Source organism: Arenibacter palladensis (genome assembly GCF_900129275.1).
GTDB classification, from domain to species: Bacteria; Bacteroidota; Bacteroidia; order Flavobacteriales; family Flavobacteriaceae; genus Arenibacter; species Arenibacter palladensis.
This window is the reverse complement of sequence record NZ_FQUX01000001.1, coordinates 922741-1153426: the sequence shown is the minus strand read 5'-3', so window position 1 is coordinate 1153426 and position 230686 is coordinate 922741. Positions and strand designations below refer to the sequence as shown.

The 230686-nt window shown below is 39.7% G+C and carries 194 protein-coding genes (2 of these 194 running past the window's edge); 90 read left to right on the top strand and 104 right to left on the bottom strand.

The features are described from left to right. From BUA60_RS04625 to BUA60_RS04600, 6 genes are all read left to right on the top strand, one after another. Positions 1 to 230, top strand: the 3' portion of a protein-coding gene (locus tag BUA60_RS04625) for a T9SS type B sorting domain-containing protein (RefSeq protein WP_072860518.1). It extends 1333 nt beyond the left edge of the window; the window shows 230 of its 1563 coding nt (coding positions 1334-1563); its start codon lies beyond the left edge, outside the window; it ends in the stop codon at positions 228 to 230. A 138-nt stretch (positions 231 to 368) separates the two neighbouring features. Next, positions 369 to 1247: a cell division protein FtsX gene (locus tag BUA60_RS04620; RefSeq protein WP_072860517.1), complete on the top strand. Its 879-nt coding sequence runs from the start codon at positions 369 to 371 to the stop codon at positions 1245 to 1247. Positions 1248 to 1256: 9 nt separating this feature from the next. Beyond that, on the top strand, positions 1257 to 1523 hold the full coding sequence (locus tag BUA60_RS04615; protein ID WP_072860516.1) for a DUF3098 domain-containing protein: 267 nt from the start codon (positions 1257 to 1259) through the stop codon (positions 1521 to 1523). Positions 1524 to 1526: 3 nt separating this feature from the next. Then, positions 1527 to 2312 carry an undecaprenyl-diphosphate phosphatase gene (locus tag BUA60_RS04610; RefSeq protein WP_072860515.1) on the top strand — a complete coding sequence of 262 codons (786 nt, stop codon included), beginning with the start codon at positions 1527 to 1529 and terminating at the stop codon, positions 2310 to 2312. After that, positions 2312 to 3007 (top strand): tRNA pseudouridine(55) synthase TruB, encoded by a 696-nt coding sequence (truB, locus tag BUA60_RS04605; protein WP_072860514.1) that lies wholly within the window; start codon positions 2312 to 2314, stop codon positions 3005 to 3007. The genes BUA60_RS04610 and truB overlap by 1 nt, the downstream gene beginning before the upstream one ends. 77 nt (positions 3008 to 3084) lie before the next feature. Further along, positions 3085 to 3816, top strand: a complete 732-nt coding sequence (locus BUA60_RS04600) for a hypothetical protein (RefSeq protein ID WP_072860513.1) — start codon at positions 3085 to 3087, stop codon at positions 3814 to 3816. Here the strand turns inward: BUA60_RS04600 and BUA60_RS04595 are convergent. After that, positions 3799 to 4422, bottom strand: a complete 624-nt coding sequence (locus BUA60_RS04595) for a thioredoxin family protein (RefSeq protein ID WP_072860512.1) — start codon at positions 4420 to 4422, stop codon at positions 3799 to 3801. The two genes, BUA60_RS04600 and BUA60_RS04595, sit on opposite strands and share 18 nt — an antisense overlap. 119 nt (positions 4423 to 4541) lie before the next feature. After that, entirely contained in the window at positions 4542 to 5477 is a 936-nt protein-coding gene (locus tag BUA60_RS04590) for a YitT family protein (RefSeq protein WP_072860511.1), read from the bottom strand. Positions 5478 to 5697: 220 nt separating this feature from the next. Here BUA60_RS04590 and BUA60_RS04585 point away from each other — a divergent pair, with 220 nt between their 5' ends. From BUA60_RS04585 to BUA60_RS04560, 6 genes are all read left to right on the top strand, one after another. Next, on the top strand, positions 5698 to 6231 hold the full coding sequence (locus BUA60_RS04585; protein ID WP_245802494.1) for a rhodanese-like domain-containing protein: 534 nt from the start codon (positions 5698 to 5700) through the stop codon (positions 6229 to 6231). Positions 6232 to 6393: 162 nt separating this feature from the next. Next, positions 6394 to 7005 carry a TIGR04282 family arsenosugar biosynthesis glycosyltransferase gene (locus tag BUA60_RS04580; protein WP_072860509.1) on the top strand — a complete coding sequence of 204 codons (612 nt, stop codon included), beginning with the start codon at positions 6394 to 6396 and terminating at the stop codon, positions 7003 to 7005. Between the two features lie 6 nt (positions 7006 to 7011). Next, the gene (locus BUA60_RS04575; protein ID WP_072860508.1) at positions 7012 to 7827 is read left to right on the top strand and encodes a purine-nucleoside phosphorylase; all 816 of its coding nucleotides are present in this window, start codon (positions 7012 to 7014) and stop codon (positions 7825 to 7827) included. 59 nt (positions 7828 to 7886) lie between these two features. Beyond that, positions 7887 to 8852, top strand: a complete 966-nt coding sequence (arsM, locus tag BUA60_RS04570; protein WP_072860507.1) for an arsenosugar biosynthesis arsenite methyltransferase ArsM — start codon at positions 7887 to 7889, stop codon at positions 8850 to 8852. A 61-nt stretch (positions 8853 to 8913) separates the two neighbouring features. After that, complete coding sequence (locus tag BUA60_RS04565) at positions 8914 to 9669, top strand: DUF547 domain-containing protein (RefSeq protein ID WP_072860506.1); 756 nt, start codon at positions 8914 to 8916, stop codon at positions 9667 to 9669. Continuing rightward, on the top strand, positions 9656 to 10357 hold the full coding sequence (locus tag BUA60_RS04560; protein WP_072860505.1) for a TIGR04283 family arsenosugar biosynthesis glycosyltransferase: 702 nt from the start codon (positions 9656 to 9658) through the stop codon (positions 10355 to 10357). Before BUA60_RS04565 ends, BUA60_RS04560 begins: the two co-directional genes overlap by 14 nt. 6 nt (positions 10358 to 10363) lie before the next feature. Here BUA60_RS04560 and BUA60_RS04555 read toward each other — a convergent pair whose 3' ends face one another. Both BUA60_RS04555 and BUA60_RS04550 read right to left on the bottom strand, forming a co-directional pair. Further along, on the bottom strand, positions 10364 to 11410 hold the full coding sequence (locus tag BUA60_RS04555) for an N-acetylmuramoyl-L-alanine amidase family protein (RefSeq protein WP_072860864.1): 1047 nt from the start codon (positions 11408 to 11410) through the stop codon (positions 10364 to 10366). A 159-nt stretch (positions 11411 to 11569) separates the two neighbouring features. Continuing rightward, complete coding sequence (locus BUA60_RS04550) at positions 11570 to 12571, bottom strand: glycoside hydrolase family 113 (protein WP_072860504.1); 1002 nt, start codon at positions 12569 to 12571, stop codon at positions 11570 to 11572. 204 nt (positions 12572 to 12775) lie between these two features. On the opposite strand from BUA60_RS04550, the gene trmB reads away from it, so the two are divergent. The 7 genes from trmB to BUA60_RS04515 all read left to right on the top strand — a co-directional run bounded on the left by trmB (position 12776) and on the right by BUA60_RS04515 (position 17497). Next, a complete protein-coding gene (trmB, locus tag BUA60_RS04545) occupies positions 12776 to 13447 on the top strand; it encodes a tRNA (guanosine(46)-N7)-methyltransferase TrmB (protein ID WP_072860503.1) in 672 nt (223 codons plus the stop codon). Positions 13448 to 13450: 3 nt separating this feature from the next. Continuing rightward, a complete protein-coding gene (locus BUA60_RS04540) occupies positions 13451 to 14080 on the top strand; it encodes a LysE family transporter (protein WP_031445577.1) in 630 nt (209 codons plus the stop codon). Next, on the top strand, positions 14080 to 14415 hold the full coding sequence (locus BUA60_RS04535; RefSeq protein ID WP_072860502.1) for an MGMT family protein: 336 nt from the start codon (positions 14080 to 14082) through the stop codon (positions 14413 to 14415). The genes BUA60_RS04540 and BUA60_RS04535 overlap by 1 nt, the downstream gene beginning before the upstream one ends. Positions 14416 to 14581: 166 nt before the next feature. Then, positions 14582 to 15724 carry an Mrp/NBP35 family ATP-binding protein gene (locus BUA60_RS04530; protein ID WP_072860501.1) on the top strand — a complete coding sequence of 381 codons (1143 nt, stop codon included), beginning with the start codon at positions 14582 to 14584 and terminating at the stop codon, positions 15722 to 15724. Positions 15725 to 15726: 2 nt separating this feature from the next. Further along, the gene (locus tag BUA60_RS04525) at positions 15727 to 15969 is read left to right on the top strand and encodes a NifU family protein (RefSeq protein WP_072860500.1); all 243 of its coding nucleotides are present in this window, start codon (positions 15727 to 15729) and stop codon (positions 15967 to 15969) included. A 69-nt stretch (positions 15970 to 16038) separates the two neighbouring features. Then, complete coding sequence (locus tag BUA60_RS04520; protein WP_072860499.1) at positions 16039 to 17097, top strand: NAD(P)/FAD-dependent oxidoreductase; 1059 nt, start codon at positions 16039 to 16041, stop codon at positions 17095 to 17097. A 70-nt stretch (positions 17098 to 17167) separates the two neighbouring features. Next, a complete protein-coding gene (locus BUA60_RS04515) occupies positions 17168 to 17497 on the top strand; it encodes a 2Fe-2S iron-sulfur cluster-binding family protein (protein WP_072860498.1) in 330 nt (109 codons plus the stop codon). A 140-nt stretch (positions 17498 to 17637) separates the two neighbouring features. On the opposite strand, the gene BUA60_RS04510 is transcribed toward BUA60_RS04515, so the two are convergent. From BUA60_RS04510 to BUA60_RS04490, 5 genes are all read right to left on the bottom strand, one after another. Continuing rightward, positions 17638 to 19374 carry an ABC transporter ATP-binding protein gene (locus tag BUA60_RS04510; protein WP_072860497.1) on the bottom strand — a complete coding sequence of 579 codons (1737 nt, stop codon included), beginning with the start codon at positions 19372 to 19374 and terminating at the stop codon, positions 17638 to 17640. A 171-nt stretch (positions 19375 to 19545) separates the two neighbouring features. After that, positions 19546 to 20307, bottom strand: a complete 762-nt coding sequence (locus BUA60_RS04505) for an SGNH/GDSL hydrolase family protein (RefSeq protein WP_072860496.1) — start codon at positions 20305 to 20307, stop codon at positions 19546 to 19548. Between the two features lie 307 nt (positions 20308 to 20614). After that, positions 20615 to 21256 carry a hypothetical protein gene (locus tag BUA60_RS04500; RefSeq protein WP_072860863.1) on the bottom strand — a complete coding sequence of 214 codons (642 nt, stop codon included), beginning with the start codon at positions 21254 to 21256 and terminating at the stop codon, positions 20615 to 20617. Between the two features lie 144 nt (positions 21257 to 21400). Then, positions 21401 to 21775, bottom strand: a complete 375-nt coding sequence (locus BUA60_RS04495) for a DUF779 domain-containing protein (RefSeq protein WP_072860495.1) — start codon at positions 21773 to 21775, stop codon at positions 21401 to 21403. 18 nt (positions 21776 to 21793) lie between these two features. Beyond that, positions 21794 to 23317, bottom strand: a complete 1524-nt coding sequence (locus tag BUA60_RS04490) for an aldehyde dehydrogenase family protein (protein WP_072860862.1) — start codon at positions 23315 to 23317, stop codon at positions 21794 to 21796. Positions 23318 to 23565: 248 nt separating this feature from the next. Here BUA60_RS04490 and BUA60_RS04485 point away from each other — a divergent pair, with 248 nt between their 5' ends. Continuing rightward, positions 23566 to 24483, top strand: a complete 918-nt coding sequence (locus BUA60_RS04485) for an AraC family transcriptional regulator (RefSeq protein ID WP_072860861.1) — start codon at positions 23566 to 23568, stop codon at positions 24481 to 24483. A gap of 176 nt (positions 24484 to 24659) precedes the next feature. On the opposite strand, the gene BUA60_RS04480 is transcribed toward BUA60_RS04485, so the two are convergent. The 5 genes from BUA60_RS04480 to BUA60_RS04460 all read right to left on the bottom strand — a co-directional run bounded on the left by BUA60_RS04480 (position 24660) and on the right by BUA60_RS04460 (position 29373). After that, positions 24660 to 25727 carry a dipeptidase gene (locus BUA60_RS04480; protein ID WP_072860494.1) on the bottom strand — a complete coding sequence of 356 codons (1068 nt, stop codon included), beginning with the start codon at positions 25725 to 25727 and terminating at the stop codon, positions 24660 to 24662. A 63-nt stretch (positions 25728 to 25790) separates the two neighbouring features. After that, positions 25791 to 26900 carry a D-TA family PLP-dependent enzyme gene (locus tag BUA60_RS04475; protein ID WP_072860493.1) on the bottom strand — a complete coding sequence of 370 codons (1110 nt, stop codon included), beginning with the start codon at positions 26898 to 26900 and terminating at the stop codon, positions 25791 to 25793. 19 nt (positions 26901 to 26919) lie between these two features. Then, the gene (locus tag BUA60_RS04470; RefSeq protein ID WP_072860492.1) at positions 26920 to 27384 is read right to left on the bottom strand and encodes a RidA family protein; all 465 of its coding nucleotides are present in this window, start codon (positions 27382 to 27384) and stop codon (positions 26920 to 26922) included. Positions 27385 to 27398: 14 nt separating this feature from the next. Next, complete coding sequence (locus tag BUA60_RS04465; RefSeq protein WP_072860491.1) at positions 27399 to 28715, bottom strand: gluconate:H+ symporter; 1317 nt, start codon at positions 28713 to 28715, stop codon at positions 27399 to 27401. Positions 28716 to 28797: 82 nt separating this feature from the next. Continuing rightward, positions 28798 to 29373 carry a phosphatase PAP2 family protein gene (locus tag BUA60_RS04460; RefSeq protein ID WP_072860490.1) on the bottom strand — a complete coding sequence of 192 codons (576 nt, stop codon included), beginning with the start codon at positions 29371 to 29373 and terminating at the stop codon, positions 28798 to 28800. Between the two features lie 254 nt (positions 29374 to 29627). Between BUA60_RS04460 and BUA60_RS04455 the strand changes: the two genes are divergently transcribed. From BUA60_RS04455 to BUA60_RS04445, 3 genes are read left to right on the top strand one after another with little or no spacing between them, the layout of a single operon-like run. Further along, positions 29628 to 30383: a slipin family protein gene (locus BUA60_RS04455; protein WP_072860860.1), complete on the top strand. Its 756-nt coding sequence runs from the start codon at positions 29628 to 29630 to the stop codon at positions 30381 to 30383. A 60-nt stretch (positions 30384 to 30443) separates the two neighbouring features. Further along, positions 30444 to 31007 (top strand): DNA-3-methyladenine glycosylase I, encoded by a 564-nt coding sequence (locus BUA60_RS04450; protein WP_072860489.1) that lies wholly within the window; start codon positions 30444 to 30446, stop codon positions 31005 to 31007. Continuing rightward, complete coding sequence (locus tag BUA60_RS04445; RefSeq protein WP_072860488.1) at positions 30997 to 31563, top strand: hypothetical protein; 567 nt, start codon at positions 30997 to 30999, stop codon at positions 31561 to 31563. The genes BUA60_RS04450 and BUA60_RS04445 overlap by 11 nt, the downstream gene beginning before the upstream one ends. Before the next feature lie 23 nt (positions 31564 to 31586). Here BUA60_RS04445 and aat read toward each other — a convergent pair whose 3' ends face one another. From aat to BUA60_RS04430, 3 genes are all read right to left on the bottom strand, one after another. Next, positions 31587 to 32222, bottom strand: coding sequence for a leucyl/phenylalanyl-tRNA--protein transferase (gene aat / locus BUA60_RS04440; RefSeq protein ID WP_072860487.1), 636 nt, complete (start codon positions 32220 to 32222; stop codon positions 31587 to 31589). 136 nt (positions 32223 to 32358) lie between these two features. Continuing rightward, positions 32359 to 32736, bottom strand: a complete 378-nt coding sequence (locus BUA60_RS04435; RefSeq protein ID WP_072860486.1) for a DUF3127 domain-containing protein — start codon at positions 32734 to 32736, stop codon at positions 32359 to 32361. Between the two features lie 186 nt (positions 32737 to 32922). Next, complete coding sequence (locus BUA60_RS04430; protein WP_072860859.1) at positions 32923 to 33804, bottom strand: flavin reductase family protein; 882 nt, start codon at positions 33802 to 33804, stop codon at positions 32923 to 32925. A 118-nt stretch (positions 33805 to 33922) separates the two neighbouring features. Between BUA60_RS04430 and BUA60_RS04425 the strand changes: the two genes are divergently transcribed. Together BUA60_RS04425 and BUA60_RS04420 are read left to right on the top strand one after the other, a co-directional pair. Continuing rightward, positions 33923 to 35071 (top strand): sensor histidine kinase, encoded by a 1149-nt coding sequence (locus BUA60_RS04425; protein ID WP_072860485.1) that lies wholly within the window; start codon positions 33923 to 33925, stop codon positions 35069 to 35071. Positions 35072 to 35075: 4 nt separating this feature from the next. Continuing rightward, positions 35076 to 35426 (top strand): hypothetical protein, encoded by a 351-nt coding sequence (locus tag BUA60_RS04420; protein WP_072860484.1) that lies wholly within the window; start codon positions 35076 to 35078, stop codon positions 35424 to 35426. Here the strand turns inward: BUA60_RS04420 and BUA60_RS04415 are convergent. Then, on the bottom strand, positions 35419 to 35811 hold the full coding sequence (locus BUA60_RS04415) for an HIT family protein (protein ID WP_072860483.1): 393 nt from the start codon (positions 35809 to 35811) through the stop codon (positions 35419 to 35421). The genes BUA60_RS04420 and BUA60_RS04415 overlap by 8 nt on opposite strands. A gap of 179 nt (positions 35812 to 35990) precedes the next feature. After that, positions 35991 to 36464, bottom strand: coding sequence for a transcription elongation factor GreA (gene greA / locus BUA60_RS04410; protein ID WP_072860858.1), 474 nt, complete (start codon positions 36462 to 36464; stop codon positions 35991 to 35993). 112 nt (positions 36465 to 36576) lie between these two features. On the opposite strand from greA, the gene BUA60_RS04405 reads away from it, so the two are divergent. Beyond that, entirely contained in the window at positions 36577 to 37014 is a 438-nt protein-coding gene (locus BUA60_RS04405) for a Rieske (2Fe-2S) protein (RefSeq protein ID WP_072860482.1), read from the top strand. A 6-nt stretch (positions 37015 to 37020) separates the two neighbouring features. Here BUA60_RS04405 and BUA60_RS04400 read toward each other — a convergent pair whose 3' ends face one another. Continuing rightward, complete coding sequence (locus BUA60_RS04400; RefSeq protein ID WP_072860481.1) at positions 37021 to 38010, bottom strand: Gfo/Idh/MocA family protein; 990 nt, start codon at positions 38008 to 38010, stop codon at positions 37021 to 37023. A gap of 455 nt (positions 38011 to 38465) precedes the next feature. Here BUA60_RS04400 and BUA60_RS04395 point away from each other — a divergent pair, with 455 nt between their 5' ends. The 3 genes from BUA60_RS04395 to BUA60_RS04385 are packed head-to-tail and all read left to right on the top strand — an operon-like array spanning position 38466 to position 41641. Next, positions 38466 to 39062, top strand: coding sequence for a 3-keto-disaccharide hydrolase (locus BUA60_RS04395; protein WP_072860480.1), 597 nt, complete (start codon positions 38466 to 38468; stop codon positions 39060 to 39062). 54 nt (positions 39063 to 39116) lie between these two features. Then, complete coding sequence (locus tag BUA60_RS04390; RefSeq protein ID WP_218587884.1) at positions 39117 to 40211, top strand: DUF6807 domain-containing protein; 1095 nt, start codon at positions 39117 to 39119, stop codon at positions 40209 to 40211. Between the two features lie 53 nt (positions 40212 to 40264). Next, complete coding sequence (locus tag BUA60_RS04385) at positions 40265 to 41641, top strand: Gfo/Idh/MocA family protein (RefSeq protein WP_072860479.1); 1377 nt, start codon at positions 40265 to 40267, stop codon at positions 41639 to 41641. Positions 41642 to 41775: 134 nt separating this feature from the next. On the opposite strand, the gene BUA60_RS04380 is transcribed toward BUA60_RS04385, so the two are convergent. Continuing rightward, positions 41776 to 43947, bottom strand: coding sequence for a TonB-dependent receptor (locus tag BUA60_RS04380; protein WP_072860478.1), 2172 nt, complete (start codon positions 43945 to 43947; stop codon positions 41776 to 41778). A gap of 328 nt (positions 43948 to 44275) precedes the next feature. On the opposite strand from BUA60_RS04380, the gene BUA60_RS04375 reads away from it, so the two are divergent. Further along, complete coding sequence (locus BUA60_RS04375) at positions 44276 to 46747, top strand: hybrid sensor histidine kinase/response regulator (RefSeq protein ID WP_072860477.1); 2472 nt, start codon at positions 44276 to 44278, stop codon at positions 46745 to 46747. On the opposite strand, the gene BUA60_RS04370 is transcribed toward BUA60_RS04375, so the two are convergent. The 9 genes from BUA60_RS04370 to BUA60_RS04335 form a co-directional block, all read right to left on the bottom strand. Further along, positions 46722 to 48080: a sigma-54-dependent transcriptional regulator gene (locus BUA60_RS04370; protein WP_072860476.1), complete on the bottom strand. Its 1359-nt coding sequence runs from the start codon at positions 48078 to 48080 to the stop codon at positions 46722 to 46724. The genes BUA60_RS04375 and BUA60_RS04370 overlap by 26 nt on opposite strands. Before the next feature lie 149 nt (positions 48081 to 48229). Then, entirely contained in the window at positions 48230 to 48529 is a 300-nt protein-coding gene (locus BUA60_RS04365) for a hypothetical protein (protein ID WP_072860856.1), read from the bottom strand. 378 nt (positions 48530 to 48907) lie between these two features. After that, positions 48908 to 49210 carry a hypothetical protein gene (locus tag BUA60_RS04360; RefSeq protein ID WP_072860855.1) on the bottom strand — a complete coding sequence of 101 codons (303 nt, stop codon included), beginning with the start codon at positions 49208 to 49210 and terminating at the stop codon, positions 48908 to 48910. 357 nt (positions 49211 to 49567) lie between these two features. Then, entirely contained in the window at positions 49568 to 49879 is a 312-nt protein-coding gene (locus BUA60_RS04355; RefSeq protein WP_245802493.1) for a hypothetical protein, read from the bottom strand. Between the two features lie 278 nt (positions 49880 to 50157). Next, positions 50158 to 51696: a DUF4301 family protein gene (locus BUA60_RS04350; protein WP_072860475.1), complete on the bottom strand. Its 1539-nt coding sequence runs from the start codon at positions 51694 to 51696 to the stop codon at positions 50158 to 50160. Then, a complete protein-coding gene (locus tag BUA60_RS04345; protein WP_072860474.1) occupies positions 51696 to 52259 on the bottom strand; it encodes an AAA family ATPase in 564 nt (187 codons plus the stop codon). Before BUA60_RS04345 ends, BUA60_RS04350 begins: the two co-directional genes overlap by 1 nt. Next, a complete protein-coding gene (gene pnuC, locus BUA60_RS04340) occupies positions 52214 to 52852 on the bottom strand; it encodes a nicotinamide riboside transporter PnuC (protein ID WP_072860473.1) in 639 nt (212 codons plus the stop codon). Before pnuC ends, BUA60_RS04345 begins: the two co-directional genes overlap by 46 nt. A gap of 11 nt (positions 52853 to 52863) precedes the next feature. Further along, complete coding sequence (locus tag BUA60_RS22970; protein WP_178346963.1) at positions 52864 to 53016, bottom strand: hypothetical protein; 153 nt, start codon at positions 53014 to 53016, stop codon at positions 52864 to 52866. Positions 53017 to 53207: 191 nt separating this feature from the next. Continuing rightward, a complete protein-coding gene (locus BUA60_RS04335) occupies positions 53208 to 53840 on the bottom strand; it encodes a 4'-phosphopantetheinyl transferase family protein (RefSeq protein ID WP_072860472.1) in 633 nt (210 codons plus the stop codon). Between the two features lie 189 nt (positions 53841 to 54029). Between BUA60_RS04335 and ahcY the strand changes: the two genes are divergently transcribed. Together ahcY and BUA60_RS04325 are read left to right on the top strand one after the other, a co-directional pair. Then, positions 54030 to 55346 carry an adenosylhomocysteinase gene (gene ahcY, locus BUA60_RS04330; RefSeq protein ID WP_072860471.1) on the top strand — a complete coding sequence of 439 codons (1317 nt, stop codon included), beginning with the start codon at positions 54030 to 54032 and terminating at the stop codon, positions 55344 to 55346. 110 nt (positions 55347 to 55456) lie between these two features. Next, on the top strand, positions 55457 to 56560 hold the full coding sequence (locus tag BUA60_RS04325) for an SDR family oxidoreductase (RefSeq protein WP_072860470.1): 1104 nt from the start codon (positions 55457 to 55459) through the stop codon (positions 56558 to 56560). Positions 56561 to 56647: 87 nt separating this feature from the next. Here BUA60_RS04325 and rpmA read toward each other — a convergent pair whose 3' ends face one another. From rpmA to BUA60_RS04310, 3 genes are all read right to left on the bottom strand, one after another. Then, entirely contained in the window at positions 56648 to 56908 is a 261-nt protein-coding gene (gene rpmA, locus BUA60_RS04320) for a 50S ribosomal protein L27 (protein ID WP_031445623.1), read from the bottom strand. 24 nt (positions 56909 to 56932) lie between these two features. Next, on the bottom strand, positions 56933 to 57466 hold the full coding sequence (rplU, locus tag BUA60_RS04315; RefSeq protein WP_072860469.1) for a 50S ribosomal protein L21: 534 nt from the start codon (positions 57464 to 57466) through the stop codon (positions 56933 to 56935). Between the two features lie 100 nt (positions 57467 to 57566). Further along, the gene (locus BUA60_RS04310; RefSeq protein ID WP_072860468.1) at positions 57567 to 58022 is read right to left on the bottom strand and encodes a DUF4199 domain-containing protein; all 456 of its coding nucleotides are present in this window, start codon (positions 58020 to 58022) and stop codon (positions 57567 to 57569) included. A 425-nt stretch (positions 58023 to 58447) separates the two neighbouring features. On the opposite strand from BUA60_RS04310, the gene BUA60_RS04305 reads away from it, so the two are divergent. Next, positions 58448 to 58867: a hypothetical protein gene (locus BUA60_RS04305; protein WP_072860467.1), complete on the top strand. Its 420-nt coding sequence runs from the start codon at positions 58448 to 58450 to the stop codon at positions 58865 to 58867. Between the two features lie 7 nt (positions 58868 to 58874). Here BUA60_RS04305 and gldD read toward each other — a convergent pair whose 3' ends face one another. The 4 genes from gldD to mutY are packed head-to-tail and all read right to left on the bottom strand — an operon-like array spanning position 58875 to position 62302. Beyond that, positions 58875 to 59429 carry a gliding motility lipoprotein GldD gene (gene gldD, locus BUA60_RS04300; RefSeq protein WP_072860466.1) on the bottom strand — a complete coding sequence of 185 codons (555 nt, stop codon included), beginning with the start codon at positions 59427 to 59429 and terminating at the stop codon, positions 58875 to 58877. Next, positions 59419 to 60747 (bottom strand): gliding motility-associated protein GldE, encoded by a 1329-nt coding sequence (locus BUA60_RS04295; RefSeq protein WP_072860465.1) that lies wholly within the window; start codon positions 60745 to 60747, stop codon positions 59419 to 59421. The genes gldD and BUA60_RS04295 overlap by 11 nt, the downstream gene beginning before the upstream one ends. Before the next feature lie 25 nt (positions 60748 to 60772). Then, positions 60773 to 61240, bottom strand: coding sequence for a single-stranded DNA-binding protein (locus BUA60_RS04290; RefSeq protein ID WP_072860464.1), 468 nt, complete (start codon positions 61238 to 61240; stop codon positions 60773 to 60775). Between the two features lie 24 nt (positions 61241 to 61264). After that, a complete protein-coding gene (mutY, locus tag BUA60_RS04285; RefSeq protein ID WP_072860463.1) occupies positions 61265 to 62302 on the bottom strand; it encodes an A/G-specific adenine glycosylase in 1038 nt (345 codons plus the stop codon). A gap of 131 nt (positions 62303 to 62433) precedes the next feature. Between mutY and BUA60_RS04280 the strand changes: the two genes are divergently transcribed. Together BUA60_RS04280 and BUA60_RS04275 are read left to right on the top strand one after the other, a co-directional pair. Next, positions 62434 to 62724 carry an HU family DNA-binding protein gene (locus tag BUA60_RS04280; RefSeq protein WP_031445631.1) on the top strand — a complete coding sequence of 97 codons (291 nt, stop codon included), beginning with the start codon at positions 62434 to 62436 and terminating at the stop codon, positions 62722 to 62724. A 271-nt stretch (positions 62725 to 62995) separates the two neighbouring features. Continuing rightward, complete coding sequence (locus BUA60_RS04275; protein ID WP_072860462.1) at positions 62996 to 64543, top strand: Rne/Rng family ribonuclease; 1548 nt, start codon at positions 62996 to 62998, stop codon at positions 64541 to 64543. Positions 64544 to 64608: 65 nt separating this feature from the next. Here BUA60_RS04275 and BUA60_RS04270 read toward each other — a convergent pair whose 3' ends face one another. Next, positions 64609 to 65547 (bottom strand): 3-keto-disaccharide hydrolase, encoded by a 939-nt coding sequence (locus BUA60_RS04270; RefSeq protein WP_072860461.1) that lies wholly within the window; start codon positions 65545 to 65547, stop codon positions 64609 to 64611. Between the two features lie 214 nt (positions 65548 to 65761). On the opposite strand from BUA60_RS04270, the gene BUA60_RS04265 reads away from it, so the two are divergent. Next, on the top strand, positions 65762 to 66244 hold the full coding sequence (locus BUA60_RS04265; RefSeq protein ID WP_072860460.1) for a regulatory protein RecX: 483 nt from the start codon (positions 65762 to 65764) through the stop codon (positions 66242 to 66244). Between the two features lie 49 nt (positions 66245 to 66293). On the opposite strand, the gene BUA60_RS04260 is transcribed toward BUA60_RS04265, so the two are convergent. The 3 genes from BUA60_RS04260 to bioB form a co-directional block, all read right to left on the bottom strand. Then, a complete protein-coding gene (locus tag BUA60_RS04260; protein WP_072860459.1) occupies positions 66294 to 66791 on the bottom strand; it encodes a DUF6646 family protein in 498 nt (165 codons plus the stop codon). Between the two features lie 65 nt (positions 66792 to 66856). Further along, positions 66857 to 67720, bottom strand: a complete 864-nt coding sequence (locus BUA60_RS04255; protein WP_072860458.1) for a cupin-like domain-containing protein — start codon at positions 67718 to 67720, stop codon at positions 66857 to 66859. Between the two features lie 69 nt (positions 67721 to 67789). Further along, positions 67790 to 68884, bottom strand: coding sequence for a biotin synthase BioB (gene bioB, locus BUA60_RS04250; protein ID WP_072860457.1), 1095 nt, complete (start codon positions 68882 to 68884; stop codon positions 67790 to 67792). Positions 68885 to 69389: 505 nt separating this feature from the next. Between bioB and BUA60_RS04245 the strand changes: the two genes are divergently transcribed. Continuing rightward, positions 69390 to 69626 carry an addiction module protein gene (locus tag BUA60_RS04245; protein WP_072860456.1) on the top strand — a complete coding sequence of 79 codons (237 nt, stop codon included), beginning with the start codon at positions 69390 to 69392 and terminating at the stop codon, positions 69624 to 69626. Beyond that, positions 69626 to 69916, top strand: coding sequence for a type II toxin-antitoxin system RelE/ParE family toxin (locus BUA60_RS04240; protein ID WP_072860455.1), 291 nt, complete (start codon positions 69626 to 69628; stop codon positions 69914 to 69916). The genes BUA60_RS04245 and BUA60_RS04240 overlap by 1 nt, the downstream gene beginning before the upstream one ends. Before the next feature lie 104 nt (positions 69917 to 70020). Here the strand turns inward: BUA60_RS04240 and BUA60_RS04235 are convergent, their stop codons facing one another. The 5 genes from BUA60_RS04235 to BUA60_RS04215 all read right to left on the bottom strand — a co-directional run bounded on the left by BUA60_RS04235 (position 70021) and on the right by BUA60_RS04215 (position 74728). Beyond that, on the bottom strand, positions 70021 to 71190 hold the full coding sequence (locus BUA60_RS04235; RefSeq protein ID WP_072860454.1) for a beta-ketoacyl synthase N-terminal-like domain-containing protein: 1170 nt from the start codon (positions 71188 to 71190) through the stop codon (positions 70021 to 70023). 3 nt (positions 71191 to 71193) lie between these two features. Beyond that, on the bottom strand, positions 71194 to 72462 hold the full coding sequence (gene bioA / locus BUA60_RS04230; RefSeq protein ID WP_072860453.1) for an adenosylmethionine--8-amino-7-oxononanoate transaminase: 1269 nt from the start codon (positions 72460 to 72462) through the stop codon (positions 71194 to 71196). A gap of 139 nt (positions 72463 to 72601) precedes the next feature. Further along, positions 72602 to 73213, bottom strand: coding sequence for a dethiobiotin synthase (gene bioD, locus BUA60_RS04225; RefSeq protein WP_072860452.1), 612 nt, complete (start codon positions 73211 to 73213; stop codon positions 72602 to 72604). A 1-nt stretch (position 73214) separates the two neighbouring features. Further along, a complete protein-coding gene (locus BUA60_RS04220; RefSeq protein WP_072860451.1) occupies positions 73215 to 73598 on the bottom strand; it encodes a putative signal transducing protein in 384 nt (127 codons plus the stop codon). 2 nt (positions 73599 to 73600) lie between these two features. Next, on the bottom strand, positions 73601 to 74728 hold the full coding sequence (locus BUA60_RS04215) for an aminotransferase class I/II-fold pyridoxal phosphate-dependent enzyme (RefSeq protein WP_245802492.1): 1128 nt from the start codon (positions 74726 to 74728) through the stop codon (positions 73601 to 73603). A 152-nt stretch (positions 74729 to 74880) separates the two neighbouring features. Here BUA60_RS04215 and BUA60_RS04210 point away from each other — a divergent pair, with 152 nt between their 5' ends. From BUA60_RS04210 to BUA60_RS04120, 18 genes are all read left to right on the top strand, one after another. Beyond that, the gene (locus tag BUA60_RS04210; protein WP_072860449.1) at positions 74881 to 76689 is read left to right on the top strand and encodes a M61 family metallopeptidase; all 1809 of its coding nucleotides are present in this window, start codon (positions 74881 to 74883) and stop codon (positions 76687 to 76689) included. Next, positions 76690 to 77223: a GNAT family N-acetyltransferase gene (locus BUA60_RS04205; RefSeq protein ID WP_072860448.1), complete on the top strand. Its 534-nt coding sequence runs from the start codon at positions 76690 to 76692 to the stop codon at positions 77221 to 77223. A gap of 204 nt (positions 77224 to 77427) precedes the next feature. Beyond that, complete coding sequence (locus BUA60_RS04200) at positions 77428 to 78741, top strand: hypothetical protein (protein WP_072860447.1); 1314 nt, start codon at positions 77428 to 77430, stop codon at positions 78739 to 78741. Between the two features lie 250 nt (positions 78742 to 78991). After that, positions 78992 to 79234 (top strand): DUF6364 family protein, encoded by a 243-nt coding sequence (locus BUA60_RS04195; RefSeq protein ID WP_072860446.1) that lies wholly within the window; start codon positions 78992 to 78994, stop codon positions 79232 to 79234. Beyond that, positions 79234 to 79644, top strand: coding sequence for a type II toxin-antitoxin system VapC family toxin (locus BUA60_RS04190; RefSeq protein ID WP_072860445.1), 411 nt, complete (start codon positions 79234 to 79236; stop codon positions 79642 to 79644). Before BUA60_RS04195 ends, BUA60_RS04190 begins: the two co-directional genes overlap by 1 nt. 139 nt (positions 79645 to 79783) lie before the next feature. Beyond that, the gene (locus tag BUA60_RS04185) at positions 79784 to 79975 is read left to right on the top strand and encodes a hypothetical protein (RefSeq protein WP_072860444.1); all 192 of its coding nucleotides are present in this window, start codon (positions 79784 to 79786) and stop codon (positions 79973 to 79975) included. A 600-nt stretch (positions 79976 to 80575) separates the two neighbouring features. Continuing rightward, positions 80576 to 82216 carry a hypothetical protein gene (locus tag BUA60_RS04180; protein WP_218587883.1) on the top strand — a complete coding sequence of 547 codons (1641 nt, stop codon included), beginning with the start codon at positions 80576 to 80578 and terminating at the stop codon, positions 82214 to 82216. Positions 82217 to 82463: 247 nt separating this feature from the next. Beyond that, the gene (locus BUA60_RS04175) at positions 82464 to 82709 is read left to right on the top strand and encodes an AbrB/MazE/SpoVT family DNA-binding domain-containing protein (protein WP_072860853.1); all 246 of its coding nucleotides are present in this window, start codon (positions 82464 to 82466) and stop codon (positions 82707 to 82709) included. Further along, a complete protein-coding gene (locus BUA60_RS04170; RefSeq protein ID WP_072860442.1) occupies positions 82700 to 83023 on the top strand; it encodes a type II toxin-antitoxin system PemK/MazF family toxin in 324 nt (107 codons plus the stop codon). The genes BUA60_RS04175 and BUA60_RS04170 overlap by 10 nt, the downstream gene beginning before the upstream one ends. A 473-nt stretch (positions 83024 to 83496) precedes the next feature. Beyond that, positions 83497 to 85953, top strand: a complete 2457-nt coding sequence (locus BUA60_RS04165; protein ID WP_143153118.1) for a TonB-dependent receptor — start codon at positions 83497 to 83499, stop codon at positions 85951 to 85953. A gap of 806 nt (positions 85954 to 86759) precedes the next feature. Beyond that, positions 86760 to 91631, top strand: a complete 4872-nt coding sequence (locus BUA60_RS04160) for a fibronectin type III domain-containing protein (protein WP_178346962.1) — start codon at positions 86760 to 86762, stop codon at positions 91629 to 91631. After that, positions 91619 to 91972 carry a hypothetical protein gene (locus BUA60_RS04155; RefSeq protein ID WP_072860439.1) on the top strand — a complete coding sequence of 118 codons (354 nt, stop codon included), beginning with the start codon at positions 91619 to 91621 and terminating at the stop codon, positions 91970 to 91972. The genes BUA60_RS04160 and BUA60_RS04155 overlap by 13 nt, the downstream gene beginning before the upstream one ends. 232 nt (positions 91973 to 92204) lie before the next feature. Beyond that, the gene (locus BUA60_RS04145; protein ID WP_072860437.1) at positions 92205 to 92831 is read left to right on the top strand and encodes a hypothetical protein; all 627 of its coding nucleotides are present in this window, start codon (positions 92205 to 92207) and stop codon (positions 92829 to 92831) included. A 259-nt stretch (positions 92832 to 93090) separates the two neighbouring features. After that, the gene (locus BUA60_RS04140; RefSeq protein ID WP_072860436.1) at positions 93091 to 93396 is read left to right on the top strand and encodes a hypothetical protein; all 306 of its coding nucleotides are present in this window, start codon (positions 93091 to 93093) and stop codon (positions 93394 to 93396) included. A 145-nt stretch (positions 93397 to 93541) separates the two neighbouring features. Then, positions 93542 to 94264, top strand: coding sequence for a hypothetical protein (locus BUA60_RS04135; protein WP_072860435.1), 723 nt, complete (start codon positions 93542 to 93544; stop codon positions 94262 to 94264). A 26-nt stretch (positions 94265 to 94290) separates the two neighbouring features. Then, complete coding sequence (locus BUA60_RS04130; RefSeq protein ID WP_072860434.1) at positions 94291 to 99291, top strand: hypothetical protein; 5001 nt, start codon at positions 94291 to 94293, stop codon at positions 99289 to 99291. A 31-nt stretch (positions 99292 to 99322) separates the two neighbouring features. Then, on the top strand, positions 99323 to 101380 hold the full coding sequence (locus BUA60_RS04125; RefSeq protein WP_072860433.1) for a fibronectin type III domain-containing protein: 2058 nt from the start codon (positions 99323 to 99325) through the stop codon (positions 101378 to 101380). 3 nt (positions 101381 to 101383) lie between these two features. Further along, positions 101384 to 107119 carry a T9SS type A sorting domain-containing protein gene (locus tag BUA60_RS04120; protein ID WP_072860432.1) on the top strand — a complete coding sequence of 1912 codons (5736 nt, stop codon included), beginning with the start codon at positions 101384 to 101386 and terminating at the stop codon, positions 107117 to 107119. Between the two features lie 48 nt (positions 107120 to 107167). Here the strand turns inward: BUA60_RS04120 and BUA60_RS04115 are convergent, their stop codons facing one another. The 4 genes from BUA60_RS04115 to BUA60_RS04100 all read right to left on the bottom strand — a co-directional run bounded on the left by BUA60_RS04115 (position 107168) and on the right by BUA60_RS04100 (position 117024). After that, positions 107168 to 108406 carry a multiheme c-type cytochrome gene (locus tag BUA60_RS04115; RefSeq protein WP_072860431.1) on the bottom strand — a complete coding sequence of 413 codons (1239 nt, stop codon included), beginning with the start codon at positions 108404 to 108406 and terminating at the stop codon, positions 107168 to 107170. 80 nt (positions 108407 to 108486) lie between these two features. Beyond that, positions 108487 to 111795: a VCBS repeat-containing protein gene (locus tag BUA60_RS04110; RefSeq protein ID WP_245802491.1), complete on the bottom strand. Its 3309-nt coding sequence runs from the start codon at positions 111793 to 111795 to the stop codon at positions 108487 to 108489. A gap of 96 nt (positions 111796 to 111891) precedes the next feature. Continuing rightward, the gene (locus BUA60_RS04105; RefSeq protein WP_072860429.1) at positions 111892 to 113760 is read right to left on the bottom strand and encodes a RagB/SusD family nutrient uptake outer membrane protein; all 1869 of its coding nucleotides are present in this window, start codon (positions 113758 to 113760) and stop codon (positions 111892 to 111894) included. Between the two features lie 12 nt (positions 113761 to 113772). Next, a complete protein-coding gene (locus BUA60_RS04100; protein ID WP_072860428.1) occupies positions 113773 to 117024 on the bottom strand; it encodes a SusC/RagA family TonB-linked outer membrane protein in 3252 nt (1083 codons plus the stop codon). 492 nt (positions 117025 to 117516) lie between these two features. Between BUA60_RS04100 and BUA60_RS04095 the strand changes: the two genes are divergently transcribed. From BUA60_RS04095 to BUA60_RS04070, 6 genes are all read left to right on the top strand, one after another. Further along, the gene (locus BUA60_RS04095) at positions 117517 to 117888 is read left to right on the top strand and encodes a VOC family protein (RefSeq protein ID WP_072860427.1); all 372 of its coding nucleotides are present in this window, start codon (positions 117517 to 117519) and stop codon (positions 117886 to 117888) included. Then, on the top strand, positions 117881 to 119071 hold the full coding sequence (locus tag BUA60_RS04090) for a serine hydrolase domain-containing protein (protein WP_072860426.1): 1191 nt from the start codon (positions 117881 to 117883) through the stop codon (positions 119069 to 119071). The genes BUA60_RS04095 and BUA60_RS04090 overlap by 8 nt, the downstream gene beginning before the upstream one ends. A 136-nt stretch (positions 119072 to 119207) precedes the next feature. Then, complete coding sequence (locus BUA60_RS04085) at positions 119208 to 120656, top strand: sulfatase family protein (RefSeq protein WP_072860425.1); 1449 nt, start codon at positions 119208 to 119210, stop codon at positions 120654 to 120656. A gap of 158 nt (positions 120657 to 120814) precedes the next feature. Continuing rightward, positions 120815 to 121111, top strand: a complete 297-nt coding sequence (locus BUA60_RS04080; protein WP_072860424.1) for a putative quinol monooxygenase — start codon at positions 120815 to 120817, stop codon at positions 121109 to 121111. An 81-nt stretch (positions 121112 to 121192) separates the two neighbouring features. Next, a complete protein-coding gene (locus BUA60_RS04075) occupies positions 121193 to 122299 on the top strand; it encodes a Gfo/Idh/MocA family protein (protein WP_072860423.1) in 1107 nt (368 codons plus the stop codon). 142 nt (positions 122300 to 122441) lie between these two features. Continuing rightward, positions 122442 to 123452 carry an amidohydrolase family protein gene (locus BUA60_RS04070; protein WP_072860422.1) on the top strand — a complete coding sequence of 337 codons (1011 nt, stop codon included), beginning with the start codon at positions 122442 to 122444 and terminating at the stop codon, positions 123450 to 123452. Between the two features lie 256 nt (positions 123453 to 123708). Here the strand turns inward: BUA60_RS04070 and BUA60_RS04065 are convergent, their stop codons facing one another. The 8 genes from BUA60_RS04065 to BUA60_RS04030 form a co-directional block, all read right to left on the bottom strand. Continuing rightward, on the bottom strand, positions 123709 to 124230 hold the full coding sequence (locus BUA60_RS04065) for a hypothetical protein (RefSeq protein ID WP_072860421.1): 522 nt from the start codon (positions 124228 to 124230) through the stop codon (positions 123709 to 123711). Positions 124231 to 124300: 70 nt separating this feature from the next. Next, positions 124301 to 124579 (bottom strand): FoF1 ATP synthase subunit delta/epsilon, encoded by a 279-nt coding sequence (locus BUA60_RS04060; protein WP_072860420.1) that lies wholly within the window; start codon positions 124577 to 124579, stop codon positions 124301 to 124303. A gap of 78 nt (positions 124580 to 124657) precedes the next feature. Beyond that, positions 124658 to 126166: a F0F1 ATP synthase subunit beta gene (gene atpD, locus BUA60_RS04055; protein WP_072860419.1), complete on the bottom strand. Its 1509-nt coding sequence runs from the start codon at positions 126164 to 126166 to the stop codon at positions 124658 to 124660. A gap of 334 nt (positions 126167 to 126500) precedes the next feature. Then, a complete protein-coding gene (locus BUA60_RS04050) occupies positions 126501 to 128228 on the bottom strand; it encodes an SGNH/GDSL hydrolase family protein (protein ID WP_072860418.1) in 1728 nt (575 codons plus the stop codon). Positions 128229 to 128252: 24 nt separating this feature from the next. Further along, positions 128253 to 131012 (bottom strand): TonB-dependent receptor, encoded by a 2760-nt coding sequence (locus BUA60_RS04045; RefSeq protein ID WP_072860852.1) that lies wholly within the window; start codon positions 131010 to 131012, stop codon positions 128253 to 128255. Between the two features lie 246 nt (positions 131013 to 131258). Further along, positions 131259 to 133106: a glutamine--fructose-6-phosphate transaminase (isomerizing) gene (glmS, locus tag BUA60_RS04040; protein WP_072860417.1), complete on the bottom strand. Its 1848-nt coding sequence runs from the start codon at positions 133104 to 133106 to the stop codon at positions 131259 to 131261. A 129-nt stretch (positions 133107 to 133235) separates the two neighbouring features. Beyond that, the gene (locus BUA60_RS04035; protein WP_072860416.1) at positions 133236 to 135074 is read right to left on the bottom strand and encodes a DUF4270 domain-containing protein; all 1839 of its coding nucleotides are present in this window, start codon (positions 135072 to 135074) and stop codon (positions 133236 to 133238) included. Positions 135075 to 135079: 5 nt separating this feature from the next. Continuing rightward, on the bottom strand, positions 135080 to 135889 hold the full coding sequence (locus tag BUA60_RS04030; RefSeq protein ID WP_072860415.1) for a glycogen/starch synthase: 810 nt from the start codon (positions 135887 to 135889) through the stop codon (positions 135080 to 135082). 103 nt (positions 135890 to 135992) lie between these two features. Between BUA60_RS04030 and panC the strand changes: the two genes are divergently transcribed. The 5 genes from panC (at position 135993) to radA (ending at position 140990) form a co-directional block, all read left to right on the top strand. After that, complete coding sequence (gene panC / locus BUA60_RS04025) at positions 135993 to 136835, top strand: pantoate--beta-alanine ligase (protein ID WP_072860414.1); 843 nt, start codon at positions 135993 to 135995, stop codon at positions 136833 to 136835. A 76-nt stretch (positions 136836 to 136911) separates the two neighbouring features. Beyond that, positions 136912 to 137262 carry an aspartate 1-decarboxylase gene (gene panD / locus BUA60_RS04020; RefSeq protein WP_072860413.1) on the top strand — a complete coding sequence of 117 codons (351 nt, stop codon included), beginning with the start codon at positions 136912 to 136914 and terminating at the stop codon, positions 137260 to 137262. 2 nt (positions 137263 to 137264) lie between these two features. Further along, positions 137265 to 138230 (top strand): lysylphosphatidylglycerol synthase transmembrane domain-containing protein, encoded by a 966-nt coding sequence (locus BUA60_RS04015; RefSeq protein WP_072860412.1) that lies wholly within the window; start codon positions 137265 to 137267, stop codon positions 138228 to 138230. Positions 138231 to 138255: 25 nt separating this feature from the next. After that, complete coding sequence (locus BUA60_RS04010; protein WP_072860411.1) at positions 138256 to 139398, top strand: alpha/beta hydrolase; 1143 nt, start codon at positions 138256 to 138258, stop codon at positions 139396 to 139398. 230 nt (positions 139399 to 139628) lie between these two features. Next, positions 139629 to 140990 carry a DNA repair protein RadA gene (gene radA, locus BUA60_RS04005; protein WP_072860410.1) on the top strand — a complete coding sequence of 454 codons (1362 nt, stop codon included), beginning with the start codon at positions 139629 to 139631 and terminating at the stop codon, positions 140988 to 140990. A gap of 130 nt (positions 140991 to 141120) precedes the next feature. Here radA and BUA60_RS04000 read toward each other — a convergent pair whose 3' ends face one another. The 3 genes from BUA60_RS04000 to BUA60_RS03990 all read right to left on the bottom strand — a co-directional run bounded on the left by BUA60_RS04000 (position 141121) and on the right by BUA60_RS03990 (position 144718). Continuing rightward, the gene (locus BUA60_RS04000) at positions 141121 to 142161 is read right to left on the bottom strand and encodes an NADP(H)-dependent aldo-keto reductase (protein ID WP_072860409.1); all 1041 of its coding nucleotides are present in this window, start codon (positions 142159 to 142161) and stop codon (positions 141121 to 141123) included. A gap of 72 nt (positions 142162 to 142233) precedes the next feature. Next, positions 142234 to 143790, bottom strand: a complete 1557-nt coding sequence (locus BUA60_RS03995; protein WP_245802490.1) for an FG-GAP repeat domain-containing protein — start codon at positions 143788 to 143790, stop codon at positions 142234 to 142236. Positions 143791 to 143956: 166 nt separating this feature from the next. Then, entirely contained in the window at positions 143957 to 144718 is a 762-nt protein-coding gene (locus BUA60_RS03990; protein WP_072860408.1) for an exodeoxyribonuclease III, read from the bottom strand. Positions 144719 to 144963: 245 nt separating this feature from the next. Here BUA60_RS03990 and BUA60_RS03985 point away from each other — a divergent pair, with 245 nt between their 5' ends. After that, positions 144964 to 147045: a TonB-dependent receptor family protein gene (locus tag BUA60_RS03985; protein WP_072860407.1), complete on the top strand. Its 2082-nt coding sequence runs from the start codon at positions 144964 to 144966 to the stop codon at positions 147043 to 147045. 5 nt (positions 147046 to 147050) lie between these two features. On the opposite strand, the gene BUA60_RS03980 is transcribed toward BUA60_RS03985, so the two are convergent. The 3 genes from BUA60_RS03980 to BUA60_RS03970 form a co-directional block, all read right to left on the bottom strand. Then, positions 147051 to 148703 (bottom strand): S41 family peptidase, encoded by a 1653-nt coding sequence (locus BUA60_RS03980; RefSeq protein WP_072860406.1) that lies wholly within the window; start codon positions 148701 to 148703, stop codon positions 147051 to 147053. A 235-nt stretch (positions 148704 to 148938) separates the two neighbouring features. Next, the gene (locus BUA60_RS03975; protein ID WP_072860405.1) at positions 148939 to 150483 is read right to left on the bottom strand and encodes a glycine--tRNA ligase; all 1545 of its coding nucleotides are present in this window, start codon (positions 150481 to 150483) and stop codon (positions 148939 to 148941) included. Positions 150484 to 150520: 37 nt separating this feature from the next. Next, positions 150521 to 151417, bottom strand: a complete 897-nt coding sequence (locus BUA60_RS03970) for a coiled-coil domain-containing protein (protein WP_072860404.1) — start codon at positions 151415 to 151417, stop codon at positions 150521 to 150523. A gap of 43 nt (positions 151418 to 151460) precedes the next feature. Between BUA60_RS03970 and BUA60_RS03965 the strand changes: the two genes are divergently transcribed. Continuing rightward, positions 151461 to 152162: a ComF family protein gene (locus BUA60_RS03965; protein WP_072860403.1), complete on the top strand. Its 702-nt coding sequence runs from the start codon at positions 151461 to 151463 to the stop codon at positions 152160 to 152162. Between the two features lie 29 nt (positions 152163 to 152191). Further along, a complete protein-coding gene (locus tag BUA60_RS03960; RefSeq protein WP_317043178.1) occupies positions 152192 to 153829 on the top strand; it encodes an Ig-like domain-containing domain in 1638 nt (545 codons plus the stop codon). On the opposite strand, the gene BUA60_RS03955 is transcribed toward BUA60_RS03960, so the two are convergent. Both BUA60_RS03955 and BUA60_RS03950 read right to left on the bottom strand, forming a co-directional pair. Then, complete coding sequence (locus BUA60_RS03955; protein ID WP_072860401.1) at positions 153813 to 154583, bottom strand: amidohydrolase; 771 nt, start codon at positions 154581 to 154583, stop codon at positions 153813 to 153815. The two genes, BUA60_RS03960 and BUA60_RS03955, sit on opposite strands and share 17 nt — an antisense overlap. Positions 154584 to 154701: 118 nt before the next feature. Further along, positions 154702 to 155172 carry an ankyrin repeat domain-containing protein gene (locus BUA60_RS03950; RefSeq protein ID WP_072860400.1) on the bottom strand — a complete coding sequence of 157 codons (471 nt, stop codon included), beginning with the start codon at positions 155170 to 155172 and terminating at the stop codon, positions 154702 to 154704. A 352-nt stretch (positions 155173 to 155524) separates the two neighbouring features. Between BUA60_RS03950 and BUA60_RS22740 the strand changes: the two genes are divergently transcribed. Both BUA60_RS22740 and BUA60_RS03930 read left to right on the top strand, forming a co-directional pair. Further along, positions 155525 to 157720 carry a PAS domain-containing sensor histidine kinase gene (locus BUA60_RS22740; protein ID WP_084532475.1) on the top strand — a complete coding sequence of 732 codons (2196 nt, stop codon included), beginning with the start codon at positions 155525 to 155527 and terminating at the stop codon, positions 157718 to 157720. A 13-nt stretch (positions 157721 to 157733) separates the two neighbouring features. Continuing rightward, complete coding sequence (locus BUA60_RS03930; RefSeq protein ID WP_072860399.1) at positions 157734 to 158141, top strand: response regulator; 408 nt, start codon at positions 157734 to 157736, stop codon at positions 158139 to 158141. Positions 158142 to 158143: 2 nt separating this feature from the next. On the opposite strand, the gene BUA60_RS03925 is transcribed toward BUA60_RS03930, so the two are convergent. Continuing rightward, positions 158144 to 159514: a DUF5689 domain-containing protein gene (locus BUA60_RS03925; RefSeq protein ID WP_072860398.1), complete on the bottom strand. Its 1371-nt coding sequence runs from the start codon at positions 159512 to 159514 to the stop codon at positions 158144 to 158146. A gap of 41 nt (positions 159515 to 159555) precedes the next feature. Continuing rightward, on the bottom strand, positions 159556 to 162297 hold the full coding sequence (locus BUA60_RS03920) for a TonB-dependent receptor (RefSeq protein ID WP_072860397.1): 2742 nt from the start codon (positions 162295 to 162297) through the stop codon (positions 159556 to 159558). Positions 162298 to 162418: 121 nt separating this feature from the next. Here BUA60_RS03920 and BUA60_RS03915 point away from each other — a divergent pair, with 121 nt between their 5' ends. After that, complete coding sequence (locus BUA60_RS03915) at positions 162419 to 163462, top strand: endonuclease/exonuclease/phosphatase family protein (RefSeq protein WP_072860396.1); 1044 nt, start codon at positions 162419 to 162421, stop codon at positions 163460 to 163462. A gap of 4 nt (positions 163463 to 163466) precedes the next feature. Here the strand turns inward: BUA60_RS03915 and BUA60_RS03910 are convergent, their stop codons facing one another. From BUA60_RS03910 to uvrC, 10 genes are all read right to left on the bottom strand, one after another. After that, a complete protein-coding gene (locus BUA60_RS03910; protein ID WP_072860395.1) occupies positions 163467 to 164060 on the bottom strand; it encodes a 3-keto-disaccharide hydrolase in 594 nt (197 codons plus the stop codon). A 111-nt stretch (positions 164061 to 164171) separates the two neighbouring features. Beyond that, complete coding sequence (locus BUA60_RS03905) at positions 164172 to 164630, bottom strand: hypothetical protein (protein ID WP_072860394.1); 459 nt, start codon at positions 164628 to 164630, stop codon at positions 164172 to 164174. A gap of 92 nt (positions 164631 to 164722) precedes the next feature. After that, positions 164723 to 167293 carry a TonB-dependent receptor gene (locus tag BUA60_RS03900; protein ID WP_072860393.1) on the bottom strand — a complete coding sequence of 857 codons (2571 nt, stop codon included), beginning with the start codon at positions 167291 to 167293 and terminating at the stop codon, positions 164723 to 164725. A 171-nt stretch (positions 167294 to 167464) separates the two neighbouring features. After that, complete coding sequence (gene pgi / locus BUA60_RS03895; RefSeq protein WP_072860392.1) at positions 167465 to 169102, bottom strand: glucose-6-phosphate isomerase; 1638 nt, start codon at positions 169100 to 169102, stop codon at positions 167465 to 167467. A gap of 1 nt (position 169103) precedes the next feature. After that, positions 169104 to 170372 (bottom strand): peptidoglycan DD-metalloendopeptidase family protein, encoded by a 1269-nt coding sequence (locus BUA60_RS03890; RefSeq protein ID WP_072860391.1) that lies wholly within the window; start codon positions 170370 to 170372, stop codon positions 169104 to 169106. A gap of 7 nt (positions 170373 to 170379) precedes the next feature. Next, the gene (locus tag BUA60_RS03885; protein WP_072860390.1) at positions 170380 to 171339 is read right to left on the bottom strand and encodes a tryptophan 2,3-dioxygenase family protein; all 960 of its coding nucleotides are present in this window, start codon (positions 171337 to 171339) and stop codon (positions 170380 to 170382) included. A gap of 1 nt (position 171340) precedes the next feature. Then, positions 171341 to 172168 carry a DUF3108 domain-containing protein gene (locus BUA60_RS03880; protein WP_072860389.1) on the bottom strand — a complete coding sequence of 276 codons (828 nt, stop codon included), beginning with the start codon at positions 172166 to 172168 and terminating at the stop codon, positions 171341 to 171343. Between the two features lie 427 nt (positions 172169 to 172595). After that, positions 172596 to 173738, bottom strand: a complete 1143-nt coding sequence (gene hppD / locus BUA60_RS03875; RefSeq protein ID WP_072860388.1) for a 4-hydroxyphenylpyruvate dioxygenase — start codon at positions 173736 to 173738, stop codon at positions 172596 to 172598. A gap of 249 nt (positions 173739 to 173987) precedes the next feature. Continuing rightward, positions 173988 to 176243, bottom strand: a complete 2256-nt coding sequence (locus BUA60_RS03870) for a patatin-like phospholipase family protein (protein ID WP_072860387.1) — start codon at positions 176241 to 176243, stop codon at positions 173988 to 173990. A 17-nt stretch (positions 176244 to 176260) separates the two neighbouring features. Beyond that, a complete protein-coding gene (uvrC, locus tag BUA60_RS03865) occupies positions 176261 to 178048 on the bottom strand; it encodes an excinuclease ABC subunit UvrC (protein ID WP_072860386.1) in 1788 nt (595 codons plus the stop codon). A 580-nt stretch (positions 178049 to 178628) separates the two neighbouring features. Between uvrC and BUA60_RS03860 the strand changes: the two genes are divergently transcribed. Then, positions 178629 to 179189: a 5-formyltetrahydrofolate cyclo-ligase gene (locus BUA60_RS03860; protein WP_072860385.1), complete on the top strand. Its 561-nt coding sequence runs from the start codon at positions 178629 to 178631 to the stop codon at positions 179187 to 179189. Here BUA60_RS03860 and BUA60_RS03855 read toward each other — a convergent pair. From BUA60_RS03855 to BUA60_RS03835, 5 genes are all read right to left on the bottom strand, one after another. Next, positions 179161 to 179811, bottom strand: coding sequence for a lipoprotein signal peptidase (locus tag BUA60_RS03855; RefSeq protein WP_072860384.1), 651 nt, complete (start codon positions 179809 to 179811; stop codon positions 179161 to 179163). The two genes, BUA60_RS03860 and BUA60_RS03855, sit on opposite strands and share 29 nt — an antisense overlap. Before the next feature lie 34 nt (positions 179812 to 179845). After that, positions 179846 to 180466 carry a DUF4097 family beta strand repeat-containing protein gene (locus BUA60_RS03850; RefSeq protein ID WP_072860383.1) on the bottom strand — a complete coding sequence of 207 codons (621 nt, stop codon included), beginning with the start codon at positions 180464 to 180466 and terminating at the stop codon, positions 179846 to 179848. A 33-nt stretch (positions 180467 to 180499) separates the two neighbouring features. Then, positions 180500 to 180883, bottom strand: a complete 384-nt coding sequence (locus BUA60_RS03845) for a TraR/DksA family transcriptional regulator (RefSeq protein ID WP_031445713.1) — start codon at positions 180881 to 180883, stop codon at positions 180500 to 180502. 4 nt (positions 180884 to 180887) lie between these two features. Then, entirely contained in the window at positions 180888 to 184289 is a 3402-nt protein-coding gene (gene ileS / locus BUA60_RS03840; RefSeq protein WP_072860382.1) for an isoleucine--tRNA ligase, read from the bottom strand. Positions 184290 to 184415: 126 nt separating this feature from the next. Beyond that, positions 184416 to 185363: a DUF4382 domain-containing protein gene (locus BUA60_RS03835; RefSeq protein WP_072860381.1), complete on the bottom strand. Its 948-nt coding sequence runs from the start codon at positions 185361 to 185363 to the stop codon at positions 184416 to 184418. 228 nt (positions 185364 to 185591) lie between these two features. Here BUA60_RS03835 and BUA60_RS22965 point away from each other — a divergent pair, with 228 nt between their 5' ends. Next, entirely contained in the window at positions 185592 to 186011 is a 420-nt protein-coding gene (locus BUA60_RS22965) for a hypothetical protein (RefSeq protein ID WP_072860380.1), read from the top strand. A gap of 54 nt (positions 186012 to 186065) precedes the next feature. Here the strand turns inward: BUA60_RS22965 and BUA60_RS03825 are convergent, their stop codons facing one another. The 4 genes from BUA60_RS03825 to BUA60_RS03810 form a co-directional block, all read right to left on the bottom strand. After that, the gene (locus tag BUA60_RS03825; protein WP_072860850.1) at positions 186066 to 188474 is read right to left on the bottom strand and encodes a TonB-dependent receptor plug domain-containing protein; all 2409 of its coding nucleotides are present in this window, start codon (positions 188472 to 188474) and stop codon (positions 186066 to 186068) included. A gap of 1 nt (position 188475) precedes the next feature. After that, positions 188476 to 189195: a DNA repair protein RecO gene (recO, locus tag BUA60_RS03820; RefSeq protein WP_072860379.1), complete on the bottom strand. Its 720-nt coding sequence runs from the start codon at positions 189193 to 189195 to the stop codon at positions 188476 to 188478. Between the two features lie 134 nt (positions 189196 to 189329). Then, a complete protein-coding gene (gene gdhA / locus BUA60_RS03815) occupies positions 189330 to 190673 on the bottom strand; it encodes an NADP-specific glutamate dehydrogenase (protein WP_072860378.1) in 1344 nt (447 codons plus the stop codon). A 104-nt stretch (positions 190674 to 190777) separates the two neighbouring features. After that, a complete protein-coding gene (locus tag BUA60_RS03810) occupies positions 190778 to 191932 on the bottom strand; it encodes a cystathionine gamma-synthase (protein ID WP_072860849.1) in 1155 nt (384 codons plus the stop codon). 88 nt (positions 191933 to 192020) lie between these two features. Here BUA60_RS03810 and BUA60_RS03805 point away from each other — a divergent pair, with 88 nt between their 5' ends. Then, complete coding sequence (locus tag BUA60_RS03805) at positions 192021 to 192764, top strand: DUF3298 and DUF4163 domain-containing protein (RefSeq protein WP_072860377.1); 744 nt, start codon at positions 192021 to 192023, stop codon at positions 192762 to 192764. A gap of 3 nt (positions 192765 to 192767) precedes the next feature. Here the strand turns inward: BUA60_RS03805 and BUA60_RS03800 are convergent, their stop codons facing one another. After that, positions 192768 to 193241 carry a DinB family protein gene (locus tag BUA60_RS03800; RefSeq protein ID WP_072860376.1) on the bottom strand — a complete coding sequence of 158 codons (474 nt, stop codon included), beginning with the start codon at positions 193239 to 193241 and terminating at the stop codon, positions 192768 to 192770. A 205-nt stretch (positions 193242 to 193446) separates the two neighbouring features. Between BUA60_RS03800 and BUA60_RS03795 the strand changes: the two genes are divergently transcribed. Beyond that, positions 193447 to 193800, top strand: a complete 354-nt coding sequence (locus BUA60_RS03795; RefSeq protein WP_072860375.1) for an arsenate reductase family protein — start codon at positions 193447 to 193449, stop codon at positions 193798 to 193800. Next, positions 193797 to 194690, top strand: a complete 894-nt coding sequence (locus BUA60_RS03790) for a DMT family transporter (RefSeq protein WP_072860374.1) — start codon at positions 193797 to 193799, stop codon at positions 194688 to 194690. Before BUA60_RS03795 ends, BUA60_RS03790 begins: the two co-directional genes overlap by 4 nt. Here the strand turns inward: BUA60_RS03790 and BUA60_RS03785 are convergent. Continuing rightward, a complete protein-coding gene (locus BUA60_RS03785) occupies positions 194674 to 195150 on the bottom strand; it encodes an acyl-CoA thioesterase (protein ID WP_072860373.1) in 477 nt (158 codons plus the stop codon). The two genes, BUA60_RS03790 and BUA60_RS03785, sit on opposite strands and share 17 nt — an antisense overlap. Positions 195151 to 195287: 137 nt before the next feature. Here BUA60_RS03785 and BUA60_RS03780 point away from each other — a divergent pair, with 137 nt between their 5' ends. From BUA60_RS03780 to BUA60_RS03770, 3 genes are all read left to right on the top strand, one after another. Continuing rightward, positions 195288 to 196262 (top strand): NAD(P)H-dependent flavin oxidoreductase, encoded by a 975-nt coding sequence (locus BUA60_RS03780; protein WP_072860372.1) that lies wholly within the window; start codon positions 195288 to 195290, stop codon positions 196260 to 196262. Positions 196263 to 196710: 448 nt separating this feature from the next. Beyond that, on the top strand, positions 196711 to 199794 hold the full coding sequence (locus tag BUA60_RS03775; RefSeq protein WP_084532474.1) for a SusC/RagA family TonB-linked outer membrane protein: 3084 nt from the start codon (positions 196711 to 196713) through the stop codon (positions 199792 to 199794). A 49-nt stretch (positions 199795 to 199843) separates the two neighbouring features. Beyond that, the gene (locus BUA60_RS03770; protein WP_072860847.1) at positions 199844 to 201502 is read left to right on the top strand and encodes a RagB/SusD family nutrient uptake outer membrane protein; all 1659 of its coding nucleotides are present in this window, start codon (positions 199844 to 199846) and stop codon (positions 201500 to 201502) included. Positions 201503 to 201610: 108 nt separating this feature from the next. On the opposite strand, the gene BUA60_RS03765 is transcribed toward BUA60_RS03770, so the two are convergent. The 5 genes from BUA60_RS03765 to BUA60_RS03745 form a co-directional block, all read right to left on the bottom strand. After that, on the bottom strand, positions 201611 to 202660 hold the full coding sequence (locus BUA60_RS03765; RefSeq protein ID WP_072860371.1) for a substrate-binding domain-containing protein: 1050 nt from the start codon (positions 202658 to 202660) through the stop codon (positions 201611 to 201613). A 70-nt stretch (positions 202661 to 202730) separates the two neighbouring features. After that, complete coding sequence (locus tag BUA60_RS03760) at positions 202731 to 203354, bottom strand: 3-keto-disaccharide hydrolase (RefSeq protein ID WP_084532473.1); 624 nt, start codon at positions 203352 to 203354, stop codon at positions 202731 to 202733. Next, entirely contained in the window at positions 203344 to 204411 is a 1068-nt protein-coding gene (locus BUA60_RS03755; protein WP_084532472.1) for a DUF6807 domain-containing protein, read from the bottom strand. The genes BUA60_RS03760 and BUA60_RS03755 overlap by 11 nt, the downstream gene beginning before the upstream one ends. A gap of 18 nt (positions 204412 to 204429) precedes the next feature. After that, positions 204430 to 205788: a Gfo/Idh/MocA family protein gene (locus BUA60_RS03750; protein ID WP_072860370.1), complete on the bottom strand. Its 1359-nt coding sequence runs from the start codon at positions 205786 to 205788 to the stop codon at positions 204430 to 204432. 29 nt (positions 205789 to 205817) lie between these two features. Continuing rightward, entirely contained in the window at positions 205818 to 207200 is a 1383-nt protein-coding gene (locus tag BUA60_RS03745) for a 3-keto-disaccharide hydrolase (RefSeq protein ID WP_084532471.1), read from the bottom strand. A 271-nt stretch (positions 207201 to 207471) separates the two neighbouring features. Here BUA60_RS03745 and BUA60_RS03740 point away from each other — a divergent pair, with 271 nt between their 5' ends. After that, entirely contained in the window at positions 207472 to 208434 is a 963-nt protein-coding gene (locus BUA60_RS03740; protein WP_072860369.1) for a YheT family hydrolase, read from the top strand. A gap of 42 nt (positions 208435 to 208476) precedes the next feature. After that, complete coding sequence (locus tag BUA60_RS03735; protein WP_072860368.1) at positions 208477 to 208956, top strand: c-type cytochrome; 480 nt, start codon at positions 208477 to 208479, stop codon at positions 208954 to 208956. Between the two features lie 107 nt (positions 208957 to 209063). Here BUA60_RS03735 and BUA60_RS03730 read toward each other — a convergent pair whose 3' ends face one another. From BUA60_RS03730 to BUA60_RS03720, 3 genes are all read right to left on the bottom strand, one after another. After that, a complete protein-coding gene (locus BUA60_RS03730; protein ID WP_072860367.1) occupies positions 209064 to 210641 on the bottom strand; it encodes a SulP family inorganic anion transporter in 1578 nt (525 codons plus the stop codon). Positions 210642 to 210724: 83 nt separating this feature from the next. Beyond that, positions 210725 to 211696: a phytanoyl-CoA dioxygenase family protein gene (locus BUA60_RS03725; protein WP_072860366.1), complete on the bottom strand. Its 972-nt coding sequence runs from the start codon at positions 211694 to 211696 to the stop codon at positions 210725 to 210727. Positions 211697 to 211920: 224 nt separating this feature from the next. Beyond that, positions 211921 to 212847 (bottom strand): nicotinic acid mononucleotide adenyltransferase, encoded by a 927-nt coding sequence (locus BUA60_RS03720; RefSeq protein WP_072860365.1) that lies wholly within the window; start codon positions 212845 to 212847, stop codon positions 211921 to 211923. A 313-nt stretch (positions 212848 to 213160) separates the two neighbouring features. Between BUA60_RS03720 and BUA60_RS03715 the strand changes: the two genes are divergently transcribed. Continuing rightward, on the top strand, positions 213161 to 214162 hold the full coding sequence (locus tag BUA60_RS03715; RefSeq protein ID WP_072860364.1) for an NAD(P)H-dependent glycerol-3-phosphate dehydrogenase: 1002 nt from the start codon (positions 213161 to 213163) through the stop codon (positions 214160 to 214162). 50 nt (positions 214163 to 214212) lie between these two features. Here the strand turns inward: BUA60_RS03715 and BUA60_RS03710 are convergent, their stop codons facing one another. The 4 genes from BUA60_RS03710 to BUA60_RS03695 all read right to left on the bottom strand — a co-directional run bounded on the left by BUA60_RS03710 (position 214213) and on the right by BUA60_RS03695 (position 219020). Further along, positions 214213 to 215880: a glycerol-3-phosphate dehydrogenase/oxidase gene (locus tag BUA60_RS03710; protein ID WP_072860363.1), complete on the bottom strand. Its 1668-nt coding sequence runs from the start codon at positions 215878 to 215880 to the stop codon at positions 214213 to 214215. 98 nt (positions 215881 to 215978) lie between these two features. Continuing rightward, a complete protein-coding gene (gene pbpC, locus BUA60_RS03705; protein ID WP_084532470.1) occupies positions 215979 to 218369 on the bottom strand; it encodes a penicillin-binding protein 1C in 2391 nt (796 codons plus the stop codon). Further along, positions 218350 to 218661: an antibiotic biosynthesis monooxygenase family protein gene (locus BUA60_RS03700; protein ID WP_072860362.1), complete on the bottom strand. Its 312-nt coding sequence runs from the start codon at positions 218659 to 218661 to the stop codon at positions 218350 to 218352. The genes pbpC and BUA60_RS03700 overlap by 20 nt, the downstream gene beginning before the upstream one ends. A 2-nt stretch (positions 218662 to 218663) precedes the next feature. Next, positions 218664 to 219020 (bottom strand): hypothetical protein, encoded by a 357-nt coding sequence (locus BUA60_RS03695; protein WP_072860361.1) that lies wholly within the window; start codon positions 219018 to 219020, stop codon positions 218664 to 218666. Positions 219021 to 219125: 105 nt separating this feature from the next. Between BUA60_RS03695 and BUA60_RS03690 the strand changes: the two genes are divergently transcribed. Further along, complete coding sequence (locus BUA60_RS03690; RefSeq protein WP_072860360.1) at positions 219126 to 219674, top strand: CvpA family protein; 549 nt, start codon at positions 219126 to 219128, stop codon at positions 219672 to 219674. Between the two features lie 71 nt (positions 219675 to 219745). Here the strand turns inward: BUA60_RS03690 and BUA60_RS03685 are convergent, their stop codons facing one another. Then, a complete protein-coding gene (locus tag BUA60_RS03685) occupies positions 219746 to 220276 on the bottom strand; it encodes a DUF5004 domain-containing protein (RefSeq protein WP_072860359.1) in 531 nt (176 codons plus the stop codon). Between the two features lie 92 nt (positions 220277 to 220368). Continuing rightward, positions 220369 to 225879 carry an alpha-2-macroglobulin family protein gene (locus tag BUA60_RS03680; RefSeq protein WP_072860842.1) on the bottom strand — a complete coding sequence of 1837 codons (5511 nt, stop codon included), beginning with the start codon at positions 225877 to 225879 and terminating at the stop codon, positions 220369 to 220371. Between the two features lie 346 nt (positions 225880 to 226225). On the opposite strand from BUA60_RS03680, the gene BUA60_RS03675 reads away from it, so the two are divergent. The 5 genes from BUA60_RS03675 (at position 226226) to BUA60_RS03655 (ending at position 230475) form a co-directional block, all read left to right on the top strand. Further along, positions 226226 to 226702 (top strand): CAP domain-containing protein, encoded by a 477-nt coding sequence (locus BUA60_RS03675; protein WP_072860358.1) that lies wholly within the window; start codon positions 226226 to 226228, stop codon positions 226700 to 226702. A 126-nt stretch (positions 226703 to 226828) separates the two neighbouring features. Beyond that, positions 226829 to 227374 carry a 3-hydroxyanthranilate 3,4-dioxygenase gene (locus BUA60_RS03670; RefSeq protein WP_072860357.1) on the top strand — a complete coding sequence of 182 codons (546 nt, stop codon included), beginning with the start codon at positions 226829 to 226831 and terminating at the stop codon, positions 227372 to 227374. Positions 227375 to 227525: 151 nt separating this feature from the next. Next, positions 227526 to 229079 (top strand): L-piperidine-6-carboxylate dehydrogenase, encoded by a 1554-nt coding sequence (gene amaB, locus BUA60_RS03665; protein ID WP_072860356.1) that lies wholly within the window; start codon positions 227526 to 227528, stop codon positions 229077 to 229079. 628 nt (positions 229080 to 229707) lie between these two features. Continuing rightward, positions 229708 to 229905, top strand: coding sequence for a hypothetical protein (locus BUA60_RS03660; RefSeq protein WP_072860355.1), 198 nt, complete (start codon positions 229708 to 229710; stop codon positions 229903 to 229905). Positions 229906 to 229923: 18 nt separating this feature from the next. After that, complete coding sequence (locus tag BUA60_RS03655; protein WP_072860354.1) at positions 229924 to 230475, top strand: hypothetical protein; 552 nt, start codon at positions 229924 to 229926, stop codon at positions 230473 to 230475. A 155-nt stretch (positions 230476 to 230630) separates the two neighbouring features. On the opposite strand, the gene BUA60_RS03650 is transcribed toward BUA60_RS03655, so the two are convergent. After that, positions 230631 to 230686 carry the end of an acyl-ACP desaturase gene (locus tag BUA60_RS03650; protein ID WP_072860353.1) on the bottom strand. Its footprint extends 943 nt past the window's final position, so the window shows 56 of its 999 coding nt (coding positions 944-999); its start codon lies off the right edge, out of view; it ends in the stop codon at positions 230631 to 230633.

Sequence of the window (230686 nt, the reverse complement as noted above, 5' to 3'; positions counted from 1 at the left end):
CTAATGGAGATGGCATACATGATACTTTCAAGATTAGTGGGGCCGAAAATTTAAAACCGGCACAATTAAGTATTTTTGACCGCTATGGCAACCTTTTAAAAACCACCATGAACAGTCCTTTCGAATGGGATGGCAGTTATCATGGGCGAGAACTTCCCGCCTCTGATTATTGGTTTCAATTTAAAGTTAACAACAACATAAAAAAAGGCCATTTCGCCTTAAAAAGATAATTCTAGTAAAAAGAAGAGGTTTTCAAGAGGCCAAATGAAACCGTTAGACCATAACACAGCTTCTAATTAGTGAGGAAAGGAGCCTCTGCTATTTTTAATTCAATTTACTTTCCTATTTTTACATATTGATTTTGTACTATGAGCACATCATTCGAACGTTTTCAAAAAAGAAAACTGATTTCTTCCTATTTCTCAGTAGTCCTAAGTATTGGCCTAGTCCTTTTTCTATTGGGTATATTGGGGCTTTTGGTACTGAACACCAAAAAACTGGCCGATCATTTTAAGGAACAGATCACCATATCTGTCTTTCTTAAGGACAATGCCAAGGAGGTGGAGGTTGACCAATTACAAAAAAGTTTGGCCATGGCCGAATACACCAAAAAGGCCACCTATGTTTCCAAAGAACAGGCGGCAGAACAACACAGTGAAGAAATTGGAGAGAATTTTTTGGATTTCTTGGGATATAATCCCCTTAAGAATTCCATAGACGTGCAACTTAAGGCTGATTATGTTTCTACAGAGAAGATTGCCGAAATAGCAGAGGAAATTTCAAGTCGGGACTATATTGAAGAAGTGAGCTACGACAAACCCTTGATTACACTTTTAAACGATAACGTAAAAAAAATAAGTTTCTGGATTCTGGTTGCCAGTGGAATTTTCACCTTTATCGCTGTGCTATTGATAAATAGTTCCATCCGACTATCCATTTACTCCAAGCGCTTTATCATAAAGACCATGCAGATGGTTGGAGCCACCAAAACTTTTATCCGTAGACCCTTTATATGGACCAACATTAAATTGGGGGTCCTTGGTGCGGTCCTGGCATTAATTGCCTTAGGCTTTGTAATTTATTATGTGGATATAAATTTTCCGGAACTCAACCTGTTTCAGGACCCGACAATTCTCATATTTCTATTTGCAAGCGTTTTCTTTTTAGGGGTCTTGATTTCTTTTATCAGTACATTTTTTGCGACACAACGTTTCTTAAATCTTAGAACGGACGATTTATATTATTAACTTTGCGGCATGAGTAAAAAACAAAACAACAATCAACCACAAAGGCCTAAACGGGAATTTATTTTTCAGAAAAAAAATTACCTCTTTATGTTTGTTGGCCTGGCCTTTATAAGCCTAGGTTTTATCCTTATGAGCGGTGGAGGAAGTGACGATCCCAATGTCTTTAATCCTGAAATTTATAATTTCAGAAGAATACGCTTGGCTCCAACATTAGTATTGATCGGCCTGGGGATAGAAGTTTACGCCATTCTGTTGAATCCGCATAAGAAAAAATAAATTTTGGACATATTTGAGGCTATTATTCTTGCCATTATTGAAGGCATAACCGAGTATTTACCGGTTTCTTCAACTGGACACATGATTATTACATCTTCCTTTTTTGGTATTGCACAGGAAGATTTCACGAAATTGTTTACTATCGTTATCCAACTGGGCACTATCCTTTCCGTTGTGGTGCTCTATTTTAAACGCTTTTTCCAAAGCATCGATTTTTATTATAAGCTCCTGGTCGCCTTTATTCCTGCGGTGGTTTTAGGCCTTCTTTTAAGTAATGTCATAGATTCGCTGTTGGAAAGCCCACTTGTAGTTGCCTTTTCTTTGGTGATTGGAGGTTTAATATTGTTGAGGGTCGACGACTTATTTGGAAATTCGGACAACACCGATATTTCATATGCCACAGCCTTTAAGATTGGACTCTTCCAGTGTTTGGCAATGATTCCAGGTGTTTCCAGAAGTGGTGCCAGTATTGTTGGAGGTATGACCCAAAAACTCACAAGGACGGCTGCGGCAGAATTTTCATTCTTTCTGGCCTTGCCCACCATGTTGGGGGCCACCCTTAAAAAGAGTTACGACTATTACGATGCTGGGTTTACCCTTACCTCCGAACAAATAAATTTATTGATTATAGGAAACGTGGTTGGTTTTATTGTGGCCCTTTTCGCCATTAAGACTTTTATAGGATATTTAAGCAAACATGGCTTCAAGGTTTTTGGCTATTATAGAATCGTTGTGGGTATCGCAATCATTGTCATTCATTATTTTATAAGTCCACTAACGGTAATCTAATGACAAAGGAAGACTTTTTAGACGGGCAGGTATTACTTATAGACAAACCGCTTGGTTGGTCATCCTTTCAGGCTGTTAATTCCTTAAAATGGAAAATTAGAAAGAAATTCCAGCTAAAGAAAATTAAGATAGGCCACGCCGGAACCCTTGACCCACTGGCCACAGGCTTATTACTTATTTGTACTGGAAAAGCTACCAAAACCATAAACGAACTACAGGGTCAGGAAAAAGAGTATACAGGCACTATTACCCTAGGAGGCACAACCCCTTCTTATGATCTGGAAACCGAAATAAACGAAAAATACCCCGTGGATCATATTACCAATGAACTGATCCACAGTACCACTGCCCAATTTATTGGGGATATAGAACAAATTCCGCCTGTTTTTTCTGCGCTCAAAAAAGACGGCAAAAGACTTTATGAATATGCCAGGGAAGGTAAGGAAGTGGAGATTAAAAAGAGAAAGGTCACTATTACCGAGTTTGAAATTACCTCCATTTCACTGCCCATGGTACAGTTTAGGGTGGTCTGTAGCAAAGGCACTTATATTAGGTCTTTGGCCCATGATTTCGGTAAGGCACTGCAATCCGGTGCGCATTTATCCTCGTTGAAAAGAACCAAAATAGGCGATTACAACGTAAATAAAGCCATAACCCCCGAGGAATTTGGTAAATTACTGCAAATCGACAGTTAAATCTCGATATAATAAGTGGTAACCTAACCGTTCGTCGATAATTTGAAATATTTTTGATAAAACGTGGTTATATCACTATGAATTTAAACCGTAAACAACTTTCTTTCTTAATAACATTCTTTTCCATGGCCTTGGTGGTACTAGGTTTATACAACATCCACTTGGGGCAAGAAGAAAAGGAAGAGTATGTTATTGAATTAAGTTTGTTGGAAGAGGAGGATCTGGAAAAGGAAATTGAAGAAGAAATAAAGGAAATGGAGGAAATGGCCAAGGCAGATCCCGTTAAAAGCCATATGGCCTATAACGAGGCCAATAAACCCAGTTTTGGCAACCCCGAGCCACTCAAAACACTGGAGGAAATATTGGAGGAACAGGAACTGTCCGCCGATAGTGACGATCCTACCGACTACCTTAGCACCGACTCGGAATATGCGGCAAGAGTAAAGGAATTGGCTAGGAGAAGAAGGGAAAAACAAGAACTTTTGGGAGAAAAGGAAGCTAGTAAAGAAGTAATGACCAACAATTTGGCCAAAAGACGGACTTCTATTTCCTATTCCTTGGTAGACAGGAGGCATACCAGCCTTCCCATACCTATTTATACCTGTATAGAAGGAGGTAAAGTAGTCATTAATATAAAGGTTGACCCGTTGGGAAAGGTCATAGAGGCCGATGTAAACAAAAAAAGTTCCAGCACCCTAAATGGTTGTCTTGTGGATAACGCCATTGAATATGCCTTAAAATCCAAATTTAATGCCGGAGAAAAGGCTGAACAAATGGGCACCATTACTTATCTATTTCAAGAAAAGTAAAGATAAAAGGTCGCTCACCGTATTCTGCCCCTTATCCTTATTATACCACAGCTGCAGATCCTGCTTAAATTCTGCCGTTAACTTCCCATATTTACTTTTGTAATCCTGCACCATTTTAGTTGCAATGGACGGACGTGAGCCCCATTCCCCTGTAACCTTGCCCGTAGTTTCATCAATGGCGATCAATTTTGGAATGGCCATAGCACCATTGGACAAAAACTGCTCCATTAGTTCTAGGTTGTCATCGCGCAATACAAGCCTTAACGAAATATTCCCATTTAAATCCGCAATCTTATTCATTACAGGTAGGGTTTGGGCAGCATCGCCACACCAACTCTCAGTAAGTACCAACCAGGTAGTTTTTTTATCTACTCCTTTAATTTTGGCTTCCGAATTAACATCGATCTTAATGGTCTTGTCCAAACGTTTCATCCGTTGATCGTTCAGACGTGTATAATCGCTCAATTCCTGACTTTCTACTGATCCAGTTGATTTTCCCTCTAAAGCTAAATTGGAAACCATTAACCTGTAATCCAAATAACTCATGGACGACTTTAAACTATCACGAATCAATTCACCTTTCGTTTTCTGTACTGCTTGTTCCATAAAAATGTAATCCTATTTGCTCCCAAAATTAGCCCTTCTCCAAGCAGCAATTGGTAACAATAGTTACATTGGTAGCAATACTCCCGCAATACTTACATATTTGTGGAATAATTGGAATTTTAGTGGTTCAAAGCCCGCTTTTTAATCATCCCACCTTTAGTGTCATTTATACTGTTCATTACAACAAAGGCATTTGGATCTATCTTTTCCAGTTCGGTATTTAGTTTACTAATCTCCAGCCTGGTAATTACCGCATAAATAATGTCGTACTCATTATGTACACCGCTTTTACCGTAACCGCCATGACCCTTATAGATGGTGAGGCCCCTTCCCAGTTTTTCCGTAATCATTAGTCTAATTTCCTCACTACGGGCAGATATAATGGTAACTCCAGTGTACTCCTCTATCCCATCCACCACAAAATCCAAGGTTTTCGAAGCCGATAAATAGGTCAACATGGAATAAAGGGCAGTTTCCAGAGAAAGGAAATAGGCAGCGGCCAAGAATATTATAATATTTATTACAATTATATTATCCCCAATTTTGGTCCTTAATTTCCTACTCAGATAAATGGCAAGTACCTCGGTGCCATCCAAGACACCGCCTCCCCTAATGGAAAGACCGATACCAGCACCTAGGAAAAATCCACCAAAAACAGCTACTAAAAGCTTGTCCTCGGTAACTTCCGGGAAGTGTACCGTGGCCAAAACTATGGCCAGACCTATAATTGCCAAAGAGGCCTTAACGGCAAATTGTTTGCCTATCACCCTATAACCAAGAAATATAAATGGAATATTGACAAGAATAATCAATATATATAAGGGTATAGACGAGATTTCCGAGATCAAAAGTGAGATTCCCGTTGCCCCACCATCAATAAAACTATTAGGCAATAGAAAACTCTCCAAACCAAAAGCAGCAGAAAAAATCCCCGCTATAATAAACAAGGCATCATGTATGTCAGCAAAAATCCCAACCCTAAACCTTCTGGATTTTTTCCAATAGGAATAGATGTTGGATTTAAAGTCATGACTCTTTTTCTTTTTATCGGGCATATAATAATATTAAAATGAGATTTATCAATAGCAAAGACAGATTACAAGGACAACAGCAAAATATTTTAAAGCTTTACAAAAAAACAAATTGCGCAGTTACCGAACGGTGAAATTAAAAAATCAAATTTTAATAATGGAGTTCCTTTAAGTCATAAATAAAATTAATTTGTGGCCCATTGGCTAACCCTTAAGGTTATATTACCAATATACTATCTTTGCCATGCGATTATATCTTCAAATGAAATATCTGTTCCATATCCTCATAAGCCTCATTTTTCTTTGCGGACTTCGCGGTCAAAGTGAGATAGACAAGACCTTAAGGAAGTTCAACAACAACAACTGCGTGCCTTATATAGCGGCGGAAGGTTTAACAAGGAATACCCAGTTTCTGCTCTTGGATACCAGGGAAAAAGTTGAATTTGAGGTAAGCCATATAGCCAAGGCCATCTGGGTAGGCAATAAAAATTTTGATACAGACACTATTTTAGCCATTGTTCCTGACAAAAATAGGCCTATCGTGGTCTATTGCTCCATAGGGATCCGATCAGAAAAAGTCGGGGAAAAGCTCCTAAAAAATGGTTATAAAGAAGTCTACAACCTTTATGGCGGTATTTTTGAATGGAAAAATAAGGGTTTTCCAGTGTATGATTCCATTGGACAAGAGACGGATAGAGTGCATGCCTATAACAGGCATTGGGGCAAAATGTTGAACAATGCCACCAAAGTATACGGACATAAAAAACACAATAATTGAATGCCTATATCACCAAAAGACACCATTCAGCCCTGACGAGGGCCAAGGATATAGGGGCCTATGCAATTCTCAATTTCTTGCCTACAATTAAGTAATGAATACAAACCTATAACGACCATTAAGACCAAGTCCGTTAAATTAATAAGATATTCAACAGTCCAAATGAGCCACCCCAAAGACTTACTCATAATCTTTACACGCAACCCCGAACTTGGCCGGTGCAAGACCAGATTGGCGGCAACTGTGGGCGATGTGAGTGCCCTAAACATATATAAATTTTTACTTAATCACACCAAGAATATTACCCGGGACTTAAATATTGCGAAATGGGTCTACTATTCCGATGATATTTGGGAAAATGATATTTGGGATAGATCCGTTTATGAAAAAAAAGTACAATCCGGTAATGATTTGGGCGAGCGTATGTCCAATGCCTTTAGGGAAGGATTTAATGTGGGCCATGAAAAAATTATTATTATTGGCAGTGATATGTACGATTTAAACCAAAATGATCTATTGGAAGCTTTTAATCTCTTGGATCATCACGATTACGTAATAGGCCCAGCTATTGACGGCGGCTATTATTTACTGGGGATGAAAGTCTTTAACCCAGCTGTGTTTGAAGATAAAATCTGGGGCTCGGATACTGTATTGGAAGACACAATACAGGATCTGAATAATATGAACTACGGCTTGTTGGCTGCCAAAAATGATATTGACTACTTTGAAGATATTAAGGATATTGAAATCTTCCGAACCTTTTTAAAAAACTGAAATTATATGACGGGCAAAATACTTAAAGAATCTACTGATTATTTAATTGGAAAAGGCTTTGAAACCCCTGAAATTGGAATTGTACTGGGAACTGGCCTAGGCAAACTGGCAGATGAAATTGAGAATCCGATAGAAGCGCACTACAACCATATTCCTTATTTTCCTTTGGCTACCGTAGAATTCCATTCCGGGAAATTGATCTATGGAATCCTGGAAGGCAAAAAAGTGGTAGTGATGCAGGGCAGGTTTCACTTTTACGAAGGATATGACCTCTTGGACGTTACCTACCCTATCCGGGTAATGCAAATGTTGGGAATAAAAAAACTATTTATCTCCAATGCTGCCGGGGCCATCAACCCCAATTTCAAAAAAGGCGACCTTATGCTCATCGAGGACCACATTAACCTTCAGGGCGGGTCTCCCTTGGCATTTAAAAACGTAAGCCAATTTGGAGATCGTTTTACAGATATGAGCGAACCATATGACATTCCTATGCGCAAAATTTTGGAGAAAATAGCCAAAAAGGAAAACATTACCCTGCAGAAGGGGGTTTACGCCTCCGTGGTAGGGCCTCAACTGGAAACTAAGGCGGAATATAGAATGCTAAAAATTATTGGCGCCGATGCCGTTGGTATGAGCACTGTGCCAGAGGTCATCGTGGCCAATCACTTAAAATTACCAGTAGTAGCCGTATCGGTACTAACGGACGAATGCGATCCTGACAACCTAAAACCCGTCAACATTTCCGAAATAATTGCAATTGCAGGGAAAACCGAACCAAAAATGATAAAATTATTTAGGGAATTGATCAAGGAAATTTAGTTGTGAGCGGTGAAGAAAGGAAATTACAAGCCCAATGATAAACATTTAAGCATAAACACATGAGCTATTTGGAAGCAACAAACGAATTATATAGAAATGCCGCATTGACCCCTGATGTTGGACTGTGCTGTACCACAAATCCAATTTGGCAATTCCCGGGATTGTCCATCCCCAAAATTATGCAGGAGATGAACTACGGTTGTGGAAGTACGGTTTCTGCCCAGGACTTGATCAACAATCCAAAGGTGCTCTATGTAGGGGTCGGAGGTGGAATGGAGTTGTTGCAGTTTTCATATTTTTCCAGGCAAGTAGGCGGGGTAACCGGAGTTGATGTTGTGGATGAAATGTTGGAAGCTTCCAAAGAAAACTTCAAAATTGCGGAACAGGAAAACCCATGGTTCAAGAGCGAGTTTGTAAACCTGGTAAAAGGAGATGCCCTACACCTGCCTATTGAGGACGAAAGTATTGACGTTGCGGCTCAGAACTGTCTGTTCAACATCTTTAAGACGGAAGAATTGAAAAAAGCGGTTGCGGAGATGTATCGTGTATTAAAACCTCATGGAAGATTGGTTATGAGCGACCCTATATGTGAACAGCCCATGAACGAAACCCTTCGTAACGATGACCGACTAAGGGCCCTTTGCTTAAGTGGGAGTATCCCGCTGAAGGAGTACATAAAAGTATTGACCGATGCTGGTTTTGGAACCATTGAAATTAGGGCACGAAAATCGTACCGTGTTCTCTCTCCCAATCACTATCCAACAGACGAGTTGATCTTTATTGAATCTATTGAAATAGCTGCAATAAAAGACCCTATGCCCAAAGATGGGCCCTGCGTTTTTACTGGAAAAACAGCTATCTACTACGGGAATGAGGAATATTTTGATGATAAAAATGGTCATGTTCTAATGCAAAACCAGCCCTTGGCCGTATGTGACAAAACCGCAGCCGCCCTAGAAAAAAGCAACGCTGAAATCCATATTAGCAAAAGTACATGGCATTATAATGGCGGAGGCTGTTGTTAATCATCAATTTAATGTAAGGTTTAAGTGCTTGGGCACACTAATTAAAGGTAAATAATATTCCATGCGCCTTAAATTATCGATATTTCTGATACTACTTTTAATGGGCAGTGTTCATGGTGTTTCCCCTGCCTCAAGGTATACACCAAATAACAAGCCTGAAATTGAATTTCAAATAGATCATTCCAAATGGGATATTTTGCTTAAAAGGCATGTAGACGATGCAGGAAATGTTGATTATAAAAGCTTTACCAAAGATATTAAGGTACTACAGAATTACTTGGATTATTTGGCCATAAACCGGCCAGTAGATGGGGCTCCCAAACCCCAAAAACTTGCATATTATATTAACCTATATAATGCCGCTACCGTAAAACTTATTTTGGACAATTACCCTACCAAAAGTATTAAGAATATCAAAAATCCATGGGGGAAAGATATCGTGCAAATGGGAGATGAAAAGATTTCTTTGGGCGATCTGGAACATAAAATACTGCGTAAAATGGATGAACCGCGAATTCATTTTGCCATTAACTGTGCCTCCTATTCCTGTCCCAAATTATTGAACACAGCTTTTACTGCCACCAATCTCGAGAACCTGCTGGAACAAACGGCAAAAGATTTTATCAATGACCCAAAAAGAAACGTCCTAACAAAGGAAAAAGCCTCCCTATCCGAAATTTTTAACTGGTACAAAAAAGATTTCACAAAAAACGGTTCCTTGATAGATTACCTTAACCAATATGCCGATCAAAAATTGACTTCCAATACCAAAATAAGTTATTTGGACTATAATTGGGGATTAAATGAAATTGAGTAATACCATAAGCATAATAATCCCAACCCTAAATGAGGCTGCCCATATTGGCAATTTGTTGGAGTATTTAAAAGCAAACAGCAACCCCAAGAACATCAAGGAAATAATTGTAGTGGATGGAGACAGTAAGGATGGCACCCCAAGCTTGGCAAAAACTTTAGGAGCAAGGATTATTACCTCAGAAATGGGGCGTGCCAAACAAATGAACAAGGGAGCGGAATTGGCCACAGGCCATGTCCTTTACTTTTTACATGCCGACACCTATCCGCCAAAAGACTTTGACCTTTATATTCTAAAGGCAGTTCATCACAATATATCTTCTGGTTGTTTTAGGATGAAATTCGACACCTCCAAAAAGTTTTTACAATTCTTCGCCTGGTTCAGTAGAATAAACCATAAGTTATGTAGGGGCGGAGATCAATCGCTGTTTATCATTAAGGATCTATTCCATAAATCGGGTGGGTTTAATGAAAACTATATCATATACGAGGATACGGAATTCATCGGGCGCCTTTACAAAATATCAAATTTTGCAGTTCTGCCACAAAGCGTAATAACCTCCGCAAGAAAATATGAAAAGTATGGTTCTTATAAATTGCAATATCACTTTGGAATAATTCACTTGAAGAATTTATTGGGTTTTGGCCCCGATCAATTGTATAAGTATTACAAGAAAAATATTGCCCCTTAAATATCCCTAATTTCTATTGTCAAAATCCAACAATACCCCTTCCGAAATCCATTTGGCAAGGGCCTGTCTATTGTCCGGATCCAGGATACGTTTTTGGTCCTTTTTATTTTTAATATTCCCAATTTCTATATAGGCCATGGCAGGCAAGGTATTTTTAACCAAATACAGGCCACTGCGATCTGCGAAAGTGCCCTCATAATTCCTGTTAGGTTGATATTGCCTATATTTTTTCAAAAAAGTTTCATGGATACTTTCCGCCAAACGCTTGCCGTTTTTACTGTTCTCATGATGATAGAAAAACACGTCTATATTTTGACCCCTACTTCGGCTATCCACATGGGTTACAATTAACCGCTGATATTTCCCCGAATTTTCCAAATACAGTTTGTTCACTACATCCACACGCTGCTTTAATCGCAACAATTGATTCAAGGGTATTTCCTCATTGGGATAGGCCACCTCGTCCCTATCTATTTCCAAAACGCGCTGATCCCTTATACCGTCATTGGGATCCCTGATTATGATATAGGTCTTTGCCCCATGGGAAATGAGCTCCTTGGCAAGTCGCAACGTAATATCATAGGCATACTCGTCCTCAGCTATAATTTTGCCCTCATATTTTTCAATAGCACCGGGATCAGGCCCGCCATGACCTGATATTAAATAATAAATGGCACCCTGTAACTTGTTACTTTTGATTTCTGTGGAAGCGTAATCCTTTCCAAAAATATCATCGTTGAGGATATTGGATACGGTCTTAATTTCGGTAGTCTTTTTTGCAACGGTTTCGGCTATTGGAACGGTATCTGCGGGTACAGGAGGTATAATATACTCCCTGCCCTCATAAAGATGCATGCTATCCCGCAAATTATCTTGGTTAAGATCCACAAAATGTCCGTAGTGCCTCACCGGATTAATCCCCTGCTTCCTGAGTATGGAATAGATACCATCTCCCTTTTCCGCAATTACGGTCTTGACGGACGTTTGGGAAATTAACGGGAGCCATAACAAGGCCCCGATCCAAGTTAAAATAAAAGTTCTATTGGCAGACACGATATATATTTTGTACAAAGATTATCAAAAATACTGCCGAATTCCAAAAACATTCCAAAATGAAGGGATTCTTGATCAGTATAATCCTAAAATTTCGGCTTATCCCTTACCATGAAATACATAAATTATATAAATACTGGATAAATTGGGAGTGAAGTATCAATGAATCTTATAAAAACTCTTTATCACCTCTTGTGCCGGCTTATTCTGAGGGGTAAATCGGTTATCATTTATTCCACCGGCCTTTTCGTGATCAATAAACCATTTCCAAACAAATCCTCCGGCAAACCAATCCTCACTCCAAAATTCTTCAAAAATGGCTTTGGTTGCGTTGGTTTGGGCCTCAAGATTAACATCGTCCTTACTGTGGTCTACCAACCATGGTTTCTTGGCAGTATAATCATTGCTTCTATATCCGTATTCAGTGAAGATAATGGGTTTATTCTTGGCCTTGGACAAAGATCTTATTTTCTCTTTGTGCGGTTGCCAACCCTTTCTTAATTGTTCCACGGTTGGAGTTTTCTCATCGCTTAGCGGAAAGTAGGCATCTATCCCTATAAAATCCAGATCCTCCCAAAAAGGGGTTCTTCCATATTCGTCCCAATTGGCCGCATAGGTGAGTTTTCCCTTATATACACTTCTGATTTTTTGGATCAATTCGCTCCAATACCCCGGTCTTTGACTTACAAATTGCTCCAGCTCGGTCCCTATACAAAATGCGTCCGCATTTGTTTCTTGGGCCAAAGTAGCGTAGGCAAGTATAAATTTATCATAAGAAGCCTCCAGGGCCTTCCAGTTTTCTTCGGATTTCATTTTTAAATTACCTGTAAATGCTCCTCTGGAAATCCAAATCTGAGGCTTCAACATTACCTTTAGGCCATTCTGGTGCAAAATATCTATATATTGTCTAGCTCCGGTCCTTGTTTCCCCGAACCATTGCCTTGAGGTATCAAAAATTATTTCTGGCGAGTCTGCATTCCTAATAAATCCAAAGGGCATTACCGCTGCACATTTGGCATTAACATTCCTAACAGCATCTATATGTTCCTGGGCTACCTTTTCGCGAGAGGCAACAAAGCTTACGCCGTTAAATTTCTCCATTGCCTGGCCACTACAACCAAGTTGCAATAACAATAATAATAAAAGTCCTAATTTTTGCATTAACCATAGATTACAGCCCTAATTTACTCCTTTTCCCGTTCATTATAAAAATTAGCTGGATAACATCTGTTAAATATTGGACCCGACCTTTATCATTTATACTTCCCCATTAATTTAGGATAACATTTAACAACGGACCACTACTACCTAAGAAACAAATTTAGATTTCATTAGCTTTGCCAGAAATTAAATTATAAATCAACAGTGGGAAGTAAGAATAAGCTGAAGCGATTCAAGGAGAATGAAACTTTTAGGAATGTAATTCAACCCACTAGGGAAGAAATCACAAATGGTTCGTTTTCCCTTAAGGGGAAATGGAATGAATTTTTCGGCAATGACAATCCCCTGGTTTTGGAATTGGGCTGTGGCAAAGGCGAATATACCATTGGGATGGCCAAGCAAAATAAAAGCAAAAACTTCATTGGTATAGATATCAAGGGTGCGCGATTTTGGCGTGGGGCCAAAACGGGAATCGAAGAGAATGTGACCAATGCCGCCTTTTTAAGAACCCAGATAGAATTAATTGACGGGCTTTTTGCTCCCGATGAAGTTTCCGAAATTTGGATTACCTTTCCCGACCCCCAAATTAAATATAAACGCACCAAGCATAGACTTACCAACGAGGTTTTTTTGGAAAAGTACAGATTGATTTTAAAGGAAGACGGAACAGTTAATCTAAAGACCGATAGCGAATTTATGCATGGCTATACCTTGGGCCTTTTACACGGTAAAGGTTACGAAGTGCTTTATGCCAATCACGATATATACAAAAACGAAGGTAGCCCTAGAGAAGTGCTGGAAATACAAACTTTCTATGAAAAGCAGTATCTTGAAAAGGGAAAACCAATCACCTATATCAAATTTAGAATAAGGTAAACCATGGAGCATTTGCTTACCCTTTTTTTTGCTACTTTTTCAGCGGCCTTCATGGCCACGGTACCACCGGGCCTATTGAATATGAACGCCGCCAAGATAAGTGTGGAAAAGGGTAAGACCAACGGAATTATTTTTAGTCTTGGGGTATCTACCATGATCATTATTCAGGCCTATATTTCAGTGCTGATTTCCAAATTTCTATTCAAAAACCCCGAAATTATAGACCTGCTATTAAAAATAGCACTTATTGTCTTCGCCTTTTTTGCCATCTACTTCTTTGTAAAGGCCAAGAAAAAAAAGCTGAATCGACCAAAAATTGTCAAGGTAAGCAAGAAAAATAGTTTCTTTAAAGGGATATTGTTAGCCGCGCTAAATCTATTGACCATCCCTTATTACAGTGGATTGAATGCCATGTGGAACGCTTCGGGATGGATACAATTCCAATTTCGCGATATAGCCACGTTTATCCTCGCTGCCGGCTGTGGCACTTTTACGGTACTCTATCTATACACGGTCTACTTCACCAAATTGGAGACCAAAAACAATGGGTTTTCAAAAAATTCCAATTATATCTTAAGCGCCCTAATGATGCTGTTGTTGGTAATTACCTTAATTCGTATTTTCTATACCTGATGAAACCCGAAAATGAGAACTTCTTTGAAAAAGTATATGCCGTTGCCAGGCAAATTCCATATGGGCGGGTTACCTCTTATGGTGCCATCGCCAAATATCTAGGAACGGCCAGAAGTGCCAGAATGGTGGGCTGGGCCATGAACGGCTCCCATAAAATTGGAGATATCCCCGCCCATAGGGTGGTTAACCGGAAAGGGTTATTAACTGGAAAACATCATTTTGATGGCACTAATTTAATGCAGCAGTTATTGGAAAATGAGGGAATAAAAGTAGTGGATAATCAAATTATGGATTTTGAAAATCTCTTTTGGGATCCCTGGAAGGAATTACAGTAATATCCTTGATTACAATTGCCAATAATTATGGATAATTCCCAGCATATAGAGGATACTTATCGCCTTATTTTACTTTTCAATTACCTTCCTTCCTAATCTCGCTCCTAAGCCCTATCTTTGTAATTTAGAATCAGTTTTAATAATGACTGAATAAGAATAGTTTAGGATGAAATTAGACAAGAAAGACATACTTAAAGCCCTAGAAAACATCACTGTCCCAGGAGAAGGACAGAATATGGTAGAAAGTGGCGCGGTTAAAAATATTATGGTTTTTGGGGACGAGGTAGTTGTTGATATTACCATTTCCAACCCAAGTTTACAGGCACGAAAGAAAACCGAGGTGGAGATTTTGAAGGTGATACACGAGAAGGTGTACAACAAGGCCAAGATAACCGTGAACGTAAAAGTTGACGCACCCGCTGCCAAGCCCAAAGCCAACGAGATAAAGGGGAAACCCATTCCAGGCATTAAAAATATTATTGCTGTTGCTTCTGGAAAAGGAGGGGTAGGAAAATCCACGGTCACAGCAAATTTGGCTGTCACCTTGGCTAAAATGGGATTTAAGGTGGGAATATTGGATGCGGACATTTATGGTCCTTCCATGCCCATCATGTTCGATGTTGCCCAAGAAAAACCCTTGGCAGTAAATATTGAAGGAAAATCCAAAATGAAGCCAATAGAAAATTATGGCGTAAAACTCCTATCCATTGGTTTTTTCACCCAACCCAATCAGGCAGTAATCTGGAGGGGGCCCATGGCTGCCAAAGCGCTCAACCAAATGATTTTTGATGCCCATTGGGGAGAATTGGACTTTATGTTGCTGGATCTTCCTCCAGGGACAGGGGATATACATCTAAGCATCATGCAATCCTTACCAATTACAGGTGCAGTGGTAGTAAGCACACCACAAGAAGTAGCATTGGCAGATGCCCGTAAAGGTGTGGCCATGTTCCAACAAGATTCCATTAATGTACCGGTGCTGGGAATCGTAGAAAATATGGCGTATTTTACACCAGAAGAATTGCCCAACAACAAATATTATATTTTTGGAAAAGAAGGTGCCAAGCATTTGTCAGAAGACTTAAATGTTCCTTTTTTAGGAGAGATACCTTTGGTACAAAGTATTAGGGAGGCTGGTGATGTAGGAAGGCCGGCGGCACTGCAAACGGCAACGGCAATTGAAACCGCCTTTGAGGAACTTACAAAAAATGTGGTCCGGGAAGTGGTGGATAGAAACAAAAGTTTACCTCCAACGGAGGCTATTAAAATAACTACAATGGCAGGTTGTTCGGCTGTTAAAAAGAAGTAATTATGACATCTATTGAACTTAAAAACAACGTTGAAAAGGCTTTGGAGGAAATCCGTCCTTTTTTGCAAAGTGATGGAGGGGATATTTCCCTAATTTCCATAGACAATGATAATTCGGTCAAGGTAAAATTGGAAGGGGCCTGTGTAGGCTGTTCGGTAAACCAAATGACCCTAAAAAGTGGTGTGGAAATGACCATAAAAAAATATGCCCCACAAATTCAAGAGGTCATAAATGTGGTTCAATAACCTGACTTTTATCATAATCCAATCCTAATTCCTTTTATAGCTTTGTAGCTATTTTAAGTTCTTTTTTCCATGATTAAAACAGATATTCTGATTATAGGTGCAGGCCCAACCGGTCTTTTTGCGGTTTTTGAAGCAGGCCTGTTGCAGCTTAAATGCCATTTAATAGACGCGTTGCCACAAGCAGGTGGGCAGTGTTCCGAAATATATCCAAAAAAGCCTATTTACGATATTCCGGGATTCCCTGAAGTACTGGCAGGTGATCTGGTCAATAACCTTATGGAGCAGATAAAAGCCTTCCAACCAGGATTTACCTTAGGGGAGCGGGCAAATACTATTGAAAAATTGGAAGACGGCACCTTTTTGGTAACCACCAATAAGGGTACCAAGCACAATGCCCCAATCGTGGCCATTGCTGGCGGCCTTGGCAGTTTTGAACCTAGAAAACCCTTGATAGACAAAATAAAGGATTATGAAGACAAGGGTGTGGCCTATTTTATAAAGGATCCAGAAGTATATCGCAATAAAAAAGTTCTGATTGCCGGTGGAGGCGATTCTGCCCTGGACTGGAGTATCTTTTTAGCCGATGTTGCCTCGGAAGTAACCTTGGTACATAGAAGAAATGAGTTTAGAGGTGCTTTGGATTCTGTCGAGAAAGTACAATCCTTAAAAAATCTTGGAAAAATAAACCTTATTACCCCCGCCGAAGTGGTGGGTCTAAAGGGGTCCGGAAAATTAGAGGCCGTGGTAATCAACAAAACTGGGGATGTGGATGAAGAAATCACTAAGGAAGTAGACTATTTCATTCCCTTGTTCGGGCTATCGCCCAAGCTGGGACCTATAGCGGATTGGGGATTGGAAATTGAAAAGAATGCTATAAAAGTGGATACTTTCGATTACCAGACCAACATTCCAGGTATTTATGCTATTGGAGACGTAAATACCTATCCCGGAAAACTAAAATTGATCCTTTGCGGTTTTCACGAGGCAACCCTAATGTGTCAAAGTGCCTACCAGCGTATTTTCCCGGACAAAAAATATGTTATGAAATATACCACCGTAGGCGGTGTATCCGGTTTTGATGGAAGCAAAAAAGAAGCCCCCAAGGCAGTAGTAAAGGCCATTGATTAAAAAAAACCCTTAAATCCTAAAGTAAATCCCTTAAATTTGCTGGCTATTAGCAAAAAAGAATATTTCTGGCATGAGCGATGTTAAAATAAAAATTAAGGACAGGGATGGGGTTGTACACGAAGTAGATGCACCCACGGATATGAATATGAACCTTATGGAAATAGTTCGTTCGTACGAACTTGCCCCAGAAGGAACCATTGGGATATGTGGCGGTATGGCCATGTGCGCTTCGTGCCAGTGTTACATTGAGTCCGACCACCAATTGCCAGAGATGTCCGATGATGAGGACGCCATGCTTGCCGAAGCTTTCCATGTAAAGGATAACAGCCGCCTAGGCTGCCAAATCCATATCACTGAGGATTTGGAAGGCTTGGAAGTGGAGTTGGCCCCTGAGAGCTAATAATCATAATTTACATAAATCTTCAGGATTATAGTACACTAAATTTGCCCCAGCCTACTATTAAAGGTATTGCAGCGTGGTTGGCAGTTAACTTTGGATACCCAAATATCAGCGTAGATCCCAATTGTTTTATATAGAAATTAAATCCTCGCCTGATAGGTGAATAGGTTATAGTACCGTCCTTCTTTTGAAATTAATTCATCATGAGTGCCTTTTTCCGCAATCCTACCATCTTCTATTACAAGAATCTGGTTGGCTTTCCTTATGGTACTCAATCTGTGGGCAATGACAAATGTAGTCCTTCCTTCGGTTAGGGTGGCCAAACTTTTTTGAATCAGGGCCTCACTTTCGGTATCCAGATTGGAAGTAGCTTCGTCCAAAATCAAAATTTTTGGATTGGCCAAAACGGCTCTGGCTATAGCAATACGTTGCCGCTGTCCCCCAGAAAGCTTCACTCCGCGTTCCCCAATTAGAGTGTCCAACCCTTTTTCAAACCTATCGGTGAATTCATCCACATATGCGGCCTTAACGGCCTTTATCAATTCATCCTCCGTTGCATTGGGCCTTGGGAACATTATATTTTCCCTAATGGTACCCTCAAACAAAAATTCGTCTTGCAGAACAACTCCTAAATTCCGACGATAACTGCTCAAATCAACTTTGGAAAGATCCTGACCATCTACGGTAATGGTCCCGGAAAGCGGGTTTAAAAAAGTCGCTGCCAAACCGGCTATGGTAGATTTTCCTGAACCGGAGCTACCCACTAGGGCTACCACATTGCCCGACTTTACTTCAAAACTAACGTTGTGCAATACATCCTTATCCTCCTCATAGGCAAAAGAAACATCATTAAAGGCTATATCTCCCTTTATGTTTTCCAGAACAATTGTTCGTTCCTCTTCATTGGCCTCCGGGGTCATATTCATGAGTTCTTCCGTACGGTCCAAGCCTGCAAGTGCCTCTGTAAGCTGACTCCCTATATTGCTCATTTGTACAATAGGTGCTATCATGATACCCAAAACAAAGGTAAAGGACAAAAAATCCCCAAGGCTCAAGCCTTCGTACATTATTTTATACCCACCGATCCCCATAATTCCTGTAGTAGCAATTCCTATAAGAAAAGTGGATGAACTGGTCATAAAAGCCGTTGCCGTTAAGCTCTTTTTTACATTTTGAAACAACAACTCCACTCCATTCTCAAAAACTTTTGTTTCCTGTTCCTCTGCATTGAAACCTTTAATGACCCTAATTCCACTCAGGGTTTCTGTTAGCCTTCCCGTAACCTCAGCATTTATTTTTCCCCTATTTCTAAAAATAGGCCTGATAATCTTAAAGGCCTTTAAGGCTATAAAGGCAAAAATGGCCAAAGGAATAAAGGTAAAGAAGGTCATAGACGGACTAATCCACAACATGTAAACCAGGGCACCAATTGCCGTTATACTTCCTCCTACCAATTGGACCAACCCTGTGCCGATAAGGTTTCTTACCCCCTCCACGTCCGACATTATGCGGGAGACCAAAGCCCCTGATTTTGCATTATCAAAAAAACGGATGGGGAGCGAGAGTACTTTTTTCTGTACCTGTGCCCTTAGCTCGGAAATAAGGTATTGTGCCTGTACACTCAATATTTTTGTCAACAAAAAGGAGGTTACGGCCCTCACCAAAATGGACAGTATTACCAAACCGACCAATATTTTGAGCATGGTCATATCCTTGTTTGGAATAACATCGTCCATAAAATATTTTAGGGAAATAGGACCCACAAAATTTGCTGCGTTGCTTATAACGATCAGGAACAGCCCGATGAAAACCAAATTACGCCGTGGCCAAATTATTGTTTTAAAGGCGGTAAGAATACTAACTTTTTTATTGGACATTAGAAATTATGTTTTGATTGAGGGGATTTACAATGTATAAAAGTAATTAAAGTTATTGGTAGGCGAAGCATGAAACTTCCTCTGTTACTACTTAATTATAGCCTACAGCCATCCTTAAAAATGGGAAAAATTCCTAAGACTTGATCGCAAATTTAATTTAGTGGAATAGTCCTAATCAAAAATAGGAAGTACTAGGGGGTATAATTCATCTACAAATCGCTTATAGGCCTCCCCTGAAGGATGAAGGCCATCCCCTGCTACTAAATCAGGATTGGTCAATCCATGTCTTGTTATGTCCGTAATATTTACAAAAGGAACACCATTCTGCAAAGCCGTAGCCTTTGCAAAGGCATTGTATTCATCAATTTCTTTGGAAATTTTATCGGTATTTCTACCAGCCGCAAAAGGAGTATAGGCATAATCGGGAATGGAAATAACAACAACATTTTTAGGGTTGCCGTAAGCCAAGTCAATAGCCCGTTCCAAAAGTAAGGGAAACTCCTTGGTATAAATACTAAAACTTTTACCTTGATATTGGTTATTGACCCCGATCAAAAGGGTTACCAAATCATAACTAGGTAACAAAGTTCCTCTGTTGATGGCATCCCATAAATTATCTGTGCGCCATCCTGTAACGGCAATAATTTCGGTATTGACCGTTACTTTTAAACCCTGCTCCAGTCTATTCTTTAATTGGATTGGAAAGCTTTCTGCACTGGTAACGCTTGCACCAATGGTATAACTATCCCCCAAAGCCAAATAATTATAGGTCCCCGATTCATTTAAATGCGGTCCGACCGATTCATTCGATATGGTCGTAGTAGGCCCTGTTTCCAAAATATTGTCCATAGATGGTTCCATTGTGGACAACTCCCTTTCTTGGGAACATCCGAAGAAAACAATGGCAACGATAAATAGCAATGATAAACGCATCAAAAGTGTTTTATATAATTTACGAAAGAAAGGGCTAGGAGGTTTGCTCCCATTAAAAAAAGATCAAATCCTTTTTGACTCCAATAATGATGAACTTTAAAATCAAATATAAAACTACCTAAACCACCGCTGGTACCTTAATAAATAAAATCTGGTAAACTTGTCGCTATAGCGCTTGTGAATTACTTATTTCTTCTAGAATTTCGAAGCAATTTTAAGGAGTAAGGGATTAGGATAAGCAATAGGTTAATAATCAATAGATAGTAATATCCTTTCATTTTGGTCAGTGTTTGTGTTACTTATTGAGTTATTCCTTTATAATAATTATGGTGGCCTTGGACCCTGTAGATAGATTCCACATATTGGAATGTATCATTTTACCTTCATCATCATAAACATTTACTTGGGCCGTATTGGGACCTGACGTACCTTGGTTAAGAGCCTCAAAATCAATTCTATTAAAACCCTTCTGCAAATCTAAGTTAATTCCCTTAAAGGAACCTGTTAAAAAAATATTGGGTTCCACCACCTTATCGTTTAGCAATATTCTTACTCTGTCACCATCAACATATTCATGGTCGCGGCAAACAATTCCTACAAATTTCGCATTGCTTTTAATATCGCCCAAATACATATTGCCAAAAAACGTAGAAGAGCCCTCTTTTTCCTTTTCACCAACTTTTGGATCTATTTTTAAACCATAACCTGCCTGTACCAATTCCCTGTCCGGAAGCATCTTCACATTTCTGGCGGTAAGGGAATCCCTAAGGTTGGTAGTAGGTTTCAAGGTAATTATGGACGGCATTTTCAAAGCAGTACCCTGATTTGGGTTTTCGTTGACCCCTCTGTCCCCCTCTATTTTTAGAGGATTGGTGGTAGGCAGGTCTGTTTGGGACATACCCAACTGCGAAAATAGAAAAAGAACGAAAAATAAAAATACTATTCTCATATGGCCATTTAAGGTACCTATCAGTTGCAAAAATATCAAATACCTTGCCATGTGTGGCTAAAATGCTGTTAAATTCGCATGATAACAAAAAAACCGGTTTAAGGGCGAGCTTAAACCGGCATTGATAATCCAGGGGGAAATTCCCTAATTTTTGACTGTATCTACGGGACCCATTTGAAGAAGTTCGTCCTCTGTAAATAAACGGGACTTAATAACAAAGCGCAATCCCAGCGGTATTTCCAAGGAAAAACTGGAGCCCCGGCCTTTGGTGACATCTATGGTCAATTGGGTATGTTTCCAATATTCAAATTGATCCTTTGACATGTAGAAAGGACAATTTGCAATATCTCCTAAATACACATCGGTTTCATTAAGCATTAACTCCCCTTTTGGAAAACACATAGGCGAAGACCCATCACAACAACCTCCAGACTGATGGAACATGAGCTCTCCATGCTGTGACTTTAGCTGTTCCAATACCTGCCGCGCATTTTCTGAAATCAATACCCTCTTGACCATATCATTTTGTTTTAATTCTTAAAAGAATCCCAGTGCTTTTTTGTCGTAGGAAATGAGCATATTTTTAGTTTGCCTATAGTGGTTCAACATCATTTTATGGGTTTCCCTACCAATTCCGGACTTTTTATACCCTCCAAAAGGAGCATGTGCAGGATAGGTATGATAGCTATTTACCCAAACGCGACCGGCTTTAATGGCCCTTGCTACCTTATAAGCTTGGTGGGTGTCCCTTGTCCACACTCCAGCTCCCAGTCCATATAAAGTGTCATTGGCAATTTCAATGGCCTCTGCCTCATCCTTAAAGGTTGTTAGGCATACCACAGGACCAAAGATCTCTTCCTGAAAGACCCTCATTTTATTGTTTCCTTTTAAAATGGTTGGCTGAATGTAGTAGCCCCCTTCCAAACCTTCATTATAGGCTGCACTACCACCAGTAAGCACTTCACAGCCCTCCTCTTTTCCTATTTTGATATAGTTCAGGATTTTTTCATATTGATCATTGGAAGCCTGGGCACCCATCATGGTTTCAGGATCCAGCGGATGTCCCAACTTTATTTTATTGGTACGGGCTACGACCCGCTCAATAAATTTCTCATAAATACTTTCCTGTACCAAAATACGGGATGGAGAGGTACAAACTTCGCCTTGATTGAAGGCAAACATTGCGGCTCCCTCCAAACATTTGTCGAAGAATTCATCATCCGCCTCCATAATACTTTCAAAAAATACGTTGGGCGATTTGCCCCCCAATTCCAAAGTAACAGGGATTATATTTTTGGAGGCATACTGCATAATCAACTGCCCTGTGGTAGTCTCACCTGTAAATGCAATCTTATTAATCCTCGGGTTGGAAGCCAAGGGTTTGCCTGCCTCAATACCAAATCCGTTCACCACGTTAAGGACTCCTGCCGGCAATACATTTTCTATAAGTTCCATTAGCACAAGAATGCCCACTGGCGTTTGTTCCGCTGGTTTTAAAACTACACAGTTTCCAGCAGCCAGTGCAGGTGCCACCTTCCAAGCAGCCATAAGTAGTGGAAAATTCCAAGGAATAATTTGCCCAACAACCCCTAACGGCTCTGGAATATTTAACGAAACAGTATTGGCATCAAGTTCACTTGCAGTGCCTTCCTCGGCCCGTATAACTCCTGCAAAATAGCGAAAATGGTCTATAGCCAATGGCAGATCGGCTGCCATGGTTTCCCTGATGGGCTTCCCATTATCCCAGGTTTCGGCGCGTGCCAGGACCTCCAGGTTTTGCTCCATGATATCCGCTATCTTTAACAGCAAATTGCTCCTGGACGCCGCTGAGGAATTGTTCCATTCCGGTGCTGTTGCCCATGCAGCATCCAACGCCAGCTCAATATCTTCTGCGGTAGATCGTGCTATTTTGGTAAAACTATTGCCGTCCACAGGTGATATATTGTCAAAATACTCCCCTTTGGTGGGCGACACCCATTTACCCCCAATAAAGTTTTCATACTGACTTTTAAATACTGGTCTTTCAACCCTATTCTGTGTTGTGGTCTTTACATTTCCCATGATCCTATATTTTTGATTAATAATAAATTTCATTTTGCCAATCGCTATTGGCCACGCCATACTGTAAGTGTAAGTGGCTTGTTCTCAAATGTATGAAGCGTTTTTGTTAAAATTCTGACCCATCCTATCAATAACATGAACTATCCTATCAATTATTGTTTATATCCTAATATGAGGTAATAAATTTTGTATTTTTATCAAAATAACCTAGTTGAATTATAATTAATGATAATTTAAATATGTCCGGGATGCAGCTGTCCAACGCTTACTTTAATTATAGGAGATTGGAAACTTTGGTAGAGAATCAAACCACCTATACGTTGAACAATGCTGCCATGCACGTTTTCGAAACCCATCAGCAGGCGGAACAGATAATACTCCAGTTTGACCAACCCGTCCTGGCAAGTATGCTAAGTGGCAAGAAAATTATGCACCTTAGGGACCATGAGTCATTTAACTTCTTACCTGGTGAGTCGCTAATACTGCCATCCAAAGAAATAATGTGTATTGATTTTCCCGAAGCAAAGGCCAGCAACCCAACCCGTTGTCTAGCCATGGCCATTTCTGAAGATAAAATAAAGCAGATGTTGCGGGTAATGAATGAAACCATGCCCAAATTGGATGGCAAGGAATGGGCTTTAATGGATTATAACTTTCATTTCACCAATGATATCGGTCTCTATCAGATTTTACAGCGATTACTCTTTCTTTTCACAGAAAACCATCCTTCCAAGGACCTTTTTGTGGACAATATGTTAAGCGAATTGATCGTGCGGATCTTACAGAGCAATGAGCGCAAAATATATACTGAAAAAACGATGGAAATCAATAACAGCAGTAGGTTAGGGTATATAATCTCCTTTATTAGGGAAAACATATACCAGCCACTAAGCATAGAAACATTGAGCAAAAAGGCCCATATGAGCGAGTCCCACTTTTACAGGGTCTTTAAAAATGAACTTGGTATTTCTCCTGTAGAATTCATTAATAATGAACGAATTAAATTGGCCGTTAGCCTTTTGCAGGATCCGAAACGCACCATAAAAGAAGTTTTTATGGAATGTGGATTTGAAAGCAGGTCCTATTTTAACCGTGTATTCAAGAGAAAGAAAAATGTGTCCCCTGGTGAATATCAAGCCAAAGTGGTTCGGGAAAAGAGATATTAAATTTGGCAAATAAAAGGTATTAAACCTCAGGGCAAGTCCTGAACCCAATAATAGGAATCGACCCAAAGGTTGAGGTATTGAACCTAGATCCCGCCGAAAAAGGCGGGATTAGTTCACCTTTCAATTTTCAGTGCGTCTTACTGACTTCTCAAAATTGAGTTTCACTATTAAACCAATCAGTTACCCCACACCTTTCTTAGAAACCGAATAAAATTTTTACTCATTATATTTTCAACATCCGTTTCCGAATATCCTTTTCCCAATAAGAGGCCAGGTATCTTCTGAAGGTCCTCAATCGTATTTAGGTCGGCTGGACATTGCTCTTTACCAAAGCCTCCATCCAGATCGGTCCCTATTCCCACATGCAAGGAATTTCCTGCCAACTGGCAAACATGGTCTATGTTGTTGATCATCTGGGTCAAAGTTACATCCATTCCTTTTGGGGTAGAAATACCCCTCACCCAATTGGGGACCATCATCCAAGCGTCCAAGGCTATCCCTATAACCCCTTCCCTACCAATAAGTTCCATTAATTGTTCGTCAGAAAACTGCCTGTTGTGATCCACAAATTTTCGGCAATTGTTGTGGCTTGCCCAGACCGGACCTTGGTATACCTTCATGGTTTCCCAAAAACTAACATCGCATAAATGGGTAGCATCCAAAATTAGGTTTAACCGCTCTATCTCTTTTAATAGTTCCCTCCCTTTATGGCCAATACCCCCTACCGAATCCGTACCATGTGCATAGGTGCCAGGCCCATAATGCGCTGGCCCAATGGCCCTAAGGCCTTGTTCGTAGGAACGCTCCAAATGCTTTAGGGTTATTATGGAATCTGCCCCTTCCAAACTAAGGATATAACCAATTGGATTTTTATCCAAACCATTTTCCCATAGTTTTAAATGCGCATTCAATTGTTCCGTATTCCTAATTTGGACCATTTCCCCAATATCTTCCATAGCCCTATACCAAGCCAACTGTCCCTGAGTCTGTGCCCAGGCCTGGTAAGGAGAGTTCCATCCGGGCAAGGGGTTGTCCTTCTTTACATATCTTGCTATTTGGGTAGCTACACACAATCCTATATTCCCATTGCGCATAGCATTAAAAGACACTGTATTATTGGCCCTATCCGGTTTATCGGTCATGCCCTTTTCACTTTCCCTAATATCGGCCACAGTCCTTGTTAGGTCCCTGTTCCATTCCATGGCATTCATAGCCAGATCTAAATGGGCATCAAATACAAACATATTTTAAAATTTACCCCAACTGTAGGTCCAACCCAAAATTATAGGTCCTTTTAATGGAGAGGATTATATATTGATTTTAAGATTTCTTGCGGCTACCTGCCAGGCACCGCTTAAACTGCCATCAACTACTGTTAAGACTTCCTTATATTTGGCAACAGTAGGACAAATATGCACCGGAATGGCATAGGCGGCATCCCCTACCGCAAACATTTCGTCATTGGGGCATTGCACCATCAAATGCTCCTCACTCTGCCCTATTTGGGTGCAAGATTCCCCTTCCAGCAGCATTACTCGAGGAAAATTCATTTCTGAAGCCAAATGTTTATGGCCCAAATCGAAACATACCAAATTGGGGCTTGGCTTACTGATCACCCTGGTCAATAAAACAGCGGCAGGTAAAAATTCCATATCCTTGTAGGAGGCAGTATAACCAGCATCCCATAAAAGTGTTGTTCCCGGGCTAGTTTCCACCCCTTCGCGCTTTAAATGAATGGGAAAGGTTGGCGAACCACCGGCCACAATGGTAGGAACAGAGCAACCCAATTCCTCCAGATTTCCTTTCAAATCCAATACCGCTTCAAAATCTTCATTGCATTTCTTCTCTCTTTCAAGTAGCTCCTTATTGTGGATGTGCCCGTCGTATACGTGCAATCCTGCGGCCTTCAAATTGGGGTCTTCATATATTTTTTTATACAATTCCACAGCCTCGGCATTGGGTGGAATACCAGTTCTGTTCATCCCATTGTTTATATCCAACCAAAGAGGTACAACAATGCCTTTTTCCCTGGCAATTTTAGCAATTTTTTCAACAGTCCGCACATTATCAAAAATGGCAGAAAATTGACTATTTGGGAATTCCAAAATCAGCCTAAAAAATCGGTTTATATTGGGGCCCACAGGTTGTACGGCAAGTAGTATATCCGCTGCGCCGCAATTTCCCAAGAGTTCGGCCTCGGCAATGGTAGCACACTTAAATTTTTGGATACCTCTATTTAACTGTAGTTGAACAATCTCTGAGGTTTTATGTGTTTTTATATGTGGCCTAAGGTTTTGGGTACCACCGGCCATGGCTATCATGGTACTTATGTTTTTTTCTATCCTATCCGGATAAACCAAAAGTGCTGGGGTAATTATATCCTCTAAGTCCTTAATTTTATACCACTCCTTGTTCATTATAGCATTGGGTTTTGCATCAATAAAGCTCAAACATCGCCTCAACCTCAACGGGAATATTATCGGGTAGCATCATCCCAACAGCGCTACGTACACCAATGCCATTTTCCTTTCCAAATACATCGGCCATTAATTCACTAAAGCCATTTATTACAAAGGGTTGTTTTCCAAAATCTGGCGTGGAATTTACCATCCCCAAGACCTTTACTACCCGTTTTATTTTATCCAAGCTTCCAAAATGTGTCATAATTGTGGAAAGCATAGTAAGTCCAACCTGTCGAGCCGCCAGTTTGGCTTCATCGGCATTCATATCAAAACCTGCAATCCCGATCATTAAAGATCCATCGTTTTGAATTGGACCCTGGCCTGAAACATATAAAAACTTATCTACTACCAAAATAGGCCTATACACCCCGGCCGGTTTTGGGGCGGGAGGAAAAACCAATCCTAATTCCTTAATTTTTTCTGTGGGTGAACTACTCATAATTGATTCTTTAATTAAACAAATAAACTCAAGATCATAACTCCAATCAATCCCATTACGCCCACAGTGGTTTCCATTACTGTCCATGTTTTTAAAGTATCCTTAATGGAAAGGTTAAAATATTCCTTGAACAACCAGAAACCTCCATCGTTTACATGGGAAAGCATTAAACTCCCGGAACCTATGGCGAGTACCATTAATTCCGGACTCACCCCTGTAGCGCCTATTAGGGGCATTACTATGCCTGCAGTGGTAAGCCCGGCAACCGTTGCAGAACCCACACAGACCCTAATAACCGTTGCCACAAACCAGGCCAACAATAATGGTGAAACACTGGAGTCCTTAAGACTATCGGCTATGTACAAACTTACCCCACTGTCTATTAAAACCTCCTTTAGTGCCCCTGCTCCCGCGATTATGAGAAGCACCATGGTAATCCCGGAAATAGAGCTGGACATAGATCCCATAATATCGGCCATACGTTTACCCCTGGCCAAGCCCAAGGTATAAATGGCCACTAATACGGAAATCAACATTGCAATTACTGGATTTCCCAGAAAGTTTACAAAAGGCATAAATCCATAATCCTTGGGAAAAAATAGATCGGCTATAGTGGAAAACATGATTAAAATAATGGGAAGAAGGGCAGTAAAAATACTAATGTTTATCCCCGGCATTTCCTCTTCAGTTAAAACAGTGGGGTTTACAAAATCCTTTAAGGGAGTAGCATTGACATTTTTAATGGTGCGCGAAAACCATGGTCCGGCAACCGTAATGGCCGGAATGGCTATGATAATACCGTATAAAAGTGTTTTTCCCATATCTGCATTGAACATGGCGGTAATGGCCGTTGGGGCAGGGTGAGGAGGGAGATAGCCGTGTGTTACCGACAAGGAGGCTATCATTGGCAGGCCCACGTACAAAAGTGGTAATCCTGTTGAGGCGGTAATAGTAAAAATCAAGGGAATCAATATTACAAAGCCAACCTCATAGAACAATGGAATACCCACAATGAATCCAGTCAGCACCAAGGCCCATTGAATATTTTTAACACCAAATTTGGCCACCAACTTGGTAGTTATCTGTTGGGCTGCCCCGCTATCTGCCACCAGCTTGCCCAACATGGCCCCCAAACCCAAAATCATTACCAAGAATCCAAGGGTATTGCCTATTCCGTGCTCAATGGATTTTACCACCTGGTCCAAGTCCATTCCTTCCGCGATCCCCACGGCCAGCGATACAATTATAAATGCTATAAAGGCGTTAAGTTTAAATTTTGCAATGAGCAAGAAGAGCAGAAATAACCCTAGAACAACAATAAGTAGTGGCATAGTACTGGTTTGGTATTTGGTTGAATACAATTCTTAAATATACTATATCAACTAAAAAATTAATATCCTTTTTAAGAATAAATTAAAATTTATACAAAAAACTTAAAGAGTAGGTATTCTGATAAGTGGAAAAACCAAGGGACATTTGTTCCTTTTGATATGGTTTTGTAAAAATATAAGTGCTCCCAATGCCTATGGCCGCACCGGCAAAAACATCCCAGAAATCATGATAACCATCCGGGGCTTCGGTCCTACTTACCGCAACTAAACTGGCAAGCAGATATGCAGGGACCCCATAGCTCCACCCATACCTGCGCTGTATAAATGATGCTCCGGAAAAGGCGGAGGAAGTATGACCGGAAGGAAAGGAATCATAAAGCTTTCTACCTTCAGGCCTTTCTTTTTTGGTGAAATGTTTTAAGGAATAGGTCAATGCCATGGTAGTGCCATAAGAGAAGGCCAATTTTTTGGTACCCTTATAATCCCTATTTATCAAAGTCATGAGCCCAGCAGTTAGAGGCAGTGCCAATTGAAGGACGTCGCCGGTATCTTCCAACACGTATTCCCATTTCTCATGTCCTCCCTCTGTATCCTGGGAACAACACGCAATGGTTATAAAAAAACATGCACATACAAAGATTATCGACCATTTTTCCATAGACGAATTTTATAGTAACAGCTTCAAGATAAATAAATAATCATTGCCATTATATACAAATCAATTTAAGCTGACTTTTATTTTTGGCTGCTTTGTAATTTTCGTAACTTTAAGTAAATCTGCCCTTTACAGAATTGGAGTTTTATAATTCTAATCTGATGTTGAAAGATGGACAATTGAAAGATGCAACTAGTTTTCGTTTCAGTCCAAATAATTTTTTAGGAGTTTATTACAAATTTTATAACGTAATTATCATGGCACCACCTTTCATTCTCAGCATAATGCTCATACTATTTCTATTGGCGGGAATACGAGTAGTCTTCGAATACAAAAGAGCATTAAAATTTAGGTTTGGCAAGTATGTAAAGACTTTACAACCAGGTTTCAGGTGGATTATTCCCATTGTGGAGTCCATTCAGGTAGTGGATATCCGCGTTATCACCATCAATATTGTTTCGCAAGAAGTAATGACCGAGGACAATGTTCCCTGCAGTATTGACGGTGTAGTCTTCTTTAAAATAAATGATCCTGAAAAAGCCGTTTTGGAAGTAGAAGAATACCGTTTTGCCATTACCCAATTGGCCCAAGCTGCTTTAAGGGATGTTTGTGGAAAGGTTGAACTGGATACCATCCTGTCCAAACGAGAGGAAATGGGTAAAAATATCAAGGCCATAGTTGAATTGGAAACAAAAGAGTGGGGTATTGAAATTATCGACGTAAAAATTAAGGACATTCAATTACCGGAAAACATGAAGCGTATGATGGCCAACCAAGCAGAAGCGGAAAGGTCCAGAAGGGCACGAATTATCTTGGCCCTTGCCGAAGAACAGGCCGCAGGTAAATTGTTGGAAGCGGGAAAATTAATAGATCAATCGCCTTCCGCCATAAAACTAAGGCTATACCAAACCCTATCCAATATAGCGGCAGAAAAGAATTCCACCATCCTATTTCCCTTCCCGGAAGAAGTTTTACCACGAAACCCCGTAAAAAAAACCAAAAACAAAAAGTAGATAAATCCCATTATTAAAATCAAGGTTTCTTTATCTTTAAACAAAGTTTGAATATTAAAAATGGAAAAACATAGATGTGGCTGGTGTAAGGGCGATGCACTTTACGAAAAGTACCACGATGAAGAATGGGGCGTGCCCCTAAAGGACGATGACCGACTGTTCGAATTTTTGATTTTGGAAACCTTTCAGGCCGGATTAAGCTGGATTACCATCTTGAGAAAAAGGGAGAATTTTAGACAGGCCTTTGATCATTTTGATTACAAGAAAATAGCTAAATACGGGGAATCGAAAATTGAATCCTTGTTGCAGGATGCCGGGATTATTAGGAACAAACTCAAGATAAGGGCCACTGTTACCAACGCCCAAGCCTATATTGACGTTCAAAAGGAATTTGGAAGTTTTAGTAATTATATCTGGGAATTTGTCAATGGCCAACCCATTAAGAACAATCATCGGGATTATAAAAATGCCCCGGCGCATACCCCTTTGTCCGACACCATAAGTAAAGATTTAAAAAAGCGGGGGTTCAAATTTGTAGGAAGCACCGTAATTTATGCCCATATGCAGGCTACCGGCATGGTGAATGACCACGAAATAAACTGTTTTAGATATAATGAAGTTTAGCTATATAACCTTAATGCTATTTTTGCTACTCGGCACAACATGTTATTCCCAAACAAAATTGGAACGGGAACATCGTATTCAAAAATCGCAATTCCCTTCTATAAACATGGACAATTTGCCAATGGAAAACACCAAAAACATAAGGTATTATCGAGAGATTGACACCTCCAAAATTACCTACACCTTAAAATTCAGGAAAGGAAAAATGCATTACCATTTAGATTTCGACGAAAAGGGAACTCTTCAAAATACGGGATTTATAGTAAAGGAAGTTGATATCCCCACGGATACCTATGCCCAGATAAGTTCCGATTTGAATGCGAATTTCGAAAAAATAAAAATTAAATATATCCAACAGCGCTATTTGGGGTCCTCCGAGAATGTCCTAAAAAACACCTTTCAAAATTTGATACTGCCAAGTAATACCTACAAAGTAATGTTTCGCGGCAAAAAGGTGGATCAAAGGGAAGATTATATTGCCATATTTAATGCCGAGGGAAATTTGATTAAAACCACAACGGCCTTACCGGCCAATTACGATCGTGTGCTATATTGAACTCATGTATAGGCATCTAAAAGCTACCCTTTTAAAATTGCAATAAATTGTTTTCTAGGGGTTTCTTCAGCTCCAAGACTTTCCAAGTGCGCCGTGTACACCTGACAATCTATAAGTCTATACTTCTTTTGCTGCAACTCCTTGGCAAGGCATATAAAAGCAAATTTGGATGCATTACTAGTTCTACTGAACATACTCTCTCCACAAAATACATTTCCAAGGTCTATTCCATATAGCCCTCCTACCAAAACATCATTTTCCCATACTTCAATGGACTTTGCAATTTCCATTTGGTGCAATTTTAAGTAGGCACTTTTCATTTCTGGGGTAATCCAGGTTCCATGCTGGCCTTTTCGTATTATTGCTGAACAGGCATTGATCACTTTTTCAAATTCGGTATTCCAAGTAATCCTAAACTTATTGGATTTTATAACTTGGGCCATACTTTTCGAAATCTTCACTTTCTCGGGAAACAAAACCATTCGCGGATCGGGACTCCACCAAAGTATCATGGAATCCTCATTAAACCAAGGAAATATCCCATTCTTATAGGCCAACAGCAGTCGCTCAGGGGACAAATCCCCGCCTACGGCCAATAATCCGTCTTCATCGGCCTTTTCTACATCCGGAAACAACAAGCGATGATTAAGGAGAAACATTTTTGAAGTTAATTAATGGTCCCTAAAATTAAGAAAACCTATTCGGTTACAAACTGAATAGGTTTTCTTATTATTTGAAATTACACCTTATATAAAAAAAAGACATAATTCTGCACCATAAAATTTTTGCCCCTAATTAAAAAGGCAAATCGTCATGATCATCGTCATTGATATTGTCCGCTGGTTCAAAAGCATCCATTGGCGGCACAGGCGGCATCCCTGGAGCATTTGCTTCATCCTGTAAACTTTCTATTCTCCAACCTTGGATGGAATTAAAATATTTGGTCTCCCCCTGTGGGTTGACCCATTCCCTTCCTCTTAGGTTAATACTAATTTTGACAGCTTGACCAACTCCAAAATTATTTAAAAGGTCGCATTTATCCTGTACAAATTCTACCATAATATGTTGTGGATACTGCTCCTCCGTAGTCACCACTACTTCCCTCTTTCTAAATCCGTTGCTCCCAAATGTTTGGGTCTCACCTACCATTTTAATTTTCCCTTGTACTTCCATTTTGCTATTTATATAATTCTACTTTGTATTCTTTTTTTGTCAATATTAAGCATTTTGATCAGGAACACCTAAAACAAAATATCGCATCTTAGTTTTTAGGGGGTCAGCCCTTAAGATAATGCCAAGCATTATCTTATCTAATTTCAATCCAAAGAAAGTAATCCTATAGACCTCATGATGATTCTTCTATGTAGGTATCTTAGCCAATAAAACCTTCCATGCAGAAAGTACATCCTTATTTTTTAGCAACTCCTGGGCCTTAGTATGGAGTAAAGCTTCATCACCTGCACTCAATATGGATCTTACATCCACATTATCATCAACGTACTTCATCACTTCTTCCGGGGATGGCAATTTTTCTATATTGCCCAACATTCCCAAATCATTGCCCGTAAGGACATTGCTCAACCTAATGTGTTCAGGAATTTGGTCAACGCCAATCCCCAAATTGGAAAGTGGTTTGGGCACTTCGAACAATCCCATGTTGGCCCTGCTGTACCAGTTGCCCCCCATCCTCGCCACTTGATCTATTTTATATTGATCAATGGTCCCATTTTCATCCAAAATATCGGCATCTACATGTATCTTCAACACTTCTGAAAAGATTAGGTTACCTGCACCGCCCTCCTTGCCCAATGGCTCCACCTTAACGACCTTGCACTCAAACTGCACCGGGGATTCTGCCACCCTAAAAGGCTTCACCATATCTGAAGCCAACATGGTTAATCCGGACTTGATAAATTCATTCTCGCCCTGCCCGTACTCCGTGCTTGCCAAGGACATTTGTTGCACCATATCATAGTTCACAACATTAATGACCACCTCCATATTGTTTAGCACATTCTCCAAGGTGTGTTTTGTGCTATTATCCCTCACCCTACGGGAAGGAGAAAATATTAAAATAGGCGGATTGGAACTAAAGACATTAAAAAAACTAAAAGGTGATAAATTAGGTCTATTCCTACCATCAATGGTACTGGCAAAAGCAATGGGCCTTGGTCCAACGGCACCCAACAAATACCCATGCAATCTAGCTGTAGGCACTTCTGAGGCAGTGATGGAAACCATTTTTTTCATAGCGGGTAAAGGTACATAAAATGTAGGCAAAATGAAATAAAGTGGTAGATATCAAAATAGAATATCTTTGTCCAAATTGCGTTATCTTTAAGTATAATTTTATAGTTGGATGGATTTTAGTCCTAAAAAGAAAACTTCGAACCTTCTGTTATTAATAGCTTCCTTTGCTATTGTGAGCCTAATACTGTGGAACACCAACAGTTTTTTCAAGAAGTTTAAGGAAGAAGAACGCCATAAAATGGAAATTTGGGCCACGGCACAATCTGAATTTTTGTCCCTTCCCGTTGACGCCGACCCCGGAAATCTGCATATCAAAATCTTTCAGAACAACACTTCCACTCCCATGATACTAGTCAATAAGGACAGTACCATAAAGGTGAACAATATGCCCGGAATCCAGAAAACGGACACTGCTTTTATCCACGGAAAAATCAGCAAATTCAAGGCGGAAAACAAACCTATCTCCATTGAGTACAAGGGAGAGAATCTGGCCACCCTATATTATGGAAATTCCGAGGTGCTCACCAAGTTAAAGTATTACCCCATTGCCCTTTTATTGATCATCTTCCTCTTTGGCACGGTAATCTATTTCTTGTTCAAGACCAATAAAACATCCGAGCAGAATAAGCTTTGGGCCGGAATGGCCAAAGAAACAGCCCACCAAATAGGAACTCCCCTTTCCTCGCTACTAGGTTGGAACGAACTATTGAGGGCCGAAAATATTAATCCAGAAATTACCAAGGAAATTGAAAAGGATATTAGCCGATTGGAAACCATAACGGAACGTTTTTCAAAAATTGGCTCCCTACCCATCCTTAATGAGTACGACATTGTTGAAGAAACAAAGAGTGCATTTGATTACTTAAAATTAAGGAGTTCCAAACTCATTCGTTTTACGTTTAATTCGCAAGTGGACCATGTGCCAGTGCTTTTAAACAGGGCTTTGTACAACTGGACCATTGAAAACTTGGTAAAGAACGGTATAGATGCCATGAGGGGCAAAGGCAGTATTGCCATTGAAATAGTTCCCAATGGGAACTGGGTAAAAGTCTTAATTTCTGATACTGGCAGCGGTATACCCAAAAAGAATTTTCAGACCATATTTAATCCAGGGGTCACTTCTAAAAAAAGGGGATGGGGTCTAGGGCTTTCCTTGGTAAAAAGAATTGTAGAAGAATACCACAAAGGCAAAATTAAAGTACTGACCTCCACAAAGGACGGTACCATAATGCAAATTACATTTAAAGTTAAAAATTAAGGTGATGGCAAAGGAGAAATTAGTTATAATTAAGGAGGCGGATTTAACGAACAATTGTCCTGAATGTTTTAATCAGGAATTAAAGTTGACCTTTTATCAAAGACATACCTATGGTAAGCTTTATGACAGGACCACTAAGGACATCACCCATGAAATTAAATGCAAAAAATGTAATTCCATGATCTATCCGGTTACCTGGACAGAGGACATAGAAAGGGTATATGATTACTACCAAAAAATGATTGCCCCGGACCGAGCCTCCATACGATTTACCACACTGTTTTATGTTTTAACACTTTTGCTTATAATCGTAGTTGCCGCTGGGGTTTACATTGTCGTGGAAGGGATTATTTAATATTGGACTTGATTTTATCCGCTATCTCCGTAAAATCCTTAGGCGTCAATTTAGCCTTATGCTGAAAAGTGGCATCCCTCATTCCATTCAACGGAATTAAATGTACGTGCACATGGGGTACCTCCAAGCCTATTACAGTTAGCCCTACCCTATTACACGGCACACTAGCTTCTATGGCCAAGCCTACTTTCCTGGAAAAGGCCATAAGCCCCAAATAGGTTTCCTCGTCCAGGTCTAAAAGTTTGTCCACCTCTTTTTTAGGGACACATAGGGTATGCCCAAGAGCATTGGGATTAATATCCAAAAAGGCATAATAATTATCGTCCTCGGCAATTTTATAGGACGGAATCTCACCGTTTATAATTCTAGTAAATATTGATGACATATTTCTGATCTTAAATCAAAATAAAAGATAGTACAAATATTTTAAAACATCCCTTCAAACATCTATTTTGTATGCTTGAACAGTCCTCCTACCAGCCATGAAACCCAATACAACCTCCTTAAAAAAAAAAGGCCTCAAATGAATAAATCAATTGAGGCCCAACATATTTTCAAAATAATCTATCTGGAGATTTCCAAAATTTCAAATTTCAATGTTCCATTGGGAACAGTGATTTCTGCAGTATCCCCTACTTTTTTACCCAAAAGTCCCTTGCCTATTGGCGAACTTACAGAAATTTTTGCCGTTTTTAGATCAGCTTCACTTTCTGCCACAAGGGTATATTTCATTTCCATTCCGTTATTTAAGTTTTTCAATTTAACGGTAGACAACACCAACACCTTGGAGGTATCCAATTGCGATTCATCTATTAACCTTGCATTGGCCAAAGTCTCTTCCATCTTGGAAATTTTCATCTCCAACAAACCTTGTGCCTCTTTAGCGGCATCATACTCGGCATTTTCAGACAAATCCCCTTTATCCCTAGCTTCACCTATGGCTTGTGAAGCCTTTGGACGCTCAACATCCTTTAGATAATTAAGCTCATCTCTCAATTTTTTTAGCCCCTCTGCTGTATAATAAGATACCTTACTCATAAGTTCTACATTAATTAAATAGGAAAATCCTCTTTTTTTTAAAGAGGATTTAAGACAAATATACATAAATTTTGTTCAATTTTGCTTAAGTTATTTAAATAGGCAAAGAGGTATGAAACGCATATTGGTAATATTACTTTTCTTTTTTTTATTGTCCTGCGACAAGAACTCTACCAATAGAAATCCTTACCTACAAGAAGTTAGCTTTAGTTTTAGTCTTAATTTGAACCTACCTCTTTACAGCGCTTTGACCAATACAGGTAGTGCCATCTATGTGGGAAACGCTACAGTTGGCACCCGAGGTGCATTTGTTATCAATACCGGATTCAACTCTTTCATGGCCTGGGAGGCAAGCTGCCCCAACCATGCCCCAAATGACTGTTCCACAATGTCTTTAAATGGGCAGTTGGTTACCTGCTCCTGTGAAGGTTATCAATACAATTTGTTTACCGGACAATTAATGAACAGGCCGGACGATGGTAAGAGTTATCACGACCTACTTTTTTACCGTGCCACCTATAGTGGCAATTCCGTAATCATCTCCAATTAACAACCCTTAGATCTGTCCTAAGATTTTATCCATTATCCAGCTGGTATGCACTCCCGACTTCCCAGTTGAAGGATGCTCCCTGTTTTCCAACAAATCTGCCCGTAAGTTTTCCACATGAAATTGCTGTACGTGCTTTGGGTGATCAATAAAGAGATTTTGAATACCATTTTCATTGCTTAGGGTGATATCCCCTTCATCAAAAACTGGAAAAGATATTTTACCGGCACTGCCTATAATTTCCACCATATCCACTCTTTCCGAGGTGCCAAAATTCCAACTGCCTTCCCCAGTAACTCCATTTTTGTATATCCAACAAGCGGCGATGGCATCTTTTGCAGTATATAGTCCTTGTTGGTTGGTGCTTACCCCAAAGACATTTTCAATATCCCCGAGATAAAATGAAAACAAATCCAACCCATGGCTTGCCAAATCATCAAAATAACCCCCTGGGGCAATTTCAACATCGGTCCGCCAATTGTATGTTTTATCAAGATCTTCAGCACTTGGGGGCTTGGACAAATGCCATCGGATATGTCTTACTTCCCCAATATCACCATTGTCTATCCATTCCTTAATTTTTAGAAACCTAGGCAAGGAGCGCCTATAATAAGCTACAAAAAGCGGCAAATTTCTTTCCTTAAAAGCATTGTACATCTCCAAACTGTCCACATAGCTTGGGGCCATGGGTTTCTCCACACAACAAGGCTTGCCCGCTTTGGCCACCATTAAGGCATAATGTTTATGGGTATCCGGTGGAGTGGCAATATAAACGGCATCTACCTCTGGATCCGCTATCAAATCCTCTGCTTTGGAATAAAATTTAGGGACTCCATGTCTTTTGGCATAGTCCTCTGCCTTTTCTTCATCCCTTCGCATAACAGCTATCAATTCAAAATCTTTGGTCTGTTGATAAGGTGGCCCGCTTTTAACCTCAGTAACCGCTCCACAACCAATTATGCCCCATCGCAGTGGTTTCTTGTAACTAGTATTGTTCATTATCTAAAATTTAAAGGTTTTGGCTATCTACTTGAATCACAAAAATAACGGTTATAAAATGAATAAAATACACCAAAATTTAGGATTCCTCTTAATGCCCTAAAATATTACCAAAATTCTTAAAATTGAAATGAAAAGAAGCTTACATCTATTTGAATCTTGAAAAATGAAAACTTAATTATCTGTTATGCAGCACAGCTATTGTTCTTTTTTATTGAAAGACCATGCCCAACTTCACAATTCTTAACTCTACTTAATGGTATTTTACCAATACTTAGCTTATCCTCAAATTTTGGCAGATAAAATTGGAAAATGACATAGTTTTTAAATAGTTTTATAAAAAAACGGTACGGTATTAACAATAATTTGATGTACTGCTCAATAATTTAAGAACTGTTTTTATTAATCATTGACCACATTCCTATATAGAGTATCACCGTTAAAACCTTAATTACATGAAAGCTAAAATTATTTGTACGTTTCTTCTAGTGAATTTTATTACGTTAAACATGTTTGCACAAGACCCTGTACTTAAAAGTGCTTTTAACGGAAAAAATCTCAAAGGATGGGTTGTTCCTGAAAACAACATATGGTGGTCCGTGGAAAACGGAATATTACGGGCCAAAAGTGGTCCCGATAAAAAGGGATCTATTTTATGGACCGACAAGGAATATACCGATTTCGTAATTGAAACCGACTTCAGATATGACGAGGGAACAGTAGATACGGGGATTTTCCTTAGAAACGACAAAGAACAGATTCAAATGGGTATTTCAGGCTCTTTAAAGCGAGATATGACCGGCTCCCCCTATATTGTAGGAAAAAAGTATCCCGTAGAAGCCCAAAACGTCAAAGAGATCCTAAAGCCCAACGACTGGAATACCATAAAAGTGATAGCCATTGCCGGTTATTACGAAGTTTGGCTCAACAACAAACACGTTATGAGCTACACTTCCGACAGTTATGTTAAAACGGGACCCATAGGCTTGCAACTACACCCAAACACCGAGATGACCGCCAGCTTCCGAAACATTAAAATTGGAAAAATGTAGTGGAACTATTGGCTCGCGGAACAAATTAATCTAATTCAATATCGATCAACAAGAATGAACACACCAAAATTACTTCTTAAATCGGGTTTAAGCAGTGTTATAGCCCTAGTCTTTATGGTATCCTGTAAGCAGGCCAAGTCTGATAAAACGGTCGAGGCCGACATTCAACCCAAGACAGAAAAAAGAATAAAACTAGTCCGTAACGATCAAGAGAAAAAGGTGGATGTATTTATTGATGGCAATCTATTTACCTCCTATATCTACCCCACCAACATTAAAAAACCCGTATTATACCCTTTAATAACCCCTAAGGGCACCAAAATCACCAGAAAATATCCCCTGGAACCATCCGTCGGAGAAAGGGTGGACCATCCGCATCACGTAGGAGTCTGGTTCAATTACGGTGATGTTAACGGCTTGGATTTTTGGAACAATTCAGATTCCATTAAGGTTGAAAAGAGAGGAAGTTATGGTACCATTATTCACAAGGAGATACTGGGCATGGAAGACGGCAATGAGGAAGGAAGCCTAAAGGTAACCATGGATTGGGTTTCCAACGAAGGAAAGGTTTTATTAAAAGAAAACACCACTTTTATTTTTAGAGGCGATCACGATGAATATTCCATAGATCGTATCACCAACCTTTCTGCCCCCAATGAAAAAGTGATTTTTAAGGATAACAAGGAGGGAGTTCTGGGCATAAGGGTTACACGCGAATTGGAGCACCCTTCCGACAAGCCCGATATTTTTACCGATTCCAATGGAATCCCTACAGGAGTCCCTGTACTAAACAATGAAGGTGTAAATGGAAATTACATTAATAGCGAAAATATTGAAGGAAATGACTGTTGGGGAAAAAGATCCAATTGGGTGAATTTAAGATCCAACATTGGGGACGAAAAAATATCCTTGGCAATACTGGACCATACTTCCAATGCCGGTTATCCTACCTATTGGCATACCCGTGGTTATGGCCTTTTTGCAGCCAATCCTTTAGGACAGGAAGTCTTTAGTGATGGCAAGGAATCGTTGAACCTAAGCCTGGACCAAGGGGAGGATGTAACCTTTAAACATCGAATTATAGTTGCCAGTAAAAATTTGGAAAAGTCCGAACTTGATGCGGAATTTGACAAATTCTCAGCCCAATAAATTGCTACAAGGCTTATCAAAGAAAATCCTAATACTATTTATAAAACATAATTATGGACAACAGAAGAGACTTTATTAAAAAAACTACCCTTGCCAGTACCGGTGTTGTTGTTGGCGCATCTGCCTTTTCCGCAAAATCTTACGGAAACATTATTGGTGCCAATGACCGTGTAATCCTAGGGTCTATTGGTGTTAGGGGTCGTGGAAGTAATTTGTTGGAAAATTTTTCCGAGATGTACAATGATGGAGTACATATTAAAACCGTTTGTGATGTTGACTCTGCCGTTTTGGGCGATAATGTAAAAATGGCTGCCAAAAACCAAAAAGGCAACAAACCAGGTACGGAGGAAGATATGCGCCGAGTATTTGAGGACAAGGAAATAGACGCCGTAGTAGTAGCAGTTCCCAATCATTGGCACGCACTGGCCACCATCTGGGCCTGCCAGGCAGGAAAACATGTGTATGTTGAAAAACCTAGCTCCCATAATGTTTGGGAGGGAAGAAAAATGGTTGAGGCTGCACGAAAATATAATCGAGTGGTACAGGTAGGATTCCAAAACAGATCCATAAGCAATGTAATGCAGGCCATGGATTTCTTGCATCGTGGGGGTATTGGAGAGGTATTTCTATCTCGAGGCAACTGTTTTAAACCTAGGGATTCCTTCGGAATTTCCCCAGATAGCGTATCACCATCAACTTTGAACTATGATCTTTGGCTGGGTCCTGCAACCTATAGGCCTTATAATGAAAAAAAGGGACACTATAATTGGCATTGGCACTGGGATACCGGTAATGGTGACACCGGCAACCAAGGGCCACATCAATTTGATATCGCCAGATGGGGTCTCAACAAAAAAGTACATCCGGTAAAAGTGCAGTCTATGGGAGGTATTTTTGGATTTACACCCCAGGAATGTTCACAGGAAACCCCAAACACCCAAACTTCGGTTTTTGAATATGAGGATGGAAAAATATTGGAATTTGAAACCCGCGGCAGGTACACCAACCATGAGGCCAATTTAGGCATTAAGATTGGGAATATGTTTTACGGAACGGAAGGATGGATGGAAGTAAACGGCTCTACCTGGAAAGCGTACAGAGGAAAGGAAACAGAACCCTTTGCAGGTTCTGAAATGGCCGGTAGCGCTGCCGTTGGAGGCGACACCTCCTTTTTGACCGCCCCTGACAGCAAAGGTCATTATGGGAACTTTATAGACGGGGTTCGCTCAGGAAGCCATCATGTTTTAAATTGCGATATAGAGACAGGGCATATGTCCACCGTTCTTCCCTTGATTGCCAATATAGCTTACCGTGTAGGGGAAACTTTAAAATTTAATGGAGAGTTCGAAAAATTTATTAATAATGAAGAAGCTGATCTAATGCTTACCAGAAAGTACAGGTATCCGTATATAGTGCCTGAAAATGTATAATCTTCTTCCGAAGAATTAGTTCTCCTAAACGGTATAGTTCTATTATAAAGGGGAATATAAAAACAAACCCCTATGTTGGCCGAATAAGCCAACATAGGGGTTTTAAAGTTTTGGAATAAAACAGTAATGTGCTCCTAAAAACTTATAGATGCCCCAAGAAGGAAATTAATTCCTGCCTGCGGATAATAACCAGCTCCTTCATAGGTGGTAACGGTTCCGGGAACTGAATAATCATCATCAAAAGTATAAAAGTATCCATTGGACACATATAAGGAATCGAATATGTTATTGACCAATCCAGATAAAACTATGCTCTTAACAAATCCACCGGTGCTGATTTCGTATTGCACATTAAAATCGGTTTGAGAATACGAATCCAACTTAGATCCTTCGGAATCTATATTACCCATATATTGTTCTCCAACAAACTTGGTCAACAAGCTTAATTGGACATTTTCCTTAGGCTGATAGGTTAAAACGTTTCCTACAATAATATCTGGCGAAAAGGAAATATGGGTATCCCCAAGTTCTTGCAGTTCGCCATCACGTTGAAACACAAAATCCTTGTTTCTGTTTCTGCTCAAGGCCACATTGGGACGTATTTTAAACTGATTTCCCAAGGCTATGGTAGCGTCAATTTCCAAACCTAAACGGTAACTGTCCCCAACATTGGCACGTAAAGGGGCTCCAACATCATTTAATTCACCAGTGAGCACCAATTGATCCTTATATCCCATAAAGTACACATTGGTATTCAATTGTACATCCGGAGAAATATAGCGCCATCCCAACTCATAATCGTTCAACTTTTCAGGCTTAGGGCTACCGTTTTCATAATCATTTCTGTTGGGTTCACGATTGGCCCTGGCATAAGAGAGGTAAAAATTATTATTTACGTTCAGATCATAGGTAATCCCAAGCTTGGGGTTGAAAAAATTAAAGGTATCATCAACGAGTCCTGTGTCTTCCCCATTTGCCTCATAACCAATGGTCCTAAACTGTATATCTCCATAGGCACTCCATTGGTCGTTAAACTTGTAATTGGCCTTGGCAAAAAGATTTAGGTCTGTTTTAACGGAACTGTCATCATAATACCTGTCTTCATAATCCTTATTGTTGGAAAAACGGGCCCAAATAATTTCACCGAAATGGCTTCCTTCATATTTGTTCCAACCTCCTCCAAGAATTAAATTCAAACTCTCTTTATCATAATTTGCGGAAAAAGTGGTTCCGTAAAAATCATTCACCAGCCAGCGCCTGCGTATTAGATCGGTTTCATCCACTACTTCCCCATCAACCATTATTGGCTCAATTCCATAGGTGCCAAAATCATCATCTTCCTTATATTGTTCAAAAAAACCTCTTCCTTTAGTAAAATGGAATGCCAGGTTGGTATTCCAATTATCCGCAATTTGTTCGTTCCAATGCAATTGAAAATGATTCTGCCTATAATTATCCACTTCGTGGTCATAAAACTGGGTAATTCCATTTTCATCGGTATAGATTCCCGCGGAATTGAAAGTCCTGTCAGATTCCAAGGTTTCGGCATCTATTCCGTTCCAAGCCTGATAGGTTATTTCATGCCCACCAAAGAGCAATGCTTTCACCAAAGTATTGTCATCCACATAGGACCCTTGTAAAAAATAGGAATCCAATTCGGAAGAAGCCCTGTCAATGTAGCCGTCAGAAGTAATTCGGGACAAGCGCCCGGCAATTTCCACATGATCGTTCAACAATCCGGTGCTAAACTTTAAATTGTTCCTAAGTGTTCCAAAACTACCTATGGAAGACGAAATCTGACCAAAAGCCTCGTCGGAAACGGCATCGGTCAACAAATTTAAACTGGCTCCAAAGGCTCCCGATCCATTTGTTGATGTTCCCACCCCACGTTGTAGTTGCAAGCTTTCTGTGGAAGAGGCAAAATCGGGCATGTTTACCCAAAACGAACCATGCGATTCGGCATCGTTGTAGGGAATCCCGTTAATGGTAACGTTTACACGCGTACCGTCACTTCCACGAACCCGGATACCTGTGTAACCAACACCTGCACCAGCATCGGAAGTGGTAACCACGGCTGGAAGAAAATTCATTAAAATAGGAATATCCTGTCCTAAATTTCTGGGTTTGATTTGTTCTTTGGTGAGGTTGGTAAAGGTTACCGGAGATTGCTTGGTAACCCTAACGGCGGATACCAATACCTCATCCAAGGCAATTTCTTTTCCTTCCAAAGAATCTTTGGGTTTCTCTTGGCCAATCGCCAAAAGCGTAGTCGCTACGATAGCGACCGTTGTGAACATAGTTTTCATCCGTAATACATTTGTTACGAATAAAAGGGGCTATTATTCTTGTTAAAAATTGATTTTTGTTTTTTTCCGATTACAAAATTGTATCGAAAATAAAACGTTGGAAATTCCAAAACGCGATTTTCGCATCCCTTGGCAGCATTACCTGCCCAGGTTCCTTGGGTATAATCTCAGCCTGACCTAACAAGCACCCCTTTGAGACGGGCGCAAATTTACATACGCCCATTCTAATATCATAATAAAAAGCAATAAATAATTAACTATAATTTATAGACCATTGGGCCTTGAAATACGTAAATTAGAATAACAGCCGTAAAAACTGGAATTATTAATGAACAAGACTAAGAACAAATTCACCTTTAAAATAATGTTCAGCTACTTAATGCTTGGGATATTGACCCTAGTTGTGGCCTATTTTATATTTTCTGAAATAAAGGTATTTGTATCTACAGACACAGCAACGGAAAATGATGCCAAATTACTAAAAACAGGCTCCCTGCTAACGGAACTATATGAGGCGGAAAGTCTTTCCAAACTGGCGCTCCAAAAAAAGACTCCAAAAAGTTTTACGGCCTATGCCCAAAAGATAGATTCCATCTTTATCACCATAGACTCCCTTAAGTTACTAACGGTTAATGACTATCAAAAGGAAATGTTGGATAGCGTGCAGGGTCTTCTTAAAAAAAAGGTATTCAACAGCAATGAACTACTTCGATTAAAAAGAAAAAGCGAAACCAACAATTCTATAGACAATGCCCTCAAGGAATTCAGTAAAATTGAGGAATCCCTTGGAAAAATTACTCCTGAAAGCCTTAATCCCAATTATTCGGACTTACCTCCTGATGCTAAGAATACCTTAAAAAAATGGGCAGAATACCTAAGTGAAAACGTCCCAAAAGACACCAGTAACATTCCTGTTTCCCAACGGGTAGATTCTGTTTTAACGGTTTCCAAATCGCTTTTGGCCGAGGCAAAACAGAGCAATACCAAGGCCTTGCGTTCGGTAGCGCAGAAAGAATTGCAATTAAGTAGGGCCGACCTGGAAATTTCCCAACAGCTACGAAGTATTATTTCTGCCTTTGAACAGGAAGTAATAACAAAGTCCTACAATGACAACCTAAAAAAACAAACTGCCCTAAAAAGAAGCCTACGTGTGGCCGGTTTTGCCAGCTTGCTGGGCATAGCCATTGTGGGTCTCTTCACTTTTTTGATTACCAAAGATTATTGGAAGGTACAACTGTACAGACAGCAGCTAGAGAAGGAAAAGAAATTTTCCGAATCCCTTTTAAGAAGTCGGGAACAACTAATCTCTACGGTCAGCCATGACCTGCGAACGCCATTGAATACCATAACAGGTTATTCAGAATTAATGGAAAACACAGGGCTCTCGGGCAAACAGGTATCCTATTTAAAGAATGTAAAATCCGCATCAAAATATGTGGATAGCCTAGTGAACGATCTATTGGATTTTTCTAAATTGGAGGCGGGAAAAATCAAGATAGACCAGACAGCATTTATACTTTCCGATCTTATTAGGGAAACTGCCGAAAACCTCAAGGAAATACATTTAACGAAACCCATAGAACTCCAGCTAAAAATAGACAGGCAATTGGATAATCCCGTTTTGGGAGATCCTTTTAGGATAAGACAAATTTTGACCAACCTAATTGGCAATGCCTATAAATTTACCGACGAAGGATTCATAAAAGTTGAAGCTAAGGTAAAAGGTGAGGACAATGGCAATTACCAAACCTCAATTCAGGTTACCGATTCTGGCATAGGTATTAAAAAAGAAAAACAAGAGCACATTTTTAAGGAGTTTACCCAGGCCGAGGACCATATGGACAAAAAATATGGCGGTTACGGACTAGGCCTTACCATTTCCAAAAAACTCACCGAACTCTTAGGTGGAAAAATTAGTCTCCAAAGCGAGGAAAACAAAGGCAGTACATTTACGGTTGAAATTCCACTGGAGATATCAAAAAAACCATTGAATTCTCCCAAGAAAATAGAAATCAACCCAAAAATTAAGTTATCCCTCCTTATCATAGATGATGACCCTGCTATGCTAAAACTACTTAAGGAAGTTTGTCAACATTTAGGACTCTCTTCCCTTACTTACAATAATTTTTATGAGGTTTCAAAAACAGGAATACTTAAGTACAACATGGTCCTGACCGATATTCAAATGCCAAATATCACAGGTTTTGAAGTGTTGAGCAATCTACAAAACGGCACATATTCACATTTTGCCGGGCAACCCATAGTAGCCATGACCGGGAGAAAGGATTTAAAAAGAGAGCAGTATATTGAAGCAGGTTTTTCAGATATCTTACAGAAACCTTTTACCAAAGATATGTTCCTGAAAGTATTGACCAACTTATTCCCCCATTCAGTTCATGAAGAAGCAGATAGTAAAACGAAACCTCTCATCACCTCCGGTTCCAACCTATTCCATCTTGGCGTTATTTCCTCATTTTTAGGTGATGATGAGGAGGGCATCGCCGAAGTTTTACAGACCTTTATTACCGACACCAAAACCAATATGGAAAGATTGAAAAAGGCTGTAGATGACTTGGACATTAAAAAAGTGAATGTTGTGTCTCACAGAATGCTCCCCATGTTCCGTCAATTAAATAGTACGGAAATCGTTCCTATTCTAGAACAAATGGAAATTTTGGAAATGGGCCAACGGGAACATAAGGATTTAAAACAAACTTACAGGGACCTCCATAACAAATGCACCGTTTTAATCTTGGCCATTAAATCGTATTTGGCTACAAGTCCAAATTATAGTGATTAATTTTGTTGTATAGCGTTTTCCTTGTAATCTGCAGCAATTTGGCCGCTTTGGACTTATTAAAATTTGATTGTTTTAAGGCCTTAACTATTTGTTCCTTCTCATAATCGGCTTTGGAAAAGTTATCGACATTAACATTGCTTTCCTTACTTCTATAAACTTCTTTAGGCAAAGCTTCCTTCTCCACCGTATTCCCACTGGTCAACAATACTGCCCTTTTTATAACGTTCTGCAATTCCCGTAAATTTCCGGGCCAATGATATTGCCTAAATATATCTTTTACATCTTCTGAAAAACCCTCCACATTTTTTCCTAGGGATCGGTTGGCCTTTCGCAAAAAGAAGTCCGCGAAAAGTGGCAGGTCTTCAACACGATCCTCCAGAGACGGAATTTCCACTGAAAATTCGTTGATCCTATGAAATAGATCTTCCCTAAAACTACCGTTTTCAACAGCTTCTGTAAGGTCTTCGTTTGTGGCGGTTACAATTCTGATATCTACGTCTATCTCCTTATTGCTTCCCACTCTTTTAATTTTCCTTTCCTGTAGGGCCCTTAATAACTGAATTTGGTTTTCATACGAAAGGTTCCCTATTTCGTCCAAAAACAGGGTACCCCCATTGGCTGCTTCAAAATGCCCCTTCTTGTCCTCCACGGCTCCGGTAAAACTACCTTTAACATGCCCAAAAAATTCACTCGTGGCAATTTCCTTGGGAATGGCTCCGCAATCTACAGCCACAAAACTTTGTTCTTTGCGTTTGCTATTGTCGTGTATTGCCCTTGCAGTTACCTCTTTCCCTGTACCACTTTCCCCGGTAATTAAAACGGACATGTCCGTTGGGGCTACCAGCTTAATATACTCGTGCAATTTTTTGGAAGCCTCACTCAGTCCAACAACAACCCTATTCTCCGATGGTTCATCTACCGTATTTTCAAACTTATGGCTTTCCTTTGTCCCACTATCCAATTGCCTATCGGCCTCTTGGTTTAAGGCACTCTTGATCTGCATTAAAATTTCCTCTGGCGTAAAAGGTTTGGAAATGTAGTCATAGGCACCTTTTTTCATGGCCTCCACAGCAGAAGTTACCTCCGCATAACCCGTCATTACAATAACCTGTGTCTTTGGGTTTACATCCTTGATATCGGATAACAGTTGTAGCCCATCATAATTGGGGAGGCGCAAATCTGTCAATACTAAATTATAGGTGGTTGCCTTGAATTTGGTCTTGGCATCCTGGGCCGTAAAACTAACGTCAACATCGTAACCGTTTCTAATCAAAAACTTTTGAAGCATTTGACAAAAAGCGGCGTCATCTTCAATGATAAGGAGTTTGGGCATACCTTTCTATTACAATTTACTATTGATAGTAAAAATACCATAAGAAAGTTAGTTGCCTTTAAAAATTTTCATAAAAAAGAGGGGGATTGTATAAAACAATCCCCCTCTTACCAAACCAACTTGATACAAAACAAATAATTCAAGTTTTACTATAGTTCTATCCAATTACCGTCCATATCGGCATACAAAGTACCTGTAGTACCGTCCTCCAAGGTTACTTCCAACTTATATTGCTCTTGCTTATTTACATAAGCCTTGCTGATACTACCGGAAGGATAGTCAGTAGAAACCGCTGTTGAAACCGCTTCTGGTAAATCACTTGTTTCTATTTCAGAGAAGTCGTCCTGAGCTATTACGGTTTGTGTAGTTTCTAGGGCTACATCTTCACCTTGGGCAAATGCGGTTAGACTTCCGAATGATAATACTGCTACAAAAAATAATTTTTTCATGATTTTCATTTTAATAGTTAAACTTGTTATATCTATTGAAAATATGATACCAAAATTCAAATAACACCCAATAAGAGCGTAACTTACTGTAAACGTATGGGTTACAAAATGTATGTAAAAAATTGAACTGTGTATTTTTGTGTATCAAACCCATTTAATGGGTAAAAACTAAACACTCCATATTTTGAATTCCATTAATATTTCAAAGACAGATTCCATTTTACTTAATTCTTTAGTAATAAAAGCCGCCAAAACAATGGTTATACTATTTAGTTGGGCATCATTACTCCACCTTAATAATAGTAGAAACAAAAAATGGGATCGTTAAAACAACCCCATTAATATTGGACGCACCAATAATATTAAAATAAACACATCCTATCTTTCTATCCATTCACCGTCTTTATCCGCATATATAGTTCCACTATTCCCTTCCTTCAAAATTATATCCAACCGGAATTGTTGGGAGTTGTTTACATATGCTTTATTGATAACCGCAGAAGGGTAATAGGTATTTATTGCCTTGGTCACTGCTTCGGGCAATTCTGCTGCCCCTATTTCCGAGAACTTATCTTGGGCAACGCTCATTTCCGTAACCGCCCCCTTTACTACTTTGTTCTCCTGTGCACAGGCGGTTAAACTTGTTATTGATAATGCAATTCCAAAAAATAGTTTTCTCATGATTCTAATTTTAATAATTATTACCATTACCTATGAAAAAACGATACCGAACTCAATTACAGTACTTATTTGTTTGATTTTCAACTATTTAAACAAGATTTGCTATTGTATTGGAACTGTGTAATAATGGGTATTTAGGATTTATCTTGTGTTAAAATTACACAACATTCCCTTATTCCTGGACCACAATGCTAACCAGAAAACCCGTGAATTGGACAAAAAGCAGCACATTTTATCCCCCTCCTTTACCAAGGCCTTAATATTGGAATGGGACTAATTCCTTTGGAAACACAAAAGGGCCACCAAACGGCGGCCCTGCTAACTCAAATAACTTATATAACTCACTTTACCAATGTATTACATGTCTATCCAGTTGCCTTCAGCATCGGCGTATAATTCGGAATTGGTTCCATCGGAAAAAGTAACCTCCAATTTATATTCAGCTTCCTCATTTACATATGCCTTGTTTATAACGGCACCAGCATGATCTTTCTCCAAAGCCTTTGTAATAGCTTCGGGCAATTTATCAAGGTCTATTTCGGTAAAATCTTGAGCAATAATTACTTCCATTATTCCATCGTGAAATATAGGAGGGGACGCCAAAACTGGATTTAAACTACCCATTGCCAATGCTGTGGCGAAAACCAAACTTTTCATATCATTTTTCATATCTCTAATATTTTGTGTGAATACTATTTTTTTTCTCACAGAACATAGAAGGAAAATTATGCCAACATATACATTAATGCGATTATATTTTCAATATGTTGATATTCAGATGATTAAATAATTTTTACTATCTATAAGGAATGTATAAATATGTATAGTACCGCAAAAAGTGTATAAAAATTATACACTTTTTGGGTACATTGTCTGCTATATGTGTTTATAATGGAAAAACAACCGGACAAAAAAGCGGAAGATAATCCATAATGATTATCGCAAATCTATTTTACCTGATGAGCAGGTTTCAGTAGGTCGTTTACTGTTTTTACAGGATTGAAGGTCACCAAGGGAACTTCTACAAAAATGGTATTCCAAAAGGCCATGGCACCGTTCCATAGACCTGGTAGCTCCAAAGCTTTCAGATCCTTGCCTTCTTTGGTCTTTTGCGTTATAAAACCCTGTTTGGCATCTACAAAATTTAGTAAATTAAATTTCTCTCCCTTATAATTTTTAACCCCACAGACCAAATCTACCGGATTAAAATGGGTAGAGTTTTTTAAGATATCGACCTGTGCGGGATTATCCATATCAACTTGGGCAGATTCAATAATTTGCAGTGAAATATGATCATGGGCATCCCTGATCCAAAACGGACCACCCCCAGGTTCGCCTTCATTCTTCACCATACCACATATTCGAATGGGACGGTTGATCTTATCCTTTAATATTTCTATTTGCTGTCCTATACTAAAGCCACCGAATTTATCTGAGAATCGGACATTTAAATTCTTTTCCAAAAACAATTTTATAGTTTCCAATAATTCGGAAGTTAAATTATCCCCCTCCAAAATCTTGGCATATTCAAAAGCCTTACTTTGTAATTCCAATAGCAGTCCTGCCAATATCTTTTTGCTTCTCGCAACATCGTCAGAAAATCTTGGAACCACCACATTATCGATATTTTTTATAAAAATAATGTCAGCATCCTGTTCGTTAAGGTTCTCTATCAATGACCCGTGTCCTGCCGGTCTGAACAACAGGGAACCATCGGTATTTCGAAACGGTTTATTGTCCAACGTTACTGCGATAGTGTCCGTTGATGGTTTCTGAAAGGAATAGTTTACAGTAAAGGAGGTTTTAGTGTCTTTTGCCACACGTTCCCCTGCTGTCTTGAATTCCTTGTTGAACATTTCTCCATGTTGCTCAGATATGGTAAAATGTAAATTTGCCTCATTATTCACCTGTGCATAGGCAACAGCCTCCTTTAAATGTTCCTCGAAAGGCGTAGCGCTATATTTGCCATAATCATGAAAGGGCAAAAGACCTTTTGGGTAAAATCCGAAATCCAAGCCTTCCGGCAACAACATCTCCTTTACAAAAAGGTACTTTTCCTCATCCTTGGAGCTAGTCTTTCCAGCTATCCTTTTTTGAATAAGGTCATAAAAGGCAAACTTCTTATACCCATCAAAAAAGGTCTTAACATCCTTATCCTTGGTCCTATCCAAATAGGCCTCGAACTTTTCGGCTTTGGGATCATAGGTGTCCAAAAAATTGAACATAGCCTTGAACATTCGGGACGCAGCACCAGAAGCCGGCACAAATTTTAGAAGTGAAATCTTCTTCTTTGCATCCTCAAATTTTTTAATAAGCTTTTGCTCCTCTGCCTCGGAAAATTTAGAAATTCCATCGGATACTACCGCGGCCTTTTCCAATCTCACGAAAGGAATACCCTCTTTAAATGTCTCAATTTGACCAAGAACTTTCTCTTTAGAAATACCCTTCTTTTCTAATTGTTTTTTGTCTGCTTCCGTTAATTCCATTATTTTCTTAGTAGTTGGTTAATGTAGTTCTGGGCCGTTACTAGCCTTGTTTTTTTATCACCCTTTAAGATAATAAAATTCCTGTTATATTTTTCCAATGTATCCTTGAAATAAAGAAACATTCGTTCACGGTCATTTGGCTTATCCCTTAAGTCGTCCTTTTCCCACGGAATGTCTATATAGGTCAGCAAATAGAGATCGTAACTATTCATCAAGGCGTATTCCTCCAAAACCGGATCGCAATATCCCAAATAATAGGCTTCGGAATAAACTTTGGTCTCCAAAAGATCCGTATCGCATATTAGAATTTCATTGGCCTTTTTGGTGAGGGAATTTTCCAATTTCATCTGTCCTTCAGCTATGGGCAACAAATCTTTAGGCTCACAGGTTTTGCCTTCTTTATCCCATTTATCCTGAAGGTATTCACGGGCATATTCAGGTACCCACACGGTATTGTAATGCTTGGCCAAATCCTGGGACAAGGTTGTTTTACCAGTAGATTCCGGACCAAACAATACTACTTTAATAATACTTGAGGGCTCTTGTTTAAACTTTTCTTCCATGCAAGGTATCCGAAAATAGCAATAATAGTGAACAATAAATATTGCAGAGATGTAAATATAAGTCCTTTATAAAGATATAATGGAACCGAAATTACATCGCCGATGATCCAATATACCCAATTTTCCAATTTTTTCTTAGCCATGAGCCACATTCCTACAAAGAACACGGCAGTTGTGAAAGTATCCACATAAGCTGTCCAGCTATCCAACTTGTCAAATACTACGTATACCAAAACAACAAATAAAACAGTTGAACCGAATAAAACAACTATCCATTTTTTCTCCTTGGCAGTCGTTGTTGTAATAGGAATAAAATGGGTCTCATCTACCTTTCTTGTCCATACATACCATCCGTAGACACTCATGGCGAAGTAATAGGCATTGATCAGCATATCTCCCAAAAGCCCAAAAATAAAAAGAATGTATACGAACAGCCCTGTGCTAATTATACCCGTAGGGAAAACCAATATATTCTCCCGCATGGAGTACCAAACACTTAAAAACCCGAAAAACACTCCTACCATTTCCAAAATTATTAAATGGGTGGGAGTATCTTGGTACTGGACAAAAATCCAATCAAAAATGGGACTCATAGTTACTGCGGTCAGATTATAAAATTGTTATCCTTATCCAACCCCATTGCCAAAAACCCCAATATACTTTTACCTTCCTTACACAACGGTCCGTTTAGCGGAATGTAATTTCCGTCCAAGCTTGGATTCAAAGGGTTTCCGATTATTACTCTCGGGATTTTCATGTTTTTACAATATTGATGACATCGATCAAAAATAACTTTTCCCGTTAAAACTCTTTGGGTTTATCAGAAAAAATACTTTTCAAATACCGCCTTTATTACATGGATCAACAAACAAGACCATCAACGTGTACCAAGATTATGAAGCATCAACATTGGCTAGGAAAGGGCATCCCGTGTTAGTTTTCGGACCACTAATTTTTAATGGCATACACACAGGTATATCCCTCGAACTCTAAAAATATAATATTGTAATGTGAGGTTTTACCCTTGTAAAGAATGGTACCGGTAGTCTCGGAGTCGGACAAGGAAAAATCCGTAATATCTATATGATGCAAGAAACTTAGGCCGTGTTGGGCATATATCTTGTACAAGGATTCTTTGGCACCCCATACAATAGTAAGTTTTCTTACCAGGGCATCCGCATTTGCAACGGTTTTATATTCCTCCAGAGGAGTATACTTGTTAGCTATTCTTAGAATCTTATCGCGCTGCATTTCAATGTCTATCCCTACCTCTTTGGTATCCGAAATAATAATTCCCGTAAATTCATGGGAGTGTGTAATGGAGATAAACTTGCCGTCGGTCAAATGAGGTTTGCCCGCCTCGTCATAAAATAGATCATGGTCAACATAGCCCTCTATCGCCATTAAATGTCTAATGCTCAAAAACCCCCTTCTATGCAATTCCGACTTCATGCCCATCATCCGCTTTTGGCAATGCGGGGTAAGCACAACCCCTTCAGAAAGTTGGGATTCCGACTCTTCAACTTTCCAAATCAGCACTTTAGTGCTGACGTTAACTGTTATTGTTTTGTAAAGAGGCATTAGATTATTTAAGTTATTACTACCTTTGCAAATGCAAAATATAAGAATATTGTTCTATTACTAAAATAAAAATAAAAAAGGAGAAGAAATAGGCTAATCGAAGATATTCTTCATTTATATTGCTTTTGATCCATTCCCCCGATTTATTTACCTTAGAATACGAACAGCTAACTACAACAAAAAAAGTTTATGAGTACTAAAACCATTCCTTACGTACCCTATAAAGTAAAAGATATTGGCCTGGCCAAATGGGGAAGAAAAGAAATTGAACTTGCGGAAGCCGAGATGCCCGGCCTAATGTCCTTAAGGGAAGAGTACGGAAAAGAACAGCCTCTTAAAGGCGCCCGAATTGCCGGGTGTTTGCATATGACCATACAGACAGCGGTACTCATTGAGACTTTAGTAGCCCTAGGCGCAGAGGTAACCTGGAGTTCCTGCAATATATTCTCTACCCAAGATCAGGCCGCTGCTGCTATTGCCGCTGCCGGAGTACCCGTATACGCTTGGAAGGGAATGAACGAGGAAGAATTTAATTGGGCCATTGAACAGACCTTGTTTTTCGGTGAAGATCGTCAACCCTTAAACATGATCTTGGATGACGGGGGCGACCTTACCAATATGGTATTGGACAAATACCCAGAATTGGCTTCAGGCATCAAAGGCCTTTCCGAAGAGACTACCACTGGTGTTCATAGACTTTATGAGAGGGTTAAAAAAGGAACATTGCCAATGCCCGCCATCAATGTCAACGATTCTGTCACCAAATCCAAATTCGACAACAAATACGGTTGTAGGGAGAGTGCAGTGGATGCCATTAGAAGGGCTACAGATACCATGCTTGCAGGTAAAAGGGTTGTAGTTGCCGGATATGGCGATGTAGGAAAAGGAACAGCCGCATCTTTCAAAGGTGCAGGTTCTATTGTTACGGTTACCGAAATTGATCCAATTTGTGCGCTACAAGCCGCTATGGACGGATTTGAGGTGAAGAAAATGGATACTGTTGTTGGAAATGCCGATATCGTTATAACCACTACTGGAAATAAGGACATTATACAGTCGCAGCATTTTAAAGCCATGAAAGACAAAGTCATAGTATGTAATATTGGACATTTCGACAATGAAATAGATATGGCATGGCTGAACAAGAATTACGGCCATACCAAAGATGAAATAAAACCACAGGTAGATAAATATACCCTGGACGGAAAAGATATTATTGTTTTGGCAGAAGGTAGATTGGTAAATTTAGGATGCGCTACAGGTCATCCAAGTTTTGTAATGAGCAACTCGTTCACCAACCAAACCTTGGCACAAATAGAACTTTGGAACCATAGCGACAAATACAACAACGATGTATATATGCTTCCAAAACATTTGGACGAAAAGGTGGCCGCCTTGCACCTATCCCGATTAGGAGTGGAACTGGAAACTTTAAGGCCGGAACAGGCAGAATACATTGGAGTAACCGTTGAGGGTCCTTTTAAGCCCGACTATTACAGATACTAGATTCCTTTCTTGTTTGGAAAGATTTAAGAATCCGTTTTAATACAAAATCAAAATCCTTATCAAACTCAAACCGATAAGGATTTTGATTTTATAATACCTACATCAACTTAATGAACATACTCTTAACCGGAGCCACTGGAACCTTAGGTTCTAGGGTACTATTTTCACTTTTGGAATTACACTTTCAAGGTATTGACACCATTTACCTCCCTGTTCGTAAGAAAACTTCGGTTAGCCCAGAACAACGTATCAAAAATGTAGTATCAAGTGAGTTCGCAACGGATTTCATAAAAAAGAACCTTGCAGATGTCCAAAAAAAAATAGTCACGGTAGATGCGGAAGAATTATTAAATCCGGCCTCTTTTTTAGGAAACAATACTCTGGATTATTTTATACACTCGGCCGGGTTTGTCAATTTATCTACGGATCCTGCCGCCAAGGAGGAAATATTCAATCAAAATCTGCAGTTTACCAAAGATATTTTCAATGCGTACCGCAATCATATTGCAAAATTCGTTTATATAAGCACAGCATTTGCCGCAGGGAATATAGGCGGGTTAATGCATAACGATTATACCAATATTAAAAACGGCAATTACCGCAACCATTACGAAGCCTCGAAACACGCTTCGGAAAAGTTCCTCTTAAAGGCAGGTAAGGAGAACAATATTCCAATTCAAATTTTGCGGCCCAGTGTTTTAGGAGGAAATATTTATGGGAGCCCAAATTATTTTATATCAAAATACATGGTATTTTACCTTTTTGCGAAGTTTTTTCACAATAACAACTCCCAAGACGTTATACGTATTACGACCAAGACAGGTACAGGATTAAATATTATTCCAACGGACTATGCCGCACAGGTCATTGCCATGGTGATTAATACGGATATAGAACAATTGAACATTGTTAATTCCGAAGAGACGAACATGAAGAAAGGCATTGCTAAAATTTTGAAGGTGGTAGGATTCAACAATTATAGTTTTACCGACAATCAAATTAATACTGCCACAGGATTTTCCTCAAAGTTGGAAGAGTTTTACTACGAGACCATTGGGCTACATTTACACCCCTACATGACCTCCAAACCCAATGAATGGGACACTCGCCTGCTGGAAAGTATATTGCCCATCCCCAACTACGACCTAGTGGATTATTTATCTGAAACGGTCGCTTTTGCCAAGGCCAAGAATTTTAGAAACCAGAAGTGGTAAAACAAATACAGCATACAGCAGAGTCCGTATAAACAAAAAACCCTCTTTGTTTCCAAAGAGGGTTTTTAATATTGAAAGAGTTACTGCTTAGGCTTCAAATGGCTCAATAGAAACATATGATTTTCCTCCAGCTTTCTTTTGGAATTTTACAAGACCATCTACCCTTGCATGCAAAGTATGATCTTTTCCAGCATAAACATTTTCACCTGGGTTATGCTTAGTACCACGTTGTCTTACAATGATGTTCCCAGCAATGGCAGCTTGTCCACCATAAATCTTAACGCCCAAGCGTTTTGATTCTGATTCCCTACCGTTTTTAGAACTACCTACACCTTTCTTATGTGCCATGATATATTGTTTTAATTCTTGTTATTAACTTAAAGCGGCAATTAATTCAGCTTTTTTCATTGAAGAATAACCTTCAACTCCTTTAGCTTTTGCCAATTCTCTTAGCTCAGCAACCGTGTTTTTACTCAAATCCTCAGTAGCTTCTGCTTCCACCTTCTTTGGTGCTTCTGCTTTTACCTCTGCTTTTTTAGCGGCAGGCTTAGCTTCTTTTTTTGGTTCCGCTTTTTTCTCTGATTTTTTGGCTCCAGAGGCAATGATACCTTCTATTACCAGTTCAGTCAAATATTGACGGTGACCGTTTTTCTTTTTGTAACCTTTACGTCTTTTCTTTTTAAAGACAATTACCTTATCACCTTTTAGGTGCTTAATGACTTTAGCCTCAACAGCGGCTCCGTCTATAGCTGGGGCGCCAATTGTAATGTTACTACCATCTTCCAACAAAAGAACGTTATCAAAGGTTACTTTGCTACCTTCTTCGTCTTGTAAACGGTGAACATACACTTTTTGGTCTTTCGCAACTTTAAATTGCTGCCCTGCTATCTCTACAATTGCGTACATAGCTTGTGTTATTTATAAATTTAAGAACAAGCCTAATATTTACTTAGGCGGGTGCAAATATACTGCTAAATCCTTAATCCACAAGTGATTTTTGAGATTTTTAAACCGATTTTCTTTTAAGGTTGTTGGAGGTCTTGAACAATTGCATAAATGAAAGGGTCAATACCAAGGTAGTGGCAAAGCCCATAATGGCCACAGTAAAGAAAACAATGCCCTCTGAGGTGTTATAATCCCTAAACCATACTTTGGAGAGTTCATCCAAAAATCCCAGATTTATCTCCGTAGCATAAAAGGCAAAAAATATTGTAAAAATCAAGGTGCCAACAAAGCCGGTTACAATCCCTGCAGTAAAACCCTTGCCATAATTAAAGGCGGGCCCTTCCTTAACCCTAAAGTATTTTATGGCCTCATATATGCCAAATCCCGTTATTACACCATTAAAAAGACTATAAAAAATATTGGTGTGAAGATTAAAAAGGGACAATAATAAGAAATAGGCAATTAATGAGCCGCTAACAGCTATGCCAAACCTAATAGGGAGTGCAAATAGTTTCATTGTATAGAATTTTTAGGTTATGCATTTAATTTACAGAATTTTAATGATTTATGCACGCAAATTAACAAGGAATTGATTTTGTAGTCGATTTTGATCCCTAATCACATTAGCCACACCGTATAATTATTGTATTTAAAGGTTAAGTGAAATATTCCTTGCCCAAAAACTTGTTAATGAAATTGATATAATTGGGGTTATGGGCCATATTTTGGTTGAATTATCATAAAAAGCAATTTAAGTGCCCATTATAACGCCCATCTATTTTAGCCAAAATGGAATTCAAAGGCAGTTATAGAACGTTGATAATTCAGTATCTTTGCTATCCTAAAAAGTAATGGTGCCGACACTCTAAAAAACTGTCTGCCCAACAAAAAAATAAATTAATGGTCACTTTGGCCGTCTATAATAGCAATAAACTTTACCCAATGACAAAAAATAAATTAATCCTAATTCTATCTGTCCTAATCGCGGCAACCTACTCCTGTAAAGATCAAAACAAGGAGAATTCGCAAATGAAAAGTGTAATGGCCGTTCATGACGAGGTAATGCCAAAAATGGGAACTATAAGCAAGTTAGTGTCCCAATTGGACGAAAAAATCACGAACGACAGCTCCTCCGATAATTATGTAGCTGCTAGGGAGGATTTAAAAGAGGCACACAAGGCCATGATGGACTGGATGAAAGGCTTTGGCGATCGTTTTGATGGCGACGAGATACTCAACGGAAAGGCATTGACGGAGGAAAAGCAAAAATGGTTGGATGAGGAAGAGGCAAAAGTGAAAGCCCTGAGGGATCAAATAAACTCCAGCATTAAGCAGGCGGAGGATTTATTGCAAAGCAATTAGAACAGTGCTACTCCTTCCATCGTAAGGATTCAATAATTTTACGAATATCCTTTTGCAGATGTACCGCAGCCGGTAAAATGGAATCGTAATTAGGTTTGGCATAAAAATACAATGACCCCGTCACAAAGTGCTTTGTACTGTCCGTTACATAAAACTGGGATTGTGAGGCCGCATTGCCCTTTACCTCATAATACATCCCATATACTTTATACGGCTCATTAACTACGGGTTCCTCATAAATACCATCGGCCTTTACAACATGCTCATAACTAAGTTTTTGGGCATCGGTAAGCAGTTTGTCCAAATTACCGTTCACTGCCTTATAATTAATAAAAATAGAACCTTTCATTAGGGGATAGTCCAATGTAAAGGAGTTATTGGACTCCGATTTTAATTTGGCCATTTCGTTATACTTGATGGAAAAGTGTTCCGTTTCCAACATTCCTTCCTTACCCGCTGGATATTCCAACCTGAGCATTGCCTTAGGCTTCGGCAAAACATCTTCCTTACACGCCGACACAAGAGATAACAATAAAACTATAAGTCCGAGGTTAAGCTTCATGGGGCAATGTAATTTTTATTTGTTTCAATCGCTTTTTATCAAGGCTCTCTACAATAAATTGATAATTTTTGAACATTACCACTTCACCCCTTTTTGGGAAGCTACCCGCAATTTCAAGGACAAAACCAGCAACCGTTTCGGATTCCCCTTTTTTCTCCTCAAAATCATCCTCATCCTCAATTTTGGCCACTCTATAAAAATCCTTGAGAGCCGTTTTACCATCGAAGACAAAGTTAAAATCGTCCAACTTGGAAAAAATTAGGTCCTCATCATCAAACTCATCACTTATATCCCCTACAATTTCTTCTATAATATCTTCAAGCGTAACTATTCCCGAAGTACCTCCATACTCATCCACCACTATGGCCAAATGATTTTTCTTGGTTTGGAAATCCAACAACAAATTGTCCAATTTCTTGTTCTCAGGAACAAAATAGGGCTCCCTGATCAGGGACATCCAATTAAAGGTTTTTCGGTCTATGTAAGGCAAGAGATCCTTAACATAAAGTACTCCCAAGACATTGTCCATATTTTGGGAAAAAACCGGTATCCTGGAGTATCCATGAGTTTTAATCTCTGCCAAAACTTCTGGGAACTTCATTTCCTCATTAAGGGCAAAAATATCGATTCTGGGCCGCATCACCTGTTTGGTATCCGTATTTCCAAAAGAGACGATCCCCTCCAGTATTTTCTGTTCCTCTACGGTAGTATCTCCCTCGGAAGTGAGCTCCAAGGCCTGGGACAAATGGCCCACATTAAGATTGGATTTCTGCTTGCCCAATTTATTGTAAAGAAAAATGGTAGCAGACCTCATAGGCAGACTTAAAGGGGAAAACAAAAAATCCAACACTTTTAGTGGGTAGGCCATAAAAAAGGCAAAGGTATGTCTATTGCGATTGGCATATACCTTGGGCAAAATCTCCCCAAACATCAATATTAAAAAAGTGACCACTACTACCTCCAATAGAAAGCGCACCGGAACAAGTCCTAAAATAACATAGGTAATTTCAGCAAAAATGGTGTCGCCTATATTGTTAAACAACAATACTACCCCAATATTTATGGCATTGTTAGCAATCAATATGGTGGCCAAAAGTTTTTTAGGACGATCCAGGAGCGTAACAATGATTTTCCCTTTGGCCGTCTTTTTTTCCTCTATCCCATTAACATCGGTTTGGGAAAGGCCAAAAAAAGCAACTTCAGCCCCAGAAATAAGGGCAGAAAAAGTCAACAAAATAAAAAGTAATGCGATTTTATAAGCAAAACCGCTATCGATTGCAATAAAATTCAATAATAAACTAAGGGGGTCTGGGTCCAATAGTCAGTCTTTAAATTTAATTAATCTAAAATGGTAAATCATCTTCCTCTTCAGGTCCGTTGTTACCTAACGGCTCATTAGCCTTATTTGTTGTGGCAGTGGCACCCTGCTGTGGTTGATTCTGGTTGCTTGATTGCGCATTGGCCATACTCTCCTTTTTTGTGGTCAAAAAAGTAAAATCCTGAACATGCACCTCGGTAGTATACCTGGTATTCCCATCTTCTCCCTGCCATTGACGGTTTTTAAGCCGGCCTTCAACATAAATTTTATCCCCTTTACTTAGGTATTTTTCGCAAATTTCAGCTGCCTTGTTCCGAACCACTATATTGTGCCAATCCGTATTGGTTACCCTTTCACCTGTCTGCTTATTGGTATAGGTCTCATTGGTAGCCAATGGGAATCTCCCTATACAGTTTCCCCCTTCAAAAAAGTGAATTTTAACCTCATCTCCCAAATGCCCGATCAGCATTACCTTATTTAGTGTTCCGCTCATAACTCAAAGTAAAGTCCAAAAGTACTAAATTTTAAACGTTTTTATAAAATCTGCAATTAAAACTGGAACAGGATATTTATGAAGTTCAGCTATTTGTATTCCATTTTCAAGATTGGATTCAAAGGTGATGATCCAAAACCTGGTATGCAAATGTTGGTGCGAAAGTTTATGAACTATTTTATTTTCATTATAAAGATATATTTCCGAAGGCTCCTCCAACGCTACCAATTCTTTCAGATTGTCTGCAACTTCTCTCTGACCGATATACTTTTCGGTTTCCAGCAATGGAAATTCATATAAATTTTGCCAAATACCATTTCCTTGTCGCTGCTGCAATAAAGTCTGTTTATTTTCGTCCACCAATACCATATAATTGAAATACCTATTGCGCACCTTATTCTTTTTTATTTTTACCGGAAGAACATCAATGCGGTTAGTAGCAAAGGCCACACATGATGTCTGCAAGGGACAGCTATTGCAGTCCGGATTTTTAGGAGTGCATTGCAGGGCGCCAAATTCCATAATCCCCTGATTGTAGTCCCTTATATTTTTGGCATCCATAATTTCTTTGGCCAATTCCTTAAAGTATAAAATACCCTCCGAACCATTAATGGGCAGGTCTATACCATAATATCTAGACAGAACCCTGTAGACGTTCCCATCAACCACAGCTTCTGCCCGGCCAAAACAAATTGAAGCTATTGCAGAGGCCGTATAATCCCCAATACCTTTCAATTGCAAAAGCTCCTTATAGGTATCTGGAAATTTTCCATTATATTTTTCTGTAATTATTTTTGCGGTGGCATGTAAATTTCTGGCCCTGGAATAATACCCCAAACCTTGCCATAATTTAAGTACCTGTTCTTCTGATGCCGCCGCCAAATCCTGAACTGTTGGGAAAGCCTCAACAAAGCTCATATAATAAGGTATACCTTGTGCTACACGGGTCTGCTGCAACATTATTTCCGAAAGCCAAATACGATAAGGCTCATTGGTATTGCGCCAAGGCAAAAGCCTTTTATTTAGCTCGTACCACTCTAAAATTATTCTGGAAAAGTTCATTTACTAGGGCCTAATTTACAAAAGTAATGGTTTACCCACTTAAAATTAAGTTCCTTAGCAAGGAAAGATTGAATTTAATTCATATATTTGCATCCCGAAAAAAAAATTCTTTAGAAATTTATTTAGTTAAAATGACGAAAGCGGAAATTGTAACGAAAATCTCAGAAAAACTGGGAATTGAAAAAGGAGATGTGCAAGCAACTGTGGAATCTTTCATGGATGAGGTAAAAACATCTTTAGAAAGCGGAGACAACGTATACTTAAGAGGTTTCGGCAGTTTTATCATTAAAACAAGAGCTGAAAAAACAGGTAGGAACATATCCAAAAATACTACCATTAAAATCCCCGCACACAACATCCCTGCCTTTAAACCGGCCAAGGTATTTGTAGAAGGTGTAAAAAGTAATGTACAAGTCAAATAAAATATTATTAATCTAAAAAAGTAGACCTCTATGCCTAGTGGTAAAAAAAGAAAAAGACATAAGGTAGCTACCCACAAGCGTAAAAAACGCCGGAGAGCTAACCGACACAAGAAAAAGTAGTTGTTACAACTACTTTTTCCTTTTATACGTTCCTTGACATAGAAATTCGTAAAAGAATTTCGACGGGTTTATACAACCTGTACAAATTATTGTTTAATCATTTGTCCCCTCTTGATCTATTGAGTAGTGGGATGAATATAAATTAATTCAGGTGAATAGAGAATTAATCGTAAGATCTAGTTCCAATGCCGTTGATTTTGCCTTGCTAAAGGATGGAAAACTCACTGAATTACACAAAGAAGAAGACAGTAACGACTTTGCCGTTGGCGATATTTTAATTGCCAAGGTAAGAAAACCGGTAACTGGACTAAACGCAGCCTTCGTAAATGTAGGGTATGAGAAAGATGCCTTTCTACATTACCACGATTTGGGGCCGCAACTAGCTTCTATGTTGAAATTCATAAAAAAAGTTAGCACTGGAAAACTTAAGGACTACTCTTTAAGTAATTTTCAGTTTGAAGAAGATATTGACAAGAATGGTAGCATCAATGATGTTATTAAAGCCAATCAATCCTTACTCGTACAAATAGTAAAGGAACCCATTTCCACAAAAGGACCACGAATAAGCTCTGAACTTTCCATAGCTGGCCGATACTTGGTCATGGTCCCTTTTTCCGACCGCGTTTCAGTTTCACAGAAAATTGAAAGCAAAGAAGAAAAAGATAGGTTAAAAAGACTCGTAAGGAGTATTAAACCAAAAGGGTTTGGCGTTATTATCCGAACAGTAGCAGAAGGCAAAAAAGTAGCAGAACTAGACAAAGACTTGCAGAATTTACTGAACAAATGGTCAGTAATGTGCAATAAGATCCAAAAAGCACCGCATCCGTCCAAAGTGTTGGTAGAGCTTACAAGGGCTTCTTCCATTCTTAGGGATGTTTTTAACGATTCCTTTACCGGAATCCACGTTGATGACGAAACGCTTTTTGAGCAAGTAAAAGATTATGTGCATGAAATTGCACCGGAAAAAGAATCTATTGTAAAATTGTATAATTCTAATGTTCCCATATTTGAAAAATTTGGGATAGAAAGACAAATTAAAACTTCGTTCGGCCGTACGGCCTCCATGAGCAAAGGTGCCTATTTAATCATTGAACATACGGAAGCGCTACACGTTATAGACGTTAACAGCGGTAACCGTTCCAACAAGGCCAAAAATCAGGAAGACACAGCCCTAGAAGTAAATTTATTGGCCGCCTCCGAGATCGCAAGACAATTACGCCTGCGGGATATGGGAGGAATCATCGTGGTAGACTTTATCGACATGGGTAAAGGCGAACACAGAAGACGCCTTTTTGACCACCTTAGGGATGAGATGAAAGACGACAGGGCCAAACACAAAATACTACCCCCAAGTAAGTTTGGGCTTATACAAATTACAAGACAACGGGTTAGACCCGAAATGAACATCAAAACAAGTGAGGAAAATCCAAATGGCTCCGGTCAGGAGGTAGAAGCTCCAATTGTTTTGATCGACAAGATAAATGCAGATCTGGAAAAACTCCTAAAAGGTCCGGCAAAGGATAATGGAATTATCTTAAACATACATCCATTTATCGCTGCCTATTTAACCAAAGGGTTTCCATCTATACGTTCCAAATGGTTTTTGGAACACAAAAGATGGGTTAAGATTCAACCCAGGGATGCCTACACGTATCTTGAATATCGTTTTAAGAACAAAGACGGTAAAACCATATACTAACGAAAAAGCGACTTCCATAACGGAGTCGCTTTTTTTGTTTTAGCACATTAAATTACTCTACAGAATTAATCTATCCTCGGAGTAACAATTATATTCCTAAACTCAATAGGACCGTGATCCCCTTGAAAATATAATGGTCCTGGTTCACCCTCCTTACTGTCCAAAGCTCCACCGGTAATACCTGGAATTATCTGATCACAGATCACTTGGGTGCCATTGGCCACTATCGTTACCCTTCTACCGATCAAGGTAATATCATATTCCTGCCATTCCCCAGCGGACTTGGCCACCACCTCATTTGGGGTCAGGAAGCCATATACGCCACTATATTCAACATCCGAAGGCTCTGCCCCCTTACTATCGGTAATCTGCACCTCATAGCGTCCTCGTAGGTAAACCCCACTATTACTCCCCTTGGGATACTTGAATTCCAAATGCAATTTAAAATCGTCGAACTTTTGTTCCGAAACCAAATTGGATCCCGATTTAGGGCTTTTTAGCACCCCTGATTCTACTATCCATTGGTTTTCTCCCATGGCCTGCCATCCACTTAAATCCTTTCCATTGAACAATTTAATGGGCTTGCCCCACTTTGGGTTTTTAGTATACTCCAACTTAGGGGCACGTGTGGCCACCCAGTTATAGGTCTTACCATTGGTGTACAACATGGTCCCTGATAATTTATCACCACTCATAGTGCCTTCAAATTCCATGTAACTATCGCCACTTTCCCATTGTGGGGGAATGGCAAAACTAAATTTTCCGTCTTTCATCTTTACCTCTGAAATTGGCCTGGCACTACCCATGGCATAAACAAACCGGCCTACCAAAGTTCGTGATCCGGAATGACGGATTTCCAACCAGGAAGGAAGTTCTTTCCCCTCTTGGGAAATAACCACATCCCAACGGCCTTCTATGGGGTTAATTTGTTGGGCAAAGGACAAAGTAGTAAAAGCCATTATAAAGCCAAATACTACCACACACATCTTAAATTTATTATTCATTTTAGAGCTTGTTTTTATGAGTCGTAAATATAATTACAATATGACTACTTCACCAATTAACACCCCCAAAATAACCGCACTAATAACCCAGAAACTTTAAGGCCTTTAATAAAATTCAGGGCCAGATTTATCAATTCCTTAAACCACCGTATATTTACAGAAATACTTCAAAGAAATAATGGGAACAATTGACCATCCTCAGCTTTATTAACTAATGATTTCACCAAAAAAATCCTATTCCGTAGATGAAGCCACCAAAAAGTTGGAAGGGTATTGCGCCTATCAGGACCGTTGTCATAAGGAGGTAATTTCCAAACTTAGGGAAATGCATATGATTCCCCAGGCCATAGACCTAATAATAGCACACTTGATCCAAGAAAATTTTCTAAATGAGGAACGCTTTGCCAAAAGTTACGCCAGGGGAAAATTCAATATTAAAAAATGGGGCAAAAACAGAATTGTAAACGAGTTGAAACACAGGGAGATTTCCAAATACAATATAAACATGGCCCTGAAGGAAATAGAACCCAAAGAATACATTAAAACGTTTAATGCCTTGGCAAAAAAACGCTTGGCCGAAATAAGGGAAAAGGACCTACAAAAAAGGCGAAAAAAGCTCGCAGATTATCTTTTGTACCGAGGATGGGAAAGTGGATTGGTCTATGAAAAAGTATACGAACTAGTTCCCAATAAATAAAATTGACCTTCCACCCCCTCTTGTGGGAGAGGGCGAAAGATCATATACCTTAATTAAGGTTAAAAGACGCTCCCAAGCTGAAGACAAACTGATTGTGCAATTCTTCTGCAGGACTCAAATCTTCCGTTTTATACTTTGCAAGTGGTACGCCCAGTTCGGTAAACACACCAAAGCCATCGCTGAAAAAGTAGCGCACCCCCAAATGACCTCCAAAATTCTTAAGACCAAGGTCCAATCCAGGATAAATATCCACATTGTCCCCTAACTGAAAAACACTGCCCAAATTGGCATTGAACCTTGCCTTTAGGTCTATTCTGTCCCCAAAATCGGCATCGATCAATTCTGCCACCCCCAATACGTAGGAAGAGGACAGACCAAGAGAGAAGTTCTCCCCCAAACCATAATCATAGGTAACAACAATTCCAGAACCATTGTCCTGAAAATTGGCCCCTATCTGAAATTTCATATCTTCCTTACCTTCAAAAGCCTGTGCATTAACAGATGACACAGCCAAAACAAATACCAATGCAAACAATAATTTTCTCATAATTATCTTCTTAATGTAATTTTATTTAAAGGGGACAAAGATATTCCTTTCCTTACATATAATACCTAGGACAACTGTTTATTTGTCCTTTCTATAGCCTGTTCATTCTTCCAATCTATCCACTCCTGTCCTTTTAATTTTCGCATAATATTATCGTAGTAACGCATGACCAATACATTGTAGAAGGCGCGCCCCAAGTTTGCCGGATTTCTTGCTATTGCCCGTAAACTCATAGAAAAACCAGGGGTAATATATTTCATATAATGCCAATAACCTTCAGGCATATACAAGACCTCCCCATGTTCCAAATGGGTTTTAAACCCGGATGCATTTTTTAATGCAGGCCATTTTTCATAATCGGGATTGGAAAAATCAATGCTCTCATGGGTTATCAACGAATGCGGTACCTTATACAAATATTTATTTTCCGATTGGGAAAAAAGAATGATCTCTTTTTTTCCCGCAAAATGAAAATGAAAAATGTTGGCCAGATCAATGTCATAATGCATAAAGGTATGGGAATTGGTCCCTCCAAAAAAAAGCATGGGCAGGCCCTTCATTAAGTTAAGGCCAAAATCTGGAAACGTATAATCCTTTTGAAGCTCCGGAACCTCCTTAAGAATATTCCATAGAAAAATACGGTATTTGGTAGGCTCGCTTTGCAAAAGGTCCAAATAATCGGACATTTTCATGGTGGCATGGGGCTCGTTAAATCCGTCCTTATGATGTACGGGACGATCATCATATAGCGGAACTGTCTTGTTACCAGCCACATGCCTCATATATTCAAAACTCCATTTGGAATAAGCCGGCCATTCCTCAATACACTTTTCTATGACCACCGGTCTCTGTGGCCTAAAATAGTCGTTGAGAAACTCTTCTTTGGTGATATTAGCTACCCTTGGAATCTCCTTTAAGTTCAATCTAATCTGGTTGTTTAAGCTAGCAAAGTTAAAAAACCTAAAATAATTATCTTAAAATTATAATCCAATATAGGATTACTCAGTAAGATTGGCCTTCTTTTTAGCGGCTTCGTTCCTATCAATGGTATGTCCAGGCCTGGTCCATTTTGGCTTTTCGCCCTTGGCCTGGTATTGGGAGTCCTCCGCTTCCACTGTTTTTGGCTGGGAAACCTTGGTAAAGGGCTTTTGTGGGTTTAGCCCCAAAAGCTTAAACATAGCCATATCCTCGTTAACGTCAGGATTAGGGGTAGTCAACAATTTGTCCCCTGCAAAAATAGAGTTGGCACCTGCAAAGAAACACATGGCCTGACCTTCCCTACTCATTTGTGTACGCCCGGCCGACAAACGAACCTGGGTTTCGGGCATTACAATACGGGTAGTGGCCACCATACGCACCATATCCCATATTGGAATTGGGGGCAAATCGGCCATAGGGGTACCCTCAACGGCTACGAGTGCGTTGATAGGCACGGATTCCGGCTGCGGGTCCAAGGTGGAAAGCGCCACCAACATGCCCGCCCTATCTTCCAAAGCCTCGCCCATACCAATAATACCACCGCTACAAACGGTAACATTACTTTTACGTACATTGTCTATGGTATCCAAACGGTCCTTAAAAGCACGGGTAGAAATAACATCTTTATAGTAGTCCTCGGAAGTATCCAAATTATGGTTGTAAGCATAAAGTCCGGCTTCCGCCAAACGATGCGCCTGATTTTCTGTAATCATTCCCAAAGTACAGCAAACCTCCATATCCAGTTTGTTAATGGTACGTACCATTTCCAACACCTGATCAAACTCGGGTCCGTCCTTAACGTTCCTCCATGCAGCTCCCATACACACCCTAGAGCTTCCTGCGGTTTTAGCGCGCAAGGCCTGGGCCTTTACTTGGGACACGGTCATAAGGTCGTTGCCCTCCACTTTGGTGTGGTAGCGTGCAGCCTGTGGACAGTATCCGCAATCCTCAGGGCACCCCCCTGTTTTAATAGATAGCAAGGTAGATACCTGAACCGTATTGGGGTCATGGTTTTCCCTATGTACGGTAGCCGCCTCGTATAGCAGCTCCATAAAGGGTTTGTTGTAAATATCCAGTATTTCCTGTTTGGTCCAGTTATGTCTTACTTCGCTCATACTTTTTAGTTCTTGGGGCTTTCCCCAACTTCCTTGCCCTCTCCTGCAAGGTGTAGACCTACAAGGTCGTCAAGACCTTGCAGGTCCTCCTTGTAGGTGTTGGGAGGCAAGGAAGTCGGGGTCGGGCTTTCCGCTATATCTTTTTCAGTTTACCTTCGCCAGGCGCGGTAAACATAAAAAGGATGCCGCTGCAATCCCTAAGCCAACATTTATTTAGGGGTCAAAAATAACCTAATATCCGCAGAAATTGCAAAATTCCATTCCTTAATTCGTCGATTATTGCAGTTTTCAACTGCTTTTAGAACATAAGTTAGCCAAGAATTGACCAAAAAATGGGTTGACATATCAATAAAAACCCGCCAAAAGAGAGTTAAGGCTTGCCCAAAAGAACACTCACCGCATTCCCCCCAAAGCCAACTGCGTTTACCATTACTTTATTGATCTCAATGGAAAGAAACTTTTGGAACATAAATTGTATCTTTACTTTAAGAAATAAGAAGTTATTATGGCAAGCATCGATTTAAGAAATACGGTCCGGGAATATATAGATAAGGCAGACATAAGGCTTTTAAAAATGATTAAAGCATTAGCGGAAAGCTATCAAAATGACGAGCAAGAGCTTACTTTAAGTGAAGAACAATATCAAATGATCGATAAGCGTAAGGAAGCCCATGTCAATGAAGAAAGTAATGCATTAACTTGGGAACAAGTCAAACAAAACGCCAGAAATGCTGCACAATAATGGCATATAGTTTAGAGGTTATAAACGATGCCAATCTAGAAATAATTGAAGCCTATCTCTATTACGAGGAAAAAAGAATTGGTTTAGGCGAGGAATTCTTGGAACATTTGGATTTCTATTTTGAACGAATTATAGCCAACCCCAAATGCTTTCCCCAAAAACGTAAACCCTATAGAGAAGCATTTTTAAAACGCTTTCCATTCTTAATTATATATGAAATCACCAATAAAAAAGTGATTGTTTATTCCGTGTTCAACACTTGGCAAAATCCAAAGAAAAAGAAAAGATAATTCTAAATTCTGTCCCATACCTTATTAGCTGTAGAATTTATTATAAAGACTCCCCCCAATAGTATGGTACAACAGATTTCTCTTAGTTCCGATTGCTACTACAATTAAATCTTGCCCAAAAGAACACTCACCGCATTACCGCCAAAACCCACTGCGTTTACCATTACTTTGTTGATCTGTTTTGGCATAGCATCGTACTTCACATATGGCACTCCAATAAACTCTTGATGTTGCAACATCAACACCGCCAATTCCAAACTCAACATTCCCGAGGCACCAAAGGAATGCCCTACTTTCCACTTGTTGGTGGTCAAGGCTGGCATGTCTTTTCCAAATATTTTCTTGATAGCCGCCACTTCTGACAAATCCCCTTTAATGGTTCCCGGAGCATGCAATACCACCACATCTACCTCCTTGGGATCTATCCCGCCCAAAGCCATTTTCATGGATCGCTGAAAACAGACGGCATCAGAGGAAATGCTAATATTGTGCTCCAGTATTTCAGTAGCGTATCCCAGGCCTTCAATACGGGCAAGGGCATTTTGAATATTGCCTTTCTCCAAACAGGCCATGGAAGCAGCTTCACCCAAAACCATAGTATTCTGTTTCTTGTTCAGATCCAAAGCGCGACAAGGATAACCCTCAGGGTCGTTGGCTGCATACCGCGAATAGACTTTTAAGGCCTTCATCTGTGCAATGGTAAAGGGCGTTAATGGCGCCTCGCTGCCCCCTACCAAAAATTTATTGGCCATACCACTTTTCAACCATGCCACACCGTTCAAGAGGGAATGCAGGGCAGTGGAACAAGTAATGGAATGTGATATCTCTGGGCCTCGGGTCTGTAGGTCATGGGCGACCCATGATGAAATATTACCCAAAGTCGTAGTAGGTGAGGACAAGGTAGAGGCCTCGCCATTTTGGATAAATTCGCTATGGTATTTTTCAAAAAGTCCGGTAGCGCCCCTGGAGGAGCCAATGTTTACTCCAAAATCGTCATCCTTCCAACCAGCTTGTCCTATGGCATCCCTAGACGCATAAATAGCATACAGTACAGAGGGGTCCAAGTTTTTATATTTGGAATCTGAATTTTGTAATTCCTCTATCTTCTGTCGAGAATCTTCTGCCAAGGCGGAACCCCAGGCGGTTAGATCGCCATAGCTTTTCTGTTGCAAAAAATGGTCTGGACACTTATAATTTTCCCAGGTCTCCTTCAAAGAAATTCCTAAAGGAGAAATGGAAGACAATGCGGTGATATAAATAGATTCGTTCTGCATTCATCAAAATTTTTCAAGGACTTCCCTTATACTATCGTATATCCTTTGCATTTCATCTTTGGTAATAATATAGGGTGCCGAAATATATATGGTATTTCCTAAGGGCCGCAAAAATACACCGGAACCCATAAAATGTTGAAACAGTTTGTCCCTAACATTTCCATAGCGCTCCATAACAACATCAAGATCCAAGGCATAGATTATACCGGTCTGTCTAGTGGCAGCCACCTTAGGGTGATCTTTAATTTCGGCATCAAACTTTTGGTGCCATTGTATTATTCGACCTATATTTTTTTGAATTTCCTCTGAGGTCAACAATTCAATTCCCGCCAAGGCAGCGGCACAGGCCAAGGGGTTTGCGGTATAGGTATGGCCATGAAAAAGTCCCTTTGCAATGTCATCGCTATAAAAGGCATCATAAACTTTCTGGGTACAACTGGTCACCGCCATGGGAAGCATCCCGGCCGTAAGAGCCTTGGACATACAGATAATATCGGGCTTCTCCGTCATATGATCCGAAGCAAAATATCTTCCGGTCTTACCGAAGCCCGTCATCACCTCATCGGCAATGGTCAAAACCCCATGCGATTTTACCACTTTCAAAATTTTCTCCAAATGCTCCGCTTTGTGCATTTTCATGGCTGCAGCTCCCTGTACCAAGGGTTCGTAAATAAATCCGGCAACGGCATCAAGATCCATGGTATTTTCCAATTCATGTAAAAGGCTCCCAAGATTGTCCTCCGTAGGAACTGGAATCCTTTTTACATCAATAAAATAATCCTCAAAAGGACCGTTATAAACAGACAGTCCAGAGACGGACATCGCCCCAAAGGTATCGCCATGAAAACCATCTTCAAACGCCAATAAAACAGAACGCTTTTTTCCCAAATTATGATGGTACTGTAATGCCATCTTAATCCCGATTTCGGTTGCAGTGGAACCATTATCGGAAAAAAACAATTTTTCCTGATTTTGCGGTAGCAACGAAATAAGGGCTTCTGAGAGCGCTATGGCAGGTTCATGGGTAAATCCACTAAAGACCACCTGATCCAACTGCTGCATTTGCGCATATACCTTGGCTATAATGGCATCATTGCAATGGCCATAGACACTGGTGTACCATGAAGATATGCCATCTATATATTCCTTGCCGTGCTCATCTACTAAAACCGCTCCTTTTGCCTTAACAATACCCAGCATTTTAGGATGCAGTTTATGCTGCGTAAGCGGGTGCCAAAGGTGTTTCTGATCCCTTTCCGAAAGACTTTTCAATTGAATTTCCTTTTTAAATAGAGGTGCAAAGATGGGGAATAATGACTAAAAACACTATCCCAATCCCAATTCATTTAAGGGGGATAACCAAACCTTAACCCCTGTCAGATACAAGGAATATTTTTAAAGGTCAGCGACCTTACCAAGCCATAAGTGCAGGCCGCAATTGTTCAGCGTATTTCTTGACCACCTCTTTTGTAAGAGTATCTTCATGACCAATTCTACCCAAGACAGGCACTCCGGTAATTTTAGTGATAATATCCTCGGAGGCGGCGTTGGGCTCGCCATTAAAAAGTATGGCAACATCATACCCCTTCAACAAGAGCCATTTAATGGTCAACAGGGAGTGATTGATACTGCCCAAATAATGTTTCACCACAACAACCACATGATAAGTCGGCATAATAATATCCAATAAGGTATCGGAATCGTTCAGCGGTACCAAAACACCTCCAGCCCCTTCGATTACCATATGGTTCTCTGTTTTGGGCTCATGTATTTTATTATGGTCAATATAGACCCCTTCCAAAGCAGCGGCCGCATGCGGACTAATGGGCGCCTTTAGGGAGTAGCTGCTCTTGTGTATTACGGTTTTGGTATTGGAGATTAATTCGGAAATAGTTTCACTATCGGAATCGTCACCTGTTTGAACGGGTTTCCAGTAATCTGCCTGCAAGGCCTCGACCAAGATTGCCGAGGTAATTGTCTTTCCAACATCTGTTGATATTCCTGTTACAAAAAATTGTTTCATTCTAGCTTGGTTCTGTTATAAACTCACAATTTAGACATTTATACTTTCTTTTTTCAAAAAATGGAAAAAGTTTATAAAAAATCCCTTTCCTGTTATAATAAATCTCCATTCTCTGTGCCTTGCAGTTGGGACAACGCCTAAAATTACCTTGGTCGTCCACGGCATAGGCTCTAATTTCATTGTAGATTTCAGTAGCCCTTTCCTTATCGGAAAAATATACCTGCAGCTTCACTCCGCCTATGGCATTACTGATTAGGGGGTCGGAATTAAGGGTATTCTCATCCCTAAGAAATACGGGAATACCATCGGCCTCTAATCGGCCTTTTAAAATTTGAACGTCAGCTACATATTCGAAAGCAGCTAGGGTATAAAATTCTGGATTCATCTCTAATCAAATAATTCGGCCAATATTAAAAGTACATCCTTAATTTCATTTTCGGTATTAAAACTGTGCAAACAAAATCGTAATCGCTCCTGACCTTTAGGTACGGTAGGCGAAAGAATCGGCTTTACATCAAAACCCTTATCCTGTAACTGTAGCGACCAATTTTTTACCTTTTCATTGCCTTCCACCAAACAACAATGCACGGCCGAATCACTGGGAATAAAATGGGCCTCAAGGTTATGGCCCCTCAACTGCTCCTTAAAAAAGTTGATATTCCGCATAAGTTGCATTTTCCCCTCGCCGGATATGGACAAATGTTCACAAGCTGCCAATATCGTCGCCAATGAATGTGGGGCCATTCCTGTAGTATAAATAAAACTGCGTGCAAAATTTACCAAATAACTTTTTAGGGAATCGCTTCCCAATACTGCGGCACCATGACAGCCCATGGCCTTCCCAAAGGTGACGATCCTAGCAAATACCTTGTCCAGCAGCCCCAACTCATGCAACAATCCCTCTCCCCTGCTACCAAATACCCCAACCGCATGGGCTTCGTCCACGACCAAATAGGCCCCTTTGGAGATGCACAATTCGGCCAGTGCTTTTAAATCCGGAGTATCCCCATCCATGGAAAAAACAGATTCCGTAACCACATAAATATCACTATCAGGCTTTCTTTCCCTGGTACGGTCCATCTGACCGCTTAGGCCTTCCAATTGGTTGTGTTTAAACTTATAGCTTTGGGCAAGGCCCATCCCAATACCATCACGGATACTGGCATGTGCTAGTTCATCATAAAAAATAACATCCGTACGCTGTGGCACGGCACTAAAAAATCCTATGTTGGCGTCGTATCCCGAATTGAAGACCAAGGCCGATTCAGACCCAAAAAAACTGGCCAGGACCACTTCCAATTCCCCATACAGTCCGTTATTTCCGGTTAACAGCCTGGACCCAGTAGCTCCATTGGCTATGACACCTTTCTTTTTCAGGATATTTGCGGCGTTCTTAAAAATGGTCCCGTTTTGGGCAAGGCCCAGGTAATCATTGGAGGAAAAATCGATCAAGCCCTTGGGCATGGGCAATTTCCGAAGGGCATTATTCGTCTGTCTTTCGGTTAGTTTTGCCATCAATTTTTTAGGAAATTCCGTCATATTACAAATGTAGCATATCCTGTATTTATATAGTATATTCGTTTATACAAAGCCTTGGAAAATAATCTTTAGGGGACTTGAAAACAGTCTAGGTTTCCCGACAATAAAAAAGTAATGAAACAAATTATATGAAAATCAACATTCTAAGCCTCCTTTTTCTTGCCATTAGCTTTGGCCTGCAAGGCCAAACCAACCAATACAGCATTTCTTTTGAAAATGCCGAACACCACGAAGCTGAAATCACGGCCACATTTCCATCACTGAATCCGGGTGTACTTTCTGTACGTATGGGCCGTTCCTCCCCTGGGCGCTATGCCCTACATGAGTTTGCAAAAAACGTATACAATTTCAAGGCCACGGACAGCAAGGGTAAGGCCTTGGACGTTTCCAGGCCCAATCCCTACCAATGGGATGTTAGCGGCCATGATGGGGAAGTGAAAATAAGTTACACGCTTTTTGCCAATCGTGGGGATGGTACCTATGCCCAAATTGATGAGACCCATGCACATCTGAACATCCCTGCCACCTTTATGTATGTGGATCATTTGAGCAATCGGAAAATAGAAGTTGATTTTAAGGTAAGGGAAGACCTCAACTGGAGGGTGGCTACCCAAATGCCACAGGTATTGGGCACTACATATACGGCACCCAACTTACAGTATTTTATGGACAGTCCAACGGAAATCAGTAATTACGGCATTCGCCAATTTACTGTGGATAATAACGGCACCCCACAGAACATACAATTTGTATTGCACCACAACGGAACGGAAGCGGAGCTGGACACCTATTTTGAACAAGTAAAAAAAGTAGTTCTGGCCGAAATGGAGGTGTTTGGTGAACTCCCCAACTACGATTATGGAACTTACACCTTTTTGGCCTGCTATATCCCCAATGCCTCAGGGGATGGCATGGAACATAGGAATTCTACGATTCTTACGGACAAGGAAGGTCTGGCCGAAGGTGGCATGAAGAACAATATAGGCACCGTAGCCCATGAATTTTTTCATGGTTGGAACGTGGAACGTATTCGTCCCAAGGCCTTGGAACCCTTCAATTTTGCCGAAGCCAATATGAGCGGAGAGCTTTGGTTTGCAGAAGGTTTTACCAGTTATTACACCAATTTTATCCTTTGTCGCGCAGGAATCATTACCCCTAAGGAATACGTAGAGGGGCTTACGGGCACTTTTAATTATGTTTGGAACTCTCCGGCCAGGCAATTCTTTAACCCTATTGAAATGAGCTACCAAGCGCCCTTTGTGGACGCTGCCACTTCTGTGGATCCAGTGAATAGGGAAAACACCTTTATTTCGTACTATTCCTATGGCAGTGTTTTGGGACTGGCCCTGGACCTTTCGTTACGACAAAACGGACTTAATTTGGACGACTTTATGAAATTGGTCTGGCAGACCTACGGTAAAAAAGAGGTGCCCTACACCTTGTCCGACCTACGCCAAACCCTGGTGCAATATGCGGGAAAGGAATTTGGAAATGGATTCTTTGATAGTTACATATACAAAAGTGATATGCCGGATTATGCTGCATTGTTTGCCTCGGTAGGAGTAGTATTGAAACAAGCGAAGGGCAAGCCTTATTTTGGAGCCAGCGTGAACGTCAACCAATTTGGAGCCGGAATAATTCAACGGAACACCCCAATAGGGAGTCCCGCCTATACCGCAGGACTGGATTCCGGGGATGTTATTACCGCCATCAATAACGTTCCGTTAACGGCTGCACTGAGTTTTAACGACATTATAGACCAGTTTAAGGTAGGAGACACTTTAAAAGTAGCCTATACCCGTTTTGGCATTCCAAAATCTACCACTGTGGTTTTAACCGGGAACCCGGCCTATAGCATACAATTAATTGAAAAGGATGGAGGCAAACCCACCAAACAAGTGTTAAAAAATAGAAAGTCTTGGTTAAAATTGGATTAAATGGAAATAAAACTCACCCGCTGTAGCACAAAAGCTGAATTGCAGCAAATATTGGATCTGCAACAAAAGAACCACTTACAAAATGTGCATGCAGATGAAAAGGAAAAAGAAGGCTTTGTTACGGTATCCCATACTTTAGAACTACTGGCCGAAATGAATGCCGCATGTCCCCATATCATTGCCAAGGACCAAGATAAAGTAGTGGGCTATGCACTTTGCATGCATCCCCGGTTTGGAAATGACGTAGAGGTCTTAAAGCCCATGTTTGTGGAAATAGATGCGGTAATACCCAAAGGGGACCCCTATATGGTTATGGGGCAAATCTGTATAGACAAGGAGTACCGGCGACAGGGTATTTTTAGAAAGTTGTACGAAACCATGAAGAATACCCTAATGCCCAATTTTACCAGTATCGTTACCGAAGTAGATGCCACCAACCTCCGTTCTTTGGTAGCCCATTACGCGGTGGGATTTGAGGAACTAAAAACCTACCATGCAGGAGGGCAGGATTGGAAGTTGATCGTGTTGCGGTAATGATTGTTGGGAAATAAGATGGAATAACCTTAAGACTTGGGCTGGTGCCCTAGGGTAGCATTTTTATAATGCTGTTTGAAACTATGAAGAATTTATTTCCTACTGTTTATCGTGTAAAAGTAAGCGTTAATCCCTATTCTGCCAGAACTTTTGGTGTATAGGAAATTGTAAAATACTTTAGGCAGAGCTTTATACCTATCTCCAATGAAATTTCAAAGATTTTTTGTCCTAATATTTGGAACCATTTTGTTCTTTAATTGCTCCAAAGATGAAACAACTTTTAAAAACCCCGAGGCGGAGGAACCCAATGAACAGGAACCAGTTGTAGAAGAGCCAAAACCCATGGTATATTTTACTTTTACCGTAGACGAAAGTTATGACACGAGTTCAGAGGACAATTGGATTATTCTGCATGATACCAATGGGGAATTATTGGACTATCGTCCATATGAAAGTGGTCAAACATTGGAGTTTGAAGCCCTCGAATCCGAACTTACCGATAAAATAAACGTATCTCTTTTTATCAATAAACTGCAACTCCTAGGCGTATCCAGTGAACTCTGCGAAGGTGATAAGTATTCTGGAACCACATATCCCGATGTGTCGAAAGGGAGTCATTGGACACAAGGCAAATATGCCACTAGGCTTGACGGAGGGCCCAGTAAGGAAATTTTAGGCAACTTTAATTTGAACTTAACCAACGTCCCAAAAGAAAACAATTTTATAAATGATGAAACTCCTATTATGGACAATGGTAATGTTTCTACTGTCCGGTTACCAGATGTCCATTCGGGAAAGACCACCATTACCAGTGGAGACACCAAGACTTATATTAGAAATGGAGTCCGAAATTGGCAGGATACCGAATATCTAATGACTACATTAAATGAATCCATGAATTTTAAATATATGTTCTTTAAAAACCCAGAGGTTGGAGCGGATATTACCTTGGATTACAATAATTTCAATTCATTTGATAGTTACAATTATCTTCCCATGCTTCCTGAAAATAAAAAGATTAGTTTAGAATTGCTGGGTTTCGAAAACGAAACCAGTTTTAAGACCGATACTGGATTTTTATTGTTAACCATATTCGGCAGGAAAATTCCGGACATGCGGGTTCCTTTAGGCTATTTGGATAGATTTACCCACTATAAGACCTTCCTAAACATAAGTTTTGAGAATTATTTCTATGACTACCATATGATAGGCCCAAAACCGGACATTGCTTTCATACCAGAAAAGCCCCAATTAAATTATTCCATTGACCAGCTAATCGGTTTTGACCTAACGGTAGATGTACCATATGTGCGTAGAAAGGATTCCTGGGTAACACCAGGACCAGTATCCATGGAAACATGTTCCACAACTGTATGGGACGTTGTTTGCAACCAAGAAAATTATCCCATAATTGGAGAATTACCAGAGGAATTGTTCACACAATACCCAAAATTGGAAAAACTTCAAGATCTAACTTACTACTCTTCAACGATTTACTTGCAGTCGGAAAACTATTAGGAATTCCTTATTAAAGAATTCGATCCCACTTATGACCATATAATATCCTACGGTGAAAAACAGGAATATTATTATCTATACAATGAGTAGTCCCCATGCCGCGCCTGCTTTCTAATGCGTTAGGTAGGCTTGACACTTGCGCCATTGGGGACTATGGCCTTAAATATACAACTCTAAGACATTACAAAAACAGTAAAAAAATTGTATTGTACGTATAATTGTAGTATTTTTATACGTATAGATAAATATTATGGAATCCAAATTGACATTAAAGCTTGACAAACATGTCATCAGTAGCGCTAAAAAGTATGCTAAAAAGCAAAACATTAGCCTTTCCAAACTAATAGAAAATTATCTCAACAAAGTTACACATGATGAAAAGGAAGTTGCCAATATAACTCCTTTAGTAGAAAGTTTAACAGGGGTTATTGATCTAAAAGAGAATGATTACAGAAAGGAATACAATAATTACTTATCCAAAAAGTATTCGTAATGGACAAAATCTTAGTGGACACTAATATTGTGTTGGACCTATTGGCCAAACGAAAAGACTTTTATCATGAAGCGCAGCAATTATTTTCACTATCGGACAAAAAACAAATTCATCTTTTTGTTTCTTCCTTAACTATCGCAAACACCTATTATATTCTCTCACAAAGTTTGAAAATTGACAACTCAAGAAAAATTTTAAGAAAATTCAAAATCCTAGTAGAAGTATTGCCCGTGGATGACAAAATAATTAACTTATCACTTGACAGTGATTTTAAAGATTTTGAAGATGCAATTCAATACCACACTGCAGTTGAATATAATATAGATTTAATAATTACTCGGAATCTTAAGGATTTCAAACAATCCCAAATTCCAGTTATGACTGCCTTTGAATATTTAGCGACTATTTAATTTCCTTTGTTACACAGCGCTCCAACTGCGCAAAGCAAGCCTATCAAAAAAGTAAGACCAAAACCCAGGTTAGGGAAAAGTATATATTGATGCTCTTAAAATGTCACATTACTAAAATTAGTTTAAATTCCTGCCACTAATGAATGCACAAAATATATTACAGTATATAGATAAAGTAATCCTTAATTTAAAGAAACATATTAATAGCGAAACCGAAATTCCAAATTCTAAAGAAAAAGATAAAATGGAATTAAGACTTGAAATAGTGCAAGAGATCAAACGAGCTTTTGATTGGGGATTAGCAGAGGAAGATAACAAACAAGCAAATTGAATTCTTCAATTAGCAAAATTTCGCGAAGAAGGTATTGACATATCCAGTCAATTAAAGGAGATCGATTTATACTCAAAAATAAAAGAAGTCATCCCCTATATCCAAGCAGCGAGTTATAAAATTAACAATGAACAAAAACACCTTACAGAAGAATTACTTTTATTTTGCCAAAAACAATTGGAGATAATTGATGCCTCTCTCTATAGGCGAAAAATTATTTTTCCTACCAAGCTGGAAGGTATAAAGCCTTTAGGAATTACAATGAAATAATAAAACCTGACAAAATACCTACTTTAAAAGTTTATAGACAACCAGAAGTAAATCAAAAAATTGAAGAATTGGAACAGATGTTCTGTGCAATAGCGGATTAAATAGTTTTTTCTCCACAAATTCCTTTGCTAGCTCAACCCTGTCCAAATCGTCAGGCTCGTTTGTCCCCTATTATTAAAGTAACTCAAATTACTTAACCGGTATTTCTAGGAAACAGGGGAACAACTAAATCTCCTCGACAATGCATGCTTTGCTGATTAATGCCAAGTTTTTATATATTTATAAGGTCAGCTAGATTATTTTCAACTTAAAGACCCAAAGCATGCGCCCATGATGAAATATTCCGTTTTAACAATCTTCTTCTTTTCGTGTTTATTTTTGGCACATGGGCAGTTTGAAAATGCAATTATCACCTCCAAAAAGAAAAAAACCCAAGTACAAGCGGATAACAATGGGCAATTGCATATAAATGTATCCCCAAAAAATGTCCTTAAATTTAAAGCTATTGGATGGGTACGCTATAGTGATTTCGGCGCCACAGGTGATGGCAAAACAGATGACATGGACGCCATTGCCGCTACCCATGCCTTTGCCAATCTTCACGGCCTTATGGTGAAAGCCGACCAGGGTTTCACTTACTACATAGGAGGTCAGGAACGTACGGCAGAAATCCAAACCGATACCGATTTTGGATCGGCAACCTTTATCATTGATGATACCCAAGTCCAAAACCACAAGGCTTCGGTTTTTAAGGTGGTTTCCAACTTACAGCCCTTTAAATTGGATGGCATAACATCACTTAAAAGAAACCAGGAAAAAATTGACGTCCTTTTGCCTCAATCCTGTCTTATCACGGTTACGAATTCCAATGTAAGGCACTATATCCGCTTTGGGTTGAACCAAGACAATGGCTCCCAGCAAACCGATATCTTTGTTGTGGACAAAAACGGACATGTGGATTTGGACGCCCCCATTATTTGGGATTTTGAGCAGATTTCGAATGTAACCGCCATACCCTTGGACACCACAACCCTAAATATTACAGGAGGACGTTTTACCACCATTGCCAATAAGGCCGAATCCATGTACAACTATTATAGCAGAAACATCTGGATCAACCGTTCCAATGTGGTGGTCGATGGGCTGGAGCACCACATTATTGGGGAAGGAGAACAGGGAGCGCCCTATGGCGGCTTTATCAATATCCGTGACTGTGCCTATGTAACCGTGAAAAACTCCCTGTTTACAGGACGCAAAACCTACCGCACTATAGGTTCTGCTGGGAAACCGGTATCCATGGGCTCCTATGACCTTCTGGTAAACCGTAGCCTCAATGTATCGTTTGAGAACTGTAGCCAGACCAATGATATAAATGACAATACCTTTTGGGGCATAATGAGTTCCAATTACTCCAAGAATCTTGTCTATGACCATTGTACCTTTTCCCGATTCGATGCCCATAAGGGGGTTGCCAATGCCACGATCCTAAATTCCACCCTTGGCCATATGGGAATCAATGCCATAGGTAGCGGCCTATTGACCGTAGAGAACAGTACTATCCTAGGTAAAACCCTAATTAATTTGCGCGAGGATTATGGAAGTACATGGCAGGGAGAGATAGTAATCCGCAACTGCGTTTTTGTACCCGAAGGGGGCAAACCAACCGAAGCCAGCATTATAGGAGGTTCCTACTCTGGGCAGCATAATTTTGGTTACACCTGTTATATGCCGGAAAGGATTACCATAGAAAACCTCCGCATAGATGACAGCAATCATCCGGAAGACTACGAAGGGCCAGCTATTTTTAAAAACTTTAATGAAGAAATGATGGACGACACTTATCAGGAGAAATTTCCATATATCAGAAGCAATGAAATAATCCTTAAGAATGTAACCACCGCAAGTGGCAAGGACCTATTAATTAGCAGAAATCCGTTTATGTTTAAAGATGTGAAAGTGCATACTGATTAAGGTGCTCAGTATTTGAGTCTTTTATTCCTTGGCGTTAATATACTTGAGTCGGCTGATATACTTGCCTAAATGCGAGTACAATATTGAACTACAACATTATACCTATGACCTAGATTGAAATTTTTTATCAATTTTTCGGACTGTCCTGCTATTCCAATTTTGAAAATTGAACCATAGGTATAAATGGGGAATTAATTTTGATATTCAACTGATATGTATTTACTTTGTAATAACATTTAAGAAAATTATGGAAGCAACTATAATCAAAATAGGAAATTCAAAAGGACTGCGTCTAAGCAAGACAATTTTGGAAAAATACAATATAAAAGACAAGGTGGAATTGATTCTTGAAAAAGGACATATCATTCTTAAACCTATTACTATACCTAGAAAAAACTGGGAAAAAGAATTTAAAAAAATGAACGATAATGGAGATGACAAATTACTCATGAATGATGTTTTTGAAGATGAAAATCTAGAAGAATGGATTTAAAACAATATAACATCGTTCTAGTAAATTTAGATCCGACAATTGGAAGTGAAATAAAAAAAACAAGACCTTGTGTTATTATCTCTCCAGATGAAATGAACAAATATTTAAAGACAATTGTCCTTGCACCAATGACAACTAATTTAAAAAAATATCCAACAAGAGTTTCGGTAAAACACCATGGTAAAAAGGGAATGGTTGCAATCGATCAAATCAGGTCAGTTGACAAAACAAGAATTATCCGAGTTTTTGAAAGCCTAACCCAAACGGAAATAGAAAAATGTAAAGAGATAATAAAAGAAACCTTTGTTGACTAAAAATATAGACCATAAGCTCTTGAATGTATCAATAAATCATTCCTAACTGCTAAAATGAGAAAAGCCTACCTCAAAATACTTGAAAACAGATATGACAAGTTAACAACCAACTAATCAAAAACTAAACCGCGACTCAAATTCCCCCGCTAGCGCGAGCGTCACGCCTGCCTGACGGCTAGGCAGGCTCGTGCCGTCAACAGTCATTGGCACGATGCAAGATTAGGTAATTAATTGCATTACGACTCCCTCCTACATGCTTCAATCATAATCCCCTCATTTCATTAAATGACAATTAAAAACTAATACCTATTTTCACAATTAAAATTTATCGAACTACCCTCTATTACACCTCTAACAAGAATAATCTTATAAATAAAAAATGAGAGTCCTACAAATAACATGAGGTAGTTCATCGAAAAAATTATGTTAAAATTAAAATTTTAACTTATTTTTAAAACTCTAAGAACACGCCATTGTTCAAACTTATATGCCCCTTGGTTATGTGCTGTACGTTTGGTTTTTCCCAGAGTATCAATTTTGACCAATTGGGCAAAGAAAAATGGGTGCGGTACAATGGAGGGATTGCCGCAAATGCTGTCTACTATGACGGGACCGCCAACCGACAGGATTTAACCTATTATTTAACGGGTAATCTCAATTTCAATATAGCCGGACTTTATAATATACCACTTTCGTTCACCTACTCCAATCAAAATTTTGATTTTCCAAATCCTTTTAAATTCAATCGATTAAGTCTTCATCCTTCCTATAAATGGGCTACCGCACATATTGGGGATGTTGGTATGACCTTCTCCCCTTACACCCTCAGCGGACACCAGTTTAGCGGAGGTGGTTTCGATTTAAATCCCGAAGGGAAATTCCAGATCAGTGCCATGTACGGTCGCTTCCTGAAAGCAACGGAGTACAATCCTGAAGAACCGAGAGCGCTTACAGCTTATAAGCGCATAGGTTACGGAATAAAAACGGCCTATGATTTCGATTTTATGAAATTGGGAATTATCCTTTTTAAGGCGTCCGATGATGAAAATTCCTTGGAAAATCCTTTCCCTGTAGAACTGGGACTTTCACCTAAAGACAATGCAGTTCTTTCGTTTGAATCGGATTTCCGATTATTGGACAAGGCCCAAATAAGAATTGAGTATGCCATTTCTGGGGTCACCGAAGATGCTAGGCTAACTGATGCTCCTGCCTCCAACGGTCTGCTCTTTTTTATGCTCAATGAAAATATAAGTACAAATTATTACAACGCCTTAAATGCTTCTTTTTCCTATCCTGCCGGTAACGGTACTGTGGGCGCTGGTTACGAACGTATAGACCCGGAATATAAGACGCTGGGCGCTTACTACTTTAATAATGATTTGGAGAACATTACCCTTAATGCAAGTCAGACCCTCTTTAATAACAAGGTAAACCTCAGTGTAAATGCAGGAATACAACAAGACAATCTGGATAATGCCAAGACATCGGACCAACAGCGTATTGTAAGTGCCATAAATCTTAATTATATGGCATCGGAACGTTTGGGTATCAATGCGGGATACTCCAACTTTCAATCCTACACCAATATTCGAGACCAATTCGACTATATCAACCAAGTTGGGGAATTCGATAATATAGACACCCTAAATTACAGACAGTTATCGCAAAATGCCAATCTCGGTATAAATTATATTCTAAAAAAGACGGAGAACAAACAGCATAGCACCAACCTGAATTTGGTGTACCAAAATTCCAACAACCAACAAGAGGGTGAAAACATAGCCGGAGGCAATAATGCCTTTTATAATGGTATGGCAGGGTATAGTCTTGGTTACCCCAAACAAAACCTGACTGTTACCTTAGCTGCTAACACCTCCTTCAATACAATTGGTGAAACAGACAATAGCCTTACCGTGGGCCCAACATTGGCGATAGGGAAACAATTCTTTGAAAAACAACTCCGCACCCATCTTTCTACCTCCTACAACACTTCCTATGCCAATGGCCAGCAACAAAATAATATATACAATATTAGATTGGGCAGTAATTATGCCCTATTGAAAAAACATAACCTTAGCCTAAATTTCTTGGCGCTTTTTCGCAATTCCACTTTAAATACGGGACGCGACCTAACCGTAACTTTTGGTTATAGTTATGCCTTTGATAACTTCAAACTGAATTTGGAGCCTGGAGAGCGTGCCCCTCGGGTCAACCCACTTGGTATCAGCGAAAACATCTTAAGTTTCCGCTACAGAAATGTCACTTATAGTGGTACTATTCCAGAGCTGAACCGACAACTTACTACAGTTTTTCAAAGTTCTCAATTTGCGGATATACCACAATTCAAAAAAAATGAGCTAACGCTTTTATTGGCTTTGGTGAAAGATCAAAAACAAGAGCAGCCCTATAAAGAAAATGCTATCACCTTTTTAAAAGAACTCTATTCTTTTGAAGATTTCTTGGCCACCTATAATGACGCCTTATTTGCTGTTATACAAAAAATTAAGTTTGATATGCGTAAAATAGACCTCACCTTGGAAAATAGCTTTGTAGAAACCAAGGTGAAAGTGGACGAACACCCGTTGAACAAAAAAGATAGAGCAATAGAGGCCCCCGAGGAAGAAAAATTGACCTTTAAGGCCCTTTTGGCAGAACGGGAAGAGCGCTTACAAAAATTAGTTGGCCACCGCTGGATGCAGGGAATTTTCATGGAATTTAATTCTATTGATGTTGTTCTGGAACCAGCTGGATATCTAAAAGATTTTAAACAACTGGCATCAGTAAAATCATTCGAGATATTTGATAATAGCCAAGATGTGGATGAATTGGAAGATTATTTAGAAAATGAGATTATTGATTTTTATTACAAAAAATCCTTGGGCCTTGTTAATCCTGATGATTTTGAATTGAATTATATTAACAAAAACTAAGGCCCCTACCCCCCTAAAGGCCAGAAATTTATTATCCAACCGGATATTAATATTGTATGGCAAAACTATTACGACTGTATGTTTTTATTTTTTCCGTTTTTAAAGGGAACTTTTCCTTTAAAAGGTGGTGTGCGAACATATGGCATTCATTACATATTTCTTTTGCCAATAATAATTCCTTTGACCCTTTTAATATTTCAGCTATAAGATGTAGTAGATTTGGGAGGGTTTTCTTGTGGCTTCTGCTAACAGCTAACTGTTTGCTTGCTAGTGCCCAATCCTTTCCTGTACAATTAATTCCCCAGGTTACCCCACCACCACCCATATACTTTTCGCAATATGCCGATGCCAGTACCACAAACAGCTCGTTACGGCTTCAAATTATACTGAACGATTTAGAAATCAACAATCGTGAAATACGGCTAAAGGCCTATTTTCAAGGAAATGGAATTTCGTTCCAGAGCAATGATGTAGTAGTTGGCTCAAGTCCCTTGTTTTTAGAAGGCGGTGTTCCCTTGGTATTGACCGATGCAGAATTGGCTCCATATTTTCGCTTTGAAAATATTACGGGTATTTCACCCAATGTCTATGGACAAGCTATTCCCGAAGGAGCCTATCAGTTTTGTTATGAGGTGTATGATGTTCTTACCGGCAACCGCCTTTCCCAAAAAAGCTGTGCTATAAGTGTGGTCTTCCAGAACGAACCTCCTTTTTTAATATCCCCAAGGAACAAGACCCTCGTTGCCGAGAACAATCCGCAAAACATTGTATTTCAATGGACACCCAGAAGTATTAACGTTAGCAATGTGGAATATGAGCTAAGCTTGGTAGAGATTTGGGACACCCAAATAGACCCTCAAGCCGCCTTTTTAAGTTCCCCACCCGTATTTCAGACCACCAATACCGCCACCACTTATGTATATGGGCCGTCCGACCCTCTTTTACTATCTGGAAAAAACTATGCTTGGCGGATACAGGCAAAAGCCAAACAGGGTGCTGAAGAAATCGGACTATTTAAAAATCAAGGGTATAGTGAAATATTCTCCTTTAGCTATGCAGGGTCATGCGATTTGCCCATAGGAATAGGCCATGAAGTAAAAGGCAGCACCAATGCCAATATTTTTTGGGATGATTTTTCTACGGAGGTTCCAGAATATGCTATACGTTATAGACAGAAAGGCAATACGAACGAGTGGTTCTTGAATAAAACCACTACCAACCAATCCACACTGTGGGATTTAAAGGCCGGTACTACCTACGAATACCAATTGCAGAAAAAATGTGTGGTTACAGGTAGCGAATGGAGTGTGACCAAGCAGTTCACCACCTTTTTAGCCGATAATGAAGCCAGTGTTTACCAATGTGGCATAACCCCCAATTTTAGCCTGACGAATAAAGAACCTCTTCCTAAATTAAGTACAGGAGAAAGTTTTGTAGCCGGGGACTTTCCAATACATGTTTTGGAGATAAGTGGTAGCAAAGGACGATTTACCGGTAAGGGGTATGTAACTATTCCCTATCTCAACAGCATTAAGGTTGGTGTTGAATTCACCAATGTTCTCATCAATACCGATAAGCAAATGTCCGAGGGCACCGTGGTTACGGTCTATGACCCCAACTTAGCGAGTATTCTGGATGTGGACGAGGTGGTGGAGACAGTGGATACCATAAGTGATTTAGTTGCCGAACCTTTCGAAGGAGATAATGACCTTGATGAAATACGGGTCAACTTCATGATTCCAAGAGACAGTGTTGGAAATTACATTAAAATAAAGGACGGAATGGTGACCATAACCAATCCGGAAAATGGGGCCTCTATCTCGGAACCTTTGGGTGATGACAAGGTAGTCGTTGATGGTGAAGGCCAAGTCTATCATATTGATGGCAGCGGCGAGATTAGAGATGGAGGTCAGATCGATTCGGGAGGTGCTGTAACCTCCAATAATGTGGAAGGCATATCCACGAACGGGCAATTGGAACGCTTGACAGCAAAGGATATCCAGATAACATTCAAAGAAGTACTGGGGGAATATGGTTTTGACGAGATACCTAGAGCCGCAAATGCCAGTATAAAAAAGGAATACACCACCATACTAGATGCCGATGGTAATGAATACACTTTGGCTCATCAGGCCGTTGAAAAAGGCCAGACAGCTTATGTTGATGCCATAATAGAACAAACAGGCAGCAACCAATATGTATTGGATAGTATTGTATTTAAAACAAAACAGGGTAAAAAAATCCCTGTTGAAATTAGAGGCAATAATACTATTCGGCTAACCCTCAAAGGTCATTACACTTTCGAGAATGAAATCATCTATGCCGTAGTGCCCTCCAAAACGGACAGGACCAAACAGCTGACCGCCGGGGCCTTTACCCTTTGGCATATGACGGATAGACCCGTAGATGTTGTTTTAGTTTCCGTGAGCGGAGGGAACGTGAACGGATTGGCAACCGAGGTAGCCAAAATCTTTAAAAAGGGAGTTGCAACGATTAACATAGAAACGCAGACCTCTAGTGCCGAACTAGACCTGGCAGTATTGGGAGATAATGCCCGTTTGGATATTGGTGATAGTGGTTGGCTCACCAATTACAATTCCGAACAACAAGCAGTCATTGCTGACCTCAAAAATAAAATCGATTACAATATTAATAAATACTATGTATTTGTTTTTGGTAGCGTAGTCAAACCTTCCAAACCTATAGGCGGATTTATGCCCTTACAGAGACAGTTTGGTTTTGTATTTACCGGTAACGACAATCAAAATGCCGATGAAGAAGGTAAAGGGGAGCTGGCTAAAACTATAGCTCATGAAATTGGTCACGGGGTTTTTGCACTACAACATCCTTTTGACCAATACGGAAAGGACACTGAAGGCAAAACCGACTGGCTTATGGACTATGCCAACGGTTCATTACTCAGCCATACGGACTGGAAACAACTTCACAACCCAGAATTGAAGTTTTATGTATTTCAGGATGATGAGGATGGGGAGATTGCTGGGAGGATTTGGTTTACGCCCGATTGGAAGCCTTTTTCAATTGAAAACTCAGGTATTATTAGAGCAAAAGAAGGCTCTAATCGAGTTAAAGGAACGGTGCCCGGTTTCAGGCTAAATAATGGTAGTGCTTATGATGCAAAGTATAGTACAACTGGTAGTTTCGAAGGCTATTTTGCAGAAGGAAATCCTAATCCCTTTGTACTAAAACTCATTCCAGATATACAAAATAACTCTATTGTTTATCTATTTGAATCGGTGCCAAATAAATGTGCTAACACCTATTTGACAAACTACGGGTACGTAAACAGTAATAAAAACAGTCTTAATTTCTCAAGTACTAATTCAAATTTACTCCCTGTTGATATTTCAACTAATTGTGCAACAGATTTGTGTGATTTGGGCCAAGAATATTTTGATTCTTACAAAAACTTACCAACCGTTGAAGGCTCGGAAAAAGATTACCTAAAAAAAGTTGCTGAATTGATTTGCAAGCAAGGTTCCGATGAATTAATTGAAGCCCAAAAAAAGCAATTTAAAGCATGGGAAAATTCAGCAAAGAGTATCGCGCAAAATGTTCAAAAAACATTTAGCTGGGAAAAATATTATAAAGCATTAAACAGTCTTGATCAATGGGTTTCAAATGATATTGATAATCTTTTGCAAATAGAGCAAAGAGATGAACTTTTTGAAATGGCATTTGGCCTGGAAATAGACGTGCTTGAACTTTTAAGTTTAGATAGAAAACTTGAAATGTTTAAGATTATGTTCAATGGAGAACTAGAAAAACTCTTTTACCCAAATCATCATGAGGTAATTGCAAAACTTACAGAAGCAATAAAAGACGAAGAAGCAACTGCTTTTTTAGCTGCATTAGAATCTGAAGAATATAAGATTAACGAAAAGGCCCTTATCTACCATTTTAAAAACAGGCTTAGCGATTACTTTACTGGCGATGCATATTCAGACTTTTTTCGAGAAATTTTACGCCTTTCAACAGTAATGGCAACAGACGGTAATCTAAAGATAGAAACTACTTTAGTTTGGGACATAGAACAAAAAGACTACGTGCTAGTATCATATGTTCAAAACCGTAATGATTTCAGTATTACCTATAACCAAAATACGTACAAAGTATCTGTTAAAAAATGTATTTCATGCTGTTCAGGAACAAGAGGGTGTGGCAGCAACAGAGAACATGATACCTTATTAGATAATGTCTCTCCATTTCACATGATTGGACTTACCATTCTAAATGATGTTTCGCCATTAGCTTCAGGTTGTTCAGAAGACCCTAGAGCATCGGAAATTTGCGGAGAAATGACGCCTGTACCAGCCATTTTCTTAGAATATTTAGGTGAAAATGAAACTAACCAAAGATGGAAAAATTTTGGTTGGAATGCTTTCAATGTAGCCTTAACAATAGGGACCTTAGGAGAAGGTGCTGGTGCGATAACCGCTATACGGGCAGCAAAGGATGGGACAAGGGTTGCCATTGCGTTCCAAAATTCGGTAAAACTTTTCGATTTCGCCTATTCCGTGGCAGACATTACTACGGGTCTTACAGAGTCTGGACCTTACGGGTGTGATAAATTAGAATCAGAAGAAGATAAACAAAAATGCAAAGAAAAATGGGAAGCATGGAAATATGTTTCTTACGCGCTTGCCGCCAAAGGTGGGGTAGACCTAGCAACAGATCTTGCTAAATCTGCTGCAAAAGTTAGCAGATACTCAGTTGAAGAATTGAGAGAATTTATTAGAGCAACTAAACTAAAAAAGAACAATAATGAACTCGAGCAAGCAGAAATTGACGAAATTATTACTCAGCTTGAGGACATTATTCAACGCAACGGACTCCAAGATGATTACCAAACAGCCTTAAAAGAAATTGATGATTTAGCTGAGAATGCGGTTAAATGGTTAGATGACCTTGAAGCTTTGCTTGGAGCTGGTTCGAAAACGAAAATTCAAGGATGGTTAGATGAAGGGTTGGATGCTACTAAAGTTGAACAAGCTTTTACCAACGCTTCTGATAATACTACTTTATTCAATAAACTTGATAATGCTAAAAGTGTTCATCATAGAAAAGTGCTAACTGATGATTATAACGTTCCAGGAATAACTCAAGGGAATTATTTATCAAATTCAGTTGATAATATAAATTATGATGTTATTAGAAATGTTGTCAATAAAGAATTTAAAATGTACAAGAATCAAGCAAGTACATTTATTAAAAATGCTTCACTTAAAGTACGTAACTCTATTGAGATCGTTGAGGACTTAGGAAATGGAATATATCTGATTAAAGTAAAACCTGGCACAAAAATATATCGTGTTTTTGATGGTTACAAACCTTGGGATGATATTACAAGGATAGGAAATACTTTGCCTAATGGTTCATATTGGACTTTTAATAAACCAAGCCAAATATCAGATGTAATTGAAGGAACTGCCGTAATGCCTGAATGGAATGGAATGAGTAAAATAATTGAAATCGAAGTTCCAAATGAAGGGTTATATGGTTGGTATGGGAGAGCTGCCAAACAACCAGCCTCTAGTAATACAACTAGTTTTTATTTAAAAGGAGGCGAAGAACAAGTAATTATCAGTTTTGATCAAAATCAGCAAAATATATCATCAATAACTAAAAGCATAACTTCTGCACCATGGACAAATTAAAAAAGTTATATGAAAAATATCTAAGTGAATTACTGACTGAATCAAAAGAAAAGTTAGAAAGTTTACCTGAATGGAAATTGGACCAGTATTCATCAAATTTTAGCTCAAAAAGTAAAGCTGAAAAAATAAAACACATTCAAGAAAAATTTCTATTAAATGATATAATCTATTCCACCCTAATTAATGACTTGAAACAATTTGAAAAACCAAACTTCCAGCCTGTAAACTTAGAGGTTTTATCGATTGATGATAGACTTCTTGAAGCAAATGGTTATTTAAAAGAGAAAAAAGAGAAAATTTATTCTTTTGTCTCAGAAGTTCAAAAATTGATCCAAGAATAAATGCTTTTAAAACAACTAAATTATCTATTTTTTTTACTTCTAATAATATTTTTATCAGGAGAAAAAGCCACCTATACCAAAACCTCGCAAGCTCGGGCTTCACTACTGCCTGCGGAAGACAGGCTCGTGCCGTCGAGAGAAAGAGGGGCAGGAGTAAAAATGAATTATAACTTAAAAAAATACAGTTCTTAGAAAATTGAAAACTTTAAACTACATAGTAACATTTGGTTTTATGATAGGCGTAACGCTTGGCATACTTTTCATGCTTGTACCGGAATTTTATAGTAAAGCTCAAAAACAAGATGTGTTTGTTTCATTAAACCCCTTACTTGAGTTCAATCTTACCTATTTACCAAATGGTAATTCGTTTGACAAACGATATTTAAAATTGCTTGTTAGGTTCGATAGTGCAACGACATATATAAAGAATTTTTATATACCTGATCAAGAACATAAAAAAATAGAAGTATTTCTGTTTCAATTGGGTGTTTTAAAAGAAGACAACATAAGAAAAATAATTCCGCTATCTTTTAGTAATGACCAACTTGAAAAATATAGTACTGTAGAGGTTACCTATCAAAATAAAAGTATTGAGAAAATTAAAATTAACGACCTTTTTTTAAAGGGCAAAAAAATATCAATAATCGAAAGGGCTTTGTATTTTTTGCTAACCTTAGTTTTCAGTGTCATAGGTTTATTTGGCATATGGCTTGTTGTAGGTTCGGTAAAACTTCATATAGAACATTATCAAAAAACTGGTGAAACACTTGAGATTACCAATTTAATAGCTGCAAAACTTGAAGGGTTTAAATATGTACTTAGAGGTTTTAAATCAGAAAATAAAGATTCGGAAATATGAAAAGAATCCACATAAATATCATCCTATCTTTTTGGTGCAGCCTGCTTTGGGCAGACCTAAACAACTCGCCTCTTGAGACCTGTACTGATCCCAATCAAAGTAGGAATTGCGAAGCTAGGTTGTGTCATTCTGAAACCATGAGAATTATCATCCCGCTGGCGCGAGCGTCAGCGGGGCAGAAATATGGGAAGCATTTGATAATGGAACCGAAATTTTAAGAGGAAGAATTGTAAATAAAAGGTTCGTAAAGCTTAATTAAATGAAAATTAGATTTAAATCAGGTTATTACGGTGTTATTAATGGGAAGGAGTATAGTATTAGTTCCTCTGATAAAGGATGGATGATATACAATCATGATATTCCTGAATCCGAACCTATATTATTATTTAATAAAAAGGATGCAAACAAAAAAATAGGATCTGCATATGTGGTAAGAACTATAGCAAAATATCAAGGTTTTGTTTTTACAATTTTTCAGAACAAGGCTTTAAAAGATGAACATAACGTGCGATTGAAATTGAACAATCTCGATTTTCCCGCTTATGATTATTTTGGGTTTCCATAACGAAAAGATGATGCGAGTATCGTAGTACAAGAAGATGAACTCGAAGAAATCTGGGAAGAAAGGACACCTTTAGCCCGTTTTCCGTTCAAGGTCGATAAAATAAAATATATTAAAAAAGAGGGCAAGTTTTTGTAAGTATCGAAAAATGAGGGAATCAAGATTCATAATATTGACCATTATATATATTGTAATTGCAACGGTATTTACGTTCAAATTTGGACCTGATTTCATCAGAAAAATGGACGATGTGGGCATTGCCTATGATTTTAACCAGGTATCATCCCTTGAACTTAAAATTAGAAAAGAACATGAAGTAAAAAGTTTTGTGATGGGGAACAAAGCGTATGACTCTCTTCCATTAAAGATTGCCTATGATACGACTGACAGAAAACCTAAATATATTGAAGTAGATATGCTTTTAGATACATTGAAGCTCCATTTGGCCTATGATGCACAAGACCCTTCAGAAAAATGGAAAAGGTTCTTAAACATTTTAAATACAAGAGGCCTTTTGGACAGCACAAAAGATTATAAGGTCCAATTGCCCAAAAAGCTATCTGCCGAGAAACTTAGGGGCATGAACGTGAAATTGGTTCTGGACAAAGTAGGGGATTTTGATAATAGGAGCAATTTTGTCTCTATCAACGACATTCATATATATAGTGTCGATAGTAGTTTCAGGTATCTTTTCGGTAAGATAGCCGCATATTTTATAACCATAATATCAGGTTTTGCCCTTTTATTAATAACGATAAACAGAGTTATCCAGTTTTTTAATCATCAAAGAAAAGGCAATGATTATTACGTTCCTTCTTGGGCTGAAGGGATTAAGGAATTGACTAAAAGATTAACGAAAAGTAATAAGTAGACAAAAACAAATCATAACCCAGTAGTATGAATAAAAACTACCTACATATCATCCCATTACTCTGGTGTGCCCTTAGTGCTGAACTTGTTACAGCATCATGGGCAAGTCCGGCTATAGCTTCTTTTGAAAATCTGGGTAGCTCAAATATTGAGGTGTTTGTTAGCTCAAAAGACTCGCTAAACAAAAAAGCGAGCGACACCACCATAACCCTAGAAGTCACCAAAGAACATTTGGCCCAATTACAGCAGATGGCCATGGTAAGAATGGGTAATGCTGGTATAAGATCTGGTTTCCCTATACCAACGGTGCCAGAGCGTAGCCGAAGGCACAATAACTCAATAGCAAATACAGAAGAAGAAAAAACCTTCCGTTCCTTCCCCTCTCTTGACCAAAAACTGGCACAAAAAGAAAATTTCAATGTTTCTTTTACCAACCTTAAACCTGAGTTTACGCATGAATATATTTCCACTAATTTTTCCAGAAATCCCAAAGCGGACACCCTTGTGGTCCAGGCCATAAGGGCTTTCGAAGCGGTTAAGGAATTGGGCAATTTTGTCGATATTATTACGGGCAAGGAATTATTGGAGCTCCCAGTGGGACTAAGCAAAAAAGACTCGACCTCCGGTAACCGTGTAGAACTGGCCATTACCCAAGTAAAATTTACCCCACAATATGCAGAATTCAAGGCCTGGGCAAAAATGATCATTCCCGTTAAAGGACCCAATGGGGAACCTAGTAGAGAAATCTATTTTGGCGGCGAAGGCATAAAACTTTCCCATGATGGTGCGCTTTTGGGAGATATGAAATTGGTCTTGTTAGGAGATCAGGCTATCCCCATGAATGGGGACAACTGGTTGCTTACTCTCAAAGGTGGTGTAGACTTAAAAAATGGTGCCTTTGGGGATCAATCGTTCGTGGAGTTCGACTGTGCCGGGTTAAAGTCCATTGGTTTGGAAGCCGACCTACGGATTTCCAGAAACATTCTTCTTCCCATTACCAGTGGCGGAAATTATGTATGTGGTGAGAGCACGGACAATAAATACCTTAAGGATTCTGATGTTGTAAACAACAAGTGCTATGTAGGCGCATCCTTTAGCGTTAAAGCCAATGGGTGGAACGACCTATTGGTAGATGTGTCACTTCCCCAATTTGAAGTTAGGGGATTAAAAGGTTGGGGGTTCAATATTAAACAGGTGGTATTGGACTTAAGCGACAGTCGCAACGCGACAGGAATAAAGTTCCCAAAAGATTACAACGAGGTGTTGGTACATGGGGAACGAAACCTTTGGCGCGGGTTCTATGCCAAAGAACTAAGTATTATGTTACCCAAGGGAATTGAAAATACCAAAACATCCACCAAAAGGGTAGAATTTGGGGCAGAGAATCTGATTCTGGATAGCCAAGGCGTATCTGGTTCCTTTTTTGCCGAAAATGTTTTGAAAACTGGGGAAGGTTCTGCTGGTAAATGGGCCTTTACTATTGCCGATGTGAGTCTTTCTCTCTCGAGAAATTCCCTGACCGGCGGATCCATAGCGGGAGATATTGCCGTGCCTATTTTTGAGAAACCCATGGACTATACGGGTTATATACAACAAGACGGCTACGGTCTGGCAGTTGGGCTGAACAGCCATTACAAAACTCCCGTTTTTCTAGGTGAAATGCAATTGGAGAAAAATTCCAGTGTCGCCATAGATATAACAGACGGCAATGTATATCCTTCTGCCAATCTCTCTGGACAACTGTCCATAGTTGGCAAAATTGGCCAGAAAGAAGGAGAGGAGTCGCCCTCCGAAGAAATGGCCACAAATAGTGGTAAAGGATTTAATTTTCCAGGTATTGTTTTCGAGGGATTAAAGTTGGAAACAGAACCGGGCAAAAAACCCATCAGTGCCAAAAGCTTTGGATTTGAGGGTGAAATGAAGCTGATGAATTTCCCGGCTTCCGTGGAAAAGTTGGAATTGGTTACACCCAGCAATCAAGTTGGACTTTCTTTCGACCTAAAAATAAATTTGGACGGTGAAGGATCCCATGCCACTACTAGTATGCAGGTAATGGGAAAATTAGAAGACGGTGCTAAAATACAGAAATGGCAATTTGAAAGGGTTAAGGTCAATGGAATTGATATTGATTATGAAAAAAGCGGAATTACCTTAAAAGGTGCCTTGGAAATAATGGAAGACCATAGTTGGTATGGTGATGGATTTCGAGGTAATGTTACGGCAACCATCAAAAGTGTCAACTTAAAAGTCGAAGGTAAAGCCATTTTTGGCGTGAAAGATTTTAGATATTGGAACGTAGATGTTTGGGCCAAAAACGACGAAAAAAGTAGTACAAAATTTATGATAAATTCTATGGTAGGAGGTATATCCTATCGTATGAAAAAGATTCGAGGTAATGAGGATGGTTTTTCGCCCTCCTCTGCGGTTTACCGTCCCAATTTGGATTATGGTTTAAGCGTCCGTGCCGGAGTGGATATAAGCACTCAAAATTCGGATACATTTAGTGGAAAGGCTTATTTGGATATGGCATTCAACAGTCACGGTGGATTAAATAGAATAGGCTTTACTGGAGAAGGTGCCTTTATGGGAGACAAGACCAGTGGCGGCCTTGACAGCTCAGATTTTGGTGCCTTAAACAAAACCTTTGAAAAGGTAAACAATTTTGTAGAGGAAAATAAAGAAATCGCAGATCAATTGTCTAAATATGGCAACTTTATGGGACTTGCCAAAGAATCGATTCCCGTCCACGATGTTGCCGCTTCAGGAAAAGTCGGGGTTTATGTGGGTATAGAAAAGGACTTTGTAAACCAGACCTTTGATGGAGAGTTTGAACTATATCTGGATTTGGAGGGCGTTAAGGGCGGAGGGGTAAACAACCTTGCAGGTTATGCCAAAATGCATACGGGTCCCGAGGATTGGTATATTTATATTGGTACGCCCCAAAAGAGAATAGAACTTTTGTTTCAGGTAGGAGTACAACTTCGGATAGGGGGCTATTTTATGACCGGCACACAACTGCCTTCTCAATTGGATCCCCACCCCATGGTCGTTAAAATTTTAGGGGATGATATGCTCAACAGCAACCGTCAAGAAAACCAGCTACAATCGGGCAAAGGTTTTGCCTTTGGACTAAATTTTGGATATGGCTATAATTTTGATTATTTAATTTTCTACGCCTTTGTAGAGCTGGGAGCAGGCTTTGACGTGATGCACGCTTACTATCCAAATGCAAAATGTGTTGGGCGTCATGGTCCCATAGGCAATAATGGCTGGTACTCTATGGGGCAAGTTTATGCCTATCTATATGGAGAATTTGGAGTGAAGGTAGACCTAGCCTTTATTAAAGGTAAATTCCCTATTGCTGAGGCAGGTGTTGCCGCAATGTTACGGGGTCAATTCCCAAATCCGGCTTATTTTCAAGGCTATGTAGGTATGTATTACAAAATTTTAGGGGGACTCGTTTCAGGTCGAATGCGATTAAAAGTTGAAGTTGGTGAGGAATGTGAGTTGGAAAATATTAATAATGCAGTTGGTGTTCCCATGATATCGGATGTGTCACCCAAGGATAATAGTGACGATATTTCGGTTTTTACCGCCCCTCAAGCCGTTTTCAATTATGCCGCCAATTCAGATTTTAAAGTTGAGTTGGATGATGGGGTCCGTACTTTCAAATTACAATTGAAAAATTTTACCGTCACTTCCGAAGGGGAACAATTGAAAGGAGAGTTGGAATGGAACGATACAAATGATGCAGTTACTTTTAAACCAAATGAAACCCTGCCCTCAGAAAAGGAAGTCAAGGTGGTGGTCGAAGTTAGCTTTGATGAGAAAATTGGGGGCACTTATCAAACAATGGTTGAAAATGGCAAACTAGTAATAGAAAAAAAAGAAATCACTTTTAAAACAGATCGCGCCCCGGACTATATTCCATTGGAAAATATAGCCTATATGTATCCCGTCATTGAACAACAAAGTTTTTATCCGGAAGAATATAGCAAGGGATATGTTAAAATGAAAACTCCCCAGAATTATCTCTTCGACAGCGGATTTGAAACAAGGGCAGAGTTTGTTTCTTCGACTAGTAATCTAGGTACCCGAACAAATTTGACTTACGACAGATCAAAAGCCACTGTATTTTATGAAGTGCCAGAAGGCATGTCCCTAAATTCCAGTTACAAATTAAATTTACTGGCTTTCCCTCCAGGGTCGGATATTAAGACCGAAATAATTGTAGAAAACACAGAAACCCTTGCCGATCAAGAAAGCGGGGATACAAATTGGTTTGACCCTTTCACTGGAAACCAGGATACGAGAAACATCTCCGGTAGTGCCGTAGTTTCCAACAAAAAAGCTGCCAATATTACCATTTCCAACGGAGCACCCAAATCCATTTTGGATTATGGCTTCAAAACTAGCAAGCATCCTAGCTTTAAGGACAAAGTGAAGGAATTAACGGTTACCAATAACCTTACCAACTACATCTTTGCAGATGTTCATTCCTTATCCGTTAAGGTAGCCGACTATGAATATTTGGAAAAATTAGAAGTCTTGGGAGGAAAATATACCAATTCCAAACCCTTGGTATACCCCCAAGCAATATTGGACGATTCCTATTATAAAAAGAAAATATACCCACTTATTTATGAAAATTACCCCCTTGATGGTGACATTAGTGTGAATCGGGACGAAGCTCTACTAGGATTACCCCCTGTCCGTTCATTTTATATAGGCAATGAATATTTGGCTAATCTGGAGAACAACCCTAATTCATCATGGGTGAAAAACAGGATTCCCTATGTATATAATTTACCGTATCAATATAAAGTGGACATGGTCTATTTAAGAGATAAAATCCTAAATAGATATTATGGAAGTGATGGCAATATTTCTCAGTATGAAAGGTACAAATATTTAATTGAAAGTCCCTTTCCTCCCTTGCCCCTAGGTAGTTTTAAGGCACAGCTGATTTACAGAACACCAGGTGATATTTATCAAAAAGGATATGAAATAAAATATGTGAACGACTAGCTCACCACTCATTGAAAAAAACTAATATACAGTGAAAAGACTCGTTATATTACTCTTATTAACCTCAAGCCTCTGGGCTCAAGATACCGCTTCGGTCAAGGTTATAGCTCGCTCCTTGCCCAACAAGGTAATATTGCGATGGGCAGTGGACCAGCCCTTGGCATGGAAGAATGCCAATGAATTAGGCTTTTGGATAGAACGGGCAACCATTTCAAGGAACGGCCAAGCTGTGCTACCCATAGAAAGGAAACAATTAGTTACACAACCACTAAGACCAAAACCTTTGGAAGAATGGGAGGCACTTGCCTTACAAGATCAGAATGTAGCTATATTGGCCCAAGCTTTATATGGTGAAACCTTTGAAGTTAGTCCTCCTGGAAATCAGATGGGTGCTGTCTATGCTATAAACGATGAATTGGAACAGCGTTTTACTATTGCCTTGGTAGCTGCAGAACAAAACTATGAGGCTTCCAAATTGGCGGGATGGGCCCTAGAGGACCCTTCGGTTATTGCTGGCGAAAAATATGTTTATTCTGTATCGGTAGCTTTACCACAACATAATAATATTACCATTAACAATGGAACGGTATATGCTAGCCCAGATATGCACGAAGTCCTTCCGAAACCCATAGGCTTGGCTGGTGTCTTTACTGATAAAAAAGTTTCATTGAGCTGGAATTTCAATTTGCTACAACATGTTTATTCCAATTACCAAATTGAAAGATCTCGAGACAATATTTCTTTTGAACCATTAAACGGGGTCCCTATATTCAATGCCCAACAACCCAAGGAAGCCTCCGAAATATCCATGTTCTATATGGATTCTATACCCAATAACACAAATTTCTATTATCGCATTATAGGTAAAACTGCCTTCGGGGAAACGGGACCAAGTTCTGACATAGTTCAGGGCAAGGCGGAAGAAACATTGGGTTTTGTTCCCCGCATATATCAAAAAGAACTGCCTACGGATAATAAGGTAATACTCCGATGGGAATTTAAGGAGGAAGGGAACAGATTAATTGATAAGTTTCAACTGCGCAAGGCAAACCACAACAAAGGTCCTTTTCTAACAGTAGTAGATAATATTCCAATAACGGCAAGGGAAATAACCTATGATGGTTTGGATAGGGTAAATTATTTTACCATCGTTGCAATGGGCAAAAATAATGTGGAAAGTGAATCCTATTCCACTTTGGTCCAACCAGTTGATTCCCTGCCCCCCTCTACCCCAATTGGCCTTAAAGGAACAATAGATACTACTGGAGTCGTTAAACTGTCTTGGTTAAAAAATCTGGAAGAAGATTTGGGGGGATATCGAATCTACCGTTCCTATAATCCTCAGGCGGAGTTTAGTGAAATCACACAGACTACTTTTAAACACGAAAACTATAAGGATACAGTATCAATAGCCAATTTAAATAAAAAAATATACTATAAGATATTGGCGGAGGACCAACGTTTTAATCGTTCAAAGTTTTCCGAGGTGTTAGTCATGGACAAACCGGATATTTTTCCGCCATCTTCGCCTATTCTGGACAATTATGAAGTAACTACAGATGGGATTAGGATTTATTGGATTCCCAGTAGCAGTCCGGATGTTAGCTCACATATTGTATATCGAAAATCTGGAGGGGAGCAGAATATCCAATGGGAGAAATTATTTGAATCCAAGACATTACAAGATTCCACTTTTCATGATTCTACATTGCAAGATTCAAATGTATTCAGTTATACCGTGGTAGCCAGGGATTCGGTTGGATTGGAAAGTATCCCTGCCAAACCAGTTTCGGTTACATGGGCCGGAAAGGCAGTTAAAGATGAAGATATAAAGTTTTCTGGAACCGTAAATCGCGAATTGCGGTTTATTAACCTAACATGGAAAGTCAGGGATTTTCATGTTTTGGAGTACCGTTTATTTAAAGGGAAAGAAGACAAGGGGCTAAGGCTATACAAGACCTTGAATGGAACTTCCAAAGGGTATAACGATGTGGATTTGGAGATAAATTCAAATTATACTTATGGGTTGCAAATGGTTCTTCCTGGCAACCGGACTACTTTCATAAAGAAGATTAATTTAAAGTATTAGGTTATGAGGAAATTATTTCTAGTTATTTCAATTTCTTGCGCATTTATTTTATCTAATACCCTTTTTTGTCAGGAACAAGAATATGATGTTTACGTGAATTATAGTTTTTATTCCTTTGACTGGAATGGTTCCACAGGAGCCAGAACCTCCTTAACCAACTTTCGATTATTTTTCCCAGATGGTTTTCAAATGAATTTCAATAGAACATTTGAATCTTCATTCATTGGCCCATCAACCGTCGTAGATGGAGTTTTTTCAGGTAGAACCACCTCAACAACGTTAACTTATTTAAATAATTTGTATATCAACGAGTATTATGCCACTGATAATGGAAGTGTTAACTCTATAGGCACTAGTGCTAGTAGTTATTTCATGACTGATTTCAACCCCCAAGGCTGGTATATGTCCGGCATGGTAAGTATACTCCAAGAAATAGAAATAGAAGCCCCAAGTCTTGACCCTTTATGTTACCAAGATCAAATAAGGCTTGAGGCAACATCAGGTCATCCAATAAACTATATTTGGGAATATAAAGGAGTTAATGATGTTGATTTTATTCCATTTGGCGGTTCAACATCTTATCAAAATGTTAGTTTGCTGGACCTATACCCCGATTACAACGTATTATTGGAAAACTTGAATAAAACTATTGAATTTAGAATTCATAATACCGCAAATAATTATTACTCAAATATTGTAACATTTTCCTGGGCCGGATGTTCACCGAACCTTATCCCCGAATTAACAATAACCGATAACGAAACCTGCCATGGTGACAATGACGGCAGCGTTACTTTAACTTTCGAAGATGATGTAGCCGAAGGTTTTCAAATGCGTTATTTTCTTTACGAAGGTTCACATCCAGGGAATCCAAGCGAAACTGAACTCAAAGCCAATGACCCAACTTTTCCTGGAACCACTAAGCAGACTATATCTGATCCATTATTGACGCTTACTCCAAATGTAAATGGCTACAGTGGAACTGTAACTGATTTGAGTGGAAGCAGTATCGCTGCCAACGGCTCTACTTTAAATTATGCCGATTATTTCATAGTTTATCAAGAAGTGGACTATTCTATAAATCCCGTTGAAGTAAAAAGCGGAGGGATAACACCTACTACTTTTAGAATTTCTAGGCCAAGCGAAATTTCAATTTCCATTCCTTCTGAAAATATCATTCAACCTAATTGCTTTGGAGACAAAGGATCAGTAACTATAAACGGATTTGGCGGCGGTTTCGCTCCCAATGAAAATACATCATTAGAATATGGTATTCAAGGGGATGATGAGAGCTGGAATTCGAATCCCACATTTTCTTACCTAGAACCCGGAAAATACATCTTTTTAGCGCGCAGTCCTACTAAGTGTACAAGTTTACCATCTGAAGAAATCATTATTTCTGCACCTCCTATACTAACCTTCACCAAACCTTCACCAGGAATCACATCATCAAGTTCCACTATGAATGGTGTAATAGGTATAAACTATAACGGAGGAACGCCCAATTATACTTTTGAATTGGCAAAGGAAAATGAAACTACTCTCGAATTTGAAACTATTACAAACCCAGAATTAATCCACAATAGTCTAAACCAAAAAGTTGAATTTCAAGAATTAGGAATTGGCACCTATAAGATAACTATAACAGACAGTAACGGTTGCAATCTAACTTCTGAAAATATTTTAGTTACCACGATTCCTCCCCCGCAGATAGTTGATCAGCAAGTGAATCAAATATTATGTCCAAATGGAAATAATGGGAGTATAACCCTAACTATTTCTGGAGGGGTGCTTAATTATAACTACCAATGGACTATTAACGGGGTAATGTCCCCCATTCAAACTACTGGAAATCAAACAATTTCTCTAAACAACCTATCAGAGCCTGGAGAATATATTTTAAAAGTCGCTTCAACCGGCTTTACCGAGTTTGATGACCCCTCAGGATATGTTAGTACCACCATTACAATGAACCCTCCAGAAGAAGTTATTATTGCTTCTGCCACCCCAAATAATATTAGCTGTTTTGGGACCCAAGATGGAGGCATTGCGGTGACTGCCTCAGGTGGCTCTAGCTACGAATACAAATTAGGCTTTTTTGGTACATGGACCCCTCTTGATAACGGTACAATTCCGATAACCCGTGGCGGATTCTATGATCTTTATCTCAGAAACCAAAATAATTGCGAGGCAGACCCCGTAATTGGTGTATTGGTCTCTGAACCAGATGAACTAACAGTCTCGTCGACTTCTGAAAATGCTACTACAAATGGTGGAAATCAAGGGGGAATAACGCTTAACATAGCTGGAGGAACACCCTATTCGCCACCTGCCGAGGCATATGCGATTTCTTGGGCCAAGGACGGTCAACCTTTTACACCTCCAACTGGATCCACGAGTTCCAATCTAATTAATTTGGAAGCCGGCGAATACATTGCCCAAATTATTGATGCCAATGGCTGTTCACCCATTATTAACTCTCCAATTACAATAGACGAGCCAGGTCCATTGGGGATTACAAGTCTTACCTCTACACCCGTTCTTTGTATGGGGGAAGCAACTGGCAGTATATCAGCAGCAGTGACTGGTGTAGCACCTTTCAATTACATATGGGAACGACAGGATGGCCAACCTATTATATCACCAAATACCCCAACTATTGCTAATTTGACCGAAGGCATCTATATCCTAAGGCTAACAGATGCCTCTGGGGACCCGGAAGTTACTGACACCGTTACCGTAACAGAACCCCTAGAGACTTTGGAGGCAATAGTAGTACCTACGGCGGCTTCTTGTTATGGTGGTAATGACGGGAGTATACAGATTAACGCTCTGGGAGGCACCGCTCCATATGAATATGCCATCGATGATGGCTTCGGATTTCAAGTAGATGATACATTTAACGATTTAGCCCCAAGAACTTATGTAGTCATTGTGCGTGATAATAACTTATGTGAATTCACTACCACAGTAGAAATTATTGAACCAATACAAATTTCAGTAACTGAAAGCATTTCCAACGTTACATCTACCGGAGGTTCAGATGGCAGTATTAACCTTGAGGTGTCAGGAGGAACAGAACCTTATGCCTACAGTTGGACCGGACCTGGAATTACAATCCCAAGGACCACTAAGGATATTGATGTATTAGTAACAGGTAATTATACAGTGGAAATCACCTCTCCAGGGAATCAAGGTGTTATAGACGGTTGTTATTTCGCCCAAACCTTTTTCGTACCAGAACCTGGTCCCTTGTCTATAAACAACATTACTAAAACAGATGTAAACTGCTTTGGCGAAACCACCGGCAGCATTACCACAATGGTAACTGGAGAGGGAACTATCGTTTATGAATGGACTTTTACTGATGGAAGCCCTATTCCAATAAGCAACGGCACAGATGGCCCTGACATTACTGGCATTGAAGCCGGGAGTTATATGTTGACCGTTACCGATGACAATACAACGACTTCATCGCCTCCAATTGCGATCAATCAACCAAGTGCACCACTCAATATAACCAATATATTCACTACAGATGTAAGTTGCTTTGGTGGTTCCGATGGCAGTGTTCAAATAGAAGCCTTTGGTGGAACAGGAGCCTATACTTATTCCTTGGATGGCATTAATTATCAGAACTCCCCCTTCTTTAATGGACTGGCCCAAGGTAGCATAGTTGTCTATGTAAGGGATAGTAATAATTGCGATTTTATATCTCCCAATCCAGTAATTATCAATGAACCTCAAGAATTAAGTTTCGTTATCGACCTACAGCAACCACTTTCAGCGGCAAATGTCTCAGATGGAGCAATTAGTATATCAGCATCCGGAGGGACTGGAAGCCTGAGTTATAGTTGGACAGGACCGGATGGATTCACTTCAACTAATGAAGATATTATTGACTTGGAAGCTGGAGAGTACATACTGACCATTACCGACGATAATTATGCCCTCAACAACGACCTTGGCTGTCTATTGGTATCCAGTCCTATAACTATTGCTGAACCTGGAACTCTACTGGTGGACCTAGTTCAAACAGTAATGCTGGAATGTAACGGAGATGATTTCGGTGAAATTATGGCCACCGTTCAAGGTGGAGTCCCCCCTTATTCCTACGAATGGTTTCAGGTAACAAACGGTAATTCTATCTTGGAAGAGGATACAGAAATTATTGGTAATCTCTCCACGGGAGAATATTTTGTCAGGGTTACCGATGCCAACTCAATTTCGACAGAGTCCTTACCAATAAGCATAACTCAGCCTGGGGTATTGGATATAACAGTAGTCGAATTAACCGGTGTGTTATGTAATGGTGGCGCAACAGGTGCTATTGAAGTCTCCGTATCTGGTGGTACCGGGCCATATAATTTTCTCTGGAGCAATGGGTCCAATACCCAAAATTTAATCGATTTGGAACCAGGGGAATATTCTCTGGAGGTCTTTGATGACAATGGTTGTTTTGAAGAAACCACTGTAACGATAAATCCAGCTCCCGACCCAGTTCGCATTGTTGATGCTACTGCGAGCAATGTTTCACAATACATGGCAAATGACGGTAAAATCTCACTTCAAATAGAAGGAGGAACTACCCCATATGCTATAAATTGGATTAGACTTTCGGATAATATGGAAATGGGAAATACGCAGGAAATCACAAATCTAACCGCAGGCTCCTACGAAGTTTCTATTACTGATAACAACGGCTGTAGCCTCACCGCAATATATGATATTTCCCAACCCGATATTGTGGAGGAAAACATCACACAAACTAGCTGTTATGGCGAAAATGATGGCAGCATAGAGGTAGTTGTAAATCAAGGTAACGGAACATTTACGTACAGTTGGGATACCGGAGCCTCAACGAACAATATTACAAATTTGGCTCCAGGAAATTATACCGTAAACATCAATGGTTTTGGCAATAACACTCTAGCAAGAACTTATGTAATAGAAGAACCAATTCCATTAGTAGTGGATTTGGGTGAGGACAGGACCCTTTGTAATGGACAGGTATTAGTGCTGAATGCAACTGCAGACGATTCGAATGCCACTTACAACTGGACTTCCGACAATGGGTTTTCCAGTTCCGATCCAAGCGTTACAATTAATGAAAGTGGCAATTATTCTGTAGTGGTTACCAACCAAAATGGCTGTTTGGCGATGGATGCTATTTTTGTTGACGTTACAGATGATGAAATAAATGCCGAATTCGCAGTTTCCAGTCAAGTTTTTGTTGGGGAGTCCCTTATAGCCGTGGATATTAGCTACCCCCTACCCGAAACCCAACAGTGGATTTTGCCAGATGGTGGCACGGTGATAAAGCAAGATTCTGACGAAGCCGAACTTGTATTCAACCAAGCTGGAGAATACGTAATTGGAATTATCACAAAAATTGGGGAGTGTTGGGCGCAACAGACCAAAAAAGTGCTAGTGGTGGAAAATGAGACTTTTAACTCTGGTGAAGGGGAAGAGGACCCAAGAAAACTTATCGAAGATTTTATCATTTATCCCAACCCGACAAGCGGAGAGTTCGTGGCTGATATAACCCTATCCGAAAGAGGAAATATAAGCATCAAGATATTCAATTTCGCCAACAACGCCCTAATGGCCTCTGAAAAGGCAAGAGGAGAACGGTCTTATAACATTCCCTTCGATATCTCCGGTCTGCCCTCTGGAGTATATGCCGTATTGCTCGAAACCCCGTATGGCAATTCCCTAAGAAAGGTAATCCTTAATTAAGGAATCCTTGGGCCAAGAACATCAATTGTATAAGAATAGGGATGCCAATTAATCCCTCCACAATTCCTGTTCATAGATTCCAATTAAATGAGTCCTGATATTAAAGGAGGTTTCCAGACTATCTTGGTCCAACTGCACCATCATGGCTTGGGATGGGGTAGTGGGCATATGGCAGGTAATACAATTATTGGCCATGATATACTTGTCCGTGCCCGTATTGGAACAGACTGTTTCCCCTTCCTTATGACAGCTTATGCATTTACTGTTGAAATAAGTGGCATTCCCCCGCTGCTTTCTATGGGGGTCATGACAAGTGCTGCAATCCATGGTGGCCGTTTGTTTAAAACATTCGCTACTGGTGAGAAGTCCGTATTGATTGCCATGAACGTCCAACTTTTGTCCTGGGCTGCCATTGTCCACATTTTTGGAATATTGGCTTAGGTCTTCCCCTGTTGCATAGGAAAAAGCATCTCCCTTCAAAACAATGCTTCTAAGCCCTGAATGGCACTGGGCGCAAAGATCCAACCGCTGTTGCCTGGGAAGGTCCTCAATTTTTAAGGTAAATTTTGCGGCAGTTGCCTCGGGGTTTTCCCGGTGGTAAACCACATGCTTGGCAGAGGCACCATGGCAACGTTCGCAGTCTATACCGTATATCATCTGGTCCTGATCAAAACGATTTCCTTTGGAAGAAGGTTCCAATCCTTTGGCATAGGTGATATGGCATTTAAGACAGGCGTCCCGTATGGGCCTGGGTTCATCATAATAGGTAGGATAACCCGGACTGTTCACCCAACTGTCCGTTGGGGTGTAATAAGAAACCTGTAACTGATACAATTCGTCCTTTTCCCAACTAAGATAGGACTGGCCCCTTACGCCCGATCCAATTACAATATCAAATTTGGAAGGCGGAATCTCGGTACTCCTATTCTTGATCTTGGTATGTTGATAAAAATATTCCCCATCCCCCAACATTTGAAACTCTACGGCTTTTAGGTCCAAAATATTTGACCCCTCCTTAAAACTACCCTTAATATTGGACGAATCGGCTATGGCCCCACTGTTATAATGTGCCGTATTTATATGGGCGTTGTAAATGTCCCCGTGGCATTCCAAACAGGTTTTGGAACCTACAAAATGTTCCCCATTGTCATGGGTGGCCAACACTTGGGGATTAAAATATTCCGATTCCTTTTTTCCGTTTTTGCAATGGAACACCAAAGCGGCAAGCCCCAACAGCATTATAACCATTATGGAATTCTTAAAGAACTTTTTATAGATCATAGCCATATAAAACCCCCACCAATTACTTTAGTATATTGAAATAGACCCAACATAAGAACGTTGGGTCTATTGATAATGCCAATTGACTAGTTCACCTTTATCATTTGCATAAAATCGTCGTTTTTGGCTACCAGCAAATGTTTTTGGCCCTTAACGGAAAGTAGTTCCATTCCCCGTACATCTCCCACAATTTTTAGACCGGATTCCATCATGGTCCTGGCCATGAAATTCCCGGTTCCGTCCCCTTGTAGAAAGAGTCCAAAACTGGAATCGTTCCTAGGGGTTTCTACCTCGGCATTATACAAATTTCCGGCTAGGACCACGTCCAAGTTTCCATCCTTGTTGAAGTCGTCTACCACAAATTTGTTTATACTGGAAATCTGGGCCAATTGGGGCAATGGCCTTGCTGCAAACACCCCATTATTGTTTTCCAGATATATACTGGCAAAGGAAGTAATCTCATAGCTCAGGGACTCCTCCAATAATTTGTCCGTGTAAATTTGCTTTAAGGTGGCGCTTGCGAAGGAGTTATAATCCTGGAACTTCATCTTTATTGCCGGCATTTGCTGTGAGGAACATTGTCTTCCACGTACAGGAAATTCGGTTTCCCCTTTTTTATAGCTAAGTACTATGTCCGAAGTTTCATTGCTGTCAAAATCATTTAAATACACTTTAAAGGGCGACTTGGAACTGGCCTGATACTTATAATTTTTACCCAAATTACCTACTATCAAATCCTGATCCCCATCATTATCAAAATCCCCTTTTTCCAACGAGAACCACCAGCCCGAGGTATTACCTTGAACGAGTTGATCGGATACATCTTCAAAAACACCCTTTACATTCCTATAGAATTTAATGGGCATCCACTCCCCAACGATTACCAGGTCTTCCCATCCATCATTATCAAAATCTATCCAACTCGAAGCGGTTACCAGCCCCAAGGATTTTAACCCTGGCAATACCTTTTCTGTAGCATCCACGAATTTCACTCCCTCTGGCGTACTTACATTTTCCAATATATAGGAATCCGCAGGGTAAGGGTATTTCTTGGGAACAAGCCTACCGCCAATGAACAGGTCCAGATCGCCATCTTTATCAAAATCGGAGGCAGAAACATTTAAACCACTAATTTTTGTATCCGGAATGGCATCCTTGTTGCGTTGAAATTTACCGTTGCCCAGATTTTCATACAAGCGATCTTCATAGCCCAAGGAATTGGGCTTAAACTCATTGCCTCCACTGGCAATATAGAAATCATTGTCCCCGTCATTGTCCGCATCAAAAATTAAAATGCCAAGGTCTTCATAGTACTTATCTTGCACTAGGTCCGGAATAATAAGTTCCGAAAATTCACCTGAGGCATTTTGAAGGTACACCGCCACATTCTGTCCTACTGCCCCCCCAACAATATAATCGTCCAATCCGTCCCCATTCAAGTCCCCTGTGGCCAATGATGGGCCCAAGGTAGAATTCTTGTGGGGCAATAACACCTCTACCTCAAAATCGTTGAAAACATTTTCATTATGCTTAAATAAATCCAGAGAATCAATAGTTTCAAATAGCTTTGGAGACTTATCCTCGGATTTAACGGAACTGACCAACTCGTTCTCATCATAGTTGATCGTTAGTCTCTGATTGGCCTTTATTTGATCCAACTTTGTGGTTGATCCGTTGGACCAAGCCACCACAATACTGTCTACCTGTTTGGCCTGTCCCAGTCCAAAATGAAGCAGTGGCGACACGGAGGACAAATAGCCTCTAACCGTATTGTACTCCTGAACCTGTATCCCATCCGATGTATAAATGGAAACTTTGCTTCCATTGGGCAAAACCTTGCCTTGGCCTTTTAGTTCCAAGGTCAGTTGGTTGCTTCCGGTGGCATTGTTCCTATAAATACTGGCGGTATCCTCCAAATTATTGATAATCAGATCCAGATCCCCATCATTGTCCAAATCGGAATAGGCCACGCCGTTGGAGAATGTTTTTTCTTCAAAACCCCACTCATCGGTCTTTTTGGTAAAGGTTAGATCCCTATTGTTCTGGAACATATAGTTGCTTAGCTTCTCCGAAGGCAATTCCTCCAAATACTTTAAGAGCTCCACCTCCTCTTCCTTATTTTTGTAATTGGGGTCCTTTTCCATTTTATTGAAAAATTCCCGGTATTTAGCATAAAAATCCTTATTGTTTACGTCCCTACGGATACCGTTGGTAATAAACAGATCTTTCCATCCGTCATTGTCAAAATCTGCCATAAGTCCGCCCCAACTCCAATCTGTGGACGACACCCCGGCCAGTCTGGCTACATTACTGAACAGGGGCAGCTCACCAGCTTCATTCCCATTATTCATTTGAAGTGAATTCTGCATATATTGGTGGTGCAAACCAACATTAACGGACTTATAAAAAGCCGCAGGATCCATGGAAGACATATTGGCCTTGGATCTAAAGTTGTCCTCGGCAGACATATCCAACTGAAAAATATCCATAAATCCATCGTTATTAAAATCGGCGATGTCAGCACCCATTCCAAAGAAGGAAATCTGCTGTAAACTGGTATTTATTTGATTGGTAAAGGTTCCGTCCTGGTTGTTGATAAACAAAAAATCCGGCGCATTAAAATCGTTGGATACAAAGATATCCGTATAGCCATCGTTGTTGACATCCGAAGCTACAACTCCCAGACTAAGCCCAAAGGAGCTTAATCCCGCTTCCACGGTAACATCCGTAAATTTGCCATTGTCATTGCGATAAAGTCTGTCGGAATCCTTTATTTCATGATGGTCCAACATATACTGATAGTACTCCACTGGGGCTGTAAAGCTGGTAGGGGGATAATTGATGACGTATAAATCCAGATCGCCATCCCTGTCATAGTCAAAAAAGGTAGACTGCATACTGATCCCATCACAGTCAATTCCGTATTCCGCTGCCTTTTCGGTAAAGGTATTGTCCTTATTATTGATATAGAGAACATTGTTATTGGGACCATTTTTTCCACCTACGGAGCAATAGATATCCAAATAACCATCTTGATTAATATCTACGAATGTAGTTCCGGAATACCAACGCTCATCACCCATTATTCCCGCACTTTCCGATATATCCTCAAATTGAAGATCCCCCTTGTTCAAATACAGCCTATTCGCCACCATATTTCCGGTAAAGAAAATATCCTCCAGCCCATCATTGTTTACATCGCCAACTGAAACTCCTCCCCCAAGATACATGTAAGGGTAGGTGAAATAGTTATACTTATGGGTTTCTGTAAGTTTATTTTTAAAATCTACACCGGTCTTGGCAGCGTCCAATTTGGAAAACAATTGTGTTGACTTTGGTTCACACGCTAATACCAACAGTGCCAAAAAAATAAAATAAATTAATTTCTTCATCATAAATCTGAATTGACATAATGTTCCTAAAATAGGAATAACCCCGCACATAAGTGCTAAGGGTTATTCAATATAATTGTTAATTAATATCTATTGTTACTAATAACCCGGATTCTGGATTATTGAAGGATCCTTGTCTATTTCTTCTTGCTTAATAGGCATAAAATAAACATGATCTTGCCAAATTCTATTCTCAAAAACAATATTTGTGGGCCTGTAGACATAGTTAAATAGGGAGGTATCCTTTCTGTAATCCGTTACAGTGGTTCCCGGCTTTTGAGTGGCCTGAATCAATATCTGCTGTACCTGTTTATTCAAGGATTGTGGACCTTCCAACCAGCGTTTCATATCAAAGAGCCTGGCATCTTCATTTACCAATTCCTTATCACGTTCCCTTTTGTAGAGTTCCAACAATGCCGAACCGGATGCCGTTACCGCTGGCAGGCCATTTCTAAATCGGAGTTTGTTCAACCATGTAATGGCTTCCCCTTCTTCCCCTAGATTAATATTGGCCTCCACATAGTTCAATAATACCTCGGTATATCTGATATATGGTGCATCTACTTTTTGAAGATCGTTGGGCCAAGATGCCGGAGTCCTTGGATCCGAAAATTTCCTGAAATAATACCCAGTTCTGGAACCGTTCCAATCCTCAATAGGACCTTGGCGGGTATCCACTCCGTTAATAATGGTACCATCGGACAAGGTGTAATAACCTGTTTGAAGTTCATTGAATTTATCGAATTTAACAACGTCATCGGTTCTTTGCTTCCATGGTCCGCCATCATAAAGGAAGGTAGAATAGAAACGAGCCTCACGATTGTCATAGGGGGCTGCGGCATGCGCAGGATTGTCCCAGTTAAACTTGGTGCCGTCCGCAAAATCGTATTTGGAAACCAAGGCCTCTGTAGGGGTTGTTCCTGCCCATTCATGATACCCATTTGGGCCATGGTACAAGGCCACCATTCCAGGTCCTTGGGACCATCCGTCCCCTCCAGGATAGGTTCTGGAACCAAATCCAAATTCCTCTACCAATCTTCCCCAAATGAAATCTTGGTTCTCATCTCCCTGAAGCCAAATATCCTCATAATTTTGAATGGCCTCCTCCTGGGAAGCAGGAGCAGTATAATCCAATTTATATCCTGTAGTAGCATCCAACAAGGCTTTTGAAGCCACTTTGGCCGCTTCCCATCTTTGCAACTGAGAACCACTGGTCCACCCTATTAATTCCGGATGGGCATATGAGGCTATGGTTGAAACCCCAGAATTCTTGGAGGGTTCGTACAAATCACTGGCCACATGGGTCAACACTCTGGACTTCATAGCCAAAGCAGTAATCTTGTCTGCCCTTGCAGGATCTCTCGGAGCATCTTCCAATAGATCTATTGCCTGGTCCAAATCCGATAAAATTTGGCTAACGGTTTCCGCAAAGGTAGCCCTAGGGTTGTTTGCTTCGCTCTCCAAGGTCAAAGGCTCCAAAGTTAAAACCACACCACCGAACTGTCTCATTAATTGGGTATAAAAGTAGCCTCTCATAAAATAAGCTTCCCCAAGCAATCTATTTACCAACGCGGCCTCCATCCCTGCCTCGTTGAGGGTAAGTTTTTGGATAGCGTTATTGGCACTTCTTATAAAGGGATACAATTGTGGCCAACTAAACCATTGCATGTCCATAAAGTTTCCTGCAGGGTTCATTTTACCTTCGGTATAGCCATCCACTCCCCTACCTGGGTGCGTAAAAACGGCCTGATCCGTAAAGGCATCCGTAGTCTCCTCACGGGTAAGGGTACCTGCCCATGTTCCTTGATACAGATCCAAAACTGCGGCCTCCGCAAGTTTTTGATCCGACCATACACTCGCATCCGCCACTTCACTAAGTGGGGTAGTTTCCAAGAAATCCTCGTTACATCCCACAAAAAGAAATCCGAAGGCCAACAAGGCTGTAATTTTTAAAACATTCTTCTTCATCTTTATATTTTTTTAAAACGTTAATTGCAATCCGGTCATAATAGTTCTCAACATGGGGTATGCACCACCATTATTGACAGCTCCTCCTGTGGCATCTCTAGTATTTCCAACATTTACCCCGTTTTGGGTAACCTCCGGATCAAATGGAAAGTCGGTAATCGTAATCAGGTTGGTCCCTGATAAGGAAATACGCAAACTTTTAATTCCAAATTGTTTTATTAAGTCCTCATCCACACTATAGCCAAACTCCAAGGTTTTTAACCGGAAAAAATCCCTGGTTATTAGATAGGCATCCGTTTGTCCAGAATACCATTGGTCACCACGATCCGCCAACCTTGGGCCATAGGCATTTGGGTTATCCAAAGACCAAGCACGATCACGAACATCACGTTGAACGTTGGCGAGCGTACCGGACATAAAACTCCACTCGTACGTATTGTATCCACCGGCCGAACCTGTCCAATACATATTGAAGTCCAAGTTCTTATAATTAATGGCCGTATTCCATCCAAATTGGGTATCCGCAAAGGCACTTCCTCCTACTCTGGTCTTGTCCTCTGGTCCTATTTTTCCATCACCACTAATATCCTGAACTCTAGCATCACCAGGTTTTAACAAAGGAGTTACCCCACTGTAATCCAAGGTTTCGGCATCAATTTCAGCTTGGGTACGAAAAACCCCATCGAACTTATAAAGAAGTGGTCTTCCTATCTCTCCGCCAGTTTCACGTTGCCATGGACGGTCATCTAAATCCGGCTCATCAAAGAATACCAATTTGTTATTGGAATCACTGAAGTTAAAGGTTAGGTTATAGCTGAAACCGGAATCATTTGCCCCGTTAAGTCCCATAGTTATCTCGTAACCCGAGTTTTCGAATTCCCCTATGTTTATCGCTGGTGCTGCAATACCACTATATTCCGGCAATGTTTTTAATGGTGTGGTCAAAATATCCGATCTGGAATTCTTGTAGACATCCAGACCTAGTGTTAATTTGTTGTTCCACGTTCTCAAGTCAAAACCAGCGTTTCTTGAGGTGGCCGTTTCCCAAGAAATATCGGGATTTGCCACTTTACTCTCATATGCCGTAGTATAAACAGGACCTAAACCTGTAGCCGACAATTCGTATGTTGCAATATACTGAAAAGGTTCCACATTATCATTACCCAACTGCCCCCAAGAGCCTCTTAACTTAAAGAAATTAATAAAAGGCAATGCTTTTTGAAAGAAGGGCTCTTCGGAAACTACCCAACCTGCAGATACTCCTGGGAAAAATCCAAACCTGTTATTTTTAGGGAAGAGGTAAGAACCGTCATATCTAAACAAGCCCTCTAGTAAATATTTATCCTTGTAGGTGTAATTTAGACGTCCATAATAGTTTAAACGAGCGGTCTCATAACCATTTCCAAAGCTATTTTGCCCCTCATTTCCCCCTAGGTCCAATTGCGCTAGATCACTGGAAAGGAAAAACCTCCTAAAGGCCCCAAAGAAACTTTGTTCGGATTCTTCACGGGTAACCCCTCCAAGCAATTTAAAGTAATGGTCGCCTAAATCCAATTCATAGGAAGCATTCAAAGATGCCGTAAAATCGGTTAGAGTGGTATGTTGCTGGTTTAAACTTGGATCTCCCGGACCACGTTGGGCGGCTGTTAAACCCGAGGAATTCCGGTTTACACCATCCCAAGTATAAAGTGTCCATGGACGATTCCAAAGCTTATAATCGTAATTCATTTTATCATAAGAAATGGTACTCATCAACTGTAGGCCTTCCACTCCTGGGACGTCAAAAGTGACCCCAATATTACTCTGTACGTAATTGGTACTATTGTCTACATATCCAGGACCATCCGTAACCCTTATGGCTGGGTTATTCCCATTTTCGATATCAGGACCATATTCACCTGTTGGCCAGAAAGCTGGGAACCATGGATATTGCCTTACCAAATCGTTGAAAACATTCCCTGGCGAATTGGTAGCTGTATAATTCTCTTCCTGTCTTGAATAAAGACCTACATTTAAACTTAAATGATCATTGATCTTTGCATCTAGATTTAATCTAAGATCATATTGTGTATACCCTTTTGGGGCATTTTTGAAGTTAACATCCTGTCTCAAGTGGCCTAAGGAGGCAAGATATTTAACATGCTCCGTACCTCCGGAAACCTGCAGGTTCTGGCGCTGAATAGGCGCCCCCCTTGTAGTAACTTCCTTCATCCAATCGGTATCTGGATATAACCATGGGTCAGTTCCTGCTGCCGTCTGTTGAATTCGATCTGTCGTAAAAGTAGGGTTCACTACCTCACCATTATCCGATCTAGTATAAGGAGCTCCTCGTCCGGCATGGGCAGCTTCCCATTCACCTACGGGTAATTTATACACATTAAGTACGTTTACCAAATCCATATATTCCGCACCCTTTAACATGTCAGGGGTAGTGGTGAAACTTTGCAAACCGTAATTACTGGTGATCTTTACTTCTGGTGCACCCACTTTACCGCGTTTGGTAGTTACCAAGATTACCCCGTTCGCTGCCCTTGCTCCATAAATGGCCGCAGAGGCATCCTTAAGTACCGAGATACTTTCAATATCGGCAGGGTTGATCCTTGTGATACCACCTGCTCTATCAGGAATACCATCAATGACCACCAAGGCAGAGGAGTTATTAAAGGTATTGGTACCCCGTACCCTTATACCCGTATTTTCCGCTCCGGGAGCTGCATTCCCCGTATCAATGTACAGACCTGCCACCTTACCGGCAAGTGCTGTTCCCAAGTTGGGTGACGAAGACTTTTCAAGTGCTTCACCACCTACCGTAGCCACAGAACCTGTTAAAGTTGCCTTTTTCTGTGTACCATATCCTACGACCACCACTTCTTCCAACTGGCTAGCATCCTCTTCCAAGGTTACACTTATAGTAGATTGGCCATTAACGGGCAACTCCATGGTTTTATAACCTATGTAGCTAAATATCAGAACCGCGTTATTTGCTACTCCTGACAGGGTGTAATTCCCATCAAAATCGGTTTGGGTACCATTGGTTGTACCCTTGACCACAATACTGGCCCCGGGCAATGGTCCGTTGGCATCGGACACCACCCCTGAAATAGTTTGTTGTACTTCAGCCAAATTAATTGGCTCGGTCCTAAGGTTTGCAAATGTCTGCACACTGCACAGTGCCATGGCAAACATCAAAACCAAAAGCTTTCTTCTGAGCTTCCCTCTTTGAATGATTTCCGTTTGGACAGAAATCCAGGTTTTTTTCTCCATAATGTTAATTGTTTAGTTAGTCAGTTAGTTAAAAGCGGTTTAACAAATTATCATTATCCAGTATTTCAAAATTGGCGTATAGAAGTCCCCAAAACAAAATGTCATTTAACCTTCGAAACAAGGCATTTTTCGATAAATTCTGTGGAAATCCTATTATTTCAATAATGAATATTAAAATTAAAGCCATGCCACTTCAACTTCGATTTTAATTCAATAAATAATAACCGTAGAAAAAACGCTTACTTAGCAAATATATAAATTTTATTAATCTTTTGTTAAGATACCATAAATTTATGTTAATAAATAATGTTATATGTTAATGTTTTAACATATAAATTACGGACATAAATCCCTATAAGCCCAGAAAATACGGGCGACAACCCGTTAAATGCAGTATCCCAAAAAAAACCTATCTTAGTGCAGTAAGGCAAAGTACCGCCCAATTCCCCCAAAACATCTTAAAATAAATTGTTACACCATAAAACCATCATTATGGAACTAGGAGCATTTTCGATTAGTTTGGCCGTAAAGGACTTAAACATATCCAAAGAATTTTATGAAAAATTGGGGTTTACCGTGTTTGCCGGGGACCTAAAAATGAATTATCTGATCATGAAAAATGGAAATGCCTTGGTAGGTTTGTTCCAAGGAATGTTCCCAAAGAACATCCTTACCTTTAATACGGGATGGGACGAGAATGCCGCTGCGTTATCCTCTTTTACCGATGTTAGAAAAATTCAAGCCCACCTAAAAAATAAAAAACTAAAATTGGACCAAGAAGCAGACGAAAAATCAACCGGACCTGCAAGTATTATGCTCACCGATCCCGATGGTAACCAGATTTTGATAGATCAACATGTTTAATCTGAAAATTGGGCCGTTGGAAATGTTCCTTAATTCAATCCTAAAGAATACCCAACAGAAGAAAAAGTATTTTATTTTAATTCTTTTCCTATATGCCTTTAGTGGGTGTACAGATGAAAAAGTCGCTTTTAACGGTCAAAAAGATTATAGCCAACACATCACGGAACTCCAGGCCAAATATATTTTTGCGGAAACCAAAGAATTCCCCAATAACACCCAGTTGGCCATTGCCATTTTACACAATGGAACTACCAACTTTTATGGAATAAAACGTGAGAACGATACTGTTTTCTCTATTGATAACCATGACAGTGTTTTTGAAATTGGCTCTATCTCCAAAGTATTTACCGCTACGCTTTTGGCGGATATGGTAGTGAACCAACAACTAGGCCTGGATGACAATATCAACGATTATTTGGAATGGCCGCTTAAAGGCGATGTTAAAATCACCTTTAAGCAGTTGTCCAACCATACCTCAGGACTGCCAAGACTACCCACCAACCTGCCCCTAGATTCTGTAGACCTACAGAACCCTTATAAAGACTATGATGAACAAAAATTAAAACAATATTTAACCCAGCATCTGCAACTGAATCAAAATCCTGGGGAAAAATCCGAATATTCCAACCTAGGGGTAGGATTATTGGGTTTTATGTTGAGTAAAATAGATAGCACATCCTATGAAAACCTACTCCAATCCAAAATTTGCACAAAATACAAACTGGTCCGCACTACGACGGATAGGGACCAAATTAGGTCCCAATTGATCAAGGGTCTTGATGAAAATGGAAATGAAACTCCAAACTGGGATTTGAATGTTTTGGTGGGCGCTGGCGGAATACTATCATCGGTAGCCGATCTATCAAAATTTGCACAAGCACAATTCAATGATTCCGATCAAATATTATCATTGACAAGAAAAGTTTCTTTTAGTCTGGAGCCCAATAAAGCCGAGATGGGCCTGGGATGGGCCATTCAAAAAGACATAGGTAAAAAATTGATTATGCATAGCGGTGGTACGGGAGGCTACAGATCCAATATTGTGCTTAATATGGTGAACCAAAATGGGGTAATTATTCTTTCCAATCTATCCGCCTTTCACAAAAACAATATGAACATAGACAACCTTGGTATTCGCTTATTGAAGACCCTTGACAAATCCAATACAATTGTCCAACAATAGGAAATATAGTAATTCATCCAGACCACTGGTAAAATAGCATTTTCACTGCTTGATAGCTTTGTATATTTTTAAGTCCCCGTCCTAAAAAAAAATTGAAAACCTGCTTATTAAATTTTCTAAGTCAACCGCAAAAATTATGAAGCATTTTTTTATCCCAATACTCTTATATCTGTCCGTCTACAGTACGGTCTATGCACAAAAAGAAAAGTTGAACATCATTGTCTTTATAGCCGATGATGTTAGCTGGGACGACATTGGTTGTTACGGGAATACACAGGTCAAAACTCCCAATATTGATAAACTTGCTAAAGAGGGGTTAAAATTTGATAATTTCTATTTAACGGCAAGCTCATGTAGTCCCAGCAGAAATTCCATAATTACAGGGAGATGCCCCCATAATACTGGAGCAGCCGAATTACATACCTCCCCTCCTTTGGACATGGTTTCCTTTCCGGAAGTATTAAGGAACAATAACTATTATTCCGTGCTGGCCGGTAAATTCCATATGGGCCCTTATGCCCGACGTGGATTTGATGTGATGTACGAGGGCCATAAAGACAACGGTGATGGGGGCGAGGAAAGTTGGGTTAGCTCCCTAAAGAAAAGACCTAAAAACAAACCCTTTTTTATGTGGTTCGCATCCTATGATGCCCACCGGGAATGGGGTCCCAATGAATTTTCGGGAACACACCAACCCAGCCAATTACAACCTCCATTCTATTTATCCAATGGAGACGAAACCAAAGCGGATCTAGCCAAATACTATGATGAAATTAAAAGATTCGATTACTATATAGGAGAAGTGGTCCATGAACTGAAGACACAAAAAGAGCTGGACAACACCCTAATAATTATTATGTCGGATAATGGACGACCCTTCCCCCACAGTAAAACAAGGGTGAATGATCGAGGCATGAAAACTCCATTTGTCATGCATTGGCCCAATGGAATAATAAATAAAGATGTTAGTAGTGAGAGCCTGATAAGTGCCGTGGATATTGCACCCACACTTTTGACTCTCGCAGGCATTGAAAGTCCCGACCAATTTCAGGGCCATAGTTTCGCCCCACTTTTAATAGACCCGGAGCAACATTTTCGCAACTATCTGTTCGCGGAGCACAATTGGCACGATTATGAAGCACATGAACGTATGGTCAGGAACAAGAATTATATGTATATCTTAAATTCGAGACCTATGCAACCACAAAACGGGCCGGCAGATGCCGTTGGCAGTCCTTCCTTTAAGGAATTGGAAATTTTAAAGGATCAAGGGAAACTTTCTGCCATACAGGCCGATGTGTTTATGGTGCCAAGGCCCTATGAAGAACTTTACGATTATAGTCGGGACCCCCTACAATTACTCAATGTAGCCTCCTTGCCCGAGTACGCCGAAACCCTGAAAAGTATGAGAGAAACCTTAAACCAATGGATGAATGAAACTGGCGATAATATCCCGGAAAACCTTACCAAGGATTGGTATCTAAAAGAAGCCGGATTAATAAAAACGGAATTTCATAATATAAGGGGAGAAATGCCAGGTGAAAGTTTAAACGCCACAAAAAATAACGCAAAAGGGGTGTTCTAGACCAAACCCCTGACCAGTCCCATACTCCCCATAAATACAGAAAGCAAATGTTCAAATGTCATTGTCATGATTCCACCTATAAGTGCCAAAGAATATATAATAGCCTTCCCCATGCCCCAGAAGTTCCATATATTTAAAAAATAAAATTCAATTTAAAAATGAGCAACAAGCAATTGACCATCACGGCCAGTATTTTGGCAAAAACCGAAAAGCGAGAATTTGTAAAGCAAGCCCTATTAAAACTTATACCTCCCACCCTAAAGGAGGAAGGCTGCCTAAATTATGATCTACACCAGGACAATGAAAACCCAGATCGTTTTTTCTTTTATGAAAATTGGGTCAGTTATGATCATTGGCAACAACACAACAACAGTGCACATATAGCAGCCCATAAAAAGGCTACCGAAGGGGCCGTAATAGAGGTAGTTATAGGACAATTAACTCCAGTTAGTTGAATCTTTTGCATTTAAAAATGTAGTATCTTTCAAAGACCACGGTAAGTTTATTTACTGTGGTCTCTTAGTAACTATATAACCATGAAAAACACCTTTACACTATCCCTTTGTGTTATTTTGTTGACGCTTACGAGCACTTTCGCACAGAAAAAACCAATAAAATTGGGAGTTGTAGGCCTCACCCACGGACATGTTGGTTGGATTTTAAATAGGGAGGCAAAGGAAGATGTGGTCATGGTAGGTATTGTGGAAACCAATCGTGATCTGGCACAGCGCCTATCCAACAAGCACGGTTTTCCTATGGAAATGGTGTTCAATTCCATGGAGGAAATGATTGCCGCCGTAAAACCCGATGCAGTGGCAGGCTTTGGAAATATATACGATCATTTGGCCATAGTTGAAACCTGCGCACCAAAAGGTATCCACGTTATGGTAGAAAAACCCTTGGCCGTAAGCTTGGAACATGCCAAAAAAATGGAGGTATTGGCCAAAAAACACCAAATACATTTACTAACCAATTATGAGACCTCTTGGTATCCCACCAATGTGAAGGCCTATGAACTGCTACATAAGGGAACTATAGGGGCTCTAAGAAAGGTAATCGTGAGGGACGGACATAAAGGACCGAAAAAAATAGGGGTAAGTGCCGAATTTTTAAATTTCCTAACCGATCCCAAGCTCAATGGAGGTGGTGCCATCATGGACTTTGGCTGCTACGGTGCCAATCTCATGACATGGATCCAACAGGGCAAAAAACCCAATTCCGTTACCGCGGTAACCCAACAATTACAGCCCGAAAACAACCCGAAAGTAGACGATGATGCCACCATAATACTTACCTATGACACTGCCATGGCCATACTGGAACCCTCATGGAACTGGCCCATTGGCCGTAAGGATATGGAAATCTATGGGGAAAAGGGTGCTATATATGCCGATAATAAACATGACCTGCGACTTCGTATTTCGGAAGGATACAGTGGTTATGATGAGGAAATTTTTAAACTGGGGGAAAGGGATGCCCCTTATGACGAACCCTTTGCCCTGTTGGCTTCCGTAATTAGAGGTGAAACTATCCTGGAAAGGTACGACCCCTATTCTCTGGAAAACAATATGATTAGCATGGAAATTCTGGACGCCGCCGTAAAGAGTTCAAAAACAGGACGTACCGTACAACTAAAAAATTAATTGCCCTCCAAAAAGCGTATCGGTAAATAAAATTATTTGTATCTTACTGTACATTAGGTTCATATACTCCACACTCTCTTCCCGTTTAGCATAAATATCCTTTATGCGCCCATTATTATGTTAAATTCTAAAGCACATAGAAATGAGGTTTACAACTCTTTTGCCTATGGTACTTTTAGCCATTACAGGTTTTTGTCAGGAGAAACTCCCCATATTGGATATGCATTTGCATGCCCTTCCCGCTTCTCAAAACGGGCCACCGCCCAACGCCATTTGTGCTCCGCCGGAAGAAATGCCCGTTCATGATCCTGCAGAATCGTGGGCCGAGGGCTTCAATGAATATCTCAAAAATCCCGACTGCAAAAATGCCGTTTGGGGAGCTACTTCAGACAAAGAACTTATGGACAAAACCCTGGAGATTCTAAATAAGCATAATATCTATGGAATAACCAGCGGGTCCTTGATAGATGATTATATAGCCGTTGGTGGAGATCGTATAATACCAGCATTACATTTCAATTTTTTTATGTCCGATAAGACGCCTGAAAAAGTACGCGAACTCCTGTCGTCTGGAAAATACAAGGTATTTGCTGAAGTAGCCATCCAATATAATGGTGTTTCGCCCAGTGACCCAAGATTTGATCCTTATGCCCAAATTGCCGAAGAATTGGACATTCCCATAGGAATACATGTGGGCACCGGACCTCCAGGTGCCGCCTACCTACCCGGTGTTGGGAATTACAGGGCTAAACTTCATAGCGCCATGGTAGTGGAAGAACTTCTAATGCGACATCCAAAACTAAGAATCTATTTAATGCATGCAGGGTATCCCATGATAGACGATCTCCTAGCCGTTCTTTGGACGCATCCACAGGCATATGTTGATATTGGTGCAATTTGTTTCGCCATCCCCAGAAAAGCATTTCATGAATACCTAAGGCGCATATTCGAGGCAGGTTTTGGAAAACGGGTCATGTTCGGGTCCGACCAAATGAATTGGCCAGAAACTATTGAAGTTGGAATAGAGGCTGTCAACACCGCAGATTTTCTTAATTCCGAACAAAAACGAGATATTCTATATAACAATGCCGCTAGATTTTTACGGCTAAGTGATGAGGAAATTGCCATACACCACGGAAAAAAAACGAATTAACCCATGGGCTTTGCCTATATAAACCAAATAGCATTACACTGCCCAATGTTTTCTTCATTTTGGGCGTTCCCTCCTTCGTCGGGCGGGCCCTTGGCTATATCCCTTGCGTTGCTTCGGGGATGCCGCCGCGGTCCCTAACGCATATCATAAGACTAAGAGATACCACTTGTGAAGTTGCATGTTTCTAGGAGGGAATACTTAGAAAAAATTTAGAAATAGAACCAACATCCAATCGAAATCAAAACACCACCCAAATCTAAAGATCTACCCACTTAAAATCATTGGACACAGTTGCATCCAGCAGATCAACATTTAAAGTCTTGGCCGTAGTTTCTCCCATGGCAAAGGTGGTTCCCAGGTCCAAGCCCTCATAAATGGTAAAGCTTCTGTTCCCCTTTACCCACAAATTAACTTCATAGGTATACGATTTATTTTCCTTTAATTGTCTAAAAACGGATACATATTCTATTTTGGGCAAGGATTTCCATCTCCCTAAACCTAAAGGTCCTACCCGATATTCTTCCTTATATTTTTGATTTTCAAGATCGAAGAAAATGCTCTTTATATTGGAAAATATAATTCCCTGTGCCATACAGGCCGTAGCAACATAAAATACACCAAAATTTCGGCTGTTATCCTTTACGTCTGAAGGAACAATTTCGTATCCAAAAAAGAACATGGCCAGTAAGATAATGGCCAAGGTGTAAAAAACCGAAGCTATCAAGGTCTGCCATAATGGCCTTACCCCCTCAGAAATTATAATTTTGCTCTTACCCATTAGCCTAAAATAACAAAAGCCATACGAAACGTACGGCTTTTGCTTAATTTATGAATGGCATTATATATTGTTAATCTGCCAGTACAATTACTTTGTTGTTCTTCATTTCAACAGTACCACTGCTAATTTCAAGGATAGTGTCGCCATTCGAAGCTTTGGAAAACTTGTCTCCATAAACCTCGTCCAGTACTATATTACCCTTTATCCTTACCTTTCCTTCTTGTAGTAGGGAAACGATAGGGGCGTGGTTGTTCAACATTTGAAATTCACCATCTACGCCAGGTACCGTTACTGCTGTTACCTCTCCTGCAAATAATGTTGCTTCCGGTGATACTATTTCTAGATACATATATTTATCGGTATTTCGTATTCAGCAGTCAGTATTCAATTAAATCTTGTTAATCGTTACTGATTGCGGTCTACTCATTTACGCTTCAGCAAGCATTTTCTCTCCAGCTTCAATAGCTTCTTCTATGGTACCTTTAAGGTTAAAGGCAGACTCTGGAAGATGATCCAACTCACCATCCATAATCATATTAAATCCTTTAATAGTTTCCTTAATATCTACCAATACTCCAGGGATACCTGTAAATTGCTCAGCTACGTGGAATGGCTGTGAAAGGAAACGTTGTACACGTCTTGCCCTACCTACGGCCAATTTATCCTCTTCAGATAATTCTTCCATCCCCAAGATGGCAATAATATCCTGAAGTTCTTTATATCGTTGCAATAACTCCTTTACCCTTTGGGCACAGGCGTAATGGTCTTTACCTAAAATTTCGGCGGTCAAAATCCTAGAAGTTGAATCCAAAGGATCCACAGCAGGATAGATACCCAACTCCGCAATTTTACGAGACAATACGGTAGTAGCATCCAAGTGGGCAAATGTAGTTGCCGGAGCTGGATCCGTTAAATCATCCGCAGGTACGTAAACCGCCTGTACGGAAGTAATGGAACCTCTTTTGGTTGATGTAATACGCTCCTGCATGGCACCCATCTCAGTTGCCAAAGTTGGTTGGTAACCTACCGCTGATGGCATACGTCCCAAAAGGGCCGATACCTCAGAACCAGCTTGGGTAAAACGGAAAATATTATCTACGAAGAAAAGAACGTCTTTTCCTTGTCCCTCACCTGCACCATCACGGAAGTATTCCGCAATTGTCAATCCAGACAAGGCCACACGTGCACGGGCTCCAGGAGGTTCGTTCATCTGTCCAAAAACGAATGTCGCTTTGGAATCCTTCATTACCTTTTTATCTACTTTGGATAGATCCCATCCGCCTTCTTCCATAGAGTGCAAGAAATCATCTCCGTATTTTATAATTCCTGACTCCAACATCTCACGAAGTAAATCGTTCCCCTCACGGGTACGTTCCCCTACTCCTGCAAATACTGAAAGTCCACCATGTCCTTTTGCAATGTTGTTGATCAATTCCTGGATAAGTACGGTTTTACCAACACCCGCACCACCAAATAAACCAATCTTACCACCCTTGGCATAAGGCTCTATCAAATCGATTACTTTAATTCCAGTAAACAAAACTTCGGTAGAAGTTGATAAATCCTCAAATTTAGGGGCATCCCTGTGAATTGGAAGACCATTTTTACCGGCTTTGGGCAAATCCCCAAGTCCATCAATAGCATCTCCAATTACATTGAACAAACGACCATAAACATCATCACCAATTGGCATCTGGATTGCGCTTCCTGTTGCTTCAACGGCAACTCCCCTACTTAACCCATCTGTTGAATCCATAGAAATAGTCCTGACCGTATTTTCACCAACGTGGGACTGTACTTCCAAAATCAACTTGGAACCATCTTTATTAACGATTTCCAAAGAATCATAGATCTTGGGAAGGTCCGCTCCGGACTGAAATTCAACATCAACTACCGGGCCGATGATTTGGGAAACTTTACCTGTAACTTTAGACATTACTTGAGTATTTACGTTTTACTGTTATCTTTAAAATAAAAACAGCGCGACATACCGCTTTGTTTTTAAGGCTGCAAAGATATGTTTTCCATTCTTAAAAAGAAATTGTTTTTTTAATTTTTATGGAAGAACTCAGGTATCCTTTTTCCATTTGCTAAAAAAACATGCTTTCCACCCCTTTATTAGCTTTTTCTCCTTTCTTAGCTTTGCTATGCAACACGAAAAAAATTTCAAATAATAACCAATATTAACTTAAACTCAGAAAATTAAAATCAATTATACAAAAAAAGCACCTTTAATAAGGTGCTGTATTTCTGTTTTAATTAGCTACATTTTATTGAAGTGTTGAAGAATAATTTGTTGGGTAGTCGCCTATATCCAATAAAGAACCTGATGCCTCAAAATTTGAACCATAAGTAACATCTATCGCTTTCATAAATTCATTGGCTATCAAAGCATAACCCCTGGCTGTTGGATGAACACCATCTAGAGAAAATGCCCCTCCCCTGACCAATTCGGACGTTAAGATAAAATTACCACTGGTAACTCCTCCATCTGCCAATTTGCTCATTAAAGCATTGGCGTCCACCAAACCTAAACCTGCTTGAGTAGCAGTTGCTGCTATGGTTGTATTAAATGCAGTCGTTGCCGCTGCAATCTCTGCTTGTTCACTTGGCAATAAAACCCATTTATCAGCTAATGGTAAAGACACCCCTTCTACTGAAAATTGTCCAGCCAATGCTTGGGATAGTCCCTGGGACATTAAAAATGCTACCGAACTGGTGTTTACCGTACCAATAATAGATGAACTAGGCAATACCAGCAAATCGTCTGCTGTAGCCTGCCTAGCTTGTCCGTAAGCTAAACCAAAAAGATCGGCTACCACTGGCGCGGCTTCAACTGGCAAACCAAATGATTGCACAAACGCAGGAAACGTAGGACTTACCTTCAATACTCCTGCAATTTGAGTTGATAAATTAATTAAGGATTCATCGTTAACCACAACCGCACTTGCCTCAGTCGTTGAAAAAACAATTTGTCGATCTGTTGCGTTTGGAATTCCTTGACTCTCCAAATAGGCAAACACCTGATTCAACTGGCCAAATACACCATTTAACGTAGGTATTTGATCAGTATAAGATTGTAAACATTCGTCATTAGGGTCTAATGGATTATAGGGTACCGTTGTAAAATGTGGAATACTTGTTACATCAGGAATATTTGCCACTACACCTTTTGCCCCACCGGCCGTTACTGCCCCGATCAAGGTTGCATACGTTTGATTAAAACCAACTCCAGGTGCTCCATCCAATGGCGTGATGGCACTAGATCCGTCTCCGCCAGAAAGGGCATAACCCAAAACATCATTAATCCCGACCCAAAATGTAAAAAAGCTTGGTGATTGTGAAACAACATCGCCTAAAACACTAGCATTGGATTCTGAAGCCATTCTTATAAAATAAGGATTTGCTAGGCCTAAGGAAAGGTTTGCCAAGGCTCCATAACCTGGAGCTAATAGATGAAAACTTTTTGCACCAGGAACACCCATATTATTAAATGGCCCGGTTGGATTGTTTAATAAAAAATCTGTTGTAGAACTAATTGCTTGGGTACCGGAGTCGTTAGGATCAATTCCAAGGACAACAGGGCCAGTATTATCAGGGCATGCCGAATTGGTATCAGAATAAAAATAGAGCCTTGGAGCGAATAGATTTTTTCCAGATTGTGGATCTAAAACAGGATTTCCTCCTAATAAAAGTCCTCCAATATTATCATTCATCAATGGTTGGGAAAAATTACCACCGCCTACCAATGAAAATTTTTGCGACAATAGATTAGGAAAAGAATTTTGTTGTGATGCGACAAATAGTGCATTATCAGTGAAACCAGCCGTAAATGAATTTCCGATAGCCACATATTTGGAAAAATCAGCGGAACCAGCGGTCAATGCGGGCTTTGCCTCCTCTTCCGCAACAGCGTTCAAATCTACATCTTCTGGATCGTTACAATTAGTAAACAAAATCAGTGAAGATGCTAAGAATATATATTTTAAATTTTTCATGTCAAATTATGATTTGATTTTAGTTTAGTTATTAATTGTCCAAGATAGGTAGTACATAGACCCAATAAAACCTGTTCCGAAGGCAGTAAAATACTCCTTGCCGGTAATGTTGGTTCCACCTAACTTAAAGGAAGATTTGATGCTTGGAACAGTGTAGCTAATTTGAGCATCAAGTGTATGGAATTCCGGCACAACACCATTGCCAAAAGTGGCTTCCCAAAAATAATCATCACTAAATCTGTATGCTAGATTAAAACCAAAATTTTTGAATAATTCCTCATTCCCAAAATTGGCTTTAAACTTATGTTCCGGGGTATTAAAATTCAACATAACATCCGGATTTGCTTCTCTATCAAAATCCAACTTTGTAAAAGTATAACTACCTCCTAAATCAAAATTACCCAGAACTTTCATGTCTAAACCAATTGAAGCTCCGTAAGAGTTAACATCGGCATCAGTATTGGTATAGGCACTATAGCGCTGAATATCATCGTTTCGGATAGCATCTATAGAGAGATCGCCATCACCTGCAATACCATAAAAAGGTGCATCCACAACCTCTTGGGAAATGAAGTCTTTATAACTATTGTAATAGGCACTAAAATCAACTACCAGTTTATCTATCTTTCCTCTATACCCTACCTCAACAGACGTAACCTGTTCGGGTTTTACCAATTCCGGATTTGAAACCTTTAAATCAGCCACGTTATCCGTAATCTTAAAGGTCTCCACTGACTGCGCTGAATAGGCATTTTCATATGCCGCTCTTCCTGTTTGTACTACTGATGCAGGCTGGCCTGACAATTGACCGGTTGAACTTACATCATAGGTGTCAGAATAACGGTTCAAGTTTTCAGGTGCGGAACCAACTAAAATTGCTCTTCCCGCATCTAATCCAATAAATAAATCTTGCGTGGTCGGGTTTCTAAATCCTGTTTGCACAGAGGCTCTAATGTTATGATCTCTATTAAGTGTTAAACCAGCAGAAATACGTGGTGATATGAAGCCATCAAAAAATTCTGATTTATCATAACGTGCCGATCCTGTCAATTTTATGCTTTTTTCATCGGAAAGTTCAATCTTTTTTTGAATTTGGGTATAAATACCATATTCCGAATAATCTATTGGACCATCAGTATCAGTATATATGGTACCTCCAGAATTTAGACTGTATTTTCTATAAGATCCACCAATTTGAATTTCAGCAATATCAATCAAATGGCTAAAATTATAATTACCATCGGCATGGTAATATTTAGAGGCATCTTGAAACTTAGAACCCGTTGATAGATCGGGATCATTTATACTTTTATTAAATGCAGCTTCGAATTGCGGTGTTCCTGGCAGGTAACGACCCGTATCTGCAACGGCTCTCGCCTGTGCATGCTTTTGATCATCCGTTAGACCAGAAGGATTTCCGGACAATTCTATTCCGGCATAAGTTGCTATATAATCTCCAAACCAGTCTTCGTCGGATTTCCAAGCTCTGTTAATGTTAATCCCCGTAAACACCATATCATAAGAGTCTCCTGCTTTATCCCCTACAACATATCCTCGTAAAAAGAAATTGTCATTTTTAATTTCCAATTTATGTTGTTCCTGAAAAAAACCATTGATATTATAACGGTTTGTTCCTTGATAAATAGTAGTACCAGTACCCACTTTACCCACGTAAGAAAACTCAAGGCTGTTGTCTTCAATTGGACGATAGTATAATCCCCAATCTGCCTTAATACTTTCTGCGTTATAGTTGGTTAAGTCACCCTCATTATAACCTGTTCTACTTACCTCTACATCTGGAATAATTCCCAAGCCAGAGGCAGATCTAATGTTCGTGGAAACTTCATCTCCGTATACATTAATTCCATCATAGTTATAATTGGCCCTTGTCCTAGATGGATCGAATTTATCAACCTCACTAGTTGCGGCCCAATCTGTACCTTTTAAATATCCGAAATTTACTTTTCCAGCGAATTTGTCGGAGAATTTATGTGCCGCACGAATACCAAAATCAGTATACGGATTAGTTCCTGCCGACTCTTGAGAGGTGACACCTCTTTTTATAGATACACTTATTCCTTCATGATCAAAAGGGCTTTTACTGCGCATAAAAAGTATTCCGTTAAAGGCATTGGCACCATAAAGTGCTGAGGATGCACCGGGTAGTAATTCAACACTTAGAACATCTGTCTCTATCATCCCTACTAAGTTTCCAATAGGGAAGTTTAACGCCGGAGTAGAGTTATCCATCCCATCAACCAATTGCATAAATCGAGTATTGGCAAAAGAAGCAAAACCTCTAGTGTTTACGGATTTAAAAGTTAAACTGTTGGTGTTTACATCTACACCTTTTAAATTTTCCAGGCCATCATAGAAATCGGCCGAAGCAGTATTCTGGATATCACTAAGTCCAAATCTTTCCACAGTTACCGGGGATTCAAAAACACGCTCCGGGGTCCTAGATGCAGAAATTACCACCTCGTCCAAACTTGTCTGTTCCTCGTTTAAAACAATTGCAATAGTCTGATTGTTTTGGGTAATATTAGCTGTAGAAGCCACAAATCCAATACTCGTAATATTTAAAGTAAAGGGCGGATTCTCACTAGTGTTCAATATAAAATTCCCGTCAAAATCGGATACTGTACCAATGGCTTTGCCCATAATTACAATGTTGGCTCCAGGTACTGGGTCATTGTTTTGATCCACCACATTCCCTTTAATAATCGTTTGTGAATGCGCCAACATTCCAAACATGAAAAAGAATAATAGAAGAATTGATCTCATAAGGTTTTGAGTTAAATTAGTATTAGTAAATGGTAAGATATCACCTAATAGCCAATATACACCAAATTTCAATTTGACAATAAGAAAATCAAATAAATTATGCATGCATAGTATTTTTTACTCAAAATTTAACATTTTTTAATAAAATATTGACAAAATAATGGTCGCAAAAAAATGACATCCGTAAATAATGGCCATTTTGGACCACCATTTACGGATGTCTTTTTAGTTTTATTAAGAGTAATTCTACTCCACAGTAACCGACTTGGCCAAGTTACGGGGCTGATCCACATTACATCCTCTCATCACTGCAATGTGATACGATAATAACTGAAGTGGAATTGTGGTCAATAAGGGAGTTAGACTCTCCAATGTTTCCGGAATTTCTATAACATGGTCCGCCAATTCCTTAACCTGCACGTCACCTTCAGTAACCACAGCTATAATTTTACCCTTTCTGGATTTTATCTCCTGTATATTACTCACCACTTTTTCATAGTGCCCCTTATTGGTTGCAATAACCACAACCGGCATATGCTCATCTATAAGGGCGATTGGTCCATGCTTCATTTCCGCTGCAGGGTAACCCTCTGCATGTATGTAACTAATTTCCTTTAATTTTAAAGCACCTTCCAAGGCAACCGGAAAATTGTACCCTCTTCCCAAATAAAGACAGTTGGTGGAATCTTTATAAACATTGGATATTATTTCCACCAAAGGATTGGAAAGCAAAGCCTTTTCTACCTTGGAGGGAATATTCTCCAATTCACTTAGATGTTCATGAAAACGTGTATTGTTGAAAACCCCTTTTTCCTTTGCCAATTTTAATGCCAATAGGGTCAGCACAGTTATTTGCGTAGTAAATGCCTTGGTTGATGCCACCCCAATTTCGGGGCCGGCATGGGTATAGGCACCAGCATCGGTTTCCCTAGCTATGGATGAACCTACCACATTACACACTCCAAATACAAAGGCCCCCTTTTCCTTGGCCAATTTAATGGCGGCCAGGGTATCTGCCGTTTCCCCAGATTGGGAAATGGCAATAAGCACATCTTTATCTGTTATAACCGGATTTCTATAGCGGAACTCTGAGGCGTATTCCACTTCTACAGGAATCCTGGCCAAATCTTCAAAAATATATTCTGCCACCAATCCTGCATGCCAAGAAGTACCACATGCTACAATAATAATACGATTGGCATTCAGGAACTTTTCCAAATTATCATCTATACCCGCCATTTTTATTATCCCTTCTTTAGCCAATAGGCGTCCGCGATAGGTATCTAAAATGGCTCTTGGCTGTTCGTAGATCTCCTTTAGCATAAAGTGATCAAAACCGCCCTTTTCAATTTCCTCTAGATTAAGTGCCAATTCCTGTATGGAAGGATAGGCAATGGCATCGTCCTTTATTTTTCTAAGTTTAATTTCCTTCCCCAATCTAATGACCGCCATTTCCTCATCCTCCAGATAAATGGCATTATTGGTGAATTCTATAAATGGTGAAGCATCGGAAGCAATAAAAAATTCGTTCTCCCCTACACCTATTGCCAAAGGACTACCTAATTTGGCTACTACTATTTCATCTGGTTTTTGCTTGTCAAAAACTGCAATAGCATATGCCCCAACTACTTCATTCAAAGCAATTTGAACTGCCTTTCCAAGCTTCACCCCTTCTTTGCGCTTTACTTCTTCTATAAGGTTTACCAATACTTCCGTATCCGTTTCTGAAGAAAAAGTATAGCCCCTCTTAGTTAATTCCTTCTTTATAGCATCATAATTCTCTATAATCCCATTATGGATAATTACCAAATCTCCAGAATTGGAATAATGTGGGTGCGAATTCACATCATTCGGGACACCATGTGTAGCCCATCTTGTATGGCCTATACCCAGTTTCCCCTCCAAGGAAATAGTACTTTTGGCCTTATTATTCAGATCCTCTACCTTCCCTTTGGTCTTGGATAAATTTATTTCATTACCGTCATACAAGGCTATACCCGCACTATCATATCCCCTGTATTCTAAACGCTGAAGTCCTTTAATAATAATGGGATAGGCATCCCTATGCCCAATATATCCAACAATTCCACACATATTTCAAAGTTTAATGGTTAGCAATAAACAAAAGGTTTGTATATAACAAATTTAGTACCTTGTTATATAAAACCTTTTATCTTTTAGTTAATTAACGTAAAAATACTATAAGTGGTATTTTTCTGGCTTTTAATTTGCTTTGGTATAGAAAATTTCGAGTTTTAATTTTTTCCCTTCCTGCCCGCTCGGTAGATTATCACTACCATAAAGGACAGTCCCAAAGGGGTTTACAGAAGACATCACTGGCACTTCTCCCTCCGTATCATTGGCCAACATAGCCTTTCCGGTGGATGAAATCCTTATGTCTGAAGTCAATGCCAAATTAAGTGTTGTATTGGTAGAATCCCTCACTATTAGGTCGTTGATGTAATTGGTAATCTTAATTTTATAGGTCTGTCCTTTACCGCTTACCTTGTTTAGAGCTCCATCATAGTTCGTAAAATTCCCAGCATTGTAATCCTCTTCTGATTCCAAAAATTGATTGTATACCGGACCATTGGTATTGTCCTTGTACAAGTACAACTTTGAAGGCTCAATAACATTGCCCGCGGCATCCAAAGTATTTCGATCTACATAAAACACCAAATTGGCTTCATTTATGATCCAGTTCTTGCCCTTGATCTGGTTGATGATCTCATCTCCATTTATTTCGTCGAAAAGTTTAATTTGGGCAAAACTTCCCGCCCCCCCTTTTAAATAGATCTTAGAGGCATTTTCCCCATTATCCAATCCATTTGCAATTTCAGTGGGATAAGCTTCATTGATATAAGTATTTACGGCATTCCCAATTACAGTTCCAGTACTAGTATCTCGCCTTATAAAGTTTAGCACAAATTCCTTCTCACTTTCAATAATGGTGTCGTCCACAGAGCTGGTTACACTGTCATATTTATACTTTATGGTAATATTCCCCCGTGTAATATCCAACAACACTAATACATCGTCCGGAATTGACAAATGGACACCTCTGAAAAATTCGGCAAAATTCGCCTGACTAAGCAACTCGGAAGAACCTTCCTTATTTAAAATATTTTCTTGGAAAAATGCAGCATTCAAGGATACCCTAATTCCTGGTGCAATCCTAGTTGGTGCTTCCTCCGATTCGTCCACATCCTCGGTTTCGGGATCGTCTTCCTGAAAGATCAATTCTTCCACGTTCTTTACCTCTACAGGTCCCTCGAACAATAGGTCCGATACAAAGGTCGGTGAAAACTGTTGGGATGAATAATACTGTTGTGCTTCCTGAAAATTGGTGTTGGGATCCAAATCCCTCAAGAAATAAGTTGACCTCTCTACTTTAAAATTAAATGATTCAGGAATATTCCCATTGGCATCAAAAATACTATCCAGGTCATATTTTACAGGAAATCTGTTCACTGCAGTATCGTCATCCAAACTATCATTGATACCATCGCCGTCCGTATCTGGATTTAAGGGATCGGTACCAAGCGATTTTTCCTGAATATCCGTTAAGGTATCCCCATCACTATCGCTATTGGCATCCTCAGGATCGGCATCATAGACATCGGCCACACCATCAAGATCCAGATCTCCTTTTGGATTTGTTAAAAAAGGTATGAAAAGAATAACCTCTTCCACCGTCTCATTTTCTTTTATGGTAAGGGTACTGGAATCTGTATCGGCAGTTTCCTCCACCGATGCGGAATAATTTCCAAAACTCGGGTTGGCAATGGACAACTGCACCTGAGTGGTTATACTGGCCTCAGTTTTCCCATATATTGGATCTGTATAATTCCCTATTTGATAGACCGGTAATTTATTGGTCCTTACCGCTTCAATCTTTTTATTGTAGGCAAACACATCGTAAACCGCCTTGCCAGCCGTAAATGGTTCTCCACCTACTACACCACTACCCACGGTAGTCAAATCCTCCTCACAGGACCCCAAGACCACAACAAGCAATATACCTACCACAGTAGGCAATTTTAATCTGTTCAATAAATTCATTTAGATTATTTTAAAACTTTGGTGTTATAAAAATTCACGTAAGCTTCCTCAAACTCCTGTAAAGGAACAAATGGCAAAACAGGTTTTTCGAGCTTGGATATGTAGTCTTCCAAGTCGGCCGGAATATCTTCTGCCGCTAAAATAACAGCATCGGCATAATCCACAGCAACTTTTAACAAATTATTATAATTGGGCTCCTCAAGCGCTTTTATACTATCTTCAGGAACACCATCGAAGGCAATCTTTTTAATAAGGTCCTTATCCAAAGTACCATCAAATCCTTGCCCATAAACGGACATGATGATCTTACTCTCGGAAAATAAAGGCTCGTCGGCATAGAATTTCTTAAGATAGAGCGGAAGCAAAGATGCCATCCAACCATGCACATGTATAATATCTGGGGACCAATTTAATTTCTTGACCGTCTCTACAACACCCTTGGCAAAAAATATAGCCCTTTCGTCATTATCCGGAAATAATTTCCCATCCTCGTCCGTGAAAGTTGCCTTTCTTTTAAAGTATTCATCATTATCAATGAAATAAACCTGAATACGTTCCCTAGGTATAGAGGCCACTTTTATGATCAATGGCATATCCATATCATTAATCACCAAATTCATCCCGGATAATCTAATTACCTCGTGCAATTGATGCCTACGCTCATTGATATTCCCAAACCTTGGCATAAAAATCCTTATCTGGCCACCGTTACTATTGACCATTCTTGGGGTTTCGTAAGACATTAAGGAAACTTCGTTCTCTGGAAGATAGGGTACTAATTCTGAAGATACAAACAATATCTTTTTGCCATTCATAAAAGCAATATTTTATTAATAGAGTAAGAGAAAGTGCAAAATTACAAAAATTATGCAGATTAGCAGTAATTATAGTAAGTTTGCTCTCTTTTAAGTAAATCGAATGCAGTTAATTAGCACTAAAAAGGAACTTAAGTCTTATTTAGACTCCCATAAAAAAACCAAATCGATTGGTTTGGTACCAACCATGGGGGCATTGCATATGGGACATATATCCCTGGTCAAAAAATCGGTTGAAGAAAATGAGCTAACCTTCGTAAGCATTTTTGTAAACCCCACACAATTCAACAACAAGGAAGATCTGGACAAGTACCCGAGCACTTTGGAAGCCGATTTGAACCTATTACAAGCAGTTTCCAATGACATAGTGGTTTTTGCCCCATCCGCCTCCGAAATATATTCTGGAGAAATTACCTCCAAAACTTACGATTTTGAGGGTTTGGAGAATGTTATGGAAGGTGAATTTAGAAAAGGACATTTTGACGGTGTAGGAACTATTGTTGAAAAGCTATTACGCATTATATCACCAACCAGGGCTTATTTTGGGGAAAAGGATTTTCAACAACTCCAAATCATCAAAAAACTGGTAGAAAACACCAATTTGCCCGTAGAAATTATAGGCTGTCCTATAGTAAGGGAAGCCAACGGACTGGCCATGAGCTCCAGAAACGAGCGATTGGACACCGAATTAAGACAAGAAGCTGGTTTTATTTACAAAACCCTAAAAGCTGCCAAACAAAAATTTGGCACGAAAAGTGCTAATTTTGTAGTGGATTGGGTTAAAAAGCAATTCAATGCCCATCCAAAACTAAACCTGGAATATGTTAAAATTGCAGATACAGACCAATTGAAACCGGTTAAAAGAAAAAACAGAAAGGTAAAATATAGGGCCTTTATCGCCGTTTATGCGGGAGATGTTAGGCTTATAGACAACATTGCCCTTTAAGGTTGAAAACCAATTCCACAATGCCGACCATAATTAATTTGGAAATCTAATTGGCATAAATGATTAACTTTGTCCCATGCAAATAGAAGTAGTAAAATCTAAAATACACCGCGTAAAAGTGACGGGTGCTGACCTCAACTATATAGGCAGTATTACCATTGATGAAGATTTAATGGACGCGGCCAATATTATTAGAGGTGAAAAAGTTCAGATTGTCAACAACGACAATGGTGAAAGGCTGGAAACCTATGCCATTCCCGGAGCCAGAGGCAGTGGGGAGGTAACCTTAAATGGCGCTGCCGCAAGAAAGGTAGCCGTTGGCGATGTTTTAATTCTAATAACCTACGCTACCATGGATATTGAACTGGCCAAGAAATTCAATCCATCCTTGGTTTTCCCCAATGAGGAAACCAATCTTTTGACCTAGTTTTGAAGTCTTCCATAAAGAATACGTTAAAAACAATTCTCCCCATCCTGCTGGGAGTTTTTTTAGTGTGGTATTCTTATTATTCCACTTCCGAAGAGGATAGGTCGGAAATTATACATTACATAAAAAATGCAGACCTTTTTTGGGTAGGGGTATCCGTTTTCCTGGGAATCCTTACACACCTTTCCCGCGCTGTAAGATGGAATTACCTTTTGCAGCCATTAGGTTATAGGCCAAAGCTTTTCAACAATATATTGATCATATTAACAGCCTATTTTACCAACTTGGGTATACCAAGATCCGGAGAAATATTAAGGGCTACCGCCTTGGCCACCTACGAGCATGTTCCCTTCCAAAAAGGCTTTGGAACCATCGTTACCGAAAGGGTCATCGATTTGGTTATGCTATTCCTGATTGTTGCTATTGCACTCTTCCTTCAAACCGACATTATATGGGGCTTCCTACAACAAAAAGGTTTTAATCTAGTTTTGCTGTTGGTACTTCTTGCTACCGGAATTTTAGTCCTTTCCTTGGGGATGTACGTGGTAAAAAAATCAAAATCAAAATTTGCCCTTAAACTAAAAACATTTTTGCGAGGCCTTTTGGAGGGCATCCTCAGCATTTTTAGAATGAAGAATAAATGGGGTTTTGTTTTTCACACCTTATTTATTTGGCTAGCCTATATAGCTATGTTTTGGGTAATAAAATATACGGTTCTGGAAACCGTGGACCTAAGTGTTAGTCAGCTATTGGTAGGCTTTGTGGCAGGAGCCTTTGCCATGTCCGCTACCAATGGCGGCATAGGCATTTATCCCATTGCAGTTAGTAGCGCCTTGGCAATTTTTGGTATTAGCAAGGTTTCCGGTGATGCCTTTGGATGGATTATGTGGATTTCACAAACTTTAATGATAGTAGTTTTTGGCGCAATATCTTTTCTGATTTTACCGTTATGGAACAGAAACAAATAGTCTTCTATTGCCCAAATACTGTTCTATGCAACGTTTTTTTACTCTATTGGCCTTGTTGGTCTGTGTTGGCAGCAATGCTCAGGTAACCCAAGAAATATTCGAATCCTTTAAATTACAGGAGCGTAGGGATGTTCAATACTACTTCCCCGAAACCTATACCGCAGAAAAAAAATATCCGGTCATTGTTGTCCTCGATGGGGAATATCTATTCGATCAAGTGGTGGCCAATGCAAAATTTTATAGTAACTTCCACGGTATGCCGGAAGCTATAGTAGTTGGCGTACATCAATCCAAAAATAACCTAAGGAATCAGGATTGTGCCTTTGAGCCCGATAGTGGCCTGCCCAATGAAAAAGGCAAACTGTTCTTCGAGTTTTTAGGAATGGAACTTATTCCCTATTTGGAAACCAAATTCAGTACGGCCCCTTTTAAAATGTTCGTGGGATACGATATCACTGCTAATTTTGGAAATTTTTACCTCTTTAAGGACGATTCCCTTTTCAATGCCTATATAAGTATTTCACCTTATTTGGCTCCAGAAATGGAAACAAGGGTACCTGCCAGATTATCGGTGATGAAAAAGAAAATATTCTACCAATTGATCTTGGAGGGCGAAAAAAGTGAAAATAGCAATAGGGTCTTGACATTGGACCAAAACTTAAAAGCAATGGATAGTGATAATTTGCACTATTTCTTTGATAAATACGAGAACGCCGACCATATTTCTGTTGCCACCTACGGCATTGGGAAAGCCTTCGACAATATCTTCGGAATGTTCAAACCCATAAGTCCAAAGGAGTACAAAGAAAAGATTTTAACCCAGGTTGGACCTGTCTTTGATTATTTGGCCGACAAACAGGCTTCTATAGAAAATCTTTTTGGCTTTAAAAAAACAACCAGTCTAAACGACATAATGGCCATTTATGCCGCCTCTAGAAAAAAGGAAGATTTTGAATCCCTAAAACCCTTATCCGATCTTTGTAAAAGAGAGTATCCCAATACGATGTTGGGTTTTTATTTTGAAGCCGAATATTACGAGCAACTGGGCGAACCAAAAAAGGCCCTTAGAACTTTTGAAAAGGCCTTTGGCATGGAAGAAATTGATTTTCTTACCAAAGAAATGGCCTTGGAAAAAATTGATGCCCTCAAAGCAGATTTTGGATACTAAAATAGCCTTTGAATAAATACTTAAGGATAATTAAGAAATCCTTCAACCCTGAGGTTGGTAGCACTACAATTGATGTTACCTTCCTAACCATTAATCAATCTTGTTGGGAAATAGGTATTGTCCTTAGCCATTAAACTTAAATGCACTTGGTTTCATTTTATCCTAAGTGTATAAAACCCTACCTCCTTTTCAAACTTCTTACTACCTTAGCGCAAACCATAATTTAAATAATGGCCAAAACAAAAACTGCTTTTTTTTGTCAGCATTGTGGAACGCAATATGCCAAGTGGGTAGGACAATGTGGAGCTTGTAAGCAATGGAACACCATTGTGGAAGAGGTGATTCAGAAAGAGGAAAAAGTATCCTGGAAAAGTTCCTCCCAACCCTCAAAAAAAATTGCAAAACCATTACGGGTCAATGAAATAAGCATCGATAAGGAAATAAGACTCAATACTTTCGACTTGGAGTTCAATAGGGTCCTAGGTGGTGGATTGGTCCCTGGATCCCTAACTCTGCTGGGTGGGGAGCCGGGGGTTGGAAAAAGTACCCTGTTACTACAGATAGCCCTTAAACTTCCCTATAAAACTTTATATGTTTCCGGAGAAGAAAGTCAAAAGCAAATTAAAATGCGTGCCGATCGCATTCACCCCAATAGCGAAACTTGTTTTATCCTTACCGAGACCAAAACACAGAATATCTTTCAACAGATCGAAGCCACTGAGCCCGATATTGTGGTCATAGATTCCATACAAACCCTTCATACAGATTACATTGAGTCTACGGCAGGTAGTATCTCCCAGATAAGGGAATGCACGGCAGAACTAATAAAATTTGCCAAGGAAACCAACACTCCAGTTATCCTCATTGGCCACATCACCAAAGACGGTACCATTGCAGGACCCAAAATATTGGAGCATATGGTAGATACCGTATTGCAGTTTGAGGGAGATAGAAATTACGTATATCGCATCCTAAGGTCCCTAAAAAACCGTTTTGGATCTACTTCGGAATTGGGAATATACGAAATGCAGGGAAGCGGTCTAAGGGAGGTCAACAATCCGTCCGAGATTCTAATATCCAAGAATGATGAAGGATTAAGCGGCACATCCATTGCGTCTACCGTAGAGGGTATGCGCCCTTTAATGATAGAAATACAAGCCTTGGTAAGCACGGCGGTATATGGCACGCCACAGCGTTCCACCACCGGTTACAATGCAAAGCGATTAAACATGCTTTTGGCAGTTCTGGAAAAAAGGGCCGGATTTAAGTTAGCGGCAAAGGATGTTTTTCTCAATATTACCGGGGGAATATCGGTGGACGACCCCGCCATTGACCTTGCCGTTATTGCGGCCATCCTCTCCAGTAACGAGGACATTCCCATAGAAAAAGGGGTGTGTTTTGCTGCCGAGGTAGGTCTTGCTGGCGAAATAAGGCCGGTACAACGTATAGATCAGCGAATTTTGGAAGCTGAAAAATTGGGTTTTAGCACCATCTACGTTTCCAAAAACAACAAGATAACCCTAAAAAACACCCAAATACGAATACAACTGGCCTCCAAGATCGAAGATGTGGCCAATAGTCTATTCTCCTAACGCCTTATTATTTGTTCGCTATTTTTTTGAATTAAACATCCTTGCCAGAACCATCATCAGTACCACAACCACTACAATTAAGCCGAGTTGCCAAAAACCAACTTTTAAAAAATTCATCGCTATCATATCCTCAAGGAGCTGGATTAGGAATTTCATTATGTATCGTCTCAATACCCTTAAGTACCTCTTCGCTCAATTGCACCTCTATACTCCCTATATTTTCCTTGAGCTGATCCATAGTGGTGGCACCAATTATATTGGACGTTAAAAATGGTCTTGAATTTACAAAAGCCAGTGCCATTTGTGCCAATGACAAACCATTTGCCTGTGCCAGATCATAATATTTTTGGGTTGCCTTAACGGCCGTATCACTACTGTACCTATTGTAATTCGGAAAAAGGGCAATCCTGGAATTCTCAGGTTTTCTACCACCCAGATACTTACCGCTTAAAGTACCAAAACCCAGAGGGGAATAAGCCAACAAGCCTAAATCTTCGCGATGTGCAATTTCTGCCAATCCCACTTCAAAAAGCCTATTTAAAAGACTATATGGATTCTGTATGCTAATCATTCTTGGCAAACTGGGATGCACCTTGCTTTCTTCCAAGTACCGCATAGCTCCCCAAGGGGTTTCATTGGAAATACCCACATGCCTAACTTTTCCTTCCCTAACTAGGTCTCTTAAGGCTTCCAATATCTGATGGATATTATCCTCCCAATGGTCATTGATACTATGCTTATACCCTCTTTTTCCAAAATAATTGGTTGTCCTGTCCGGCCAATGCAACTGATAAAGATCCAAGTAGTCTGTTTGCAAGCGTGAAAGGCTTCCCTCAACGGCCTGTTTAATGGTATCGCGGTTTATTCCGGTGGTTCTGATGAACTTGGTCATTTCGGCTTTTCCTGCAATCTTGGACGCCAAAATTACCTTATCGCGGTTCTTTTTCTTTTTAAACCAATTGCCAATAATTCTTTCAGTGTCTGCATATCGCTCCTTTGTGGCCGGAATAGGATACAATTCTGCGGTATCAAAAAAGTTAATTCCCTGTTCCAAGGCATAATCCATCTGCTCGTGACCCTCCTCTTCGGTATTTTGTCTGCCCCAGGTCATGGTGCCAAGACATATTTTGCTTACTTCAATTTCGGTACGGGGGAGATTGGTATACTTCATTCAGGTGTATTTGAGTGTAAAAAAAATAATTAATATTTACTAAAGCAAATAAAAGTCCCAACTCTCGCTATATCACTCAACTTGCGTCAACAATAAAACCTGTGGAAATGAAGATATACCGGTAGAAGCCACCACCTTGGCCATTTCATTAAAATTAAACATAAACGACCCCAACATTACATCTGGCCTCCTATCCCCATTAAAATCGGCCACTTCCATAGTCAACCATTTACCATATACTGCGTCCGGATGAAAAGATGCGGTAAATTTCAAATCTCCGTTGTTTGATAAATAGACGAAACTTTCCTTAGGGTCTTTTAAGTCTGCATAAAATGACACGCCTACAATGTCCAAATCCCCATCATTATCAAAATCCTTGGCCACTGCCTTACTACAACCAAACATGGGATAAAAGAATACTTCTTTAAAATTATTATGCCCATCGTTCAGGTAAAGTCTAAGTCCTTGGTATGGTTTATCCACGTTGGAATAATCCCAATTGTCTCCGTTGGTAAGCAAAATATCTTCAAATCCGTCATTATTAAAATCGACCAGTTCAAAATAACTAACGCCATGGACCGGGGAAAATTCCAGAACCTTCACCTGTTCAAATTCCCCCTCTCCCTTATTGTAATAAATTGAAATTTGCTCGTAAGCCTGGGCCATCAAGGCAACAATATCTGGTTTTTGATCCCCATTTAAATCTTTAATAGCCACCATTCGGGTTCCTGGCAAATTACTTAATACATGTTCCTTGGAGGGTTCAAAATTATCAAACCATGATAATTTGCCACCATAATTTCCGAAGCTACAGACCACTGCATCCTTTTTATTATCTCCGTTTAGATCTCCCAAAGCAAAGTAAACCGGTCTTCGCAATTTTGAAATATCTATGGCGGCGCTCTGCCTATTTTCCCTTATTTTTAAATTGGCCAGCCTACCCAATTCCTGATCGGATGGCCTAAATTGCCCGATGGTCAAGAGCAAGGGGTCCGAATTATCCTGGAACTCAACATGCGACGCAGGACTATTCAATAACCAACTATTGCTGATTTCACCCGTGTTTTTTAGGGCGTAAAGATTATTATTGTCGCCTATATAAAGTTCTGATGTGGCCTCGTTGAAGTTCAGCAATGACACTTTTGGAAGCTTGTTGTCCCCTATGGTTATAAATTGTGATTTAAAAGGGGCCTTTTCTTTGGCGCGACTAACCGATACTTGTTGCGACTCCAGTTTAATCGGGGCATTCTGAACATAATATTCCACAATCCTGTCCCAATCCTCCTTTAAGATCAATGGAGCATCGGGATAGATATTTAGATTCCTTACAATACTTTCATCTATAGGATCAAGGTCTTCAAAAGGATCGGTTCCATTTGTCCTAATGCCCAAGCGCATACCCATATTGGGCAGAACACTCGTCTCCCAGGTTTTTTTATCCAATAATCCTGGCTCTGGAAAAGTATGGCACATTTGACAATACCGTTCTGCCAATTCCTTACCCGATGACTTTAATTTGGATTTTTGTTTCTGTGGCGGGAATATAGTTACACCTTGAAAAAAGATTGCTAAACAAAGTAATGACAGGCAAAGAGCATAAATCAATCGAGAAACACCTACCATTTTCATGCCCGCTCTTATTAGTTAAATTAGCCTTGTTCAATTGCCGATCAAAGTTCCTTCAATGGATAATGACATCTAAAATTAAATATTAGAATTTAATTATGCTATAGACCAAGCACCAATATTCGTAATTTCAACAAACATTAATTATAAATGTTCTAAGCCTATGTCCCTACTCCAACTCTACGAGAATGGGACAATGGTCACTATGAACGGCCTGAGACAAAATGACGGAACGTTTTAGACGGCTCTCCAATGGCCTGCTGACCAATCCATAATCCAATCTCCATCCCTTATTATTGGCACGGGAGTTTGCCCTATAGCTCCACCATGTATAATTATCGGGCTCCTTGTTAAAATGCCTGAAGCTATCTATAAACCCACTATCCATAAAATTGCCGATCCACTCCCTTTCCACAGGTAAAAATCCGGAAACATTTTTATTTCTAACCGGGTCATGAATATCTATTGCCTCATGACATATGTTATAATCCCCGCAAATAATAAGATTTGGCTTCTCCTTTTTTAAATCATCTACGTAGTCTTGAAAATCGGCCATATATTGTAGTTTATGATCCAAGCGGGCAATATTGGTGCCCGAGGGCAAATAGAGGCTCATAACAGAAACCCCATTAAAATCGGCCCTTAGGTTCCGACCCTCAAAATCCATATAATCTATACCAGTTCCATACTCCACATGGTCCGGTTGTATTTTGGCAAGAATGGCCACTCCACTATAACCCTTCTTTTGGGCACTGTACCAGTAATGATAGTGATATCCCAAGGCCTCAAAAATTGCCAGATCCAATTGATCCCGATTGGCCTTGATTTCTTGCAAACACACCACGTCCGGATTTACTGTTTTTAACCAATCCAGAAATCCCTTGTTCACAGCAGCCCTGATTCCATTTACGTTATAAGAAACAATTTTCATTTAAAAATATTTATGCGGCACCTACCTTGTTTCAATTCCAAGCAAAGCCCATGTGCCTTTAATTAATTTAATGCGTACTTATCCATAATTGGGTTAAAAATAGCCAATGTTTTTTGTAACCGAAAAGGCAGCGTAAAATAGTTGATATTCATACATATTTTAAAGTACCCAACCCATGGTCCCTTTTAATTTTGGTGGAAAAAAATTAGATAATAATCCTTAAGTTTGAGACTTAAATTAAATGCATGAAATCCTCCCTCCATTTTCTATTGGCCTTAACCTCATTATTTGTATCCTTTGCCCAGGAACCCATCCAAAGGGACAGCATCACCGAATTGGACGAGGTAATCCTTTTGGATTCCCTACAATCGGCTACGGATAATGGCATTATAGCTACTAAAATTATAGGCACCAAGGTGTTTCAGAACTACAGTCCTGTAGATATGGTTTCGGCAATCAATCAGATATCCGGAGTTTATATATTGTCCGGGGCCTTGAACACCAACAGGATCACCATCAGAGGAGTGGGTGCAAGAACATTGTTTGGAACGGATAAACTGCGCCTATACTATAACGATATCCCAATAACCAACGGTTCGGGTTTCTCTACCATTGAATCTTTCGATTTGGAAAATCTAAGTTCGGTAGAGGTAATCAAGGGCCCAAAAGCTACTAATTATGGTGCCAATTTGGGAGGTGCAATTTTACTGAATTCGAAACAGCCTACCAACGAGTCCACCTATTTCAGGAATAACTTTACTGTAGGCTCGTACAGTTTGGTTAAGAACAATCTACAATTTAGTCTAAAGGAAAATAAAGTTGCCCTAAACTTTCATTACGGCTTTCTGGAGACCGATGGCTATAGAGAAAACAACAAGTTTAAACGCGAAGGTGTACTCCTGGATTTGAATTACCAAATAACTCCCAAAACCAATATTGGCCTTCTTTTTAACCATGTTGATTATAACGCCCAAATACCTAGCTCTTTGGGAGAAACCGATTTTAGGGAAAACCCCACCAAGGCCGCCTTTACCTGGAAATCCGCCAAAGGATACGAGGATAACAAATATAGCCTTGCCGGCCTTACCTTAAATCATGCTTTTTCAGCCAAATTAAGCAATACCACTAGTATTTTCTATTCCTATTTGGATCACTACGAGCCCAGACCATTTGGAATTTTGGAGGAATACACCAACGGTTATGGTTTCAGGACAAAATTCGCTGGCCATTGGGCTACCAACAACTCCAAAATTGACTATAATTTTGGTGCAGAATTATACAAGGATGAATACCAATGGAGCGAATTTGAAAATCTATATCAAGATAACAACGGACAAGGAAGTTTACAGGGCGATCAATTTGCCAATAACAAGGAGTTTAGGCGACAGTTCAATGCTTTTGGGAATCTACTTATCCCTTTTGGGAAGTCTTTTTCTACCCAAATTGGGTTAAATGTAAACAAAACCTATTACGACTTCAGGGACGAATTTAATCAAGGGGCGGACAATAAGAGTGCAGAAAGGGATTTTGATGCCATAGTCCTACCCAGCCTAAACCTCAACTATAATTTTTCAACCACAAAATCAATCTATGCCAATATAAGCAGAGGTTTTTCCAATCCTACAGTGGAGGAAACCCTTACTCCGGATGGCGTAATTAACCCTGATATAGCCCAAGAAACGGGCGTGAACTATGAAATTGGCTCCAAGTTACTTCTGTTGGATAGAAAATTAAGCATAAATCTTGCCTTATACAGAATGGATATAAAAAATTTATTGGTGGCACAACGGGTAGGTGAGGATCAATATATTGGCAAGAATGCGGGAAAGACGCAACATCAGGGTCTGGAATTGGATATGGAATATAATTGGGATATTGCCTCTAAGCTAAGGGTAACCCCTTTTATTAGCTATACCTATAACGATCACAGTTTTGTAACCTTTGTGGATGGAGATAACAATTATTCCGGAAATCCATTGACAGGGGTTCCCAAACACCGGTTGAATTCTGGCCTACAAGCCCAACTTAACAATAAATTTTATTGGTATTCCACCCATCAGTATGTAGGGGAAATTCCGTTAACGGACGCTAATGAACTTTACAGTGATGCCTTTAATGTAGTAAATAGTAAAGTGGGTTATAAAAACCAATTGGGTAAAAAGCTATCCATGGATATAGCCTTTGGCATCAACAATATCTTTGACCGCAACTATGCCCAATCTGTACTTATAAATACTACGGGATTTGGCGGGGCAGAGCCCAGGTACTACTATCCCGGCAATGATAGAAATTATTATGGAAGCTTGAGGTTGGGGTATAGCTTATAACTCATTTAATTATTAGACTCGATATGTTGTATTGCCATTTCAAGCACTTCATCCCTTCCTTCCAAAATTCCCGAAATTGTAGGTTTCACCTCATAATTTAATTTTATCCCATTTCGCTGAGTTTCTGTTCCATCTGGATAAAACACCCCTATTCCTGATATCCAAGTGGATAAACCACCTGGTAGTTCCATTTTACTAACATTGCCGTCAGCTCCAGCAGTTTGACTACCAATAGTGATAACCTGATCGCCCGTTTGTAGACACATAGCTGTAAACTCTCCATGACTTTGGGTAAATTCATTTACCAACAAGACAACTTTATTGGTATATTTCAATCCTTTTGGACCACCAACCTTCATATATTTCTCATAGATATACCTGCTAGGATAATTTAATACCGGCTTTGTAAAATTTACAAATTCCTGGGGTTCTGAATTCAAATATGATATAATAGAATACAAAGTGTTTTTTGGATAATTTCTAATATCAAAAATGATAGCTTTTGTATTTTTTAAACTGTCCATCATTCTAGATACGTCCATACGTTCAAGAGAGCCCATATTAACATAACCAATATTGTTCTCCAGAATACGCCATTTATCCTTTACAGGCCTCTTATAATTGAAATCTTCAAAAAAATACCGACCAACTTTTTTTGACTGCAATTTGTTATTTCTAAAATACTCAACTTCAACAGAGTCTGTTGAACCATTAAAAATTGAATAATTATTGTTTCTTAATTTTGTGGCTTGATTGGACCCATGGATATATTTATCATTATCATTGATTATTCTATAGATACTTTTGCCATTTACTTTTGTAAACACGTCTCCAACTTGAATATCATTCAATAGGGCCAATGAATCGTTATAAAAACCTAATACTACCGCCTTATCATCTATTATCTTGTAATAAGCCGGTATATATTTTTTGCCAAAATATTCTTTGGTAATTTCTGTAAAAAAGCCAGCATGGCTATCATCAATCTTAACCACAAGCTCCAAAAGGGATAAATGATAGTCCAACTCGGAATTAACATTCAAAAATTTAGGTATCATCTCCTTCAGAACTTCGTCCCAATCTTCTTCCATTTGGTATTTATATGGAAAGAAATATTCAATGTTGTTCCAATACCTAAACAATGTCAGCATTCTTAAATCCCTATTATCCCAGGTAAAATCCTCGTAAACTTTCTCATTTTCAATTTTGATATTTTGGGCACCCTTACCAACACTAACATAATATTGCTTGCCCAACGCCCTATTATCTTCAATAAACTTGAGTTTTGCATGCAATTCGTTTGAAATCAGAAGACCATCTCGCATCCAGGATAAATCAAAATTTTTGTCGAAATAATCCTGCTTGGATAACTTTAGGCATTTGCTACAATTATTGATTTTACCCAAGGATTCAATCCAATCAATGCAAATTTTTGAAAACTCTTCTTTAGTTTTGGCCTTTTCTATTAGTGGTAAAACCTCAAATAATTGCTCATCCCAGTCAAATTTACCCTTGGCTACGTTTGGATGATAATACTTCAAGAAACCCCAAACTTTGGCCGTAGCAAATAACTTGTCGTTATAGGATAACGATTTCTGTGCCAATAGAAAATTCGTTCCACAAAAAAACAGCAATATAAATCGTTTAGCTAAATTCATACAAATGGTTTAACATTAGTAAAAAAGGGGAAGCCATTTCAAAAATAGAAAAGAGTAGCCATTACCTAATTAAGGTAATAGTTAAACTAAACCAAAAATTTAGACATATATTCCAAGATTGATTCCTATAGATAATTAACTATAATACTTGACCGATTTCCCAATAACCTAGTAAAACAAAAAAAGGTCCAATACCTTAATTTATTGGACCTTTAATTTCTTGTAGATTACTGAGCTATTCCATTCTTTTCAACCAGCTTTTCATATCTACTTCCTTATGGATAATTGCCTTTACCTCTGAAATGGCAACGCGTTGCTGTTCCATGGTGTCCCTATGACGTATGGTAACCGTTTTATCTTCTAGAGACTGGTGATCCACAGTAATACAAAAAGGTGTCCCATTGGCATCCTGTCTTCTATAACGACGACCTACGGCATCTTTTTCATCATAAACCACATTAAAATCCCACTTAAGGTCATCTATGATTTCCTGGGCCAATTCTGGTAAACCATCCTTTTTTACCAAAGGCAGTACCGCGGCCTTCATAGGTGCCAAAACAGCCGGTAATTTAAGAACGGTTCTAGTGGTGTTGTTATCCAACTCCTCTTCTACCAAGGAGTTTGAAAAAACGGCCAAGAACATACGATCCAGACCTATGGAAGTTTCAACCACATAGGGAACATAACTTTCATTGAGTTCAGGATCAAAATATTGTAATTTTTTGCCCGAGTATTTCTCGTGGCTACCTAAGTCAAAATCGGTTCTGGAATGAATCCCTTCCAATTCCTTAAATCCAAATGGAAATTTAAATTCTATATCTGCAGCGGCATCTGCGTAATGCGCCAATTTTTCGTGATCGTGAAATCTATAGTTCTCGGGGCCCATACCCAAGGACAAATGCCAGGCCATCCTTTTTTCCTTCCAGGTTTCATACCATTCCTTTTGGGAACCGGGGCGAATAAAAAATTGCATTTCCATTTGTTCAAACTCCCTTTGACGAAAGATGAATTGTCTTGCAACGATCTCGTTCCTAAAGGCCTTGCCCACTTGGGCAATCCCGAACGGAATCTTCATTCTTCCGGATTTTTGAACATTAAGGAAGTTTACAAAAATACCTTGTGCTGTTTCGGGTCTAAGGTACAGATCCATGGCGCTATCGGCAGAGGCTCCCAATTTGGTACCGAACATTAGATTAAATTGCTTAACATCCGTCCAATTCCTTGAACCGGACAAGGGACAGGCAATTTCCAGTTCCTCGATTAAGTTTTTTACGTCTACCAGATCCTCGTTCTCCAAGGATTTTCCCAAACGCTTTAAGATGGTATTGATCTGTTCCTGATAACCTACCACCCTTGGATTGGTTTCCAAAAATTGTTTTTTATCAAAAGCATCTCCAAAACGTTTTTCTGCCTTGGCTACTTCCTTATCTATTTTAGCTTCAATTTTAGCGGTATAATCCTCCACCAAAACATCTGCGCGATATCTTTTTTTGGAATCTTTGTTATCTATCAATGGGTCGTTAAAAGCATCAACGTGTCCAGATGCCTTCCAAACGGTTGGGTGCATAAATATTGCGGAATCCAGCCCTACAATATTGTCGTTCAACTGAACCATGGCCTTCCACCAATATTCGCGGATATTCTTTTTTAACTCGGCCCCATTTTGGGCATAGTCGTATACGGCACTTAGTCCGTCGTAAATTTCGCTGGATTGGAAAACGTATCCATACTCCTTTGCATGCGAGATTACTTTTTTAAAATCGTCTTCTTGTTTCACCATTTGGCAAAAATATAATATTAGCGGAAAATGAAGAGGTTTATTTCAATTGAAATTCTGAAGTGGCCAATAATTTTTCATTCTCGAAAACATTTAGGGTATAGGTTCCTTCCGCCAAAGATCCTTCCGGTACCGATATGGCATCGCATACACTAAATTCCTGCCCCATAAAAACAAGTTCTACACGTTTGCTATAGATATTTCCGTTTACGGAAATTGTATTGGCATTATCCTCTATAACTCCCATATTAGGGCCTAAGAATTGAAAGTATATTACCCGTTCCTCATTTTTGGAATTGGGATTGCCCATAACGGTAACACATCCCCTTAGTTTGGATATGATATTCGCCTTATTGGTTTTAATGTGTTTGCCACTTCTAAACCTAAAACCACTACCCTCCGAGTTTTCCAATTTTAGATAGCTTTTGGTCTTAAGTTCCTGACTAAGTTCTTTGTTCTTCCTTCTTAGCAAAGCTTCCGCCTCTGCCAACGAACTGCTTTTTCCCCTGAGTTCCTCTATCATCTTCTTGGTTTCCTCATATTTGTCCCCAAGGAGCATATTGTTGTATTTAAGGAAATTGTTCTTTAGTTTAAGGCTATCATTCTTGGCCTCGAGCTTTCTAAGTTCGGTTTTGTATTCCTTTAATTTCTCTACAGTAAAATTTAAGCGTCCTACGGAATCCAACAGCTGTTGCACCCTATATTTTGAGTCCTGTAATTCTATTTCGTTTACCTCATTAAGTGCAGAGAGCCTATCTACATCTGATTTCATCAAGGTAAGGTCCTTAACAAGCAATTCTTTTTCTTGCTCCAAAAAACTTATGCGACTCTTGGATTGTGCATAACTATAATAGAAGGCAATAAGAATACCCAGTATAATAGCTGCCAAGGCGGCAAGTATTATCTTATAATTAAATTTATTATCTTCAGTATCCATCTAAAAGCATGCGTATTAAGTAGGTTAATAGTAATAAAGATTTGTGTATTCCAAGATTTCAAATATACTAAACGATATCAACACGGTCCTTCTACCTAGGCTATGTTTTGGATGTAATGCTCTATTATATAGAGGAGAAGAACATGTTTGTACCGTTTGTCGAAATCAATTACCACTCACCGAGTATACTTTTAACGCCGTAAACCCTGTTGACCGTATATTTTATGGAAGAATTAACATAATTAAAGCCAGTTCTTTTCTGTTTTTTACTGAAAAGGGAATTGTAAAAAGTATAATCCACTACCTAAAATACAAAAACCAAGAGCAAATAGGCGCGTTTCTAGGGAATTGGTATGGCCATATACTGAAAGAAAACAACTTTCTCAACAACATTGATTATGTGGTACCCGTTCCCCTGCACCGAAAAAAATTAAAAAAAAGAGGCTACAACCAAGTTTCCCTATTTGCCAAATTAATAGCAGAACACATTGGGGCCCAATACCTGGAAGGTATTCTTATTAAGACCGCGAATACCAAGACCCAAACCAAAAAATCCAGAATACTGAGGTGGCAGAACAAACAGGCACTTTATATCTTAACGGACCATGAAATATTTCAGGATAAAAATGTGTTGTTATTGGACGATGTCATTACCACTGGAGCTACCATGGAGGTCTGTGCCACAGCCTTATCTGCAACAAAGGGAATTAATATATATGTTGCCTCTATGGCTATAGTACCATAATTTTACAATTCTACAAATTAGTTGTTTCTTTGTTGAACATTTTCATTATTGTTATGATCCAACGCATTTTAGGGTTTTTGTTTCTATTATTAACCGTTTCGGCCCTTGTACAGTGTGCGCGTAGAGGTACGCCCACAGGAGGTGATAAGGATGTTACCCCGCCGAAGTTGGTAAAGGCAGAGCCTCAAAACATGTCCATAAACTTCAATACCAATAAAATCCGATTGTATTTTGATGAATACGTTAAGCTCAAGGATATTGAAAAGCAACTTATTGTTTCCCCGCCCTTAAAGTACACTCCCTTAATATCCCCACAGGGCTCCGCCAACAGATATGTGGAGGTAATCCTTAAGGACACACTCAAAAAGAATACCACCTACACCTTCAATTTCGGCCAAAGTATAATTGACAACAACGAGGGCAACCCTTTAAGTTATTTTACATATGTGTTTTCGACAGGGGATTATATAGATTCCTTAACGGTCTCCGGCGTGGTCAAGGATGCATTTAACAAGAATGCAGACACTTTTATTAGCATTATGCTTTATGAGATAGATAGCACCTATACCGATTCTACCATATATCGGCAACCACCAAATTATATTACAAACACACTGGACAGTACACCCATATTTCATTTAAAGAATCTAAAAGAGGGAAAATATGCCATGTTCGGGGTAAAAGATGAGGCCAAGAACAATATTTTTGATCAAAAAGTAGATAAAATTGCCTTTATAAAGGACACCGTAAACCTCCCAACGGATTCCATTTATTTATTGACCATGTTTAAGGAACTACCCGACTATAGCGTTTCTGTTCCCAATTTTGCGGCGAAAAATAAGATTATTTTTGGGTATCAGGGCAATGCAAAGGATATATCGATCAATGCCCTGAGCAACATTCCGGATACCGTAAAAACCAAAATCACCAAAGAGCGGGATAAGGATACCCTAAATTATTGGTTTACCCCCTTTGAAGCGGATTCACTGGTTTTTACTGTTGCCAATGAAAAAGAAAACCTAATAGATACCTTTACCGTTAAGACTAAAAAAGTAGGTATGGACACCCTTGTTGTACAGCCTAACCAACGAGGAACCCTTGAGTTTGGAAAACCTTTTTACATTGGTGCCAATACCCCCATTACTTATATGGACAGTTCAAAGATAAGTTTGGCTCGTAAGGATTCAACCCTGGTTAAATTCAATTCAGTACTAGATACTATAGACAACAAAATTGATTTTGATTTTGAAGTGGAGCCCAACGAGAATTACGCGCTGGAACTTCTCCCGGGAGCGATAGTAGATTTTTTTGAAACCGAAAACGACACCATATCCCTTAACCTAACTACCAAAAGTTACGCAGATTTCGGGAACTTAAGACTTACCTTGGATGGGGCTGTCACCTACCCTTTGATAGTTCAATTAACAGACGAAAAAGGGGTTATGGCAAAGGAACTTTTCGCCTCTGAATATCAAGTCTTCGAATTCACCAATATTAAACCAGCAAAATACCTGATAAGGGTCATATTTGATAGTAACGGTAATCAAAAATGGGATACGGGAAATTATCTTCAACGAATTCAGCCGGAAAAAGTTACCTATTACCCAAGTGTATTGGAAGTAAGGGCCAATTGGGAATTGGAGCAAACCTTTACACTTTCAAACTAAAATGGTCCCTATCTTCCAAAAACTTTAATTTTTCCCTTGCTTCGGAAATATGTCTTTTATCCAACGTGGCATAAAGTATCTTTTCCTCTGTAGAAAATACTATTGGTTCGCCAAAGACATCGTTTACAGTGGAATGGCCTGAATAATTATGTCCGGTATTATCCGTTCCAATCCTATTTACTCCTATTACATAAGCCATATTTTCAATGGCCCGTGCTCTTAATAGTGCGTCCCAAGCATTAACTCTTGGCTGCGGCCAATTGGCAACATATATAAGTACATCATAATTCTCTGTATTCCTTGCCCAAACAGGAAAGCGCAGATCATAACAAATCAGTGGACAAATCCTAAAACCCTTATAATCGATTACCATCCTTTTTTCCCCCTTGTTATATATCTTGTCCTCACCGGCCAGTGTGAAGGTATGACGCTTGTCATAATAACTCGATTTTCCATCGGGCTCCACAAACCAAAGTCGGTTATAATAATGCCTATCCTCAAAATAGACCATACTTCCGGTTAAGGCCACATTTTTTCTCTCCGCTTCCTTTTGCATCCATTTTACCGTTACCTCCCCTTCCTCTTTGGCTATATTCCAAGGGGTCATGGTAAAGGCCGTGGTAAACATTTCAGGAAGTATTACCAAGTCTACCTCCCCGTTTAAGGTGTCGAGCTTTTTGGAAAAATGTTCCCTATTCTTTGTAGGATTTTCCCATGCCAGCGGGGATTGTATGAGTGCTACTTTAAGTTCCATTATTATGTGCTATTGCTCTAATCAAAATATGCTTAGGATGATTCTAAATGGCCAGTTTGTACAAATACAGAAATTCTGATAACGGGCATGAGCTGCTCCCGTAAATCTTTAATCTATTCTAGGCCTTTTCCAACAAAGTAATTAGCGATGGCATTCCTTGCATTTTGGCGTGATCAAAAGCGGTAAGCCCCCTTACGTCTTTGATCGACGTATCTGCTCCTTTGGCCAAAAGCATTTTAGCAATCTCCTCCCTGTTGAATGTTGCAGCATAAATGAGACATGTAGCCCCCATGGTGTTGCGTTCATTAATACTGGCCCCTTTATCTATGAGCTTCTTGGCAGTATCCGTATAGCCTTTAAAGCAGACACCCATCAAGGCCGTATTGCCAGAGGCATCCTTGGCATCTATTTTAGCACCCATTTCCAATAAAAGATCGGTGATTTCCTCTTGGTCATAATAAGTAGATAAAATAAGTGGTGTAGACCCCCTTTGGTCCTTGCTGTCCAGCAATAGGGGATTCTTCTTCAACATGGCCCTTACCTCATCGAAGTTCCCGTTTCTAATCTCGTTAAAGAAAAATTCGTTCATAGATAATTACCGTTAGTTAAATGTATAAAAAAACAATCACTTTAATAAACTGAAAATATAGTTTAAAATAATAATTCCCATTAAACCCAATAAAACACATTTCATACCTAAAAAGAAAAGCTCCTTATCCAGAAGAATTAACAATACCTTTTCCAACATAGTTTATAACCATTTGTCATTTAGCTAAACCTTCGTTATAAGCTCTAATTCATTTATAAGGTGAATCCCCAGGAAACATATGACATAATCAATACAAGAAATTCGTTGTCTTATAGGAATTTTTTCGCCTTTCACAATTTATAGCCATATTCCTACGTTTTCTTAATAAATTCCCCTAAAAGCATACAAAATTTTGAATACATTAACGCGTACGATTACAATAGAAGAAGCTCCTATTGCCATTGCCACATTAGATAACAATCTCTGTTTTATAAATTGTTCCAATCCATGGCAACAAGAATTTATAAGCCCGGACAATGAAATCATTGGAAAATCCTTTTTTGACGTTGTACCTAGTACCCCTAGGTTATTTCGAAGCGTCCTTGAAAATAGTTTTTCCATAGACGATAATATTGTGGAAGAACAAAAACATATTATGCCGGATGGTAGCAATAAATGGTATCAATGGAGCATTAAACCTTGGAAAGAGATAGATGGTACAATTGGTGGCCTAATCATAACCTGTACCAACATTACCAAGATTAAACGCGCTAAAGACCTATTGATTGCGGCCGAAAATGTAGCCAAAATGGGAGGTTGGGATTTGGATATGATTACCAATACCATTCATTGGTCCAGAATTACAAAGGAGATACATGAAGTGCCCCTAGATTATGTACCATGTTTGGAAACAGGGATAAATTTCTATAAGGAAGGAGAACATAGGGAAAAAATTATCGAGTTGATTCAGAAAGCCATTACCAAGGGTGAGGAATGGGATACAGAATTACAGATCGTTACCGCAAAAGGCAAAGAATTGTGGGTAAGGGCCAAGGGAATGCCGGAGTTTGTCAACGGAAAATGTGTTAGACTTTATGGAATATTTCAAGATATAGACAAAAAGAAAAAAGCCGAAATCAAGAATGCCCAAATTAAGGAAAGGCTAGATCTGGCTACCGAAGTGGCCAATATAGGAATTTGGGAATACAATTTACATAAAGATGAGCTTGAGTGGAACGACGAAATGTTTCCTCTATTTGGTGTAAAACGCAAAGACTTCAAGGGCAATTTCGAATCATGGAAGGCCACTGTACATCCAGATGACCTAGAGCGATGCTTACAGGAATTTGACATGGCAGTGTCCGGAATCAAGGATTTTAAAACCCAGTTTCGAATCGTCCATCCAGATGGCACTATAAAACATATTAAGGCCAATGCCGGTATTTTCAAGGACGATGAGGGAAAAATTATTAAAATGGTCGGGACCAATTGGGACATAACCGAAGTGGTTAACACCCAATTAAAACTGAACAAAAGTGAAGAGTCTTTCAAAGGTTCATTTAAGTCATCCGCTGTTGGAATGGCACTTGTTGCAAAGGATGGCTCATGGATGGACGTAAATGACAACCTATGTCTTAGCTTGGGATATTCAAGAAAGGAACTACTACAGCTTTCCTTTCAGGATATCACACATCCTGAAGATCTTGAGAAAGATTTATCCCAACTACAAATGCTATTGGATGGGAAGGTTAATAGTTACCAATTGGAAAAAAGATACTTCCATAAAAAGGGAACAATCGTATACGTAGTGCTCACCGTTACTGCCGTTAAGGATATAGAAGGTAATATTTCCCACTTTATTTCCCAGGTGGTAGATATTACAGCAAAAATTGAAGCCCAAAAGAAATCCGAAGAGTTCTTGGAATTGACCAAAAGTCAGAATAATAGCTTATTAAATTTTGCCCATATTGTTTCCCACAATCTACGATCGCACTCTTCCAACCTTTCTATGTTATCCAATTACTTAACAGAAGAGCAAGGGGTAAGTGAAAAAAGGGAAATTGAAGCCATGATAGTGAACGCATCGGAAAGTTTAAACGAAACCGTTGCGCATTTAAATGAAGTAGTACAGATCAGCACCGAAGCGGAAGGACAATTACAGGCTGTTTGTCTAAATGAAATAGTTAAAAACGTAGAGAAGAACATTAGCGCCCTTCTACAGCAGAAAAAAGTAGAATGTCAAATCTCCATAGACCAATCCATTAAAGTAAAAGGCATACATGCCTATCTAGACAGTGTTCTACTTAATCTTTTTACCAACAGTGTAAAATACAGTAGCCCTAATAGAATTCCAAAGATTTCGATACAAGCCATTAAGTCCGGAAAGTTTATTATCTTAAACTTTAGGGATAATGGACTGGGAATCAATCTTGAGCGACATGGAAAAAAGCTGTTCGGTATGTACAAAACGTTTCATCAGCATGAGGATTCGAAAGGAATTGGGCTTTTTATTACCAAAAATCAAATAGAGGCAATGAACGGAAAAATTGAAGTGGAGAGTATCGTTGACAAGGGAACACTTTTTAAAATCACCTTGGTTGCTGCATAAAAACTAAATAGAAATGGGGAAAATTGAAAGTAGTTGTATTATAGATGACGATCCAATTGCCATATATGGGATAAAAAAATCGATGAAGGAAATCGATTTCTGCGACACGATAGTAGTCTATAAAAATGGACAGGACGCCATAGACGGATTGAACAATATGGTTGCGGAAGGGATAGCATTGCCTTCCATTATTTTATTGGACTTAAACATGCCCATTATGGATGGATGGGAGTTTCTGGACGATTTTATTAAAATTCCGAATAACAATACCAAAGCAGTAACTATTTATATTATAAGTTCTTCTATAGATCCACGGGATGTAATTAAGGCCCAAGATTATAGTTTGGTAAGTAATTACATTCTGAAACCTATCAAATCTGATGATCTGCTTAAATTACTGTCTGATGGTAGTAACAATTAACTTTACCTGATACCAGGATTAAAATTGGCCGGCGCATTTTGAGGTTCATTGATAGTGCCCGCTTCCCCAGAATCATTATATATTGCCCATTCACTAGGCGTATAAATTGGATTAGCTTGCGAGACATTTCCATTTCGAACTGCCCTGCCGTCTTCAAATTCATGGTTGGTGCCAGACCCATCCTCTCCAATAACTCCAAAAATATCTATTACAGCCCCAAAAGGATCCACCAATTCCAAATTATCATCACCATTGGAATCTGCAGGACCATTTATTGAAACACTAAGACTGGGAGGGAAGCCGTACACATTTTCGAACTCTGAGGCATTGGGAGAAATAACAAAGGTACTATTGCCTTCAATTTCAAATCCCGACAAATCTATGGTAGAACTAATTTCCGTATTATCATTGGTGTACCTTCTTAAAGTCCATCCCTTCAGGGACAGTGGTTCCGAATCCGAATTATAGAGCTCTACGAACCTTGCTCCCGTATTGTTATCCGGATCTGCCAATTCCGAAATAAAAATATTTGATGAGGTAAATTCGTCCACCAAATCCTCACAACGAATATTCGTAAAAGCAATATCGGAGGTGTCCCTTATTACCAACTGATAATCCTTATTGCCCTTAATTAAAACCCCGGTTATGGCACCATTGCCTTCTGGTAAAAGATTGGCCTGAAAATCAGAATACCCACTGTTCAGTAGCTCAAGTTCCAAATCTTCACAATTGGTCAAGGTTCTTATAGTTTCCTCCTCCTTTACAGCATAGGTCAGTCCCAATTCGGCCGATAAAATTTCCATATTGGCAAACTGCACCAAGGTGCTTATCATGGAATCTTCCAACTCATTAACACCTACTTTTTTTGGTTGGGGCGAACCCAATGGATTACAGGAATTAAATAAATGCTGCCCAACTACGGCCGCAGGCAAACGGCCTACAGCAGGGTTGCCAAAAGCACTGAAAACGCCTCCCAATTTAATTGCCCCCCTGCTCATCCCCAAATAAAGTCCTTTTGTCTTAATGAGGACCTTAGTGCCCACTTCATAAAACAAATGTGAATCCCTAAGATCAATTTCCAATTGCAGGCCCTGTGTGGGATCGATAAGATTGTCCTGGATGTGCAAAGTTCCAAAAAAGTTACCTGCCATATCTGACGATACCACATAACCCTCTATAACCCAATCTTCCTGAACCTGAATCAATTCATCAACGTAAAGCGCCTTTAAATCTCCTATCGCATAGTTGGCCTTAAGGTCCGATACACAATCGGATTCGGGTGTGTCAAAATTTTTGTCCTTAACACAGGCCATTATAAGGCATAATCCCAAAAGGGAAAAAAGACATACAATATTGTTGACCCTGAAATTCATTGATCCATTATTTCTATCCAGAATAATTCCAAAAGTGAATTTTAAAAACTAATCGCAAAATTTATAAAATAAGTGCGTCCATAGCCATACCAATATTTTGGAGCAAATGAGGGGTTACCACTTAAATTGTCCTGCTGTAATTGTCCAAAATTACCATTCCTGCTTTGTTCGTATCCACCAGTTCTAAAAACCGCATCAAAAACATTGTTGATACTTGCAAAAACACTTATATACCTACCTTTTTTCAACCAAGATTTTCCCCCGACCATATTCAACAGATAAAAATTATCCAATTTATTTTGGGACAATAGACGTTCTACATTTTCATCTGTGGCATCAGGAAAGTTATAACCTGTTTCTGGATCCAAATAAAAACTCTGTGTTCGAGTTATCGTAGAAATACTGGCATAATTATTCCCTAAATAATTGGCGGTAGCCCCTATCCACCAATATTTGGGGTCTCGGTATTCCATCCCTAAGGCAAGAGCCTTTTGAGGCCCTTGGGACAATTTGTAATCCTTCACCTTTGCTACCCCTAAATCTATATTGCCTTCGGGATTAAGGATATCTTCTTCCGCTCCTGCCGTATCAAAATTTATGGTTACATAAGGATCACTTGCATAAAGATATTTGCCTACGGAAGCCACCAATGTTAATTTCACTGCCGATGAAAGTTGGTACTCCAATCCTAGTTCCGTCCCTAAATGAAGCTTGTCCAAATCTGTAAGGACTTCCTGTACAAAATCGCTACCCACCCCTGCATCCACAAAGAAAAAATTAATATCGGTAATATTCTGAAATCGCGTATAATAGCCTGTTACACGTCCCGTTAAATTAGGCAGTCTTATATAGTAGTTAAGGTCTGTTGTAGTAATGGTTTCGCTCTGAATATCATTTACCACCTGATTGTTCTCCCTAGGATTTATAAACACATTTTGATAAACAGGGGGTTTGGTCAAATACGCCCCGTTCAAAGCAACCCAATGCCTCCCGCTAAACTTATAAGTATATCCCGTCTTGAATCGAAAGTTCGAAAATTCAAGTTCTTCACCCTTTCCAAAGGAGGTATTTAAAAAACGTTCGTTCCTAAATTTACCTTCCCTTTGGTAATTAGTTGAAGCATAATTAACACCCAAGAACCCCTCCCATTTCGGATACCTTAAATTAATTTGGGCAAAGGCATCATAGACTTCGGCTTTAATATTATAATGGTAATTGAATAGATTGGATGTTACTTTATGAGGGCTACCATCCAAATCATTATTTGTGTTGGAAAATGGGTATATATCCTCATGATATTCAGCACCCAACAAATCGCTGATTTCCGCAAAGTTTTCAGAGTCCAAATGGGTATAATGCCCTCCAAAATCAATTTTGAGATGGTCATTTAGGGCGTAATTACCAATGGTGGCTACATTAAACTGTTTGTCCTCATTGGTGTCATCGTAGTAAATATAGGCCGCTTTGCCCTGCAGGGACAAACTGGAATTTGCCTGGTACAAATTGTTCCAATTTAATTGCGGATTTGCCAAGAAGCCGTCTTTGGCCATATTGGCGGCTATAAAATTGGCCCCAATAGGACTATTAACATAATAACTTGGCAAATACCTGTAATAAGTTTTATCCGGGTTAGGGGCGTTATAATATCCCAATCGGCCATTGGAAGTAGTTCCAAATTGATAGGACACTGCCGTATTAAGGACCAATTTTTTGGAATTATAATAATGGTTTAACATAAATATGGGCTCCATAATTTTTCGCTCCCTAGCGTTTCTAATTTCCCCATTCTGAGTGCCCCAATAGGGATTATATCCCTTCCCCACCAATTGAAAAACTTCCTCGGTAATTGCGGACGACCTCCCTCTACGGTTGTAAGCCCATATACTTGTTAGGTTGATGCTATGTTTATCATTTAATTTATATTCCAAAGCACCAAAAAGAGAATAGGCATCATACAAGGTACCATCAATATAACCCTCCTTTGCCCACCTTCTAGAGGCCGATACACTGTAATTAATGCCCTTTTGGGGCAGGCCTGAGGAATAGGTCGCCATTAATCGGCCTGTATAGGTTCTATTGGATGCCGAAGAAGACAAACGCATCCCTTTTCTAAAAGTTGATGGCCGGGTATTAATATTGGTAGTTCCCAAAATACCTCCGAAGGAATAGTCAGAGGCTTGCAGACCATGGGTAAATTCTTGATTTCTTGTTACATCGTTAAGGCCGCCCCAATTGTTCCATTGAGGACGTCCGTCCATCAATTTGTTCATAGGAATGCCGTTTAGAAGGATAACGCCATTTTCCGATCCATAACCCCTTACCCGAAAAAATGCCTGACCAAAATCGAATGCCGCCCTGTTCAGAAAAATATCCTTAGTGGCCTGTAACATGCCAGAGGTCATCGATATACTTTCATCTTCCAACAGATCGGCATCTGTTAATGTAATCAAATTGTCCGTTTTCTCTTGGACAATATCACGATCCAAATAAATAATTCCTAAATCCAAATCCTCATTGTCTATGGAAATGGGCATTCTTTTAATTAGATAATCTTGAGCGGTAATGGATATTATATAATCTCCCGATTGTTTTATCGAAATCACAAAATTTCCATCGATGGGATCTGGTTTTATAGGAGCGGACCCTAAAATTTCAATTTTGGCATATTCAATGGTTTCCTGGGTTACAATATCCTTTACAAAACCCTTTACATAGTAGATTTCCTGTGAATAACTCCAGATGCCCTGCAGGAGAAAAAAGGATATTGCCAAACCATTTTTCATTGATAAAGATGAAATATTTTAACAATTTGGTTATAAGATATTAATAATTGACAGTTTATTCTTAATTTATTCCAAGAAAAGTTAATCTATAGCTTACAATATTCAAGTAATAATGTAATCCATGAGCATTCCCTGCACCTTATTTGTGGCCTTTTTTACAATTAGTGGGGTCCTGTCTCAGGAGGCCAAGACCTATAAAATAAGGACCGTTGCCTTTTACAATTTGGAGAATTTATTTGATACTATTAACGACCCGTTGACCTTGGACGACGATCGCACCCCAGAAGGAAAGGACAATTGGACCACGGAACGTTATAATCAAAAAGTATACAATATGTCCAAGGTATTGTCGGAAATAGGCAGTCCCGATTCCAAAAACTCCCCAGACATTATTGGATTGTGCGAATTGGAAAATAGACAGGTAATCGAGGACCTAACAAACCATCCAATTCTTAGGGAGAAGGACTATGGAATAATTCATTTTGATTCGCCTGACGAACGGGGCATAGATGTGGCCCTTTTATATAAAAAAACTGTGTTTCTGCCCACATCATTTGCCAGTCTGAGACTATTGCTCACTAATGAAAACGAATACAGGGATTACACTAGGGACCAATTGGTAGTTGGCGGTATTTTAGACGGGGAAGAAATGCATTTCATTGTAAACCACTGGCCATCAAGAAGCGGAGGGGAAGCAAGAAGCAAGCCCTATAGAATAGCGGCAGCCCGACTGAACAAGAAAATTATAGACTCCATTACAAAATTGAGTCCGGAAGCAAAAATCATAGGTATGGGAGATCTTAACGACGACCCAATAGACGACAGTTTAATAAAAATCCTGAAAACCAAGAGTACGGTCACAGACCTGGAAACTAGGGACCTTTATAATCCTATGGAAACACTCTATAAAAAAGGAATCGGCTCCTTGGCCTACAGGGACCGATGGAACCTATTTGATCAAATATATTTCACCGCCAACATTGCCCAAGAATCCCCTGACCAATATCGTTTCTGGAAAGCAGGAGTGTATAGTCCTTCTTACCTAATTGATAAAAAGGGCCAATACAAAGGGTATCCCTTACGCACCTATGCAGGTGGAAACTATATTGGGGGCTACAGCGACCATTTCCCAGTATATATCCACCTAATTAAGGCTATAGACTAAATACCTATTGAGGAAGTACAATATTGATATTTCTCCACTTTACCTTTATTCCGCCACCGTCATGTATCTGAAGGGCTATGGAACCTTTACCGGCTCCAATTTTATCATCGGTAATGCTCACCATTTCCGTACCATTGAGCCAAGAAGTCAACTTATTTCCTGAAAGCTTAATCTTCATCGTATTCCACTCCCCCTCCTTGAGTACCTTATCCTTTTCTGGATCGGGCTTAATTAGCCAACCCCTACCATAGGATTCGTAGACACCTCCGGTGTCATGACCAGGGGGCGCAACTTCTACCTGCCAACCACTAACTTTGGTGCCATCTACAGTAGACCTAACAAACACGCCACTGTTCCCATTGGCTTCTTGCTTAAACTCTAAGGTAAGTTCAAAATCATCGTAATATTTATCGGTGGCCAAATAACCGTATTGTTTATCCGGCCCACTTTCAGAAACAAGCAATCCATCTTCCACGTACCATTTTTCGGTGCCGTAGATCGTCCAGCCCGATAAATCTTTGCCATTAAAAAGCGACATTTCCTGAGATATCCCAGGTATGGCCATAAGGGCCAATACAATAACTACTAAATTTTTCATATGGTACATAAATTTGGTTTATGATTTATTGTTATTATTAATTCATTAAGATCAATGTAGTTACTAAAAGACCTACCCGTGGCCAAATAACCCTAACCTCTCAAAATACAATTAATTGAGCCATTGCGCCCATGGAATTCTGCTAAGGATAAGAATCAGTCCCAAACCGTAAAAAATGGTAATGGTCTTAAACTTTCTTTTGCCTTCCAATACCTTCTTGTGTTTGGACCAGCCAACAGTTATAAAGACAATGGCAATTATATTGATAAATGGGTGTTCTACGGCCAATAAACGGGATGCCGAGTTTAACCCGCCCATCCCCAATGTTTTAATGGCATTCAACCCATTGGAAGACACAAAATAGAGTACTAGGCCCACCAAGAGTTGAAGATGTGATAAAATAAGCGCAAATAGGCTAATTCTAAAATCCTTTCTCAGAGTGAAATCCTTATTTCCTGTCCATCCCAAAATACCATTGGCCACGGCTAAAAATAATACAGCCAATACCACATAGGCAAAATAAGAATGTAAGGCGAGAATCCATTGATGTGCTAATCCGTAATCTTCCATAGTTTATATTTTAATTTATAAATGTAAGGATTTTTGGGAATAAAAAAACCCCGCTATTTAGCGGGGTCATAATTTTTTACTGCTATTGGTACTTAGAAGTTATAACGCAAACTAAAGTTCCAGGTCCTACCATAACCAAACCTAACTCGGTTATCTGTATTTACACCGTTCCAAACGTCATCTCCAGGCTCAACATGTGTGTTATCGCTAGAGCTTTCCAAATATACCTCATCAAAAACATTATTAATATTTAAACGGAACTGAATGGATTTATTGCTCTCCTTTCCAACCAACATACGGTAAGAAAGCCCGGCATCCATGGTGTCATAAGAAGGTAATTTAATAGCCCCCCTATTATCGGCAGTTGAAAATTCGGAATCCCCGAAAAGGGTGGAACCATATAAATTATCATATAGATTCCAGTTGGCATCCAATTTAAATCTGGGCAATATTTCATAATCCCCACTAATACCCGCAGTAAACTGCGCAGCCTGACCAATTTTCACACCATCTATATAACTCGGGTCTCCTGTAGAAATTATATTTCCATTTTCATCAGAGGTGGTAGTGGTAACATTACCATCATATTCCCAGTTACCAATAGATACAAATCCCTGAAAATTCAATCCGTCCGCAGGGCGTGCAAACACTTCCAATTCCACACCGGAATGTACCTGTTTTAATGGACTGGTTTGGGTAAACTCGTCCACTATATTATCATTATTGGTGTCATCCGAGCTATATTGTATCCTATTGTCCCAAATAGTGTAATACACGTTCAAGTTGGCAGATAAAATATCGCCCATAAACTTATATCCACCTTCCAAACCAGTAATCTTTTGATTTTCAGTTGCCAAAGGATTTAATTCATTTGAATTTCTATCATCAATATACAAATCACTGTGATAAGGCTGACGTGAGTAGTAACCTGCATTGGCAAAAATTGCATGTTGATCGGATAGGTTATAAGCTACACCGGCCTTAACGTTAAAGCCTGGGTTGTTTACTTTATCCGATTCTTCTGATTGCCCTTCATTGGCCGCATTCAAAAATTCTTCCCTGATATGCGATTGTGTAGAAGCCGATCCTTGAAAGAAGGTAGAAAAAGCACCATTGGAATACTCCAATTGTCCAAAAACACCTGCATAGTTAATTCTTTCCTCATAATCATAACCAAATCTTTGAGAGTGGTCATCATTGGGATTGAAGGTTATATTCCAAGGATTAATACCTCCATAGGCATTGGTAAGTTCATAAGCACCTCCGTTGTAATTGCTGGAAGCAGAGACAGAATTAACCCCAATAAACTCCCTTACATCCCTAAAGTGGATTCCGTTGTACAAACGAACATCCGCCCCAATATTGAAATTAAGGTTTTCATTGATTTGTTTATTGAAGTTGGTTACCAGACCACCCCAGTTATGGTTGTTGTTGGAACCTCTGGCATAGAGTGCCTCACCTGTATTTCTATCCGTAATTAATTGAGCAAAACTCCCTCTTCCTATTGAACCGTACAATACGGTAGACAAAGAGGCCGTATCGTTAAAAGTTAAGTCCCAACTTAGGTTGGCTACCGGTTTGTGATAAATATTCCTTCCTCCAGGGTAGGCGCCTCCATTTAAGGTGTTAGGACTGTTAACATTTGGAGTATTCCAAGAATTGTATTTTCTTCCATTATCCAAAAAAGTCCTAAGATTGTCGGAACCTGCGGCAGCATGCCATTGTGGAGCACCTGTTAAAATAAAGTTGAAGATGTTATTTTCATTGGGAACATATCCAAAGGACAAGAAATAGGTTTGTCCTTGACCTCCGGTATTATCCACATAACCATCTCCTTGCCAATGGCCCAACATTGCGGCAACAGACAAGCCATTTTCCATAATCCCTGTTGAGTAATATCCGGTGGTCTTAATATAATTATCATTGCCGATCATAGATTGAAAAAAACCTCCTTCGCGTTTGTCCAAGGTTTTGGTAACAATGTTTACCGTACCACCAACAGATGAAATGGCCAATTTAGAAGACCCCAATCCCCGTTGCACCTGTACCGCATTGGCAATATCCAATACTCCAGACCAGTTGGACCAGTACATTTTTCCATCTTCCATACCGTTGATAGGTTGTCCGTTTAATAGGAATGCCGTATTGGTCTGATCAAATCCCCTTAAGAACATCTGACCATCTCCAAAACCACCTCCCTTAACGTTTTGAACTGAAGGAGTGGACTTTAGTAATTCCGGTAAATCCCAGTTTCCTGTTTTCTCCCTGATTTCCCTGGCCTTTATGGTAGACACTGCTATGGGCGTTTGTCGGTCCTCGGCCAAATCTATAATTCCGGAGCCAACAATAACAACTCCTTCCAATTCCTGAGCGTCCGGATTAAGGGATATGGTACCTATGTTACCGTATGTTGTAAAATTTACTTTCTTGCTAATAAATCCGATATAGGAAATTACCAAAGTTCCTGAACTTTGGGATACTTCAATTGAGAAGTTACCATCAAAATCTGCGGCAACCCCATTTGTGGTTCCCTGAACCAAAATGTTCGCTCCCGGTAAGGGATCGCCAAAATCACCATCTACTACAGAACCGGTAATGGTTCCTTGGGAAAACCCTATTGCCGTTAACAAAAATGCGGCAATAGCAAAGTACATTTTTTTCATCTTTCTAAGAGTTAATTAGTTTTAATAATGGCTGCAAAAGTGAGTATTTTTTTACAACAATACATTACTATAATGTTAAATTAGTAGGTGCAAATTTAACATTAAATAGCATAATAACTCCTGAAATACAGTAAGTTAATACTGTTTATTAGGAATTGGCAAAATTGCCAATTATTTCTTAAATAAATGTAAAAGATTTAACGTAGAAGCATCATGATTCGCAATAGTGGACCCTTCAATATCGTTCAATATAGCAGTGGCCAATTGCTTGCCCAATTCCACCCCCCACTGATCGTAGCTAAATATATTCCAAACTATTCCCTGAACAAATATTTTGTGTTCGTACATGGCAATAAGGGATCCCAAACTTTTGGGGGTCAACTTATCTATTAATAAGGTATTGGTGGGTTTGTTTCCTTCAAAAACCTTGAATGGCAGAATTTCCCCTATCCCTTTTTCCGAAATCTTTTTATCTTCCAATTCCTTCCTAACCTCATCAGCTGTCTTTCCGTTCATTAATGCCTCTGTTTGGGCAAAGAAGTTGGCCATTAATTTATTGTGGTGGTCCTTGTCCCCGTGCAGGGATTCTTTGAACCCGATAAAGTCGGTAGGAATTAATTTAGTCCCTTGATGGATCAGTTGAAAAAAGGCGTGCTGGGAATTAGTTCCGGGCTCTCCCCATATAATGGTTCCTGTTTCATAAGTTACCCTATTTCCATTTCTGTCAACACTTTTCCCGTTACTTTCCATGATTCCTTGCTGTAAATAAGCTGAAAATCTACTTAAATACTGGGTATAGGGAATAATGGCCTCTGTCTCGGCCCCGTAAAAATTATTGTACCAAACACTTATAAGTGCAAGGATTACGGGAATGTTATCTCCAAATTCGGTGGTTGCAAAATGTTGGTCCATTTCATTGGCGCCAGTTAACATGGAATCAAAATTTTCATATCCAACCGCCAAGCCAATAGATAAACCAACCGCACTCCACAATGAAAACCTACCGCCAACCCAGTCCCACATAGGGAATACGTTATCTGCATCAATCCCGAATTCCGAAATTTTCTCCGCATTGGTCGAGACCGCGGCAAAATGTTTGGCCACATCTGCCTGTGTAGCGTGTTTTAGAAACCATTTTTTTATAGTAGTGGCATTGCTTAAGGTTTCCTGGGTGGTAAAGGTTTTGGAAACCACCACAAACAAGGTCGTTTCCGGGTTTAAGCCCTTAAGGGTTTCGTACACATGATCGCCATCCACATTGCTTACAAAATGCATTTTTAAATGGTTGCCGTAAAACTTTAAGGCTTCCACTACCATGGCAGGACCAAGATCCGATCCGCCAATACCTATATTGACCACATCGGTAAAGGCCTTTCCGGTAAATCCGGTTTTAGATCCTGAAATTACGGAATCCGTAAAAGACTTTATCTTTTGTTTTACCTTGTAAACTTCTGGGACAATGTTTTCGCCGTCCACTTTGATGACATCCGATTCTTTTGCCCTTAAGGCCGTGTGAAGAACCGCCCTTCCTTCTGTTTTATTTATAATGCCGCCTTCAAACTGTTTCTGGATAGCATCCTTTAAACCAATCTCATTTGCCAATTGCAAAAGAAGTTGAAGGGTTTCTTGGGTTATCCTATTCTTTGAAAAGTCTACAAAAAATTCGTTCCAGCGAATGCTGTGTTTCTTAGCCCTATCGGAATCCTGTGCAAACAAGTCCTTTAAGGAATGATTAGTATTCTCTTCAAAATGTTGTGAAAGTTTTTTCCAAGCTTCTGTTTTAGTCGGGTCGGTATTCTGTAAAGCCATGTTATTCGTTGAGTGTTAGCAAATCTTCTTCCGGTAATTCTATGTATTCAATACAATCCAATTGACTTTTCTTAGGCCCTACAAAATCCAAATAAGCAGTTTTTAGGCTATCCGCAATAGGTTCGGCAGCCGGCAATTTTTCCTTTAGCGGATCTACCTGTTGCCCATTTTTCCAAAATCGATAACATACGTGTGGACCTCCGGTATTACCTGTCATTCCAATCTCACCTATTACATCTCCCTGCTTTACAAAATCCCCTTTCTTCACATGCTGTTTCCTCATATGCAGATACTGGGTGCTATAGGTGCCATTGTGCTGAATTTTGACATATTTACCATTGCCACCTCTCCTTGTGGATTCCGTAACGGTACCATTGGCAGTAGCTAGGATAGGGGTTCCAATAGGAGCTGCATAATCCGTTCCCTTATGCGGCCTTACCTTATATCCATAATAGGCAATTCTTCTGTTTAAATTATATCTGGAGGAAATTCTGCTAAACTGTACAGGCGACTGTAAAAATGTACGTCTAAGGTTTTTGGCCTGATCATCATAATAGTCATTTATGTTTTTGGTAGAATCGGACACAAAATTAAAGGCGTAGAATGGTTCTCCATTGTGCTCAAAATAAGCGGCTTCTATACCGCTGGCTCCAGCATAAATAGTATCATTGATATATTTCTCCTTGTAAATAACCTTGAACCTGTCCCCTTTCTGAAGTCTAAAGAAATCTATGGTCCAAGCGTAAATTTCAGATAAACTGTTGGTAACGTTGTAATCAATACCCTGTTTCAATATTGCTTCGGACAATGAAGATTCAATAATTCCAGAGGCTTCGCGCTCCACATATTTTACCTTTTGCTTTTTCTTATAGGCCAGGACGCTGTCCCTAAAATCGACCACCGTATAGTTAATGGGATCATTTTGATAGATAAATACCTGGGCATTGTTGGCCGTGTCCTTGGACTTCAAAATAAGATAAGGTTTGCCAACAACAATTTTCCTAACATCGAAAGTATCACGGAAATGTTCCGATACTCTTGCAATCTTTGGGTATTCCACGCTATTTCTTAACATTAGCTCACCAAAGCTATCCCCGTTTTTGACAGTGTCGCGCAAGACCTCAAAATCGTCCAGATTAAACCCGAATTCTTTTACTATCACAGGTTTCTCTATGGTTACCACCTCAGCTATTTCGTCTGTAACCGGTTTATCCTCCTTACAGGAAACAATAAATAATAAACTAAAAACTAGGCCCCAATATTTTTGCATTGTTATTCTATACTTTTTCTGGGTTAAAGATATGGTCTACCCATTGTTTTCCCCAATTATTTAACTCTTGTTTTGTATACAATTCTGGAAAAAATACAACTTTCTGGAAACTTGGTGGCAAATATTCCTTCCAATTTGTTCCGCCAGTGGCATCAATTTGCGCATTGTCTTTGGTCAAATAACGATATGCCGACCCCATGTGCATTAGTGGCCAATTTATGTTGGCATTAACGTCTAAAGCTTTTAACGCTTCAACCAAGGTTTTATTATCCTTACTTTTTTGCGGTAACTGCTGGTATTTATGATATATAGTACTGTTCTTCACCTCATTGGCTATACGTATCAGCCTGGGTGTGTAACGATATTCGAATTGCTTTAAGGTCAAAGTTTTCTCACCTGTAACCACATCGGTAGCCCCTTTTTTCCAATAAATATGCTCGTACAATTCCTCAATAGAATTTTTTGAGGAAAAATTATCCCTTTCTGAGAAATGCACAAGATTCTCCATAGGGGTAGCATAAAGCTCTATCATTCTGTATTGGGCGGATTGGAATCCACTGGCCGGAAGCAGCGCCATTCTGTACTGCATAAATTGTTCCCGCTGCATACCTTTTATCATAACACTGAAGGAAGATATCAACACCTTGTAGTAACTATTGATCCGATCTGCCTTCTCGATAAAAAAGTCAACATCCTGGGTCTTATCGTCTACAATTTGCTTTTGTTCGTGCAGGATAAGCTTAAAGTACAATTCGGTTATCTGATGGTACATTATAAAGATCTCCTCGTCCGGAAAATGTGTTCTGGGCACTTGGATACTTAGCAAAGTATCCAGATGGATATAATCCCAATAAGTAAGATATCGCTGATATAATAGACCGTCCAAATAAGAGCTTAAGTCTTGTCCAGAATCCTTGTATTTTTCTTCTAGTTTGGAAATCTGGGAATCAATATGCTCTTTATTCATTTTAATCCATTATTATTTTAAATTGATGTTTGAGTCCGTTGTATCCGTCCAAATCTGCCTTTATAGACCCAACACTCAATTCTGCCTGTATCCTAATAGGGATCCTATTATTGTCATTGGACACCCAAAGGGACAAACTTTCCTGTTCCTTGAAAACCCGTCCGGATTGTACATAGGGCCTAAATTTTAAACATTCGACCTTCCCGTACTTTGTTCTTAAAACCTCCTTGCCCAAGTATTTAAGTTTAAACTTAAAAACCCCGTCATCATCGTACAAAAGATCCAATTCTATGGACTCCCCCTCTACCAACTCTTCTACTTTATAGTTGTTACGGAGAAAATAAAAGGCCGAAACCAAATCCTGAATACCCTCTTGAATGGTAAAATTAAACTTTTTATCCTTTTTTTTATCGTTTAATACCGCAATATCCTTCTCGTGGTCAAAATTCACCTCAATATCCTTGGTATATCCGCCTTCATCAATTTTTCTAATAAATTTATAGGGCTTACCATCCTTTTTGTCAAAAAAGCTCTCATAAGTGTCATCCACCTTAAAAAATATACTGGCAAAACCGGTAGTCTTACCGTTCCCTACCACATGATAGACCGGAACACCGTCCAACTCATGCGATTTTACCTGTAAGGTGGCATAACTGGCATTTAGGAATCCATAATGAATCCTAAACTTCAACCATTCCCCAATTTTAAAAGCCGATGTATTTTCTGTATTTTCAGGCAAATGAAAGTCGCCATCATTTTCCAGTTGTTGAACTTGGGAATTGATAGTAAATCCAAAAATTAAAACCAGTACAATGCAAATCTTTTTCATCTGTTTAAATTCATCTAATTACAGCAGGCATAAATGTACTTTCTACCTATCCAATGCATAGGCGATCTTGAATGTGATGGCCAAGGCCATAAATTGCAATAGCCTATGTAACACCTTATTACTTCTGTAAAATTAATAAAAACGATTTTACTTTTCTTTTATTTGATATTAGTTAAACAAAATTTGTTCCAAAATTTTGCCCACAAAAAAAGCCCAGTCGTAAAACTGGGCTTTTCCTAAATAACCAACCAAACTTTAAATTATGAAAAACCAATACTTAAAGTTGTAAGGGAACCACCCCTTACGAGGACAAATTTAATACAAGATTCGCTTTAAAAATAGGATTTAACTTACTTTAACGATTCTATTAACACAATTTAATAATAAGGCACCCAAAATTGGCAAAAAGTTAAGAAAAGGACCCTTATTATAAGGTTCCTCGTGACTCTTGTTCCCGCTCTATAGCCTCGAACAACGCCTTAAAATTTCCCTTCCCAAAAGATTTTGCGCCCTTCCTCTGGATTATTTCAATGAACATGGTAGGCCTGTCCAAAATAGGTTTTGTAAAAATTTGGAGCAAATACCCCTCATCATCCCTGTCTATTAGTATTCCCAGCTCACTTAGAGGAACCAAATCCTCGTCTATAGTACCTACCCTATCCAATACATCCTCATAATAACTGGAAGGGACGTTAAGAAACTCCACCCCCCTATTTTTTAGAGCGCTAACCGTTTCAATAATATTGTCGGTCGCCAATGCCATATGCTGCACCCCTGCACCGTTATAAAATTCTATGTACTCCTCAATTTGTGATTTCTTTTTCCCATCTGCGGGCTCATTGATCGGGAATTTAATTCTGCCGTTCCCATTACTCATTACCTTGCTCATTAGCGCCGTGTATTCCGTTGATATATCCTTATCATCAAAGGAGACCAATTGGGCAAACCCCATTACTTTAGCGTAGAACTGGCACCATTTGTTCATTTCGTTCCATCCTACATTGCCTACAATGTGGTCTATATACTTCAATCCAACATCCGTTGGTTTATAAAAAGGATTCCATGGCCTAAACCCTGGCATAAATGCCCCCTTATAATTCTTGCGTTCCACAAAAACATGCACCGTTTCTCCATAGGTATGGATACCGGAGGTGACCACTTCCCCGTCCTTATCCCTTTTTGCCCTGGGCTCAAAGTAGCTTTCGGCCCCCCGCTTCATTGTTTCCACATAACTCTCCCTAGCATCGTCTACCCACAATGCAATTACCTTTACCCCATCGCCATGGGCATCTATATGCCTATTGATATCCCCACCCGACTTTAATGGTGAAGTCAATACCAGTCTAATCTTGTCCTGTTGTACCACATAGGAAACTCTATCTTTTAACCCTGTTTCCAGTCCCGCATATGCCACGGGTTGAAATCCCCATGCAGCCATGTAGTAATATGCGGCTTGTTTAGCATTGCCCACATACAGTTCTACATAATCGGTGCCAAGCAGAGGTAAAAAATCCTGAGCATCCAGATTTTCCTTTGTTAATTTTAAAGAGGTTTTATCGGTAGTTGCCATAGTAATAGATTTTTGAATTGATTTAATACATAATTAGCCAAGTCCTTAGCCAGTAGCAGAAGGTAGCCCAATAAGCAGAAAATAAAACTTGGACTACTTCCAAATCGCCTTAAATCACCACATGGCCCTAAGATGGGCCGTAATATCAATCCTAAATTGTAGCATGATCAAAATCCTGTTTAACAAATATCGGAATAATTGTTGGCTTAAAGTGTTAAGAGCTTACCTTTTGATTTCAAAAGACACCCCCTAAAACCAATACCCAATACTAAAAAAGAAGTGGTTTTCCTTAATTTGGGGGGAATAGGAATAAATCACTTGAATAGGGCCTATAAAGGATTCGAAGCCATAGCCCAGTGCATAGCCCGAAAATTCGGGAGCTTTGAACCAATCTGCGGTTCTAAAAAGGTCATCGCCTACATTGGCTACGTTTGCTGCCATTAATATGTGGTTCTTGGGCACAAATTCAAAATCCAGTCTGCCATATGCCTTTACATAGCTGTTCCCTACCAAACTTAAAAAATCGTAACCATAAAAAGGGACTACATTATTCACTAAATGGTTGCCATATCCCCCCAATATAAAATCGAGGGAGGTAATTGGGGATATACCCCATTTAAAACCACCTTCAGTTTCCAGGTTAAGATATATGTTTCTGGCCAAGGAAAATGCTCCTCCCATCCTTGCCTTGCCTATTGAAAACTCCTTGAAATTATCATTAAAATCCGATGATAGGACATAAAAATGAAAGTCCCCGTCAAAGAACAGCCCTTTGGTAGGAAAGTAAACATCATCATAGGTGTCAAAGGTAAGCTGCCCATAGGTGCTATAATAATTACTTTTTTCAAAATAGGTTCTCTTATTGGCTGTTGTAGAAGTGCTAGTGGTATCTACCTGCCCCAATGTTTTGGTGCTATATTTAAGTAATTTATGTTCCAATCCAATGGTAAAGGCAAACTCTTCTTCTATTACCGTTTGTAAATACACTTGATTGGTCAGATCCGAGGCACTTAGGTTTATTTTTCGAATATTGGAACTATTATCGACATCAAAATTGGATTTTATCAGATCGAAATCTATCTCCTTGTTAAAATCGTCGAACCTGGAATTTATCCCAAAACTCCAATAAAAGCCTTTGTCCACATAATATTCCAAATTGTACCTGAGATTATCCCCAATGATAAAATCTACCGAGGCTACATCATCATCCATTAAAACATTTTTCCTCGTAAGATTTACTATTCCCGCACTTTTATAAAGATCATCAAAATGAACCCCTAGACGAATGAACATCTTATCAGGGTTTTCCTTAACGTTCAAAAGCAGCTCCACCCCTTCCCCATTATTGAGCAATTCGTATTTAATGGACCTAAAGTTTCCTGTGGCAGACAAATTGTTGATCCCCTGCTGCAGTTTTTTAAAGGTTATTTTATCATCTACGTTAAATCTTAATTTACCCTTGATGTAGGCCCTGGAATAATTATAATTCCCTTGTATGGTCAATTCATTGACCAAAAGCGTATCATTTATCCCTGCAGCAATTATTTTTTGCCTCTTCATATTGGGGTCTTTGGCAATTTTATACAATTCCGCCAAATGCAGTTTAGCTGCTTCCTCGCCCCTATCAATGATTACTTTACCCATGTCAAAATCTATCACGGAGTAATCCTTGATATCCGGGGTGATATATATGTCCGTTTGGGCCGATTTCTTTTGCATATCCCTTACCGTTCTGTAATTATTGATCTGCAGCAGTATTTCCGTAGCACTCAACAAGGATTCCCTATCGGACAGCCCATGCTGTACATCCACACCTATGACCACATCGGCACCCATCTTCTTTAATTCGCCTATGGGATAATTATTTACCACACCCCCGTCAATCAACACTCTTCCATTGATTTCTACGGGTCTAAAAAGAGAGGGAAACGTACCACTAGCTAGAATTGCCTCTGGCAAATAGCCTTTGTCCAACAATACCTGATCTCCAGTTTCCACATCCGTGGCAACACATAAGAAAGGGATTGGAAGTTTACTAAAATCCTCAACATCCTTAACATGGAACAGCAACCTAACGAACTCGTTGTATATACTTTGACCTCCAGAAATGGCTTGGGGAATTGAAATTTTAAACTTGTTGAACGGGAGCGTTAGGGCGTATCTTTCCGAATCTTCCTTCTCATAAAATGTTTTGGCGCTTCTAGGTACATTGTCCTGAATCAACGACTCGAAATCGGTACTTTTAAATATGGAATCCAATTCCTTTGCAGAATAACCCGAAGCGTAGAGCGCCCCAACAATGGCCCCCATACTGGTTCCTGTTATATAGTCTATTTTAACCCCGGCCTCTTCAATAACTTTAAGGGCACCAATATGCGCCAACCCTTTAGCACCGCCCCCACTCAACACCAGCCCAACTTTTATATCCTTATTTTCCAAAGGTTCCTGAGAAAGGATAAACAGCGGAAAAATTAACACACAATATATAAGAAGCGACTTTAGCATACAGTTAATATGGTGGTTTAATGAAAGGTTTCATATATTTTCTTGGCTTTGGACATTCCAATGGTTTGGGCCAAATTCTCCAAACTGGCCTCTTTTATTCTTTTTACGGATTTATAGTTTTTCAACAACTCTTCCACGGTTTTATTCCCTATCCCTTCAATACTTTCCAGTTCCGAATTAATGGCAGCCTTACTTCTCTTGTTTCTATGAAAGGTAATGCCAAATCTATGGGCTTCATTTCGCAATTGTTGAATTATCTTCAACGATTCGGACTTTTTATCCAAATATAAAGGAATAGGATCTTCCGGAAAGTATATTTCCTCCAATCTTTTGGCGATACCTATTATGGCTATCTTCCTTCTTAACCCAAGGGCATCCAAACTTTTAAGGGCAGACGACAGCTGACCCTTACCTCCATCAATAACAATAAGTTGTGGTAATGACTGGTCTTCTTCCAAAAGTCGCTTATAACGTCTAAAAACAACTTCCTCCATAGAGGCAAAGTCATCCGGACCTTCTACAGTCTTAATATTATAATGGCGGTACTCCTTTTTTGAAGGTTTTCCGTCTTTAAAAACAACACAGGCCGCCACGGGATTGCTTCCCTGAATGTTGGAATTATCAAAACACTCTATATGCCTCGGTTCCATGGATAGTCGCAAATCCATTTTCATTTGCCCCATTATCCTGTTGGTATGCCTGTCCGGGTCAATGATCTTTATTTGCTTAAACCTATCCTGCCTAAAGAATTTAGCGTTGCGTTCCGATAGTTCCAAGATCTTTTTTTTATCTCCCAGTTTAGGCACTACTACCTTTAGGTGTGATTCCAAGGTAACCTCAAACGGCACGTAAATCTCCTTTGAATGGGAATTGAAGCGTTGCCTAATTTCGATAATTGCCAATTGGAGTAAATCCTCATCCGTTTCATCCAATTTCTTCTTGATTTCCAAAGTATGGGAACGTATAATGGAGCCATGGGACAATTGCAGAAAATTCACATACGCAAAAGCCTCATCGGAAATTATAGTAAACACATCCACATTATTGATTTTAGGATTTACAATGGTGGTCTTTACCTGATAGTTTTCCAGAACCTCTATCTTATCCTTTATAAGCTGTGCCTCTTCAAACTTCATCTCCTGGGCCAGCAATTTCATGCGACTTTTAAAATAGTGGAGTGATGACTTAAAATTACCTTTTATAATTTCCCTGATCTCCTGTATTTGCCGGTTATATTCCTCCTCCGTTTGATACCCTTCACAAGGTCCCTTACAATTTCCCAAATGGTACTCCAGGCAGACCTTATATTTCCCGGCAGCGACTTTATCATGCGCAAGGTCATAGTTACAGGTCCGCAGAGGGTAAACACTTTTTATCAGATCCAACAAGGTATGAATGGTTTTCATGCTTGTGTACGGTCCAAAATACTCGGATCCATCCTTGATAAATTTCCTGGTGGGAAAGATTCTTGGAAACTTTTCATTTTTTATGCAAATCCATGGAAAAGTTTTATCATCCTTAAGCAAAACATTGTACCTAGGACGGTATTTTTTAATTAGATTATTCTCCAGCAAAAGCGCATCGGATTCCGTTGGCACCACTATGTGCTTAATACTTCTAATTTTCTTTACCAGAACACGGGTCTTTCCTTGCTCGTGCGTTTTATTAAAATAGGAGCTAACCCTTTTTTTTAAATTTTTAGCCTTGCCAACATATAAAATCTTGTCCTCCACATCATAAAACTGATATACCCCGGGATTGGTAGGAAGCGAACTTAACTGTACTTCTATAGGTATATGGGACATGTATTCAGATAAATTTTTTCTTTAAAAAGGAAAATTACAGTGTTTTTCCCAAAGGACACAAAGATTATAGTTTTTTAACTCCGCTACCGCGATCTCTCGGTAAAATTATGGAAACCTCCCATTTTTATAATTATATTCCTCAAGTAAAAAGTAGGACTTCCCTTAGTCTAAATCCAACATTCCATCCAATAAAATTCGATAAGTCCAAAAAAATTATCGATTAACTACACAGTTACCAAAATTTAACGTTATCGTACACTATTTTATAAAATATTGATTTACAACGATTTATCAAACTTTAACAATAAAATTCACTTAACAAATAATTTAAAAACCAAATTATTTGTTAAAAATGATGTATTTCATCGATAAAACGATACCCTTTATGGAGCTTTTTATGTTTTTTTATTTATATTTAGAAAATCAAAAAATATTTAACGCATGGACAACTATATAATAACCTTGGGCACATATTTAATTCTTATGCTTTTTTTCAAAATTTATTACGCAGTGGCCTCTAAGGAATAGTTTTCCTAATTAAACCCTGCCCCCCTAAAAGCCCCGAGTTTAACCAACCCCTATGTTGAAAAAAGATTTGCGTTTAATCTACTCCGAACGCCGAGAAAATCTTACTTCACAATTCATTTCAGATTCAAGCTTATTGATAGCCAACCGGCTGCTTCAATTACCCATTTGGAATTATTCCTATTATCATCTATTCCTTTCCATAACCGAGAAAAAGGAAGTCGACACCAGTTATATCATGTCCATTTTACAGGGTAAGGATAAAAATATCCTACTTCCGAAAATGGTGGATGACCAAAATCTTATCAATTATTTACTTACCGATAGTACGCCCATAAAGAAAAATCGCTGGAACATCCCTGAACCGGTAGATGGCATTGAGGTACCCCCAGAAAAAATAGATGTTGTTTTTATACCGTTGATGGCTTTTGACCAAAAGGGTCATAGAGTTGGTTACGGCAAAGGATTCTATGATGTTCTACTGAACAAGTGCAGGCCCGATGTTGTTAAGGTAGGGCTCTCCTTTTTTAGGGCAGAAGAAAAAATTGAGGATTTGGAACCCCACGATATTCCTTTAAATTTTTGCGTTACTCCTGATCGGATTTATTCGTTTTAACTTCCTCCTTATCTTCCCCAAAGGCCTTTTTATTAAATACAATTAATATACCCACACCGGTACTAATTGCCGTATCCGCTATATTAAAAACGGGCTCGAAAAAACGAAAATTATTTCCCCCTACCACTGGCACCCAATCTGGCCAAACGGAGTCTATCATAGGAAAGTAGAGCATATCTACCACCTTGCCATGAAATATACTTCCGTAGGGTTCCGAAGAAAATGCCGTGGCTACTTGTGAATAGCTATCGTTAAAGATCATGCCGTAAAAAACAGAATCCAATATGTTCCCGAGTGCTCCCGCGAAAATAAGGGATACCGCCAGTATTAAGGTTTTGGAAGAATTCTTTTTTATAGTATCAAACAACCAATAACCTATCCCAACAATGGCAAACAATCGAAATATAGTAAGTATCAGTTTTCCTACTTCATCAGATATAGGCAATAAATCGCTTAGTTTGGTTCCCCAAGCAGCCCCTTCGTTTTCTATGAACAAAATCTTGAACCAACTAAAGACATCTACAGACTCTCCTAAAACAAAGTTTGTCTTAATATATACTTTGCTTATCTGGTCTATAGCAAGAATTGCTATTATGATTACTAGGGATTTCTTTAAACTCATTATTTAAAAAATAGATTCGGCAAAAATAAACATATTATTCGGTTTTCCTTATGCTGATATTTCCTGTTACCGAATTCAGCGTAAAATGATCATCCCCGGAGGCAATCATTTCCCGTTTAATTTTCCCATATTTTGAGGTAGCCCTAATTTGGCCCTTGGTAGTAATAAGGTCAATATTTCCACTTAGGGTATTGACCTCCACATTTTCGCCCCTGCCATTTAAGGTACATTTGCCATCGGACAAACTAATTTTTAGGTTGCCATAATGCCCTATAACGCCCACACTGGTGCTAGTACCGTATACGTTAACATCCATATTTTTGGGGATTGATATCTTCAAGGAAATGGAAATAACCTTATGGGCACTTAATTTATCGTTCGGAAAAACAAAATTGGGCTGAAAACCGGTACTGACCAAGATAGTGGCCCCCTCTTGTTTTACATTTACCAATAAATCCTGTAAATACTCCCCGTCTATTGAAGCCTCAACCGTTATGTTTGGATTATCAACCGTTTCCAAAGCTAGGGAAAAACAATTCTTGCCATCGATCTGAACAAAAGAGACATTGGGCTTTTCAATGGTCTTGACGACTTTTTTTTGGGCCTGTAAAATACAACAGCCCAATAAGAAGAAAACAACGACAACTAGTCTCATATCATAAAAAAACGCCTTAAAAGGCGTTTTTATTTAGGATTGCATATTTTTCGCTTCAATACTCAGCGTTGCATGTGGCACCAGCTTAAGTCGCTCTTTGCTGATCAGCTTTCCAGTAACTCGGCAAATGCCATAGGTTTTGTTCTCTATACGCAACAAGGCGTTCTTTAAGTCCCTAATAAATTTCTCCTGACGAATGGCCAATTGCGTATTTGCTTCCTTGCTCATTGTTTCAGAGCCTTCTTCAAAAGCCTTGAATGTTGGGGACGTATCATCCGTTCCGTTATTGCCATCATTCATATAAGAACTCTTTAAAAGTTCCAAGTGACTTTTTGCTTTTTCAATTTTTTCCTCGATTAGGACTTTAAACTCGTTTAAATCCTTATCCGCGTACCTTACTTTTAATTCTTCGGCCATAATCTTAATGTTTTACTATAAACAATCTGGTATTAACTTCGTCAAAAGCCACTTCAATTCCATTGTCCATGCTTTCTTCAAAATTAAGTTCTGCTGCCAAGGTTTCGGTTTTAATATATGCCATATTACTTTCTACCGCGTCCTGGACAAATCCATTTTTCAATAATTTAATATCTATTTTATCTGTCACTTCAAAACCAGATTCCTTTCTAAGGTTTTGAATTCTATTGACTAGTTCCCTAGCAATACCTTCCTTTCTAAGGTCCTCATTGATAGAAACATCCAAGGCCACCGTTATTGGACCTGAACTTGCTACCAACCAACCTTCTATATCTTGGGAGGAAATTTCTACATCCTGTAACTGTAAAGTAATACTTTTATTATCAAAATGCAGCAAAATTTCGCCTTCCTGTTCAATTTTCTGGATATCATTTTGATTTAATAGTGCCACAGCACTGGCAATCAACTTCATATCCTTCCCAAATTTTGGGCCTAAAGTTTTAAAGTTAGGCTTAATTTGCTTAACCAAAATTCCCGAAGCGTCATCCAGCAATTCTATCTCCTTCACGTTCACTTCCGACTTTATTAAACCGGCCACAGCTTCAATTTCCAACCTTTGCTTATTGTCCAACACCGGAATCATTATCTTTTGCAATGGTTGCCGTACTTTAATCTTCTCCTTCTGTCGAATGGACAACACCAAGGAGGAAATGGTCTGAGCCTTTGCCATTTTACTTTCCAATTCCTTATTTACCAATGAGGCATCATATTTAGGAAAATCGGCCAAATGTACACTTTCAAACGGCTCTTTCTGTGTCGTAATTGTTAAATCTTTGTATAGTCTATCCATATAAAATGGAGCTACTGGTGCAGAAAGTTTTGCAACGGTGGTCAAACAAGTATATAATGTTTGGTAAGCTGATATTTTATCCTTTTGATAATCCCCCTTCCAAAAACGTCTTCTACTTAAACGCACGTACCAATTGCTAAGATTTTCCTGTACGTAATCCGATATGGCCCTAGTTGCCTTGGTAGGTTCGTATTCTTCATACGCCTCGTCCACAGTCTTGATCAGGGAATGCAATTCAGATAAAATCCATTGGTCTATTTCCGGCCTTTCATTTAGGGGAATATCCGCTTCCGAATAATCAAAACCATCTATGTTGGTATACAGTGCAAAGAAAGAGTAGGTGTTGTACAAGGTACCAAAAAACTTACGCTTTACCTCTGCTATCCCCTCTACATCGAACTTTAAATTATCCCAAGGATTTGCATTGGAGATCATGTACCAACGTGTGGCATCTGCCCCAAATTCATCCATGGTCTCAAAAGGATCTACTGCATTGCCCAAGCGCTTGGACATTTTCTTACCTTCCTTATCCAAAACCAAGCCATTGGAAACAACATTTTTATAAGCCACGGAATCGAATACCATAGTGGCTATAGCATGCAGGGTGTAAAACCAACCACGGGTCTGATCGACCCCTTCGGCTATAAAATCGGCCGGAAAAGTCTTTCCCTCATCTATTAAATCCTTATTCTCAAAAGGGTAGTGCCATTGGGCATACGGCATGGAACCACTATCGAACCAAACATCTATAAGGTCGCTTTCGCGTTTCATTGGTTTTCCAGAGGGCGACACCAAGGTTATTTGGTCCACAATATTTTTATGCAGGTCTATTTTGTCATAATTGTCCTCGCCCATATCGCCTACAACAAAATCCTCAAAAATATCCTTTTCAAGAATTTCTGCTTTTAAGGCTTTTTGCATTTCTTCCTTAAGTTCGGCCACAGAACCTATCATCAATTCTTCCTTGCCATCTTCCGTACGCCATATAGGTAGCGGAATTCCCCAATAACGGGAACGGGACAGGTTCCAATCATTGGCATTGGCCAGCCAATTGCCAAATCTTCCCTCTCCGGTAGCCTTTGGCTTCCAATTGATGTTCTGGTTTAGATCGAACATCCTATCCTTGATATCAGTGACCTTTATAAACCATGAATCCAAGGGATAGTAAAGTATAGGTTTATCCGTACGCCAACAGTTTGGATAACTGTGAACGTATTTTTCCACCTTAAAGGCCCTGTTCTCTTCCTTTAATTTAATGGCTATTTCAACATCTACAGACCTCTCCGGGGCCTCACCTTCTTCATAATATTCATTTTTTACATACTTACCGGCGTACTCTCCCATTTCGGGCCTAAATCTACCCTGTAGATCTACCAAAGGAACTGGATTATTATTTTCATCCAAAACCAACATAGGTGGCACCTCCGGTTCAGCAAGTTTGGCCACCAAGGCATCATCTGCCCCAAAAGTTGGTGCCGTATGAACAATCCCCGTACCGTCTTCCGTGGTAACAAAATCTCCAGCGATAACCCTAAAGGCATTTTCTGGATTTTGATAAGGCTGTGCATAGTCCAACAATTGCTCATATCTTGTCCCAACCAAGTCCAGTCCTTTTGCTCCAGCTACGACTTGGTAAGGGATTTTCTTATCCTTGGGTGAAAAGTTTTCAAAATCGGCATCGCTTTCCGCCACAAAAAATTTACCGCTAAATTGTTTTCCTACCAAAGATTTGGCCAAGACAACATGCATGGGCTCAAAGGTATATTGATTGAAGGTCTTCACCACAACATAATCAATCTTAGGACCTACGGTCAATGCCGTATTGGATGGCAGGGTCCAAGGTGTGGTGGTCCATGCCAACAATAAAACATCACCACTTACTTCCTGAAAATTCTGAGGCAAGGTAGTTTTATCCGCTTTAAACTGTGCTACTACGGTAGTGTCCGTAACATCTTGATAGGTCCCTGGTTGATTTAACTCGTGGGAACTTAAACCTGTTCCTGCCTTTGGGGAATAGGGTTGTATGGTATATCCTTTATAAATAAGTCCTTTGTCGTAAATCTGCTTGAGCAACCACCAAACAGATTCCATATATTTGGATTTGTAGGTAATATATGGATCCTCCATATCTACCCAATATCCTACTCTTTCGGTCATGGAGTTCCATACATCTGTATAGCGCATAACCGCCTTCTTACAGGCTGCGTTGTACTCCTCAACAGATATTTTGGTGCCAATGTCTTCCTTGGTAATTCCCAATTCCTTCTCCACACCCAATTCTATAGGGAGTCCGTGGGTATCCCATCCGGCCTTGCGTTTAACCTGAAACCCCTTCATGGTCTTATAACGTGGAAAAATATCCTTAATGGTCCTGGCCATTACATGGTGAATACCAGGCAATCCATTTGCAGAAGGTGGTCCTTCATAAAAAACAAAACTATCCTTGCCTTCCCTGCTTGTAACACTTTTCTCAAAAACATTGTTCTCCTTCCAATAGTGCAATACTTCCTCAGCGACTTTCGGTAAATCTAATCCCTTGTATTCTGCAAACTTCATAATAACAGCTTCTAATGCTACATTTTAAGTTTGCAAAACTAATGATTTTTGGCGTAAAATGATTCTGTTAAAAGCAAAAAGCCCCTTTGAAAAGGAGCTTTTTAAATATTTTAGTTGTTGTTAAAATTATTTTGTCCCGGTTACGGTAACATTTGCGCTTATTTGGAGGGCCGAGCTTACCTCTATAGCCCCTAAATTAAGCCCTGTGGTAGACTCCACATCCAACAAAGCATTGAAGTAGAACTCGCTGTTATCATCTTCTTTATAGGAAGCAAAAATCAATTCGTATTCCCCTTCCTCCAAAAAATCCAGACTATAGGATCCACTTAGGCCTTTTACTTCTGCACTGGTTACGGCATTGGCAAAGGTAACTTCGCTCTCCCCTTTTTCCTGAGTTTCAACATCGGCATTAAAGGTTCCTTTTTCATAGGCATAGACAATAATCTTGTCCGATGTGTTATTGGCATCGTTGGCACTCCCAGATATTTTTCCGGTCAATTCTGCGTTTACCGTTCTTATCCCAGCAGTAAGCTCTGCCATGGTAACAAAATTGAAATCGCTGGACAATCCGTCTTTCTCCTCCCTAATAGTTTTTCTAAGATCAAAATCTATTACGATTACATTAGTGGCGTTGGCCAACACCTCAAAGGTATCGTTTATGGTAATTTTGTTAGAAGAAGCAACCAAGGCATCTTTTTCTCCATTTGCCTTTTCTACGTAGCAACCTGGAGCATCACCATTTACATCCTTATCAAAATCCAATTCAAAAACAATACTGGAATATGATTTTGCCTGTAGATCCAAATTCCCTAAAGCTTCAGTTTTACCATTTACCAAAGCGGCCAGGTTTACTGTTGTTGCATTAAATCCCTCTAAAGACTTTCCGTCTACGGAAACATTGGTAATGGTAACAAAAACTGCCTCTACATCGGCATTATCTATGGGTGCATCGGTAACTTCAAAGGATGTATTATACGATTCCCCCTCCATGGCAGCATCGTCGTTTTTGCTACATGACATCATTCCTACTAAAGCTATTAAAGCCAATCCTGAAATCTTTAAATAATTCTTCATAATAATTTAGTTTTAAACATTTGCCTATATAACAATCAAGTCCAGCCTTCCCCTACCATTAAAATTTCCCCGAAAATTTGATACTTGTCTAGAAACCTGATTTACAGAAACCTAAACGATTAATTTTCCTACAATTTTTTTGATCATCGGACATTAAATATGGTCTAAATCCTCAATTTTTACGTATATATCGGTATCAGATTCACATTAATTTCTAAAACTAACAACATGAAAAAAGTAATTTTAAGTTCAATTTTGATGCTAGCTCTCAGCGTTTCGTTTGTATCGTGTAGAGAAACAAAGGATAAGGCCAAAGATGCCATGGAAGAAACAAATGAAGCCTTAAAAGAAGTTGGGGAGGATATGAAGAAAGTTGGGGAAGAGGTTAAAGGCGCCGCCTCAGAAGCCATGGAAGATGCGAAAGAAATGGGAGACGATATGAAAGAGGCCGGTAATGAGGCCATTGACAAGGCCGGTGACGCTGCCAAAGAGGTAGGAGAGGATATTAAAGGTGCGGCAACCGATGCCGTAGATAAAACAAAAGCTGTTGCCAAGGAGGTAGGAAACGAGGTAAAAGATGCCGCTACCAAGGCTGCGGAGAAGACCAAGGCCGCAGCCGAGGAAGCAAAAGAGAAAATACAGGAATAGTTCTCCCTGTTTTCATAAAAACTTAAGTCCGGTATTTAAATACCGGACTTTTTTTTAAAACGAATAGCCCAATCCCAAAATTAAATTGATTCCCGGCGCCACGATTCCGGAAGAATAGGAACGATATCTTTGATCGGTAATATTTTCCAAATTGGCGGTGAACTTAAAGGCATTGGAGAGTTGATATTGCGATCTAAAGTTTAAAGTATACCAAGATGGTGAATAAGGATTGCCGTCTGTATCTACGGCGTAAATATAGTCCTTTGTTCTTTCGGACATTGACATATCCCCATAACTGATTTCCCCATTATAATTGACAAAAAGATCTGTTTTTAGTTTTTGATTCTTCCAAACGATATGAAAATCGCCAAAAGTTGGGGCTACATGTCTGCCCGGGGTATCCGTACCGTACTGTTCTTCCTCTATCCCCTCGGTAAGGGTAAGGTTGGCGTTTACCGATAGACTTTCTGTGAGAAAGGCGTCCAATCCAAATTCAAAACCGTAAACATAAGCCTTTGCCGCATTCTGTATTGCCTGGACATTATGTAATTCGCCATTGTAATTTATTTCCGTGTTACCATTAAATTGAAAATCCCTTCGGACAAGGGCGTCTACTAAATAAGTATAAAAGGAGGCTCCCTTTAACATTAATTTATCCTTGAAATTCTTCTGGACCCCCACCTCCAAATTATAGGCATACTCCGGCTCCAAGTCAGGATTGGGAACTACAACAGACCCGGGCTCAGAATCGAATATTTTACCAACATCATCTATGTTCGGGGCCCTAAAGCCCGTAGATCCATTAAAGGTCAACTGCAAATCCGATTTTGGAAACCAACTAAATCCCAAACTTCCGGTTAAAGCTCCTGTACTAAGATCGGCATCATTAAAGGGAAAAGAATAAAAAGTTTGGTCAAAAACCGCATCTATCCAAACATGGCTATATCTAAGCCCGGATAGCAATGTAAAGTTAGGCTTGGCCCTTAGTTCACCGCTGATATAACCTGCAAGGGTTTGCCAGGTAGAATTATCCGGATATCTGGATGCACTAGAGGAGCTAGTCATAGTCTCTATATTAAACTCATTTCCGGTAGAACCAATTTTATTAAAAATATATTCTCCCCCATAGTAAAGCCTAAGGTTTCCAATACGTTTGTTTTCAAAATCCACGTTCGCAGAAATAGCATCCACATTCTCCTTGGTCCCATACCTTATGGCCTCCCCAAAATCCCTATCATACCTACTCTCCACAAAATTTTGATAGGCGGTGGTTATTTTTAGTCCGTCATAAAACTTTCCCTTTCCATTTTTATAAAATTGCAGGTTCCCCATAAACCATTTCTGTGGGCCGTAAAACCATTCTGCCGAACGTAGGCCAAGTCCATCCCGTGACGGTCTAATAAGCCTATCATATCTGGAATAATCGGAAGTTTCGGAATAATATGCGCCTAGATTGATATTCCAATTGTTATTGGGCCTAAAAAGCACTTTTTGCATAACATTAATTTGATCGAACCCAGAGGGCACTTGCTTTTTGGTATTCCCATTTTCCCTTAATTCATCCTGCCCATTTTCGGTAACTACATAATTGTTCCTTAAATAGGAGGAAGGTCCATGGGACCCCATTTTAAGATCCCCAAAGTTGTTATAGGTAAGGCTGCTCAGGAACGCCCATTCCTTTTTGCCCAAATTGAAATCTACATGAAAAGTATTTTCGTTATTGGCTGAAGAGTACCTATAATTGGATTTCCCAAAGACCTGTAAACTATCCGTCTTTGAAAATTGAGGATTGTAGGTATAAAAATTCATGACCCCACCAATGGCATCGGAACCATAAATTACCGACCCAGGACCAAAAATAACCTCGGTGCTTTTAATGGTAAAGGGATCAATTGAAATCACATTTTGAATATTACCCCCCCTAAAAATTGCATTGTTCATACGAACTCCGTCTACGGAAAGCAACAATCTATTGGTTGCAAAACCCCTTATCATTGGACTGCCGCCTCCAAGTTGACTTTTCTGAACAAAGACTTTTCCACTATTTTGAAGGAGATCTGCCGAGGTTTGGGAGGCCGTAAATTCTATAGTTTTGGCATTCATCAGGGATATTTTCTGAGGAATGTCCTTTTTCTGCTGCTCCCATTTAGAGATAGACATCACCACCTCATCCAACTGCTCAGCTGTCAATGCCAGGTAGAGCTTACCCTTTCTAAGTACTTGTGACTTGGTACTCCTATAGTTTTGGTAACCAATATGCGTGAAGGTAATCCGTTCTCCCAGATCAAATTTAGATAGGTCGCATTTGCCATCAAAATCGGAAAGGGCCGTTCTGGACTTATCCCAGTTATAAACAATTACATTGGGTATCGGCTGATGGTCTTCCTCGTCCAAAATAACAATTTCCTGCCCCAAAGCACCTGTAAATATTAGGAGGACAACTATGAAAACTAAATTTTGCATATTAGCTAAAAACTTCATTTAACACGGCCAATGACTTCGGTTTTCTAAATCCCTGCAAATGTAATTCAAAATAAAGGACAAGACTTTTCAAGAGCTCCTGACGGTTCTTTTTGTTAAGTTTAATAGTATGTATTGCATCAAAATTTATGCCCAAAAGTTCTTTAAAGTGTTTTAAATTCTCCCCTTCCAAGATTGGATTTAATGAGGGCGATTTTACAAACTCTCCCTCCAATAGGTCAAAGTACAAATAGTCCATATTATTGGTGTCCGGATAAAATCCAAAATATTTGGTCAAAGACAACACAAAATAGAGATGAAAATTTGCAAATTCATCATGGGCATCCAACCACTGCAAGGCCGCTTCAATAAAGTTGAACAGACTTTCATTGGACTCTTCCTCATGAATGCTATTGCTCAACATTTCTGCCAAAAAAAATGTTAGGGCATTCTTGGCAATATCCGTGTGCAGCGACTGATAATGATAATTTACCTTGGCCTCGGTAATGCTTTCCAAGGTTCCTTTGTTCTTATGGGAGGCAATCAGATCCAATTGAAGCAAAGGTTGAAAGTAGGCGGTTTTTAATTTCCCTTTTTTAGAAGCCAGGACCCCTCTCAACAGATAGGATTTTATCCCATCCGAAAAGGTAAATATCCGGACTATTAAACTGGTATCCCCGTATTTAATGGACGTTAAAACAATTCCTTTGGTAGCAACCTGCATTACAAATATATCTTTGAGCAAAGATAATACAAAGAGACCCTTAAGGTCATAAAACCTTAAGGGTCTTGGAAATCACGTGGATTTCAATTTCAAATACCGGCCAATGCCGTGATGGGCTGTCGACTTATTAAACCTTAAATTACTCCCTGCGCCAACATAGCGTCGGCGACTTTTACGAACCCGGCAATATTTGCTCCCTTTACATAGTTGCAATAGCCATCGTCGTCCATTCCGTATTCTATACAGGAATCATGAATATCCTTCATTATTTTTTGAAGACGTTCGTCTACTTCTTCCCGGGTCCAACTAATACGCAAGGAGTTCTGTGACATTTCCAAACCTGAGGTGGCCACCCCACCTGCATTGGATGCCTTTCCCGGGGCAAATAGTATTCTAGCTTCATGAAAAGCATGTATTGCTTCAGGGGTCGATGGCATATTAGCGCCTTCGGCCACACAGATACATCCATTTTTCAACAAGATCTTGGCATCCTTCCCGTCCAACTCGTTTTGGGTTGCACACGGCAAGGCTATAGCGCAGGGCACCTCCCAAGGCGTCTTTCCTTTATGGAATTCTGCGGATTTATATTTATCCAGATAATCCGAAATTCTTCCGCGTTTTTTGTTTTTAATCTCCATAACAAAGGCCAGTTTTTCCTCATCAATACCGTCCTTGTCATAAATATAACCTCCAGAATCCGAAAGGGTAACCACCTTACCTCCCAGTTGAATCACTTTTTCAGCAGCATACTGCGCCACATTTCCCGATCCGGAAATTACCACAGTCTTGCCCTTTACATCATCCTTTTTGGATTGCAACATACTTTGGGCAAAATAAACGGTTCCGTATCCTGTAGCTTCTGGCCGTATTTTAGAACCGCCCCAAGAAAGACCCTTCCCGGTCAATACCCCGGTAAACTCATTTCTGATCTTTTTATACATTCCGAACAGAAAGCCTATTTCCCTTGCACCAACACCAATATCACCTGCAGGCACGTCCGTATTGGGGCCAATGTGCCTACAAAGCTCCGTCATAAACGCATGGCAAAAACGCATTACCTCATCATCAGATTTTCCTTTTGGATCAAAATCCGATCCTCCTTTTCCTCCTCCCATAGGCAGGGTTGTAAGGCTATTTTTAAAAACCTGTTCAAAGGCCAGGAACTTCAGGACGCTTGCATTTACAGTAGGATGAAACCTAAGCCCGCCTTTATAAGGACCAATGGCAGAATTCATTTGGATCCTATAACCTCTATTTACATGTATTTCACCGTCATCATCCACCCAGGAAACCCTAAAGGAAATTAACCTTTCGGGCTCCACCATTCTTAATAATATATTCTTTCCATTGTAAATTTCATGATTACTAATGTAGGGAATAACCGTTTCGGCAACTTCTTGCACAGCTTGAATGAATTCCGGCTCATGGCTATTACGCCCTTTTACCTCATCCATAAAAGCATTTATCTTGTCTTCCATAAAATCTGATTTATTGCTAATTGTTGATAAATATTGAGTTTAAGGGCAAAATTATATTATTTCTATAATGTAAACCCTATTATTTTCAAAATTTGATAAAATATTTATTCTATAGCTTGGCGTAAGTCCTCAATTAAATCTTCCTTATCCTCTATGCCCACACTTAGTCTAATCAAGGCATCTACAACACCACTTTTTTCCCTTTCCTCTTTCGGAATACTGGCATGGGTCATGCTGGCCGGATGACCTGCCAAACTCTCCACCCCGCCCAAGGATTCTGCTAGGGTAAATAGCTGTAGTTTTTCAACAATTTTAATGGCATCTTGGTAATTGCCCCCTTTTGGAACAAAGGAAATCATTCCCCCAAAATCCTTCATTTGGCCTTTTGCCACTTTATGATTGGGGTGATCCGGAAAACCTGGCCAAAATACTTTTTCAATTTTTGGATGATTTGCCAAATATTCCGCCACCGCTCTCCCGTTTTCGCAGTGTCTCTGCATCCTTACGTGCAAGGTTTTTATTCCCCTAAGCACCAAAAAGCTATCCATTGGTCCGCATACCGCACCACTTGCATTTTGAATAAAATACAATTGGTCTGCCAGTTCCTTATCCTTGACCACCAATGCACCAAGGACAACATCACTATGACCCCCAAGGTATTTTGTGGCCGAGTGCATTACAATGTCGGCCCCCAAATCCAGAGGGAGCTGCAAATAAGGCGTGGCAAAAGTGTTGTCCACTGCAAGCAGGATTTTATGTTTTTTTGCCAATTGGGAAACCAACTTAATATCAACAATATTCATCATTGGATTGGTGGGGGTCTCCACCCAAATAAGCTTGGTTCTTGCACTAATGTGTTTGGCTATTTCTGCGGTATCCTGCATCCCAACAAAGTGGAAAACAATTCCGTATTTCTCAAATATCCTTTTAAAAATACGATAACTCCCTCCGTATAAGTCACTGGTGGATATAACCTCATCCCCAGGGCCCAATAATTTAATAACCGCGTCAATGGCCGCCAAACCACTGCCAAAAGCCAAACCATAATTTCCGTTTTCAATACTGGCCAAGGAATTCTCCAATGCCGTCCTTGTTGGATTGGCACTTCTGGAGTATTCATATCCCTTATGGCCACCCGGAGTACTTTGGGCATAGGTAGATGTCTGATAGATTGGGGGCATAACCGCACCATATGCTTCATCTGGTGACTGCCCTCCGTGAATTGTCCTACTATTGAATTTTAATTCTTTTGTACCCATATCTAAATTTCTGTATACAAATGTACCTTTATCTTTTTGGGAATACAATGATATTGTAGCTTTGCACCTATCTTAAGTAATTGCTTTTATGAAGATTAGATTCGCCTATTTATTGATCGTTTTATTATTGTGGAATTGTGAAAAGGATGACAGGCTCACTTTTGAACCCCTTGATTTTAAAACGGAGGATTGTGGCAATTGTCCAAAGGTAACCATCCACATCCCTAAAGCCCTGGATGACAAACCCATTAGCAGCATCATAAACAATTCGGTGCAGGAAGAGGTAATATCCTTGCTCATTTACGATGATGAAATAGAAGCCACCAACATAGAGGAAGCCATCCAATCCTTTAAGAACGGATATTTGGAACTAAAAAAAATGTATCCCGATGAGCCGGTTGGCTGGGAGGCCGATATTGAAGGCAAAGTAACCTATGAGGATAAAAATATACTGACCATTCAGGTCAATTCCTATTCCTTCACCGGTGGGGCACACGGATTTTCCTCTACCCGGTTTTTAAATTTTGACAAAGCGGAAGGGATAGAAATGGAAACCATGGAAATATTTAATGACCCCTTGGAATTTCAAAGTTTTGCCGAGGGCAAGTTTAGGGAACAAGAAAAAATTCCGGCTACCGGCTCAATAAATGCCACTGGCTTTATGTTTGAGGACGATAAATTTTACCTGCCCGAAAATATTGGGTTTACCCAAGAAGGCCTACAATTGTTCTACGAACAATATGAAGTTGCCTCCTATGCGGACGGACCAATTATTTTAACTTTGACGTACAAAGAGCTAGAGCCCTACCTAAAATTTAAGAAGGAATCATAAATATTATGACTTGGATACAACATTCAGCAAGGATAAAATGGCTCCAAGATGAAGTCCTTCGTGATAAACATTGAAAATAATGGCATCCTCCACCGAGCTTAGGGTAACATTGGCACTTGTAGTATATTCGGTATAACCATCAAACAACCCTTTGCCATAATCCTCTTGCATCCATTCAACAGTAGGCAACAATAAATCGGCCACTTGTTTAATTTCCTCCTCTGTAGCAGTACCATCCGGCACGGTGCCCTTTTTAAATTTTTCTACCAGGGCTTCATTCACCTTCATGGCTTGTCCACTAAATTTATAGACCAATAGTTGCTGGGTAACTACTACATGGGCAATATTCCACCAAATATTGTTACGGAAGCCTTGTGGGATTTGTAGAAGAATCTCCTTAGGAGTTTCCTTTAAAAATTTATATAGCCTTTTTCTGTTTTGAAGGGTAACATCGAATGCGTTTTCCAAAGTTGACATAATTTTGGGTTGATATTTTTTACAATTGCCGCTAAAAATAGTACAATTCAATGTAATTGGGTTTCTTTGCAAGGCGAAATTATGTGGAAGTACAGATTTATAAAATGAAACCAACGGGATTACAATAACCTTCTCGTTGGACGTTTAATAGTTATTTTATCCACAAATGATTACATGTGATCCCTAACTGCAATAAAAAAAATACATGAAAAAGATATTTCACTTGAGCACTTGTGATACTTGCCAAAGGATTTTGAAAGAGTTGGAACCCCCCAAGGATTTTAAGCTTCAAGACATAAAAACCGAGGCCATTACATTGGACCAACTGGAAAGCATGGCCAAGTTGTCAGGGAGCTATGAGAGTTTGTTCAGCAAGCGGGCGCGACTTTATAAAGAACGGAATTTAAAGGATCAAAAATTATCCGAAGCAGATTATAAGACACTTATTCTTGAACACTATACGTTTTTAAAACGCCCAGTTATCGTAATTGAAAACGATATTTTTGTAGGAAATAGCAAAGCAGTTGTGGCCGCTGCCAAAGCAAAAATAAATTCGTGAGTAGACGAACCCTAGCTATCTTGGCCGCACTGGGAGCGACCACTATTTATGGCATTAACCACACCATTGCCAAAGGGGTAATGCCCACCTATGTTAAACCCTTTGGATTTATTTTCCTACGACTTTTTGGGGCGAGCCTGTTATTCTGGGGTATTTCCTTTTTTGGTCCAAAAGAAAAACTGGAACGGCGGGATTGGGGAAGATTATTGGTTTGTGCCTTCTTTGGGATGGGCATCAATATGTTATCTTTCTTTAAGGGATTGGACCTATCCACCCCAATCAATAGTGCCGTGCTCATTACCATTACCCCGATCCTTGTGGTAATATTGTCTGCTCTATTTATCAAGGAAAAAATTACCCTTCGCCGTGGTATGGGCGTTTTTATGGGCTTGATAGGAGCACTGGCATTAATTTTATTTGGTGCCGAAATTAGACAGGATGCCACCAATATTCCCTTGGGGAACCTACTATTTATAGTAAACGCCACTTCCTATGGCCTTTACCTTATATTAGTAAAGAAACTCCTAGAAAAATACCACCCCTTCACCCTTATGAAATGGATGTTCGGAATTGGATTCTTCATCACACTCCCCATAACATATTCGGAATTTACAGAGATACAATGGAGCCATCTTCCTATAGAGGCTATTGGAGCCATTGCTTTTGTAATCATTGGAACTACCTTTTTAACCTATTTGTTCAATGTATTTGCACTTACACAACTTAAGGCCTCAACAGTTGGTGTTTTTATGTACCTGCAACCCTTGATAGGAATCATATTTGCCATTGTAGCCGGCAAGGACCATCTTACTTTGGTTAAGTTTTTTGCAATAGTCTTGGTCCTGATCGGCGTATATCTGGTAAGCAAAAAAGTTAGACCAGGTCCTTAGGCCGCACCGAAAACTTTCGCGTATCCGCTTTGGTAAGTACCTTAAATCCATCTCCCCTTGGCACCTTGTTAAAAGCCCCAAGAAACTCATGACCCAAACCGGTAAGGGTTCTTGTTTTTAAATCTATCCATGCACCCATAATTTGGCAATGGGCAAAATTCTTTCCATTGCCATCGTAAAAATTATGATGAAATTCAAAGAACATTCCATCCTCACTAAGTCCTACCAACTCCAAGGAAACCTTTACCGGCTTTCCTAAAAATGCTTCCTTAAAATAATACACATGCTCATGGAATACCACTGGACCAATATTGTTCTGTGACATTGTCTTTTGGTTAAAACCAATTTCCAACAAGAAAGACATCCTTGTATGGCTCATAAAATTTAAATAGGCAGAATTAGCCATATGGCGATTGGCATCTACATCGCTCCATCGAATTTCGAATTCTTTTAAATACATCCTTTTTATTTAGTACATTTGAATTATTATGCATGCATAATAATTCAAATGTACTATATTTTATAAAAAATTGAATATAATAGTTAGTAACTTTTGGGTTATCCAAGTATATCCTATTCACTAAAACCACAATCCAAATGAGCAAAATAGCCGCTTTCATAAAAGAACTAGCACTACCCGTTGTAGCAGCACCCATGTTTCTTATATCTGGCCCACAATTGGTCATTGAATGCTGTAAAAATGGAATAGTGGGCACTTTTCCAGCCCTTAATCAACGTAGTACGGAAGGTTTTGAGGATTGGTTGGTGGAGATTAAAACCGAGTTAAAGAAATTTGAAAAGGAAACTGGAAAGAAAGCCGCTCCTTTTGGAGTGAATCTAATTGTACACCCTACCAATCCTAGATTGGAAGCAGATTTAAAGGTTTGTATAAAACATAAGATCCCGCTAATAATTACCTCTTTGGGCGCAGTGGCCCAGGTAGTAGACGCCATACACAGTTATGGTGGCCTGGTATTTCATGATATCATTAAAAAAAGACATGCGGAAAAAGCTGCAGAAGCCGGGGTAGACGGATTAATTTTGGTCGCCGTTGGTGCGGGAGGACACGCGGGCACCATAAACCCAATGTCCTTAGTTGCCGAAATAAAGAAATTCTACGACAAAACTATTTTACTCTCAGGCTGTATAAGTAACGGAAGGGATATAGCCTCGGCCTTGCAGATGGGAGCAGACTTGGCCTATATGGGCACTCGATTTATAAACACCGAAGAAAGTAAAGCTACCGAGGAATATCGCCAAATGATTATCAAGGCCGGGGCCAGCGATGTGGTCTATACTGCCGCCATATCTGGTGTACATGCCAATTTTTTGGGAGCAAGCTTAAAGGCAGCGGGAATTACGGAAGAAGATTTAAAAAAAGACCGAAAAATAGATTTTGGAAAAGAGCTGAATACGGAAGCCAAAGCTTGGAAAACTATTTGGTCTGCCGGACAGGGAGTTACAACCATTAACAATGTAGAATCCGTCTCGAAATTGGTAGCAAACCTAAAATCGGAATTTAAATCGGCCATTGAAGATCAGATCAAAATCCTGGAAATTTATCCTAAGTAAATCCAAGACCTTTTTCTGTTGAAAACCTGTTGCTTAATTATAGTACACCGATCCATTAAATATTTCAAAATCAGCTGATCCCTCAGCAACGGTTCTTTTTCTTTTAGCCCAATTTGGATTTGGAATAAAATTTTGCCGGTCTTCCAATTGGAAAAATAATCCTGTCTTAAAACTCTTCGCTTATCAATTCACTATTTCCTACAAAAACCCAATAAACATAGTGGTTTATATTAGAAAACGACTCTCTTACCCCTGCACAAAACATTAAGTTAATTTATGTTAATAATTATCATATGCATAATTAAATACTAGATTTTAATAGTTCTCGTAATTATTTTGGGTAAATTTTTATAGAAATGTCAATTTGTATAAAATATATTCTTATATTCGTTAACGTTCACGTTAAAATTAACGTGAGAAGTTTAATTAACTCACCAAAACTCACATTATGAAAAAACAGATTAATGAAGCAATTCATTTACAGCAGGGTATTCCTGTTTGGAAGAAAATCTTTGTTCAGATTTTCTTTTTGTCCCTATTCACAGCTTTCAGTCCAGCTCTGGCACTGAATGGCCCCCCAAAAACAGCTCAACAGGAAGTTTCCGGGACGGTGACGGACACGAACAACATGCCATTGCCCGGGGTTAGCGTAGTAGTTGTAGGTACTATTAGGGGAACCGTTACCGATTTTGATGGTAATTTTACCATTGCCGTTGAAAACGGGAAGCAATTGGAATTCTCTTATATAGGTATGAGCACCAAAAGAATGACTGTTTCCGGTCCCAGTTTGAATGTGGTAATGGAAGAGGATTCCCAAGCCTTGGACGAAGTAATAATAACTGGTTATGGAACGCAAAAAAAGGGTGAAGTAACTGCCGCAATTTCTTCTGTAGATGCCAGCGCCATAGAAAGAATTGCAACTTCCAGTAGTATAGACGCAATTAAAGGACAGGTTGCAGGGGTAGACATCCAAGCCGATGGTGGACGACCAGGAGAAAACTCTACTATTAGAATACGGGGAAGAAGATCTATTGGGGCTTCCAATGATCCACTATACGTTATAGATGGTATTCCTCAAATAAGTGGAAACGAATCCGTTGCAGATATCAACCCTCAGGATATTGAATCCATGCAAATATTAAAAGATGCAGCGGCAACAGCAATTTATGGATCACGAGGTGCCAACGGTGTAATCCTAATTTCTACAAAGCGTGGAAGGGTAGGAAAAACCAAGGTTACCTATAGTAGTCATATAGGAACCACCTCGGCTACCAGATTGGTAGACATGATGGACGGTGCAGAATTTACAGATTTAAAAAGGGAATCCAGAAGATCTTCCTGGAATGGAACCATTCCGGATGACACTGCTGTTTTCTTGGATCCGGTTGAACTTAAATCCATTGAAGAAGGCAGATCCACAGATTGGCTGGATTTAGTGTTAAACAACGGATGGCAGACCAATCACCAATTAGGGGTGAGCGGCGGCTCTGAGAACACTACCTTTAATGCTTCATTAGGCTATTTCAATGAGCAAGGTATTATTAGCAATATGGATTTTGAGCGTTTTACGGGAAGAATAAATCTAGACCACCGTATTAATGATATTTTTAAGGTTGGAATCTCATTTTCCATTTCCAACTCCATTCAAAATTGGGGATCCTCAGCAACGATGGGCGAGGCTTTGGCCATAAATCCATTGGGAGTACCATATGACGATGAGGGAAATCTATTGTTCTTACCTACTAACGATGGTATTAGAACCAATCCATTGAACGAACTGGTTGATGGAGCATATATTGATGAGCGTAAAACTACAAGGATATTTGCACCGGTATACCTAGACATCAATATAAGTCCAGAATTAAAATGGACAACCACCTTTGGTCCGGACATCCGCTATAGAAGAAGAGGACAGTTCAGGGGAAGTTTGACCAATGACAACAGAGGTGGCCCAGGAGATGCTTCAATTGAGCACAATGACAATTTTGGGTATACACTGGAAAACTTGTTAACATTCAACAAATCCATTACGGACAATCAAAACCTGAAAGTTACCTTATTACAGAGTATCCAAAAATCGCGTCAGGAAAATAGCTATACTGCCGTTGCAAACATTCCTTATGAATCGCAACAATTTTACAATATGGGGTCTGCATCTGTAAAAGGTGATATCACTTCCGGTTTAGTAGAATGGACACTATCTTCCTTTATGGGTAGGGTTAATTATGATATAGATGGCAAATATCTCTTCCAAGGTTCGTTAAGGGCAGATGGTTCCTCAAGACTGGCGGAAGGCAACAAATGGAACTACTTTCCAGGATTTTCAGCAGGTTGGAGATTATCCCAAGAAGACTTTTTGAGCGATTCCAATACTGTGTCAGATTTAAAATTAAGAGCTTCCTACGGGGAAGTGGGTAACACTTCTGTAGATCCTTACCAAACGGCGGGTAGGCTTGAAGGTACTGCCTATGCCTATGGGGAAACTACCGCCCTTGGATTTGGCCTTAATGAAATTCCCAATTCCGATTTGGGATGGGAAGTATCCAAAACCTTTAACGTGGGTGTCGATTATGGTTTCTTAAATGGCAGAATTAGCGGTGCATTGGATTGGTTCAGCACTAAAACCACCGATATTTTGTTAAATAGAAGTTTGCCATACACCTCTGGATATGAAAGTATCCTACAGAATATTGGAGCAACTGCTTCTTCTGGTTTGGAATTTAATATAAATGCGGATATCCTTACCAATCCGGAAGGCCTTAATTGGGACATAGGGTTCAACATTGCAGGTCTAAAAGAGGAAATTACGGAATTGGCCCTAAAAGATGAAAATGGCAATTCTATTGACGATGTTGGAAACCAATGGTTCATTGGATCTCCGATCAACGTATTCTATGATTATGAAAAAATCGGAATTTACCAAACCTCCGAAGAAGCTCTGGCCAATTCTGCAGAAGGAAAGGTGCCGGGTGAAATTAAATTGGCAGATCAGGATGGTGACGGAATCATAACTCCTGATGACCGAGTAATTTTGGGTTCTGATGTACCCGATTTTTATGGAGGTATTACCAACAATTTCTCCTACAAAGGATTGGATTTTAGCTTCTTCTTCTATTTCAGACAAGGGCAAATGATACGGTCCAGATTCCATGATAGCAATAACTCCTTATTTGGGCGCTATAACAATTTAGATGTGGACTATTGGACTATAGACAACCCTAGTAATGCCAATCCTAGACCGAATGAAAATCAGGAAAGTCCGAGAAATGCCTCTACTTTATCTTATTTTGATGGCAGTTACATAAAATTGCGTAATGTTACTTTGGGCTACAATTTCCCCAAATCCATAACGGAAAAGCTAAAAATGTCCAACCTAAGGCTGTATGTGGCGGGGCAGAATCTTTTTTCCATTACAGACTACGATACATTTGATCCCGAATCCTCAGAAACCGATCAGGAAGATGGAGGACTATCATCTAGCACCATCCCGAGTAACAAAATGTTTTCTCTAGGATTGAACGTAACTTTTTAAAGCCAAAAATCTTAAGTAGATATATTATTAAATGTCTAAACAAAATATTATGAAAGGAATAACATATAAAATCTTGGCTTTATCACTGTTGGTTGGCATAACCTCATGTGATAAATTCCTAGAAGAAGAGTTGGTGACCGATGTCTCATCAGCTTCATATTACACTACCGAGAAAGGGTTTGGTGATGCCGTCAATGCCACCTATTCCCTATTAAAACCCTTTTATGGGCAAGAGCGTGGATTTGCAATGACAACTATGGGCTCTGATATCTGGACAAATGGTTCCGACGGAGGCCATAAGGTTTTTAACACCTATGACGTTGGGCTCAACAGTGCCGAAAGTTATGTAAGGGATGCTTGGAGAGACTGGTACAAAGGTATCAACCAAGCAAATGCCGTTATAGGTCGCTCTGAAGGTTTGGAAATGGACGAGACCATTAAAAATATTCGCTTGGGCGAAGTGAGATTTCTAAGGGCTCTCTACTATTTTGACTTAACAAATACCTACGGCGATGTTCATTTAAGCCTAGAGGAGACCGTTGGAATAGAAATAGAGGCCAATAAGACGGCAAGGGCTGAAATCTATAGCCAGGCGATCGTGCCAGATCTTGAATTTGCCATAGCCAACTTACCTCCTACACAATCTCCATACGGTAGGGCTACAAAAGCTGCTGCAGAATTCTTGTTGGCAAAAGCGCTCTTAACAAGAAGTTATACTTCATGGGCCGAAAGTACCGATGCCTCTAGGGCAGAAACTTTGATGACCAATGTAATAAACAACTACGGTTTTTCCCTTTTGGATAATTATGCCGACCTATGGGACATAAACAATCAGGAAAACAGTGAAATCGTGTGGAACATTACAAATTCCAAGGCCCAAGTTGACGACGGTACCGACGATTTCGGACACCGCGGACACTTGTATTTTTTAATGGAGTATGATGTTCTTCGTGGTTTGACAAGGGATGTAGAAAACGGAAGGCCTTGGAAACGACACCGACCTACAGACTTTATGTTGGGGCTTTGGGACCGAAACCAAGACACCAGATACGATGACTCTTTTAAACATGTATGGTACGCCAATAAGGATGAACCGGCTACGGAAGCCAGCGGAAGTGAACCTGCAAGGGCTGCCTTGAGCATAGGAGATACTGCGGTTTATATCCCAGGACCTGGAAAGGACATAGATTGGCCACAGTCCTTACAAGACACCAAACCTTATATGACGATAACCAATGACGAATATACAGAAAGGTTGTTCCCTTCATTGAACAAATGGATAGACCCGACCCGTCCTGACAGACAACATACACCGGGACAGCGCGATTTTGTACTTATGCGTTTGGCCGATGCCTATTTGATACGTGCCGAAGCTAGGTTAAAACAAAGCGATCCAGGTGGAGCCGCAGATGATATCAATATGATAAGGGTTAGGGCTGCTGTACCAGGAATGGAAACGGCCATGCAAATTACCGGAGCTGATGTTGACCTGGATTTTATCTTGGACGAAAGGGCACGTGAATTGGCAGGGGAAGGACACCGTTGGTGGGATTTGGTAAGAACGGGCAAACTAGTTGAGAGAACTACCTTGTACAACCCACAAGCAGCTCCAAACATTCAGGCATATCATGCACTGAGACCTATACCTCAAGACCAAATAGACAGAAGCTTGGGAGGCTACCCACAAAACCCAGGATATCCACAATAATAAATAGTAGCCATTGAGTTAGTACTAAAATAGGCCTCCAAATATTTGGAGGCCTATTATTTTTGTTGATACTTAAACGCAACTTAAGTGTTGGAGGGAGCTGGTTCCCTAAAGTGCATCACTATTCTCCTGCACAATTATTTCCACAGGGACATCCATATTTAAATCTGAGGAATCCTGTTCCGTAAGAAATTTGAACATTCCCTTAATAGCAGTATACCCTTGAAATTCCGGCTTTTGATTGATTAAAAAATCAATCTCCTGCTTTCTTAGGCATTCCAAGTTATCCTGATGGAGGTCAAAGCCCACCACAGAAACATTGGAAACATTATAGGTCTTAAGAATGTCTGGAATTAAATAAGATCTTGCATTGGTTACAAAAATGCCTTTTCGTCTAGGGTCCTTGAACCAGTTTTCAATTTCAGGATTTATTTCGAAAGGACGATCTATTGGATGATTTATGGTCATAATAGAAATTGGCTTTCCCTTGAAATTCGTTGCAAAGAATTCCCTAAAGCCATTTTCCCTTTGTTGATTATTGGCGTGCAATCCCCTATCCGTTACAATATTGATTACAAAATAGAGTCCCTCGGTCCCAACCAGCCCATGTAAAAGCCTAGCCCCCACCATTCCGGCCTTATGTGAATTCTGCCGAATAAAGTAGGAAGGGTAATCCAGTTTGATTTCCGTATCCATAAAGACTACAGGAATGTTTTTGGCTTTGGTCTTACTTAATAGATTGTTGCATTCCACCATAAAAAATGGAACCGTGACCAAGGCGTCATAATTTTTATTCGTAATGGCGTCTCCCAATTTTATAAAGGAAAAAGGATCGTTAAAATAGTAATATGAGACAAGGATACCCATCTCGCTTAACTCCTCCACGGCCTTTTCGATACCTTTTTTGGGCAGTTCCCAATAGCTCCAATTACTGGATACCTCTGGTATAAGTACGGCTATTTTTAATTTCTTGCGTCCTGCCAAATTAAGGCGACTGGCTACCGTATTCTTTTTATATCCGGTTTCCTTGATTATAGCCTTTATCTTGTCGCGTGTGGCATTGGAGACCCCAGGTCTATTATGTAACACCCTATCTACCGTGCCAATGGAAACATTGGCCAGTTTGGCAATTTGTTTAATTCCGATAAGATTGTCCATAGACCAGTTATCTTAAATTAACATTATAGGGGCAATATAAAATGGCGGCAAAATTACAACTTGATTCTGTTTAAAGCTTGCCTAAAACTATTTTTCTAAAGTGTATCTCCATTTCCCTCCCCGGATGCAATTGCAGCCCAACGGGGCCATGTAGGTTGGCATTATCCATAGTATAGTTCATGACTTCCTCCCCATTTAACCAAACCGTATACTTATTGTTTACTGCGAGGGCCTTGATAGTATTCCATCCCTTTAGACGCAATAATTTATTTATATTCTTGGCTTCCACAGGATAACTGGCTCCAGGCACATATGGTGACCCCGTCATATCCCTTTTTAGTGAGCCCGATATGCCAATTTGAATCTGAGGATTTTGTTTATCCTCGCCCCGCATAAATATTCCAGAATCAATGTTCCCACTTATCATTTTAAAATCCAATTGAACCACAAAGTCATTATAACTTTCATCGGTCCAAAGTATGGAACCCTTTTTTTCGGGATTATTCTTTGCTATTATTTTTCCGTTCTTAACGGACCATTCCCCTCCATCAGGAATTTTCCAGGACTCCAAAGTTTTACCATTGAACACACTGTACATGGATGTCTTTTCCAAATCCTGAGCCATTCCACTGTTGCCAAAAGTTAGGAAAAGCAATAAAATAGCGTAATATTTCAAATGAGACTTATTGGCCATTGCTAAAATCAGAAAAATATCCGTTCAGTGAATCTTCGGTCAGCTGCTCGCCATTGTGAACCAAAATGGAGTATTTAAAAGTAACGGAATCGCCTTTGGCCAAACTGAAATTCAATTTTTCCTTACCTTCTGAAAATACCTCCTGTCCCAGTGGATTGGCCGCAAAAAGTCCGTAACCCCTGGCATGCCAATAGGTGGGATAACCCACATTACCGGGATGATCCATTATGGTTACCGAAACAGGCTCATCCGCAATCTTTCCGTACAGAGTAGTCCATTTGGCCCGAGTTCCCCAAGCCTCTTCACCTGTCTTTCCTTCGCTGGTTAAATAATTACCATTAACACCCTCATTGTTCAATGCTTTCACCTCGGTTGGTATCCCATTGGCATCCATAAATATGGATGGCTGATCCGAAGGTAGCTCCAGCCCTCTAGTTACCCGGATAGCAATCATTCCCTCCTTATTGTCCTTAAAGGATACATCTTCCAAGGCTTTCAGGGTAGTGGTCCTAATAATCTTCCTAGTATCCCCGTCTTGACTGAAGGCAAATTCTGTTGTTTCCTCCAATAGCGTGGTATTATCCGAAGTATCCCAGCTAGCTTTGGTAACTAGGGTACCCTTTTCTGCATTGGTATCCACGATCTGCCGATGGTTGATGGTTCCATATTTATATTTATCCCCTTCTTTTATGGCATAGGAATTGTTCCAAAAATCCAACCCGTTTACATCACCGTAATTAAACCAAATCCCCACATGGTGCGGATGATCTACCCTTTCCCCCTCTACAGGTTCTATAGGGAACCCCCGGGTTATTTTTTTACCGCTTTTGGTAATTACCGGATAGAGAACAGGTTTAGGTGTTTTTCCATCATATACATAGCTTGTAAATAAATTACCATCTATTAGAACGTCTACCTTTTGGTTCTTCTCATCATTGTTAAAAGTGACTTGATCCATCCTTGGTAAGGGTTCCTCAACCATCTCCTTTTTCACCTTATCCTTACAGGAAGAAATTACCAAAAGAATGAGTATGCAACTAATTTTGATTTTATTCATGCTATTGATGTTTTTAGATTAATATTTGAACACCTTATCCCCGGCCAAAACATCCTGAGCCTTCTCATCGAAGGTGGATTTTAATCCAGTTCTAAGGGCTGCGGTGGTCATAATATTGGCAATAGAATGATTGTAGGCAGCATCTATTGGACCATTTGTTTCTTTTCTGCTCCTTACACATTCCATCCAATTCAACATATGCAAAGAGGTCATATTATCGGCACCGGTATCGGCTGAGGTAACCACTTGTACGTCACTATCAGACAGATCAAACTCTGGCAATAGATTCTCCTGCATTCCCATTTTATTGGCATGGGAAGCCTTTAATCCACCATTGGGACTCACCTTGTTGGTATCCAAGTTTAATTCTCCCCCATTGGAATAGTAGATCTCCTTGGTACCCCCTGCAGAATTGGTAAATCTGGAGGAATATACCACTTGGAAACCTTTGGAAAGATCATCCATTGGGCCATAATCGAATACCGCTGTCATGGTATCATAATTTTTTCTTCCGTCCTTCCAAAGATAGATTCCTCCATTGGCAGCAACGCTTCTTGGATGGTTCAAGCCAGTAAACCAGTGAACGGTATCAATCTGGTGGGACATCCATTGTCCTGGAATTCCTGAAGAAAAAGGCCAAAACAATCTATACTCCAAATATTTTCTAGGATCCCAGGCCTCATAGGGTCTATTCATTAAATATCGCTTCCAATCGGTATCCGATTCCTTGATTTGACTAGTCAATTCTGGTAAGCGCCATCTATCCGGTTGATTTACGTTCCAACTCATTTCAACCATTACGATATCCCCAAATTTACCCGATTTAATGTAGTCGTTGGCAGCATGATAATTACGACCACTTCGCCTTTGGGAACCAATCTGAAACACGATTCCAGAATCTTCTACCGCTTTTTTACCTACCCTTGCGTCTTCCATAGTTTCTGCAAAAGGCTTTTCTACATATATATCTTTTTTTGCATTGGCAGCCTGTACTGTGTGCAGGGCATGTTGGAAATCTGGAGTTGAAATTATGACGGCATCTATTTTATTTTCCTCGTACATTTCATCATGGTTTCTCCAAACTCTCATCTTGTCCCCGGTTTTCTCCTTCAGGTAGGCCGCTCCTTCATCCCTTCTGCGGTTCCATATATCGGAAACCCCCACAATTTCAAAATTCTGTTTTTTATGATGCCCCAAAAATGCAGGAATCAATGCCCCTTTGGCCCTATTGGAAAACCCTGCAATCCCTACTCTTACCCGATCGTTGGCGCCAATGATCTTACTATAGCTTTTGGCACTCATAGAATTGATTCCCAAAGCTATGCCTCCTGATGCCAATGCCGTTTTTTTGATAAAATTTCTACGTCCTTCACTCATGATCCTTAATTTTTTAAATTAAACCTACCTTAAAATTCCCTTATTTTTATACTTCTAAAGGAAACATGGTCGCCATGATCCTGCAAAAGGATCTTCCCTGCCGGAATTGTCCCAAAATTTTCCCACTTCTCATACTTGCTCTTTTCTACCAAGGCTTTAAAAGCTTGGCTAAACCTATCATATTCCACCACCTTCACATTATTCAGCCAATGTTCAACATGTCCGCCCCTCACAACAATACGGGCATTGTTCCATTTATCTACCCCGTTAAAGTTCTTTCCCCTTGAATTTTCAAAGTTCTCTGCACGGATAAGATCATATAGGGATCCCACGGTCCTATTGCCATTCTTCCCCATTTTGGCATCTGGATGTTCCTTATCATCCAACACTTGAAACTCCAACCCTATGGCGGAACCTTGCCCCTTATTAAGACCTGGATCAACAAAATATTTAATACCGCTGTTGGCTCCTTTGGTCAACTTAAAGTCAATACTCAACTCAAAATTACTAAACGCCGCAGTTGTTACAATGTCCCCTCCATTCCTGGATTCTGCACCATCGGAGGACAGTACACTTAGCTCACCGTCTTCCATAACCCAGCCTTTCTCTGGAAAGTCATCCAGTTTGGCCCCTCGCCATCCTTCCGTTGTCTTGCCATCCCATAATAGTCTCCAGCCTTTTCTAACTTCATCTGAGGTAAGCTGATTTTGCAAATAGCTTATTTCCGGGGCATACACCGATACCTCTTTGCGCTCCTTCTCCAAATCAGTGGTTTTGATCCTAATATTTTTCCATTTAACTATTTTGCCTTCTAAACTGGCATCGTGAATGGAGTGCACCTGAAAAGCAATAAACCCTTTCGCAGTAGCGTCATCCACTAGGTTGGCACACTGTATCCCGTTTATCCAAGTTCTAATATTGTTGCCGATGGCCTCAATTCTATAATGGTTCCATTCCCCGGGTTTGAATGCATTTTGTCCTTTTGCGTTTCTGGACAAGGGATATAACCATCCCCTTCTTGCCTCGTCATATATTCCTCCAGCCCATTTTCTATCACTGGTCTCAATTTCACATTGGTATCCATGCACCCTACCATCCATATATTCGGGAAGGCTCAAACTTCTAAATTGAACCCCGGAATTTAGTCCGTTTTCCACAAATACATCAAACTCCAAAATAAAATCACCATAGGCCTTTTTAGTGGCCATAAAACTATTGGGAGTATTTAACCTAGAGGTTCCTACCATTTCCCCATTTTCAATTTTATACTTTGCATTCCCATTCAATTGTTCAAAATTGGAGAAATCCTTACCGTTAAAAAGTATTTCCCATCCATCTTGGGCAAAAGCATTGAAAAAAGTAAAGTGGAGTAGCAATACCAAGATTAACTTGGTTAGTTTCTTATTAGCCATAATATTTAAATATTAATTTTCGTTAACGTTAACGAAAATATAAAAATATGTTGAATCCACAATATAATAATTCACAAATTCATACAATTAAATCATCATAGGCATTAATTTAGTAAAATTCATACCACTTTTATGGAATATTCCAAAAAAATAAGCCGCTATATTGTCACCCTTATTTATCCTGACTACCAATCTTTGAAAAATTATGCGATTAACTTATCTTGTGCCCTAATCCTTAAATAATACCCCAACTCCATTTAGAATTCTATCCATGCCTATTATCACCGCCAAATACAGCCCTCCATTCCTTTTTAAAAGTGGACATTTCTCCACTATCTATTCTGGGTTAATCAGAAGGGTCAATGGCCTAAACCAACACAGGGAACGTTTGGAGCTCAGTGACGGGGATTTTTTGGATCTGGACTGGAGCTACGCCGCCCGCCCATCTACCGGAGTGGCAATACTCTTACATGGTCTGGAAGGCAATGCGCAAAGACCTTATATTACCGGCAGTGCAAAACAATTCAATACCATTGGTATTGATGCCTGCGCCGTAAACTACAGAGGTTGCAGTGGCGAAACCAATCGTCTTTTCCAATCTTATCATTCCGGGGCCACGGAAGATTTGGAAGCCGTAATAAACTACATCCTAAAAGAAAAAAAATACACCAATATTTACTTAAAGGGATTTAGTCTAGGTGGTAATATGACGTTAAAATACTTAGGGGAAGGAAGAAATGTCCCCAAAGAAATAAAAGGGGCCATTGCAGTATCGGTCCCATGCAACCTATACAGTTCACTATTGGAACTATTGAAACCAAAAAATAGATTATACGCCAATAGGTTCAAGAAACATCTGATAGAAAAACTACGTGCAAAACAGCTTCTTTTTCCGGAAAAGATAAGCGATACCGACATTGCAAAGATAAACACCCTAAAGGATTTCGATGACATCTATACCAGTAGGGCCCATGGATTTAAGGATGCCATTGATTACTACCAAAAATCCAGTTCATTACAGTTTATCCATGCCATAAGAACTCCCACCCTGATTATAAATGCTCAAAATGATTCCTTTTTGGGAGACCAATGTTATCCTTTTAAGGAAGCTGAACAAAATAATAACGTACATTTTGAACTTCCCTTATACGGAGGCCATGTAGGGTTTTATGGCCAAAATAATATTACCTATACAGAAAAAAGGGCATTAAAATTTGTTGAAGAATTATATTAAAATAATCTATTTATTATCTTCGTGAAATAATATACCAAAACGATGAGAAAATTATTTATCCCTTTGGCCCTAGCTGGATTGATCCTTAGCTGTGGCGAAAAAAAAGAAGAAAAAAAGGAAGGTTTTGAAATGAACCGTACCAAAAAAGAAGTGAAAGCAGAACCTGTAAGTGAGGGAGTCCCTGTAGACATGAGCAACAAAGGTGTCGGCCCAATTAAATCTGTAACGTTCGCAGATGAAATTGATACCGAACTGGCTGCCAAAGGACAAAAAACATTCAGTACCATTTGTGTGGCCTGCCATATGGCCGAGCAACGTTTGATTGGACCTGCACTAAAGGGTGTTTTTGAAAGAAGAAGCCCAGAATGGGTTATGAACATGATCTTGAACCCGGATGGTATGCTTAAGGAAGACCCTATAGCCAAGGCCTTATTGAAGGAGTACAACAATGCCGTTATGCTGAACCAGAATCTTTCCGAAGAGGATGCTCGTGCGGTAGCAGAGTATTTAAGGACCTTATAGTTTATAAATTCTTTAAAAAATTAAAAGCGTTTGCCCCTATAAATAAGATGTGCAAACGCTTTTTTTATTAATAATCTACTGGAGCAAATCCATTAAAAGTATGACTGCTATACCTTATCCACAACAACTTTATAGGTAGGATCTTCTATTACGTTCACATCAATAATTTCATTGGCATTCTCCAATAACCTAATACAGTCCCGACTTAAATGTTTTAGATGCACTTTCTTGCCCACCTTGGCATAGCGTTCCGTTAATTTGTTCAGGGCCTCAATTCCAGACATATCCGCTACCCTGCTTTCCTTGAAATCGATAATCACTTCGCTGGGATCGTTCTGTATATCGAACTTCTCGGCAAAGGCAGTAGTTGACCCAAAAAACAATGGCCCGTAAATCTCATAATGTTTTATCCCGTTTTCATCGATGGTCTTTCTGGCCCTAATACGTTTGGCATTTTCCCAGGAATAGGCCAAGGCAGAAATAATTACCCCGAACAATACGGCAACCGCCAAATTATGGGTAATGGCCGTAATCAAGGTAACCAACACCATTACGACAACATCCGAGGTAGGCATTTTCCTAAATGTCTTAAAACTTGCCCACTCAAAAGTTCCTATGGCCACCATAAACATTAATCCAACCAAAGCGGCCATGGGCAATTGTTCTATTAAGTTGGAGCCGAACATTATAAATACCAGCAACATTACGGCAGCGGTTATTCCAGATAATCTAGCCCTGGCACCAGCGGAAGTATTGATCAAACTTTGTCCGATCATTGCACAACCTCCCATCCCTGATAGGAATCCAGAGAAAATATTCGCTGTTCCCTGGGCTATACATTCTTTGTTACCACTTCCACGAGTATCGGTAATTTCATCTATTATATTTAAGGTAAGTAAACTCTCAATTAAACCTACTCCGGCTACAATGGCCGCAAAGGGAAATATTATTTGAAAGGTTTCCCATGTAAATGGAATATTAGGTATGGACAAAGGTGGAAAGCCTCCTTTTATGGACTCTCCTTCAGACATAGTATCGGCTACTGTTAGCGTATCTATACCAAAACCCAAAACTATTGCGGACACCAGCACTATAGCCAATAAGGAGGAGGGTACCGCCTTGGTTATTTTGGGGAAGCCCCAAATAATCAGCATCGTCAATAAGGTTAGTCCAAGCATAGTCCAAAAAGGCATCCCTGACATCAATTCTGAAGTTCCCTTAACATAGAAATTGGGGAACTGCGCCATAAAAATTATAATGGCCAAGCCGTTGACAAATCCAAACATGACCGGATGTGGCACCAAGCGTATAAACTTACCTAATTTTAGAACTCCTGCCGTTATTTGCAATAGGCCTGCAATGATCACTGTGGCAAACACATAATTCAAAATAGTCTCTGGAGTAATCCCGGGGAAAGTATTCTTCAATTCCAAAATTAATCCCACAAAAATAACCGCCACGGCACCTGTAGCCCCGGAAATCATTCCTGGTCTACCCCCTAAAATAGAAGTTACCAATGCTAGCACAAATGCTGCATATAATCCTGTTAACGGTGAAAACCCAGGAATCAAGGCAAAGGCTATTGCTTCAGGAACCAAAGCTAGGGCAACGGTTAAACCGGATAAGATCTCGGTCTTATAATCTACTTTTTGCTTAAAATCGAATAGATTTAAATACTTCTTCACGTTTTTGTTTTTGAGGGGGCAAAAGTAGTGGATTTTCTTGTTTTAAGGAGCATGATATGCCTAAATGTGACATTTACAACAAATTACCAAGATTGAATCCCTAGTAATTTCTTGCCCAAATCGTTTAAGTTAGCCGATTTATACCTGGTCTGTTCCCAATTTCTGGGATCACCTGGGAAAGCATATCCCTCTGGCGCCAGTCTATTTTTCCAAGAATTGATGCGCCAAGTTCTAAGGGGCTCATTATCCTCTTCGGCCGGCATCATGGAAATATATTGGGCAATCCTAACTTTGTTTTTTGAATGGTTTGGCCTTATGCCATGAGGTAGCGTACTATTAAAAATTAAAAGATCGCCCGTCTCCATCTTCACCTTTACGATCTTATCCTGCAAGTCGCTAACATCTGGCTTAAAACGGTCCCTATCGGCCGGCTGATCAAGTTTCCATGAATCATAATTCCTGTATAACCAGGGAATACATTGAAATCCTCCCATATTCTCATCGGTCTGGTCTGCCAAAGCTAATACGCCCTGTACATTCTGTGGTCTGGTTTCGGGGTCGTAGTCCCAATGAATAAACCCTTTTTGTTCAAATCCTGGCCGAATTGGGAAGTTTAGGTTGGCCCTATCAATAGTCACCCAAAGTTTTTCCGTACCCCAAATATCCACAAAAGCATCATAAATTTTTTCTTGTTGCCTATTGTTCCAAAGATACTGATGGTTGTACACCTCCACCATTCCCGTACCTGTTAATTCCTTCATTTTCATTTCAGCCCTAGGTGGCGTATACCAAGTATCTGGGTTCTTAGGATCCTTTTCTTCAAATTCCCATAAGAATTGTGCGGTTTCCTGTGCCTGCTCCTTTGCGATCGCATTTTTGACAACAATATACCCGTTGTACAACCAAAATTTCCAATCCTCCTCACTCAGCATCCGTGAAGGTTTTCCGTTACTTCGGTCGTTCAGAACTATTTTACTGGTAGTGGAAGTGGAAGGATTCCCAGGAATCTCCTCATGAGGGTTCTTGTTGGCAACCTTATTGTACTTGGGTCTCATACGCTGGCTTATTTAACGCTTCGAACAATACCTTAATTTAAGGAATTTAATTGAATTTATCCTTTTGGCCGGACCGCCAATTATATATGGAATAAAACCTTTGGCATACGGTAGAATTATGGCAAATAAAAAACCGCCCTGGGTAATTACTCCAAAGCGGTCTTTAACTAAATAACCAACCAAAAACTTCTTTATATCGGCACCGTATAACCCTACGGCAATAATTATATCTTTCTTTTTCTGACCACCTTCATGGTCCCATATTGGGTTTTTGTCCTCTTTCTGTCCACTTGGGAAATTCCAGATTTCAAATAGGTAATAAATCCCTTTCCCTTAAACCTGTAAACTGTTCCACTACTGGAATGATACAGCTCTATTGTACTATCATTAATAACGTACAACTCAAAGTAATCATTGCCCATGAAGTCATAATCCAGTGTTAAAGTTTTGAGCGTTTCATCGTTATAAACATCAAATAATGAATACTCCCCTCGATAATCCCACAAAATGTCGTTGAAATGCATCCCCGTGGGGTCTAGCGAGGAATTAAATACACTTTTGTTTCCGTCAAAATAGAACTGCAAATAATTTTCCCCATCAAAATCGTTTACCGTTCCTTCCACACTTGTAGCCACCTTTTCCCAAACATTATATTCCTGCAATAGATATTCAATATTGTCATAGAATACCATGTCATAATCAAAGTTATTTCTTTGATATCCCTCTAAAAAATAAGATGTTCTACTATCGGCATCATATAATTCAATGGTATTGTTGTCCACTACGAATACCTCCAAAACCCAAAATCCATCCACATCATGGTTAATTTGTAGCCTTCCATTAGCAGTATCGAAATACCCAACATCCAATCCAAAGCCATTCCCCGTTTTACCAATGCCCACTATGTTATTGTTGGCAAAAACCGTTTCACCAACAAAGGAAACGGTAAATGCTCGTTGCAAAAACGGAACCTCCCCATTGCCGGAAGTAGCATTGATATCCACATACCAAAGCTCATAGGATTTTAATAAGGCATGTACGTTTAGAACGGGTTCATCAATGTATTCGTCCTCAATAATAACTTCGGTATAACAACCCGTTGCCAAAATAGCAAGGGCTAAAGTTGTAAATAGTAGTTTTATAGTTCTCATATCATATAGATTGATGTTGACTATTATAATAAAACAATCATTATGCCAATAATTTTAACATCTGATTATCAACGTGTTACAACTTAAAAACAATGAGAAACCCCTAAAGGATCAAAAATTTGGATTCCCTGGATTGCACCAATCCTTATCCCTATGGTATGAAATTCTTGTTTTGAATCTCCAAAAAACAGTCCTACATTGCCATAGATTTTGTTGAACCATGTGCTCTTCCATACTAATGACAGGAAATTGATGGGCTATTTCAAGATACCTTGGTTATATATCTTGGCGTACTACAAAAAATATTAGATAAATGAAGAACAATATAAAGTTTGCTATGTTGGGTGGTGGTAGCTGGGCGACTGCCATTGTTAAAATGTTGACAGAGAATGCCGATGTGGTTAATTGGTACATGCGCAATACAGATGCCATTGAACACATTAGGACCCAGAAACATAACCCCAATTACCTAAGTTCGGTAGAATTTCATACCGAACAATTAAACCTGACGGACAATATTAATGAGGCCGTTGCTGACGCCGATGTCCTTATTTTTGCCATTCCCTCCGCTTTCTTGGAAAGCGAATTGAAGCAACTGACCGTTGATATTAAGGACAAAATTATTTTTTCGGCCATTAAAGGTATTGTGCCAGAATCCAGTTTGATCGTGGGAGAGCATTTTCATGTTAATTATAACGTTCCCTTCGAAAACATTGGGGTCATTACAGGCCCATGCCATGCCGAAGAAGTAGCTTTGGAACGTTTGTCTTATTTAACCATAGCCTGTGCGGATACGGAAAAAGCCAAATTAGTGGCCAAACACCTAAGTAGCGACTACATAAAAACCAAAATATCCGATGATATTATTGGGACGGAATATGCGGCCATGCTAAAGAACATTTATGCCATTGCTGCTGGTATTGCCCATGGATTGGGCTACGGCGACAACTTTCAAAGCGTACTTATGAGCAACTCCATAAGGGAAATGAAGCGGTTTATAAAACGGGTACACAAGATGAAACGCAACATAAACGACTCTGCCTATTTAGGGGACCTTTTAGTTACGGGCTATTCCGTTTTTAGTCGCAACCGTATGTTTGGAAACATGATCGGTAAAGGCTACACTGTAAAAAGTGCCATGATGGAAATGAAAATGGTGGCCGAAGGATATTATGCTACCAAAAGTGCATTCCTAATAGTTTCAAAACACAAGAAAAAATCGAAAACCCCTATTCTAAATGCCGTTTACGAAGTACTTTATGAAAATAAAAACCCGAAAAAAGTTTTCAAGGAACTTACCGAAAAGCTGGACTAGCCTTAAGATTTAACTTGTAGGCCTATCAAGGATCACTTTAACCAATGCCCTTAAATTCGGTCTAGCGAAAAATTGGAATGTTCTTCGATTTCTCTTTCCAAGGTTTTCCGGTAGGTATCAATAACATTATCATTTAGTTTATAGATAGTTTTAAACTCGGCCAGTATAGGTTCCATCAATTTTCTAATACTATCTATATCAAAATACAGCCTTCCAGTTCTGCGGATAAAAAAATCCATGGGGGTATGTACCATTTCATTTTCTATGGTAAATTTCAACTCTGCCTTGGCCATACCCAACACATGATCATCTTCTTTCTGCTTAGCATAGTACTGCAAAATTGTTTCGGTCTGCTTTCCATAATTGGTTACCAAATACCAGGCATCATATTGAGCAAATCCCTCAGGGGTTAGTCTTTCATGGATTTCCGCAATATATTTCTTAACGTATTTATACTTTTTAAACTCGTTACCACATAAAGGAATATGTTCCGTATCCGAAGGTTTTACAGTAATTCCATAATCCTCCTCCATTTTTTTGGCTACCCTGTTCACTACACGCTCCGCCATTTTACGATAACCCGTTAGCTTACCACCAGCAATACTTATAAGGCCGGTATCTGAAGTAAAAATTTCATCCTTCCGCGATAGTTCCGAGGCAGACTTGCCTTCTTCATGTATAAGTGGGCGTAGTCCGGCCCATGAAGAAATAATATCTTCCATTTCCAAATTTATCTTCGGAAACATATTATTTACGGCAGATATTAAATAAATAGCATCGGCCACATCTGTTTTTACCTTATCCTTGTTCTCGTTAAAATTGGTGTCCGTGGTTCCAATATAGGTAATCTTGCCTCTTGGAATCGCAAACATCATGCGTCCGTCAGGTATATCAAAATAAACAGATTGCTTTATAGGCAATTTTTCATATGGGAAAACCAGATGCACCCCTTTGGTAAGATGTAGGCGCTTTCCTTTCTTGGAATTGTTTATGCCCCTAAGCTCATCCACCCAAGGTCCTGCAGCGCTAATGACGTATTTGGCCTTTATTGAAAATTCCGTGTCCAAAATCGTGTCCTTTACCTTAACCCCTGCAACCATATCCTCCTCATAAACAAAGTCGGTCACCTCGGCATAATTGAGAGGTATGGCCCCATATTGCAGGCTGGTCTTTATAGTCTCCATAGTGAGTCGGGCATCATCTGTCCTGTACTCCGCATAATACCCTGCCCCTTTTAAGATCTTTTTGGGCAGCAAGGGTTCTAATTTCAAGGCCTCTTTCTTCTCCAACATTTTACGTTTATCATCTCCGGTCACTTGGGCCAAAATATCATAAACCTTCAACCCAATAGAAGTAAGCCATTTGCCATAAGACCCATTTTCTATTAATGGCAGCAACATTTTCTCCGGTAACACCAAATGCGGCGCCAAATTATGTACTATGGCCCTTTCGGAACCCACCTCCTTTACCAACCAGAAATCAAATTGTTTTAGATATCGCAATCCGCCATGAATCAACTTTGTTGATTTACTGCTGGTCCCGGATGCAAAATCATTTTTTTCAACCAAGGCAACCTTTAAACCCCTGGATGCAGCATCCAAGGCAATACCACCACCCGTAATTCCACCACCAATAACCACCAGATCAAAGGTCTCTTCCTGTAGTTTGGCTATTGTTTTTTTTCTATCCAAGTTAGAAAATCGAATATTTTTTGTCATCTTTTTAGAGGGTATCCGTTAATAGAAGTTGCATTTATCTTACTTTGACCAAAGTCTTTAAAGATAATGGTTTATAGACCCAAATCAAAGGGCTATTGTTACTCTATTGTTATTATAACAACAACTTCATTGCCCAAGGCGTCAACTGCCATAATTCCGTGCTCTCCGGGGGACGGCATCAATCCTATTTCGTGATAGTCCGTGGTCTGCCCAATATATTTCTCATCCAAATACCAATAAACAGGTGTCGCCGGTTTAACATGGGCCAACTTAACCACCAATTCATTCTTCTTACCTTCAAAATTTCTCGCCAAGGTAATTCTACTTCCGTTTCTGGGATATATAAACTCCATTGCCGCAGTATTGGAATCCTTACAGTTTTCCTGAAAAGGTGGTAAAGTTTTATATGAGGGATGTCCCTTTTTATAATAGTATTCCATCAACGGTGGCAATGTAAACCAAGATTCGCTTATTGTTTGTGACAAATCTGCACAGGAGGAATTGACCCTAAACTGTTTTTCAGCATCTAAATGCACCAATTGATGATACGCACATGGCTTTACGAAATTTTGCTTTCTGGGAATAGAAATTACTGTTTTGGGACAGATGTCAGCAGCCAGGTAACCACTTTCCGAACATACATTAATTTCCGTGAACTCATCCTCTGGCTTTTGAAACCAGGAGGATCTGGGTAGAACATCAAACACATCAAATAGCATTGGGGCGGCACTGCTAAGTCCGGTTACATTTGGTCTTCCCTCTCCATCGGCATTTCCAGCCCAAACCCCAACCACGTAGTCTTTGGTAATGCCAATGGCCCAAGCGTCCTTATTACCAAAACTGGTACCCGTTTTCCAAGCTATCTGCTTGGAAGAATCAAAAAATTCCCAGGATTCACTGCCCTCTGGCCGGTTTACTTTTTTCATGGCCTCAAAAGTAAGGTAGATGCTGGCCGCATCAAAAATGGTCACTTCGGTAGATTTAGCACCAAAATCTACCTTGGTTTCCGCTGATGGGATTGGTTCTATAAATTCCTTGGTATAATATTCACTAGAGGTGGCATTAAAGTGATTTACGGTTGATGCCAAGGAGGCATAGGTCTTGCACAAATCCCATAGATTGCTTTCTGCTCCGCCAAGAATTAATGTTAAGCCATAATGATCGGCTGACTTATTCAGGCCCCTTAGGTTGAACAAATCCAGTTGATCCCTAAATTTTTCCAGTCCGTAGGAACGTAGCAGGCGCACTGCAGGAATATTTAGTGACTTGGCCAACGCCTTGTCCGCCTCAACTGCGCCGCTATAGCTTTCGTTAAAATTCTCAGGGGTATAACCTGCTATTTGGGTAGGAACATCCGGTATTAGCATAGTTGGCAATAATTCCCCCTCATTCATCATGGCGGAATATAATAATGGCTTTAGCAGACTGCCGGTACTGCGATTGGCCTGTACCATATCCACATCCTTTTCGTGTTCGTTATCCGTTGGTGTGTTGCCTACATAAGAAAGTACCTTACGTGTCTTAACATCCATCACCAGAACTGCCGCATTGTAAACCTGATTCTGTTTTAAGTTTTTATAATGCTTATTTACAATACTATTTATACTTGCCTGAAGGTTTTCATCCACAGGGGTCGAAATTCTCTTGCCCTTATATTTTTTGGCCAAATATTGAACCAAATGAGGTGCTGTGTCCGGTAATTGAAATGGCTTTTGGGGCAATTCTTCCAAAAGGGAAAGCTGGTAGGTAGTACTATCTATATAATGATTATTCAATAATTTGTGAAGTAACCTATTTCTCTTGTTCAGCAATTTTGTTTGATTCTTTCCAGGGTATATTAAACTTGGGGCATTGGGCAATACGGCCAAAGTAGCTGCTTCTGCCCATGACAATTGATCTGGCTGCATGCCAAAGTAACGCCAAGCAGCCGCCTCCAGCCCTACCACATTACCACCAAATGGGGCATGGCTGGCATATAATTTTAGAATATAATTCTTGGAATATCCCAACTCCAATCTCGTGGCCAAGACCAGTTCCTTAACTTTTTCCCAATATGACCGTTTTTTGTGATTGCGGGATAAGCGTATTACCTGTTGGGTAAGGGTACTACCCCCCCTTACTGTTTTCCCTGCCAAAATATTTGCTATAAAAGCTTTGCCTATGGAAACAGGATTAAAACCGGGATGCCTATAAAAATGGGCATCCTCAAAATTTAAAATACAGGTCTCAAATTTATAGGGCACGCTATCCACCACAGGGAATCTCCATTGACCGTCCTCGGCAATAAGTGCTCCCAAGAGCTTGCCCGATTTACTCTCAACAACAGTGGCATGGGGGGTATGGAATAGTTGTTTGGGCAAACAGAAATAATAAGCAATCAGCAGTAAAGTAAGGATAAGTAATTTCTTAGGATACTCTTGAATTAGCTCCTTCAACCGTAGAAAGGTTGTTATTCCCTTTTTCGAATCCTTATCCGTTCCCAAATTCATACTCCCTTTCCACCATACAAATACGGACCTTGTACCATTTGTACCATTCTTCCCTGCCTTTTTTTTGAGCAAACAAATGATCCGCCTGCATTTTCCAATCCGCTATGGCCACTAGACTATCCCAATAACTTACATTGATCCCTAATTGGTCCCTTGCGCTTTCAAAACCTAGAAAACCCGTCTGCCTTTTTGCCAGCGACTCCATTTGATGGGCCATTTCCATATACCCCTTATTGTCCTCGGTTGTAATGGAAGTAAAAATTACGGCATAATAGGGCTTTTTAAGTTCCATAGCTAAATGATGTATTCCTTTTCCAAGAAATAGCTTACCAAAGCTTCCTTCATTAAGACAGATTGTTCGCCTGCCTTTAACGGGGGAAGTTCTTCCTTTATGTTATAATGTGGCCAACCATCTTCATCAAAAAAATCGAACTCATAATACCCATAAGGTTCCAACAACCTACAGATAGCTATATGCATTAGATTTAATTTTTCATCCTTCTTGTAGATTTTATGAATCTGCCCCAATTCCTGGACGCCTACCAGATATATGATGGCATCCAATTCCAATGGATCGTTGTCCGCAAATTGGGCAGACAATTTTTTTACCAAAGTCTCCCATCTATCCTTTAACTGTGTATCTCTAGACATCGTAATTTATCTTAATTTATAACTATTCCGGATTCACTTATCCAAACAGAATAGAATTGTTCAAAGGTACAAATCAAAGTTTTATATTTGTCAAAAGACTTTTGTATGGGCATATTGGATATTATTATTGGATTACTATTACTATACGGCCTATACAAGGGGATTAAAAATGGTCTCTTGGTAGAATTGGCATCTTTGATTGCACTTATTGCCGGTTTATACGGTGCCATTCATTTTTCCTATATCGTGGGGGAATATCTTGCCAAAAATATGGAATGGAACGAACGTTATATGAACACTGCTTCCTTCTTGATCACCTTTATAATTATTGTCCTGGTGGTAAATTTGGCAGGAAAACTTTTGACTAAAATTGCCGATTTTGCCATGTTGGGCTTACTGAATAAAATAGCGGGAGGAATATTTGGAGCACTCAAGGTTGCCGTAATCCTAGGCGCCCTTTTGATTTTTTTTGACAGAACCAACAATCAATTGGGGTTTGTTAAGCAAGAATCAATTGACGAATCCAAACTATATATGCCCGTAAAGGAAATTGGGGCCCTTGTTTTCAGTAAGGTACTAAAGAAAAATGAACCTCTTGAAGCAGAACCACCCCAGAACAAGGAGCAAAACGACTTCATTAAAGTGCGTTGGTAAATATATCATCCTATGGCCCCAAAAAATTATTTGGTAACCATAGGACGATATAATCTTTGACTCAAAATCAATTAATTGGTCGCTTCCGTTTTGGTATAGGTAAATGTCACGTCTGTTTGTACGGTCAATCCGTTTACATCCGTTATGTTGTAATTGGAAGTGGTGGTAAATGCGGATTTGCCCTCATTGAAAACAATTTTCAAATTTTGGGCGGAACAATTACCAATTAAACCTAGGATGTCACTGGAAAGCTTCCAAGTCCCTTCAATCTTAAGTTTATTACTACAGTTGGACGCATTTTGACCCTGGGCGAATTCGTAGGCGCGACCGGGTCCAAAAGTATACTCGGCATCCTTTTCACAGTCCGTATATTGCACATAAATATCCTTTTTTGGATTCTGCACGTCGTCTTTGGTAATATCTACTTCCTTTGCCGCAACAATGGCCGTCAACTCCCAAGTTCCGAGTAACCCATTTTCCTCCGTAACAAGTGCCCCTTCATAATCAGCAGGGCATTCAACGGTATTATCCGTACTACATCCTACCAATAAACTGTTAAATGCAATTGCTCCAAAGAGCCCAAACCAAATTATTTTTTTCATATGATACTATTTATATTTTTATTCATAAATGCAAAAAATACAAAATGGTTGCGTTAAGGAGCGTTCATTTTTTTTAGGGCCGCCAAGAACTATTACTGTACCACTTCTACCCATTGGCCCTTGGTACGCACTGCGAAATCATTGTTGTACATAGCCTCGGCCTGTATCCCTGGCAGGTAATATCTTCCCAAATAAGAGGCGTTCAACAATACCCTAAATACCTTTGTTTCGTTCTTCTTCATGTCAAAATAAAAATTGGCCCTATCATCCCTCAAATCAGTATAAGTCACCTCGTTTTCAGCAAAATCACCAAAATCCGTGAACCTGGTATTTACTATTTCCCACCCACTTGGGAATACTTCGGAAAGTGCCACATTTTTAATGGATTCTGCCTTGGTATTGGTAAGCGACACTTCCACGACAAAATCCGTGCCCTGCATTATGGAGGAAGGATCCAATTTTATACCGTTCCTTCCCTTAAAGGCCATATTGGCCACTAAATTCCGTTCCAATTCCTTTTCCTCTCCTACAGGCAAAATTCCACTCTTAATGATACTCACATAAAGCAAATTTTCGCCAATATTTTTTATATTGATGGAATTGGTCCCCGTTTTAATACCCAATCCCGTATTGGCCAAGGTTTTGTCCGTATTTATTGCTGTATTGCCCCCATTTACGGTTATGGTGGCCTTAATTCCCTTGCCCCCTACCATATGGGCAAATTTTGCCAATGCCAAGAGACAATATGCCGTACTCTGGGTACTCATCCATTGATCCGAACTTAAACGCTGTGCCAAAGTCTTGGCCATATCTTGGGCCTTTACCTTGTCCTTTAAGACCACAAATGTTTCCAAGGCCATCGCCTTATTTCGATCGGAAGACCCAAAGGTTTGATAATCATGTTTGCCATCGGAAAAATCATAATTTGCGGATTTAATTATCTCTTGGGCCACAGTTTCCTGGCCAACAAGTGCATAGGCAGCCGCCAGACGGAATTTCCCCTCATTGGAAAGATTGGGCGTTTCCCTTAATCTGTTCATAGACGAAATATCCGCATTACCAGAAAGTGCCAAGGTATATAAGCGATACGCCTGGGCCAAATCCGAAGACCCTGTTCCTGATCTCCATTGCCTAGCTATGTTCTGTTGATAATTTAGCCAAGAAGACCTAAATCCCAATGGCAAAACGTATCCCTTCTTCTCAGCTTCCAATAAAAAGTGGCCCACAAAGGACGAACTCCAATCATCGGCATAATTTTGTCCTGGCCAATATGCGAAACCCCCACTTGGCGTTTGATAGCTGCCCACTCTTTTTATGGCACTTTCAACATTTTGCTGTATCTCTTTTTTCTTAGTTGTGTTAATATCGAAGATATCCGTAATAAACAACTGGGGAAAGGCACTAGCGGTGGTCTGCTCCAAACACCCATGCGGATATTGGATCAAATATTGCATTCTTCCATTAAAATTCATGGGTGGCAGCGTAGAGAATTCCACCTCTGCCTTATTACTGCCCGGAATGCCAAAAGTTTCAAGGTCAATTTTTCTGCTACTAGCGGCCTCCAGAACAATATCTTCCGTCACCGTAGTCAAAGGATTTGGGTTCACCACATCTATTGGCACCTCAAAAGATGCCCTTTCCCCATTTCCCGAAGCCTCCACCACAACTTTCCCTATGCCATTATAATCGGCCACCTTTAATTGAAAATAGGCCATTTTCTCATCTGGTTGGGTGAAGGAAACGCTTTGTACCGTCTTCCCTTCTACCGTAAAAGAAGGATCTGGTTTAATCTGCAAGGTCACCTCCTTTACCTTGCTTTCCATAGCAAAAACCGTAACCGGTAAGGTTACCATCTCCCCTGGAGTGATTTTCCTTGGCAAGGAAGCCAATACCATAAGTGGTTTTCTTACGGGTGTTGTTTTCTCTGCCACACCATATGCAGCTTCCCCAGAATTCCCGGCTATGACCATTGTCCTTACTGAACCAACATATTTGGGAATATCTATCTTATGTGATTTTGTTTCCCCTTTACTCAAGCTAAAGGGACCTAGATAAACCACCATAGGTTCAAAGCGATTGGCCTTTTTGTTTTTGGCTCCGGCCAATTCTCCGTCACCACCAATAGCAAATACCTGATTTATTCTCCCTCCAAAGGCCCCTATTACATCATCGTACACATCCCAACTCTTGACCCCCAGTGCTTCCCGGGCATAAAAAGTATTCCACGGATTTGGAGTTTTGTAACGTGTTAGATCCAGCAATCCTTCATCAACCATGGCAATACTATAAGTCATGGCCCTGCCTAGTTTCTCATTTACTTTTAAGGTTATACCTTCCTCTGGCTCCAAGACATTTGGCATAGTAATTTCTGGTTGCAGCTTGGTCAATGGATCTTCTACCAATATAGGAAGTACCCCATACATTCGTATAGGGGAATCGTTTAAAGTGGTGGCATGGGGTTGCAGCAAACTTATATTGATATAAACATTGGGAGTAAACAATTCGGAAATTGGAATTTCAAATTTTGTTTCCCCCTTTTGGGATTCCACCCATTGTGAATGCAGTACTTCACTACCATTTTCAACGGTAACCAATGCCCTTCCTCCCTCCGAACCAGGAAAGGTAACGATGGCAGTTTCCCCAACTTTGTAAACTTCCTTATCCGTGGAGAACACTAACATAGTAGCAGCGGAAGGATCGTTTTTCATACTCTTTCCAGCCCATCCCGGCCAATCTACATATATTGTTTTGCCAGTTGCATGCCCTCCCTTTGGATCTTCCACCCTAACCAAATATCGACCCCACTCGGGGTACTTTAGCTCAAAATTAAATGATGCCTTACCATTGGAATTAGTGCTTATGGTCTCCTCAAAAACTTTTTCCTGATACTCACTACTACTAAAACTGGAAAGGTTATCGGCAGAGGTCTCCCACCACCATCTCCAGCTTACTTTATAGATAGTTGCCTTTAAATTGCCGGTAGCTTTGGCATTGCCCATTTCATCTACGGTTACCACCTCAAATTTATGGGGTTGATCTGTGAGCAACATACCCCTGGTTTTATCACCTTTGGGCACATTAAGACCTACATAGGTCTTAAATGGCGAAAATTGCTTTGTAAACACGTCCGTACTAAAATCGCCCCCATTTTCATACACCTTGGTAATAAATGCAGCGGTAAGCATTCCTGGGGCCTGACTGTTAATTTGTGGGTTTATAGAAAAGCCTGCCTTGCCTTCGGCGTTAACGGCATTATTGAATACTATCTGGTCCTCGGTGACAAACGCCCTGGTAGGATCATCAAAAACATAAGCGGGAAAGTTCTTAAAGGTTGTTGTCTGTACATTGAATTTCGCCGTAATATCCGCTTTTAGGTTTTTGGCTACCGCACCGTGAAGCCAAGCTACCTCCAGCATCCCTTTAATGGGTTTGCCTGCGGACAAAACCTCATCTTCGAACGCTGTCTTGATCTTTAATCTATTTGGCTTTATGGTTTCAATCTTAACGGTCTTTGTGAAGGTTGCCCCACCTACCGAAACCTTTGCCAACCAATTACCTGTAGGTGCATTTTCATCCGTCCTTAAAATAAAACTGTAAAAATTGTTGAGGGAGTTTGTCCTTACTTCCCTTTGCACCACCTTGTTGTAGGGATCTATCAATTCCAATTTAACGGGATGCCCTGCGGGAAGTTTATTGGCCTTATCGTTTAACATAAACGAAAGAAAAAGTTTGTCACCAGGACGCCAGACTCCCCTTTCCCCAAAAATAAAACCTTTTATTCCCTTTTGGAGGGCTACCCCATCAACATTAAACTTACTAACGGACAATGCGTTTCCATCATTTAGTTTAACATAGGTCTTTTGACCATTGCTTTCGGCTACTGCAAAGTATGCTAAGTGTTCACTATCAAATATAGTGGTACCATCCAACTCTGTTGTTACCTGCCCAATGGGCTGTTGTTGGTAATTATAGAAAGTTACTTTGGCCCCTGCAATGGGTTCAGTACTTACAATATTATTGACCGCTACAAAATAACTCTTGTTCAGTCCTTGTTTTACTATAACCCCCAAATCCGAAGCCAATACATTGGCCCCTACCGTCTTGTCATAATAATAGGAAATATGACAAGGATTATCCCGTTGATTCCAGTCATAGTTAAAATAATAATCCTCATAATAGGATTCCACTCCGTCCCAAGAGCTGTTTTCCGTTTCCTGATCAAAATCGTCTTCCGACGAGGCTTCTTGATCAAAATTGGTACCGTCACATTTGTAAAGACTATACGAGGGTTTAAAACCAAATTCAACTCTATAAATAGCACCTACCTCGGGTGCAATAAGCGTTCTTAAATCTACGGCATGAGCGGACCATTTACCATGGTTATTGCCTAGACCAGTTTCCAAATCCAATTTCTTGGAGGCTATGGGCCTTGCCACAGTTTTTAAATTATAACTCCCATTAAGATCATTACTTTGAAGGAACTGCAAAATATTGTTCTCGAAAATTTTATAGACAGTTAAGTTGACCGACTTTAGGTTTACCGCTTCAAAATTAATTTTTAGATTATTGGAGGATGGTAAAATTGTTCCATTAGACAACAGTCGGACCTCTGGTTTTATTTGTTCGAAGGCTACTCGCTCTATAAGCTTTGTTTTAAGTTTGTACCCATCAACACTTTCAATACCTTCAAAAACCTCGAGACTTAAAGTTGTACTCATCTCTTTGGAAGGATATACCTTTAGGGTATTGCCCACTACATCATATTTAAGGTTGGCATCGCCTTCCAACACTACAAGACCCTTAAAGTTTTGTCCTTTTTTTAAAGGATCCGAAAAATTGATATTGATGATTTGTTTTTCGCCTGTTTCCAAGCCAACATCCAGAATTGTAAAATTGTTCTTGCCAGGTATCTTTATCGTATTTTTTCCAACGCTTGCAATATCCACACCTGTCCCATCCCATACGACCTCCAAGTTGGTATCCTCTGTAAATCGCTGAATGCTATCAATTTTAAAATGAAATTGGGTTCCTTCAGCTATGGAGGTATCAAACTTAAGAGGGACCTTTTTCCCGTTCTGCCTAACCTCCAACAACTGCTTGGCAATTTCCAAACTTAATTGATCAGCGCTCCTTAATTGACCTTCCAAATATTGATAATCCTTGGAATAGGACTGCAGCGCCTGGGTATAAACATTAAACTGTTGTTTTAAAGTTTTTACCTCAAAATTAAACTTGCGCAACTCCTTTGGAACCCCAGATATAAAAGATCCAAGATTTAAAGTAAATGTATAGTTACTGTCCTGCTGAAATCCAACTTCGGGTACAAATGCAATGGTTCTACTGTCCAAGGGTATGACCTTACCACTTGTCTTTGGAGTTACCAACAATAAATCGCTATCCAATTCTTTTCCGCTTTCCCAAGAGTCAATTGGACGGCTCAATACTACCCTTACATCTGATTTTACAGAAATTATTCCATGGGACACTTCCGTTATATATTCCTGATATAGATTTAAATTATCTACTGGAGCTTTGCCGGTATCTTTTTTAGGGTTACAACCAACTACAAAAAGAAAAATTAAGGCACGGACAATTAATTTCATGAAAAGAACCAATTTAGTACAGTAAAGATATAAGGTTTTCCTTTTGTGGAATATTTTTTGTTCTAAATAGGCTTGGCAAAAGTTCATCTTTCTATAATTGCAATTACATCACCACTAATCCAAATACTATATGTATTATAATAATAATGTTTGAGTTTATTATTTAAGTAATCTTTGGATTACAGATTTTAATACGAGCTATGCATTTCGTCGAATAAATCACTTAATTAGACTGCTTACTAAATAAATTTTTTAATATTACAACTGTTGGTTACGAGACGCCAATAACGAGAACACAAGAATTCCCCATTCTTCCCTTTCTTCCTACTTACAAATAGAACATTATATGAAAATGAAATTGCATTATTTTGTAATGCTTTTGTTCGCATTTGTAGTAGCCTCTTGCAGCACAGAGTCTATTGAGCCGGCAAATATTCCCGAAGTCGAAAATGCGGTTGAAGTGGAGCAGGAATTACTTGGGATCGTTAACGACCATCGTATTTCCCTAGGATATAACGATCTGGATTTTAGCACAGTAGCGTATGATTACGCTAACAAGCATACAGATTATATGATAGCCAAAGGCTCTATCAACCATGACAATTTTAGCGCCCGGGCATCGGATATTTCCCAAGCAGTAAATGCATCTTTTGTCTCCGAAAATGTGGCGAAGGACTATGATTCTGCCCTAGAGGCTTTTCAAAAATGGTTGGCCAGTTCCGACCACAGAAAAACTATGGAAGGGGAATTTACCCACACCGCGGTAAGTGTAAAGAGAAATACCGACGGCACTCTATATTTTACACAACTCTTCTATAGATAGTCTTCTTAAAAGCAGTTTTCTTTTATTATTTTTGATGTTAAACCGCGTTTTAATATTTGACAGCACGTCAGTTGCTTTCAATATTTAATGGGCGGCAGCATAATATTAACTTCAATATAATATACTATGTCCATAAAGCAACCTTTCAATCTAAATAAATGGATTTCCGAGAATAGGGATACTTTAAAACCTCCCGTAGGAAATAAGAACCTGTACACGGAATCGGGAGACTACATTGTTATGGTTGTTGCCGGCCCCAATGCTAGAAAAGATTATCATTACAATGAAACAGAGGAACTGTTTTATCAATTGGAAGGTAATATTGAGGTTCATATTCAAGAAAACGGCCAAAAAAAAACGATGCAGTTGGGACCTGGGGATATGTACCTGCACCCTGCGAAAATACCTCATTCCCCGGTTAGAAAAGAAGGGTCCATAGGTCTGGTAATAGAACGCAAACGTGCCGATATGAACATTGATGATGGCTTACTGTGGTTTTGCGATAACTGCAACAATAAACTTTATGAAGTATACTTCACGCTAAATAATATTGAAAAGGACTTTTTGGGGCATTTTAAGACCTTCTATGGTTCGGAAGAACTTAGAACCTGCAGTAATTGCGGCACTGTAATGCCCGTTGATGAAAGATTTATTGCCAAGGAAGACCAATAAGTTGCCTTCTTTTTCCAATATTGACTCCTATAAGCTAAGTTGGGCCTAAACCGCAGATCCTACTGTAAACATTTATGGATAGTTACGCCCTAGACTGCCCATTAATTTGTAAATTTGAAAAATATAACAATTAACGATAAAATAGTTATAAATGTCAAAGATTGCACAGGAATTTGGAATCCATGAAGCCTTGAAAAAATTAGGCGTCGAAGCTATAAATAATGGAACCTCTACGGGTTCCAATAATTTTTCTTCTGGAGGCGAGTTAAGTTCGTATTCCCCAGTTGATGGTGCCCTAATTGGTAAAGTAAGAACTACCTCCAAAGAGGACTATGAAAAAGTAATGGGGGCGGCCACCAATGCATTTAAAATTTGGAGAACAAAACCCGCACCCCAAAGGGGAGAAATAGTGAGGCAGTTTGGCGATAGACTAAGGGAACTAAAGGAACCTTTGGGAAAGTTGGTTTCCTATGAAATGGGAAAATCATATCAGGAAGGATTGGGAGAGGTGCAGGAGATGATAGATATCTGTGATTTCGCAGTGGGCCTATCCAGACAATTGCACGGACTTACCATGCACTCCGAAAGACCAGGACATAGAATGTACGAACAATATCATCCATTAGGGGTGGTTGGCATAATCTCGGCGTTCAATTTTCCAGTGGCCGTATGGGCCTGGAATACCGCCTTGGCGTGGATATCTGGAGATGTCTGTGTTTGGAAACCAAGTGAAAAAACACCCTTATGCGGTGTGGCCTGTCAAAATATAGCGGCAACAGTTTTTAAAGAAAATAACCTTCCCGAAGGTATTTCCTGTTTGATCAATGGCGATTATAAGGTAGGTGAATTTATGACCCATGACAAAAGGGTACCTCTAGTATCTGCCACAGGATCTATTCGCATGGGAAAAATCGTGGCCCAGGCAGTAGCAGCCCGACTTGGAAAATCGCTCCTGGAACTTGGTGGAAACAATGCCATTATTGTAACCCCGGATGCCGACATAAAAATGACCGTAATAGGAGCTGTTTTTGGGGCCGTTGGTACGGCTGGACAACGTTGTACCTCTACACGAAGATTAATTATACACGACTCGATTTATAGCAAGGTAAAAGAAGCGATTGTTACCGCCTACAAACAATTGCGGATAGGCAATCCACTGGATCAGAAAAACCATGTAGGCCCATTGATTGATACCGATGCCGTAAGTATGTACCAAAAGGCCCTTAAGAAAGTGGTGGAAGAAGGAGGCAAGCTAATTGTTGAGGGAGGTGTACTGGAAGGGGAAGGATATGAAAGCGGATGTTATGTAAAACCAGCCATTGCCGAAGCAAACAACAATTTTGAGATCGTACAACACGAGACCTTTGCACCAGTACTCTACCTACTAAAATATTCCGGAGACGTAGAAAATGCCATTGACATACAAAACGGGGTTGTCCAAGGACTATCCTCGGCCATAATGACAAATAATCTGCGGGAAGCCGAGCGATTTTTATCCGCGCAAGGAAGCGATTGTGGCATTGCCAATGTGAATATTGGAACTTCCGGTGCTGAAATAGGAGGAGCTTTTGGCGGAGAAAAAGAAACTGGTGGAGGGCGTGAATCCGGCTCGGATGCCTGGAAAATCTATATGCGAAGACAGACCAACACCATCAATTACACTACCGAATTGCCTTTGGCACAAGGTATAAAGTTCGATCTTTAAGATTAAGAGCAATAAAAAAACCCGCTATGTTCTGGATATAAACCAGAACATAGCGGGTTTTAAACTAACCAACCAAATTACATCCTGAAGAATAGCTCTATACTCCAAGACAAAACCTTAATATCTAATGGTTAGATATAATATAAACCCGTAGCCACTTGAAAATTTCCCCTCCCCCCGAATAGGTCCATTAGAAATAGCTGCGGGTTTAACCAAACTAACTCAAATAATTATGGTGAAAAAGACCTATTTCAATGCCGGAACTTAGTCGGGAGAAATAAGGTCTTTGTTATTCTAATATTTACGCTAAAGTCTACATTTAGTTCCATGTTTAAAAGCAAAACTATATGGATGGTAATAAAATGTGTATAATTGGTAAATTTTACAACTACTGCCCTTGATTTCCATGCCCATCTTCCACGTTTAAAGTTGTTTAACATAGGATAAAACAATTTTTCCCACCAGCCTTAAACAACATTATCCTACTATATTTTAGCCAAGGAAAGTAAACTGCCCATAACAGCATTATTTTTTGCTAACTACTTGAAACGGAATATTTAATAACATTTTTTTAACATTTAAGCGAATTTTTTAATACATTTAGAAAAAACCCATATAGCTATCCGAAATGTCTAAGAAAACAACCAATTTATTGGGTATTGTTATTGCCATTGTTGCCGGAACCTATTTTAACCTCATGTTGTGCAATACGTGCATCACCGAAGCAGAGGATACTCCCTCGGTTGAAAACACAGAAGAGGTTGCTAATAATAGCCTGCTGGCAGAGAAAAAAAATGAGCTTCAGAACCTTGATAAAAACAACTAACCCAAAACAATAAAACACATGGAAAACCTAAGTATTTGGTGCTGGTTTATACCTGCCGTAGTAGGTGTGGTCTGCGCACTATTTGGCTACTTAATCGGAAAGGGCACCAATTCCCAAATAGGCCCTACTTCAGAATTGGATATATTAAAGGATAAAAACGCAAAATTGGAAACCGATTTGGCACAATGCAAGAAACAATTATCCCAAAAAGTAGAGCTTGTTGTTCCGGATGAACCCGTTGCCCCAATAGTTGCCGCTGAAGCCCTACTTCCATTTAATGCACAGGCAGCAAAAGCCGCCCTCGGGAAAACTGTAAAACGGGACGACCTAAGGATTGTGGAAGGCATTGGACCTAAAATTCAGCAACTTTTCAATTCCTTTAATATTAAAACCTGGAAAGATTTGTCCGAAACTGCCGTTGCCAAATGTCAGGAAATACTGGACAGTGGAGGAGCCCGTTATAAAATTCACGACCCAGCATCCTGGCCTATGCAAGCCAAAATGGCCTATGAAGGTAAATGGAAAGAATTGCACAAATGGCAGGAAGAACACAAAAGAGGAAAACTTTAGACCCTACGGTCGGTCCTCTTCATACTGTAACTCAGCTATACTTGAAGGTCTTTTTAACACACCATTAAATCTATGGCCTATTGGAAAAAAATACAATGAAAAACGCCCCACTTATGACATAAGTGGGGCGTTAGTGCCTTTTAATACTCTATTTGCTAGACCATTCTTCCGTTGGCTTCCACCCACTTGAACCTATAGTTGTCCTCGGGAA

Bases quoted from the DNA above. Each gene is read 5' to 3' on its own strand.
- BUA60_RS04620 (WP_072860517.1), top strand. From the start codon at position 369: ATGAGCACATCATTCGAACGTTTTCAAAAAAGAAAACTGATTTCTTCC.
- BUA60_RS04615 (WP_072860516.1), top strand. From the start codon at position 1,257: ATGAGTAAAAAACAAAACAACAATCAACCACAAAGGCCTAAACGGGAA.
- truB (WP_072860514.1), top strand. From the start codon at position 2,312: ATGACAAAGGAAGACTTTTTAGACGGGCAGGTATTACTTATAGACAAA.
- BUA60_RS04600 (WP_072860513.1), top strand. From the start codon at position 3,085: ATGAATTTAAACCGTAAACAACTTTCTTTCTTAATAACATTCTTTTCC.
- BUA60_RS04595 (WP_072860512.1), bottom strand. From the start codon at position 4,422: ATGGAACAAGCAGTACAGAAAACGAAAGGTGAATTGATTCGTGATAGT.
- BUA60_RS04590 (WP_072860511.1), bottom strand. From the start codon at position 5,477: ATGCCCGATAAAAAGAAAAAGAGTCATGACTTTAAATCCAACATCTAT.
- BUA60_RS04585 (WP_245802494.1), top strand. From the start codon at position 5,698: ATGCGATTATATCTTCAAATGAAATATCTGTTCCATATCCTCATAAGC.
- BUA60_RS04580 (WP_072860509.1), top strand. From the start codon at position 6,394: ATGAGCCACCCCAAAGACTTACTCATAATCTTTACACGCAACCCCGAA.
- BUA60_RS04575 (WP_072860508.1), top strand. From the start codon at position 7,012: ATGACGGGCAAAATACTTAAAGAATCTACTGATTATTTAATTGGAAAA.
- arsM (WP_072860507.1), top strand. From the start codon at position 7,887: ATGAGCTATTTGGAAGCAACAAACGAATTATATAGAAATGCCGCATTG.
- BUA60_RS04565 (WP_072860506.1), top strand. From the start codon at position 8,914: ATGCGCCTTAAATTATCGATATTTCTGATACTACTTTTAATGGGCAGT.
- BUA60_RS04560 (WP_072860505.1), top strand. From the start codon at position 9,656: ATGAAATTGAGTAATACCATAAGCATAATAATCCCAACCCTAAATGAG.
- BUA60_RS04550 (WP_072860504.1), bottom strand. From the start codon at position 12,571: ATGCAAAAATTAGGACTTTTATTATTATTGTTATTGCAACTTGGTTGT.
- BUA60_RS04540 (WP_031445577.1), top strand. From the start codon at position 13,451: ATGGAGCATTTGCTTACCCTTTTTTTTGCTACTTTTTCAGCGGCCTTC.
- BUA60_RS04535 (WP_072860502.1), top strand. From the start codon at position 14,080: ATGAAACCCGAAAATGAGAACTTCTTTGAAAAAGTATATGCCGTTGCC.
- BUA60_RS04530 (WP_072860501.1), top strand. From the start codon at position 14,582: ATGAAATTAGACAAGAAAGACATACTTAAAGCCCTAGAAAACATCACT.
- BUA60_RS04525 (WP_072860500.1), top strand. From the start codon at position 15,727: ATGACATCTATTGAACTTAAAAACAACGTTGAAAAGGCTTTGGAGGAA.
- BUA60_RS04520 (WP_072860499.1), top strand. From the start codon at position 16,039: ATGATTAAAACAGATATTCTGATTATAGGTGCAGGCCCAACCGGTCTT.
- BUA60_RS04515 (WP_072860498.1), top strand. From the start codon at position 17,168: ATGAGCGATGTTAAAATAAAAATTAAGGACAGGGATGGGGTTGTACAC.
- BUA60_RS04510 (WP_072860497.1), bottom strand. From the start codon at position 19,374: ATGTCCAATAAAAAAGTTAGTATTCTTACCGCCTTTAAAACAATAATT.
- BUA60_RS04505 (WP_072860496.1), bottom strand. From the start codon at position 20,307: ATGCGTTTATCATTGCTATTTATCGTTGCCATTGTTTTCTTCGGATGT.
- BUA60_RS04500 (WP_072860863.1), bottom strand. From the start codon at position 21,256: ATGAGAATAGTATTTTTATTTTTCGTTCTTTTTCTATTTTCGCAGTTG.
- BUA60_RS04495 (WP_072860495.1), bottom strand. From the start codon at position 21,775: ATGGTCAAGAGGGTATTGATTTCAGAAAATGCGCGGCAGGTATTGGAA.
- BUA60_RS04490 (WP_072860862.1), bottom strand. From the start codon at position 23,317: ATGGGAAATGTAAAGACCACAACACAGAATAGGGTTGAAAGACCAGTA.
- BUA60_RS04485 (WP_072860861.1), top strand. From the start codon at position 23,566: ATGCAGCTGTCCAACGCTTACTTTAATTATAGGAGATTGGAAACTTTG.
- BUA60_RS04480 (WP_072860494.1), bottom strand. From the start codon at position 25,727: ATGTTTGTATTTGATGCCCATTTAGATCTGGCTATGAATGCCATGGAA.
- BUA60_RS04475 (WP_072860493.1), bottom strand. From the start codon at position 26,900: ATGAACAAGGAGTGGTATAAAATTAAGGACTTAGAGGATATAATTACC.
- BUA60_RS04470 (WP_072860492.1), bottom strand. From the start codon at position 27,384: ATGAGTAGTTCACCCACAGAAAAAATTAAGGAATTAGGATTGGTTTTT.
- BUA60_RS04465 (WP_072860491.1), bottom strand. From the start codon at position 28,715: ATGCCACTACTTATTGTTGTTCTAGGGTTATTTCTGCTCTTCTTGCTC.
- BUA60_RS04460 (WP_072860490.1), bottom strand. From the start codon at position 29,373: ATGGAAAAATGGTCGATAATCTTTGTATGTGCATGTTTTTTTATAACC.
- BUA60_RS04455 (WP_072860860.1), top strand. From the start codon at position 29,628: ATGGCACCACCTTTCATTCTCAGCATAATGCTCATACTATTTCTATTG.
- BUA60_RS04450 (WP_072860489.1), top strand. From the start codon at position 30,444: ATGGAAAAACATAGATGTGGCTGGTGTAAGGGCGATGCACTTTACGAA.
- BUA60_RS04445 (WP_072860488.1), top strand. From the start codon at position 30,997: ATGAAGTTTAGCTATATAACCTTAATGCTATTTTTGCTACTCGGCACA.
- aat (WP_072860487.1), bottom strand. From the start codon at position 32,222: ATGTTTCTCCTTAATCATCGCTTGTTGTTTCCGGATGTAGAAAAGGCC.
- BUA60_RS04435 (WP_072860486.1), bottom strand. From the start codon at position 32,736: ATGGAAGTACAAGGGAAAATTAAAATGGTAGGTGAGACCCAAACATTT.
- BUA60_RS04430 (WP_072860859.1), bottom strand. From the start codon at position 33,804: ATGGTTTCCATCACTGCCTCAGAAGTGCCTACAGCTAGATTGCATGGG.
- BUA60_RS04425 (WP_072860485.1), top strand. From the start codon at position 33,923: ATGGATTTTAGTCCTAAAAAGAAAACTTCGAACCTTCTGTTATTAATA.
- BUA60_RS04420 (WP_072860484.1), top strand. From the start codon at position 35,076: ATGGCAAAGGAGAAATTAGTTATAATTAAGGAGGCGGATTTAACGAAC.
- BUA60_RS04415 (WP_072860483.1), bottom strand. From the start codon at position 35,811: ATGTCATCAATATTTACTAGAATTATAAACGGTGAGATTCCGTCCTAT.
- greA (WP_072860858.1), bottom strand. From the start codon at position 36,464: ATGAGTAAGGTATCTTATTATACAGCAGAGGGGCTAAAAAAATTGAGA.
- BUA60_RS04405 (WP_072860482.1), top strand. From the start codon at position 36,577: ATGAAACGCATATTGGTAATATTACTTTTCTTTTTTTTATTGTCCTGC.
- BUA60_RS04400 (WP_072860481.1), bottom strand. From the start codon at position 38,010: ATGAACAATACTAGTTACAAGAAACCACTGCGATGGGGCATAATTGGT.
- BUA60_RS04395 (WP_072860480.1), top strand. From the start codon at position 38,466: ATGAAAGCTAAAATTATTTGTACGTTTCTTCTAGTGAATTTTATTACG.
- BUA60_RS04390 (WP_218587884.1), top strand. From the start codon at position 39,117: ATGAACACACCAAAATTACTTCTTAAATCGGGTTTAAGCAGTGTTATA.
- BUA60_RS04385 (WP_072860479.1), top strand. From the start codon at position 40,265: ATGGACAACAGAAGAGACTTTATTAAAAAAACTACCCTTGCCAGTACC.
- BUA60_RS04380 (WP_072860478.1), bottom strand. From the start codon at position 43,947: ATGAAAACTATGTTCACAACGGTCGCTATCGTAGCGACTACGCTTTTG.
- BUA60_RS04375 (WP_072860477.1), top strand. From the start codon at position 44,276: ATGAACAAGACTAAGAACAAATTCACCTTTAAAATAATGTTCAGCTAC.
- BUA60_RS04370 (WP_072860476.1), bottom strand. From the start codon at position 48,080: ATGCCCAAACTCCTTATCATTGAAGATGACGCCGCTTTTTGTCAAATG.
- BUA60_RS04365 (WP_072860856.1), bottom strand. From the start codon at position 48,529: ATGAAAAAATTATTTTTTGTAGCAGTATTATCATTCGGAAGTCTAACC.
- BUA60_RS04360 (WP_072860855.1), bottom strand. From the start codon at position 49,210: ATGAGAAAACTATTTTTTGGAATTGCATTATCAATAACAAGTTTAACC.
- BUA60_RS04355 (WP_245802493.1), bottom strand. From the start codon at position 49,879: ATGAAAAATGATATGAAAAGTTTGGTTTTCGCCACAGCATTGGCAATG.
- BUA60_RS04350 (WP_072860475.1), bottom strand. From the start codon at position 51,696: ATGGAATTAACGGAAGCAGACAAAAAACAATTAGAAAAGAAGGGTATT.
- BUA60_RS04345 (WP_072860474.1), bottom strand. From the start codon at position 52,259: ATGGAAGAAAAGTTTAAACAAGAGCCCTCAAGTATTATTAAAGTAGTA.
- pnuC (WP_072860473.1), bottom strand. From the start codon at position 52,852: ATGAGTCCCATTTTTGATTGGATTTTTGTCCAGTACCAAGATACTCCC.
- BUA60_RS22970 (WP_178346963.1), bottom strand. From the start codon at position 53,016: ATGAAAATCCCGAGAGTAATAATCGGAAACCCTTTGAATCCAAGCTTG.
- BUA60_RS04335 (WP_072860472.1), bottom strand. From the start codon at position 53,840: ATGCCTCTTTACAAAACAATAACAGTTAACGTCAGCACTAAAGTGCTG.
- ahcY (WP_072860471.1), top strand. From the start codon at position 54,030: ATGAGTACTAAAACCATTCCTTACGTACCCTATAAAGTAAAAGATATT.
- BUA60_RS04325 (WP_072860470.1), top strand. From the start codon at position 55,457: ATGAACATACTCTTAACCGGAGCCACTGGAACCTTAGGTTCTAGGGTA.
- rpmA (WP_031445623.1), bottom strand. From the start codon at position 56,908: ATGGCACATAAGAAAGGTGTAGGTAGTTCTAAAAACGGTAGGGAATCA.
- rplU (WP_072860469.1), bottom strand. From the start codon at position 57,466: ATGTACGCAATTGTAGAGATAGCAGGGCAGCAATTTAAAGTTGCGAAA.
- BUA60_RS04310 (WP_072860468.1), bottom strand. From the start codon at position 58,022: ATGAAACTATTTGCACTCCCTATTAGGTTTGGCATAGCTGTTAGCGGC.
- BUA60_RS04305 (WP_072860467.1), top strand. From the start codon at position 58,448: ATGACAAAAAATAAATTAATCCTAATTCTATCTGTCCTAATCGCGGCA.
- gldD (WP_072860466.1), bottom strand. From the start codon at position 59,429: ATGAAGCTTAACCTCGGACTTATAGTTTTATTGTTATCTCTTGTGTCG.
- BUA60_RS04290 (WP_072860464.1), bottom strand. From the start codon at position 61,240: ATGAGCGGAACACTAAATAAGGTAATGCTGATCGGGCATTTGGGAGAT.
- mutY (WP_072860463.1), bottom strand. From the start codon at position 62,302: ATGAACTTTTCCAGAATAATTTTAGAGTGGTACGAGCTAAATAAAAGG.
- BUA60_RS04280 (WP_031445631.1), top strand. From the start codon at position 62,434: ATGACGAAAGCGGAAATTGTAACGAAAATCTCAGAAAAACTGGGAATT.
- BUA60_RS04270 (WP_072860461.1), bottom strand. From the start codon at position 65,547: ATGAATAATAAATTTAAGATGTGTGTGGTAGTATTTGGCTTTATAATG.
- BUA60_RS04265 (WP_072860460.1), top strand. From the start codon at position 65,762: ATGATTTCACCAAAAAAATCCTATTCCGTAGATGAAGCCACCAAAAAG.
- BUA60_RS04260 (WP_072860459.1), bottom strand. From the start codon at position 66,791: ATGAGAAAATTATTGTTTGCATTGGTATTTGTTTTGGCTGTGTCATCT.
- bioB (WP_072860457.1), bottom strand. From the start codon at position 68,884: ATGAGCGAAGTAAGACATAACTGGACCAAACAGGAAATACTGGATATT.
- BUA60_RS04245 (WP_072860456.1), top strand. From the start codon at position 69,390: ATGGCAAGCATCGATTTAAGAAATACGGTCCGGGAATATATAGATAAG.
- BUA60_RS04240 (WP_072860455.1), top strand. From the start codon at position 69,626: ATGGCATATAGTTTAGAGGTTATAAACGATGCCAATCTAGAAATAATT.
- BUA60_RS04235 (WP_072860454.1), bottom strand. From the start codon at position 71,190: ATGCAGAACGAATCTATTTATATCACCGCATTGTCTTCCATTTCTCCT.
- bioD (WP_072860452.1), bottom strand. From the start codon at position 73,213: ATGAAACAATTTTTTGTAACAGGAATATCAACAGATGTTGGAAAGACA.
- BUA60_RS04220 (WP_072860451.1), bottom strand. From the start codon at position 73,598: ATGAATCCAGAATTTTATACCCTAGCTGCTTTCGAATATGTAGCTGAC.
- BUA60_RS04215 (WP_245802492.1), bottom strand. From the start codon at position 74,728: ATGGCAAAACTAACCGAAAGACAGACGAATAATGCCCTTCGGAAATTG.
- BUA60_RS04210 (WP_072860449.1), top strand. From the start codon at position 74,881: ATGAAAATCAACATTCTAAGCCTCCTTTTTCTTGCCATTAGCTTTGGC.
- BUA60_RS04205 (WP_072860448.1), top strand. From the start codon at position 76,690: ATGGAAATAAAACTCACCCGCTGTAGCACAAAAGCTGAATTGCAGCAA.
- BUA60_RS04200 (WP_072860447.1), top strand. From the start codon at position 77,428: ATGAAATTTCAAAGATTTTTTGTCCTAATATTTGGAACCATTTTGTTC.
- BUA60_RS04195 (WP_072860446.1), top strand. From the start codon at position 78,992: ATGGAATCCAAATTGACATTAAAGCTTGACAAACATGTCATCAGTAGC.
- BUA60_RS04190 (WP_072860445.1), top strand. From the start codon at position 79,234: ATGGACAAAATCTTAGTGGACACTAATATTGTGTTGGACCTATTGGCC.
- BUA60_RS04185 (WP_072860444.1), top strand. From the start codon at position 79,784: ATGAATGCACAAAATATATTACAGTATATAGATAAAGTAATCCTTAAT.
- BUA60_RS04180 (WP_218587883.1), top strand. From the start codon at position 80,576: ATGATGAAATATTCCGTTTTAACAATCTTCTTCTTTTCGTGTTTATTT.
- BUA60_RS04175 (WP_072860853.1), top strand. From the start codon at position 82,464: ATGGAAGCAACTATAATCAAAATAGGAAATTCAAAAGGACTGCGTCTA.
- BUA60_RS04170 (WP_072860442.1), top strand. From the start codon at position 82,700: ATGGATTTAAAACAATATAACATCGTTCTAGTAAATTTAGATCCGACA.
- BUA60_RS04155 (WP_072860439.1), top strand. From the start codon at position 91,619: ATGGACAAATTAAAAAAGTTATATGAAAAATATCTAAGTGAATTACTG.
- BUA60_RS04145 (WP_072860437.1), top strand. From the start codon at position 92,205: ATGATAGGCGTAACGCTTGGCATACTTTTCATGCTTGTACCGGAATTT.
- BUA60_RS04140 (WP_072860436.1), top strand. From the start codon at position 93,091: ATGAAAATTAGATTTAAATCAGGTTATTACGGTGTTATTAATGGGAAG.
- BUA60_RS04135 (WP_072860435.1), top strand. From the start codon at position 93,542: ATGAGGGAATCAAGATTCATAATATTGACCATTATATATATTGTAATT.
- BUA60_RS04130 (WP_072860434.1), top strand. From the start codon at position 94,291: ATGAATAAAAACTACCTACATATCATCCCATTACTCTGGTGTGCCCTT.
- BUA60_RS04120 (WP_072860432.1), top strand. From the start codon at position 101,384: ATGAGGAAATTATTTCTAGTTATTTCAATTTCTTGCGCATTTATTTTA.
- BUA60_RS04115 (WP_072860431.1), bottom strand. From the start codon at position 108,406: ATGGCTATGATCTATAAAAAGTTCTTTAAGAATTCCATAATGGTTATA.
- BUA60_RS04110 (WP_245802491.1), bottom strand. From the start codon at position 111,795: ATGATGAAGAAATTAATTTATTTTATTTTTTTGGCACTGTTGGTATTA.
- BUA60_RS04105 (WP_072860429.1), bottom strand. From the start codon at position 113,760: ATGAAGAAGAATGTTTTAAAAATTACAGCCTTGTTGGCCTTCGGATTT.
- BUA60_RS04100 (WP_072860428.1), bottom strand. From the start codon at position 117,024: ATGGAGAAAAAAACCTGGATTTCTGTCCAAACGGAAATCATTCAAAGA.
- BUA60_RS04095 (WP_072860427.1), top strand. From the start codon at position 117,517: ATGGAACTAGGAGCATTTTCGATTAGTTTGGCCGTAAAGGACTTAAAC.
- BUA60_RS04090 (WP_072860426.1), top strand. From the start codon at position 117,881: ATGTTTAATCTGAAAATTGGGCCGTTGGAAATGTTCCTTAATTCAATC.
- BUA60_RS04085 (WP_072860425.1), top strand. From the start codon at position 119,208: ATGAAGCATTTTTTTATCCCAATACTCTTATATCTGTCCGTCTACAGT.
- BUA60_RS04080 (WP_072860424.1), top strand. From the start codon at position 120,815: ATGAGCAACAAGCAATTGACCATCACGGCCAGTATTTTGGCAAAAACC.
- BUA60_RS04075 (WP_072860423.1), top strand. From the start codon at position 121,193: ATGAAAAACACCTTTACACTATCCCTTTGTGTTATTTTGTTGACGCTT.
- BUA60_RS04070 (WP_072860422.1), top strand. From the start codon at position 122,442: ATGAGGTTTACAACTCTTTTGCCTATGGTACTTTTAGCCATTACAGGT.
- BUA60_RS04065 (WP_072860421.1), bottom strand. From the start codon at position 124,230: ATGGGTAAGAGCAAAATTATAATTTCTGAGGGGGTAAGGCCATTATGG.
- BUA60_RS04060 (WP_072860420.1), bottom strand. From the start codon at position 124,579: ATGTATCTAGAAATAGTATCACCGGAAGCAACATTATTTGCAGGAGAG.
- atpD (WP_072860419.1), bottom strand. From the start codon at position 126,166: ATGTCTAAAGTTACAGGTAAAGTTTCCCAAATCATCGGCCCGGTAGTT.
- BUA60_RS04050 (WP_072860418.1), bottom strand. From the start codon at position 128,228: ATGAAAAATTTAAAATATATATTCTTAGCATCTTCACTGATTTTGTTT.
- BUA60_RS04045 (WP_072860852.1), bottom strand. From the start codon at position 131,012: ATGAGATCAATTCTTCTATTATTCTTTTTCATGTTTGGAATGTTGGCG.
- glmS (WP_072860417.1), bottom strand. From the start codon at position 133,106: ATGTGTGGAATTGTTGGATATATTGGGCATAGGGATGCCTATCCCATT.
- BUA60_RS04035 (WP_072860416.1), bottom strand. From the start codon at position 135,074: ATGAATTTATTGAACAGATTAAAATTGCCTACTGTGGTAGGTATATTG.
- BUA60_RS04030 (WP_072860415.1), bottom strand. From the start codon at position 135,889: ATGAATGGCAAAAAGATATTGTTTGTATCTTCAGAATTAGTACCCTAT.
- panC (WP_072860414.1), top strand. From the start codon at position 135,993: ATGCAGTTAATTAGCACTAAAAAGGAACTTAAGTCTTATTTAGACTCC.
- panD (WP_072860413.1), top strand. From the start codon at position 136,912: ATGCAAATAGAAGTAGTAAAATCTAAAATACACCGCGTAAAAGTGACG.
- BUA60_RS04010 (WP_072860411.1), top strand. From the start codon at position 138,256: ATGCAACGTTTTTTTACTCTATTGGCCTTGTTGGTCTGTGTTGGCAGC.
- radA (WP_072860410.1), top strand. From the start codon at position 139,629: ATGGCCAAAACAAAAACTGCTTTTTTTTGTCAGCATTGTGGAACGCAA.
- BUA60_RS04000 (WP_072860409.1), bottom strand. From the start codon at position 142,161: ATGAAGTATACCAATCTCCCCCGTACCGAAATTGAAGTAAGCAAAATA.
- BUA60_RS03995 (WP_245802490.1), bottom strand. From the start codon at position 143,790: ATGAAAATGGTAGGTGTTTCTCGATTGATTTATGCTCTTTGCCTGTCA.
- BUA60_RS03990 (WP_072860408.1), bottom strand. From the start codon at position 144,718: ATGAAAATTGTTTCTTATAACGTAAATGGAATCAGGGCTGCTGTGAAC.
- BUA60_RS03985 (WP_072860407.1), top strand. From the start codon at position 144,964: ATGAAATCCTCCCTCCATTTTCTATTGGCCTTAACCTCATTATTTGTA.
- BUA60_RS03980 (WP_072860406.1), bottom strand. From the start codon at position 148,703: ATGAATTTAGCTAAACGATTTATATTGCTGTTTTTTTGTGGAACGAAT.
- BUA60_RS03975 (WP_072860405.1), bottom strand. From the start codon at position 150,483: ATGGTGAAACAAGAAGACGATTTTAAAAAAGTAATCTCGCATGCAAAG.
- BUA60_RS03970 (WP_072860404.1), bottom strand. From the start codon at position 151,417: ATGGATACTGAAGATAATAAATTTAATTATAAGATAATACTTGCCGCC.
- BUA60_RS03955 (WP_072860401.1), bottom strand. From the start codon at position 154,583: ATGGAACTTAAAGTAGCACTCATACAATCCCCGCTGGCATGGGAAAAT.
- BUA60_RS03950 (WP_072860400.1), bottom strand. From the start codon at position 155,172: ATGAACGAATTTTTCTTTAACGAGATTAGAAACGGGAACTTCGATGAG.
- BUA60_RS03930 (WP_072860399.1), top strand. From the start codon at position 157,734: ATGGGGAAAATTGAAAGTAGTTGTATTATAGATGACGATCCAATTGCC.
- BUA60_RS03925 (WP_072860398.1), bottom strand. From the start codon at position 159,514: ATGAATTTCAGGGTCAACAATATTGTATGTCTTTTTTCCCTTTTGGGA.
- BUA60_RS03920 (WP_072860397.1), bottom strand. From the start codon at position 162,297: ATGAAAAATGGTTTGGCAATATCCTTTTTTCTCCTGCAGGGCATCTGG.
- BUA60_RS03915 (WP_072860396.1), top strand. From the start codon at position 162,419: ATGAGCATTCCCTGCACCTTATTTGTGGCCTTTTTTACAATTAGTGGG.
- BUA60_RS03910 (WP_072860395.1), bottom strand. From the start codon at position 164,060: ATGAAAAATTTAGTAGTTATTGTATTGGCCCTTATGGCCATACCTGGG.
- BUA60_RS03905 (WP_072860394.1), bottom strand. From the start codon at position 164,630: ATGGAAGATTACGGATTAGCACATCAATGGATTCTCGCCTTACATTCT.
- BUA60_RS03900 (WP_072860393.1), bottom strand. From the start codon at position 167,293: ATGAAAAAAATGTACTTTGCTATTGCCGCATTTTTGTTAACGGCAATA.
- pgi (WP_072860392.1), bottom strand. From the start codon at position 169,102: ATGGCTTTACAGAATACCGACCCGACTAAAACAGAAGCTTGGAAAAAA.
- BUA60_RS03890 (WP_072860391.1), bottom strand. From the start codon at position 170,372: ATGCAAAAATATTGGGGCCTAGTTTTTAGTTTATTATTTATTGTTTCC.
- BUA60_RS03885 (WP_072860390.1), bottom strand. From the start codon at position 171,339: ATGAATAAAGAGCATATTGATTCCCAGATTTCCAAACTAGAAGAAAAA.
- BUA60_RS03880 (WP_072860389.1), bottom strand. From the start codon at position 172,168: ATGAAAAAGATTTGCATTGTACTGGTTTTAATTTTTGGATTTACTATC.
- hppD (WP_072860388.1), bottom strand. From the start codon at position 173,738: ATGGCAACTACCGATAAAACCTCTTTAAAATTAACAAAGGAAAATCTG.
- BUA60_RS03870 (WP_072860387.1), bottom strand. From the start codon at position 176,243: ATGCTAAAGTCGCTTCTTATATATTGTGTGTTAATTTTTCCGCTGTTT.
- uvrC (WP_072860386.1), bottom strand. From the start codon at position 178,048: ATGTCCCATATACCTATAGAAGTACAGTTAAGTTCGCTTCCTACCAAT.
- BUA60_RS03860 (WP_072860385.1), top strand. From the start codon at position 178,629: ATGTTGAAAAAAGATTTGCGTTTAATCTACTCCGAACGCCGAGAAAAT.
- BUA60_RS03855 (WP_072860384.1), bottom strand. From the start codon at position 179,811: ATGAGTTTAAAGAAATCCCTAGTAATCATAATAGCAATTCTTGCTATA.
- BUA60_RS03850 (WP_072860383.1), bottom strand. From the start codon at position 180,466: ATGAGACTAGTTGTCGTTGTTTTCTTCTTATTGGGCTGTTGTATTTTA.
- BUA60_RS03845 (WP_031445713.1), bottom strand. From the start codon at position 180,883: ATGGCCGAAGAATTAAAAGTAAGGTACGCGGATAAGGATTTAAACGAG.
- ileS (WP_072860382.1), bottom strand. From the start codon at position 184,289: ATGAAGTTTGCAGAATACAAGGGATTAGATTTACCGAAAGTCGCTGAG.
- BUA60_RS03835 (WP_072860381.1), bottom strand. From the start codon at position 185,363: ATGAAGAATTATTTAAAGATTTCAGGATTGGCTTTAATAGCTTTAGTA.
- BUA60_RS22965 (WP_072860380.1), top strand. From the start codon at position 185,592: ATGAAAAAAGTAATTTTAAGTTCAATTTTGATGCTAGCTCTCAGCGTT.
- BUA60_RS03825 (WP_072860850.1), bottom strand. From the start codon at position 188,474: ATGCAAAATTTAGTTTTCATAGTTGTCCTCCTAATATTTACAGGTGCT.
- recO (WP_072860379.1), bottom strand. From the start codon at position 189,195: ATGCAGGTTGCTACCAAAGGAATTGTTTTAACGTCCATTAAATACGGG.
- gdhA (WP_072860378.1), bottom strand. From the start codon at position 190,673: ATGGAAGACAAGATAAATGCTTTTATGGATGAGGTAAAAGGGCGTAAT.
- BUA60_RS03810 (WP_072860849.1), bottom strand. From the start codon at position 191,932: ATGGGTACAAAAGAATTAAAATTCAATAGTAGGACAATTCACGGAGGG.
- BUA60_RS03805 (WP_072860377.1), top strand. From the start codon at position 192,021: ATGAAGATTAGATTCGCCTATTTATTGATCGTTTTATTATTGTGGAAT.
- BUA60_RS03800 (WP_072860376.1), bottom strand. From the start codon at position 193,241: ATGTCAACTTTGGAAAACGCATTCGATGTTACCCTTCAAAACAGAAAA.
- BUA60_RS03795 (WP_072860375.1), top strand. From the start codon at position 193,447: ATGAAAAAGATATTTCACTTGAGCACTTGTGATACTTGCCAAAGGATT.
- BUA60_RS03785 (WP_072860373.1), bottom strand. From the start codon at position 195,150: ATGTATTTAAAAGAATTCGAAATTCGATGGAGCGATGTAGATGCCAAT.
- BUA60_RS03780 (WP_072860372.1), top strand. From the start codon at position 195,288: ATGAGCAAAATAGCCGCTTTCATAAAAGAACTAGCACTACCCGTTGTA.
- BUA60_RS03775 (WP_084532474.1), top strand. From the start codon at position 196,711: ATGAAAAAACAGATTAATGAAGCAATTCATTTACAGCAGGGTATTCCT.
- BUA60_RS03770 (WP_072860847.1), top strand. From the start codon at position 199,844: ATGAAAGGAATAACATATAAAATCTTGGCTTTATCACTGTTGGTTGGC.
- BUA60_RS03765 (WP_072860371.1), bottom strand. From the start codon at position 202,660: ATGGACAATCTTATCGGAATTAAACAAATTGCCAAACTGGCCAATGTT.
- BUA60_RS03760 (WP_084532473.1), bottom strand. From the start codon at position 203,354: ATGGCCAATAAGTCTCATTTGAAATATTACGCTATTTTATTGCTTTTC.
- BUA60_RS03755 (WP_084532472.1), bottom strand. From the start codon at position 204,411: ATGAATAAAATCAAAATTAGTTGCATACTCATTCTTTTGGTAATTTCT.
- BUA60_RS03750 (WP_072860370.1), bottom strand. From the start codon at position 205,788: ATGAGTGAAGGACGTAGAAATTTTATCAAAAAAACGGCATTGGCATCA.
- BUA60_RS03745 (WP_084532471.1), bottom strand. From the start codon at position 207,200: ATGGCTAATAAGAAACTAACCAAGTTAATCTTGGTATTGCTACTCCAC.
- BUA60_RS03740 (WP_072860369.1), top strand. From the start codon at position 207,472: ATGCCTATTATCACCGCCAAATACAGCCCTCCATTCCTTTTTAAAAGT.
- BUA60_RS03735 (WP_072860368.1), top strand. From the start codon at position 208,477: ATGAGAAAATTATTTATCCCTTTGGCCCTAGCTGGATTGATCCTTAGC.
- BUA60_RS03725 (WP_072860366.1), bottom strand. From the start codon at position 211,696: ATGAGACCCAAGTACAATAAGGTTGCCAACAAGAACCCTCATGAGGAG.
- BUA60_RS03720 (WP_072860365.1), bottom strand. From the start codon at position 212,847: ATGAGAACTATAAAACTACTATTTACAACTTTAGCCCTTGCTATTTTG.
- BUA60_RS03715 (WP_072860364.1), top strand. From the start codon at position 213,161: ATGAAGAACAATATAAAGTTTGCTATGTTGGGTGGTGGTAGCTGGGCG.
- BUA60_RS03710 (WP_072860363.1), bottom strand. From the start codon at position 215,880: ATGACAAAAAATATTCGATTTTCTAACTTGGATAGAAAAAAAACAATA.
- pbpC (WP_084532470.1), bottom strand. From the start codon at position 218,369: ATGAATTTGGGAACGGATAAGGATTCGAAAAAGGGAATAACAACCTTT.
- BUA60_RS03700 (WP_072860362.1), bottom strand. From the start codon at position 218,661: ATGGAACTTAAAAAGCCCTATTATGCCGTAATTTTTACTTCCATTACA.
- BUA60_RS03695 (WP_072860361.1), bottom strand. From the start codon at position 219,020: ATGTCTAGAGATACACAGTTAAAGGATAGATGGGAGACTTTGGTAAAA.
- BUA60_RS03690 (WP_072860360.1), top strand. From the start codon at position 219,126: ATGGGCATATTGGATATTATTATTGGATTACTATTACTATACGGCCTA.
- BUA60_RS03685 (WP_072860359.1), bottom strand. From the start codon at position 220,276: ATGAAAAAAATAATTTGGTTTGGGCTCTTTGGAGCAATTGCATTTAAC.
- BUA60_RS03680 (WP_072860842.1), bottom strand. From the start codon at position 225,879: ATGAAATTAATTGTCCGTGCCTTAATTTTTCTTTTTGTAGTTGGTTGT.
- BUA60_RS03675 (WP_072860358.1), top strand. From the start codon at position 226,226: ATGAAAATGAAATTGCATTATTTTGTAATGCTTTTGTTCGCATTTGTA.
- BUA60_RS03670 (WP_072860357.1), top strand. From the start codon at position 226,829: ATGTCCATAAAGCAACCTTTCAATCTAAATAAATGGATTTCCGAGAAT.
- amaB (WP_072860356.1), top strand. From the start codon at position 227,526: ATGTCAAAGATTGCACAGGAATTTGGAATCCATGAAGCCTTGAAAAAA.
- BUA60_RS03660 (WP_072860355.1), top strand. From the start codon at position 229,708: ATGTCTAAGAAAACAACCAATTTATTGGGTATTGTTATTGCCATTGTT.
- BUA60_RS03655 (WP_072860354.1), top strand. From the start codon at position 229,924: ATGGAAAACCTAAGTATTTGGTGCTGGTTTATACCTGCCGTAGTAGGT.